Annotated in this window: 203 protein-coding genes, 3 tRNA genes, 2 rRNA genes and 3 riboswitches (1 of these 211 only partly in view); of the genes, 57 read left to right on the forward strand and 151 right to left on the reverse strand. The window is 46.9% G+C overall.

Features of this window, described 5'->3' with window-relative positions:
* Positions 1-301 carry the 3' portion of an LOG family protein gene (locus KNQ03_RS07205; protein ID WP_214724032.1) on the forward strand. Its footprint begins 281 nt before the window's first position, so the window shows 301 of its 582 coding nt (coding positions 282-582); its start codon lies off the left edge, out of view; its stop codon occupies positions 299-301.
* A 151-nt stretch (positions 302-452) separates the two neighbouring features.
* Here the strand turns inward: KNQ03_RS07205 and KNQ03_RS07210 are convergent, their stop codons facing one another.
* From KNQ03_RS07210 to KNQ03_RS17165, 3 genes are all read right to left on the reverse strand, one after another.
* A complete protein-coding gene (locus KNQ03_RS07210; RefSeq protein ID WP_214724034.1) occupies positions 453-1,406 on the reverse strand; it encodes an ABC transporter ATP-binding protein in 954 nt (317 codons plus the stop codon).
* 15 nt (positions 1,407-1,421) lie between these two features.
* On the reverse strand, positions 1,422-2,219 hold the full coding sequence (locus KNQ03_RS07215) for an ABC transporter permease (protein WP_230088492.1): 798 nt from the start codon (positions 2,217-2,219) through the stop codon (positions 1,422-1,424).
* 337 nt (positions 2,220-2,556) lie between these two features.
* Positions 2,557-2,679, reverse strand: a complete 123-nt coding sequence (locus KNQ03_RS17165) for a hypothetical protein (protein ID WP_255359374.1) — start codon at positions 2,677-2,679, stop codon at positions 2,557-2,559.
* Between the two features lie 371 nt (positions 2,680-3,050).
* On the opposite strand from KNQ03_RS17165, the gene KNQ03_RS07220 reads away from it, so the two are divergent.
* A complete protein-coding gene (locus tag KNQ03_RS07220) occupies positions 3,051-5,147 on the forward strand; it encodes a 5'-nucleotidase C-terminal domain-containing protein (protein WP_214724036.1) in 2,097 nt (698 codons plus the stop codon).
* 62 nt (positions 5,148-5,209) lie between these two features.
* On the opposite strand, the gene KNQ03_RS07225 is transcribed toward KNQ03_RS07220, so the two are convergent.
* The gene (locus KNQ03_RS07225) at positions 5,210-6,649 is read right to left on the reverse strand and encodes an ankyrin repeat domain-containing protein (protein ID WP_214724038.1); all 1,440 of its coding nucleotides are present in this window, start codon (positions 6,647-6,649) and stop codon (positions 5,210-5,212) included.
* Positions 6,650-7,033: 384 nt separating this feature from the next.
* Here KNQ03_RS07225 and KNQ03_RS07230 point away from each other — a divergent pair, with 384 nt between their 5' ends.
* Positions 7,034-7,228: a hypothetical protein gene (locus KNQ03_RS07230; protein ID WP_214724040.1), complete on the forward strand. Its 195-nt coding sequence runs from the start codon at positions 7,034-7,036 to the stop codon at positions 7,226-7,228.
* A gap of 53 nt (positions 7,229-7,281) precedes the next feature.
* Here the strand turns inward: KNQ03_RS07230 and KNQ03_RS07235 are convergent, their stop codons facing one another.
* From KNQ03_RS07235 to KNQ03_RS07245, 3 genes are all read right to left on the reverse strand, one after another.
* Positions 7,282-7,794 carry a VanZ family protein gene (locus tag KNQ03_RS07235; protein WP_214724042.1) on the reverse strand — a complete coding sequence of 171 codons (513 nt, stop codon included), beginning with the start codon at positions 7,792-7,794 and terminating at the stop codon, positions 7,282-7,284.
* Between the two features lie 156 nt (positions 7,795-7,950).
* The gene (desA, locus tag KNQ03_RS07240; RefSeq protein ID WP_214724044.1) at positions 7,951-8,970 is read right to left on the reverse strand and encodes a Delta(5) desaturase DesA; all 1,020 of its coding nucleotides are present in this window, start codon (positions 8,968-8,970) and stop codon (positions 7,951-7,953) included.
* A 233-nt stretch (positions 8,971-9,203) separates the two neighbouring features.
* Positions 9,204-10,730: an FAD-dependent oxidoreductase gene (locus KNQ03_RS07245; protein ID WP_214724046.1), complete on the reverse strand. Its 1,527-nt coding sequence runs from the start codon at positions 10,728-10,730 to the stop codon at positions 9,204-9,206.
* A gap of 208 nt (positions 10,731-10,938) precedes the next feature.
* Between KNQ03_RS07245 and KNQ03_RS07250 the strand changes: the two genes are divergently transcribed.
* Positions 10,939-11,385 carry a hypothetical protein gene (locus tag KNQ03_RS07250; RefSeq protein ID WP_214724048.1) on the forward strand — a complete coding sequence of 149 codons (447 nt, stop codon included), beginning with the start codon at positions 10,939-10,941 and terminating at the stop codon, positions 11,383-11,385.
* Between the two features lie 44 nt (positions 11,386-11,429).
* Here the strand turns inward: KNQ03_RS07250 and uhpT are convergent, their stop codons facing one another.
* The 5 genes from uhpT to KNQ03_RS07275 all read right to left on the reverse strand — a co-directional run bounded on the left by uhpT (position 11,430) and on the right by KNQ03_RS07275 (position 16,786).
* Positions 11,430-12,839: a hexose-6-phosphate:phosphate antiporter gene (gene uhpT, locus KNQ03_RS07255; protein WP_214724050.1), complete on the reverse strand. Its 1,410-nt coding sequence runs from the start codon at positions 12,837-12,839 to the stop codon at positions 11,430-11,432.
* A 35-nt stretch (positions 12,840-12,874) separates the two neighbouring features.
* On the reverse strand, positions 12,875-13,864 hold the full coding sequence (locus KNQ03_RS07260; protein WP_214724052.1) for an ABC transporter substrate-binding protein: 990 nt from the start codon (positions 13,862-13,864) through the stop codon (positions 12,875-12,877).
* Positions 13,861-14,637, reverse strand: coding sequence for a DUF3919 family protein (locus tag KNQ03_RS07265; protein WP_214724054.1), 777 nt, complete (start codon positions 14,635-14,637; stop codon positions 13,861-13,863). The genes KNQ03_RS07260 and KNQ03_RS07265 overlap by 4 nt, the downstream gene beginning before the upstream one ends.
* 95 nt (positions 14,638-14,732) lie before the next feature.
* Complete coding sequence (locus KNQ03_RS07270) at positions 14,733-16,118, reverse strand: sensor histidine kinase (protein WP_214724056.1); 1,386 nt, start codon at positions 16,116-16,118, stop codon at positions 14,733-14,735.
* The gene (locus KNQ03_RS07275) at positions 16,115-16,786 is read right to left on the reverse strand and encodes a response regulator transcription factor (RefSeq protein WP_214724058.1); all 672 of its coding nucleotides are present in this window, start codon (positions 16,784-16,786) and stop codon (positions 16,115-16,117) included. The genes KNQ03_RS07270 and KNQ03_RS07275 overlap by 4 nt, the downstream gene beginning before the upstream one ends.
* Positions 16,787-16,865: 79 nt before the next feature.
* Here KNQ03_RS07275 and KNQ03_RS17170 point away from each other — a divergent pair, with 79 nt between their 5' ends.
* A complete protein-coding gene (locus KNQ03_RS17170) occupies positions 16,866-16,997 on the forward strand; it encodes a hypothetical protein (RefSeq protein ID WP_256443266.1) in 132 nt (43 codons plus the stop codon).
* Between the two features lie 122 nt (positions 16,998-17,119).
* Here KNQ03_RS17170 and KNQ03_RS07280 read toward each other — a convergent pair whose 3' ends face one another.
* The 6 genes from KNQ03_RS07280 to KNQ03_RS07305 all read right to left on the reverse strand — a co-directional run bounded on the left by KNQ03_RS07280 (position 17,120) and on the right by KNQ03_RS07305 (position 24,149).
* Positions 17,120-18,196 (reverse strand): hypothetical protein, encoded by a 1,077-nt coding sequence (locus tag KNQ03_RS07280; protein WP_251133276.1) that lies wholly within the window; start codon positions 18,194-18,196, stop codon positions 17,120-17,122.
* A 35-nt stretch (positions 18,197-18,231) separates the two neighbouring features.
* Positions 18,232-18,882: an ATP-binding cassette domain-containing protein gene (locus KNQ03_RS07285; protein ID WP_035410473.1), complete on the reverse strand. Its 651-nt coding sequence runs from the start codon at positions 18,880-18,882 to the stop codon at positions 18,232-18,234.
* A 4-nt stretch (positions 18,883-18,886) separates the two neighbouring features.
* Positions 18,887-20,344: a hypothetical protein gene (locus tag KNQ03_RS07290; protein WP_214724062.1), complete on the reverse strand. Its 1,458-nt coding sequence runs from the start codon at positions 20,342-20,344 to the stop codon at positions 18,887-18,889.
* A 71-nt stretch (positions 20,345-20,415) separates the two neighbouring features.
* Entirely contained in the window at positions 20,416-20,841 is a 426-nt protein-coding gene (locus KNQ03_RS07295; protein WP_035410480.1) for a hypothetical protein, read from the reverse strand.
* A gap of 744 nt (positions 20,842-21,585) precedes the next feature.
* A complete protein-coding gene (locus KNQ03_RS07300; protein ID WP_214724064.1) occupies positions 21,586-22,197 on the reverse strand; it encodes an ABC transporter ATP-binding protein in 612 nt (203 codons plus the stop codon).
* Positions 22,194-24,149, reverse strand: a complete 1,956-nt coding sequence (locus KNQ03_RS07305) for a DUF1430 domain-containing protein (RefSeq protein ID WP_214724066.1) — start codon at positions 24,147-24,149, stop codon at positions 22,194-22,196. Before KNQ03_RS07305 ends, KNQ03_RS07300 begins: the two co-directional genes overlap by 4 nt.
* Before the next feature lie 505 nt (positions 24,150-24,654).
* On the opposite strand from KNQ03_RS07305, the gene KNQ03_RS07310 reads away from it, so the two are divergent.
* Positions 24,655-25,089, forward strand: coding sequence for a sigma factor (locus KNQ03_RS07310; protein WP_214724068.1), 435 nt, complete (start codon positions 24,655-24,657; stop codon positions 25,087-25,089).
* Complete coding sequence (locus tag KNQ03_RS07315) at positions 25,086-25,919, forward strand: tyrosine-type recombinase/integrase (protein WP_214724070.1); 834 nt, start codon at positions 25,086-25,088, stop codon at positions 25,917-25,919. Before KNQ03_RS07310 ends, KNQ03_RS07315 begins: the two co-directional genes overlap by 4 nt.
* Here KNQ03_RS07315 and KNQ03_RS07320 read toward each other — a convergent pair.
* Positions 25,900-26,718, reverse strand: a complete 819-nt coding sequence (locus KNQ03_RS07320; protein WP_214724072.1) for a tyrosine-type recombinase/integrase — start codon at positions 26,716-26,718, stop codon at positions 25,900-25,902. The two genes, KNQ03_RS07315 and KNQ03_RS07320, sit on opposite strands and share 20 nt — an antisense overlap.
* A 238-nt stretch (positions 26,719-26,956) precedes the next feature.
* Between KNQ03_RS07320 and KNQ03_RS07325 the strand changes: the two genes are divergently transcribed.
* Entirely contained in the window at positions 26,957-27,400 is a 444-nt protein-coding gene (locus KNQ03_RS07325; RefSeq protein WP_214724074.1) for a hypothetical protein, read from the forward strand.
* A gap of 137 nt (positions 27,401-27,537) precedes the next feature.
* The gene (locus tag KNQ03_RS07330; protein WP_251140243.1) at positions 27,538-29,868 is read left to right on the forward strand and encodes a bifunctional diguanylate cyclase/phosphodiesterase; all 2,331 of its coding nucleotides are present in this window, start codon (positions 27,538-27,540) and stop codon (positions 29,866-29,868) included.
* A 112-nt stretch (positions 29,869-29,980) separates the two neighbouring features.
* Here the strand turns inward: KNQ03_RS07330 and KNQ03_RS07335 are convergent, their stop codons facing one another.
* The 17 genes from KNQ03_RS07335 to KNQ03_RS07415 form a co-directional block, all read right to left on the reverse strand.
* Entirely contained in the window at positions 29,981-30,520 is a 540-nt protein-coding gene (locus KNQ03_RS07335; RefSeq protein ID WP_214724076.1) for a hypothetical protein, read from the reverse strand.
* A 352-nt stretch (positions 30,521-30,872) separates the two neighbouring features.
* Complete coding sequence (locus KNQ03_RS07340; RefSeq protein WP_149427878.1) at positions 30,873-32,039, reverse strand: nucleotide sugar dehydrogenase; 1,167 nt, start codon at positions 32,037-32,039, stop codon at positions 30,873-30,875.
* Between the two features lie 3 nt (positions 32,040-32,042).
* Positions 32,043-33,377, reverse strand: coding sequence for an O-antigen polymerase (locus tag KNQ03_RS07345; protein ID WP_214724078.1), 1,335 nt, complete (start codon positions 33,375-33,377; stop codon positions 32,043-32,045).
* A 20-nt stretch (positions 33,378-33,397) separates the two neighbouring features.
* Complete coding sequence (locus KNQ03_RS17210) at positions 33,398-34,000, reverse strand: acyltransferase (protein ID WP_285800524.1); 603 nt, start codon at positions 33,998-34,000, stop codon at positions 33,398-33,400.
* Positions 33,997-35,421 carry an oligosaccharide flippase family protein gene (locus KNQ03_RS07355; RefSeq protein ID WP_214724081.1) on the reverse strand — a complete coding sequence of 475 codons (1,425 nt, stop codon included), beginning with the start codon at positions 35,419-35,421 and terminating at the stop codon, positions 33,997-33,999. The genes KNQ03_RS17210 and KNQ03_RS07355 overlap by 4 nt, the downstream gene beginning before the upstream one ends.
* A gap of 27 nt (positions 35,422-35,448) precedes the next feature.
* Positions 35,449-36,570, reverse strand: a complete 1,122-nt coding sequence (locus tag KNQ03_RS07360) for a glycosyltransferase (RefSeq protein ID WP_214724083.1) — start codon at positions 36,568-36,570, stop codon at positions 35,449-35,451.
* Positions 36,570-37,697: a non-hydrolyzing UDP-N-acetylglucosamine 2-epimerase gene (gene wecB, locus KNQ03_RS07365; RefSeq protein ID WP_214724085.1), complete on the reverse strand. Its 1,128-nt coding sequence runs from the start codon at positions 37,695-37,697 to the stop codon at positions 36,570-36,572. Before wecB (KNQ03_RS07365) ends, KNQ03_RS07360 begins: the two co-directional genes overlap by 1 nt.
* Entirely contained in the window at positions 37,694-38,818 is a 1,125-nt protein-coding gene (locus tag KNQ03_RS07370; protein ID WP_214724087.1) for a polysaccharide biosynthesis C-terminal domain-containing protein, read from the reverse strand. Before KNQ03_RS07370 ends, wecB (KNQ03_RS07365) begins: the two co-directional genes overlap by 4 nt.
* A gap of 11 nt (positions 38,819-38,829) precedes the next feature.
* A complete protein-coding gene (locus KNQ03_RS07375) occupies positions 38,830-39,885 on the reverse strand; it encodes a polysaccharide biosynthesis protein (protein ID WP_214724089.1) in 1,056 nt (351 codons plus the stop codon).
* 15 nt (positions 39,886-39,900) lie between these two features.
* Positions 39,901-41,121: a glycosyltransferase family 4 protein gene (locus KNQ03_RS07380; RefSeq protein ID WP_214724091.1), complete on the reverse strand. Its 1,221-nt coding sequence runs from the start codon at positions 41,119-41,121 to the stop codon at positions 39,901-39,903.
* Positions 41,108-41,992 carry an NAD-dependent epimerase/dehydratase family protein gene (locus KNQ03_RS07385; protein ID WP_214724092.1) on the reverse strand — a complete coding sequence of 295 codons (885 nt, stop codon included), beginning with the start codon at positions 41,990-41,992 and terminating at the stop codon, positions 41,108-41,110. The genes KNQ03_RS07380 and KNQ03_RS07385 overlap by 14 nt, the downstream gene beginning before the upstream one ends.
* Before the next feature lie 4 nt (positions 41,993-41,996).
* Entirely contained in the window at positions 41,997-42,623 is a 627-nt protein-coding gene (locus tag KNQ03_RS07390; RefSeq protein ID WP_214724094.1) for a sugar transferase, read from the reverse strand.
* Between the two features lie 19 nt (positions 42,624-42,642).
* A complete protein-coding gene (locus KNQ03_RS07395) occupies positions 42,643-44,493 on the reverse strand; it encodes a polysaccharide biosynthesis protein (RefSeq protein WP_214724096.1) in 1,851 nt (616 codons plus the stop codon).
* A gap of 41 nt (positions 44,494-44,534) precedes the next feature.
* Positions 44,535-45,422 (reverse strand): UTP--glucose-1-phosphate uridylyltransferase GalU, encoded by an 888-nt coding sequence (galU, locus tag KNQ03_RS07400; RefSeq protein ID WP_214724322.1) that lies wholly within the window; start codon positions 45,420-45,422, stop codon positions 44,535-44,537.
* Between the two features lie 191 nt (positions 45,423-45,613).
* Positions 45,614-46,378 carry a tyrosine-protein phosphatase gene (locus KNQ03_RS07405; RefSeq protein ID WP_133207892.1) on the reverse strand — a complete coding sequence of 255 codons (765 nt, stop codon included), beginning with the start codon at positions 46,376-46,378 and terminating at the stop codon, positions 45,614-45,616.
* 11 nt (positions 46,379-46,389) lie between these two features.
* A complete protein-coding gene (locus KNQ03_RS07410; protein WP_050678204.1) occupies positions 46,390-47,085 on the reverse strand; it encodes a CpsD/CapB family tyrosine-protein kinase in 696 nt (231 codons plus the stop codon).
* Positions 47,078-47,809, reverse strand: a complete 732-nt coding sequence (locus KNQ03_RS07415) for a YveK family protein (protein ID WP_214724098.1) — start codon at positions 47,807-47,809, stop codon at positions 47,078-47,080. The genes KNQ03_RS07410 and KNQ03_RS07415 overlap by 8 nt, the downstream gene beginning before the upstream one ends.
* Positions 47,810-48,008: 199 nt before the next feature.
* Between KNQ03_RS07415 and KNQ03_RS07420 the strand changes: the two genes are divergently transcribed.
* Positions 48,009-49,160, forward strand: a complete 1,152-nt coding sequence (locus tag KNQ03_RS07420; RefSeq protein ID WP_214724100.1) for a hypothetical protein — start codon at positions 48,009-48,011, stop codon at positions 49,158-49,160.
* A gap of 38 nt (positions 49,161-49,198) precedes the next feature.
* Here the strand turns inward: KNQ03_RS07420 and KNQ03_RS07425 are convergent, their stop codons facing one another.
* The 12 genes from KNQ03_RS07425 to KNQ03_RS07480 all read right to left on the reverse strand — a co-directional run bounded on the left by KNQ03_RS07425 (position 49,199) and on the right by KNQ03_RS07480 (position 65,147).
* Positions 49,199-50,098: an LCP family glycopolymer transferase gene (locus KNQ03_RS07425; RefSeq protein ID WP_231681775.1), complete on the reverse strand. Its 900-nt coding sequence runs from the start codon at positions 50,096-50,098 to the stop codon at positions 49,199-49,201.
* Positions 50,099-50,279: 181 nt separating this feature from the next.
* Positions 50,280-50,966: a hypothetical protein gene (locus KNQ03_RS07430; protein ID WP_058704102.1), complete on the reverse strand. Its 687-nt coding sequence runs from the start codon at positions 50,964-50,966 to the stop codon at positions 50,280-50,282.
* 15 nt (positions 50,967-50,981) lie between these two features.
* Positions 50,982-51,671, reverse strand: coding sequence for a hypothetical protein (locus KNQ03_RS07435; protein ID WP_214724102.1), 690 nt, complete (start codon positions 51,669-51,671; stop codon positions 50,982-50,984).
* 15 nt (positions 51,672-51,686) lie between these two features.
* Positions 51,687-52,379, reverse strand: a complete 693-nt coding sequence (locus tag KNQ03_RS07440) for a hypothetical protein (protein WP_214724104.1) — start codon at positions 52,377-52,379, stop codon at positions 51,687-51,689.
* A gap of 30 nt (positions 52,380-52,409) precedes the next feature.
* A complete protein-coding gene (locus tag KNQ03_RS07445; protein WP_214724106.1) occupies positions 52,410-53,108 on the reverse strand; it encodes a hypothetical protein in 699 nt (232 codons plus the stop codon).
* A 44-nt stretch (positions 53,109-53,152) separates the two neighbouring features.
* Positions 53,153-53,800 carry a hypothetical protein gene (locus KNQ03_RS07450; protein WP_214724108.1) on the reverse strand — a complete coding sequence of 216 codons (648 nt, stop codon included), beginning with the start codon at positions 53,798-53,800 and terminating at the stop codon, positions 53,153-53,155.
* A 99-nt stretch (positions 53,801-53,899) separates the two neighbouring features.
* Positions 53,900-54,601 (reverse strand): hypothetical protein, encoded by a 702-nt coding sequence (locus tag KNQ03_RS07455; RefSeq protein WP_214724110.1) that lies wholly within the window; start codon positions 54,599-54,601, stop codon positions 53,900-53,902.
* A gap of 17 nt (positions 54,602-54,618) precedes the next feature.
* The gene (locus KNQ03_RS07460; RefSeq protein ID WP_214724112.1) at positions 54,619-56,178 is read right to left on the reverse strand and encodes a S8 family peptidase; all 1,560 of its coding nucleotides are present in this window, start codon (positions 56,176-56,178) and stop codon (positions 54,619-54,621) included.
* A gap of 136 nt (positions 56,179-56,314) precedes the next feature.
* Positions 56,315-57,889, reverse strand: a complete 1,575-nt coding sequence (locus KNQ03_RS07465) for a S8 family peptidase (protein ID WP_214724114.1) — start codon at positions 57,887-57,889, stop codon at positions 56,315-56,317.
* 123 nt (positions 57,890-58,012) lie between these two features.
* Positions 58,013-60,691 carry a glycoside hydrolase family 70 protein gene (locus tag KNQ03_RS07470; RefSeq protein ID WP_214724116.1) on the reverse strand — a complete coding sequence of 893 codons (2,679 nt, stop codon included), beginning with the start codon at positions 60,689-60,691 and terminating at the stop codon, positions 58,013-58,015.
* A gap of 207 nt (positions 60,692-60,898) precedes the next feature.
* Entirely contained in the window at positions 60,899-64,237 is a 3,339-nt protein-coding gene (locus tag KNQ03_RS07475; protein WP_214724118.1) for a hypothetical protein, read from the reverse strand.
* Positions 64,238-64,736: 499 nt separating this feature from the next.
* Positions 64,737-65,147, reverse strand: coding sequence for a hypothetical protein (locus KNQ03_RS07480; protein WP_195864377.1), 411 nt, complete (start codon positions 65,145-65,147; stop codon positions 64,737-64,739).
* Positions 65,148-65,310: 163 nt separating this feature from the next.
* Between KNQ03_RS07480 and KNQ03_RS07485 the strand changes: the two genes are divergently transcribed.
* Positions 65,311-65,562 carry a hypothetical protein gene (locus KNQ03_RS07485; RefSeq protein ID WP_230088487.1) on the forward strand — a complete coding sequence of 84 codons (252 nt, stop codon included), beginning with the start codon at positions 65,311-65,313 and terminating at the stop codon, positions 65,560-65,562.
* Between the two features lie 69 nt (positions 65,563-65,631).
* Here KNQ03_RS07485 and KNQ03_RS07490 read toward each other — a convergent pair whose 3' ends face one another.
* The 6 genes from KNQ03_RS07490 to KNQ03_RS07515 form a co-directional block, all read right to left on the reverse strand.
* Positions 65,632-66,057 carry a helix-turn-helix domain-containing protein gene (locus tag KNQ03_RS07490; protein ID WP_214724120.1) on the reverse strand — a complete coding sequence of 142 codons (426 nt, stop codon included), beginning with the start codon at positions 66,055-66,057 and terminating at the stop codon, positions 65,632-65,634.
* A 111-nt stretch (positions 66,058-66,168) separates the two neighbouring features.
* A complete protein-coding gene (locus tag KNQ03_RS07495; RefSeq protein WP_214724122.1) occupies positions 66,169-67,737 on the reverse strand; it encodes an SdrD B-like domain-containing protein in 1,569 nt (522 codons plus the stop codon).
* Positions 67,738-67,872: 135 nt separating this feature from the next.
* A complete protein-coding gene (locus KNQ03_RS07500; RefSeq protein ID WP_214724124.1) occupies positions 67,873-68,187 on the reverse strand; it encodes a four-helix bundle copper-binding protein in 315 nt (104 codons plus the stop codon).
* Positions 68,188-68,283: 96 nt separating this feature from the next.
* A complete protein-coding gene (locus KNQ03_RS07505; RefSeq protein ID WP_029342715.1) occupies positions 68,284-68,706 on the reverse strand; it encodes a hypothetical protein in 423 nt (140 codons plus the stop codon).
* A 7-nt stretch (positions 68,707-68,713) separates the two neighbouring features.
* The gene (fabZ, locus tag KNQ03_RS07510; RefSeq protein WP_029342716.1) at positions 68,714-69,136 is read right to left on the reverse strand and encodes a 3-hydroxyacyl-ACP dehydratase FabZ; all 423 of its coding nucleotides are present in this window, start codon (positions 69,134-69,136) and stop codon (positions 68,714-68,716) included.
* A gap of 27 nt (positions 69,137-69,163) precedes the next feature.
* Positions 69,164-69,460 (reverse strand): DNA-directed RNA polymerase subunit beta, encoded by a 297-nt coding sequence (locus tag KNQ03_RS07515; protein WP_029342717.1) that lies wholly within the window; start codon positions 69,458-69,460, stop codon positions 69,164-69,166.
* A gap of 404 nt (positions 69,461-69,864) precedes the next feature.
* Between KNQ03_RS07515 and KNQ03_RS07520 the strand changes: the two genes are divergently transcribed.
* Complete coding sequence (locus KNQ03_RS07520; protein ID WP_214724126.1) at positions 69,865-71,232, forward strand: copper amine oxidase; 1,368 nt, start codon at positions 69,865-69,867, stop codon at positions 71,230-71,232.
* A 96-nt stretch (positions 71,233-71,328) separates the two neighbouring features.
* Complete coding sequence (locus KNQ03_RS07525) at positions 71,329-72,264, forward strand: class F sortase (protein ID WP_214724128.1); 936 nt, start codon at positions 71,329-71,331, stop codon at positions 72,262-72,264.
* A 38-nt stretch (positions 72,265-72,302) separates the two neighbouring features.
* Here the strand turns inward: KNQ03_RS07525 and KNQ03_RS07530 are convergent, their stop codons facing one another.
* The 7 genes from KNQ03_RS07530 to KNQ03_RS07560 form a co-directional block, all read right to left on the reverse strand.
* The gene (locus KNQ03_RS07530; protein ID WP_214724130.1) at positions 72,303-72,896 is read right to left on the reverse strand and encodes a hypothetical protein; all 594 of its coding nucleotides are present in this window, start codon (positions 72,894-72,896) and stop codon (positions 72,303-72,305) included.
* Positions 72,897-72,910: 14 nt separating this feature from the next.
* Entirely contained in the window at positions 72,911-73,972 is a 1,062-nt protein-coding gene (locus tag KNQ03_RS07535; RefSeq protein ID WP_214724132.1) for a YheC/YheD family protein, read from the reverse strand.
* Positions 73,969-74,586: a class D sortase gene (locus KNQ03_RS07540; RefSeq protein WP_214724134.1), complete on the reverse strand. Its 618-nt coding sequence runs from the start codon at positions 74,584-74,586 to the stop codon at positions 73,969-73,971. The genes KNQ03_RS07535 and KNQ03_RS07540 overlap by 4 nt, the downstream gene beginning before the upstream one ends.
* Positions 74,583-76,211 (reverse strand): hypothetical protein, encoded by a 1,629-nt coding sequence (locus tag KNQ03_RS07545; protein WP_214724136.1) that lies wholly within the window; start codon positions 76,209-76,211, stop codon positions 74,583-74,585. Before KNQ03_RS07545 ends, KNQ03_RS07540 begins: the two co-directional genes overlap by 4 nt.
* 79 nt (positions 76,212-76,290) lie before the next feature.
* On the reverse strand, positions 76,291-79,026 hold the full coding sequence (locus tag KNQ03_RS07550; RefSeq protein WP_214724138.1) for an adhesive domain-containing protein: 2,736 nt from the start codon (positions 79,024-79,026) through the stop codon (positions 76,291-76,293).
* Between the two features lie 317 nt (positions 79,027-79,343).
* Positions 79,344-79,667: a winged helix-turn-helix transcriptional regulator gene (locus KNQ03_RS07555; protein WP_023469481.1), complete on the reverse strand. Its 324-nt coding sequence runs from the start codon at positions 79,665-79,667 to the stop codon at positions 79,344-79,346.
* A gap of 67 nt (positions 79,668-79,734) precedes the next feature.
* Positions 79,735-80,892 carry an AI-2E family transporter gene (locus KNQ03_RS07560; RefSeq protein ID WP_050676937.1) on the reverse strand — a complete coding sequence of 386 codons (1,158 nt, stop codon included), beginning with the start codon at positions 80,890-80,892 and terminating at the stop codon, positions 79,735-79,737.
* Between the two features lie 249 nt (positions 80,893-81,141).
* Here KNQ03_RS07560 and KNQ03_RS07565 point away from each other — a divergent pair, with 249 nt between their 5' ends.
* Both KNQ03_RS07565 and KNQ03_RS07570 read left to right on the forward strand, forming a co-directional pair.
* On the forward strand, positions 81,142-83,682 hold the full coding sequence (locus KNQ03_RS07565) for a HAMP domain-containing sensor histidine kinase (protein ID WP_214724140.1): 2,541 nt from the start codon (positions 81,142-81,144) through the stop codon (positions 83,680-83,682).
* Between the two features lie 100 nt (positions 83,683-83,782).
* On the forward strand, positions 83,783-84,631 hold the full coding sequence (locus KNQ03_RS07570; RefSeq protein WP_214724151.1) for an NAD(P)-dependent oxidoreductase: 849 nt from the start codon (positions 83,783-83,785) through the stop codon (positions 84,629-84,631).
* Between the two features lie 52 nt (positions 84,632-84,683).
* On the opposite strand, the gene KNQ03_RS07575 is transcribed toward KNQ03_RS07570, so the two are convergent.
* Together KNQ03_RS07575 and KNQ03_RS07580 are read right to left on the reverse strand one after the other, a co-directional pair.
* On the reverse strand, positions 84,684-85,466 hold the full coding sequence (locus KNQ03_RS07575; protein WP_214724153.1) for a flagellar hook-basal body protein: 783 nt from the start codon (positions 85,464-85,466) through the stop codon (positions 84,684-84,686).
* A gap of 12 nt (positions 85,467-85,478) precedes the next feature.
* Entirely contained in the window at positions 85,479-86,267 is a 789-nt protein-coding gene (locus tag KNQ03_RS07580; RefSeq protein ID WP_133207829.1) for a flagellar hook-basal body protein, read from the reverse strand.
* A gap of 226 nt (positions 86,268-86,493) precedes the next feature.
* Here KNQ03_RS07580 and KNQ03_RS07585 point away from each other — a divergent pair, with 226 nt between their 5' ends.
* The gene (locus tag KNQ03_RS07585) at positions 86,494-89,373 is read left to right on the forward strand and encodes a sensor domain-containing protein (RefSeq protein ID WP_256443267.1); all 2,880 of its coding nucleotides are present in this window, start codon (positions 86,494-86,496) and stop codon (positions 89,371-89,373) included.
* Positions 89,374-89,396: 23 nt separating this feature from the next.
* On the opposite strand, the gene KNQ03_RS07590 is transcribed toward KNQ03_RS07585, so the two are convergent.
* Positions 89,397-90,596, reverse strand: coding sequence for a multidrug efflux MFS transporter (locus KNQ03_RS07590; RefSeq protein WP_195864362.1), 1,200 nt, complete (start codon positions 90,594-90,596; stop codon positions 89,397-89,399).
* Between the two features lie 180 nt (positions 90,597-90,776).
* On the opposite strand from KNQ03_RS07590, the gene KNQ03_RS07595 reads away from it, so the two are divergent.
* Entirely contained in the window at positions 90,777-91,646 is an 870-nt protein-coding gene (locus tag KNQ03_RS07595) for a hypothetical protein (RefSeq protein WP_214724157.1), read from the forward strand.
* A 470-nt stretch (positions 91,647-92,116) separates the two neighbouring features.
* Here the strand turns inward: KNQ03_RS07595 and mreB are convergent, their stop codons facing one another.
* The 27 genes from mreB to prfA all read right to left on the reverse strand — a co-directional run bounded on the left by mreB (position 92,117) and on the right by prfA (position 116,069).
* Entirely contained in the window at positions 92,117-93,097 is a 981-nt protein-coding gene (mreB, locus tag KNQ03_RS07600) for a rod shape-determining protein MreB (RefSeq protein ID WP_050676945.1), read from the reverse strand.
* Between the two features lie 219 nt (positions 93,098-93,316).
* Positions 93,317-94,621, reverse strand: a complete 1,305-nt coding sequence (gene murA, locus KNQ03_RS07605) for a UDP-N-acetylglucosamine 1-carboxyvinyltransferase (RefSeq protein ID WP_058704128.1) — start codon at positions 94,619-94,621, stop codon at positions 93,317-93,319.
* 251 nt (positions 94,622-94,872) lie between these two features.
* Positions 94,873-95,106: a DUF1146 domain-containing protein gene (locus tag KNQ03_RS07610; protein WP_029342736.1), complete on the reverse strand. Its 234-nt coding sequence runs from the start codon at positions 95,104-95,106 to the stop codon at positions 94,873-94,875.
* Positions 95,107-95,425: 319 nt separating this feature from the next.
* A complete protein-coding gene (locus KNQ03_RS07615; protein ID WP_029342737.1) occupies positions 95,426-95,839 on the reverse strand; it encodes a F0F1 ATP synthase subunit epsilon in 414 nt (137 codons plus the stop codon).
* Between the two features lie 26 nt (positions 95,840-95,865).
* Positions 95,866-97,284, reverse strand: a complete 1,419-nt coding sequence (gene atpD, locus KNQ03_RS07620; protein ID WP_058704129.1) for a F0F1 ATP synthase subunit beta — start codon at positions 97,282-97,284, stop codon at positions 95,866-95,868.
* 36 nt (positions 97,285-97,320) lie between these two features.
* Positions 97,321-98,172: an ATP synthase F1 subunit gamma gene (atpG, locus tag KNQ03_RS07625; RefSeq protein ID WP_058704130.1), complete on the reverse strand. Its 852-nt coding sequence runs from the start codon at positions 98,170-98,172 to the stop codon at positions 97,321-97,323.
* Between the two features lie 42 nt (positions 98,173-98,214).
* Complete coding sequence (atpA, locus tag KNQ03_RS07630; RefSeq protein WP_023469496.1) at positions 98,215-99,723, reverse strand: F0F1 ATP synthase subunit alpha; 1,509 nt, start codon at positions 99,721-99,723, stop codon at positions 98,215-98,217.
* Positions 99,724-99,742: 19 nt separating this feature from the next.
* On the reverse strand, positions 99,743-100,276 hold the full coding sequence (locus KNQ03_RS07635; protein ID WP_035410623.1) for a F0F1 ATP synthase subunit delta: 534 nt from the start codon (positions 100,274-100,276) through the stop codon (positions 99,743-99,745).
* Entirely contained in the window at positions 100,276-100,809 is a 534-nt protein-coding gene (atpF, locus tag KNQ03_RS07640; RefSeq protein WP_023469498.1) for a F0F1 ATP synthase subunit B, read from the reverse strand. Before atpF ends, KNQ03_RS07635 begins: the two co-directional genes overlap by 1 nt.
* A 127-nt stretch (positions 100,810-100,936) precedes the next feature.
* Positions 100,937-101,149: a F0F1 ATP synthase subunit C gene (atpE, locus tag KNQ03_RS07645; RefSeq protein ID WP_023469499.1), complete on the reverse strand. Its 213-nt coding sequence runs from the start codon at positions 101,147-101,149 to the stop codon at positions 100,937-100,939.
* 75 nt (positions 101,150-101,224) lie between these two features.
* Complete coding sequence (gene atpB / locus KNQ03_RS07650; RefSeq protein WP_023469500.1) at positions 101,225-101,968, reverse strand: F0F1 ATP synthase subunit A; 744 nt, start codon at positions 101,966-101,968, stop codon at positions 101,225-101,227.
* An 8-nt stretch (positions 101,969-101,976) separates the two neighbouring features.
* Positions 101,977-102,363 (reverse strand): ATP synthase subunit I, encoded by a 387-nt coding sequence (locus KNQ03_RS07655; protein ID WP_023469501.1) that lies wholly within the window; start codon positions 102,361-102,363, stop codon positions 101,977-101,979.
* Entirely contained in the window at positions 102,360-102,578 is a 219-nt protein-coding gene (locus KNQ03_RS07660; protein WP_023469502.1) for an AtpZ/AtpI family protein, read from the reverse strand. The genes KNQ03_RS07655 and KNQ03_RS07660 overlap by 4 nt, the downstream gene beginning before the upstream one ends.
* Before the next feature lie 765 nt (positions 102,579-103,343).
* Positions 103,344-104,477 carry a non-hydrolyzing UDP-N-acetylglucosamine 2-epimerase gene (wecB, locus tag KNQ03_RS07665; RefSeq protein WP_214724159.1) on the reverse strand — a complete coding sequence of 378 codons (1,134 nt, stop codon included), beginning with the start codon at positions 104,475-104,477 and terminating at the stop codon, positions 103,344-103,346.
* A 125-nt stretch (positions 104,478-104,602) separates the two neighbouring features.
* Positions 104,603-105,232 carry a uracil phosphoribosyltransferase gene (gene upp / locus KNQ03_RS07670; protein ID WP_029342745.1) on the reverse strand — a complete coding sequence of 210 codons (630 nt, stop codon included), beginning with the start codon at positions 105,230-105,232 and terminating at the stop codon, positions 104,603-104,605.
* Between the two features lie 72 nt (positions 105,233-105,304).
* Complete coding sequence (locus KNQ03_RS07675) at positions 105,305-106,261, reverse strand: hypothetical protein (protein WP_214724161.1); 957 nt, start codon at positions 106,259-106,261, stop codon at positions 105,305-105,307.
* 153 nt (positions 106,262-106,414) lie between these two features.
* A complete protein-coding gene (locus KNQ03_RS07680; RefSeq protein WP_214724163.1) occupies positions 106,415-107,083 on the reverse strand; it encodes an ABC transporter ATP-binding protein in 669 nt (222 codons plus the stop codon).
* Entirely contained in the window at positions 107,080-108,108 is a 1,029-nt protein-coding gene (locus KNQ03_RS07685) for an ABC transporter permease (protein ID WP_214724165.1), read from the reverse strand. The genes KNQ03_RS07680 and KNQ03_RS07685 overlap by 4 nt, the downstream gene beginning before the upstream one ends.
* A gap of 75 nt (positions 108,109-108,183) precedes the next feature.
* Complete coding sequence (locus KNQ03_RS07690) at positions 108,184-109,539, reverse strand: HAMP domain-containing sensor histidine kinase (protein ID WP_214724167.1); 1,356 nt, start codon at positions 109,537-109,539, stop codon at positions 108,184-108,186.
* Complete coding sequence (locus tag KNQ03_RS07695) at positions 109,536-110,204, reverse strand: response regulator transcription factor (RefSeq protein ID WP_214724169.1); 669 nt, start codon at positions 110,202-110,204, stop codon at positions 109,536-109,538. The genes KNQ03_RS07690 and KNQ03_RS07695 overlap by 4 nt, the downstream gene beginning before the upstream one ends.
* 74 nt (positions 110,205-110,278) lie before the next feature.
* The gene (glyA, locus tag KNQ03_RS07700) at positions 110,279-111,538 is read right to left on the reverse strand and encodes a serine hydroxymethyltransferase (RefSeq protein ID WP_029342751.1); all 1,260 of its coding nucleotides are present in this window, start codon (positions 111,536-111,538) and stop codon (positions 110,279-110,281) included.
* Positions 111,539-111,649: 111 nt separating this feature from the next.
* Positions 111,650-112,189: a TIGR01440 family protein gene (locus KNQ03_RS07705; protein ID WP_023469511.1), complete on the reverse strand. Its 540-nt coding sequence runs from the start codon at positions 112,187-112,189 to the stop codon at positions 111,650-111,652.
* Positions 112,189-112,629: a ribose 5-phosphate isomerase B gene (gene rpiB, locus KNQ03_RS07710; RefSeq protein ID WP_029342752.1), complete on the reverse strand. Its 441-nt coding sequence runs from the start codon at positions 112,627-112,629 to the stop codon at positions 112,189-112,191. Before rpiB ends, KNQ03_RS07705 begins: the two co-directional genes overlap by 1 nt.
* A gap of 5 nt (positions 112,630-112,634) precedes the next feature.
* The gene (locus tag KNQ03_RS07715) at positions 112,635-113,150 is read right to left on the reverse strand and encodes a low molecular weight protein arginine phosphatase (protein WP_023469513.1); all 516 of its coding nucleotides are present in this window, start codon (positions 113,148-113,150) and stop codon (positions 112,635-112,637) included.
* A gap of 17 nt (positions 113,151-113,167) precedes the next feature.
* Positions 113,168-114,154 (reverse strand): L-threonylcarbamoyladenylate synthase, encoded by a 987-nt coding sequence (locus KNQ03_RS07720; RefSeq protein WP_251140244.1) that lies wholly within the window; start codon positions 114,152-114,154, stop codon positions 113,168-113,170.
* Positions 114,155-114,162: 8 nt separating this feature from the next.
* Positions 114,163-115,011: a peptide chain release factor N(5)-glutamine methyltransferase gene (gene prmC / locus KNQ03_RS07725; RefSeq protein ID WP_058704138.1), complete on the reverse strand. Its 849-nt coding sequence runs from the start codon at positions 115,009-115,011 to the stop codon at positions 114,163-114,165.
* On the reverse strand, positions 115,011-116,069 hold the full coding sequence (gene prfA, locus KNQ03_RS07730) for a peptide chain release factor 1 (RefSeq protein ID WP_023469516.1): 1,059 nt from the start codon (positions 116,067-116,069) through the stop codon (positions 115,011-115,013). The genes prmC and prfA overlap by 1 nt, the downstream gene beginning before the upstream one ends.
* Positions 116,070-116,225: 156 nt before the next feature.
* Here prfA and KNQ03_RS07735 point away from each other — a divergent pair, with 156 nt between their 5' ends.
* From KNQ03_RS07735 to treC, 7 genes are all read left to right on the forward strand, one after another.
* Positions 116,226-116,594 carry a GntR family transcriptional regulator gene (locus KNQ03_RS07735; RefSeq protein WP_029342757.1) on the forward strand — a complete coding sequence of 123 codons (369 nt, stop codon included), beginning with the start codon at positions 116,226-116,228 and terminating at the stop codon, positions 116,592-116,594.
* Positions 116,588-117,454, forward strand: a complete 867-nt coding sequence (locus KNQ03_RS07740; protein ID WP_029342758.1) for an ATP-binding cassette domain-containing protein — start codon at positions 116,588-116,590, stop codon at positions 117,452-117,454. The genes KNQ03_RS07735 and KNQ03_RS07740 overlap by 7 nt, the downstream gene beginning before the upstream one ends.
* Complete coding sequence (locus tag KNQ03_RS07745; protein ID WP_214724173.1) at positions 117,447-118,421, forward strand: hypothetical protein; 975 nt, start codon at positions 117,447-117,449, stop codon at positions 118,419-118,421. Before KNQ03_RS07740 ends, KNQ03_RS07745 begins: the two co-directional genes overlap by 8 nt.
* A gap of 167 nt (positions 118,422-118,588) precedes the next feature.
* Positions 118,589-121,402, forward strand: coding sequence for a sensor domain-containing protein (locus KNQ03_RS07750; protein ID WP_371743243.1), 2,814 nt, complete (start codon positions 118,589-118,591; stop codon positions 121,400-121,402).
* A gap of 200 nt (positions 121,403-121,602) precedes the next feature.
* A complete protein-coding gene (treR, locus tag KNQ03_RS07755; protein ID WP_214724175.1) occupies positions 121,603-122,310 on the forward strand; it encodes a trehalose operon repressor in 708 nt (235 codons plus the stop codon).
* Positions 122,311-122,492: 182 nt separating this feature from the next.
* Positions 122,493-123,932, forward strand: a complete 1,440-nt coding sequence (gene treP, locus KNQ03_RS07760; RefSeq protein WP_047394480.1) for a PTS system trehalose-specific EIIBC component — start codon at positions 122,493-122,495, stop codon at positions 123,930-123,932.
* 21 nt (positions 123,933-123,953) lie between these two features.
* Positions 123,954-125,594 (forward strand): alpha,alpha-phosphotrehalase, encoded by a 1,641-nt coding sequence (gene treC, locus KNQ03_RS07765; protein ID WP_214724177.1) that lies wholly within the window; start codon positions 123,954-123,956, stop codon positions 125,592-125,594.
* A gap of 294 nt (positions 125,595-125,888) precedes the next feature.
* Here the strand turns inward: treC and KNQ03_RS07770 are convergent, their stop codons facing one another.
* Positions 125,889-127,247 (reverse strand): alanine/glycine:cation symporter family protein, encoded by a 1,359-nt coding sequence (locus KNQ03_RS07770; RefSeq protein ID WP_214724179.1) that lies wholly within the window; start codon positions 127,245-127,247, stop codon positions 125,889-125,891.
* Positions 127,248-127,435: 188 nt separating this feature from the next.
* On the opposite strand from KNQ03_RS07770, the gene KNQ03_RS07775 reads away from it, so the two are divergent.
* Positions 127,436-129,139, forward strand: coding sequence for a methyl-accepting chemotaxis protein (locus tag KNQ03_RS07775; RefSeq protein WP_214724181.1), 1,704 nt, complete (start codon positions 127,436-127,438; stop codon positions 129,137-129,139).
* A gap of 52 nt (positions 129,140-129,191) precedes the next feature.
* Here the strand turns inward: KNQ03_RS07775 and KNQ03_RS07780 are convergent, their stop codons facing one another.
* The 10 genes from KNQ03_RS07780 to KNQ03_RS07825 all read right to left on the reverse strand — a co-directional run bounded on the left by KNQ03_RS07780 (position 129,192) and on the right by KNQ03_RS07825 (position 140,573).
* Positions 129,192-130,013, reverse strand: a complete 822-nt coding sequence (locus KNQ03_RS07780; protein WP_064299228.1) for a DUF6612 family protein — start codon at positions 130,011-130,013, stop codon at positions 129,192-129,194.
* A gap of 139 nt (positions 130,014-130,152) precedes the next feature.
* Positions 130,153-132,789, reverse strand: a complete 2,637-nt coding sequence (locus tag KNQ03_RS07785; protein WP_214724183.1) for a putative bifunctional diguanylate cyclase/phosphodiesterase — start codon at positions 132,787-132,789, stop codon at positions 130,153-130,155.
* Between the two features lie 265 nt (positions 132,790-133,054).
* Complete coding sequence (ribH, locus tag KNQ03_RS07790; protein WP_035395821.1) at positions 133,055-133,513, reverse strand: 6,7-dimethyl-8-ribityllumazine synthase; 459 nt, start codon at positions 133,511-133,513, stop codon at positions 133,055-133,057.
* Positions 133,510-134,700 (reverse strand): GTP cyclohydrolase II, encoded by a 1,191-nt coding sequence (gene ribA / locus KNQ03_RS07795; RefSeq protein WP_214724185.1) that lies wholly within the window; start codon positions 134,698-134,700, stop codon positions 133,510-133,512. Before ribA ends, ribH begins: the two co-directional genes overlap by 4 nt.
* Positions 134,700-135,326, reverse strand: coding sequence for a riboflavin synthase (gene ribE, locus KNQ03_RS07800; protein WP_064299226.1), 627 nt, complete (start codon positions 135,324-135,326; stop codon positions 134,700-134,702). The genes ribA and ribE overlap by 1 nt, the downstream gene beginning before the upstream one ends.
* Positions 135,311-136,351 (reverse strand): bifunctional diaminohydroxyphosphoribosylaminopyrimidine deaminase/5-amino-6-(5-phosphoribosylamino)uracil reductase RibD, encoded by a 1,041-nt coding sequence (gene ribD / locus KNQ03_RS07805; protein WP_214724187.1) that lies wholly within the window; start codon positions 136,349-136,351, stop codon positions 135,311-135,313. Before ribD ends, ribE begins: the two co-directional genes overlap by 16 nt.
* Positions 136,352-136,510: 159 nt before the next feature.
* A riboswitch (FMN riboswitch) is annotated at positions 136,511-136,655 on the reverse strand.
* A gap of 183 nt (positions 136,656-136,838) precedes the next feature.
* Positions 136,839-138,044, reverse strand: coding sequence for a M20 family metallopeptidase (locus tag KNQ03_RS07810; protein WP_214724189.1), 1,206 nt, complete (start codon positions 138,042-138,044; stop codon positions 136,839-136,841).
* 22 nt (positions 138,045-138,066) lie between these two features.
* Positions 138,067-138,885: a MetQ/NlpA family ABC transporter substrate-binding protein gene (locus KNQ03_RS07815; protein WP_023469540.1), complete on the reverse strand. Its 819-nt coding sequence runs from the start codon at positions 138,883-138,885 to the stop codon at positions 138,067-138,069.
* Positions 138,886-138,904: 19 nt separating this feature from the next.
* Positions 138,905-139,555: a methionine ABC transporter permease gene (locus KNQ03_RS07820; RefSeq protein ID WP_023469541.1), complete on the reverse strand. Its 651-nt coding sequence runs from the start codon at positions 139,553-139,555 to the stop codon at positions 138,905-138,907.
* A complete protein-coding gene (locus KNQ03_RS07825; protein WP_214724191.1) occupies positions 139,545-140,573 on the reverse strand; it encodes a methionine ABC transporter ATP-binding protein in 1,029 nt (342 codons plus the stop codon). Before KNQ03_RS07825 ends, KNQ03_RS07820 begins: the two co-directional genes overlap by 11 nt.
* 86 nt (positions 140,574-140,659) lie before the next feature.
* Positions 140,660-140,763: riboswitch (SAM riboswitch) on the reverse strand.
* A 249-nt stretch (positions 140,764-141,012) separates the two neighbouring features.
* Positions 141,013-141,114: riboswitch (SAM riboswitch) on the forward strand.
* Between the two features lie 66 nt (positions 141,115-141,180).
* Between KNQ03_RS07825 and KNQ03_RS07830 the strand changes: the two genes are divergently transcribed.
* Complete coding sequence (locus KNQ03_RS07830; protein ID WP_251140245.1) at positions 141,181-141,939, forward strand: alpha/beta hydrolase; 759 nt, start codon at positions 141,181-141,183, stop codon at positions 141,937-141,939.
* An 82-nt stretch (positions 141,940-142,021) separates the two neighbouring features.
* Here the strand turns inward: KNQ03_RS07830 and KNQ03_RS07835 are convergent, their stop codons facing one another.
* The gene (locus KNQ03_RS07835; protein WP_029342777.1) at positions 142,022-142,636 is read right to left on the reverse strand and encodes a thymidine kinase; all 615 of its coding nucleotides are present in this window, start codon (positions 142,634-142,636) and stop codon (positions 142,022-142,024) included.
* Positions 142,637-142,819: 183 nt separating this feature from the next.
* On the opposite strand from KNQ03_RS07835, the gene KNQ03_RS07840 reads away from it, so the two are divergent.
* Entirely contained in the window at positions 142,820-143,470 is a 651-nt protein-coding gene (locus KNQ03_RS07840) for a DedA family protein (protein ID WP_050676976.1), read from the forward strand.
* 36 nt (positions 143,471-143,506) lie between these two features.
* On the opposite strand, the gene KNQ03_RS07845 is transcribed toward KNQ03_RS07840, so the two are convergent.
* Together KNQ03_RS07845 and rho are read right to left on the reverse strand one after the other, a co-directional pair.
* A complete protein-coding gene (locus tag KNQ03_RS07845) occupies positions 143,507-143,752 on the reverse strand; it encodes a type B 50S ribosomal protein L31 (protein WP_023469546.1) in 246 nt (81 codons plus the stop codon).
* A gap of 91 nt (positions 143,753-143,843) precedes the next feature.
* Positions 143,844-145,217 (reverse strand): transcription termination factor Rho, encoded by a 1,374-nt coding sequence (gene rho, locus KNQ03_RS07850; RefSeq protein WP_050676977.1) that lies wholly within the window; start codon positions 145,215-145,217, stop codon positions 143,844-143,846.
* Positions 145,218-145,572: 355 nt separating this feature from the next.
* Here rho and KNQ03_RS07855 point away from each other — a divergent pair, with 355 nt between their 5' ends.
* Both KNQ03_RS07855 and KNQ03_RS07860 read left to right on the forward strand, forming a co-directional pair.
* Entirely contained in the window at positions 145,573-146,250 is a 678-nt protein-coding gene (locus tag KNQ03_RS07855; RefSeq protein ID WP_058704154.1) for a C40 family peptidase, read from the forward strand.
* A gap of 71 nt (positions 146,251-146,321) precedes the next feature.
* On the forward strand, positions 146,322-147,089 hold the full coding sequence (locus KNQ03_RS07860) for an SDR family NAD(P)-dependent oxidoreductase (RefSeq protein WP_214724193.1): 768 nt from the start codon (positions 146,322-146,324) through the stop codon (positions 147,087-147,089).
* A gap of 276 nt (positions 147,090-147,365) precedes the next feature.
* Here KNQ03_RS07860 and glpX read toward each other — a convergent pair whose 3' ends face one another.
* The 5 genes from glpX to KNQ03_RS07885 form a co-directional block, all read right to left on the reverse strand.
* A complete protein-coding gene (gene glpX, locus KNQ03_RS07865; RefSeq protein ID WP_035410722.1) occupies positions 147,366-148,331 on the reverse strand; it encodes a class II fructose-bisphosphatase in 966 nt (321 codons plus the stop codon).
* Positions 148,332-148,363: 32 nt separating this feature from the next.
* A complete protein-coding gene (gene murA, locus KNQ03_RS07870; protein WP_214724195.1) occupies positions 148,364-149,611 on the reverse strand; it encodes a UDP-N-acetylglucosamine 1-carboxyvinyltransferase in 1,248 nt (415 codons plus the stop codon).
* A 28-nt stretch (positions 149,612-149,639) separates the two neighbouring features.
* Positions 149,640-150,287 carry a fructose-6-phosphate aldolase gene (gene fsa / locus KNQ03_RS07875; RefSeq protein WP_023469552.1) on the reverse strand — a complete coding sequence of 216 codons (648 nt, stop codon included), beginning with the start codon at positions 150,285-150,287 and terminating at the stop codon, positions 149,640-149,642.
* Positions 150,288-150,441: 154 nt separating this feature from the next.
* A complete protein-coding gene (gene fba, locus KNQ03_RS07880) occupies positions 150,442-151,296 on the reverse strand; it encodes a class II fructose-1,6-bisphosphate aldolase (RefSeq protein WP_023469553.1) in 855 nt (284 codons plus the stop codon).
* Between the two features lie 132 nt (positions 151,297-151,428).
* Positions 151,429-151,803: a response regulator gene (locus KNQ03_RS07885; protein WP_029342784.1), complete on the reverse strand. Its 375-nt coding sequence runs from the start codon at positions 151,801-151,803 to the stop codon at positions 151,429-151,431.
* Positions 151,804-151,897: 94 nt separating this feature from the next.
* Here KNQ03_RS07885 and KNQ03_RS07890 point away from each other — a divergent pair, with 94 nt between their 5' ends.
* Entirely contained in the window at positions 151,898-152,407 is a 510-nt protein-coding gene (locus tag KNQ03_RS07890; protein ID WP_035395788.1) for a DUF2529 family protein, read from the forward strand.
* A 137-nt stretch (positions 152,408-152,544) separates the two neighbouring features.
* Here KNQ03_RS07890 and KNQ03_RS07895 read toward each other — a convergent pair whose 3' ends face one another.
* The 7 genes from KNQ03_RS07895 to rpoE all read right to left on the reverse strand — a co-directional run bounded on the left by KNQ03_RS07895 (position 152,545) and on the right by rpoE (position 159,333).
* On the reverse strand, positions 152,545-153,867 hold the full coding sequence (locus KNQ03_RS07895; protein WP_023469556.1) for a PTS sugar transporter subunit IIC: 1,323 nt from the start codon (positions 153,865-153,867) through the stop codon (positions 152,545-152,547).
* 12 nt (positions 153,868-153,879) lie between these two features.
* Complete coding sequence (locus KNQ03_RS07900) at positions 153,880-155,286, reverse strand: GH1 family beta-glucosidase (protein ID WP_214724197.1); 1,407 nt, start codon at positions 155,284-155,286, stop codon at positions 153,880-153,882.
* A 12-nt stretch (positions 155,287-155,298) separates the two neighbouring features.
* Positions 155,299-155,607 carry a PTS sugar transporter subunit IIB gene (locus KNQ03_RS07905; protein ID WP_055969344.1) on the reverse strand — a complete coding sequence of 103 codons (309 nt, stop codon included), beginning with the start codon at positions 155,605-155,607 and terminating at the stop codon, positions 155,299-155,301.
* The gene (locus tag KNQ03_RS07910) at positions 155,607-155,951 is read right to left on the reverse strand and encodes a PTS lactose/cellobiose transporter subunit IIA (protein ID WP_035395779.1); all 345 of its coding nucleotides are present in this window, start codon (positions 155,949-155,951) and stop codon (positions 155,607-155,609) included. Before KNQ03_RS07910 ends, KNQ03_RS07905 begins: the two co-directional genes overlap by 1 nt.
* A 151-nt stretch (positions 155,952-156,102) precedes the next feature.
* The gene (locus KNQ03_RS07915; RefSeq protein WP_214724199.1) at positions 156,103-156,810 is read right to left on the reverse strand and encodes a GntR family transcriptional regulator; all 708 of its coding nucleotides are present in this window, start codon (positions 156,808-156,810) and stop codon (positions 156,103-156,105) included.
* Between the two features lie 132 nt (positions 156,811-156,942).
* On the reverse strand, positions 156,943-158,538 hold the full coding sequence (locus KNQ03_RS07920) for a CTP synthase (RefSeq protein ID WP_023469561.1): 1,596 nt from the start codon (positions 158,536-158,538) through the stop codon (positions 156,943-156,945).
* A 270-nt stretch (positions 158,539-158,808) separates the two neighbouring features.
* Positions 158,809-159,333 (reverse strand): DNA-directed RNA polymerase subunit delta, encoded by a 525-nt coding sequence (gene rpoE, locus KNQ03_RS07925; protein ID WP_023469562.1) that lies wholly within the window; start codon positions 159,331-159,333, stop codon positions 158,809-158,811.
* Between the two features lie 170 nt (positions 159,334-159,503).
* Between rpoE and KNQ03_RS07930 the strand changes: the two genes are divergently transcribed.
* The 4 genes from KNQ03_RS07930 (at position 159,504) to KNQ03_RS07945 (ending at position 161,296) form a co-directional block, all read left to right on the forward strand.
* A complete protein-coding gene (locus KNQ03_RS07930; protein WP_058264510.1) occupies positions 159,504-159,947 on the forward strand; it encodes a GNAT family N-acetyltransferase in 444 nt (147 codons plus the stop codon).
* Positions 159,948-159,992: 45 nt separating this feature from the next.
* Positions 159,993-160,310: an ArsR/SmtB family transcription factor gene (locus tag KNQ03_RS07935; RefSeq protein ID WP_023469564.1), complete on the forward strand. Its 318-nt coding sequence runs from the start codon at positions 159,993-159,995 to the stop codon at positions 160,308-160,310.
* A gap of 65 nt (positions 160,311-160,375) precedes the next feature.
* Complete coding sequence (locus KNQ03_RS07940; RefSeq protein WP_023469565.1) at positions 160,376-160,804, forward strand: DMT family transporter; 429 nt, start codon at positions 160,376-160,378, stop codon at positions 160,802-160,804.
* Positions 160,805-160,816: 12 nt separating this feature from the next.
* Positions 160,817-161,296 (forward strand): DMT family transporter, encoded by a 480-nt coding sequence (locus tag KNQ03_RS07945; protein ID WP_214724201.1) that lies wholly within the window; start codon positions 160,817-160,819, stop codon positions 161,294-161,296.
* 394 nt (positions 161,297-161,690) lie between these two features.
* On the opposite strand, the gene KNQ03_RS07950 is transcribed toward KNQ03_RS07945, so the two are convergent.
* From KNQ03_RS07950 to KNQ03_RS07960, 3 genes are read right to left on the reverse strand one after another with little or no spacing between them, the layout of a single operon-like run.
* Complete coding sequence (locus KNQ03_RS07950) at positions 161,691-162,161, reverse strand: heme-degrading domain-containing protein (protein WP_075643040.1); 471 nt, start codon at positions 162,159-162,161, stop codon at positions 161,691-161,693.
* Positions 162,149-163,198, reverse strand: coding sequence for a Gfo/Idh/MocA family oxidoreductase (locus KNQ03_RS07955; RefSeq protein ID WP_214724203.1), 1,050 nt, complete (start codon positions 163,196-163,198; stop codon positions 162,149-162,151). Before KNQ03_RS07955 ends, KNQ03_RS07950 begins: the two co-directional genes overlap by 13 nt.
* Entirely contained in the window at positions 163,195-163,950 is a 756-nt protein-coding gene (locus KNQ03_RS07960; RefSeq protein WP_214724205.1) for a DeoR/GlpR family DNA-binding transcription regulator, read from the reverse strand. Before KNQ03_RS07960 ends, KNQ03_RS07955 begins: the two co-directional genes overlap by 4 nt.
* A 126-nt stretch (positions 163,951-164,076) precedes the next feature.
* Here KNQ03_RS07960 and KNQ03_RS07965 point away from each other — a divergent pair, with 126 nt between their 5' ends.
* The 4 genes from KNQ03_RS07965 (at position 164,077) to KNQ03_RS07980 (ending at position 167,576) form a co-directional block, all read left to right on the forward strand.
* Positions 164,077-164,910 (forward strand): SDR family oxidoreductase, encoded by an 834-nt coding sequence (locus KNQ03_RS07965; protein ID WP_023469570.1) that lies wholly within the window; start codon positions 164,077-164,079, stop codon positions 164,908-164,910.
* A 94-nt stretch (positions 164,911-165,004) separates the two neighbouring features.
* Positions 165,005-166,570, forward strand: a complete 1,566-nt coding sequence (locus tag KNQ03_RS07970) for a sensor domain-containing diguanylate cyclase (protein ID WP_214724207.1) — start codon at positions 165,005-165,007, stop codon at positions 166,568-166,570.
* A 12-nt stretch (positions 166,571-166,582) separates the two neighbouring features.
* A complete protein-coding gene (locus KNQ03_RS07975; protein WP_047394390.1) occupies positions 166,583-166,912 on the forward strand; it encodes a potassium channel family protein in 330 nt (109 codons plus the stop codon).
* A 13-nt stretch (positions 166,913-166,925) separates the two neighbouring features.
* A complete protein-coding gene (locus KNQ03_RS07980) occupies positions 166,926-167,576 on the forward strand; it encodes a hypothetical protein (RefSeq protein ID WP_214724209.1) in 651 nt (216 codons plus the stop codon).
* A gap of 53 nt (positions 167,577-167,629) precedes the next feature.
* Here the strand turns inward: KNQ03_RS07980 and mgtE are convergent, their stop codons facing one another.
* Positions 167,630-168,982: a magnesium transporter gene (gene mgtE, locus KNQ03_RS07985; protein ID WP_214724211.1), complete on the reverse strand. Its 1,353-nt coding sequence runs from the start codon at positions 168,980-168,982 to the stop codon at positions 167,630-167,632.
* A 227-nt stretch (positions 168,983-169,209) separates the two neighbouring features.
* Here mgtE and KNQ03_RS07990 point away from each other — a divergent pair, with 227 nt between their 5' ends.
* From KNQ03_RS07990 to KNQ03_RS08005, 4 genes are all read left to right on the forward strand, one after another.
* Positions 169,210-169,947, forward strand: coding sequence for a metal ABC transporter ATP-binding protein (locus KNQ03_RS07990; protein WP_133207856.1), 738 nt, complete (start codon positions 169,210-169,212; stop codon positions 169,945-169,947).
* Positions 169,944-170,789 (forward strand): metal ABC transporter permease, encoded by an 846-nt coding sequence (locus KNQ03_RS07995; RefSeq protein ID WP_050678855.1) that lies wholly within the window; start codon positions 169,944-169,946, stop codon positions 170,787-170,789. The genes KNQ03_RS07990 and KNQ03_RS07995 overlap by 4 nt, the downstream gene beginning before the upstream one ends.
* Complete coding sequence (locus KNQ03_RS08000; protein ID WP_214724213.1) at positions 170,786-171,703, forward strand: metal ABC transporter substrate-binding protein; 918 nt, start codon at positions 170,786-170,788, stop codon at positions 171,701-171,703. Before KNQ03_RS07995 ends, KNQ03_RS08000 begins: the two co-directional genes overlap by 4 nt.
* Before the next feature lie 76 nt (positions 171,704-171,779).
* Entirely contained in the window at positions 171,780-172,292 is a 513-nt protein-coding gene (locus KNQ03_RS08005; RefSeq protein ID WP_035395745.1) for a PCYCGC motif-containing (lipo)protein, read from the forward strand.
* Between the two features lie 71 nt (positions 172,293-172,363).
* Here KNQ03_RS08005 and KNQ03_RS08010 read toward each other — a convergent pair whose 3' ends face one another.
* The gene (locus KNQ03_RS08010) at positions 172,364-172,804 is read right to left on the reverse strand and encodes a hypothetical protein (protein WP_023469579.1); all 441 of its coding nucleotides are present in this window, start codon (positions 172,802-172,804) and stop codon (positions 172,364-172,366) included.
* 179 nt (positions 172,805-172,983) lie between these two features.
* Here KNQ03_RS08010 and KNQ03_RS08015 point away from each other — a divergent pair, with 179 nt between their 5' ends.
* Together KNQ03_RS08015 and KNQ03_RS08020 are read left to right on the forward strand one after the other, a co-directional pair.
* Positions 172,984-174,006: a zinc-binding alcohol dehydrogenase family protein gene (locus KNQ03_RS08015; protein ID WP_214724215.1), complete on the forward strand. Its 1,023-nt coding sequence runs from the start codon at positions 172,984-172,986 to the stop codon at positions 174,004-174,006.
* 215 nt (positions 174,007-174,221) lie between these two features.
* A complete protein-coding gene (locus tag KNQ03_RS08020) occupies positions 174,222-176,654 on the forward strand; it encodes a HAMP domain-containing sensor histidine kinase (protein WP_149427955.1) in 2,433 nt (810 codons plus the stop codon).
* Positions 176,655-176,715: 61 nt separating this feature from the next.
* On the opposite strand, the gene wrbA is transcribed toward KNQ03_RS08020, so the two are convergent.
* Complete coding sequence (gene wrbA / locus KNQ03_RS08025; protein ID WP_035410786.1) at positions 176,716-177,318, reverse strand: NAD(P)H:quinone oxidoreductase; 603 nt, start codon at positions 177,316-177,318, stop codon at positions 176,716-176,718.
* A gap of 226 nt (positions 177,319-177,544) precedes the next feature.
* Between wrbA and KNQ03_RS08030 the strand changes: the two genes are divergently transcribed.
* Complete coding sequence (locus KNQ03_RS08030) at positions 177,545-179,335, forward strand: LTA synthase family protein (RefSeq protein WP_214724217.1); 1,791 nt, start codon at positions 177,545-177,547, stop codon at positions 179,333-179,335.
* Positions 179,336-179,442: 107 nt separating this feature from the next.
* Here KNQ03_RS08030 and KNQ03_RS08035 read toward each other — a convergent pair whose 3' ends face one another.
* From KNQ03_RS08035 to groES, 4 genes are all read right to left on the reverse strand, one after another.
* On the reverse strand, positions 179,443-180,381 hold the full coding sequence (locus KNQ03_RS08035; RefSeq protein WP_149427958.1) for a HEAT repeat domain-containing protein: 939 nt from the start codon (positions 180,379-180,381) through the stop codon (positions 179,443-179,445).
* A 36-nt stretch (positions 180,382-180,417) separates the two neighbouring features.
* A complete protein-coding gene (locus KNQ03_RS08040; protein WP_214724219.1) occupies positions 180,418-181,038 on the reverse strand; it encodes a LysE/ArgO family amino acid transporter in 621 nt (206 codons plus the stop codon).
* A 221-nt stretch (positions 181,039-181,259) separates the two neighbouring features.
* Positions 181,260-182,900: a chaperonin GroEL gene (gene groL / locus KNQ03_RS08045; RefSeq protein ID WP_023469586.1), complete on the reverse strand. Its 1,641-nt coding sequence runs from the start codon at positions 182,898-182,900 to the stop codon at positions 181,260-181,262.
* Positions 182,901-182,932: 32 nt separating this feature from the next.
* On the reverse strand, positions 182,933-183,217 hold the full coding sequence (gene groES / locus KNQ03_RS08050) for a co-chaperone GroES (protein WP_023469587.1): 285 nt from the start codon (positions 183,215-183,217) through the stop codon (positions 182,933-182,935).
* Between the two features lie 220 nt (positions 183,218-183,437).
* Between groES and KNQ03_RS08055 the strand changes: the two genes are divergently transcribed.
* Together KNQ03_RS08055 and KNQ03_RS08060 are read left to right on the forward strand one after the other, a co-directional pair.
* Complete coding sequence (locus KNQ03_RS08055; protein ID WP_214724221.1) at positions 183,438-184,130, forward strand: CPBP family intramembrane glutamic endopeptidase; 693 nt, start codon at positions 183,438-183,440, stop codon at positions 184,128-184,130.
* A gap of 42 nt (positions 184,131-184,172) precedes the next feature.
* On the forward strand, positions 184,173-184,385 hold the full coding sequence (locus KNQ03_RS08060; RefSeq protein ID WP_230088481.1) for a DUF4305 domain-containing protein: 213 nt from the start codon (positions 184,173-184,175) through the stop codon (positions 184,383-184,385).
* 42 nt (positions 184,386-184,427) lie between these two features.
* Here KNQ03_RS08060 and KNQ03_RS08065 read toward each other — a convergent pair whose 3' ends face one another.
* The 4 genes from KNQ03_RS08065 to KNQ03_RS08080 all read right to left on the reverse strand — a co-directional run bounded on the left by KNQ03_RS08065 (position 184,428) and on the right by KNQ03_RS08080 (position 187,745).
* Entirely contained in the window at positions 184,428-184,724 is a 297-nt protein-coding gene (locus KNQ03_RS08065; protein WP_023469590.1) for a DUF2089 family protein, read from the reverse strand.
* 18 nt (positions 184,725-184,742) lie between these two features.
* Positions 184,743-185,030 (reverse strand): hypothetical protein, encoded by a 288-nt coding sequence (locus KNQ03_RS08070; protein WP_214724223.1) that lies wholly within the window; start codon positions 185,028-185,030, stop codon positions 184,743-184,745.
* Between the two features lie 181 nt (positions 185,031-185,211).
* A complete protein-coding gene (locus KNQ03_RS08075) occupies positions 185,212-186,507 on the reverse strand; it encodes a cation:dicarboxylate symporter family transporter (RefSeq protein WP_214724225.1) in 1,296 nt (431 codons plus the stop codon).
* Between the two features lie 179 nt (positions 186,508-186,686).
* Entirely contained in the window at positions 186,687-187,745 is a 1,059-nt protein-coding gene (locus KNQ03_RS08080; protein WP_029342814.1) for an NAD(P)/FAD-dependent oxidoreductase, read from the reverse strand.
* Between the two features lie 184 nt (positions 187,746-187,929).
* Here KNQ03_RS08080 and KNQ03_RS08085 point away from each other — a divergent pair, with 184 nt between their 5' ends.
* The 4 genes from KNQ03_RS08085 (at position 187,930) to KNQ03_RS08100 (ending at position 191,720) form a co-directional block, all read left to right on the forward strand.
* Positions 187,930-188,721, forward strand: coding sequence for an ABC transporter ATP-binding protein (locus KNQ03_RS08085; RefSeq protein WP_029342815.1), 792 nt, complete (start codon positions 187,930-187,932; stop codon positions 188,719-188,721).
* 3 nt (positions 188,722-188,724) lie between these two features.
* Positions 188,725-189,636 carry an iron-hydroxamate ABC transporter substrate-binding protein gene (locus KNQ03_RS08090; RefSeq protein ID WP_214724227.1) on the forward strand — a complete coding sequence of 304 codons (912 nt, stop codon included), beginning with the start codon at positions 188,725-188,727 and terminating at the stop codon, positions 189,634-189,636.
* A gap of 78 nt (positions 189,637-189,714) precedes the next feature.
* Positions 189,715-190,716, forward strand: coding sequence for a FecCD family ABC transporter permease (locus tag KNQ03_RS08095; RefSeq protein ID WP_214724229.1), 1,002 nt, complete (start codon positions 189,715-189,717; stop codon positions 190,714-190,716).
* Positions 190,716-191,720 (forward strand): FecCD family ABC transporter permease, encoded by a 1,005-nt coding sequence (locus tag KNQ03_RS08100; protein ID WP_214724327.1) that lies wholly within the window; start codon positions 190,716-190,718, stop codon positions 191,718-191,720. The genes KNQ03_RS08095 and KNQ03_RS08100 overlap by 1 nt, the downstream gene beginning before the upstream one ends.
* A gap of 53 nt (positions 191,721-191,773) precedes the next feature.
* Here the strand turns inward: KNQ03_RS08100 and KNQ03_RS08105 are convergent, their stop codons facing one another.
* The 9 genes from KNQ03_RS08105 to KNQ03_RS08145 all read right to left on the reverse strand — a co-directional run bounded on the left by KNQ03_RS08105 (position 191,774) and on the right by KNQ03_RS08145 (position 199,384).
* The gene (locus tag KNQ03_RS08105) at positions 191,774-192,241 is read right to left on the reverse strand and encodes a hypothetical protein (RefSeq protein WP_214724230.1); all 468 of its coding nucleotides are present in this window, start codon (positions 192,239-192,241) and stop codon (positions 191,774-191,776) included.
* Positions 192,208-192,717, reverse strand: a complete 510-nt coding sequence (locus tag KNQ03_RS08110; protein ID WP_214724232.1) for a hypothetical protein — start codon at positions 192,715-192,717, stop codon at positions 192,208-192,210. The genes KNQ03_RS08105 and KNQ03_RS08110 overlap by 34 nt, the downstream gene beginning before the upstream one ends.
* A 13-nt stretch (positions 192,718-192,730) precedes the next feature.
* Complete coding sequence (locus tag KNQ03_RS08115) at positions 192,731-193,183, reverse strand: hypothetical protein (protein ID WP_214724234.1); 453 nt, start codon at positions 193,181-193,183, stop codon at positions 192,731-192,733.
* A 120-nt stretch (positions 193,184-193,303) separates the two neighbouring features.
* Positions 193,304-193,462, reverse strand: a complete 159-nt coding sequence (locus KNQ03_RS08120; protein WP_014971497.1) for a hypothetical protein — start codon at positions 193,460-193,462, stop codon at positions 193,304-193,306.
* 127 nt (positions 193,463-193,589) lie between these two features.
* Positions 193,590-197,336, reverse strand: a complete 3,747-nt coding sequence (locus KNQ03_RS08125; protein ID WP_214724236.1) for a S8 family serine peptidase — start codon at positions 197,334-197,336, stop codon at positions 193,590-193,592.
* 224 nt (positions 197,337-197,560) lie between these two features.
* Positions 197,561-197,636: transfer RNA gene (locus KNQ03_RS08130), tRNA-Ala, on the reverse strand.
* A 104-nt stretch (positions 197,637-197,740) separates the two neighbouring features.
* Positions 197,741-198,520, reverse strand: coding sequence for a twin-arginine translocase subunit TatC (gene tatC, locus KNQ03_RS08135; RefSeq protein ID WP_149427966.1), 780 nt, complete (start codon positions 198,518-198,520; stop codon positions 197,741-197,743).
* Positions 198,521-198,527: 7 nt separating this feature from the next.
* Complete coding sequence (locus KNQ03_RS08140; RefSeq protein WP_029342825.1) at positions 198,528-198,725, reverse strand: twin-arginine translocase TatA/TatE family subunit; 198 nt, start codon at positions 198,723-198,725, stop codon at positions 198,528-198,530.
* Positions 198,725-199,384: a redox-sensing transcriptional repressor Rex gene (locus KNQ03_RS08145; RefSeq protein ID WP_023469604.1), complete on the reverse strand. Its 660-nt coding sequence runs from the start codon at positions 199,382-199,384 to the stop codon at positions 198,725-198,727. Before KNQ03_RS08145 ends, KNQ03_RS08140 begins: the two co-directional genes overlap by 1 nt.
* Before the next feature lie 167 nt (positions 199,385-199,551).
* Here KNQ03_RS08145 and KNQ03_RS08150 point away from each other — a divergent pair, with 167 nt between their 5' ends.
* Together KNQ03_RS08150 and KNQ03_RS08155 are read left to right on the forward strand one after the other, a co-directional pair.
* Entirely contained in the window at positions 199,552-201,453 is a 1,902-nt protein-coding gene (locus KNQ03_RS08150) for an ATP-binding cassette domain-containing protein (protein WP_029342826.1), read from the forward strand.
* On the forward strand, positions 201,435-201,875 hold the full coding sequence (locus KNQ03_RS08155) for a hypothetical protein (protein ID WP_152548198.1): 441 nt from the start codon (positions 201,435-201,437) through the stop codon (positions 201,873-201,875). Before KNQ03_RS08150 ends, KNQ03_RS08155 begins: the two co-directional genes overlap by 19 nt.
* A 146-nt stretch (positions 201,876-202,021) precedes the next feature.
* On the opposite strand, the gene KNQ03_RS08160 is transcribed toward KNQ03_RS08155, so the two are convergent.
* Both KNQ03_RS08160 and KNQ03_RS08165 read right to left on the reverse strand, forming a co-directional pair.
* Positions 202,022-202,615, reverse strand: coding sequence for a flavin reductase family protein (locus KNQ03_RS08160; protein ID WP_058704188.1), 594 nt, complete (start codon positions 202,613-202,615; stop codon positions 202,022-202,024).
* Positions 202,616-202,634: 19 nt separating this feature from the next.
* Complete coding sequence (locus KNQ03_RS08165) at positions 202,635-203,033, reverse strand: DoxX family protein (RefSeq protein WP_149427968.1); 399 nt, start codon at positions 203,031-203,033, stop codon at positions 202,635-202,637.
* Positions 203,034-203,216: 183 nt separating this feature from the next.
* Here KNQ03_RS08165 and KNQ03_RS08170 point away from each other — a divergent pair, with 183 nt between their 5' ends.
* The 3 genes from KNQ03_RS08170 (at position 203,217) to KNQ03_RS08180 (ending at position 204,826) form a co-directional block, all read left to right on the forward strand.
* Entirely contained in the window at positions 203,217-203,537 is a 321-nt protein-coding gene (locus KNQ03_RS08170) for a winged helix-turn-helix transcriptional regulator (RefSeq protein WP_023469609.1), read from the forward strand.
* A 105-nt stretch (positions 203,538-203,642) separates the two neighbouring features.
* On the forward strand, positions 203,643-204,098 hold the full coding sequence (locus tag KNQ03_RS08175; protein ID WP_214724238.1) for a flavodoxin: 456 nt from the start codon (positions 203,643-203,645) through the stop codon (positions 204,096-204,098).
* 68 nt (positions 204,099-204,166) lie between these two features.
* The gene (locus KNQ03_RS08180) at positions 204,167-204,826 is read left to right on the forward strand and encodes a haloacid dehalogenase type II (protein WP_149427970.1); all 660 of its coding nucleotides are present in this window, start codon (positions 204,167-204,169) and stop codon (positions 204,824-204,826) included.
* Between the two features lie 47 nt (positions 204,827-204,873).
* Here the strand turns inward: KNQ03_RS08180 and KNQ03_RS08185 are convergent, their stop codons facing one another.
* From KNQ03_RS08185 to KNQ03_RS08215, 7 genes are all read right to left on the reverse strand, one after another.
* On the reverse strand, positions 204,874-205,443 hold the full coding sequence (locus tag KNQ03_RS08185; RefSeq protein ID WP_058704191.1) for a hypothetical protein: 570 nt from the start codon (positions 205,441-205,443) through the stop codon (positions 204,874-204,876).
* 28 nt (positions 205,444-205,471) lie between these two features.
* Positions 205,472-206,479, reverse strand: a complete 1,008-nt coding sequence (gene tsaD / locus KNQ03_RS08190) for a tRNA (adenosine(37)-N6)-threonylcarbamoyltransferase complex transferase subunit TsaD (protein ID WP_214724240.1) — start codon at positions 206,477-206,479, stop codon at positions 205,472-205,474.
* Positions 206,476-206,931, reverse strand: a complete 456-nt coding sequence (gene rimI, locus KNQ03_RS08195) for a ribosomal protein S18-alanine N-acetyltransferase (protein WP_214724242.1) — start codon at positions 206,929-206,931, stop codon at positions 206,476-206,478. Before rimI ends, tsaD begins: the two co-directional genes overlap by 4 nt.
* Complete coding sequence (tsaB, locus tag KNQ03_RS08200; RefSeq protein WP_214724244.1) at positions 206,924-207,577, reverse strand: tRNA (adenosine(37)-N6)-threonylcarbamoyltransferase complex dimerization subunit type 1 TsaB; 654 nt, start codon at positions 207,575-207,577, stop codon at positions 206,924-206,926. The genes rimI and tsaB overlap by 8 nt, the downstream gene beginning before the upstream one ends.
* Positions 207,574-208,023 (reverse strand): tRNA (adenosine(37)-N6)-threonylcarbamoyltransferase complex ATPase subunit type 1 TsaE, encoded by a 450-nt coding sequence (tsaE, locus tag KNQ03_RS08205; protein WP_023469616.1) that lies wholly within the window; start codon positions 208,021-208,023, stop codon positions 207,574-207,576. Before tsaE ends, tsaB begins: the two co-directional genes overlap by 4 nt.
* Positions 208,024-208,142: 119 nt before the next feature.
* Positions 208,143-208,219, reverse strand: a tRNA-Met gene (locus KNQ03_RS08210).
* 34 nt (positions 208,220-208,253) lie between these two features.
* Positions 208,254-208,330 (reverse strand) — tRNA-Met (locus KNQ03_RS08215).
* Between the two features lie 129 nt (positions 208,331-208,459).
* Here KNQ03_RS08215 and KNQ03_RS08220 point away from each other — a divergent pair.
* A complete protein-coding gene (locus tag KNQ03_RS08220) occupies positions 208,460-208,930 on the forward strand; it encodes an NUDIX hydrolase (RefSeq protein WP_214724246.1) in 471 nt (156 codons plus the stop codon).
* A gap of 121 nt (positions 208,931-209,051) precedes the next feature.
* On the opposite strand, the gene rrf is transcribed toward KNQ03_RS08220, so the two are convergent.
* Both rrf and KNQ03_RS08230 read right to left on the reverse strand, forming a co-directional pair.
* A 5S ribosomal RNA gene (gene rrf / locus KNQ03_RS08225) occupies positions 209,052-209,167 on the reverse strand.
* A 46-nt stretch (positions 209,168-209,213) separates the two neighbouring features.
* A 23S ribosomal RNA gene (locus tag KNQ03_RS08230) occupies positions 209,214-209,348 on the reverse strand; the annotation flags it as partial.

Here is a 209,348-nt window from a genome sequence, read left to right on the forward strand (position 1 = left end):
GTCAGAACTCGCTGACGGCTTCATCATTCTTCCGGGTGGTCCCGGTACGATGGAAGAGTTTTTTGAAGTCTTCACGTGGGCGCAACTCGGTCTACACGAAAAACCGTGTGGTGTACTCAACATTGAAGGATACTATGATCCCTTGATCGCCCTATTTGACACGATGGAACGTCAAGGATTCCTGATTCCAGAACACCGTGCGATGCTGATCGTCGAGTCAGATCCTGATCGTCTTCTTGAACGCTTCGCGACGTATGAAGCTCCACACGTCAAAACCTATATGGATCGCTCACAAACCTGATGCAAACGGAGTCCTCGACTCCGTTTTTTTGTATGGATTCCCAGCTCTTGCGATTCTACTTCTCTCTCGTTACTCATTTTCTCTACACTGACGTAAGAATCCTACTTTACAGCACAAAAAAACCAGATGCACGTTGGCACCTGGTTTAACATTAAAAGAACTTCAAGATCGCGTCACTGAGGTTCGTCAAAGACGGTGTCTCGTCAATGACCATCAAACTCCCTGCTGCGAGAACGATGAGACCAAGACCCGACAAAATCCAACCTGGGTGTTTGACCGTGTCCGCTGAATCTGTGTTTTCTTTACCAGACCGCGCATTCGCTGCTTGTTCTTTTAAGCGATCGCGACGGTATTGATGTTGTTCCTCTTTCGTCCACTTCTTATATTCAGCGAGAAACTTCTTATACTCCGGCAAGACATCCTTCGTCGTTCCGTCGAGGCGGACTTGACCGTATTCGAGCCAGACGACCCGCTCACAGAAGCTCTTGATTTGCGAGAGCGAGTGACTGACGAAGATGATTGTCTTCCCTTCCTCCTTGAATTCGTTCATCTTATCGATACAACGGTTGTAGAAAGTTTGGTCCCCGACCGATAACGCTTCATCGACGATCAGGATGTCGGCGTCGACATTAACCGCGATCGCGAAGCCGAGGCGCGACTTCATCCCACTCGAGTACTTCTTGATTGGCTGATCGATAAAGTCACCGATATCCGCGAAATCGATGATGCCGGGCATCCGACGCTCGATTTCTGCGTCGTCCATCCCAAGCATGAGACACTTCAAGCGAATGTTCTCCCGCCCCGTCAGGACGTTCTTCAACCCTTGTGAGACGGCGATGATCGCAACTTCACCATTGATCGCGACGTCTCCTTCGTTTGCATAGATGATACCTGAAATCAAGTTCGATAACGTCGATTTACCGGATCCATTGATACCGACGAGTCCGACAACTTCTCCCGATCCGATCTCGAGCGAGACATCCCGTAATGCAGTAAATGTTTTAACGCTCTTGCTTTGATTCTTGAACAAGAGCTTGAATTTTTCTTTCGTAGTCGTGACCATGTCGAAGCGTTTCGTGACATGGTCGAGTTTAATCATAGACATGGCGATTTCCTTCCCTTAAACGAGCTCAGTGAATGATTTACGGAACTTGATGTGCAAGAATGTTCCCGCTGTGAACAACAGGAGCGTCACACTCCAGAAATACAGACCGGTCGGCCACTCCTGCCAGACCCAATGCCCTCCGAGCAAGCTCGCCCGGTATCCCTCGACGAGATAAAAGACAGGGTTCAAACGAAGGACGCCGTGTAAGAAGTCCGGGAACCGTTCAATGTTCCAGAGGATTGGTGTCATATAAAAGAGCATCCGCATCATCGACTGCAAGAAGAGCTGGATGTCTTTAACAAGTGTGATGAGTGTTGAAAAACAAAGTGAGAACGCATAGACGAAAATGTACGTCGCGATCATATAATACGGCAACTGGAGTAACTTCCATGTGATCGGGATACCGTTTGCGATGATGACGATGAAGACGATCAAGAGCATCGCAAAATGTTGATACATCCGCGATAAGATGACATACGATGGAATCGCGCTCATCGGGAAACGCATCTTCGTTACCATCGCGAGACGACTGTTGATCGAGTTTGATCCACGAAGTAACGCGTCATTGATGAAGAACCAGACGACGATCCCACAAAGGAGCCAGACGATGAATGGAATATCGCCATCCACGTTCTTATTTCCTTTAAGACCGACCCCGAAGACAAACCAATAGATGAAGATTTGGAGACCCGGATTGAGGAGCTCCCATAAAAGGCCAAGGCGTTGTTCTGCATGCGCTGATTTGATTTCATATCGCGCCAACCGGCGAATCAGTGGGAAATTCTCCACCTGTTCCCGGATGATACTTCTCATTTCTTTCAGCATAAGTGTAAGTTCCTTCCGATTCATGATACATGTATTTTATTTTCATATTCGTTGATTCCACTCAAAAAAAGACAGATGCCGTCCGCGATTGCTCAAACGAACGCTCTCTCTGCGTGAACGGGTCCTTGCCCGGTCGATTCCGACTCGCCTCCTTTGTCCACTCATTCGTGCATGGCAGAAGCAATACTTCCTATATACACTTAATCAATTCTAGCTATCGTGAAAAAGCGTGTCAATGTATTGGACGAACCGACACCAAACTGTAGTTTTTCAGGCACGACAAAAACCGGCGGGTCCACCACCGGTCATCTCCTAGTTTGTTTCCTTACGCATGATTAAAATGTGGAAACTCAATCGTCGTCGGTGGTGATGCGAGCCCCCATACGAGGAGGACGGTGATCACACAAATAATGCCGACGAGGACACCGCCTCGAATCGTATCATTCATCTATCGTTGCCTCTTTTCATCCGAACTGTCTGTATACTGATATCATACAATATTTAGCAATTCAGGACCACTAAAAAATCGACATTTAATGGGAATGATTAACGATTGGTAATATTCTTTCGTTTCATTTTTATTTGAGACAAGATATAATGAAAGCGTTATCATTTATCTATGAAGACGAACGTTCGGATTCTAAAGCTTACGAGCAAACGACTTCCGTGGGTTGTCTTGTCGTCGGACCTAAGAATTTACGTTATTTACAAAAGGTTCATCCCACGAAGCTTTCCGAACCCTTTATAGTAGAAGAAGAGGTCAACGATCGCATCGCGACCTTGCATTCATACCCCACTCTTGAAGGAGGATTTTTACGTATGTACAAATCAAAACCGCTTTACGCGGCAGCTGTTGCTGTCGCCCTGACGACATCGGCAATCGTGCCAGTTGCTCAAACGACAGTTTCGGCTGCAACACATGTCAAAGTCAAAACGGTCAAACTCAAGTCACTCGTCTTCACGAAAGGTGCTCCGGTCAAACTCCCTGCTACATATAAAGGTGAGAAGATCACGTGGAAATCTTACGATCGCCATGCGTTCAACCGTTATCAAACGGTCAAAGGCACATACGGCAAGAAAAAGAATCCAATCGAAATCAAAATCTACATTCAGAACTACGCAGTGAAGTTCGTCGAGAAGGTCGCAGATCAGACAATCTATGTCGATCAAAAACCAGAATTGCCGAAAACACTAGCTGTTCTTTATGCAACAGGTCGCATCTATGATAAGCCAGTCCGCTGGTCGAAAGTTGATACGAGCGAAGCGGGTGTGAAATATGCGGTCGCAAGTTATACGCGTCTTGGTAAGACGATTACATTAAAAGCAAAAATCACGGTGCTCGACGTCAACACGGATGACTTCTCGATTGGTTTGATGCATACGAACGATACGCATGCAAACCTCGATAAAGCACCAAAACGGGCAACTGTCATTAAAGAACTACGCGCTGCTTACCGCTCAGAAGGTAAACCATCGCTTCTTTTAGACGCTGGTGACGTCTTCTCCGGATCACTCTACTTCAACAAGTTCCTTGGACAAGCTGATCTTGAACTGATGAACTACATGAAGTACGACATGATGACATTCGGTAACCACGAGTTCGATCTCGGTGATACAGACAACAACATCGCTTTGAAAAACTTCGTCACGAAAGCGAAATTCCCATTCATCACGGCGAACGTCGATTTCAGTAAAAACGAACTCTTCAATGGTCTACAAAAGAAAACGATCACAGCCGGACCAGAGCGTGGCAAAATCTATCAAGGGATCATCAAGGAATACAAAGGACAAAAAATCGGCTTCTTCGGTTTGACGACTGAAGAAACTGCTGATATCGCAAGCCCAGGTACGGTGGCGTTCGCGAACTACATCACGAGTGCGAAAGCGGCCGTGAAGAAACTCGAAGATCGTGGCGTCAATAAAATCGTCGCCTTGACACATATCGGATTCGATGACAACGAAGCAATCGATAACGATCAACTGCTCGCACGTAACGTCGACGGGATCGACGTCATCGTCGGTGGTCACTCGCATACGAAACTTGAAAAACCAGTCGTTGTCGACGAAACGGTCGTACCAGGCAAAACAGAACCAACGATCATCGCTCAAGCATACCAATACGGTGATTTCCTCGGAAATCTTGATTTGACGTTCGACTACAAAGGGAAGTTGACGGAGTACAACGGATCACTGATCGACGTTTCAAAAGCAGTTGAAGACGTTCGTGCAGCTGAAATCCTCAAACCATATGCAGATCAAATCGCTGAATTGAAAAACGAAGAAGTCGGTGCGAATATCGTTAATGCTCTTCCAAACCCACGTGGTGAAGTCAGTGTCCGTAACAGCGAAACAGCTCTCGGAAACTTGATCACGGACGGCATGCTCAAAAAAGCAAAAGAATACAATACAGATACAGTCATCGCGATGCAAAACGGTGGTGGTATCCGTGCTGCTATCGATGCCGGACCACTCACAGTCGGTGAAGTCTTAACGACGCTTCCATTCGGTAACACGCTTGCGACAGCTAAAATGACAGGAGAAGAAATCAAAAACCTTCTTGAAATCAGTGTCGGGATTGCACCAAAAGAAAATGGTGGTTTCCTCCATGTCTCTGGTATGAAATTCGAATACGATAGCACAAAAGCGGCCGGTGCACGCGTCACGAAGATGGAAGTGAACAATAACGGCACATTCGAAGTCATCGATCCAGCGAAGACATATGTCATCGCAACGAATGCCTTCACAGCTAAAGGTGGCGATGGTCTCACACCATTCGAGACGGCTTACAAAGCTGGTCGCGTCACGGACCTCGGTCTCTCTGACTGGGAAAACCTACGTGATTTCACGAAATCACTCGGTCAAGTCGACTACAAGATTGAAGGTCGCATCGTCGATACATCAAAACTTCCAAACTAATTAGACACAACAAACAACCGCAGGTCTTCTCGATTCGTTCGAGAACGCCTGCGGTTGTTATGTTATAGTGTCTGCGCTGAGTTTTGCTTCAACAGCTCAATGATTTCATCGAGTTCATACTCTTGTGCCAACATAAGTGGCGTGAAGCCATCTGCGTTTTTAATCGTCGGATCAGCGCCATGCTCAAGTAAGAGTTTGACTGTCTCTTTCCCTTCCCCTTCAACAGCATGATGAAGAGGCGTGAACTTGTCGGCATCTTGTTGATTGACCTTTTCGCCTCGCTTCAAGTACAGGTCGACGAGTTCATCGTTGTTACTGAAGACTGCCGTAATGAACGGTCGCTCGCCGAACTCATTGACAGCATCGACATCACTGCCTGCTGCAAGCAATTCCTTAAAGACCGATTCGAGTCCCGTGCTGGATTTACGATATCCGAGGTAATGCAATGCCGTATCGCCATCGGCATCGACTGCCTTCATATCACTTTCCGGAATCAGTCGATGTATGTCTTCGAGCTTCCCTTTTTGAATCGCTGCCATCAACTCTGTCTCGTTGAGATCCTGACCATTCGTCTTCGTCGTGACGTTCTCGTCACTCGTTTCTTTTTTTGCCTCAATCGCCCCTTCGTCTAACAGCATACCTGCAGTCGTGCTGACAAGGAATATTGCCATTAGAATGCTACCTGCGACGACGAAGCCTTGACCATATCGAAAGAGTGGGCGCGGACGTTCGATTGGCTCACCCGTTAAGTGCAACCGTTCGAGTAAAGAAAGTTCGGTTCGTAACGCTTCATACAATAAGATGGAAAACGTCCGTCGCTGCCGTTTCTCCTCGATATAGACCTCTGTATCTGTCGTTGCTAGAAGTGTTGGTCCGAGCACATCCTCAAACATGGCTTGTCGCGCGTATATAGGCGAAATAAGTGGTAGGACCATCTGATGACGGGTTCGAGCACATGCCCGCATGTAAACCGGACGTAAAAACGGAATCCAGCTGCCAATCCATAGTAAGATTTGCTTTTCCTGATGGTTCCGTTTGATCCGTGCCAGTTCAAGCAGTAACCGAAAACGACGTGTTTCTGTCAACTCCAGATACGACGTCGGTAGGACGATCAAATACTTTTGGAATAGTCCAATGACGTGCGGTCGTTTCACGTCATCTTGGAAATAGATTTCTGGCATCCGCCATAGTTGCAACTGTTCTGTATGTATACGGACTTGCTCGAACAACTCTGGGAACTGCTCGGCACTCAAGCGAACCCCTTCACTTCGAATCCGTGACACCCGTTGCCACTGGCGTAACCAAAGTAGTAACAATAGGATCACTAGCGCAAACATGGCATAAATACCGCTCTCGCCGGTTTCAAACACTAACCCAATGATGCCACCCACTGTCAAAATGGCGATGCCTAACAACAAACTAAAGTAGACGGTTTCTTTGCGGGTAACCGCTTGCCTGATCCGGTGCGCGGGATCGATTCGTTCATGCATCTCCTGCTCCATGTGTCATCTCCCTCATCTGTCACGTAATTCATCGTTTTCTCTTCCTTCTTATCTTAACGGTTATTCCATTGAAGTTCCAAGGGAATCCTTTCCTGACATACCAAAAGACTATTCAGATAACTTATATTTTCGTCAATCTGTTGATAACGCAATATTTTTTCCTGAATATTCATTATATATGTAATAAAATTTCATATATTCTATTTTAGAGCGGTTTTTATTGATTTTTCAGCATTTATACGCAATTCACACAATAAAGCAACCTGTCATTCGAACCACTAACATTTTATTGATGGGTAGGACAATAGTCACTTTTTTAGATTGCAGAAAAATTTGGAATACCATATAATAACTAACAGGAAGAAGAATATGGGAGTGAATTTCTTGGGTTTATTTAATTTAATGAAAAAGGACTATACCGTCCAGTATCAAGTATTACGCGGAGATGAGATCGTTGATACGGATCGACTCAACATCCGGGCAGGCGATCACACGACAGCACGAAAGAAAGCCGACAACATGTTAAGAAAAGAATTCGGACGTACTCAGTATAAGATTGAATGGGTACAACGGTTCTAATCGCTAAAATAACCCATCGCCTCAGTCATGATGATTGAGACGATGGGTTATTTTCATGCACGCTGTTGTTCTTGCTCTCGCACAATCTGGTCAGCTTTCAAATAAAGACGAATCGCTGTATACAATACGATACCAATCAATGCACCACTGCCATCGATCAACACATCGCCGACGAGTGGGGTTCGTCCACCCGTCAATTGCTGATGGAACTCATCCATGACACCAATCGTCATTGCCGTCGTAAAGGCAAAGAAGGCAGCTGATAATGCCGCATAGCCTCGTCCACGCAAAAAATGAACGATACTAATCCCAAGAATGAGGAACAAACCAGCGTGCATTCCCTTTCGAATGAAAAACTCAAGGAACGCCGCAGGTCCAAGCGATGCAACGCTAATCGGAACTTCATAATGAAACGACACGAAGGAAAATGCATACACCCAGTCGAGTGGGATACGCTGTGTCAAAAACGAAATCAAGGATTGTTGCTGGTACGTCATCGAACTGAAGACGAATAAGGAAAGTAAGATGGCTACTCCTACATAAGCAGCAATGGGTATCCGGCGCATCAGGCACTCTCCTTTCTATTGTACATCCTACCATGGATGCTCATCGTGAACATACGCCAAAAGACGGACTTACCTTACTCTCATTACCTGTTGATTCCCTCTTTTGCTTCAAACACAACAAAAAACACCCCATCCAAGTGGACGAGGTGCAGTTCCTTACAACGATGACGTCTTTGGTTCGCGTAAGAGGTGTTTGATGTCGTGGAACGTCACGAACGTTCTGTTCTTCGCATCGTATAGTTTATAGCGAAGCGACTTCAGGCTCGAGAATAAACCGATCTTCGTCGCCTTCTGAAGTGGTGGTGTCGAGACATGCGCTTTTTCGAGATGATAGTTCGGGACGCGCGGGCTGAGATGGTGAACATGGTGGAAGCCAATGTTTCCTGTCACCCATTGCAAGACCTTCGGCAACTCGTAATACGAACTACCTTCGATTGCCGCCTTGACGTAATCCCATTCACTTTCATCCTCGAAGTACGAGTCTTCGAACGTGTGTTGAACGTAGAATAACCAGATCCCAAGTACGCCTGCTGTGAACATCGTCGTTCCTTGGATGATCAAGAAGGCCTGCCAGCCGATGAAGTAAATCAGGATACCGTACAGGACGATAAGCGACGCATTGATGACATGTGTGTTGACTCGTTCTTTTTTGCGCGCATCCTTCCGGTTGAATCGGCTCGATACGAGAATCAACAAGAGCGGTCCAAGACCGAACATGACGAGTGGGTTCCGGTACAGACGATACTTGAGACGTGTGAAGCGTGACGCTTCGATGTACTCCTCAATTGTCATGACCCAGATGTCACCGACACCGCGCTTATCGAGATTTCCACTTGATGCGTGGTGGATTGAATGCTCTCGCTTCCATTTCTCATACGGGAATAACGTCAATATCCCAGTGATCGTACCGACGATGGCATTCGCTTTCTTATTCTTGAAGAATGAACCGTGCGTACAATCATGGAAGATGATGAACATCCGGACGACGAATCCAGCGGCGAGGATCGCCACAGGAATCGCGAGAAACACAGATAGCTTCAGGGCCTGATATGCCAGAAACCATAGGACGAGAAATGGCAGGATCGTGTTGATCATCTGCCGGACGCTGGCTTTGATGTCTGCCTTTTCAAACGGCGACACATGTTTGCGCAGCTGGGCAATCTTTTCTTTACTCATAGTGGTGCTTCCTCCTCGGGTTGTTTCAGCGTTCACGACGCTAAGTAAAATAGTGAAACTAAAATATGAAACCAGTGAACGGTGGTCGTGACGGTGCCTCTACAACACGATTCAAAAGCGGCACTCTAATTGTTTAGCACTAAAATATTTTTATTACCAGGTAATTATAGCACATATTATAAATCGACTCCGAATTATTTTAAAAATAAAAAAGCAGAGACAAGTGCCTCTGCTTAATCGATTGATTTGAGTGGGTTGACGGCTGGTCCTTCTAGTACCTCTCCTGTCGGACCAAATCGTGAACCATGACACGGACAATCCCATGACCGTTCTGCTTCATTCCATTTCGTATCGCACCCCATATGGGTACAAGTCGTCGAGACGAGGTGAAGATTCCCTTCCGAATCGCGATATCCACCTACCGTCTTCCCGTGATGAGTAACGAGTCCTCCTTCGTCTGGCTGTAACTCGTCAGCATGACGACGTGCTTTGGTCAGCTTCCCTTTGACGAGCTCAATGGCGACGTCCGCGTTGTTCTTGACGAACTGAGTTGCATCCTTCGTTTTTAGCTTCGAACGGGTCGGGTCAAATAAATGGCGAAAACGATTAGGTGTTCCCGTCAATAAATCGCTCAACAACAATCCGGCTGCGATACCGTTCGTCATCCCCCACTTCGCAAAGCCGGTCGCAACGAACACGTTCGGGTCATTCGCCGCCATCTGTCCGATATAGGGAATCTTATCGAGCGTGATCAAGTCTTGCGCTGACCAAAACTGCTCGAACGCCTCGACATGGAACTCACTTCTCGCAAAGTCAGCAAGATGCTCATACCGTTGCATCGTCTCCGTCTCGTGACCGGACAAATGATTCTCGCCACCGAACAGACCAAGCAGACGACCATCGTCTGTTCGCGTGTGACGTAAAGAACGACTCGGTTGATCGGCACTCATGAACATCCCGTCCGGAAACGCCTCGTCGACCTGACCCGACACGATATACGAGCGATGGACTTCGAGTTTTGAAAAGTATAAGCCCTTGAAGTCATGAAACGGAAAATGGGTCGCGATGACGACCTTCTTCGCCTCGATCCGGTGACCGTTTTCCAGGATGACAGTTGGGGTGCGATTCGACTCGAGTGATATAGCACGTGTCTGTTCATACAATTTTCCACCTTGATGGACGATTTGTTGCGCAAGTCCTTGAAGATATTTGACGGGATGGAACTGCGCTTGATCGCGAAGGACGACAGCTCGTTTGACATCGTATGGCAACTTACTTCGGACTTCTTCCGTTGCTTCGCCACCGTTTAATCTCAACCGTTCATAGGCACGGACTTCCCGTTCCATCGCTTGCTCTTTTGATGTTGCCGCGTAGAGATAAGCGTCTTGCGTTTCAAGTTCGCAGGCAATGTCGAGTCGTTCCACCTGATGACGTAAAAACGAGATCGCTTCCTCGTTCGCTTCATAATATAGTCGCGCTGACTCCTCGCCGACGGTGCGTATCAGCGTGTCATAGATCAAACCGTGCTGTGAGGAAACTTTAGCCGTCGTATAACCCGTCGTACCGGCAGCCACGTCACCTGCTTCGATCACCGCGACGTCATATCCTCGTTCCGTCAATTGCATGGCCGTGACGAGTCCAGCAATCCCAGCCCCAATGACGACAACATCATGCTTAGCATCTTGATTGAGAGCGGGATATGAAGTAGCAGGTGCGCTTTGTTTCCAATAAGACGACGGAAATCCGGATAAGTAAGGCATCAAAAAACTCCCTTCAAAAAAGAAAACCAACAGATCGACATGGTTAATCGTTCCCTGAACGACGCAAAAACATGCAGAAATCGTATTGTTTTTAAACAATAACGCTAATTAAGAGGAATTAATTTACTTTAAAAAAATACAATATGGGATAATTAGGTTAAATTTTAGTTATACTAAGGTTAAGAATCATAAGAAAGGAATTTACTTCATGAAACTGGGGCGCCATATAATTGAAACCTTTCGTCGTTTTACGCTTGCAACAAGTATTGATGAATACGACCTTGCAAGTGCGCTGACAAAGGAAATTCCAGAGCTGACAGATATTTGTGTCACGATTCGACCGACGCATCTTCACATTCAAGCCGCTGTACCATTGATACGTTATGGTATAGAGCGTGACTTACCAGTCGAATTGACGCTTCAATTGCGGGCAGTCGATAAACGTACCGTCACGTTCGAAGTCTTTGACGTCTGTCCTCATGATACCGAATCCTTTAATGAAACCTACCTCATTCGTCCTCCTTATCTGCGTTATGCAAATCGACTTCTGACTGTTGATCTTTCCTTCTATCTTCCTTTCCGTCATGCCCGTTACCGCTCGATTCGTCACGTTAAACTTGAAGAAGGTTTGCTGCTTGCTTATTTGTCTCATTAAAAAAGAGCACCTTCTCCTACATTAGGCGAGGGTGCTCGTGTCTGTTACGAACTCAACTTATCCGCTTGACGCTCTAGCAATCCGAGGCGACGAATCTTTTTCTCCTCGACGACAGCGACGATCGCGAGGGCGATCAAACCGAACAGTAACGCCGCATTGAAGATGACAAATGTATCACTCCAGCCGTGTAACGTAACCGAACCAATCGTTAGACCGTTCGTTTCCGGATCAGCGATTTTCGCTAGACCGACTTTTGCGATCGAATCACCGAACAAGTAACCGAACGTACCGACCATCCCGTTCGTTACCGTCGTAGCCTGTTTTGGTGCGAAGCTGATGACCGAGACACCGATCAAGAGCTGTGGTCCGTAGATGAGCGCACCGAGTGCAAATAGTGACGCGTAAATCATAAGTTCACTCGTACCGTAACGATAACCGAGGACCGCGACGGCCGTTAGTAAGAGACAGATCGCTGCGACGAGCGCCCGGCGTCCCTTGAGTAAATCGGACACGTAACCCCAAATCATACTGCCGCATAATGCGCCGATCTCAAAGAAGAAGATCGTATTGACAGCACTCTCCGTGCTGAAGTGCAAGTGTTCCGTGACATAGAGCGGCGCCCAGTTATCAATCCCGATCCGGACGATGTAAACGAAGACGTTCGCGATACAGAGCGTCCAGATCCATGGGTTCGAGATGACGTACGTTTTGAAGATTTGCCATTTCGTCATACTTTCAGCAGCGATGTTTTCCGGTTCGATCGGTTCCTCGAAGATTTCTTCACTCCGATTCCACCCGAGTTCCTCCGGATCATCCTTCCCGATGAACAGACCGACGATTCCGATGACGAGCGCGATCGCAGCTGGGAAGATGAACATCCCAACGACACTTCCGTTGAAGAAGACGTTCGCTCCCCACAGTGCGAGACCACCGGCAATTGCTCCACCGATGTTGTGCGAGACGTTCCAGAAGCCGAGGTAGCGCCCACGTTTTTCAAACGGTGTCCAGCGGGCGATCGTCGAATACGACGACGGTCCCCCGACCGATTGGAAGAACCCACTGAGTCCCCATAAAACCATCAATAAACCGACCGGACTTCCGCTGGCACTCATCAAGAGTCCCATCGCGGTGACGATCAAAGAAGAGAGAATCAATAAGAACGAGATGACGCGTTTCGTATTTTTCCCGTCAACGAAGTAGCCGAGCAATGTTTTCCCGATTCCGTATGTAATCGAGAAGGCGAAGCCGATATAACCGAGTTCCGTCGTCGTAAAACCTAGTTCCTCTTTCAAGAGCGGTTGCGCTGCCTTGAAGTTGTTTCGGATGAGATACATCGCCATATATGAGAAGAAGACGACTAAGAATGCCTTTAAGAATTGCTGTAACCATTGTTTCCGTTGTACTTCGATTGGTATGCCGGCATTCGGCAATTTTTTGATGCTGAAGAAGCCCATCTTCCATTTCCCCTATCTGAATCAGAGTCTTCGCATCATTTGTCCTGGAGCTGATTGAATCGATGGAGGTAGTCGCGGTAATCGGCGACGATGTCCTGCCCGACGTTCTGCTGGATCGGTTGTGTCTTCGCGATCGCATAGGTCGGCGTACCGAATGAGACCTTCCTCAGAATCGCCTGACCGTCCGCCGAGAGTACGAAACGCATGAAGGCGTTCGCCTGCTTTTGTTGCGTTCGTCCTTTCAGCTTTGAGATCGCGTTGATCGAGTACGTATCGAGCGGGATGCTTTTGACCGGATAATACTTCTCGCGCAGTGATTGTTGATCCCCGATGAAATTGACCCCAAGCATCGCTTCCCCACTGGCGACGTACGACGTCGGTGCAAAACCGTTCGCCGTGAATAGTCGCGTTCGCTCGATGAGCTCGCGTAAGACATTTTCAGCTTTCGTCCCGTATCCGTCAAAGACCGCTTGCAGGATCGTCGCACCGGTACCAGAATGATTCGGATCCGGCAAAATCAACTCGTTCTGATATCGCTTCGCCGTCAAGTCAGCGAGCGTTTTCGGATAAGTTGCTGCCCCGAACCGCTCGTTCCAAACGTCTGTATTGATGACGATTGCTAAGCGTTCGACTTCATAGCCGATCCAGTAGCGGTCCGGATCTTGTAGTTCCGCTTGATCCATGCCGCTCGGGAACGGTGTCGACAACCCGCGTTGCTTGAGCGTCTGGTGAGCATCCCACGTTCCGCCGATGATGACGTCGGCGCGCGGATGATCCGCTTCCTTCGTCACACGCCGGACGAGTTCTTCCGTCGACAGGCGCACGAACTCATACGTACAACCCGCCTGCTCACAATATGACGACAGCAAGGCGCGACCGATATCCTCTTTCGCAGAGACATACGCCGTCAAATGCGGAACGGTTTCCCGCGCGGCTGTCCCCTGCTTCGTCTGTTCATTGTTGCGGACGATCCAAATGCTCATGAGACAAATGATACTCAGCAAGAAGAGCATTCCTTTTCTCATCGATCTGCCTCCTTCCCGGTCGGCAGGAGTTGTCCTTTTAAATAGAAGGTGTTTCCATTGTCATCATCCATGTACTGGACGCTGAACAATGTCTCATACACAGTAATATTCATTAAGTTGGCACGCGTATTCTGCTCATTCTTGAACCGCTGAAGCTTGAGAATGCGCGGCTGTCCCTGACTGGCATCGAGCGCTTGACCGACCTCTTCATAGTCCGTCATCGGCTCTGCTTGCGTCAGGCGACGCTTAACGTCTTCTCGTTCGCGTGCAGTCAAAGAACGAGAACGTCCTGCTGCATACACGGTCACGACTTCCCCCTCAGCGAACTGATGCGCGAGCTGTTCTGGTTCGTGATAGGCGTTCAAGAATCGTGCTTTCAGTGACGTCGTTTGGGTGCTAGGACGTTTTGCGACACATTTTCCATTTAGCGTCATACTTTCTCCGAGCGAGAACGTCCACGTCGTTCCGTTTAAGAAACGGAGCGTCCCGTTAAATGTCGCCGTTCCCGCCGGACAAGTCCCGTTTGTCACCGTCTTCATTTGCTTCAATAGCGTCGTGATACGCTGGACTTCCGTTCCGTCTTCTACCGTCTGCTCCCCCCATGCCCGGTGACGTAACGTCAACTCGGTCGGGAGCGAGTCATCGGAAGCATTCAGTCGTTTCGGTCCATCAAGGACGTGTAAGCGTCCGAAGACCGTCTGCTGAAGCAAAAGAAGACCGAGGGCAAACAAGATGCCCATCAGGAAGAGATAAGCGATGGTCGATGCTTTCATGATTCCTCTCCTTGCTTGATTCTTAGATTACGGGGCAATTGTTTCGTAAATCCGGTCGAATTGTTTCGTAAATGTATCATTTGTAAGCGATTACATTAAGTCTGATTCGCTAATCGAAAAGTTAATGTGATACGTGTGCCGCTTACATCACTTTCAAGTTCAAAATCGCCACCTTGTTCCTGCATCAGACGCCGGCAGAGCGGTAGACCGAGTCCATTCCCACTCGCCGTCGTCAGACTATGCTGCTCCTTCTCCCATTCGGCAAGCACTGCTGGATCAACACCGATCCCATCATCCGTCATGATGAGTCGGAGGGTCGTATCCGTACTGACGCTCGAAAACGTCACCGTCATCGCGTCACTGTATTTGACGGCATTCTCGAGAAGATTCAACAAGACTTGTTTCGTCTGATCGGGTTGCCCAAGCACGTAGATCGGTGGAACATCTTGTTTAACTTGAATCCCTTGTCCTTCAAGACGCAATTGCATGATGAATAAGGCGTCGGCAAGCAAGGCGTCGAGCGCGAACATCGTCGACGTCATGTGACGTTCGTTGCGCTGTTGTTTCGCCTGTTCGAGATTATGCGAGACGAGTCGTAACAAGCGCTGGCTCTCGACTTCGATGTAGTGATAACAATGCGCCGCTTCATCTGGGGGTAGCTTGGGGATCAACTCGACATAGCCCATGATCGCCGTCATCGGTGTCCGGAGCTCATGAGTGATGTGATCGATGAACGTCTGTTGGTCGCTTCGTTGTTGTTCGAGCTGTCCGATGTTGTGCTGAATTGCGTCAGCAAGCGTCGAGAAGTCCGCTGCCAGTCGGTTTAATTCCTCATATGGATACGCCGGTAGCGCATGCGCATAGTGTCCTTTTGTCAAGGCGTGCGAGACACTCCGTAAATCATCGATCGGTCCAATCAACGTCTTTGCCATCCGCCGTGCTGTCCAAACAGCAATTACGATCAAGATCAGAAATACGCCAGTGAAGACATAGGTGAATTGCCGCAGCAGTTCGGCTTCCGTCCGCAGATCGACGAGAAAACGGACCGAGCCGATGACGTCCGTTTTGCCATACAGCGGACTCGAGAAGAACAACACCGGAACATCGGTTTCTTTCAGAAAGAGATAACTCGACTTCCCTTTTAACGCTTGATCGATGTCTCCCGCGAGAAGCGGCAATTGATCGCGTTCGGAATCAGCGAGCAGTTCTGCGTTTGGTCCAAACAGTTGGACGCGCGCATCGAATCGGTCCGCGAGATAGGAAGCAATCGGGACTGCCGTATCGGCGAGCGAGTCCGTCTCTTCACTTGCAAGGTAGTTCATCGTATAGAGCTCCGCTTCCCGACTCAGTTTTTGGACGGACTCGACGGCGTTCTCATATAGGTTCGATTGGATGAAGGCATAGAGAATCAAGAAGAGGACGAGCAGTGCCGGAACGAGGAGCAAGACGAAGTTTTCCGTGATGACTTGGCGTAGCTTCATGCGTCGATCCACTTGTAGCCAACACCGTAAATCGTCTTGATCCGTTCGCCTTGCGCTCCGAGTTTCTTCCGTAAGCGCTGGACCATGATATCGACGGCTCGGGTCTGACCCGAGAAGTCAAAGCCCCAGACTTGTTCGAGCAGTTCATCTCGCTCGAAGACCCGTTTCGGATGCGTCAGGAAGAGTGCGAGCAATGCATACTCCCGGTACGTCAGTGGCAATGGTTGACCGTCGAGCCGAATGACTCGTTCTTCGGAATCAACAGATAAGAACGGGTCGGTCGCGACAGGCACTGGTGGCGCGACCGTCTTCGTGCGTTTCAACAGGTTTTTGACACGCAAGACGAGCTCCGTTCCGTTAAACGGTTTAGTCATATAGTCATCCGCTCCGAGCTGTAGCCCGATGATCTTATCGTTCATCTGATCACGCGCTGTCAGCATCAAGATCGGTAAATCAGGCGTCGTCTGTCGAAGTTTTGGAATCAATTCGAAACCGGTCGTATCCGGTAGCATCAAATCGAGGACTATCAAATCAAAGGTTTGTGTCGCCTGTAGGGCAAGTGCATCAGCTCCATTGGCTGCCGTCTCGACCGTCTGACCATCGAGTTCGAGTTGAAGTTTGACGAGATGCTGGATGCTCGCCTCATCATCGATGACAAGAATATGCATAGGAATTCCTTCTTTCTAGGCAGGTTTTTCTGTCCCCTAGCGTATCATGAAATCGTTTGCAATCACACCGAGAGAACAAATGCAAAAACAACAAACAATATTACAGACAATGAATCTGTCATTTGAAGCGATTCGAGATTTATTCTTATCAGATTATGACAAAAGAACTTTAGCTACAGAATCGAATTTTGATGACATCCATCCTCAATGATCGTATCAGCATAAAAAATACCCCTTGATCATTAAATGACCAAAGGGTATCAAAAAACTTTCTTATTCCATTACAAAATAAAATGTTAAACTACTCTATCTCTTACGGTATGTGTAACAACGTCAGTTTCTCAACTGGGACACGATGTTGTCGTTAGACAACTCTTTCTTCATTTTCCGAGTAATCAATAGCTTCACGAATCGTTTGTTCAACACAATCAAGAGTGACAATAGAACGACTAATCCAGCGACCATTATCAGAAGCGGCTGAATTCCCATGTATTTCCACATCCCTACTGCAAATAATGCAATCAGAGCATAGGAATACAGATATATTTTTTTATTCATGGATTCGATGGTTGAATAAAATTGTCGAGAAATTTCTTTACTCGATAACCCGTTGATATACAATGACAACAAGTCTCTATTTAGTGTTTTGATCAGTGCATTTAAACTATTTCTATAGAAGATAAAGACGATAGCAAGTAACACTACTTGGAAGAGTATCAACAGATACATCGACATTTTAGAACCTGTTACAAGTTTTTCTAATCCTTCCGCTTGATAGTATACATATGCTTTTTCTTCATCAAACATGTTATTAAAATCTTGTACAAAATCGTAGATATACTCTGTTTTCGTAATATTGACTAACAACGACTTAGCACTAGAATAATTATCTGATTTACTTATTTCTTCAGCTAATTTCGCGCTAGTTTGAGGTGCTAGATAACATTTATCCTTTAAAAAGAAAATACCTGACCCTTCGTAGTAGGATTGTTTTAAGGATAGTGGTTTGTTCTCCATATCCGTGAACTTCAACGTGTTCCCTTTAAATGAATCAGGTAGAATGATTTCGTTTCCTTTGACCGGTTTATGATAGTTGATAGCATCTCGTGTCGTTGGATTTAGCGTCAGACAGTTCATGAAATCCTGTTCACCGTCGCCATTTGAATACGATAATGGAATCTCATATTCGTACGACAAATCTTTAACATTATCCAACTTTTTTATCTTTTCTGTATCGTACGTAAACTCACCGTTTTTAGTGTATCCGTTAATAAGTACCATGGAAAGCCGCTCATTGTTTAAAATGTTATTTCGAATATTTTCTGTTGATATAAAAATTGTAAAAACAGAAAATAACAGTAAAATGATAAGGAGAAAATTTAATGTAGTCAATTTTTTTAGCTGTTTCATATACTTCTTCTTCATGTAATGAAAAACGGTCATTTTCATACTGCAATTCCTCTATTCAATTCATTGAAGTTAAATGTTTGATCCGATTGGCCAACTACATAATTAGAATGCGTAACGATTAAGATGATTTTATCAGACTTAATTTCCTTTAATAAATCCATGATCATTTCAATGTTTTCTTTGTCTAGATTATTTGTTGGCTCATCTAGCAAAATCAATTTGTATTCAAAAATCATTACTTTTAGGAAAGCAGCCCGTTGCCGTTCTCCTCCTGAAAGATTGTTGACAGGTACATCTAATTTCTTCGACATTCCGATTTTTTCACTGTATCGCTTTAATCTTTCTTCATCAATATTTTGATGATTAATCAACGATATGATTTCGAGATTTTCACGCACGGTTAATGCTTCAATGAGATTTAAATCCTGAAAGAAATAAGCGATTTGTTTACGCGCCTCATCAATCTTTTCTTTATTCGAAAAATCTAGCGTTTGATTGAACAATACTACTTCTCCATGCGTAGGAGCCTGTATCAACGACAAGATGTTAATCAAAGTCGTTTTACCGCAACCACTTTTACCAAATAGTGAATAAATGCCTGGCTTTTGAATTTCTAAAGAAAAGTCATTTAAAATTTCTTGATTTCCATAGCCGAAACTTACGTTATTTACGTTTATTGACATCATCGAATCATCGAAACCTCCTAGCAATTTCGTCACCCTCTAAAATATTTAAGATATTATTCAGATAGACACTCATTTCGAATGAATAGTTTCCTGCTTTCTCACAATAACCAAGACCGCATTCTTTCTCTTTTATACGCTCTTTGATCTTCTCAGTATCCACTTTTAATTCATGCTCCGTGATCATACTGCTATACACATTCAAAACGACATAATCATCTTTCCCATCATATTTCAAGACAGTTGGAAATAATGACTTCACTTCTTTTTTCTGTGAAGAGGTCAATGTAACGCTATCATAAATCAACAATTTTGTTAATAATTTGTTTTCTTCTAATAAATTCTTTTCATTAAAAAGATCATTTTCATCTTGGTTTTTCCCACAATAATATCTCTCCGATAGATTGTTCAAATCGTTACAATTCACATCTGGAAACTCACTCAAATCTCGATTTTCATTTTTTAAAATTTGATCTATGACAGATATGAAGTACAAATTTTGTTGCGTCTTCTTTTCGCTTCCTAAGAGGGTATCGAGGCGGGAATTAATCACCTCGATGTATTGTTCTGTATGTTTCAATTTATTACTAGCAAATAAGTTAGACATCAGATACAGATTTCGAATACTGTCTAAAGAATGATAAAAACTAGTGTAAGGTTTATTTTGATTCAATAAGTTTACGAATGCTTTTTTTCCTGCATCGTTCTCCATAACCATCTCGACAATTTGTAATTGTATCCAGTATGTGATTTCATCACAAAATAGTAGTGTGATTTGGTTTTGTTCATTCTGATAGAGAGATTGGAGACGTTCTAACTTTATTCCCCATTTATGACTATCGTTTAATTTTAATGCTGCATACAACAAGATAGGACGGTTTGGATCCATCAAATCTTGACTAGAGTATTCGTCAATGATTGTTTTTATCGTTTCTTTTGTCAGAGAAGTGCTTATATTAGAATCAAGTTCAAGCGATAGGAGTGTAAAGTATAAATATTCAATTTGATCACCTTGAACGGGTTTTCTCATTTGGTGAATATGCTCTTTTATGTCTTGAATCATGCTGACTTCTTTGATTGAATTTGCAGTTTCGTATAAAAAATAGAGATCAAAAAATGAGTCGATTTTTGAAATTTGTTTGCTATTCAATGTACCTTCACCGTTAATTTGCATAACAATCAAGTCACAATAAAACTTGTTTCTCTTTTCATTACATTTTTGAATCGAATAGTTCTTTGACTTCTTTTTTAGAAAACGATAGGTACTGTTATTTTTAATAGCTGAAGATTCACTAAACTGACTATCTACTTCAAAGACAGAGCCACCATCTGATGTTTTTAGATAAGAAGATGCAGTCTTCACTAAGTTTGAATTATGTATATCTCGATTGATGAACGTTTCACCTTGGCTACAACCAGCTAATATGAATAAAAAACTGATACAAATAAGGATTATTTTTTTCATATGGTTTCGATACTCCTGTTCATAATACGAAAGGTTAGTGTAAAAGGAATGATTAAATTATGTTCGAATGATCAAATCTTTGCAGTAGCTGTATACGTTCGGTTGCTATAATCCACATGTGTAGTCGTGTTCATCCCTAAATAGAGTGTCAATCCACTACCACACACATTTCCTGAACTATAGTATGATTTACTCTTTGTTGATTTCGTGTACCCTGGGCTTGTTCCGCTACCGCTAACGCCGGCACCTGAGAATGAAACACTTCCTCCAACTGTCGTAAATGTGACGTGGTGCTTTAAACTTTTAAAGCCTGTCCGTGTAGTAGAGCTATAGGCTTTATAATTTCCGCAGCCACTAAAATCAGAGAAGTAAGGTAAATCTGCTTTTGACGTGACACTGCTCACAGTTTTGGTCGCTCGGTAAGCATCTGCTTGAGGTGCGAAAGCAAGCGTACAAGCGAGTGTCGATACTGCAGTTAACGTAAGTACTTTTTTCATTTTACATTTCCTCCTAAATTTTCATTTCCTTTTACACTTACCCTTTCGTAAAAATCCTATCATAAATTTTCAGATAACAACCATCAAATTAGAAAAAAATTTCCATTTTTCGTTTTTCTACCATCATTTATTTACCTTATAATTTATTTGTTTTTATATATTATTTTGAAACACCCTTTAGTAATGGTGCTAAACTTTTTCTTCTGACAAGCAATGGATAACTATAAATAAAAAAGAGCCTCCCATTATGGAACCAAAAGTCACTCCTAATGCCTTAAATGAATGTCATCAATTCGTTGCAGACTTACCATTTTCTCTTATGGTGAAGCAATCATACAGCTTTGCCTTCGCATAAAAGAAAAGTTCTTTTTTTGCTGCTGTAAATTGTTTTTTAGTAATTAGTATTTGACATGGTTTTGAAATAGGGACGAGCAACACCAAGATCATGACGAGTATGATGAGCCCTATCCATCTCATTTGACGATTCCTTCTTTGTCACGGATTCCGACCAATTCAAAATTTATCCGTTTTTATTCCATCGCTGTGTTTCAAATAACATCAATCTACTTTTGAAATCTATTTTCTGTTTCTAATGAAAAAAACTCTCCCTAAAAAGGAGAGGTATCTGACGATCAATCAAGCGAAAAAATGCTCACGCGTTACTTCTTTCAAATATTTTAGACTTGATTGATTACAAAAAGTACTAGAACAACTCCAATCAACAACAGCGAATCGTTCATTCCGTTATCCTATCTCCACCAGCCTTTTCCCTTGTTGTTTAATCGCTTCATCATGCGTGACGAGGATGATCGTCTTTCCTTGATCGTTCAACTCTTGTAAGAGCGCCATCACCCGCTCAGCATTCACTTGATCGAGCGAGCCCGTCGGTTCATCCGCTAAGATGATGTCACACTGCTTCAGCATCAATCGAGCTAATGCGACCCGTTGCTGTTCCCCACCTGACAACATGAAGACTTTTCGATCGATTTTGTCGCTTAATCCAACAGCAGTCAGCACTTCTTCGATCGTCTTACCGGAGCGATAGCGTTTTTGAACGATCTCGAGATTCTGCCGAACCGTTTTTTGGTCGACGAGTGCGAAGTTCTGAAACAAGAAGCCAAGCTTCGTCCGAAAGTATGCCAGTTGATTGTGCTTGTTCGTGATATCCTTTCCGTCGACGACAATCGTTCCGGTATCGATCGGCTCTAGCGCCCCAATCATGTTAAGCAGCGTCGTCTTCCCGCATCCACTTGGACCGGAAAAGATGACGAAGTCGCCCTGAGAAATCGTTAACGATAGGTTTTCGAATAAGGTTTTCCCTTGAAACGACTTGCTCAGTTGCCGGATTTCAATCATAGATTTCCCCCCTTTAAAATGCGCTGGACATTTGCCCGTTCAATCTTTCGAATCAGCCAAATTAGCAAGACGCCTTCTGCCACTAGTAAGGATCCTCCGCCAGCTAACAGTAGCCCGGGTGAAGAAAACTCAAGGATATAGGCAGTAAGCGCTACAGCCAGTGTACTGACAAGCGTAATCCCCATCGTCGATACGATCAGGCGTCGGTTTTTCTGCCAAATGCTGTATCCCATCACCTTTTGAACCGACAACTCAATTGCGTTCACTTGATACTCGAGTCGTAGCACCGTCCAGATGACGAGTAACTCCAGACTAAGAATCAGAATGACAAAGATCAGGTTCATATTCATCAATCGTTTCGCTGCTTCCCAGATGCCAAGATACTTCTCCCACGCATTCGTCTGCAAAACGAGTTCATTTGTCATCTGTTTCTCCGCCACATAGTCTTGAAAGGCTCCTTGATCAAGCTCATACATGACGTCAGCGAGTAAGACATTCGACAGTTGTTTCAATGCTTTCGGTTGCTTTGCTTCATTGACGACGATGAGTAACGGATTATTGATGAGCGTACTCCCGCTAGTAAGATTTTGATCGATCGCGACGGTTTCGACATCTTCTTTATAATGGACGACCGGGTAGGAATCTGCGAGATACGCCCCGAGTCCGAGTTCACGAAGTCCACTATCAATGGTCGACTTCGCTGGAATTGATACCCCATCGGGTGCAAAGAACGTCAGCTCATGCTTCAAGACGGAAGAACTATTCGCAAATTGCCCGGCCACTTCATTAAATGCTGTCCGGTTCATCAAGACAGTCGGTTGGTCTGCCGTCGTGAAGCTATTAATCGGGGTACTCAATGTCACTTTGAAGTCATCATAAAAGCGTGTGTACAGTTCCGTTTGGATTCGTTCCGCGATGTCGGAACTTTTCTCGTCCAAATAGTGCGGAGAGGTTACTTTGTGACCGATGTAGGTATACGAATAGGTTTTCTTCGCTTCAAAGAACGGCCGTTGTTTATAGATTGTCACGGCTTCAGCGATGACCGTGATACTGGTTGAGAGCATCAAGATCGTCAAGAAGGTTGTTGCGAATTTCATGCCATATGTAAAGACAAGTAACTTATTCGACCGCTGACCGTTTGAGAACGCTTCTTTGATCGTCAAACGTCGCAATCGAAGATAGACCAGTCCGTTGACGACGAGTAATCCAACCATCAAACCACTGAACAGCATCAGGTATGGATCAATCGGTGTGAACGAACGGAGTGTCAAAAAACTAACGATGAACGCAAGCAACAAAATGCCGGAGTCCATCAGAATCGAACGTGTTACCCATCGCGCTAACGATTCGCCCATCGATAGACGAACGAGTAATTCCTTTCTGACGACAGCCAGCTCATAGAAGGTCAGTAACACGGTGATGATCGCGACGAGAGCGAATACGCCTAAGATACGGTACAGTTCTGCTGACTCGTTATAACCCGGTTGCGGATGATTCCCCGCGTATGTATCAATCAACTCCATCTTAAACGCTTTTACGGCAGCAGCTGAACCAATCCCGTAAAAGTTTGGTGTATAAGCAACGGCAGGATGCTCGGATAACGGCTTGAACTGGAACGTAATATCACCGAGAAAGACGCTTTGATAGACCTGCTCTTGGATTGAGCGGGTAGCAAACATCGCTTTAGTACCCACCGTTCCGTAAATCGTCTTCGTACTTGAGAACGTCTGATTAGGCGTCTCTTCATAAGTGAAGACATCGACTTGATGTTTCGTCGCGGCTCGCTCGATATCTGCTAGCATCTGTTGTTCCGAAATCTTCGGATTCGGATAGATCGTCGTCGACACGAATGATTCAGCGAATCCTTCAAGTGTCAGCATCCGACTCTCTCCAATGATGAACAGACTCGTAAACACCATCACGGTTAGAATCATTAACTTCAAGCGTTTCATCCGGTTCCCTCCCATCTTTTAGTAATACGTTCAGATTACCTTGAAACATGAATAACCAAAAGATGTAATTTTATCAAGCCATCCGACAAAACGCGTCTTTTAAAAACAATAGCCATCTATTCCTTAAAATCAGCAGCTTCGCTTCTCTTTTGCGACTAGGAATCTAAGAACTATAAGCGAATTAGGAAGATCGCTTCTTTAATTTTCTTTTCTCCCATGACTTACTCCCTATCTTTCGATTGGTAGAACGATACTGATTTCTTTTTTTCCGAACACCCCAGCGGATAAGTAGAGTTATCCTGAAAGCGATCGCGCTAGAATGCGGGTTTATCTGAAGCGAATGGACGGAAGGATGGGAAATCACATAGCTTACGCTCATCGAAAGTTAAAGAAACCGTTGGCATGATTGAAGAAATGGAGCGTTGCGCCCAGCGGATAACTCTACTTATACTAAAACTACCGCGGAATACATAACAGATATGCATATCTGAAGAAACGGATACCCATGAACGATTTACTACGTAACTGGATTCCCCTCGTCAACTCCCTCCTGTCCCGCCTCTCGATCCACCCGAACGAACATGATGAATACCGGCAAGCTGCCCTACTACGACTTTGGAAATCAATTGAAGAAGGAAAGGTCATGACCGTCACCTTCGCCCGGATCCGGGCAAAAGGGGCGATGCTCGATTACTTAGCGACCCGCAACCGGACGCTTGCGACTGAAGTCGCGGTCGAGACGATGCCGGAACTCCCTCGGACCCCGAACGTCTCCTTTCATTATCTCCTCAGCGAACTCAAACGGGATTTGTCGAATAAAGAGTACACGTTTCTCGAAGCCTTGATGCACGGCACGGAAGAGACGCTCGGTTACTCCCCGGCGCGACTGCGCTCATTGAAGTCGGAACTCCGGCAGAAAGTCCAATTCCTCCTCGGATGATGACCTATTATCAAGAACGCTTACTTGCGATCATCGAACAGGCGGACTATCGTCCCTTGACGAAAAAAGCCTATCGCTCGGATGTACGGCATCTCTGTCGCCATGTCGAACGGATCGATGTCCCGTCGCTCCAACGCTACGGTAAGTTCCTACGCGATACTTACGCTCCAGCAACTGCCGCTCGACGACTGCATGCTCTCTCAATCCTGTTCGATCAACTGGTCGCTGAACGTTCGCTCCAGACGAATCCATTGGTGCGTGTCAAAAAACCAGTTCCCGCACCCTACCGACGACTTGCCTTCACGTATGACGACGTCCACCGTGTCCTCGAGACGATTCGTGACGAGGCTGTCTACGCCTTTAGCTTTCTTCTCCTGCACACGGGACTGCGGTTTTCGGAAGCCCGTGACTTACAGCTCGCAGATGTCGACTTTGCGCGCGATCAGGTACTCGTCCGGAGTGGTAAAGGCGATCAATCACGTCAAGTTCCGCTGCATCATGCATTGCGTGATGTCCTGACGCGTTACATCGAGACGATCCGTCCTGATGTCCTGCCGTTGTTTTGTGAAGATAGTGGACGACCGGTCAATCCGGCAAAGTTTCGTCGTGTCTTAAAAGAAGCAAGTGAACGATGTCTCGGACGGATCCTGCGACCGCATGACATCCGGGTCACGTTCGCGACGACACTTTATCACGTGCATCAGACGGACATTCTGACGATCATGCGCTTACTCGGTCACAGCGATGTTCGGACGACCCAACACTACGTTTTACCATTGCACGATATTGCCCATACGTCAGTCAATCGCCTCAAGCGGACAGACGATTAAGAACGTCCCGGACGTGATTCGTCTGGCTACGGATATATCCTTCCGTCGTCGAGATGCTGGCGTGACCAAGCAGACGCTTTATATCGAGTAACTTCAACCCTGCCTGCTGATAGAGATAGGTCGCATAGGCGATCCGGAGCATATGCGGACGGACGTGACGCTTTAAGGACGTAAATCCGACCTCGCGAAGCGCCTTCCTTGCCGCATGTTCATTGATCATCCGTTCCGTGACGGATTGAAACAAATAGCCGGTCGTACGATTTGCTAGAAACAGAACGATCTTTTCGCAAAGGGTCTCTCCGATCGGAACGGTCCGTGTCCGCCCACCTTTGCCGTGACGAACATACAGTTCATTCTTCGCTAAATCAAAATCCTGCACCGTCAACAAACGGGCCTCCATGAAGCGGAGGCCCGTTTGGCTGAGCACCTCGAAGAAGAGGCGATAGGTTGGATCTTGAATCTGTCGAATTACGGGGATCAACTCTTCACTATCATAATAGGTCTCATCTTGAAGACGTTGATGGACGATCGGACGGATCTCGACCATCGGATTCTTTTTGATCCGTCGTCGCTCAACGAGGACATTTCCGAGCCGGTGTAAGGCATGATACCGTCGCAGGATCGTCGACGGCTTATAATGTGCTTTCATCCAGTGAAAGTAGCGTCGTAAGGACGCGACTGACCAATCGATTTGATGCAAACGCATTTGCCGAAGATCACTCCGATATGCTTTGATCGTATGAGCTGACCGCGAGCAGTCGGTCAATAAATACTGATCGAGATAGTCATAGTGGGTCATAGCTGGTTCCTCCTTTTGTAGGGACTGACATGACAGCCGATGGAGTACACGATTGATTTCTGATGAAATATCAAGAATCGCTTTCCCTAAACAATCAATGAACGAAAAACAAAAATAAGGAAAAAAGTTACAATCATATTGAATCTATGTTCTGCAGATCAGGAGAAAAAGCATACCTTTCTTTACCCTGAACGACAGCGCATTGATTCCCTCCACTAATCGATAAAGGAGCTTACATATGAATACGGATAACGACTATCTTGGCAATCCAACAGATATTCTCGTCACGACGTATGTGACGGAAGAAGACTTGCGCGACATCATCGCAACCGAATTTAAAGATTTTTGGCACCCGAAACTACGCATCACGCCACATGAGCTCGTGATTACCGGATCGACCGTCTCAAAAGAACATCGATTTGCCCATCATAAATCGTTCACCCTCACGATTGCCCCGTTTCGCATCCGTCATAACATCATCTCGTTTCATATCTATGACATCAGCCCAGCATCCCAAGAACAGACGATTTTGAATCTGCTAAAGGCAAACCCCAACTTGTCTTACAGTTATCACATGATTCATGTCCATCTTCAACCATGCGACTTCGGAAATCCGTTTTTCCATACGCTCCAGTATACGAAATTAATGGATCATAAAATCCTCGTCGGTCTTCATCTATAATCGATACGCTTTGATGTTTCCTCACCCGTCAGATGTTATTTGAAAAAAATGTATATGATTGAATGAAAAAGGGTATCTAGATTACACCTTTACCATTCGATTAAACATTCCACTCTGCCGAGGTGACTCCATCCATCATGCCAAACCATACGATGCATGCTCATACTGACTTTTTACTTGTCACGTTATCTTATCTGATTGCTGCAACATCCGCCTATATCGCAATTGAACTCTCGGGACGCGTCAAAACGGCGACCGATCGTTCGAAACATCTTTGGTTGATTGCTGGTGGATCGATTTTAGGTCTTGGTATCTGGTCGATGCATTTCGTCGCGATGCTTGGTCACGGTACCTTGAAGGATGCGACCTACTCGTTCCCGCTCGTCTTTCTATCGGTCATCATCGCGATGACAGGATGTATCCTCGGCTTTTATCTCGTCGCCCGCCGCATGTCCCGTGAATCGTTCGTTCTTGGCGGTTTTTTGATGGGAAGTGCGATTGCCGGCATGCATTATGTCGGGATTGCTGCTTTACAGGGAATGACCCTGCAGTATCATGCTGGGTACGTCTTACTCTCGATCTTGATTGCGATTGCTGCTTCTTGGACCGCACTCTGGATCGGTTTCTTTTCGCGTTACGCAAAACAACAGATGCTGGTACAGACGAAAGTCTTCTTTGCTCTCATCATGGGCATCGCGATCTCCGGGATGCATCACGTTGGGATGCTCGGTTTAGAGTTTCAGATGATTCCATCATTCACGAGTGATCAAGTCATCGAACCAGCGATGCTGTTGACACTTGTTTCAATCGTCACGCTCTTTTTATTCATCGTCTTCTTCGCTTCCGTCTTGTTTGACCTCCAGTTACGTAAGCGTGACTTCATCCAAGCGACGATTCTTGAATCCACTGAAGATGGTGTCGTCACGACGAATCCTGATGGTCTAATCCAATATGCGAACTCGCTGTTCCATGATTTTTTCCCGGAACGTCATCCATACTTAACGGAGCATGACGTAGCTTTACGTCTTGATGTAACCGATCATACGAAACAGATGCTACACGTCGACGAACGTATCCTTGAAGTCGTCAATCATCCGCTAAAAGGAGAGAACTTGAATCAGACACTATGGTTCTTCCGCAACGTCACGGATCAAGTTTCGTCTCAGCAGCAACTCGAACACCTTGCCTTTCATGACCGGTTGACGGATTTACCGAATCGAGACAAGATCACGCTCTTCATCGAAGAACAGATTAGACAAGGAATTCCGGTATCCTGCCTTTCGCTCAGTATGGACCGTTGGCGTTCTCTGAGTGATATGCTCGGACATAAAGGTGTTGAGAGTCTATTGCTGCAGATTGCAGAACGTCTACAAGCAACGATTCACGCGCGTGATGTTCTGGCACGTCTTGATTCATCGGAATTCCTTGTTCTCCTCGTTGACGAACGCAGTCATCTGGCGACTCAAAAAGCTGAGAAGTGCTACACTGCCTTATCGCAACCATTCGATATCGATGGAACGGTCATTACGCTGACGATGCGCGCTGGGATTAGTCATTACCCAGAAGACGCAACAACAGCAGAAGAACTGATCGAGTATGCAAAACTAGCACTACATGCTTCGTTTACTGAAGCGCAAAACACGATCAAGGAATTTAAGGTCGAGAATCGAAACGATATCTTACGGACCGTCCAGATCGAAAAATTCATGACCGAGGCACTCGAAGCAGAAGCCTTCGAGCTCGTCTATCAACCAAAGATTGCAGTAGCTACGGAACGCATGACGGGTGTTGAAGTGTTAGCACGCTGGACGCACGATGAGCTTGGGTTCGTCTCACCGGCAGAATTCATTCCAATCGCTGAAAATACCGGAGCGATTCATGCCCTAGGTGACTGGGTGTTACGTACCGCCTGCCTACGCTGGGTCGCGTGGCAAGACTTGACACCGGAACCGTTTTCGATTGCTGTCAACGTCTCCCCACTTCAGTTCGCGAGTCAAAAGTTCTTACGTCGCGTCGAAAAAATTCTCGAGGAGACAGGAATGAATCCAGCATACCTCGAGCTCGAAATCACGGAGTCCGCCGCCTTATCGTATGAGACGGCTACCTATGAAAAATTAGCACGACTACAGGAACTCGGTATTCGTGTTTCCCTTGACGACTTCGGTACTGGTTACTCGTCCTTTAAACAACTTCGTTCATTACCAATTCAGTTATTGAAGATTGACCGTTCATTTATCAGTTCGTTATTTGATGGTAAGAACCAACAAGCGATTGTTCAATCGATGATCCAACTTGGTCATAACTTAGAAATGGAGGTCTTGATTGAAGGAGTAGAGACAGTTGAACAGGCAGACTGGCTTGCGCGTGAAGGTTGTGATTATTTCCAAGGCTATTATTTCAGTCGACCACTAAAAGAAGATGATTTTTTCGGATATGTAAACATGTTGCGGTCGAACGGAAGCGCCTAATTTATTAACCATGAATTCCGCAGTGAAGCTTTTTTGATAATCACCTTACCATTATAATAAGAAAAGTACCTGAATCTGTATATCCAGGTGCTTTTCTATAAGTACTGATAAATTAACCAAGCATCAACAACAATTCAATATCTTGATTCATACCTATATATAACTCATTAATTGATTTTTTGATATCTGCTTTACTAGAAAAAGAATCTTCGATAGTTTGATTTGTATTGTATGAATTCACTTGAAGATGGTTTTTTAATTCTATGAGGTAAGATCGCTGATTTTCATTGAAGTACTCCGGTTGATATCTTACATGATGTCCGATATTTTTGACTAAATCGTTCATCTCACTCAATAATTTTAGTAAGTCCGATTTTTTAATTTCTTCTTTTTTCAATGTTGAAGAAGCGAGAACGTTCTCAACCTGAGCACTTATTTTTTCGTTGTATGATTGATTTTCTGACAGAGTTGAAACATTTGCAGACAGTTTTTTTAGATTGTTCATATAACGAGTTGTTGTTTTATTTTGATCTACTTCAATTTTCTTATTCACACTTAAAGCGCTATACGGATACATATAATTAATTACTAGTGCAATAACAATAACTATGATCATAGCGATTCCTATGTATTTTTTTGTATTACTTTTCAATTTCCCCACCATCCTTTTCAGAACAACTACTATGTTATGAAAAATGTAACACGTATTAATTTGATTACAAAGCTAACCTTATTAATAAAATCATTCTTTTTTATTAATAATCTACAGCCATAGAGATAAAAAATATAGATACTAAATTGGAGTGATTCTTGGTCAACGTGAAACACTTGATATTTTGATGAATATCGCACAGTTCAATTAGTCTAGTTAACAAATGGTATCCGTATTACGTACTCAAAAACAATGGAGTATAAACTTTTCAAACTTCCTTGGAAATCCATACAAAAAGAGTGCACTTGGGTGAACAGTTCGTTTCATCCAAGTGCACTCTTTCGATTATTCTTTAATCTCTACTGTACAAATCCCGCGTATAAACCTTCTCTTCCACATCACTCAACTCTGGATGCATCCGATTCGAAATAATGATATCCGATTCTTGCTTGAACGCTTCAATGTCACGAATGACACGTGAGTTGTAGAACGTATCTTCCGTCAAGACTGGCTCAAAGACTGTCACTTCGATTCCTTTCGCCTTGATCCGTTTCATGATACCTTGGATCGATGACGCACGGAAGTTGTCCGAATCTGTCTTCATCGTTAGACGATAGACACCGACGACTTTCGGATTTTGTTTAATGATTGTATCCGCGATGTAGTCTTTCCGTGTCCGGTTAGCTTCGACGATTGCACCGATGATGTTATTCGGAACATCCTCATAGTTCGCAAGCAGCTGCTTCGTATCTTTCGGTAAGCAGTACCCACCATATCCGAACGAAGGGTTATTATAGTGATTCCCAATCCGGCTATCGAGACCAACACCTTCGATGATTTGCTTCGTATCTAAATTTCGTACTTCCGCATATGTATCAAGTTCATTGAAGAACGCGACACGCATCGCAAGATAGGTGTTCGAGAAGAGCTTGATCGCTTCTGCTTCCGTCGAGTCAGTCAATAAGACAGGAACGTCTTTCTTCACTGCTCCTTGCAGTAATAAGTCAGCGAACTGTTGCGCACGCTCTGACCGTTCACCAACGACGATACGCGATGGATAAAGGTTGTCATGTAACGCCTGTCCTTCACGCAAGAACTCTGGTGAGAAGACGATGTTCGGTGTATCAAATTTTTCTTTTAATTCTTCTGTATAACCGACGGGTACGGTCGATTTGATGACCATCGTCGCATCCGGATTAATCGCAAGTACCGTAGCGACGACGCTTTCAACTGTCCGTGTATTGAAGTAATTACGTACTGGATCATAATCCGTCGGTGTTGCAATAACGACGAATTCTGCTTCTTTATAAGCTTCGAAGTTGTCCGTCGTCGCATGAAGATTCAACTCTTTATGTTGAAGGAAGTTTTCGATTTCTGCGTCAACGATTGGTGATTTACGGTTGTTGACGAGTTCGACTCGCTCTTTAATGATGTCAATCGATGTGACTTCATTATGCTGGGCGAGTAATACGGCCATTGAAAGACCGACGTATCCAGTTCCTGCAACGGTAATTTTCATAATTTAATACCTCTTTTGCGATAAATTGTTGTTTTTATATATTTTAAAAGTAAAAAACACACTAAATAAAATCATATAAAGCAATAAATCAGAGAAAAATTGAGTTATTCTCAAATTCGAAAGTTGGAAACTTATAATAATATTTGCATAAATAAGGATAGAAAAAAGGTTATATTCATTTTTTATCATGTATTCGTACGATTGTCTGAATATAAGACCTAATAAAAACATACCAATCAATACTCCTATAAACCCGAAATTCAAATACATATTCCCAAAAGTTTCAGGAGGTAAAGAAGATTTATACAGAGTGGTGTAAGGGGCATTTGGAGCTATGTTCATTCCCTCTACTAAGCTTTTAACGTAAACCCCATCATCAACAGGCGGTTTATCAGGATAAAAACTTCTAGGAATCACAACAAAAAATAAATCCTTAAAAGTTTTTCCTAACCAAAATTCATGATTATCAAAATAATTAATAATAAACAAATAATGTCCTACATAACTAACTTCAGTAATAATTGATGTTAGATTAGATAATACTTCTTTAGAGAACCCTCCTATATCAGTTATATATCCCATAATATCTTGACTAGTTCTTAATATTGGAATTGCAATCATATAAAAAATCGCTAAAGGTGATAAAAGTAATATTTTTTTCTTTAAATTTTTTATTTTTCCTATTTTGTAATTCCAAATTATTATACAAAATATTACAAACTCTAAAGACGATTTTCTTCCTCCTAAAGTTGTTAAAATTATAAAAGTAAATAACACTAGTGAAATTAATATGATTTTTTTCAACATATTGTTTTTAAAGTTAAATGTTCCTATGTAAAAATAAACACTGATAGGTAGTAAACTGATAAATAAAGTAGAGTACCCATTACCTGTAGTAAATGCAGCTCTGTTTGCGATATTATTGAGCCAAAAAGTAAATCCACCTACAGATTGAATAAAATCGATATAAAAGATCAATCCTAATGAAAAAACTAAAATCGTAGCAGTTAAATATCGAGCTTCGCTTTCAAGATTAAAAAAGTGAAAACCTCTGTTTTTATTTATTTTTTTCATTTTTCTTTTTCTAGAGAAGTTTATACCGAGATATAAAGCAAAGACACCAAAAATCATATACAAAATATAAATAATCATAGTTGAATCTAAATCTTCTACTTTTGCATCAATTCTTGAATCAATAATGTTCTTATCAAAATAATAATTAATTATAAAGGGAACATTGTAAACAAACAAAAATAAAGTGGATAATTTTACAGGGGAAAAAATATCTTTATTTTTTTTGCTATCTACTACATACATTAAAACTAGAATTAAAGACAAAATTAAACTAAGAAAAATTATCATTTCATCATACCTTTTTTAGAGTAATACTCTAATTTCTCTACTGGAATATATCCTATATACTCTTTATCATCTTTCCAATTTTCACACTGATCGATATCTAGCTTTTTTATAATTTTCGCTGGATTACCGGCAATGATGCAATAGCCCTCTTCAAAACTTTTAGTGACTACTGCCCCAGCACCTACTATTGTATGATTACCAAGAGTTACTCCAGGTAATACAACTGCATTCATACCTATCCAACAATAGTCTCCTATTATAACTTCTGATTGTTCATGTTTGTTATAGTTATAAACACTATGATTAGCACTTACAATTCCAGAATTCTGAGCCATTATAGTGTAATTTCCAATGCTTACTTTGCCAATTCCTTGAACATAGATACCTTTATTAGCTCCTACATTACTGTTAATACCAATCGTAACATCTCCAAAAACGTGAGATGTTTTATGAACTGGCCAAAATACATTTCCTTTGAAACGAGTGAGCTTTAAAAAAATATATTGAGGTATATTCACATAAATTTTGTTATCTAATACATTGAACATATCTTTAAAAAACGGTATCTTCCTCATTATAATTTGTAGTTTTTTTTTCATTTTTTTACTAAAACCCTCCATAAAAATTCGACTATTTCTTTATTGATAGTAAAACTGTATACAATAAATAAGAGAATTACATTTATGAAAATAAAAATTAGTGAAGTTAGTGGATCATAGCTATACAGCAGTTTATAAATGATGAATATACTACCAGATATAATTAATCCAATTAAAAGTGCCTGAAGAAATTTTTTTAATGGGTATATTTCAAGGATTGAGCAATCCAAATATTTTTTTAGTTGGATATTCTGACGAATCATTAAGCTGATATTTGTAAGTAGCATAGCTAGTGCTACTCCATAAATACCAAAAATCCATCCAAAGAGTACGATTAAAATACTGTTAACAATCAAATTTATTACTGTATTCATTAAATAAACTTTGTTTTTTTCAAGTGCTAAAAAAATAGTGCTATAAATATATATTCTAGAAAGAGCACTTAATTGATACATTATAAATACCAAATATGCAGCCTCGTATTCCTCCGAAAACAGAATCGATAAAGTTTCTTTTGAGAAAAAAATTAAGGGAATTATTATCGAAAAAATAATTACTATCATTATTTCTCCAACCCTATTCCATAAAATTGTTACCTCTCTTTTATTATGTTGTAAATTTCTAATTTTTGGTATTAAAGTATTAAACACTGCGTACCCTAAAAGTGACATTATAGGGATTTCGTAAGAAGCATTTGCTAAAAAAGCAAATTCTTTTTTAGTGAAAAAAATAGAACCATATATTTTATCTATATTCATATTAACAACTGTAACTAAACTCGCTATAAATAGAGGTATTATAAAAGCAATAATTTTATTTAAATCACTTTTATTAATTTGTACTTTTAAGTCTTTTTTTACTGAAATTAAGAAAATAAAAAAATATATTAGTTTAATTAATTCTCTGATTAACAGTGCAATAAACACTTCTTTTAAATCCCAATTAAAAAAATATGTTCCTATTGCTATAGAACATATTAAAAATCCATTAGCAGAAACATTACTAGAAAATAACAATCGAATTTTATCATAAATAATGTAAAAATTATCTTGCCATAAACTTAATAAATTTAAAAGAAATACTAAAATTAATACTATCATTAAACTTAAACTATAATCTCCAATTAACAACAAAAAAATTGTATAAACGACTGGTGATACAAAAGAGATCATTGTAGTCAAAAATAAAAGTTCATTTAAGAATGCATTATTATTTTTATTCAAGAAGTACATAATAGCAGACGGTATACCGAAAGTTAAAATTGTATTCAATATTAACAAATATGTTGTTAATAATCTATATTCACCATATTCATCAATAGATAAGCCTCTTGATAAAATCATTAGCAATAATATGTTAGAGGATAGAATTATTACTTTATTAACCCCTAGAAAAATACTTTTAAGTTTCAACGAATTCATAATTCTTCCCCTAACACACATTAATATTTATTGAAAAATTTTTTTTGATAATTCTATATTTCTATTTCTTTCCGAGTTCAGTTTAACGATAAACTTCTCAATTGCTGAAATTCTTTCGTTATATTTTTCTTGATTCTCAGATAAACATAAATTTATTGACTCAACCCATTCTTTTTTATTTGTCAAATCGATATCGAATCCTATATCTAAATCTTTAAGATTTCGCCAAGGAGTTTGATCGCTAATAATTACAGGAGTTTTAGCAAGAAAAGACTCAATTATAGCGTGACCATAATTCTCACCTAGTGTTGGTAAAATAAAATAATGATAGTCTCTAATAGTATTGCTTACTTTAGAATTTTCTATATGACCTTTGTAATTAACACTCAAATTTTTATTACTTTTTAACATTTTCATTGTTTCATTAAAATACTCTTGACTCTCAATAGGTCCAAAAATATCTAAATTGACTTTACCCTTTATATTTTCAAAAATACTATTAAGGAAATGTAAATTCTTTTTTTGACTAATTCTTGAGATGAATATTAGATTAAGTTCATTCTCATTTTTTGTTATTATTTTATCGATGTTAGTGTAAGGATCAGGTAAATTAGGTGCCAAATAAATTTTCTTATTATGAAATTGATTGGTAATGTGTTTTGTTTCTAATTTATCTGTAGAATGAAATTTAAAATTAAAAGGAAGCAAATTAAAAAAACTTAGGAATATTCTTTTTTTATTCTTTTTTATATTTAATGCTCCTGGAGAAAACTCACCACGAGGCGCTATTATAATCTCCGGATTTATTCCTAATAGTAATCTACACAAATAAACTTTTACACTTAAAGGAGAAAAAAAACTATTTAAGTATATATAGTCAGGATTGACCTTATTAATCATTTTTTTTATCTCAATAATGTTTAATTTTGTTAAATCAGTGTACAGTATATTTCCCCATTCTCGATTGTAAAAAATATCAGAATCTATATTTGAATAACTGCATTCATCACCTAAATCTTTATTTTTTGTGATAATGGTAAAATTGAAGTGGTCTTTTAATGAATCAACCATGTTTTTAATAGATTTAATTGGTCCGCCAGCTTTATAACCAGGTTCAAAATACTCTGTGAAAATTAATATTTTTCTCATTAAGCCTTTCTCCATATTTCTCTATTAATAATTGAAGTATAGCTTTGGATTATTTTCACAACCTTAATTGATACGTTCTCATCTTGATAATCTACCGGAGACTTTGTGATTTCTTCATACTTTACTGAATTCGATGCGATATTTATACTATTTTCAATAGTTTCCTTGTTCAAGCCACTAATGACGATAGATCCTTTATCTAAGACTTCAGGTCTCTCAGTAGAAGTTCTAATCAAAACACCTGGAAAACTTAAAATTGATGATTCTTCTGATAACGTTCCACTATCTGATAAAACGCAATATGCATTTTTCTGTAAAGCATTGTAGTCATTAAATCCAAATGGCTTTAACTTCATAATATTTTTATTTAATTCGACGTTATTTTCCTCTATCTTTTTCCATGTTCTTGGATGAGCAGAGAAAACTATTTTTTTATCGAATTTTTTAGCAATATAATTTATAGAATCTATTAATTGATTAAAGTTTTGCTTATTGTCTATATTTTCTTCTCTATGAGCAGACAATACCATGTAGTTATTTTGTTCTAAGTTTAGTTCTGCTAATATATTACTAGAATTTATTTTGCCTTGTTGATTTTTTAAAACCTCTGCCATTGGAGAGCCAGTTACCATAATATGATCTTTTCGAATTCCTTCACTAATTAAATTACGTCGGCTATGCTCCGTGTATGTTAAGTTAATATCTGATGTATGATCCACTATTTTACGATTAATCTCTTCTGGAACATTTTGATCATAACAACGATTTCCAGCTTCCATATGGAATACAGGAATTTTTAAACGCTTAGCAGAAATTGCTGCTAGACAGCTATTCGTATCGCCTAAAATTAATAACGCATCTGGTTTTTCTTTTTTCATTACCTCATATGATTTTTCAATGATGTTACCCATGGTTTCACCCAAATGATTACCAACAACATTTAAAAAGTGATCTGGTTTTCTAAGTTCTAAATCTTCAAAAAACACTTCATTTAAGCTGTAATCCCAGTTTTGCCCAGTATGTACTAAAACTTGATTGAAAAATTCGTCACAACGTTTGATCGTTGCTGATAAACGAATAATTTCAGGTCTTGTTCCTATGATTGTCATTACTTTTAATTTAGTCATTTCATTACCTCATTCATATAAGTATCTGGTTTTTGCGTATCAAACTGCTCATTTACCCAAAACAACGTAATCATTTCAGTTGATCCAATATTCTCGATAGAATGTGTGTATCCTGGTGGAATATCCACTACTGTTACATTTTCGCCAAAGACCTCATATTCTAATACATCATTTCGCTCTATATGTCGAAAGCGAATCATTCCTCTACCTTGAATGACGATAAATTTCTCAACTTTCGTATGATGATAGTGATTTCCACGAGTAATCCCTGGCTTAGTGGTCGAAACAAACATTTGTCCCATATGCGGTGATTTGATTAATTCGCTTAGCCAACCACGATTATCTTCATGCTTCGTCAAAGAATATGAAAACTTTGATTCTTTTAGATAAGATAGATATGTTGTATATAGTTTTTTAACGAAAAAATCACTATAATCCGGAAGTTGTAAATTATCTCGCATAGCTTTAAAGCTTTGTAATAAATCAACTATTTCCTGAAGCGTTTTTGTGTATGTGAAAGTCACATCAGCAAAAATCGCTTGAGGTTTTTTTACTTCTAAATCATTAAATAACACGTTTATTATTGCTTCTATAACGTCATCAATATAAGCGAGTGTCACTTTGATTGAAGGGTCGTGTACATTGATTTCTAAATCATTTGCAATGTTGTTGCAAAATGTGGCAACTGCTGAGTTGTAGTTCGGTCGACACCACTTACCAAACACATTGGGCAATCGAAAAATATAGGAATTGGCTTTAGCATCTTGACTATATTGAATGACCGCTTTTTCAGCCGCATATTTACTTCGACCGTAAGCATTATCTAAATCAGCTTGAATTGATGAGGACAAAACAATCGAAGGTTTTTGTTCAGATTGAAGAGCATACTCAACTAATTGACTCGTCAATTCTTGATTGCCTTCAGTAAATTCCTTCTCGTTAACGGGACGATTAACGCCTGCTAGATGAACAATCTTATCTGCTTGATTGACAAGTGCTTTCAAATCATTCATTGTCTCATTTCGAGTAAATGACAGCACTTCTATTTCTTGATTTTCTTTTAAATGAGCGACTAAATTTCTACCGATAAATCCATTTGCACCAGTTACGAGTACTTTCATTTTCAAACTCCTCACATTAACTCAATAATGCTATCTGTTTTGACTGTTTCTTGCTTCCATTGACGTAATTCATGTTGGATATATGGTAACTCCATCAACATCTCTTTTACTTGATCTACAGTGACACGATTCGTATTATCAGAATTATATTCTAAATGATCTCGAACCATTTCATTTCCTTCTGTAAAGAACTTTTCATAGTTTAGATCGCGAGTGTCAGCTGGAATTCGATAATACTCACCATGGTCTTCTGCTTTTACGAACTCTTCTTTCGTTAATAACGTTTCGTATGATTTTTCTCCGTGACGAGGTCCAATGATTTTAAATTCGGCTGTTGAATTAAAAAGCTCTTTTAATGCAGTAGCTAATTCGAAAATAGTGCAGGCAGGTGCTTTCTGAACGAATATATCTCCTTGCTTTGCATTGTTGAAAGCGTATAAAACAAGATCAACTGATTCTTCTAAAGACATTAAATAACGCGTCATACTTGGATCTGTAATCGTTAAATCTTTTCCTGCTTTCATTAAGTCTACAAAAAGTGGAATGACAGATCCACGTGATGCCATTACATTTCCGTACCGTGTAGAACAAAAAACTGTTTCGTCTTCAGATACATTTCGTGAAGCTGCGACCATACACTTCTCTGCCATTGCTTTTGAAATCCCCATAGCATTAACTGGATATACTGCTTTATCTGTACTTAGTAAAACAACTCGTTCTACTCCATGATATTTAGCGGCACGAAATACATTGTCCGATCCTTGAACATTTGTTTTAATTGCTTCCATTGGATAAAATTCACATGAAGGCACTTGTTTTAGTGCTGCTGCATGAAAAACATAATTAACACCCTTCATTGCATCTTCGACACTATTGTAGTCACGTACATCACCAATATAAAATTTTACTTTTTCATTGTTAATTAATTTTCTCATATCATCTTGTTTTTTTTCATCACGGCTAAAAACTCGAATCTCTTTGATATCTGTATCAATGAAACGCTTTAGAACTTGATGTCCAAATGAGCCTGTTCCACCTGTAATAAGCAATACTTTATCTTTAAACATTATATTTACCCCATTCTAAATAGTTTTTTCAAGTTCTCGATCCATTTGGTCTAGTAACATGTCTTTATGAAAATGCTTTTGATAGTATTTTTTTGAAGATATGCTCATTTCATTCAAATCTTGTTTAGATAAATTAGCAAACGAATGTATATTATGTACAAAGCCTTCAATATCTCCCGATGAACTACTCATCCCTGCTTCAGATTCTTCAATAATTTTTGCACTTTCACCATTTACAGACCCAATTATCGGCATTCCACATGCCATATATGATTGTAACTTCGCTGGAATAGTCATTGAAAATAACTTATCGTTTGCCAATGTGAGTAATGCTATATCATGTTTACTCAAAATCATAGGAATTTGTTCAGCTGGTTGTCGATCAATAAAAGTAAAGTACTCCTCTACTTTTTGATTAATAATTAACTTTTTTAGTTCACTTTTATATCTTCCGTCCCCAACTAGAGTAAATACTATTTTTTTAGGTAAGTTCATATCTTTTAATTTAGCTGCTACCAATGGTAATATTTCTAATCCTTGAGCAGTACCAATATTTCCAGTGAAAATAATTGATAATTTTTCTGCTATTTTATTATCAGATTTATTGCTAATTTCTTGATAAAAATCCTCTGCATACTGTGGCCAAAATTGTATTTTATCTCTTGGTACTCCACGATTTTCGATAGCGTTTATAAAACTATTTGAAGTTGTTAATATTTTTGTTGAATGCTTATATATATAATCAACCATTTTCCCTATTGATTGAATAATGAGCGGATTTTTAATCCCAGTTACAATTTCCACGTTTTCCGGCCATAGATCTTGAACGTATAAGAGACATGGAATATTTTTTCTTTGCGCAAACCAGACTCCAGGCAATGCCTGTGTCATTGGAGATACTTCAAAAATGAATACGTGTGTCGGTTTCACTTTGGAAAAAAGGGACCAAATTCCTCCACTTATAACGAAAGACAAGTAATTTAAAACTAATCGAATCGAGGAATTACCTCTCGCAATAATTGGTAAACGTATAATGTTAATTCCTTCATACACTTCATTTCTTTTCTTGAAAAATCCGTACCCTTTGAAGAATTTACCTTGAGGATAATTTGGAATTCCTGTTACTACTGTTACCTTATATCCTTTAGAAACCCACTGCTTGCAGATATCATTGATCCGAAAATTTTCCGGAAAAAAATACTGACTAATTACTAAAATATGCTTATTTTTTTTCATACTTTATCCCTTCGGTTATAAAAATACTTTCATGAAAATCATATATACAATAATCCGTATTTCCATTTAGTCGAGATAGTTCTTGATCATAGATGAATGTACCAAATAATTTGTTTGCTACTTCAAACCTTTTAATCATGAGCTTTATAAATAGTTGAAAACCAGGAATTAGGAACACTTTTTTATTCTTACTTTTAGCTATCACTTGAACCATTTCTGACGTATTTACATATGAGTTATTCTGTGGAAAAAACAATCCTTCCGATTGACTCTCAATAATTTGATATAAAAACATCGATAAATTGTCTACGAACAACATACTCCGTTTGTTAATAAAATGAGGAAATAAAGGTGTAATACTTGCTAAACGAGATAGTCGACTATAATTACCTTTAGATCCTTCACCATAAATCATTGGCGGTCTAATGACTGCTACTTTAAATTCGTTATTTTTAAGAGTATTTAACAAACTTTCTGCCTGTAGTTTACTGTCTCCATAAAAAGTAGCTGGGTTCGGAACTGTATGCTTGTCAATTATCGTTTCCCTTGAATCGGCGTCTCCGTAGACAATAATGCTACTCATAAAAATGAATTGCTTTACACCATATTTTTTGGCATGTGTCGCTACTTCAAAAGTTAAATCACGATTTATTCGATAATATAAATCCTTATTACTAGCATGTCTTGAGGAATGAGCTATACCAGCTAAATGAAGCACTGAATCGTACATAGAAAAATCTTTAGTTCTCCATTCATCATTTCGAACACTTAAAAATTCTACAGAAATTTGATTTGGAAAATTAGCTAAAACCCAGTTACTGAATTGATTTCCTATATATCCATTTTCACCAGTAATCAATATATTTTTCATCAACTTACTCCTTTGTACTGGCAACTTCTTTTTTAGAAACGGCACCCGTTCCACCTTCAACTACTCCATCACTTTTCAATACGCTAAAGATTGTAGCAATGAAGCAATGTGAGTCCATTAAAATCCCCATACGTTGAACATATTCACCGTCAAGTTTTGCTTTTACTTCAATCGGTAATTCATCACGACCATTGATTTGAGCCCATCCTGTTAAACCCGGTAATGTATCGTTCGCTTTGTATTTATCGCGCTCATCAATCAAATCATATTGATTCCATAACGCAGGACGCGGTCCGACAAAGCTCATCTCACCCTTTAAGATGTTAAACAGTTGTGGTAGTTCATCTAAACTTGTTTTTCGTAAGAACTTCCCGACACGCGTAATATAAACATCCGGATCAGCAAGCAAATGAGTCGGTGTATCTTGTGGTGTTTCAATATACATGGTCCGGAACTTCAAAATGTTGAAATGACTTTTCTTCAACCCAACTCGTTTTTGTTTGAAGAAGACAGGTCCTCTTGATTCAATCTTTATCGCTCCCATGATGCATAAAAACACTGGTATCAATACGATACATGCCACAAGTGCTAGGATGAATCCTAACAACCGTTTCACTTTCATATAACTCATTTGCTTTAGCTCCTTATGTTCATACTAATTTTTGTTGTTTCATCGCAACGTCATTGGCGATATCCAGTAACGTATTGCGTAACTGCAATGGATTTAGTTGATGATTTTCTACCATCAGTAATATTTCTTCGATTGGTTCAGCTTGTTTCGTTCGACCGACGAAAATTTTCGGATAAATCGCTTCTGGATCGACTTCTCCATCTTTTAGTAATTCTTCATACATCTTTTCTCCAGGTCGGATTCCTGAGAAGACAATTGGCATCTCGTCTTCCGTAAAACCACTTAACTCAATCATATTTTTTGCAAGATCAACGATTTTGACTGGTTCGCCCATATCAAGGACGAATACCTCTCCACCGTCAGCTAGAATACCGGCTTGAATGACCAATCGACTCGCTTCTGGAATCGTCATGAAGAATCGTGTCATTTCTGGATGAGTCACCGTAACAGGTCCACCGGCTTCAATTTGCGACTTAAAGAGTGGAATGACAGACCCTCGACTACCAAGGACGTTACCGAAACGAACGACAGCGAACTTCGTCTGACTTCGTTTCCCCAAATCCTGAATGATCATCTCGGCAATTCGTTTCGTCGAACCCATGACGTTCGTCGGATTGACCGCTTTATCCGTTGAAATCATGACGAATCGTTCGACCTGATGACGGTCGGCTACTTCTGCGACGTTCTTCGTTCCATAGACATTATTTTTAACTGACTCATACGGATTTGCTTCCATTAAAGGCACGTGTTTATGAGCCGCTGCATGGAAGACGACATCCGGTCGATGTTGTGCAAACACTTCATCTAAACGCATCTGGTCTTGCACATCGGCAATGATTGGCACTAGATTGATTGCTGTCTGTAAACTACGAAGTTCCCGTTCAATCAAATAGATGCTGTTCTCACCATGACCGAGTAATACTAACGTCGTCGGATTGAATTGAATGATTTGGCGACAAATTTCTGATCCAATCGATCCACCGGCTCCTGTAACAAGGACCGTCCGTCCTTCAATCTCACTTCGAATCCCCGAGATGTTCAGTTCAACCGGTTCGCGTCCGAGTAAGTCTTCAATCGATACATCGCGAATCGCGTTGACCGAGACTTTCCCCGTCACAAGTTCTTCAATCATCGGTAAGGTTTGAACGTTCTTACACAGTGTCTTTGCCTCGGTGATCAGTTCGATCCGCCGTTGCTGTGACAACGATGGAATCGCTAAGACGATGGCTTCAATTTTATGTCGCTCGATGACTGCTTTTAAGTCCTCCGTCGTTCCTGCAACTTCGATTCCTTGAATCACGAAATGCATGTTTTTTGGATCATCATCGACAAAAGCAACCGGCTTTAATTCATGGAATGGTGATGCATAGAGTTGACGAACCAATGCCCGTCCTGCACGTCCTGCCCCGATGACCAACGTCCGCTTTCGCGACTTGATCATACGACGAGGTAAGGCATACTTCCGCCAATGTTGACCGATCCCAAGGAGACGTAAGCCTACTCGGATTGCTCCAAGTAGCAGTAAAGAAATACAAAAACTTAATAGCGTGATGCGTTCTAAGACTTGTCCGAAGAATAGAACTTGATACACTATTAAGCCGATTGAGCTGAGTCCCAGGGACAATGATAATGTCATTGCTTCCTGTACACTCGCATATTTCCAGTTAACACGGTACAGTTTCATGAGAAACGCGACAGTGATGAAGAGTAGGGCAAATACCGTCGCTGACTGAATTACATCACGACTGTCGATCAATAAAAATAATTCCTTTGGATACAAGAAAAAATATGTAAAGCTCATCGCCACCATCAATGCACAGGCATCCATACATGCCAGTAAAATCGTCCGGTAATAATAATACTTCTTCACGAACATTCACTCCTTTCAACTAATATTTGACATACTGATTTTCAGACAAGCGATTGTGATTTGTGTGCCTGTAACAACTCTTCCATCATCGCTGCTACGTCTTCCCCTAAATCTTCACGGTTCAAGGCAAATTCGAGTGTTGTTCGAATGAATCCTAATTTTTCACCAACATCATACCGTTTACCATCAAATTCGTAGGCAAAGACCCGCTGCATTTCATTGAGTCGTGTAATCGCGTCCGTCAATTGAATTTCGCCACCGGATCCGATTTGTTGTGTTTCAAGATATTTAAAGATTTCTGGCGTGAGTAGATAACGCCCTAAAATCGCTAAGTTCGATGGGGCTGTTCCTGGTGCTGGCTTTTCGACGAAAGATTTTACCTTATGTAATTGCTCTGAGATGCTCGTACTTGGATCAACGATTCCGTAACGATGTGTATCTTTTTCTGGAACAGGTTGCACACCAATGATCGAACTATTCGTGATTTCATATTGTTCGATTAACTGTCGCGTACAAGGCACTTCAGCCTGAACGATATCATCACCAAGCATGACGACGAATGGTTCATTACCAACGAATGCTTTCGCTTGAAGAATCGCATCCCCAAGACCTTTTGGTTTTGATTGACGAATGAAATGAATGTTAATCTTCGTTGTCTCTTCGACTAAGTAAAGTAATTCTGATTTATTTTTCGAAATCAGGTTCGCTTCTAGCTCCGGTACGGAATCAAAGTGATCTTCGATCGCGCGTTTCCCTTTACCAGTAATAATCAAGATGTCTTCGATTCCTGATTCGATCGCCTCTTCAATGATGTATTGAATCGTTGGTTTATCAACGATCGGTAACATTTCCTTTGGCATCGCTTTTGTCGCCGGTAAAAAACGTGTTCCGAGCCCTGCTGCTGGAATGACTGCTTTTTTAACTCGCATCATCTAGTTCACTCCTCATTCCAAATTCTAATTGGAAATTTATATTATCAATCCCATTCTTTATGTAAAATACAATAACACAGGAAACATGTCATTTTCCATAAAGTTTTCCATAATTTAATAATGTAAGCGTTAACATAGAAAAAAGAGAGTGCCAATTCACTCTCTTTCCCTTACCTTGACAAAAAATGTTACACCCACTGTCCTTTCCAATTCTTCTCGACAGGACTCGGGGGATTGATTGTCACGAGTTGGTTCAAGAGAACGGCTTCATTGTTTTCATAAATCTCATCGATCAACCAATCTTCGAATGTTTTCTCAAGCATCCGTTCGCATTGCTTCCAGTAGAATGGACGTTTCTCGAGGTGATGCGCATCACTTGCCACAAGATGGGCTAGCCCATTCTCAAGCAAGGCAATCGCAAATCGCTGAACATCCTTTCCGTACTTCCCGATCAAACTGGCACACGTCACCTGACTGATCGCACCGTTTGAAATCAATTCAAAAAGTAACGATGGATTTTGAATGATTGCTTTATTCTTTTCTGGATGGGCAACGACCGGGATATAACCATCGGAAATTAATTCTGCAAAGACTTGGCGCGCATACGATGGAATTCCGCTTGATGGAAACTCGATCAAAATATAGCGTGAATCGTTCAGCGTCAGCGCTTGTCCTGCTTCTAACGCTTCCATCAACTCACCGATCAACCGGATCTCATGACCTGGATAGACGGTTAACGGAATATCACGTTGTTTCAACAAGACATTGAACTCATCGACCGTCAACTGGACATCGACATCTTCTGTTTCGAATTGTGGATGATAGAGGTGTGGAGTCGCGATGATCCGCGACACCCCCTCTGCGACGGCTTGTTCAGCTAACTGCAAGGCATGTTCGACACTGGCCGGACCGTCATCGACGAGCGGCAAGATATGACAGTGGATATCAACCATATAGATGTCCCTCACTCATAGGAATAGTAGTATTGGTATGCTGAATCATCCGTCAGTTCACGACGGTTCAAGACGACACCGAGAATTTTCGCTTCGGCCAGTTCAAGCTGTTCTTTCGCTTTTAACACTCGTTGACGATCAGATGTCGTACAACCGACGACAAGGACAACACCATCCGTTAGTTTCGAAGTAATCCGACTATCGGCGACTTGTAGTAATGGCGGTGCGTCAAAGATGATGATGTCGAATTCTTCACGTAGTTGTTCCGTTAGATGCTCCATCGCACGTGACGACAAGAGCTCCGCTGGATTCGGCGGAATCGGACCGGCTGTCAAAATTGATAGGTTATCGACTTTCGTTGGTAAGATTGCCTTTTCTTTTTCCGCTTGGCGAGTTAAAAGACTCGAAAGTCCAAGACCATTCGCAACACGGAACGTATAATGAACCGTTGGGCGACGCATATCTGTATCGATAATCAATACTTTTTTCCCTTGTTGCGCGTAAGCGACGGCCAAGTTTGATGACGTCGTTGATTTTCCTTCACCTTGTGTTGCGGAGGTGACAAGAATTGCTTGAATCTCACGATCGACAGCCATGAATTCAATGTTCGTCCGGATCGTTCGATACTGCTCAGCAACAGGTGACTTCGGTTGCGTGACCGTAATCAGTTTCCGTGCATCTTTGTTCATTTTGCTCTTCTTAGCCATATTGTTTGACCGCCTCTCGTTTTGCTGCTTTTGACGATGACTTGAATACTTTACTGTCGATATCCGGGATACTACCGAGTACCGGGAGATCAAGAATTTGTTGGACCTGATCTTCTGTCCGGATGCGACGATCGAGTACTTCACGTAAGAAAGCAAGACCGACACCGAGTAAGAATCCAACGACTGCTGCTATTACTGTGTTCAAAATAATATTGGGACTGACAGGTGACGTTGGGATACCTGATGTCGACAAGACCGTAACGTTATCAACACTCATTAATTCTTGAACGTCTGAACTAAAGACTTCAGCAATCGAGTTCGCCAAGTTGGATGCTAATGCTGCATCGGTACTTTGGACCGAAACGTTAATGACCTGAGAGTTTTGCTCACTTTCGACCGTGACCATGTTGTTCAAAGCATTCATATTCGTTGGTGCGTTCGGAACTTCCTTTTGAACCTGTTCTAAAATCGCCGGGCTCTTGATGATGACCCGATATGTATTAACCAATGTGACAGACGACTGGACAGACTGTGCATCAATGACTTCATTGTCTTGTTTCTTCGGTGTGACGAGAATTTGCGTCCCTGCTTGATACGTCGGTTTAATCAAAAAGCTACTGACGGCAAATGAGATGAGGGCGGCGACAATCGTCAACGCCAAGATGCGCCAGAACGATTTACGTAAAATCGAAAATAATTCCTGCAAGCTAATCGTTTCATTCATGGTCTAATTATTCTCCTTTATTTGTCTAATTCAGTGACTTTCCTACATCAACTAGGACTCAGTATAACAAATATTTGGGAAATGGTTGATGTTTTTTTAGGAAATGACATACGTTTATTGAAAAACATTGCGTATAATAAAAGATGAATTGTTACTTTTTACATTCATTTCCGTATCTCGACATAGGAGGAATTTCTTTATGCATCGCTCGTTACAAGCGCTACAATTCTATACATCTCACTCGAAGGAAGATATCGCACGACTTCATGAACGGATTCGTTCGAGTCTTGCTTCGACGGAATCCTTGACGGATACGATGATCCGAATTACCGGTCAACCGCCACTGATTCCTTATGACGAAGATACCGTCACGGTCGACGAATGGAATGCATTTCTCGCCGGAAAACATCATGCGACATTAGCTGACTTTTACGGTACATTAGTCGCTCGTCCAATCTTGGACGAAGATGGTCCACTCCCGGACGAGGCAGAAGAACCACTTCCGACTCTTTCACGGAGTCAACGCGAACCGGAACCAAAACGACGTAAAAAAGAGAAAGAAATCAAGCATGCTGGAGCAAAACGACCGTTACCTTGGGGCTGGATCGCGCTGTTGATTCTTTGTTTCTTACTTGGAGCCGGTGGAACTTACGTCTACTCGACATACTTCGTAGGATCTGCAGATACGACACCAAAGGCTACTGTCGAAAAACCGGTCACAGTTGAAAAAACGAAGGAAAAGAAACCAACAGCACCAGAAGAGACTGCCGCTGTTGATGATGTCCTATACGTCAAAACACGTTCGAGCAACATCTATCGGGAAGAGTCGATGACGACATTGCTGTACGAAGCCGATTTCGGTGACGGATATCGCATCGTCAAGAAAAATGACGGCGTGACTGAAATCGAATTGTCGGATGATTTAACGGGGTATATTAAAACGTCCGATACAACAAAACAGCTTGAAGGTGAACCACTTGCTGATGAAACGCTTTTGACGTGGGTCAACGATCAGCTCGATACGAGTTTTGTTACCGGGACCCTCATTGACCTTATCGGCAAAAGTAGTGAAGAACTGAATAGTCTTTATGGACCAGCCGATCGGACTTTCAATGATGAATTGCATGACTACCTGTTTTACGGAAATCACTTTTTTGTCTTGAAGGACAACAAGGTCATCGCCATTGACTGGACGGAGACGACTATTACGAATGAGCAATTAGCCTCACTCGCCCCACTTCAACTAGAAACGGAATCGACAGGACTCGTCACGAGTAACTCGTATCGTCTCCAACGTTTTGCAAAAGACGGAACGATCAGTCGGATTCGTCTAGCGGAACAATCGTTCTAAACGAAAAGCACCGAATCCGTGAGATTCGGTGCTTTTGTTCATTCCATATCGAGTGAATAGCGTAATGCCGTTTGTGTCTCTTTTAATGAATCTTCTGTCGGGTGCCAGTAATAAATTCCGTCGCCTTCTTTTCCACCCGTTCCTTCGAGTTTCAAATTCTTCTGGTTACGGAAGGCATCCATGTAATCAAATGCTAAAGTACGCATCGGTTTAAATGAAACGTTCGTTTGTGCGTTCTTCCCGACGACATCCATGATTGCATTAAAATTACTGACTGATACATCGGATGATAATTTGTTTGCGACTTGGGCGATGACTTCCCGTTGACGCATTTGTCGACCAAAGTCTCCACGTGGATCTTCATAACGCATGCGTGTGAATTTCAATGCTGATTTTCCATCTAAGTTAACTTTACCGACCGGGAAGTGTGTCCCACTGACCGTAAAGTCGATGTCGTTATTGACCGTCACCCCACCGACTGCATCAACTAGGGACGTGAACCCTTCCATGTTGATTTCTGCATAGTAATTGATTGGGATATTAAGAAACTTTTCGACTGTCTTGATTGCCATCTCCGGTCCACCGAATGAATACGCATGGTTGATCTTATCATTTGTTCCTTTTCCGACGATATCAACCTTCGTGTCCCGAGGAATACTGATCAATCGACTTTCGTTTCGTGTCGGGTTCAATGTCATGACCATGATTGAGTCACTGCGTCCGCGCTCTCCTGGACGTTGATCGACACCAAGTAACAGAACCGAAACCGGCTTTTGCTCTTCGACGACTTTGTCTCCCGTATTCTTGACGGGGGATTGAATTTTTTTGACCGTTTGGTCGACTTGATAATATGTATAGCCGATGAATCCGCCGACACCGACGACGAGGACAAGTGCAATCAATAGCATGATTTTCAGTGGTGTCCAGCGTTTTTTCACCTTACGTCTTTTTTTGACTCGTTCCAACTGCGTCCATTCCCTTCTGTGTTTTGCTTCTCGTTAGTATCGGTCATCCATGAAAAAACTTACAGTCCGAGTATAACGAAATTTGAGAGCGATTTGTCAAAAACGGGAAAAGATGAAAAAAAGAGCCTATCGTTCAGATAAGCTCTTTCGTTCATTAGAGTGATGTTTGACTTTCTACCGTATATGTTTTTTTCTCATAGTCATAGTTCATAATGACGAGTTTACGTTGTGTTGTCGAAGTCGGGAATACGTATGTTTTAGAGAGTGCCTTGATTCCGAGTCCATAGTCTAGTTCTTGTTTCGTTTGAATCGATGTCCAGTCAATCGAGTCTACTCCTGTCCACTCGCCAAGACCTGAACCAGATAATACTGCATCCAATTGTTTCTCCGTCATACCCGTCTTGATTTTCTTTCCTTTGAGCAGTTTCATCTTACTTTCACGAGCACCTGAGTAACTATCAACACGAAACAGATCTAGTGATTTTCCTGTCAAACGATAGACTGAACTATTTTTTTTCGTCATGAACTGAAACACAGATATGTTCGTAAAGTTCTTTTCATCAGAGAACGTGTATGCCGTTGTTTTTTGACCTTGTGATACGGTCGTGAATTCCGCCTTTTTCTTTAGTACCGTCGAACCACTTTTTTTCGTCAGTTGTTTCTTATAATCTTTCCCATAGATGACTTTTGCTGCTTGCTCGATTGTCATCCCCGCTTTTAATGCGGTGTAACGATCGGTTACTTTCGTTTCGTCTTTCGTCGCAGCCGATGCCGCTCCTCCGAATAAAGTCGTTCCTGCGAGTACTGTTGCTACTGCAACTTTCGTAAATGTCATTTTCATGTTCCTATCTCCTTTTTAGAATGTCTCGTGATTTTCAATAACGTAGGCTTTCTTTTTCGTGTCATAACTCATCTCAACGTAAACACGTGATTTCGTCGATTTTTGGAAGACATACAATTTTCCTTTAAACGCTTCAATCTCATAGTCTTTGATTTCTTTCGCACCGAAGACGCTTCGTGCATCTTCCTCAAGCAATCCAGCCCATTCCCCAAGACCAGACCCCGAGAGCACACCATCGAGTTGTTTCTCCGTCATTCCCGTCTTGATTTTAGCGCCCGCGTTTAACTTCCGTGTACTCTCTCGGTATTCGGAATATGTATTCCGTCCCATTTCGACTTGTTTCGAAATAAGACGATACACGGAATCGTTCTTTTTCGTCATGAAACCGAGCGACATCAAAGTCGGAGGAATCTTTGCCTTCCGATCATAGATTTCGTAATAAATTTCTTTACGCTTATCTTCAACGTCCTTAAACTCTTCTTTCGTCTTCAATACTTGTGAACCGCTTTTCGTCGTTAATTGTTTTTTGTAGTCTTTGCCGTATAAGACTTTTGCGACCTGCTCCATCGTCATACCCGCTTTGAGTGCTGTGTATTGATTTGTCGCTGTTGTCTCGACTTTCGTCGCCGCCGATGCCGTTCCACTAAAGAGTGTTGATCCCGCGATGATTGTTGCCACTGTGATTTTCATGAAGGTCGTGTTCATACTCTACTCTCCTTTTTAGTACTGACTATGATCTTCGACACGATACGCTTTCTTTTTCGTGTCATAGATGAAAAAGATGTATTGCCATTTATGTGTTGCTGTCGGAAAAACGTATGATTTCGTATGAATGATCGTTGCTTTCCCTGCTTTGACTTCTTTTTTTCGAAGAACGGATGTCGTATCGACGTGACCGAGTGTCCCGAATGCTCCGAGCCCTTTCCCCGTCAGTAATCGATCAACTTGTTGCTCCGTCATCCCGTTCTTGATTTTCGCACCTTTGATCAGTTTACGATCGCTCGTCCGGAATCCGGCTGCCGTGTCACGTTTGAACTCCATTTGTTTCATCGTCAGCCGATACTTCGTTCCGCCCGTCTCCGTCATGAACATCAGGACACCGATCGCTGACGGGAATTCCACTTTTCGATTCACAAGATCATAGAGAAGGACGTTCCGATCCCATTCCTCCATCTCAATTTCTGTGTTCAATCGTAAGACTTGTGAACCGTTTTTCATCTTCAGTTGTTTTTTATACGTCTTGCCATAGAGGACTTTGGCGACTTGTTCCACCGTCATCCCGGGCTTTAAAGCACGATATTGTTTCGTGGCGATCGTCTCAGCCTTCGTTGCAGCACCCGCCGTTACTGGATGTAAAGAAACTATTGCGACAAGTACCATGAGAAGCCATCGTTTTACGTTCCACTTCTGCATCCATTTCACTCACTTTCTGTTGCACGTGCTTTAGTTTTTTGTCTTAATCGTCCGAATATCACTGACCTGGTAGGTTCTTTTTTGTTCGCTATACGTCAGTTCGACATGTTTCCACTTGTTCGTCGTCGATCTAAAGACATATTCTTTGATCCGAGACACTTCAGCAAATCCTCTTTTTTGTTCGTCCAGCGTATAAGCAGACGCTGTATCCATATGACCGAGCATCGTCCAGTTACCAAGACCTTTCCCCGTCAATTTCGCATCCAGCTCTTTTTCCGTCATCCCGTTCTGGAGTACGGCACCTTTGACGAGCGTCCGTGTGCTTTCACGATATCCTGTCTTCGTCTTCCGTTCGATGAACAAGGCTTTCGTCACCAAGCGATACTTCGCACTCTTCTCTTTCGTCATGAATTGTAAGACCAGTTCAGTCGGGAGATGGGGTGTTGCCGAATCGGAGAGGACATGGATCAATTGTTTATGTCCTTCTTCGTCTCCTTCGAAGTTGATTGGAAGTTTAAGAACAGTCGATCCGTTTCTTTTCTTCAGGTGTTTCTGATACGACTTGCCATACAGGACTTGCGCGACTTGTTCCATCGTCATTCCATTTTTCAAGCCTTTGTACTGTGACGTCGCAAGCGTTTCTGCTTTTGTTGCTGCGGATACTGTTCCTGGAACAAACAGACCAAGCAACAGTACTAAACAGAGTGACCCTATCATGATGCGTTTCATATCTGTTTCCTACTCTCCTCGATGACTCCATGAATCATCCTTATTCATTTTTCGTATTTCAATGAAATCCCGATTTCTGTATCCACCTCATATCGCTTTTTCTGCTTGTTATAGGACAAGGTGACGACCTGCATCTTTTTCGAATGTGGTCGATGGAATTGATAGATTTTGTAGCGCCCCGTTTTCATCGGACTTTCTTTGAAAACGGACGAAACGTTCCAACTAAAATACATTGACACCTGTCCAAGCTTTTTGCCGGACACCAGTTGGTCGAGTTGTTTCTCCGTCATCCCGTGGCGTAATGACGCTGACTTCATGAGTGTCCGGCTATTTTCATACAACCCGTTTTCCGTATCGGCTTGATAGTACAGCGCTTTTTGTGTCAGATAATATGTCTTCTGGTGCTGTTTCGTACTAAATTCAAGAAGCGTTGTCGTTGGAAGGTTTTTAGAGGGGCGATCAAGTACGTATCCGAGGGACCGATACCCTTGTTCGTTATCGGTCGTTCCCGGTTTTTTCGTAAAGACGACGCTACCATTTTGTTTCTTGATGTATTTCCGGTACTCTTTTCCGTATAACGTCTTTGCGACTTCCGTTAGCGTCATACCGAACTTAAGTGCTTTGTACTCTTGTTTGATCTGTAGTGCTTCTTTGGATGCTGCCGATGCTGTAGTTGGAGCAAAAATTGACATCACTATGATTACGAAAACCATCAGTTTTGCTAGTACTTTCATTTCTATTTTCCCCTTCTAATTGTTCCTTCATGATGACTGTTAGACATGATTGTCTGCTTATTTTGTTTTAGGAGCTTCAATCGGAATGAGTCTATAGTTGTTGACCTTATATTGCTTCTGCTGATCATCAAACTTCATCGTCATATCGATTTGCTTCTTTGGATTAGAGCTTTGGAAGATATAAATCTTGATCCGTCCCTTATACTTATACGCTTTCCGTTCCTGTTTCGTCTGGACGGATGTAAAGTCCCATGACCAGCGCATTCCAACCTGACCTAATCCTTTTCCTGACAACAGTGCGTCGAGCTCTTCTTCTGTCTCATCTCCCTGAACATACGTCACATGCTTCAGTGTCCGCGTGCTCTCCCGAAGTCCCGTATTCGTATCCGCTAAAAATTGAATCGCTTTTTGAGCGAGATAATACGTTTTTCCATTTTTCTTCGTATAGAACTCAAGTGTCGTCCGACTCGGAAGGGTCTTCGACTGATCCACGAATGAATACGACCGGGACCGATATCCTTTATCCTGCTTCGCCCAATTCGCTTTTTGTTTCAAGACCGTTGCACCATTCTTTTGTGTTAGATGTTCCTTGTATGATGAACCGTAGACGACTTTTGCGATTTGCGTCAGTGTCAGTCCGAACTTCAACTTCCGATAATCGTTTAATGTTTGCTGTTCTTCTTTTGACGCTGCCTGTCCTTCGAGTGTCCCGCTTATACAGAGGACACCAATCAGAAAGACACATAAGATACGTTTCATCGTTTAACCTACTTTCCTTATTTCACGAGTTGGACGGCACGATCGGCATTCAAGCGACCATACCCGTACGTCGTGTCACGGCCTTTTTTGCCGAGGTCCTTCGCTGACTTACGAAGAATCGATTCGACGTCCATCACTTTGATACTTGGCTTTAAGCTATAGAGGACACTCGCGACGCCGGCGACATGCGGTGTCGCCATCGATGTGCCACTCCAAAAGATCGATTCGCCGTCTTGTAAATAACTCGCGATATCTTGCCCTGGTGCGACGAGATCGAGTCCTTCGCCGTAGTTCGAGAACGACGCTCGTTTATCGAATCGGTTCGTCGCCCCGACTGAGAACGCATATTTCGAGCGTGCCGGATAGGACAGTTTCGACGCGCCTTCATTGCCGGTTGCTGCTGCAACGAAGATTCCTTTCTTGCGTGCTTCCGCTAGCGCATCTTCAATCGCTAAGGAAACACCGCCACCACCAAGACTCAAGTTGATGACTTTTGCTTTTTGTTTTACAGCGAACAGAATACCTTTAGCGATATTCGAGTTCGACGCATAGTTATTGCGCGAGATGACCTTGATCGGAATGATGCTTACTCGATCGTTGATCCCCGTCATCCCATACCCATTGTTTGATGTTGCAGCAATGACACCGGCAACGTGTGTTCCGTGCCCGTGATCATCGTAAGCAAGTTGACGTTTATGAACAAAATCATATCCGAGATCCATCCGGACGCGTCCGGCGAAATCCGCATAGGTCGGATTGATCCCCGTATCGACGACTGCCACACGAACGGTTGAACGTGACTTGTTGGCAATCCGCTTGACCATCGCGTGATAACCGATGTCCGCTCCTTTGACGCCTCCGCGTTGTCCGGTGTTTTTTAATGCCCACTGGACGGACTGGAACGGATCGGTGCTGAGTAACTTCATCGGTTGATCGAGTTCGACGTAACGCACGCCCTTCATTTTTTCGAGTTGCCGTTTAGCTGCCATCGCTTGGATGAAGCTGTTGTAGGAGAACTTCTCGAGCCGTAGCGTACTGTCAATCGTTTCGTGATCAGTAGCCCGTGACGTCTGTGACAACGTACTTGCTTTCGTCGCCCCGTTCAGACGGACGACGAGACTCGTCGCTTGTCCGGTTGTCGTTGATTTTGTCGCGTATTCGCGAATGGGTTCGAGGCGTTCGAGTTTATAGGGAATCGTAAATGCTTTATTCTTCGTTCCCGTCACTTCGATGTATTGTCGTCCACTCCATGTCAGTGGGAAAAAGAGTGTCTTTTTACTATTCGCATACCGCGCATATGGATCTTTTTGTTTGTATTCCGTCTGCGACGTATAAACGGTCGCTTTTTTGGAAGCGTCAAAGGCGAACTTCAAGTGTGTTCCACCTGACAGATACGTCTTCGTATCAAAATAGAACAAGGCTTTCCCGCTCGCATCGAACGTTCCTTTGATGTAGCCTTTTTTCGTTTTGGCTTCGATGGCTGGGACTTTTTTCGCCGTTGTCGCTGCCTCTGTCGTATCCCATGTATATGTACCAAATGCACTCACGAGGAGAGCACTGACGATGACCTTTTTCATTTGATTTCACTCCTTATCGTTGTATCCTTTTTCATTATAATGGAAAAAATTGATTTTCCTAGTTCTTTTTACCTCTATCAATCAATGAATTGACTGAAAAAAAGAAGCCCTGTTCGCACAGGACTTCTTGACTGCATTAAGGGATCAGTTTGACGGCGTTATCGGCATTCAAACGACCGGCACCATAACTCGTATCATAGCCTTTTTTACCGAGATCCTTCGCTGATTTCTTGAGGATACTTTCCACACTACCTGCCTTCAAAGAAGGCTTCAGACTGATCATAAGACTCGCGACACCTGCGACGTGTGGCGTCGCCATCGAAGTCCCACTTCCATATAACAACTCTCCATCTGCGAGGTAGCTTGGAATCGAGACGCCGGGAGCGACGAGGTCTAGACCCGTTCCATAATTCGAGAACGACGCTTTTGTATCCTTTCGTCCGGTTGCACCGACCGACAAGACATATTTCGAACGGGCCGGATATGCGACCGTTCCGCGTCCTTCGTTCCCGGAAGCAGCGACGATCAGGATGTTCTTCTTGACCGCTGCGGCTAATGCCGACTCGATCGATTTCGAAGAAGAACTACCACCGAGACTCATATTGATGACTCGGGTACCTTGTTTTGTCGCATGCTGGATGCCTTTGACGAGTCCCGAGACCGAACCAGCCCCTGACTCATCGAGCACCTTAATTGGAATCAACGTCGTCATCGGATTGATACCGGTCATCCCGTACGTATTATTTCCACCTGCTGCAATGATCCCGGCGACGTGTGAACCGTGTCCGTTATCATCCCAGGCTGTCTTATCGCCATTGATGAAATCATAGCCGAGATCCATCCGGACTTTACCAGCGAAGTCCGCATACGTTGGATTGATGCCGGAGTCGAGGACTGCGACTTTCGTTGCAGACAGCTTCTTGCCTTTGATGCGTTTTTGCATGGCGACGAAGCCGATGTCTGCTCCCTTCAGTCCCTTCTTTTGTCCCGTGTTCTGCAGCGACCACTGATGTTTTTGATAGGCGTCGATACTGAAGGCTTGGATCGGTGCGTCGAACTCTGCGAACGCAACGCTATTCGATCGCTCGAACTTTTTCTTCGCTGCTTCAGCGTCAGCATAGGAATTATAGACGAGTCGTTCGATGCGAAGCTCAGACGCTAGTGGTTCGACTTTTGAGGCACCGAACGATTGCGCCCGCATTGCACCAGGACGTGTCTGAACAAGTAACGCTGGTTTGACTGCTTTGACGGCAGCTGTCATCGATTCCTCGATCGGTTCGTAACGTGAGATGTAGGCAGGAACAGAATAACGATCGCCCGGATAGCCTTCGAGAACTAAGTATTGGCGTCCGCTCCAACTGAGTGGGAAGTAGAGTGTATCACCCGTAACTTGATAGTAGCGGTTGTAGACGCGACCTGCTTCCGCGTCCGCTTTACTGGCGAACATCGTTCCGTACGTATCGTAGTCGAGCTCGAACTCAAAGTGCGTTCCTTTTGCGACAAAATTCTTCGCATCAAAATACCAGACCGCAAATCCATCCGAGTCAAAGCGACCTGTTAAGGCGCTGCCGGCTTGTTTCGAAAACGTGGGGACTTCCTTTGCCTTCATTAGTGTTGCCGGACGAATCGTTTCCTGCTTTTCAAGCGCCTTGACTGGTACTGTACTACAGATCAAACCAAGTGCTAAGCTCCCTGCTATCCATGTTCGCATCATTGTTCCTCCCTCTAGGTCTTTCTTACTAATACCCGGATTAGATGGAATTATGTGGAATATAGTAAAACATTGATGTGAATCAAAAAAACATCACTCTCGCAGGGAGAGTGATGTCTAATATTACTTGACTGTGACTGTGAATGTTTTGACGACTTTGTAGTTTCCTACTGTCGTGTATGTGACACGGATCGTCGTCTTACCTGCTTTGATTCCTTTTACGTTACCACGTGACGAGACTTGCGCGACTTTTTTGTTTGCTGATGTATACTGAACAGATTTGATCTTATCCGTTGCTGACGTATACGCGATACGTGTCGTCTGGTTCTTCTTGAGTGTTGCTTTTGTTGCTTTCAGCGTGACGCTGTTTGCTTTTGTTTCGATCGGTAAAACTGTTTTCAAGACAAAACCGTCTTTTAACGTAACCGTTGCTTCAACCGTCGTCTTACCTGTTGCTTTACCTGTCAGGCGACCTTTTGAATCAACTGTCGCTTTTTTCGTATCAAGGACACGGTAGCGTGTTGACGCAACTGCTGATGTCGTGTTCGCGACTGTCGTTTTCAAGTCGAGTGCTTTTCCTTGATAAACTGCACCGGCTTTGGTCGTTGCGACTGGTGCCTTTGTTGCTTGTGGAACGAAGACGCCGACGTAACCGTTGACTTCAGCTGTCTTGATGCCTTTGACTGGAACCGTCAAGATACCGTTCTTATCTGTGACGAGTTTCGTGTTCGTGACGCCACTAGCATCGACGAAGACTTGGTTCGCGTGTGTTTTACCCATGTTGACTTGAACTGTCGTATCAAGCGCTGCGTTTTTCCCGATGACTGTCGCGACACCTGTGTTGCGGTCTTTTCCGAAACGGACGCTTGAGATCAAGTCTTTACCCGCTTCTTTTGACGTGTTCGACGTGTGGTACGCAACGTGTTGTTTACCATACGCATACTGTTTACGGACTTTTAGGAGATTCGTGATTTCATCATAGTACGGTGTCGTTTTCGACATGTACGATGCATCCGTCTGGTAGAGATCACCGTAGTAGACCGTTGGCACCGTGTTTTTGTTCGAAAGAAGGAACGCGTATTGCGCGACGACGTTTTCCGTCGAGTATTTCTTCGTTGGACTTGCGAGTTCTTTGTTGTAGATCGCAAGTGCCTTCGCTTCATCTTCTTTATTGTAGAGCTTCTCGAACGATTTCGGCTCGCCGTCTTTTCCGTACTGCGTATTCGTTTTGATGCCGTACGCATCAAGCATGATTTGGTTGACGCGGTTTTTCTCTTGGTCATGGTTGTTGACGAATGACCAGTTCGCTTGAACGTTCGTCGCGCCGTCACCTTCACGGTTAACGACTGAGACTTTCGCTAAGTCACGGAGTGCACGTTTGTTCGATGGCGTAAGTGCTGAACGGAGCGTGAAGTAAAGCTCTCCGTCCATGACGAGTTGTTCATTATTGTTAGCTTTCATGTAAGCATTCTGTTCTGTTTTATAGCTCTCGATGTAGCTGAGGTAATCTTTTTTACCGAAGTGCGCTTTTGACACTTCTGCTTCTGCATTCAAGATTCTCGTATCATAGTGTGATGCTGCATCGATCCGGAAACCGTCGAACTTGTATGTCTCAAGCATCCACTTCATCCAGTTCTTTTGCTCCTTGATGACTTCTGGGTTCGAGTTCGCAAGGTCGACACCGATCAAGAACTCATCGTTGTTCGTCATCGTTTTGTTGTATGCCTGCGTTGGGAAGCCAGTCTCATCGACGAAAAGGAATTGATCTTCGATATCGATCCCTGAGTTATCGTTTTGGTATGAACGTTCTTCTGATCCATAACCGTACGCAGCTTGTGTTTTCATGTATTCTTCTGTCAACGAAGCGATTTTTCCGTTTTCCGTTGAAGTGAGCAATGCTTCTTTTGTTGCGAAGCCGTTTTGTTTCATGTACTCGAGGTATCCTTCATCCTTCGCATATTGCGAAAGCATCGGCTTCCAGTTCTCTGGTGAGACTTCATACCAGCCGTCTGCTGCGAGATACGTATCGATGACATTCAAGTTCTGTGTCTTCGCTGCGTCAAGCAACCATTCTGGTAAGTAGTTCTTCGCATCGTCTTTGCCGAAGTAACGGTATGGTTTACCGTCTTTGTCCGTCATGACGCGGCCCATCCCCTGCCCTTGCAGTGATGTTCCATTGATGAACGATTTGTTCCATTCTTTGAGGTAACCATATTTTGCTTGTCCCATACCGCCACCTTTTGTATAAGCGAGGTAAGGTGTTGCGAGCGTCTTCGTTTTTTCTCCGCCTGTGAACGGGTTCGTGAACGGCTCACCTGAGCTTGTCGCACGACGAACGAAAACAGCTTCACGTTGATTGAGACCGAGCATTTGGTTCGGAACGAGGTCCATCTGGACTTTGATGTTGTCGTCATGCAACATGTCGACCATCATCTCGAGTTGTGTGGCTTTTCCGTATTTCGTCGCAACTGTTTTATTTGGTCCTTGTGGGAATTCACCGAGGTCATAACGGTCAGCGATTGCATATCCTTCCATGTAACGTGCCATATCGAATGAACGATATGCAGGCGGTAACCACACATCTGTTACGCCCCATGAATTGAGCAATTCACCTTTTTTAGCAAGCGTCCGGTACATGTTGCTTTCGTACGGTTGATACAGGCTGAAGCTTTGGAAAATAACGCGATTGTCGAGCTTTTCACTTGGTGCGAAAGCCTTTGCGCTTTCTGGTGCATACGTCAGTCCGCTTGTCGCGACCAATGCCGCAAGCAAACCTGTTGAGACTTTTTTCGTCTTGTTCATGAGTCTAATCTCCCTTTTAAAGATGTATATTTTTGATTATTTATACCTAAAATTCCAAATAACATCACATAATTTAACATCTTCTTAAAGTAAAGACAGATGTAAATTTATAAAATAGGTAAATAGATTTACCAAAATGCAATCGATTGCGCTATTTTGTCACAAAAAAACCTCTCCCTACCGTAGTAGGAAGAGATTTTACGTTTCTTATAGTCCGAGAAGAACTGCTTTCTCGTAACCACCAGTCAAGACAGAGTTGTCATACGACTGAAGCTCTTTGTTGACCGTGATGACGTTCGACAATGTTTTAAGTGTCCCTTCTGGAACTTTGATCTTAACGATGTCGAGACCGTTCGTGATATCATCATCCGAATCTGCAAGCGAGATGCTTGTGCCGACTGGGAGATTTTTTCCGTTCAACGTGTACTGAGCAGTGTTCGTTGCATCGTACATGCCCGTGTATTGAACACCTTCTGTGAACTTGATACGGATGACGTCTTTTTCGTCTTTTGCATTTGCCGTGACTTTAACGATTTCGAATGGTGAAGCCACTGGTGTGACTGGCGTTTTCGAAACTTTGAAGTCGTGTGTCGCTGTAGCAACCGTGTTACCGACATCGTCAGAGAGTGACTTGACGACGACTTTCCACTCTTCTCCGTAACCGTCTTTGTCGACGAGATACTGAAGGTTATCATTCGCAGCGACGCGGAAGTTCATATCTGAGCTATCCGTGTAACCAACGACTGATCCATCGATCGTAACGGTTTTACCGTTTTTATCTTTACCGATGAACTCAACTGTTGTTTTCGGCGGAAGTACTGTACCTTCTGCGTTGATGAGTGGTGTATCCGACTGATCAAGACCACGAAGTTTAACCGGCTCGCTCATCATGACTGTGAAGTCATTCGTCAAGAGGTAACGGTCAATCGTCGTGATTTCCGCACTCTTCAGATCTGGAGAGTTGAGCGGTGAACCAGCATAGTTGAGATCAAGCGACAACGCGTCGTTTTTCTCGCCGTTTGCTTCTGCTTTGACAGAATCTTTTGCGAGCGAAAGTTTGAACTTATCGTTGTAGTAGTTCTCTTTCGTGTTGACTGTATCGTAGATTTCCGTCCAGTCCTTATTGAGTTCGAGGAGAACTTCGCCTGTCTCTTCATCGTAGTACGTGACATCAGCATACTGGCTGAAGTCTTCGTACAACTTCGTGTTCGAGTTGTAACGCTCGAGTTTCAACTTCTTCGAAGCAAGCAATGCTTTGACTGCGTCGAGGTCGAGACCTTTAAGCTGTTTGCTGAACATGATACGGAATTGCTCTGGCGACTCAACAACGACGCCTGCAGTTGGCTTGACTGTATCAGCAGCAACTGTGAAGTCGAGGTTTTGTGTCGTTCCGATGTTCGACTCATCCGAAAGGGCTGCGAAGTCCATCGTGTTCCAAATTTGGAGTGAGTGTTTACCAGGTGCGAAGTAGCCTTCTTTTGCTCCTGGATACGCTTCTTCTGGAGCAACACCCATCATTTTCGCATCGTTCAACGTGATGATGACTGTATCACGGCGATCGACACCTGTTTTGTTATCAAATCCGAGGTATTCGACTTTGAAGTACTTCTCGCCGTATTGACCATCGATTTTGAACTTCGCGCCTGCGATTGCTTCAGAGAATTTCACTTCAAGTTGGTTCAGACCGACTGGTTTGACCGAAGTGACTTCCGGCTGACGTGCATCTGTCAACTTGAAGCTTGCTTTTGACTTCACTTCTGTATCCGTGCTGCTCGTGATTTTCGCAAGCACTTTAACAGTTGCGTTGTCTTGGAGTGGTGTTTCTTTATCAAGGATCAATTCGAATGCTTTTGGATTCGAAGGAATCGATTTGATACCGATGACGCGTTTCGAACCATCGAACTGTTCGATTTGGATGTTGTCGTTTGCGAGGTATTCACTCTCGTCAACAGTCGGTAATTTCTTATCGAGACCGAACGATTTCAAGAGAAGGTCACGTGAAACGGCTTTATCGAGGAAAATCGTCACACGATCCGCTTGGTTCGATTCCGCTGCAAGAACGTTGATCAATTCAACTGGTGCTGGTGTAACCATGACCGTGCTGAATTTGACTTTCGCTTGTCCATCGATCTTACCGATCAAGTCTTTGTACTCGCCATTGACCGTCTCGATGATTTGCGCATCGATCGTTGCTTCGATGTCTGTGTTGCTGAACTCAGACGTCAAGAGAACCGTCGCTTTACCATCTTGAATCGTAACGCGTTCTTTCGCGAGTGAACCGAATGATGTCGATAATTTCAAGACGATATCGTCTGCTTTCGTATCGACTTCACCTGTTGCTTTGTTTTTCAACTGGAATGTGACTTCCGTGTTGTCTGATCCGTTTGCAAGGATCGAAGACGCTTTTGGTGTCACTTCAAGCATCCAGATGTTTTCGACGCTTTGCGTCATGAAGCTGAGTGAACCGAGGTCTTTTGCAACGCCACCAATCAAGATGCCTTTTGCGTCAACTGAGTAGTCCATGCCGTACTCGAGTCCTTCGACTTCAAGAACTGCTGACTTCTTGTCTGCGCTAAGTGTCGCTGACTTGACTGTCGCACCTGCGATTTTGAAGTTGTCTGCTGAGACAGAGTCAACGGCACGCGAGAATGAGACTTCGACTTTCTCTTTGCCGATTGCTTTTGCTGAAGCGAGAACTGTGTTTGCAATCGTGAAGTCCATCGGAGCTGATTTGACATCGCCGACTTTGACGACGTAGCTGTGTGTTCCTTCTGGAATGCCACCTTGTGATGCCATGAACTTCCCTTTCGAGAGCGTTCCTTTTGCAACGATTGGAGTTGCTGACATGTCTTTTCCTGGGTAGATCAAGAGTTCTGCCATTGCGCCGACTGCCGGGTACATGACGTCTGCTTTGACTGAAAGCATCTGATCATCGACGCTTCCCATGACGTTCGAGATGCTTGCTGCCTTGACTTCGTAGTTGATGTAACCTGTTACGACAGAATTAGCACCTTTGTACGAGTAAGCCAGTTTATATTTTCCTGCTTTTGAAGTCGATGGAGTTTTGAGATTGAACTTGCTGATTGGGCGTTTCACGATGATACCTGATTTGTACTGGATGCTGATCGTGCTTGGCAATTGAACTTTTCCGCCAACAGCGACCGGCTCGAGGACTGGTTCGAGAACATCAACTGGGTAGTTTTGAAGTTCGACTTTGAGGATCGCTTTTTTCGTCGTACCCGCTACCTTACCGTAAAGGACTTGGTATTTGTTGATGTATTTCTTTTCGAATTTGACAGAACCGCTCCATTTGACTGAGCGCATTTCGTACTTGCCGTTTGAAAGTTTGACTTTGACTTTCGTCGGAAGCGTCAATTTCTTTACTGCATATTTCGAACCACCAGCGTGCTTCATCAAGATTGGAGAGATGTATTTAACCGAGACCTTCGATGCTGCATCAGCAGCAACCGGTGCTACGACAGACGCCGTGACTGCAAGCGCAGCTGCAGCAGCGTACAATTTGTTCGTTTTTTTCGAATAACCCATGTTTACTATTCCTCCTCTTTTCTAACAAATCAAAAGCGCAAATCCCAATTTATAATCTACAATATAAGTAAAATATAGAAATATTTTACTTTAAAGCAGTTAAAAAATTCTTTAGTCGTCTTAGGAGGAGTACGTTCTGTTTCACGTGCGACTTTTCGTCTATCATCAAGACGATCCATTCGTGAGCCATTATGTATCCGATTGGGATGAACTAAAGAAACTGCCGAAATCGCTCCAAGAAGCCATTTCTGATTGTAGATTCGTGCGTTCCACCGTTTCGTTTTTGAGAATCGGTAGAAACGCTACAGGTCAAATATACAAAACTAGGAAAGACGCCACAATAGATTTTTTGTAAAAAATAGGTGAATAGTAGTAAATCAAAATATATTTACATAGGCTGTGCATGGAAATTAAATTTTGGATTCACCCCTTTAAAGAAAACGCTTACATTTTATTAAGTTTTGTCTTATTTTCGTTTTACTAAAATAAAGTTTCGATTTTACGAGATGAAATGATCTGCTTTTTCGATTGCTCGTAGGAACGATTCCCGATGCAAGCGATGGACATCATCGGCCCACATTTCGATCTTCGTTCCGCGTCGCTTTAATTCAATCGGTAATCCGCGACCAATCCAATCAAGCTGTCGTTGCAAGACATGACGTTTTCGTCCTTCCTGTCGTTCCGCCTCCGTGAACTGACGCAGGTACTGCAAGACATAACCGAATCCGAACTCGATCGGAATCCGCAGTTCCGCTCCTTTATCACGGATTCGGATGATCCCGGCTCCATAATGGATGGCTCGAAACAATTCCTCATTGATACGCTGATACCATGTTCCTTGAGTCAGACAGTGCGGCTCTAGTGCGCCTTTTTTCCCACTCGGTAAGACTGCGAAATAATCAATGACCATGTATTTGCTCCTTTTCATCAAAAATAAGCGAGTCCGCGAGGGGCTCACTTATCATGACAGGTCAAACGGTTCGATTGTTCGGAACGGATTTGAATCTTTTCCCATCATTCAACATCGAAAAAGCTTTCCGAATACGCTATACTGAATTACGGGAATGGGAGGAATGCTCGTGGCTATCATTATCTTTTGCCTCGTCTGTCTCATTGCGTATCGGATCCGCAAGCTTCCCGAAGCACTACGGACGATTTTACTCATCCTCGGTTTAATTAGTGGATGGTTCGCGCTCTTTGAGATGATCAGCTTCATCGAAGCTAACCCGTACTTGGCTGCAATCCCGATTGGACTGGGACTTGCTTACTGGTACTGGTACCGTAAAAAGAAACAAGCAAACGACAAAACCCCTTCCGACTCGTGAAGTGGGTTTTTCTTATGGTCGAACGAAAAAAAGCGATGTCTCCTCAATTGGGGACATCGCTTTTCGTGTTCAGGACTGGACTTTCCGTTCGATTGCTGCGATCTTCTCTTCAATCTCAAGCAACTTCAGTTCGTGCTCAAGTTCGAGACGACGTTTTTTGCGTTTTAGACGATCGAGTTCTTCTGCGAGTGACTCGTTCGATGCTTCCGGCTTTGGAGGGGCTTGCTCCATCGATTGACGGAGTGGGCCAAACAAGTTTGATTTCGCAAACTGAGCCGCCTCCGGTCCGAACATATCTTGGATGAGTGGGAGAATCTTGTTCATCGCGGTTCCTGGAATCTGCGACTTCTCATCGACGAGACGTTTCAGCGCCAACTCATCGACGAGATACCCTTTTCCGTCCTGTTCGGCATGCAATTCGCCCGTCCGAATCCAGCGACGGACCGTTTCTTCTGAGACACGTAACAATTCACTGATCTGTTTTGTCGTTAACATCGTCATCCCTCTTTCCCTCTAGTAGTACCTTTACTATACACACATGTGTGCGTGTGTGTCAAAGGATACACACATCAAAAAAGAGACCCTCGTATAGAAGGTCTCTAATCGTTATGCTCCCCGACGAACGAGTAACCAAAGGCCGACGATCGCAAGTCCTGCTCCCGTTGCTGCATATGGGAACGGCTTGTCTTCACCTGCTTGTGGTAATGTGCCCGTTGCTGTCGTTGTCGTAGGTTTTGATTGTTTTTCAGCCGATTCGACTGTCTGAACAGATGTTTCTGTTGACGTTGGTGTTGGCGTCGGTTTTGCGACCGGTTCTGCTTTCGCGATTTCCGCGAGCAAGATCGTACCGAGGCTGCCTTCTTCGATCGTCACACCCGCTTCCGGTGATTTTCGCTCGAAGTACTTCAACAATTCATCAATCATCTCTTGTTCTTCCGGCGAGATTGCTTCTTCATCGCTCGCCATCAGTTTCATCGCTTTCGCTTGCTGAGCGAATGACTCATAGTCTTCATACATCTCTTCATCCATATCCATCATCAAGTCATCCATGTCAAGGTGATGCATCGCTTTGACCGTGTAGCCCGCTGCGACTTCCGTCTTGATCGTGTACGTTCCCGGATCAAGTTGGAGCATCATCAAGTCATCTTTTGCGATCTTTTCCTGATAGACATCCTTTCCTGTGATCGCATCCGTTACCGTATACGTCGCAGGAACTGTTCCTTCATCAAAATCTGGCTGTTGGTTTCCGTTTGCATCAAAGAAATTGACGACAGCTAACCAATGCTCGAACATACCGTCGAGCTCTTCGTCGCCGTAAATCCCAGCGTCGATCACTTCCGTCTGACCTGCGACGAGACGGACTTTCTTCATCCCAAAGTCTTCATCGACATCGGAGTCGATCGTCCGGTCGTCACCAACGTTTTGCTCGGAATAGAAATAGTACCCCATGTCATATCCGTCGACTTCGACTTCATATGTTCCTGGTTTTAAATCCTTGAAGCTGTATAGACCATTCTTCGTGTATACTTCATCGATGACATCTTCATTCCGGTCCATCAAATAGACGACGACATCATCGAGACGTGTTTCCTTCTCTTGGCGAATGCCGTCTTCGTTCTCATCGAACCAGATCGTTCCTTCGATCGTTGCCGTCGTCGGTACCTCGACTGGTGTCGGTGTCGCGTCATCACCCGTCTCTGGCTCGTCTGTCGTCGGCTCTTCCTTGACCGGTTCTTCCGTCACAGGCTCTTCTGGTGTCGGTTCCTCCGTCACCGGTTCGTCCGTTGCTGGATCTTCTTTGACCGGTTCTTCTGTTACTGGTGTCTCTGGAGTTGGTTCTTTTGTCTTCGGCTCTTCTGGCGCGACAACTTTACCGAACTGGACAAGAATCGTCCGTTGTCCATCTGCTGAGACGACCTTGACGACAGGTGCCGTCTCTGCCGTGAACGTCACGACCGGTGTCTCTTCGATGTTGACGTCTTCACCTGTCACGCCATCTTCAAAGACGAGTGCCGTCTCCGACGTGATATCAACGATTCCTGTGCCTTCAAACGTCAACGTATATGGACCCGTGCCCGTCCCAGTGACGTCCCACTCGACAGTTTCTGCGTAGACCGGTAACTTCAGTCCGAACGCGACGACGAGTGCCATCAAAAGTAAGCTAAGTTTTCTCATGAGTGTATGTATGCTCCTATCGTGATTTAATATTACCTCCCTAAATAGTAAACAAATCCGCCAAAAATAACCAGAAAAAATCTTGAATTCCTGCTATTTTTTTATAATAAAAAAGCCTTGTCGAGAGACAAGGTCTTAGACGAGCTGACTACACGCTTGCGCACATGCCGTACACGCCTTCGCACACGCTTGGCAATGGTCATGATCGTGTTTACTACACTCAGCGGCACAGGCTTCACATATCTCCTGGCATGCCTTTGCAAGAACCGCGACATTCGAGCTGTTTCGAGCGATTGCTTGTAGCAAGAGGCTACAGATATCCGCACAATCCCGGTCGAGTCGAATACAATCCGCCATATGCCCGACATGTTCTTCCTTCAGACAGGCATCAAAACAATGATTACAAGCAAGAATACAATCTGTCAGTCGTTGCTGTAAGATGTGATTCATATTAATTCCTCCTTTATATCTATTTTCTGTTCCCTCACGAGCCGAAATCAAACAAAAATAAGACAGCACATGGAGCTAGAAGCTCACTATGCTGTCTTATTTGACGATTTCAAGCGGAATTTCGATCCCACGGCCTGCTCCTGCATCAATGATGAGGACCGGAAGACGCTGGTCATCGAAGACTTCTTTTTCGATCGTCGTATTGGACGTATAGGTCCGGATTTCCCCCATCTTCTTCGCTTCGAAGGAGACGAACGGAAACGGAATCGATTGGTTGGCGACTTCGAGCCGGATATCGACCTGTTGGTCATCGAGTCGAATGTCATTCGCTGTCCGGATGACGAGACGCATCCGGTCATTTTCCGTCAGGGTGACCTGTGCGGAAATGTTCTCGGTCTGTCCTGCACGCTTAACAGGATCCACGATGACCGTCGGGGAAGCGGTCTTCGCTTGTTCTGCGCGCTGACAACCAGGAACGACGAGTAAGGAAATCGCGAGGGGGAGAAGCCAGCGTTTCATGTTCGCTTCACTTCATAGCAAACGTCAGTTCAGCGACACAGGCGACTTCCCCATCGACTGTGGCTGTGGCACGACCTTTACCGATTGGTCCACGGACCTTCGTCAATTCGACTTCGAGGCGGAGCTGATCCCCGGGCACGACTTGACGTTTAAAGCGGCATCCTTCAATTCCTGCGAAGAAGGCGAGCTTCCCTTGGTTCTCTTCCATCTTCAGCACGGCGAAGGCACCAACTTGGGCGAGTGCTTCGACGATCAAGACGCCGGGCATGACATTGTATTCTGGGAAATGGCCATTGAAGAATTCTTCGTTCGCCGTGACGTTCTTGATTCCAACGGCACGTTTTCCCTCTTCGACTTCCAAAATGCGGTCAACGAGTAAAAACGGATACCGATGCGGAATGACTTCCTTGATTTGTTCGATCGTATACATATTCGACAGCTCCCATCACTGATTAAATTAAGATTTCATCCAAAAATCGGTGATGCGGGTCCATGTGTCGAGCTTTAACACATCCATTGCCTCGCCACCACCAAACGTCGCATAACCCACCATTGCGCCGACGATCAGTGCTACGACGATGAGAACGAGAACGATCAGTACACGTACGATGATCGGAACTCGGCGTGTCGAATATGCACGAAGACGTCGCTCTGATTTGTGCTCCGGATTGCCGGTTTCCTGGTTTGAAGCCTGTTGCTTCTTCTTCAGGCGTTCACGCGTTGGCTGATCCGTGCCTGTTTGGTTTTGTACCATCTTGATCACCTTTCATTGATTCAGTCTGAGAACAGTATAGCATATTAGTACCTGGTATTAAATAGTTCCAAATTCGCTACAAAACGTGTTCCGCAACTAGTGTAACACGATGAGACAGGCAATTCCTCTAAAAAATTTTAGTTTGTGTATATAAGGAAGGCGAAAAACAGTTTCCCACGTTCTGCGGTTTTTTTACACTTTTTTAAATCCAAACTGAACTGTCCGGCGTAAGCTTTCCAGAACGACGCAACAACGGTCCTTGGATGGCACGAAACATCACTTCAACAACTCATTAAAAAAATTAAAACTTTATGCAATCCAAACCACCCGACGTTGCGTAAGCTATTCAGAACAGGCAAGAAACACCTACCAAATAAACCAAAAACTGAGAGGAATGATTTAAGATGAAACACACGAAAAAATTCGCAGCATCAGCAATGGCAGCAGCACTCGTACTACCAGGAACGGCAGCATTCGCTTCCGGTGGCGGAGAAGACATGAAACAAGATGCACCGAAAAACGTCACGGTCAAAACAAAAGCCGCTGATCTTCGTGCAACACTCGATCAATTACTCTCTGAGCACTTCGTCCTCGCAGTCATGGACATGAAGAAACAGTATGACGGTTCAAAAGACGCACAGTACTACGAAGCAGCACTCAAACAAAACGCACTCGACATGACTCCAGCAATCGCTTCAGTCTACGGCGAAGAAGGCGCAAAACAGTTCGAGAAAATCTTCGTTGATCACAACAAATATACGACAGACCTCGTCAAAGCTGTAAAAGCAGACGACCAAGACGGTATCAACGCTTCGAAGAAAGAAACAGAAGAGTTCGTTCAAGATCTCTCAAGCTTCCTCGATACAGCTACGGAAGGTAAACTCCCGAAAGCAGCAGCTGAAGAAGTCCTCCGTGCTCACGAAGCAGACGTCTACAAAACATTCCAGCAATATGCAGCTGGTGACTACGAAGGATCGTACAACACGTTCCGTGAAGGGTACAGCCGCATGTACGATATCTCAAAAGCACTCTCTGTTGCAATCACAACACAGATGCCAGAGAAATTCGACAACACGAAAGCTGACTCAAAAGCAGCAGATCTTCGTTCAACACTCAACAGCCTTGCAGCTGAACACGTCGCTCTTGCAAACCTCAGCTTAACAGCTGGTGTCGATCAAGCGAAAGACTATGATGCAGCAAACTGGGCTGAAGATATGCACACAGCTGACTTCAAAGTAGCAATCAAATCGATCTACGGTCAAGCCGGTGCAGATCAGTTCGAGCAAGTTTGGACGAAAAACCACATCGAAGCACAAGCGAACCTCGTCACAGCAGCAATCAATGACGACAAGAAATTGATGGGTGACGCACAAGACATGCTCAAAATGTTCTCGAACGACTTCGGTGCATTCCTTGGTGCCGCTACAGAAGAAAACCTTCCAACAAAAGCAGCACAAGAAGCCGTATCAGGTCACGAGACTTACGTCCAAGATACGTTCATGCAGTATGTTGAAGGCGACTACAAAGGTTCTGTCGACACATTCCGTGAGTCTTACGCTTACATGTACGGCGTAGGAGCTAACCTCGGTGATGCAATCGTTAAACAATCACCAGAGAAGTTCATGGATGGTACTCCAGGATCAATGCCTAACACAGGTAACGGTGGAATGAGCGATAATAACTCAGCTGCAACAACTGGTGCGATCGCAGTATTCGGTCTTGCACTCGGAGCAGTCGGTCTTGTCCTCGCACGTAAACGTCAAAACGCCTAAGAAATTGGGTATAATCAATAACAGGATAGCGACATGCTATCCTGTTATTTTTGTACATAGAGGGAATCCCTTCTCTCGGAAAGGAGATACGCGTTTATGAAACGTTGGTTATTACCGGCGAGCATCCTCTTGATGGTCGCATCGGTCGGAACACTGCTGTTCCTCTTGTTCGGTCAAACAAAACCGGATACATCAAACATCACGCAAGGTGACCCCAAAACAGAATCCGCGGCCTCTTCCGAGACGAAGGAAGAAGATCCGCTCAAGCCGTCTGAAATCTTCAAGAAGGAGTTCAAGGACCTCTCGGCAACGGAGGTCGAGCTTCCAAAACAACTCGTCATCCCGAAGCACGACATCAAGACGAAGGTCGAACAGGTCGGGCTCGATAAGGATGGTGCGATGGCGACACCTAAAAACGAACAACAAGCCGGCTGGTATAAGTTCGGTCCGCGTCCCGGTGACGTCGGTAATGCCGTCATCGACGGTCACACTGATACGAAGACCGGTCCAGCGATCTTCTATAAACTGCATGAGCTGAAGAAAGGTGATCCCGTCGAAATCACCGATGCGTCTGGACGTAAGCTCGTCTTCCGCGTCAAAGAAATCGTTCAGTACGATCACTTGAAAGCACCACTGAAAAAAATCTTCGGTCCAGCCGATACCCGGAACCTCAACTTGATCACCTGTATCGGAACGTATGATGAAAATCAAGGCACGTATGATGATCGTCTCGTCGTCTTCACGGAACTGGATGAGAAGGCGTCTGACCCTGTTAAGACACCACCGAAACCGGCGACGAACATTCGGATCAGTGGTGGATTCGTCAACTGGTATGCGTCAACGGATGAAGATGTCGTCAAATACAACATCTATCAAGAGAAGGACGGAAAACGCAAAAAACTCGGTACGACCGAATCGATCGAGCGTAAAGCGTTCCCACTTCCTGAAGATGCAACTGGTCGTTTCGTCATCACAGCTGTCAGTAAAGCAGGAATCGAATCAGAAGACGCGTTCAGCGCCGTTCAGAAATGACAAAACGGGATGTCTCTAAGTCGGAGGCATCCCGTTCTTTATTTACTTGCTGCCGGTAACGCAATCCGGAGTTGTTTTTTACCGGACATCGTCTCATAGAACAGACTGAGCCGCCCTTCCGTCACGCGGAGCTGCTCCGACGGAATGAAGACGATCCCGATCCGGCTCTCACTCGGTTTATATTTACCGTTCAAGGCATTAAATTGATCCGCAATCGTTACAATCTCGTCCTCTGTCTCATACTCCCCGATCTTTGGTAAGATTTCAATCTCGTCCGCTGACTGATTCGTCACTTTGACCGTGATCGCAAGCAACCGCCCCGGCTCCCCCATCACTTGGAGGAGCTTTTGTTTTTCGACCTTCATTTGAACAAGTGGTGTTTGCCGCGTTTTTTCCGTCGTATCAACGTCCAGCGTCTTCAGCTTCAATCCTGCCATCTCATAGACGACACCAAGTCGATCTTCGCGATCGAACTGCTTCAGCTGTGCTTCGTCCAGTCGGATCGATGTCCGTGGTTTCGTCTCTTTTACTGGCTCCTCTGCCTGAAACCAACCGAAGAGCGGGACCATGAATTTCGTTACGATGATGAGGACGAGCAAGCCCGACATCACATAAAACAATACTGTCTTCACACGTCGCCTCTTTTCTAAGCCTCGATCCGTTCCTTCATCCATCCCTGATCGAGTCCATGTACACCGGGACGCCCATGTGTCGCAAGGTACTGGCAATACTGGACTGCTAGATACTCTGCCTGAAACTCGACGTAGCGCGTACCAGGCAAGCTGTTGACCTCATAGAGATAGATTTTCCCATCCGCACCGATCCCGACATCGATCCCGAGCGCATCGAGCGGGTAGGCATAAAACGATTCGAAATAAACGGGGAATCGTCGCGCAAAGTCAACGATCCGTCGCGAAATCGCTTCATGTTGATCCGGATAGTTCTGCTTCATGAAGATATCCATCCGCGTCGTCGAGAATGCTCCGTGACTAAGATGGCTGACCGATTCTTGATGATTGTTGCTGACGAACGGAAAATATTTGACGAGTTTCCATCGCCCGTCCGCTCCCTTCGCGACATGGATCCGCATGCAATACGAATGCCCATGGATCGTTTGCGAGGCGATGAACGGCTGGACGAGCATCGGATTCCGTTTTGTCTCTTCTTCGATGCGGCTAATCAATTCCCCTGTCGAACAGACAGTCGACTCGAGTAGATGGCTGAACCGGTACTGGTCTCCCTCCGGCTCGATCGTATAAATCCGTTGCCCTTGTTTTCCATTTGCCGGCTTGAAAACGATTTTTCCGTACTTTTCAATCAGCGGGAAAATCGCCTTTCCTTTCTTTACCCGGTGCATCGGAATCAAGACATCCTGAAACGATCCTTCTTGCGCCAGTTGACGTAAGACGACGTTTTTATTGCCGATTCGGTGCGTCGTAAAGGGAATCTCGGCTGCGAGACGATTAAACAATTCCTTGTCTGCATCACTGAGTGGCAAATGATTGTAGATGACGTCCGGAAACTCATACATACTTGGGTGCCAGGCATCTTCGTCAAAGAAGAGTCCGCGGATCGTCCGATTTTCAAAATTGACATCACGTGGACGGAAAAAGAAGATATCAATGCCCATCGAAGCACCGATGACGCAGGCAATCTTATCGCGAAACTGTGGATTCTCGTTCAAGCGTAAAATTCCGATTCGTATCATGACGCATCCTCCTCGACGGGTTCAAAGTAGATCAAATAACGTTCCGTACTGTCCGTGACGTTATAAAACGGATAACAGGTCGAGACGACGAGCGACTCCTGCTTCGTTGACTCAAGGACCCGCGTATCTTTATAATCGACAATCTCGCTCGACTGCATGACGTAACGATAGGACCCATTCGCGAGATAGAGGACGACCTCGTCGCCCTTCTTCAACTTACTGATTTTCGAGAATGTTGTATCGTTATGCCCGGCGAGGAAAATCCGGTCGCCTTGACCTGGAAAGGCCGTCTCCGGATGATGCCCGACGCCTTTTGCGAGTGTCGCATCATCTACGCCTTCGAGTACCGGCAACTCCATTTCAAGTGACGGCACTTTTAAATAACCGACCGTCTCACCGGTTTGGAAGAGGACATCCTCCGTCTTCTCCTTCGCTTGTTTGCTCGTTGCTGCTGATTTTGATGTCGTCGATGACGTTCCTTCCGCCTGCACGACATCTTTTGCTTTTGCGAGTTCCGTCGTCAAGGTTTGCTGGATCGTCAGTTTCTGATACCCGACGTATCCAAGTAAGGTAAGTCCGATGACGAGTAACAGCGTTGATACGCGTCGCATCATGACGGCACCTCCTTCAGCATTCGTGTCCATGCACGGCAATACCCAGACAAATTATGCTCGACGTCATCGATCCGGACCCGCATCGAGTGGTGCCGAATATAAAAACTTCCGAGAATCCGACCGGGTTTCTTCATATACATCGCGACTTCTGGATAGAAGAAGCCGTTTCGCTGATAAATCATCCGTCGTTCAATCGTCTGGTCGAGCCAGTCGAGTGGAAAGTCGGCTAACAAGTCGGCTCGTCCGAGCGCTTCGATCCGGTCGATCATCTCGCGTGCCGCAAGCATCAGCTCGAGGAACGTCGGGTACGTCGTCTCCCGGTGATGAATGAAGTCGAGTTTCGGAGAGACATTCTTGAGACCGAACTGGAAATACCGCGCTTCCGGTAACCATTTCGTCAACTCATTCGCACTGTAACTCAACCAGTGATCGTGAAATTTCCAGTACGATTTAGCGATGAAATGATCAAACGATTGGACGACACTGTCGAGCCAACGTGGATTGGAATCGAGTGCGTATAACCGCATCAAGGCATACGTCGCTTCTCCTTCGTAGTAGATAATCCGGAAGGCATCCTTCAACGCAAACGACGGATACTCGAGTACGTGCAGGTATTGACCTGATGGTTGTTGCAGTGAAAGAATGCCGGCTGCGAGTCGTTGACTGAGTCGTAGATCCTCGGTCATCTGAAACGTCTGCATGTATTCTGTTAATGCTAAGATCGCTGCAGCATTCGCGCCGAGCTTGATTTCGTTCGATTCACGATCAAGCACGAAGGAACGCTCCCCTTCATGTACGATCAATTCCTCGATCAAATAGCGTTTTGCTCGATCGATTGCTTTGCGTAATCGTTCGCTTGGTGTCAGTCGATAGGCTTCAATCATTGAATAGAGTGTGCTTGCATGACGTAAGCTGTTATAGAACTTGATCGGTTTATCAAAGCATGGGAAGTAACCATATTGGAAGCGACCATTCGTCCGGACTTGGCGAGCAAGATACTCACTCGACTGGGCGACGATCGTCTTGATTTCAGAAGGAAGTGGGCTTGTCGTCTCACGGATTTTTTCGACATCACGTATGACTTCAAGTACATATGGTGTTTCGTCTGCGAAGACACCGAGTGTATCAAAGAGGAGGCATGGACTTGTCGGATGAAAGTCCATCCGCTCCGTCCGCCCTTGTTGGTGCGCATAATTGCTCAAGTTCGTTAGATTGATGTGTAGTTCTTGATGCGTCGGATCTTGTGTCAAAACGGCATTACCATTCAATTCTTCTTCTAGATAGGCACATTGCATCTTCCGATCGAATGCGATTCCGTATCGGAAGTAATTTTTCCGTGTGTCTTTCACCCGCTCATTTAAAGTCTCAAACGAAAGTGCCTCAAAGTTTCGAGCGATATCGAGTTTTAACCACTCCATCTCCGGTTGTTTGCGGAGCCAATTACGTGCTTGATCTTTTACGGATTGTAGTCCTTTGCCTTGGAATCGAACGACACGGGCCCGCTCCGATGCTTGTCCGAGTGAGACGAATAACATCATCTGACGATTCCAGTAATAGATATCATCGGTCTTCATGTGTTGTTCCAGTACATCCATGGCAGTGGTGAATCGGTTGAGCAGATCCATGTTCAGCTTCACTCCTATTCTAAAAGGATGAATCGCAGTGAGGCACAGATGGCCCCACTACGATTAACTACAGCATGACTTACTCTTGTGGACGGCGACGGAACAGTTTCGTGAACAATCCAGCAGCTGTCGCAAGCATTCCCATGAGGGTGATCAAGAACAGATTTTCCGAAGTGTTCGGTAGCGTACCACCGACGATACGTTTGACTGGTTGAGTGATCGGTTTTGAAACGAGTGGTGATTTCACGGTTGATGCTTTAACCGAAGTGTTCGGTAACGTCGGTTTAACGCTCGAACTACTTAGAGAGCCTGATGAAGGTGTAGGCTTGATGTTTGATCCTGAACTCACTATTGGAGATGGGGTGATGACTGATCCATTACTCGGCGGTGTCATAGGTGGTGTCACGGCTGGAATCGTTATGAAGATATTATCATTGTCAGTATTAGTGTTTTGATTCGAAACATTGTTGGAATCGTCCCCACTATTTTCGTTGTTACCATTATCTCCACCATTAGCATTATCCTTGTCTCCATTGTTATCGTTATCCGCATCCGCATCAGCATCGGCGTCGGCATCCGCGTCAGCGTCAGCGTCAGCATCCGCATCCGCATCAGCGTCAGCATCGGCATCAGCGTCAGCATCAGCGTCCGCATCGGCGTCGGCATCAGCGTCGGCATCGGCGTCGGCGTCAGCATCCGCATCGGCGTCAGCATCGGCGTCAGCATCGGCGTCAGCATCGGCGTCAGCGTCAGCATCAGCGTCCGCATCGGCGTCGGCATCAGCGTCGGCATCGGCGTCGGCATCGGCGTCGGCGTCAGCATCCGCATCAGCGTCAGCGTCGGCATCCGCATCCGCATCGGCGTCGGCATCCGCATCTGCGTCGGCATCCGCATCTGCGTCAGCATCTGCATCGGCGTCAGCATCTGCATCGGCGTCAGCATCCGCATCAGCGTCAGCATCGGCATCGGCATCGGCGTCGGCGTCAGCATCTGCATCGGCGTCAGCATCTGCATCGGCGTCGGCGTCAGCATCCGCATCGGCGTCAGCATCCGCATCGGCATCCGCATCGGCGTCAGCGTCGGCATCCGCATCGGCGTCCGCATCGGCATCCGCATCGGCGTCAGCATCGGCGTCAGCATCGGCGTCGGCATCCGCATCAGCGTCGGCATCCGCGTCAGCGTCAGCGTCGGCATCCGCATCGGCATCGGCGTCAGCATCGGCGTCGGCATCAGCGTCGGCATCCGCATCCGCATCCGCGTCAGCATCCGCATCCGCATCGGCGTCGGCGTCGGCGTCGGCGTCGGCATCCGCATCCGCATCGGCGTCAGCGTCGGCATCGGCGTCAGCATCCGCATCCGCATCGGCATCGGCATCCGCATCGGCGTCAGCATCCGCATCCGCATCGGCATCGGCATCGGCGTCGGCATCCGCATCGGCGTCAGCATCCGCATCCGCATCCGCATCGGCATCGGCGTCAGCATCCGCATCCGCGTCAGCGTCAGCATCCGCATCCGCATCGGCGTCAGCATCGGCATCGGCATCAGCATCAGCATCAGCATCGGCATCGGCATCGGCATCGGCGTCAGCATCCGCATCAGCGTCGGCATCTGCATCAGCGTCCGCGTCCGCATCAGCGTCGGCGTCAGCGTCGGCATCTGCGTCAGCATCGGCATCCGCGTCAGCGTCAGCATCCGCATCTCCATCTGCCTCTTCATCAAAGACAATCGTATCTTGACCATCTAGATCGGCGAGCAGTTGTGCATCGATTGCAGACGTATTGACGACAGATCCTGTAACAACAACTTCGTCTTGAGCAACTCCAGCCGGTTTATCAACGATGATATTGGCACTAACAGAAGTTGGTCCAAGTACTTGTACACCTACGAGTTCATTCGATAAGTTCACCGTATCGTTCGTCACAGCAGTCAGAACATTATTTACACCTGGTAAAAGAGCTTTAACCGGGTTTAAAACAGGATCGATTAAATTTCCTGCTATTCCGGATAATTTTAAATTCGTGATGGCATTGACCAAATCGGTCAAGGCGTCTTGAACGACTTGTTTCGTTAACGTATCAAGATGTTGTCCTAAACCATCACTAAAATCAATCACGATTGAACCATCCGGATTAATCGTGACTGGGGCAGAGCCTTCATAGTCTAGAAGGTCTGACAGTGCGGTATCTAAATTCTGTAGATTATCCAGGGCATTCGTTAATTCTGTGAGCCCTTCTACTCTCAATAAACTACCTACGACTGGCGTTCGTTGTAATCGATCGATACCCGCTAACAGGTCAGTCACAGTAGCTGCTACTGTTCCCGTCAGAGGATCGAGTTGACCTTTCAGCGTCGGTAAATCTTCGAGTGTAATTGGTAATAGTTCAACACTAACTGACGCATTACCGTTCGCCTGCATTTTTCCCGCTAAATCTGGAATGTTGAAGACGGCCACCCGGTCCGGGTTCAATACTTCCGCATCGGCTAATCCGACTCCGGTTAAATTAAGGGCTAAATCATAGTTATCCGGTTGTTCCGTCAGATTTGCATTGACCGCGACATCCGTCAATAGTTGAACTTCAGCTAAGCTGACTCGATTCGGTCCTTGGACAAGCGAGTTTCGAACCGAGTTCGCGAATTGACTTTGTTGCGTCTGAAACTTCTTTTCAGAATTCTCAGCTGCTTCGGTTTTTGTATAGGTGAATGAGATCGGAGAGAGGGCGAGAGAGGACGCTGCCAGCAGTTTCACTAGTCTTCGTGTGTGGTTTCTATGGTGTCGATTCATCTTCTTTCGAAAATCAGGTGCTTTTTTCTTCATTTCAACACTCCTTTTCTACGGAAAAAATAATCGTACACCTATTATTATGCATGCAATCCCCATAAAAATATACAATTTTTTACAAAAACAATGGTTAAATAGTTATTATTAACCAGTATTTTAGATATTAATTTACCATTAAAATATAAATAATATATATTATGAATAATATACAATTAAAATATATTGTAATTTTATTTCATACTAGTTCTATCCATTTTGTGTAAAATTGGCTTATTTCAATTTTATATGACCATAGTTTTAAAAAACGTAAAAAGACCTACGAGCGTCTGCTCGTAGGTCTAGAAACCTGCTTTTTAGTATCGAATGTGTTGCTTACTCCAACGGATCGATTCCTTGAACTGTCGGACGAGATCTTCAGCGGGTGCCGTTAAATAATAGGCAAGTCCGTGCACTTTCTCGGACATCTGCTGGACAACGAGTCCATCTTCGATCAACTCCTGCAATTGCTCAAGGATTTGACCGTGCGACTGATCAATCCGTTGCTCGAGTTCCCCGATTGTCAACGCACCATCACGCAAGAGATAAATGATACTCGACTTCAAACTGTTCTCGAAGTTGTGCTGGAATTTCTGCAACGCCAGTAAATCGGCTTGTTCTTCGGTATGACGTGAATCCATCTGATTCCTGCCCCCTTTTTCTTAGCTACCTCTTCAGTATGACGCACTTTTACGTGAATTTCAAAACTCAATCGCGCTTTGTGATGATCGTATCGAACGTCTTCTCTTCCTCCGTGATGACCATCTTCTTTTGTGACCGAAGATGATAGAGACGACGGATATTCAAGATGACGACCTTCATGACAGCGTAGAACGGAACACCGAGCAAAACGCCGAAGAAACCGGCGATGTTCCCAGCGACGAGTAAGACGATGATGATTGTTAACGGATGAACGTCAAGCGTCTTCCCTTGCACGAGTGGTGACATGATATGCGAATCGATCTGTTGCGCGACCGTCATGACGATGATTGCATAAATCGCAAGAATCGGATCCTGAATGAACCCGACGATCAATGCTGGAATGACACCGAGGACAGGTCCGAGGAACGGAATGATGTTCGTTAGTGTCGCAAACAACGCGAGCAACAACGCATAATCGATCCCGATGATCAGATACCCGATATAGGCGATGATCCCGACACCAATGCTGACGATGACTTGCCCGCGGATGTAGCTCATGATCGTCAAGTGGACGTCACCGAGGATTTTCTTCGTTTCCTTATGATACTCGTACGGCATCAGCTTGACGAGATTCCCTTTCAGCTTATCACCATCAAGCAACATATAGATCAACATGATCGGGATGATGACGATCGTCACGACCGTCGTCGTCAGGACACTGACGAACCCGCCGACACCCGTGCCGATGTTCTTCAGGAACGTCGACGCATATTCCGAGATGTTACCAGAGAACTTATTGAATAAGTTGTCTTGACCCGTCATGAAGCGTGAAAAGAACGCACTATTCTCCAGTTGATCCCGGACATCGACTAATTGCCGCTGGAACTGAGTCGCGAGTGTCGGAATCGAATTGACGAACTGCGTGATTTGCTCCGACAGCATCGGACCAAAGATGAATCCGAGTGTCGTTAAAATACCAATCAAACCGACTAGCACGATCAGGACAGCAGGTCGCCGTTTCATCTTCTTCTCGAGTAACTCGACGATTGGCAACAAGACATAATAGAGAATCCCAGCAATCGCGAGTGGTGGTACGACCATCTGAAGCAGAATCGCGATTGGTCGGAATAGGAACGTGACGTGATTACCAATCCAGACGATGATCAGTAACGTCATGACCCACCAAGCGAATCGGTACCATTTGTTTTCGAACATTTTTTGCATCTAACCACTTCCCTACTTAAAAATATGAAGTTCAATATCCTCTATAGTTTTCCTTAAAACGATACTTCCTAATCCTTATTCTTAGAAAATATATAGTTCGTTATTTACTAAGAAATATATGATATATTTGTTTTAGTGATTTTTGCAGATTCAAATTTGATGGTGTGTATGTTTCTGCGTAAGATAAGTATATTCGATATTTAAGAAACCTTTTTTATACATGTAAAATAGAATACGGAGGAAAACCTAGTGAAATGGATCAACCATACCATCGGTCGCCAGTTGATGTTCGCCTTCTACATGGTGTTCGTCGCTCTCAGCATCACGTCTGCAATCGTTTTTTTCTATACAGAACAGAAGATTGATCAAGCGAATGCGACGTTTGATGACTTACGTGAACGACGGACCAATGCGAATGCCCTCGCAAGCGAGTGGACCCTCGCCCAAAGTAACGTCAAATCCTATTTGTTGACTGGCTCACAGGAAACGCTTGATGCCGTCAAGACGAATCAACAGGAAATCAATCGTTTGACGACATGGTTCGAGAAGTACGCCGTGTACGAGCAAGGAAAAGAGTACGCAACCGCGACACGTCAAATGTATGACGATTACTTCGGAACATCACTTCCGCTCCTCAACGAATACGTCGAAGGAAAGAAGGACGGGAAAATCAATGAAGATTTTGTTGATCCGAATACACTCGCAGCGCTGTCGAACGGAAAAGATTTGTTCACTGAAAACGGTACGTTACGCGGATCGGTTAGTTTATCAGACGCTGATGTCGACATGACACGGATTGATACGTTACTCGCCGATTATCTGACATTGATTCAAGGGAAAGAGATCGATGCGAAGAACGACCTTCTAGGCGAAATGCGTGTTGCACAGTTCATCTGGCTCTCAAATCTCGTCGTCTTGATTCTCGTCCTCTTCTCGCTCGTTCGTCCGTTCATCAGCCGCATTACGAAGCAGGTCAACGCACTGTCTCGCGACAGCGCACTACTTGCGACGGGAGAAGACATTCAAGCGATTCCATTGCCGAAACGCAAGGACGAGCTGCATACGCTGACGACATCGTTTAATCAGATGGCGGCATCGATTGCCGATAACAAGGTCCATATGCTGGCGAAGAACGAGGAACTCCAAGCGCAACAAGAGGAACTCGTCGCCCAGCAAGAAGAACTGCAAGCGCAACAGGAAGAGCTTGAGGAAGCACTCGATATCACGCTTCGGAGCGAACAACATCTCAAGTACCGCAATGAATTGACCGAGACGCTTGCGTCCCGTGAGACACTGACGGCGTATCCGGAAATCATCGAGAAGCTCGTCTCGATCACACATTCTGAAATTGGTGCATTGTTGTTCCTTGATCAACAGGAAGTCCGTTCAACGATCGATTATGGGATGACGGAAGAGATGGTCGGTCGTCTTGTCTCCGATGATCAATCACTCTTGCACCGCGCACGCCTCCTGAAGCGTCCAGTTCATTCATCGAAACAGGTCGCGCACGAAAGTCCGCTTCCGTATCCGTACTATATGTATGAGGTCGCGGTACCTGTCATGGATCCGTCAAAAGAGCATATGATCGCCTGCATCTACCTCGTTCGTTATCGCGATGCTTTCACGACGGAGCAAATGAGCGACATCCTGTCGTTCTCGCATCAATTGTCACTCTCACTCCTACGGATGGGGATCTATGAGGAAATGATCCGTGAGAAAAACAAGACGACACAACTATTGAACTCGATTCGGGAAGCCGTCGTCTACATCGAACATGAGACAGATGAGTTACTCGTCAACGAACCGCTGATGACGTTATTCCCGGAAGTCCCGACTCAGTTCGAGGACGAAGAACGCTCCGCCTTCGAGCAAGCGATGCAGGCATTAGCTGACATCATTGATGAACCGGTAGCGTTCGAACGGTACATCGAACAGATCGTCGAACTCGATTTACCGAAAGATAGCTTAATCGTCTCGATCCGGAAGCATAGTACCTATATCCAGATTTACGCTGAGAAGATTGAAGTCGACGGTACATGGGTCGGTACGATGCTCGTTCTCCGTGACGTCACAAAGGAAACGGAAGCCGAGCGGATGAAGGAAGAATTCGTCTCGACCGTCTCGCATGAATTACGGACCCCACTCTCTTCGATCTATGGCTTCACCGAGCTGATGCTTAATAAACGGTTCGAGGAAGAACGGCAACGGAAATATCTCCAGACGATCCACTCCGAGACCGGTCGCCTGACGACGCTCGTCAATGATTTCCTCGATGTTCAACGGATGGAGTCGAGTGAACATCGGTATGAGATGACTACGTTCGATGTTGTCGAACTCGCCCAGGACTTGATTGAGTTCTATGATGTCTCACACGAGACGCACACGATTGATTTCGAGGCGCGTGGACCGATCATGATCGACGGCGACGCAGAAAAGATGAAGCAATTACTGAACAACCTGCTCAGCAATGCCGTCAAGTACTCACCGAGCGGTGGGACAGTCTTGATACGGATTACAAATGAACTTGGTTTCGCCCAAATCCGCATCCAGGATGAAGGCATCGGGATTCCACAAGACGCGCTTCCGAAGTTGTTCGATAAGTTCTACCGTGTCGATAACTCCGAGACACGGAAAATCGGTGGGACCGGTCTTGGTCTATCGATCTGTAAGGAGATCGTTAAACACCACAGCGGAACGATTGATGTCGAATCCGTCGTCGGTGTTGGATCAACCTTTACGATCCGTTTCCCGATTGCTGTCATCTCGACCATCCTCACGTATGAAGATTAATCACCTGACCGTTCACATCATGTGGACGGTCTTTTTTGTCGTTAGATTCGACGACGTGCGGGGTATAGTCAAAAGCGTATTAGGATAAGGAGGAATCGACATGCAACTTGGATGGATTGGGTTAGGACATATGGGGGTACCGATGGCAACACGTCTACTTGACGGCGGTCATGGCTTGACCGTCTACAACCGGACGTATGAAAAAACAGCTCCGCTGACTGAACGAGGAGCAACAGCTGTCAAAGAAGCACAGGACGTCGTGCGTCAAAGCGATATCATCTTCGTCATGCTCGCAGACGGACCAGCTGTCGCATCCGTCATCGAAGACATCACACCCACTCTTAGCGGTAAAATGATCGTCAACTTAAGTACGATCTCACCGGAAGAAACGAAGGAGGTGGCTCGTCTCGTCGAAAAAAACGGTGGCACCTACTTGGAATCGCCGGTCTCGGGATCCGTTCCGGTCGCTGAAAACGGTCAGCTCGTCTTACTTGCCGGTGGTGACGCAGAAGTCATCGCGACCTGTCAGCCCTATCTCGACCTACTCGGCAAAGAAACGATTCATTTCGGACCACATGGCTCAGGCAGTGCAGCGAAGCTCGCCATTAATTTATTGCTCGCCGTCGTCGGGCAAGGGGTCGCGGAGACATTGTTACTTGGAGAAGGTGCGGGGCTCGAGAAAGAGAAGCTGATTCAGATGATTAGTGCTTCCGGGATGAACACCCCGCTATTTACCGGAAAACGCGACATGTACCGGAAGAATGACTTCCCGTCTGCCTTCCCGCTCCGTCTGATGGCAAAGGATCTCGGTCTGATCACGGCTGAAGCGAGACGCCAACAGCTCAAGCTGCCACTCGCGCAAGCGACGGACGCTAGCTACGCTGAAGCAAAACCGACTTATGGTGATGCGGACATGGCAGCAATTTATCTCGCGTTACAAGAAAAATAATGAAAAGGGTGATGCCTCTCGATGTGAGAAGCATCACCCTTTTGCTGTGAGATTATTTAAGAGACGTGACGATTCCCATCATCTGATCACTCGTCATCAAGGCTTTCGAGTTGAACTGATACGCCCGCTGCAGTTGCGTCAAGTTCGTCATCTCAAGCGCCATATCGACGTTTGATGTCTCAAGCCGACCGACCGTCAACGGATTGCCCGCTGCATTCTGGTATTGTCCAGTTGCTGTGAACAAACCACCACCGACTTCCGTCAATTCACCGTAGTTCGGGATGTCCGCAACACCGACCCGAGCGAGGACACGCCGATCTCCATTTATGATCCCAGTGATATTACCGTCCTTGTTCAGCTCAATCTCTGTCGCGTTCGCCGGCAAGACGATCGGATCATTTGCCTGGTTGATGACGGAGCGTCCGGCATCGTCCGTCAGCAGGACTTGTCCGTTCGCTTGCGGTGATAACTGGAAGTTTCCGTCACGCGTGAACTTCGTTACGCCATCCGTATCGATGACACCGAAGAAATGGTGTGGATTCCCAAGTGCTGCGTCGAGTTTCCGATCCGTCGTCCGGAACGTTCCGACGCCAAAGCGCGTCGCTTCGTTTGCGACGTAACCTCCGACACCGAGTCGAAGTCCTTCTGGTGTCGTTAATGGACCTGGCGTGAAGCCCGCCGCTTGGTTGTTGATGTTACGGACGAGCAATTCATTGAACTGGGCATCCCGACGTTTATAGCCGTTCGTATCGACGTTAGCCAGATTTTGACCAGTCGTGTCGAGCTGTTTTTGCAACTGTCCCATCGTACTTGCGGATGTATAGATTGATTGCATCGTATCCTCCTATTAGCGAACGCGTCCGATTTCGGAAACAGCCTTCTCCGCTGTCCGGTCGTACGCTTGAATGACTTTTTGATTGGCTTCGAACTGACGCAGACCAGCATTCATCTCTGCCATCGTCTGTTCAATCTCGACGTTCCCGAGTTCGAGTACACCTTGATCAACTCGGACATTTCCGGCGTTCAATGGATTAGCGGAACGGAACAAACCGTTTCCTGTCCGCTCAAGCGTCTCCGGTTGATCAGTTACGACAAGACCGAGGTTACCGATCGCCTGACCGTTTCCGTCTGTGACGGCACCATTCGCGTCAACGAGGAAATCTTCATTGACGACGTTGAGTGGTTGTCCGTTCGTATCTAGGACGAGATCATTCTCCGTTGTCCGGAGTAATCCATCCTGTCCGACGGCGAACTGTCCGTTCGTCGTATAAAGTGTCTCTTCCTCTCCCGTCAACGGATCCTGATGACGAATCGTAAAGAGCGGTGCCCCTTCAAGCGAACTGATTTGCAAGTCCGTCGCATTGCCCGTCTCCGTGATTGAACCTTGCGTGAAGTTCGGCGTCGCTGCCTGCATGAAGACACCGGTCGCGAGTTTTCCGACCGTCGCAACTCCCCGCACACCTGTCCGTTCATTGTTTGCTGTCTGCTGAATCAGCATCTCTGGAAACGTCCGGAGTGACGCTTGATCAGCGCGGAAGCCCGGCGTCCGCGCATTCGCCAAGTTATTACTGAGCATTTCCTGTTGGCGTTGTAATGCCTGCATCGCATTCGACGCCGTATACATTCCTCGTAGCATGCGTTCATCTCCTCATTGACTTCATGTTCAATTCTTTCCTCTCAGTATATCGGTCGCTTCTTCATCAATTATGAGCTTTTTTGAACAAAAAGGTAATGTTCGGAAGAGATGAATCAAAAGACCTATCAGAATCCCGTTCGCCTTTTTTTTAATAGATTACATATTAAAAATTGACAAATATTGTTATGCTATAAACAACAAAAACATGATTCTCGAGGTGAAACCTATGAGCTTCTTTAAAAAACGTGCCACTGAACGAACTGTGCCTGGGTCTTTGGATTTATACACACTGTCCGACGTCACTTATTTTTTGGAAAATCATCCGGATGCCGTCTATACGATGGATACAAAGGGTCACTTCATTTCCTTCAACAATAAATTCCCACTAATGCTCGGTTACGATCGGAATAGTCTTAAGCAACTCCATTTCGAAACGTTTTTAAAGCCCAATGATGTAGAGGAAGTCAATCAGTTCAAGAAACGGGTCTATTCGGGCGAAACCGTTCACTTCACGACGACGGTTCGTCATAAAGATGGGCATTGGTTGACGTTGAACGTCACGAACATCCCGATTTACGATCAACGTGTCATCATCGGTCTTTATGGGATTGCCCGTGATGTATCACAGCAACAAGAACTCCGAACCGATTACCAGCGCTTATTGATGAAAGATCGATTAACGAACGCAATCGAAGGGGTCAGTTTCGTTGAATACTTCCCAACGTCAAAAGAAATCGTTGCATCACCCTCTCTCGCTACACTATTACAACTTTCTAAGAAACACTTAGCGAAGATGGACACCTATGACTTTCTTGAAGAGCTCCATCCAGAGGATCGAACGATTTTCCGCGAACAAAGTCTCGCACTGCATATGGGGCAAATTCCAACCTTCTCGATGCAGTTACGGATGGGGCGCAGAGGTCAATTCCAAAAGATCGTCCACTGTGAAGGTGTCGTTCAGACGGATACGATTCCGAGCTCACTCCTCTTCATTCTCAAGGATGCGACATCGCTCATCCAGCTCGAGCAAGAACGAGATCTTGCGATTGCCTCTCTTAAAAAGTTCTTCACGTCGCTGCATACGACCGCTTACGAGCATCGTTATAAAGATAATACCGTGATGTTTCATGCTGCCGGGTTCCTCGAACCGTACACCGATTATCTCCGACGAATCGAACAGGATCATCAATTGTGGACGAAACTCGTCTCATCCGAAGATCTCGTCTTCATGCGGGAGGCATATCCGAAAATTCGTCAAGGGGAAGTCGTTCGACTCGTCTATCGTTTAAACTATCCCGACCGCCAATTCTGGGTCGAAGAGACGTGTATCCCGATCATCGATGCACATGGTGAAGTTCTCGGTCACTATGGAGTCTCGACCGATATCACGCGTCTAAAGGAACAACAGCATGAGATTTGGCACTTGTCGATGCATGACCCGATCACTGATTTACCCAATCATGCCTTTACGTTAGAACAGGTTCGGGAATTATTGAAGCATCGTTCCCCCTTCACTTTATTAACGGTCACGTTTAATCAACACAGCCGTCTCGCTGAGCGATTCGGTCACGAAATCGGGGAAGAATGGATCCGTCAGACGAGTGCAGCCGTGAAAAAGCTTATCAAAAAAGAAGTATTTATTGGTCATCTATTCGGTGATAAATTCCTTATCATCTTAAAAGGTAAGATTGACGAAACACGGGCAATCGGACTTGCTAATCAATTGCTCGAGCTAACCCATCACCGGTTCGACGTCTTGTCCTATGAACTGTTTTCGAAGGTTTTCATCGGCATCACCTATTCTGCTCATCACGATCATACGGCTGAAGAACTGATTAAACAGACATACACGGCACTCCGCCGTGCCAAGTCGATCTCTAAGAGTAACTTCCAGTTCTATTCGTCGAAACTCGACATCACGACGTACCGTCGTTATCAACTCGAACGCGATTTGCGTCATGTCATCAAAAAAAATCAACTCTTCCTTGAGTACCAACCGAAAGTCGATAGTTGGAGTGGACGTATCGTTGGTGCGGAAGCCTTGATTCGCTGGGACCATCCAGAATGGGGACGACTGGCACCAAAGGATTTCTTGTCCCTTTCAGAAGAAAGTGATCTCTATATCCACATCGGTGACTGGGTACTCGACCAATCCTGTCGATTGATTCGTGATCTACTCGATGAACAACCGGAGCATGTCGTTCCGCTATCGATCAACTTATCACCGAAACGATTGTTCTACGGTGATTTTGCGAGCGTCGTTGAACAACATCTAAAAAAACATGGTGTTCCTGGTCATCTCTTAGAAATCGAACTACTTGAATCGGATGTACTACTAGAAGGCGGACAAGTCCTCGAGACACTCGACCGTCTCGTTGATCTCGGTGTCAAACTATCACTCGATGATTTCGGAACAGCTTATTCATCGATTTCTTACGTCCAGCGTTATCCGGTACATTGCCTGAAGATTGATCGATCGTTCGCGATCCATGCTGAACACGATCCAAAGAGCCTCTCTGTCATTAAAAGTGTCATCTATATGGCGAAGGAGTTCGGTTTGACCGTCGTTGCGGAAGGTATCGAGAACATGCAACAACTGAACCTGTATCGAGATCTAGAATGTGATATGATTCAAGGCTATCTCTTCAGTAAACCTGTCGATATCGAAACATTTAAGAAACTGCTTGAGAACAGTATTCTCTATCCGAAAGATACGGGCACTGCTCCACCGAAGGAGCCGATTCTTAGTCTCCATGCGAAGGTGACGATTTCGAAGCTGAATGGACAGGCGATCCAAGTCGGATCGTCCCCAATCTTGATCAATCGTTGTACGAATCGAACGATTTCTTTCTATTCCTCGATTCGATTGCCGGTGAAGCATAAACTGGAACTCTCCCTGCAATTGCATCACCTGACACATCCCGACATCTTCATTGAACCGACGTCGATTTCTGAACTCGATAATGGTCTCTTCTATTACGTCGCTGACTTCCAAGTCCGCGCCTTGTCTCTCATCGTCCAAGAACAGTTGAATCATTCCCATCATTCGCGCGTCGACGACTTCTTCGAACAATCGACTGTAAAAAAAAAGCTTCCATCCCCTTAATCAAACGGGAATGGAAGCTTTCCTTAGTTATTCGGATTCTTTTTCAAGACAGCGGTCTGCGTCCGCTCGAGTACGGCATTCGTGATGACGATCAAGCCGGTGAAGAGGAACAAGGCTTCAAAACCGAAGTGACCAGCAATCTGTCCACCCGCGAGTGGTCCGAGGAAGTTCCCCATGAACTGCGCGGACTGATTATACCCGAAGATACGTCCTGACGCATTGGCTGGCGTATTCTTCCGAAGCAGTGCTTGTACCGACGGCATCAGTGCTGCTGTCGCAAAACCGATTCCCATCCGTAAGACGATCAATTGACTTGTATCCGTGACGAACGCTTGCGGAATCAAGAAAGCGGCAAAGACAAGTAATGCAAAGAATAAGACACGCTCTGCCCCGATCTTATCGGAGAGACGACCGAGTCGTTGCGCTGCGATCAAAGCTGCGATCCCTGGTGCTGAAGCGACGATCCCGGATAGTAACGCCAGACGTTCTGTTCCCGGACTGAGTTCCCGGACGTAGAGCGACAGGATCGGACTGATTGATTGTGCCGCGAACTGAATCAGGAACGTCGTCAAAAAGAGACTCAAGATGAGTTCCGGATGACGGAGCGACTGGATGATTTCCTTCGCGGACGCCATTTTTTTGACTTCCATTGGGACGAATTCTTCTTTAACTAAGAAGTAGGTCACGAGGAAGGTAATGAAGAGCGGTACGCTCGTAAAGAGAAAAACGGGTCGAAGCCCAACAACGTCGGCGAGGAATCCTCCAATGAGAGGTCCTAGCAATCCACCGGCAATCCCACCGGTCGACAGGGTGCCGAGCGCCCAGCCACTTTTCTCTTTTGGGGTTTGGGAAGCAACGAGTGTAATTCCGGCTGAGATGAATCCGGATACGGCTCCCATGACAAGACGTAAAAATACGAGTTGGTAGACGTCTTGCACAAAACTAATCAAGAACATGACGATCGACATACCAAGACTTGCGCGAAGCAACATCAGCTTCCGTCCTTTTCGATCGGCGAGACGTCCCCAGATTGGTGAGACGATCGCAGCGACGAGGAAGGTTGCACCAAAGGCGATACCGGACCAGGTCGTAATATCTTGTCGGCTGTCGACACCGAGTTCTTCAATGAATAAAGGCAAAAACGGTAACACGAGACTGAGGGCTGCAGCGGTCAAAAAACTACCGAACCAAACGACAACTAAATTTCTTTTCCACAATGGCATTGTGGCATCACTTCCTTTTTATTTACAATTCGTTTCAATTCAACAACTTTTAATATACACTTCACATTGTGAAATGTCTAGGATTTGAACTGTCAAAGTGTAGAACAGGACCTTTGATGCATATAAGCAACTGCTTGACGGTCGATAGTAAGGTAATCCACACGAAGGAGTGAAATTGAAATGAAACGCTTTTTGATAAGCGTAGTCTGTCTGTCGTTGCTTCAATTCGGACTACCACTCAAGAGTTCAGCTGCCGTTTCCGTCACTCGTCACACGGTCATCTGGTCCATCCCAGAGGCCAAATCCATTTCAACGAAGATCAATCAGCTGGCAAACAGACAGATGAAACGTGTCTATCTGCATGTCGCTGTCGAGGGTGACCGTACTCTCTACCGAACATTCGTTGAAAAAGCGCATGCTGTCGGCATCGAAGTGTACTTTTTGTTCGGACAGCCGCGCTGGATCACAAACGAAGGTACGACAGCTCGACCAAACGTCGAGGATCCGTTAGCCTGGATTTCGACCTATCAGCAGGAAACGATCAGTCATCCGGACGGCATCAGCGTTGATCTCGAACCATATGCCTTACCGGAATGGGAGACGGACCAACCACGTGTCATCGCCTCCTATGAACGGATTTTACTTGCCTTTCGCGAGAAAGCGTCTGTTGAAGGATTACCGCTGCAACTGTTCCTTCCGTTCTGGTTCCATACCGTACAGGATGAAAGCGGTCGCCCTCTCAGTGAATGGGCAATGGAGCTCGCTGATGAAGTCACGTTGATGAGTTACCGAACTGTCTATGGTGGTGGGAATGGACTTGGTGCCATTACAATGACGGACGCGCTCTATGCCGCAAGCAACAATCACACGTTATCGTATGCAATCGAGTTCACTGAACTTCCAGAGACACCGGACATCACGTTCTATGGCAAGACGCGGACGCAGCTGAATCAGCTCGTCAATCAAACGATGGCCAGTTCACTGCCGCCAAGTGCGATCGTCTATCATGATTTTGAAGCGTACCAAACATTCATGCGTAGTACGCAGTGAGCTATCTTCATCTGTCTGCCCCCTTTGCTTTTCATCCGCTTTCCTCAGGCGAGACACAAGCCAGTCTTCACTGTTCGTATAACAGTGAAGCCGGGTCTTGTTTGTCTCTGACAGCGCAAAATCGCGCTTTTCCCTGTAGGAGTCGGATGAAGCACAAGGAGGCACATGATCATTTAGTACCATGGCATTGCATTATGTTTAAAACAAAGGGAGTCCAGTTTCCGATACGTACTTCGGAAACTGGACTCCCTATTGGTTTGATTCATATCGAACGAACTTGTCCATTCTCGACTCCTGCAGGAAAAGAAAGTGCAAGCAGCACTTTCGTCAGGGATAGGTAAGACCCGACAACTCGCATGAAATGCGCGCTGTCGCGGCTTACCTCCCGCCTGTGGAAAGCGAGAAGGACAAGACGGTCGTTATAGGAATGAACTTTTACGAGAGATCATATCCTTTACGCTGACACGCTCTTACTTCCCGAGGTTATCGAGCATGATTCCTGTACCGCGTGCGACACATAACATCGGATCTTCTGCGATCAGAACCGGTAGTCCAAGTTCTTTTGCAAGCAGTTGATCAATTCCGTCCAGCAACGCGCCTCCACCCGTCAGGATGATACCGCGATCGATGATGTCTGCTGCAAGCTCCGGTGGTGTCTTTTCGAGTACACGCTTCGTTGCTTCGACGATCTCCATCGCTGCTTCCGCAAGCGCATCGTGCATCTCTTCCGATGTCACCGTGATGTTGTGCGGTAAACCTGTCACGAGATTTCGTCCACGAATATCCATCTGCTCGCGACGTCCGTCTTCTGATACAGTGGCAACCGTCGTCTTGACCGCTTGTGCTGTCCGTTCCCCGATGATCAGCTTATGTGTATCCTTGATCGAACGAATGATGTCGTGGTCGAAACGATCTCCTGCGACCTTGATCGTCTCCCCGCATACGATATCACCCATTGAAAGTACGGCAACATCCGTCGTCCCACCACCAATATCAATGACCATGTGCCCTGCTGGCATCCAAATGTCCATACCGGCACCAACTGCTGCGACCTTCGGCTCGACTTCAAGGAAGACCGTTTTTGCCCCTGACTTTTCACCGGCTTGACGAATTGCTTTCGCCTCAACCGTCGTGATGCTTGCTGGTGTACAGATTAACATCCTGACTCCACCAAACATCTTACGAACTTCAATCTTATCGATGAAATGGCGAAGCATCGCTTCCGTCATTTCGAAATCGGCAATGACACCGTCTTGAAGCGGTCGAATAGCTACGATATTCCCCGGTGTCCGCCCTACCATCAAGTGTGCTTCCGTACCTACCGCATGAATCTTGCCTGTTGCCTTATCGATCGCGACGACCGATGGCTCATCGAGGACGATGCCTCTACCTTTGACATGAATGACGACGTTCGCCGTCCCTAAGTCGATTCCGATATCTCTTGAAAACATCTCGTGTGCTCTCCTTTACCCACTGGCTATTCTTCCAAAATATAGAACGTCGTTTGGACGTCTAACCCATTTATGTATACATACCTTTCAATTCTAGCATATGCCCCCTCGTGAAACGACTTTCTTTTTCCGCTTTTCGGATTTCATTGTCGTCATTTTCAAAAGACGACAAAAAAGAGCACCATCCCGCAAAATGGGATGATGCTCTTATATAAGTGCTTAAAGTTTTGTAGCAGCTGTTTCTTCAACGACTACAGCTTCTTCTGTCACACGCTCTACGTCTGCACCAAGTGCTTGTAACTTCAAGTGGAAGTCGACGTATCCACGGTCGATATGGTGAAGTGCACCAACGCGTGTTTCGCCTTCAGCGATCAATCCTGCTGTGACGAGTGCAGCCCCTGAGCGAAGATCCGTTGAAAGAACTTCTGCGCCTTGCAACTGTACGCCACCGTTGATGATCGATGAACGACCTTCAATCTTGATGTCAGCATTCATGCGACGGAATTCTTCGACGTGCATGAAGCGGTTTTCGAAGACTGTTTCCGTGATGACTGATGTGCCGCCTGCTTTGAGGACGAGTGCCATCATTTGTGCTTGAACATCTGTCGGGAAGCCTGGGTGTGGCATCGTCTTGACGTCAACTGCTTCGAGTTTCGCTGGACCGACGACGCGGAGCCCTTCTTCTGTATCCGTGATCTTAACGCCCATCTCTTCCATCTTCGAGATGAGTGGACGAAGGTGTTCGCGCTCAGCACCGATGACTTCGACGTCACCTTCTGTGATCGCTGCTGCGATCATGAACGTACCTGCTTCGATTCGGTCAGGAATGACGTAGTGTGTTGCACCGTGTAATTTCTCGACGCCTTCGATGCGGATCGTTTCTGTACCTGCACCGCGGACTTTTGCGCCCATTGCGTTCAAGAAGTTCGCAAGGTCAACGATTTCTGGTTCTTTTGCGACGTTCTCGATGACTGTCGTTCCTTCTGCGAGTGTCGCAGCCATCATGATGTTTTCTGTCGCACCAACAGATGGGAAGTCGAGGTAGATTTTTGCACCTTGGAGGCGACCGTCGACATGTGCTTCAACGAATCCGTTTCCGATGATCGTTTTTGCGCCCATCGCTTCGAATCCTTTCAAGTGAAGATCGATCGGACGTGATCCGATTGCACATCCACCTGGCATTGCGACACGTGCGCGCCCGAGGCGTGCAAGTAATGGACCCATGACGAGAATCGAAGCTCGCATCTTACGCACGTACTCGAGTGGTGCCTCGTCTTTGAGATTCGGCTCTGCATTGACCGTCACCGTGTTAGCTTCTGCGTCGAATTCGACTTCCGCGTTCAAATTGCGTAAGACGTTATTGATTGTATAGACGTCTGCTAGACGTGGTACGTTTTGAAGAACCGATTGTCCCTCTGATGCAAGCAATGTCGCGACGAGTGTTTTTAAGACCGCGTTCTTTGCACCTTCTACTTTGACTGTTCCAGCTAATTTACGTCCGCCACGGACAACGATTTTTTCCATTCTCCCTACTCCTCTGCTTCGTTTCTGTTCTAGTATGTTCAATTCGTGATTGGTGAGGATCATAGTTGGAATTCAACGAATGTTAGAAAAGAAACTTCCCTATAGTTGATCTCTTACTACAAAGCCAATACGACGTTTCGATTGTAATGTTAGATGATTGCTAAATGACTGTGTTCCTTCATTGAAAGAGCAGTGTCCTGTTCCATGGTAAAACAAATTACCATTTCAGGGTTTACAATGCAGTTACAAGTTCACCCGATTAAAAACTGAAGACGTTGTGCAAAACCGGCATAATCCAGTAAAAAGCGCGCTACGATGGATCCGAGTGCAATCGCAAGAATCGTTCGTAAGGCTACCGCATGCGGTCCTTTAGGATGTTGCAGGATTTTCTCCCATTTGACTGGTAACAAGGACCACCAAGCGAGCAAAATCGCTACGATATAGACCAGCATACTAACTAACGCACTCACACCAATAGATGTCACTTTCGTTGCACCTCTTCTTCATAGTTTCTCCAACTCTACTATGATTTCATAAAATGAATGATTGCGCAAACAAAAAAGAACACGCTGAATTAATTTTAGCGTATAAAATATATTTATTGAAGATAAATTTGGTCTTCTACTGAAAAAAGGTTGAAGAATTCGTGAAGACGAGGCATATAGTGTACTTTTACATATTTGCAGTATTTTAAACCTGTATCCTTCATCGTGTTGCGAAAACGGTTGCCATTCGAAAAATCATTGATGCGTCGTACAAAAAAAGACCCGATTCCTTAAAGGAAATCGAGCCTTTTCATCAAAATCAATCGCGACCATAGTCTTTCAAGCTGAGACGGTTAACTGCTCGTTTCAGTGAAAGTTCAGCACGCTTGAATTCGAGTTCTGATAATTTCGTGTCCTGGAGACGACGTTCTGCACGAACCTTCGCAGCTGCAGCCCGGTCGTAGTCGACCTTGTCTGCTTGCTCCGCAGTTTCCGCAAGAACCGTTACAGTATCCTGGCGCACTTCCATAAAGCCACCGCTGATAGCGATCAACGTGCGTCCGCCATCTTCGTGGCGCAACTTCAAGATGCTGATGTCGAGTGGTGTCACGAGTGGGACGTGGTGCGGGAGAACCCCGATCTCACCAGAAATCGTCTTCGCAACGACCATACGGACATCGCCATCATACACTTCGCCATCCGGGGTGACGATATTGACATGAAGTGTGTTCATCTCAAGTCCCCCTTATGCTTTGTCACTTAGACAAGCGCCTTCGCTTTTTCAATCGCATCTTCGATCGGACCGACGAGACGGAATGCTTCTTCCGTTAAGTCATCGTGTTTACCTTCGAGGATTTCTTTGAAGCCGCGGATCGTGTCCTTAACTGGGACGTACGATCCTTTTTGTCCTGTGAACTGCTCAGCTACGTGGAAGTTCTGCGACAAGAAGAACTGGATACGACGCGCACGGTGTACAGTCAATTTGTCGTCTTCTGACAACTCGTCCATACCGAGGATCGCAATGATATCTTGAAGTTCTTTATAACGCTGAAGTGTTTCCTGAACTTGACGTGCAACACTGTAGTGCTCTTCGCCGACGATTTCCGGTGAAAGGGCACGCGATGTCGAAGCAAGTGGATCCACGGCAGGATAGATCCCCATCTCAGAGAGACGACGCTCAAGGTTCGTCGTTGCATCTAAGTGAGCAAACGTCGTCGCAGGAGCCGGGTCAGTATAGTCATCGGCTGGTACATAAACCGCTTGGATCGATGTAACCGAACCTTTGTTTGTTGATGTGATTCGCTCTTGGAGCATCCCCATCTCTGTTGCGAGTGTCGGCTGGTAACCAACGGCAGATGGCATACGACCGAGAAGGGCCGATACCTCAGAACCTGCTTGTGTGTAACGGAAGATGTTATCAACGAAGAGAAGAACGTCTTGTCCTTGCTCATCACGGAAGTATTCCGCCATCGTCAAACCAGTCAAGGCAACACGAAGACGTGCACCCGGTGGTTCGTTCATCTGACCGAAGACCATCGCTGTTTGTTTGATAACGCCTGAATCCGTCATCTCGTGGAACAAGTCATTTCCTTCACGCGTCCGCTCACCAACACCTGCGAATACCGAGATACCGCTGTGCTCTTGAGCGATGTTGTTGATCAATTCCTGGATGAGGACGGTCTTACCTACACCGGCACCACCGAAGAGACCGATCTTACCACCCTTGATGTAAGGAGCGAGCAAGTCGACGACTTTAATTCCAGTCTCGAGGATTTCAACTTTCGTTGAAAGGTTATCAAAAGTCGGTGCTTTTTTGTGGATCGGAAGACGTTCCACGTCAGCAGCGATTTCTTTTTCATCAATTGGGTTACCGAGTACGTTGAAGACGCGACCAAGTGTCGCTTCTCCGACGGGTACCGAGATTGGAGCATTCGTATCGAGTACTTCCATTCCACGGCGTACTCCATCCGTAGAGTCCATCGCAATGGTACGGACGACGTCGTCACCAAGGTGCAGGGCGACCTCAAGCGTCAAGTCGATAGCCACTTCTTCTACAGTTTGCGGCGTATATTGAATACGAAGCGCGTTGTAGATGTTCGGTAAGTGTCCTTCGAACTTAACGTCGATGACAGGTCCCATGACCGCGACGACGCGGCCTTTTAAACCGAGTTCGTTCATCGTGTTTCCTCCTACCTATCGTTACGCCAGTCGGGATTACTGCTGCGCAGCAGCCCCACTGACGATCTCTGTGATTTCTTGCGTGATCGCAGCTTGTCGAGCTCGGTTGTAGACGAGAGTCAATCGACCGATCAAGTCATCTGCGTTATCTGTCGCACTTTGCATTGCTGTCATACGTGACGCATGTTCTGCTACTTTCGCGTCAAGAAGCGCACCGAAGATCAAGCTCTCCGCATAACGCGGGAGGAGTTCCGCAAGGATTTGTTCCTCGCTTGGCTCGTACTCATAAGTCGTCGAAGACGAAGCTTCGATTTCTCCGAGTGGGAGAAGGGTTTCGACTTTCACTTCTTGGCTGATGACAGATAAGAAGTGGTTGTAGCACAGCTTGAGCTCGTCGATTTCGCCGATCGTGAACGCACTCACTGTGCGCTTCACGATTTCAGCGACGTCGACATACGAAGGAGAATCGTTCAAGCCTGTGATCGCATCCGTGACCGTGATTCCGCGTGAACGGAAGAACTGGACACCGACTTTACCGACCACGAAGAGAACGTAACTGTCCGTAGTATGCTTTTCTTTGATTTCCCGGTAGACTTCACGCAGCACGTTGGCGTTATATGCACCAGCTAAGCCGCGATCCGATGTGATGACGATATAGCCCGTCTTTTTGACGGGACGTTTCTCGAGCATCGGATGGCTCGCACCTGTCGTGCCATTCGCAATGGTTCCGAGTACCTCTTGCATTTTCAGCATGTAAGGTTGGAACTTCGCGCTATGTGCTTGAGCGCGGTTCAGTTTCGACGCCGAAACCATGTTCATCGCTTTCGTGATCTGTTTCGTACTTTTCGTCGAGTTGATCCGCGTTTGTATCTCGCGCAACGATGCCATTTCGATTCACCACCTTGTTAGTATCAAGAGCGTTCCGTCGGATTAAACCGTCGCTTGGAACGTTTTCTTAAATTCTGAGATTGCTGCTACGATCTCTTCGTCTGCTGGAAGGTTACCTGTCTTACGGATCTCATCGCAAAGTTGTTTGCGGTTTTGATCGAGCCAGAGGTTGAGTTCCTTTTCAAAACGACGAATATCCGTTACAGCAACATCATCAAGGTGACCACGAGTCAAGGCATAGATGATGATGACTTGCTTATCGACAGTAAGTGGTTGGTTCAAGTCTTGTTTCAAGACTTCAACTGTCCGCTCACCACGGTTAAGCTTCGATTGAGTCGCTTTATCAAGGTCAGATCCGAACTGAGCGAATGCTTCAAGCTCACGGTAAGATGCGAGGTCAAGACGGAGCGTACCCGCTACCTTCTTCATCGCTTTTACTTGAGCCGAACCACCTACACGCGATACCGAGAGACCCGGGTTGATCGCGGGACGGACACCTGAGAAGAAGAGATCCGATTGAAGGAAGATTTGACCATCCGTGATCGAGATAACGTTCGTAGGGATATAAGCTGAGATATCCGACGCTTGCGTCTCGATGAACGGAAGAGCAGTCAAGCTACCTGCACCAAGCTCGTCGTTCAACTTCGCCGCACGCTCAAGAAGGCGTGAGTGGAGGTAGAAGACATCCCCTGGGTAAGCTTCGCGGCCTGGTGGGCGTTTCAAAAGAAGTGAAAGCTCACGGTAAGCAGCTGCTTGTTTTGAAAGATCATCATAGATGACAAGAACGTGTTTGCCTTGGTCCATGAAGTGTTCACCCATCGCGACACCTGCGAATGGTGCGAGGTAAAGAAGTGGAGCTGGCTGTGAAGCCGCTGCCGAAACGACGATCGTGTAATCGAGGGCACCGTTTTTACGGAGCGTCTCGACGACGCCACGGACTGTTGATTCTTTTTGTCCGATTGCGACGTAGATACAGATCATGTTTTCTTCTTTTTGGTTGATGATCGTATCGATTGCGATCGACGTTTTACCCGTCTGACGGTCACCGATGATCAACTCACGCTGTCCACGACCGATTGGAACGAGGGCATCGATCGCCTTGATTCCTGTCTGAAGTGGTTCGTGTACCGATTTACGCGCCATGACGCCAGACGCCTTACGCTCGATCGGATTGTAGTGTTCTGTTTCGATTGGACCAAGACCATCGATTGGCATACCGAGTGGGTTGACGACACGTCCGAGGAGTGCGTCTCCTGTTGGTACTTCCATGATGCGGCCCGTACGGCGAACAGAGTCGCCTTCTTTGATTTCAAGGTAGTCACCGAGGATGATGATACCGACGTTGCCTTCTTCTAAGTTTTGCGCCAAGCCCATTGTGCCGTTAGCGAATTCTACGAGCTCTCCCGACATGACGTTGTCGAGTCCGTGTGCACGAGCGATACCATCACCGATTTGGATGACCGTACCTGTCTCGTTCACTTCCATCGTAGAACCGTACTGCGCGATACGCGCTTTAAGCAGGGCGCTGATTTCTTCAGCTCTAATGCTCATGCGTTTCACCCCTATTTTCTTACGCTTTTAACAGCTCACGCTCAAGGCGCGTTAGTTTAGTTTCGATCGTACCGTCATATGTCGTGTAACCGATTTGAACGCGAAGTCCTCCGATGACACCCGTGTCGACGACGTTCTCGACTTCAAGCGTTTTACCTGATTTTTGGCCAAACGTCTCTTTCACTTTCGTGAGTTCCTCGTCTGACAATTTGTATGCACTCGTGACGATTGCCGTCGCGACATTGCGGTGTTCATTCAACAATGCAATGAAGTGTTCCGGTAATGTAACGATCTCTGCTGCCCGGTCGTTTTCGACCATGACAAGCAATGTGTTTAAGACGATCGAGTTGAAGCCAGTGAAGCTTGTTTGAAGAACTTGCTTGAGCTCTTCAGCAGAAATCGATGGGTTATCTAAAACCGAAGCGAGCTCTGGTGTTGCGTGGAGCACTTCGCCGAGCGTCCGCACATCAGCTTCTGCTTGCTCGAGCACATGGTGCTCAAGCGCAAGATCGAAGAGCGCTTTTGCGTAGCGTCCCGCTACGTGATCACGCATTAGTTCGTGCCCTTAGTATCAGCAAGGAATTGATCGACGAGTGCTTTTTGAGCGGCTTCGTCTGTCGCAAGCTGTGTTTTCATGACGTGGCGTGCTGCAGCGATTGCTTGAAGAGCGACATCGTTCTTCAAAGCAGCTTGTGCTTCAGCGCGTTCACGTTCGATCGCACGGCGAGCTTCTTCCTTACTCATTTCGGATTCAAGACGTGCCTGCTCCATCGCACGTGCTTGCTCTGCTTCTGCCTGACGGCGTGATGCTTCTAAAAGGTCGCGTGCTTCCGTACGCGCCTTATTTAATTCTTCGCGTTGTTGTTCTACGTAGACTTCAGCGTCTTTACGGCTCTTTTCAGCCGAGTTGATCTCGCTAGCCACATGCTCTTCCCGCGCTTTCATCATGTTGACGAGCGGGCCCCATGCGAATTTCTTCAAGAGGATGAGGAGCAAGAGGAAAACGACGATCGTGACGATCATGTTGGCTAATAAGAGTTGGTTGCCTTCGCCGCCAGCCTCTGCCGCAAGATACGTTAGATTCATTCGATTACACTCCCCTCGTGGTTGGTTCAACTTCAATATCTACATAAGGGAGCCTAAGCTCCCGTGACGGTTCACTCAAACGTTGAACGAATAGCGCCCTATGTAGTCCGTTCTCGTTAATCGTGGATTAAGAGTTGAGAAGAAGGAAACCGACCGCTACACCGATGATTGGAAGTGCCTCAACAAGACCGATACCGATGAACATTGTTTGACGAAGTTCGTTTTTGAGTTCTGGCTGACGTGCTTGACCTAATACTGTACCGTTTACGATAAGACCGTTACCGATACCTGCGCCGAGTGCGCCGAGTCCGATGATGATCGCTGTTGCAATAAGATTCATGATAAATTGCCTCCCTAGAGTATGTTCATTGATTTGTCGTGCTGTTATCGGAAAAGCGGATGCTTTACCTTCGAATTAATGGTCGTGCGCTGCCTTATGTCCGATGTAAACCATCGTCAAGATAAGGAAGATATACGCTTGGATACCACCGATGAAGAGTGAGAATCCTTGCCAGATCAACATCGGGATACCCGAGATGATCGCGCCGACTGGTCCGAGGAATTGGAAATCGTTCGTACCAGAGACGATACCGATCGAAAGAATGATTCCGATCATGATTTCACCAGCGAAGATGTTTCCGTAAAGACGAAGACCGAGCGTCAACGTGTTTGCAAACTCCTCGATGATGGTAATGATAAACATCGGCGTCATGAATGTTTTCGCATAAGCGCCGAAGCCTCGCATCTTCACACCGTAGTAATGACTTAAGACTACTACGAGAGATGAAAGTGCCAGTGTCACGTAAGGATCTGCAGTTGGTGAGTTGAACCAAATGTAGTGTCCCGTCACGACGTTGAATGGGAGACCCATGATGTTGGACACAAGGATGAACAGGAATAATGTCATTCCGAACGTAAGGAAGCGACCCCCTGTTTTCCAGTCCATCGTGCTGCTGATAATTCCGCGAACGAATTCAAGGAACATCTCCATCACGTTTTGAGCACCGGTTGGCTTCATCACAAGACGTCGCGTACCGGCCACGGCAATCAAGAAGACGAGAGCAGCAGCAATCAATACTGTGATCAAGTTCGTCCAGCTACCGTACAGAACGAAGTCACCCCAGAGTGGGATTTCGTAAAGTGGCATTTCGTGGTTCATTTGACTATTCACCTCTTTTCCCGCTTGAGTTCGTGAGTCAAGAACTCACAAAATTGTATGACGTGGCCGGCGAGAAGGCCTATTACCACCGCAGTTAATGACAATTCAGTTTGATACTTCAAACCGATCATCACACAAAGTACCGCGACCGCCATGCGTGAAACGGTCCCTCGAGACACTGGCTTGCGCCCCGTCTCGATTACACGATACATCCGATCGACGCTGAGTCGTTGAAGCGTCAAGATCAGAAAGCTGCCAGTTCCACCAAGTGCTAGTCCATAAATGACTGGGTCACTCGGGCGTCCGATGAGCAGCAGGACAGCCAGGATTCCATAAAAGAGTCCAAACCATCGTAAGTACGCACGATACAACGCATCTTGAAGGATGATGTTCATGTCTTCTCCCCTAACAAGTGCCTGATCATGGCGATCATGCAAAGAATGCCGATGAAAATCCCGATGAACACGGCGAACGTCGCACCCATTTTTTCCCACCATTGTTGTTGTTCCCCATAGTTCCCAACCAAAAAGCCAATGACGATCGGTGCAGCCAGTGCCGTCGAAATTTGCGAGGCCATGACCATACTCTTCGCGAGCCCACTTTGGCGCACTAGAGACGACCCCCTTTTTTCCCAATTGTGAGTTCTTTTTCTTTCCCACAATTTGCGGATTTTCATACTAGTCAAGAATACAATGAAGCAGCTTTCATAGTCAAATGAATTCACAATAAAAACAGAGCCGAAAAACCTATACATATCAACGATTGATAAGGTTTTCACAGATGTCATCCGTGCAAGTCATTTCACGAAGATGTGAAGAAAATATGTAGTACTATCAACGGTTAAAGAGATTGTTCATATGGTGAACAAAACCGTTGAATAGTAACGTTATATCGTGCCCGTTAAAGCGAAACAAGACCTCTAAAATTGATTTGTGTCGATTTTGTGAAAAAACATTTTTTGTTCACAATTGAAAACGCTTCCGAATCGGGACATAAAAACAGCTCTGACATCTGTTTGTAATAATACATTTCAGCGATTTCCATTTTTTCAATCGTGCGGTACGTCACAGCTTGAATCGTCATCGTTTCCTTTCCAGTTTCAAGGTCATCTGGTTTTACATTTTCTAAACAAATGAGCTGATTTTAGCGGAAATGACAAAAATAATATAGCTCCTTCGTGTAAGAAGCTACATATACTAGTATTTTATCTTGCTTTGAATTTTCCACGCTTCCTTCACCCGCTTTCCTCAGGCGAGACACAAGCCAGGATTCACGTTCCTTCCGGTCCGTGAATTCGGGTCTTGTTCGTCTCTGACAGCGCGACTTGTCGCGCTTTCTCCTGTAGGAGTCGGGTGATGACGCGTGTTGTCCTACTTCATTGCGTGAGTAACGGTGCCGGAGCTTCCCCTTGACCGAAGTGATGCAAGATCGCTTGGACGATGCGTTCTGAGGCATGACCATCTCCGTACGGGTTCGAAGCATGCGCCATCTCTTGATAAAGTGTTTCGTTCGTCAACAATTCCGTTGCCATCTGATAGATCGTCTCTTCTTCCGTACCGGCAAGCTTCAACGTTCCAGCAGCAATCCCTTCCGGGCGCTCTGTCGTGTCGCGTAAGACAAGCACAGGTACACCAAGTGATGGCGCTTCTTCCTGTACGCCACCCGAGTCAGTCAGGATTAAATGCGCACGGCTCGCGAAGTTGTGGAAGTCGAACACATCGAGTGGGGCGATCAGAGAAATTCGATCATGCCCTTCAAAGACCGTCTTCGCAGCTTCTTGAACGACCGGATTGAGGTGAACCGGATAGACGACATGCGTATCCGGGAACGCATCGACGAGGCGACGAATCGCCCGGAACATCTGATGCATCTTCTCGCCTTGGTTCTCACGACGATGTGCCGTCATCAGGATCAGCTTCCGGTCCCCGACCGTCTCAAGCATCGGATGGACATAATCGGTTTGAACGGTCGTCTGCAGAGCATCGATTGCCGTATTCCCCGTGATGTAGACACCAGCGTGACGGTTCTCGGATGCGAGATTCGCTGCTGCTTGTGCTGTCGGAGCAAAATGTAAGTCCGCGAGCGTCGACGTCAACTGACGATTGACCTCTTCCGGGAACGGCGAGTATTTATTATACGTGCGCAGTCCCGCCTCGACGTGACCGACTGCGATCTGATTGTAATAGGCAGCCAGGCTTCCGACGAACGTCGTCGTCGTATCCCCATGAACGAGGACAAGATCTGGCTTGATCTCCTTCATAATCGCATCGAGTCCCTCGAGACCACGCGTCGTAATATCAACAAGTGTCTGACGTTGCTTCATGATATTTAAATCATGATCCGGTTGGATTTCGAATAAATCGAGCACTTGATCGAGCATCTCGCGGTGCTGGGCAGTGATCGTAACATGAACATCAAAAGCAGGGTGTTGCTTCAGGGCATTGACGAGCGGTGCCATCTTGATGGCTTCCGGTCGTGTCCCGAAAATCGGCATGACTGTAATCGGCATGGTGACTTCCTCCTTTTTTCCTTTTTTCATTAAAGCATACTTCAGCAGTCTTGCGCAGTTTACGAAATAGCAACGAAAAGACCGCAGATCATCGTCTGCGGTCTTTTTGTGTAGCTTGCTGTTTTTTACTTCGTTCCGAAGAGACGGTCTCCTGCATCACCGAGTCCTGGGACGATATATCCGTGGTCGTCCAACTTCTCGTCGAGTGCCGCGAGATAGATGTCGACATCCGGGTGTTCTTCTTGAACGCGTTTGACGCCTTCAGGTGCTGCACAGAGACATGCGAGCTTGATGCTCTTTGCCCCTTGTTTCTTTAAGGAGGAGATGGCGTCTGCCGCCGAACCACCTGTCGCAAGCATCGGGTCAACGACGACGAAATCACGTTCTGCGACGTCTGTTGGGAGCTTGAGGTAGTATTCCGTTGGCTCGAGTGTCTCTGGGTCACGGTACAAACCGATGTGACCGACTTTGACGTTCGGCATCATGCGGAGCATGCCGTCGACCATACCGAGACCGGCGCGGAGAATCGGGACGATCCCGAGTTTCTTGCCTTCGATCATCTTTTGCGTCGTCTTCGTGACCGGTGTCTCGATCGCGACATCTGTGAGTGGAAGGTCACGTGTGATTTCATATGCCATCAATGAAGCCACCTCGTCGACAAGTTCCCGGAATTGTTTCGTTCCTGTTTCGACTTTACGCATGATCGTCATCTTGTGCTGAATCAATGGGTGATCAAATACATGTACTTTACTCATTGTTTGCATCTCCTCTCCATTCTCTTTTCGCATTGTACTCTAAAAACGTACTGCTTGGGAACTGTTTTTTCGTCAGTTCCCAAGCGTGCTCTTACCAGAAAGAATCGCTTTTGCGGCGTAAGACCATTCATTGTCCGGTTGTTTCGCGAGTTCTTGCAAGGTCGCACGATAATCACCTTTTTTATATTTTTGTTCATAGACCGCTTGCATCCAGAGGACGTCACTCATGTATCCAGACTTCGGGAAATCTTCCCGATAGGCAATATAGTCCGCTTGTGTCGTTTTCTTCAACTTCCCGTCAGCGATCAACTTATAGAAGCGTGCCATACCTGCTGTCTCTTTGTTCGTCAAGACGGATCCGGTCAAGACACTGTCTGCTCGTTTGTAGTCTTTCGCCTGAACAGCAGCAACCCCTTGCTCGAGTGCTTCTTTCGGAGGTAGTTGCGTCTGCTTTGTTTCGGAAGAAGCCTCCTTCTTCTCTGGCTTAATCGCTTTCGCTTTTTCTTGCTCACTTGCCAGCTGCTCGTTTTTTTCTTTTAACTGTTCGACTTCCGTTTGCAGCGCTGCGAGCTGTTGCTCGACCTCTGTTTGTTTCGTTGCGACTGGTGTTGCGGGTTCGCTATCCAACTGTGTCCAGACGAGAACGAGAGAGACGACAGCTAAAGCTCCACCAATCCACCATGGATTCAGTTTGCCGAGTCGCTTCCAGTCTTTCAATTGCGGATGATTCTGAACCGTCATGGGAAAGGATGCCAATCGCTTCTGGGCAAGACGCTTCCCACCTGCTTTTCCTGCGATCGCCAGGCGATAACGATAGACTTCTGCTGGCATCGGTAAGGTCTTCCACTGTTCAAAACGAGCATCTGCCTGTTCATAAAATCCTGCCTGTTGCATGATGACGATTGCTTTGAAATCTTCGAGCATCCGGTGATATTCCCGGCGCTCGTGGCTTTTATGGGTGAACCATTCTGTCAGGCGTTCCGTTTGAATGGCTTGAAGTTCTGATTGGATCAAGGTTGATAAGTTCACATTTATTTCCACCTTTATCTTTTTTTACTACGGTTAAGTATAGCAAAGATAACGCTTCCGCAAATGGTTCGTTTCCCCTATCTTCTTGACGAAGCATTGAAAAAAACCTCTTGTTTTCGTACGTCGATGTACGAAAACAAGAGGATGAATCGTTTAACGATGAGAATAGGATCGGAATACTTTTGTTTCCGTGATGTGTCCGTCTTCAATCCGCCAAATCCGGTCACAGACGTCAAGCATCCGTTCGTCATGCGTGATGACGATGACGGTCTTGTTAGAAACATGCGCTTGTTGTTGCAACAGCTCCATCACCCGGCGACCATTCGGATAATCGAGACTTGCCGTCGGTTCATCCGCGAGTACAAGTCGTGGTTCATTGACGAAGGCCCGGGCAATCGCGACACGTTGTCGTTCGCCACCTGATAAGGCGTGCGGCAAATGGTCTTTCCGGTGCTCGAGTCCGAACACGGCGAGCGCCGCCGTCGCGTCAACCGTCCGTCCAGCCTCCTTTGCGACCAGTTCGAGTTGCTCTCCTGCTGTCAAAAATGGTACGAGATGCGATTCTTGAAAAATGAACCCGACTTCCTCGAGACGCAAACGACGACGTTCTTCGTCCGCTGCTTCACTGACGCACGTATCATCAAAGTAGACGGCACCGTTCGTTGGTGTCTGTAACAATCCAAGCAACTGGAGCAATGTACTTTTCCCGCTACCACTTGGTCCGACGAGGGCAATCAACTCACCCGCTTCTGCTTGTAAGTTGATGTCATGTAGAACCGTCATCTCACCATAACTTTGTTCAATCTGATCTAATCGAATCATCCGTTCATTCCTCCCATCGCATCTGCTGCATCGAGTTTTTTGACCATCCGTAACGGAACGAGCGCACCGAGGATTGCCGTTACGAGTAAAATGCCCCCGTACGTCAGACTGGTCGACCATTCAAAACGGAATGGAAGATCCGACGGTAGGAAACGACTCGTCAGATAGGTGATGGCGACGCTGACAGTAAAGGCGAGGCTCGTCAGGAGGATGACTTGTACGAGTAGACTCGCACCCATCGTCCGGGTCCGAATGCCGATTGCCTTTAAGACACCGAGCTGTTTCATCTTCTGCATCGTCAAGATATAGAAGAAGGCTGTCAGAATCAATGCCCCGATGACGACGAGTGCAACCCGCATCATCTGGAAGGAGTTTTGCTCCGCTGCATAGCCTGGTACGTTCTCAACGACTGCTTGTTTTGAGAAGATGGCTTGATCCGTTTGCAACGACTGACCGATATACGCTGAGACGTATGATGCCCCCATCTTCGATTGCCATGCTTGCCACGATTCATCCGTCATCCAAAGGACCGGTGCGTGACTATAACGTCCGTCCGTTACTGTACCGGCAATCTGAAACGTCTCTTTCGTCCGAAAATCCGTAATCGTATCGCCAACACGGGTTCCGCGTTGCTCTGCATACGCAGCATCGACGAGAACTTCACCTTTTTGCAACGATTGCAGCTGTTTTGGACCATAGTTCGTCGTCTGTGGTAACGCAAAGACCGTCACATCATCCTTCGTTCCATTCTTCTTCTCAAGCACCATGTTCTGGACACCGAGTGCTTCCGCGCCCTTTGGTGTCTCATCCGCCTGTAAGAACGAACGGGTCAGCTGCCCTTCCGCATCTTTACTCAGCGCAAACTGTTCGACTGGTAGATTACGGACGGCAGCCCCATTGTCGTAGGCCAGCCCGTCCGCAAGACCGGTGATCATCAAAATCAATAAGACGATCAACATCGTCACGATCGTCATCCAACTGAATCGTCCTTTCATTCGGACGAGTTCTTTCCACCCTAGTTTCATTGCGTGATCCCTCCTGTATGTTCGCTACAGGATTGATGATACGACTGCAATATGAACGGAACATGAACGCACGCGTCAAATGCGTAAAAAAGTCAATGTCACAATCAGACCGGATGAATCAGACGACAAGTTCGCGTCCCCACCAAGTTGGCGCATCGTCTCTTTAACGATCGCAAGCCCGAGTCCCGTCCCGCGCGACGTTCGGGATGCATCGCCTTGATAAAAGCGTTCAAAGGCATGTTCCATCTGTTGTTCGGTCATCCCTGGTCCTTCGTCCTTGATTCGGACGATGACCTGATTCACTTGTTCTTCCGCCTGAATATGAATCGTCGCTCCTTCGGCTGAGACTGAGACGGCGTTTCGAATGACATTTTGGAAGACATGTTCGAGCGCACTGGCATCTGCTTGAATCTGTAGTGCTGGCGATACATCGAGTGCGACAGCGATGCCTTGCTCATCCAGCTGAAAGGCAAGTGTTGTGAGTGTCGTCTCTAGACTCGTTCGTAGATCGAGTGCTTGTCGCTTGAAGCGCCGTCCTTCATCGAGCTTTGCTAAGATCAATAATTGACGCGTCAGCTCCGACATTCGCGCTGCCTCTTGTTGAATGATTGCCCGTCTCCTGACGTCTTCTCCCGTCACGTCGAGTTGTCCAGCGTACCCCGAGATCGTCGTCAGCGGCGACTGGAATTCATGCGAGACGTTTGCAACGAACCGGCGTCGTTCCGTATCGGACGCTTCAATCGCCATCGCCATCTCGTCAAAGCGTCGGGACAGTTCACCAATCTCATCGCGCGCCTTCGTTCCGACGCGAATTCCATAGTCGCCGTCTGCCATCTGTTCCGTTGCTTTTGTCAGGCGCCGGATCGGACGCACGAGATACCGGATCGAGAAGACGAGCAAGAGAAAGCTGATCACGACAAGCAGTCCGAGGAACAGACCAACGAACAGGTGTAACTCGCGAATCTGCCGACTCAAGTCCGGACGGACGAAGATTGCATCCGTTCCTTGTGCCGTCTTGACCGACGTCCCGTACGTGTTGATGACTTCGTTATCGAATAGTCCAAGCAGGAACAGATGAAACGGATACTCACGCATCCCGTAGTACGGTTGACCATTTTTCACTTGCTCGATGACTTGACTCGAGAGCGTTTCATTGCGAAATGTGTTTCCGTAACGCTCCGTTCCGTCATCTGTTCGAACATACAGTTGAAAGCCAGTTGCTTGTAACATCCGGTAAAACGATTCCGTCTTTCCGTCACCGTGCGTCTCGTAATAATCGATCGCTGTCTCGACCGCTTCCTCGACTTTTTGGCTATAGCTGTCCTGCCAAAACGAATAGTAGGCAATGTTACTGATTAAAAGAGCGAGTAGTGCGGACACGAGTAGGACGACACAGACGAGTCCGACGATTTTCGTATAGAGGCTTCTCATGCTTCGACCTCCAACCGGTAGCCGAGTCCGCGGACGGTCTCGATCTTCACCTGATTCGTCTCCTTTAAGCGTCCACGAAGTCGTTTGATGTGGACGTCAATCGTCCGGTCATCCCCCATGAAATCAAGTCCCCAGACGTGTTCGATCAATTCCTCGCGGCTGAAGACCCGTCCCGGGAAACTTGCCAGCTGATGTAATAATTCGAACTCGCGCCGCGGGAGTGTCCACTCGGTCGACTGGATCGTTACGAGCTGACTGCGTTTATCAATCGTGACATCCCCGAGATGTAAGACGGGTTGCGCCGCTTTTTGATAGCGCCGAGCCACGGCGTGAAGCCGAAACACTAATTCTTCCGGATCGAACGGCTTTGTGATGTAATCATCAGCACCTGCTGCAAAGCCGTCTCGCTTATCCGTTAGTTCACCGAGCGCCGTCAGCATCAAGATCGGGATGTCCCCGTTTTGCCGTAATCGCTCACACAGGACGAGACCGGTCTGCCCGGGGAGCAGGACATCGAGCACGGCTGCTTCGAACGTCATCGTTTCAATCCAAGCGAGCGCTTCGTTTCCGTCTGCTGTCGCTCGGACGGAGTGTCCGTCGGTCTGTAACGTCGATACGACAAGTGCTTGAATATGTGGATCATCTTCAACGACTAGAATATACATCGTACGCCTCCTTTTTTAGACAAACAAAAATCCCCTTCCCCTTCTCATAATGAAAAGGACGAAGGGGATGACAGTCATCCGCGCTCTGGGTAGAGTGGGAAACGACCTGTCAAAGCAACGACACGCTCACGTGCTTGTGCGAGAACGTCTGCTTCTTCTGGGTGGTTCAAGACGAGTTCGATCAACTCGGCGATTTCTTTCATCTCAGCTTCCTTGAAGCCACGTGATGTCATGGCTGCCGTTCCGATCCGGATACCACTCGTGACGAATGGGCTCGCTGGGTCGAACGGAATCGTGTTCTTGTTGACCGTGATGCCGGCTTCGTCAAGTGCATGCTCAGCGAGTTTCCCTGTGATCCCGAGCGGTTGTAAGTCGACGAGGAGCAAGTGATTGTCCGTTCCGCCTGAGACGATCCGGAGTCCACGCTTCGTCAATTCCTCACCGAGGACTTTTGCGTTCGTGACGACTTGACCGATGTAGTCCTTGAACTCTGGTGCAAGAGCTTCACCGAACGCGACAGCTTTCGCGGCGATGACGTGCATGAGTGGACCACCTTGGATACCTGGGAAAATGGCTTTATCGATTGCTTTCGCATGCTCTTCTTTACAGAGGATCATCCCACCACGTGGACCACGCAACGTCTTATGCGTCGTCGTCGTGACGAAGTGTGCATGCTCGACTGGGTTCGGGTGCTGACCTGCTGCGACAAGTCCAGCGATGTGTGCCATGTCGACCATCAAGTAAGCACCGACGCTGTCTGCGATTTCACGGAAACGTTTGAAGTCGATGACACGCGGATACGCCGATGCGCCCGCGACGATTAATTTTGGTTTATGCTCTTCCGCTAATTTCGCGACGACATCGTAATCAATCATCTCTGTCTCTTGATCGACACCGTATTCCACGAAGTTGTACTGGACACCGGAGAAATTGACGGGGCTACCGTGCGTCAGATGGCCACCGTGCGAGAGGTTCATCCCGAGGACCGTATCGCCCTGCTCGAGAATCGTGAAGTAAACCGCCATGTTCGCTTGTGCGCCCGAGTGTGGTTGCACGTTCGCGTGCTCCGCTCCGAAGATTTCCTTCGCGCGGTCGCGTGCTAAATTCTCAGCGAGATCGACATACTCACAGCCACCATAATAACGACGACCTGGGTAACCTTCTGCGTACTTGTTCGTCAAGACGCTGCCTTGTGCTTCCATGACAGCTTGCGAGACGAAGTTTTCGGATGCGATCAATTCGATGTTATCCCGTTGACGACCTAGTTCCTGGCGCATTGCCGAAAAGAGTGCCTCATCTTGTTGTTTCAGATACGTAAGCGGTGTTTGTTCCATCTGAATTCCCCCATTTCATTTCGATAGACCTATCTTAACACGAATGTTTCGTTCCCGGCATCCCTAAAAACAACATCAAAAAAGCAAGGGGTGCGCAACCCCTTGCATCAATCATTCGTATTTAGCACGTGCTCCACCGATTAATTTCGGTCGTGTCACGGCTGCCGTCACGTGTGCCTCACCGATTTCCTTGTGCGGCAAGCGCACAGGAATCGCAACAGCTTTCAAGTGCATCCCGATGAACGTATCACCGATATCAATCCCGGCGTCTGCCTGAATCGCTTCGACGACGACCGGTGCCGAGAAGCGTTGATAGGCAGCACTCGCCATCGATCCACCGGCTTCCGGAACAGGAACGACTGTTACCGGATCGAGCCCGAGTCGTTCTGCCGTTTGCCGCTCAAGCGTCAGCGCCCGGTTGATATGCTCACAGCCTTGGAAGGCAAGATCGACTTGGTGCGACCGACGAAAGGCATCGAAAACGTCGAACAACGCGTCCGCAACTTCCGGTGAACCCGCCTTGCCGATTTGTTTGCCGATGACTTCGCTCGTCGAACAGCCAATCACGAGCAATTTTCCTTTTAAGGAAAATCGTTCATCCAGAGCGTTCAGTGCTTCTTCTAAATCGTGCTGGATGCGTGTCAAGTCCATTACTTCACCTCATAATCTGAGATTTTGCAAACGCGGTTCTCATGACGCCCGCCTTCGAATTCCGTTTCAAGCCAAAGTTGTGCGATCTCACGAGCCAGTCCTGGACCGATGACGCGTTCGCCCATCGTCAAGATGTTCGAATCGTTGTGCTGACGCGTCGCTTTCGCACTGAACGTATCATGGACGAGTGCTGCTCGGATGCCCTTGACCTTGTTCGCTGCGATTCCGATCCCAATGCCTGTTCCACAAATCAAGATACCACGATCAAACTCTCCGTTCGCGACTGCCTCAGCGACTGGAATCGCGACATCCGGATAATCGATCGAGTCGGCTGAATGCGTACCGAAGTCCGTATAGTCGATGCCGAGCTCTTGTAAGAGGTCATTGATTTCTGCCTTTAACTTAAAACCGCCATGATCCGCGCCGATTGCTACTTTCATCTTTACTATTCCCCCGTTTGTTTAGGTTGTTTTTTCGGAAGTTTCCGTGTATCCGGAGCTTTTCTTCCGTTTCCGTTCTGCGTCAATTTTAACACAAGACGGTTGACGAGGGGTTCGAGTTCATTACGTACTTGCCGGTAGACGTTCATCGATCCGCCATACGGATCATTGATGTCCCGTTCAAGCCCTGTCACATATTCATATAAGGTGAACGTCCGTTCCTTCAGTTCCGGATAGCGTTCACCGACTTCCTGCTTGTGCTGGCGCGTCATCGTCAAGATGATGTCAGACCAACGTCCGAGTACATCATCAAAGACTTGCGTATAGTGCTCGAGTTCGATACCGCGCTCACGTAACACTTGTAAGGCGTTCTCGGACGCATCAAATCCTTGCATCGAACGTAGTCCTGCTGAACGGACGTCGAATTCCTGATCAGCGACCTTAGAGCGTAGTAACGCCATCGCCATCGGGCTACGGCATGTATTTCCTGTACAGATGAATAAAACGCGACGTGTGCTCATCTCCGTATCCTCCTTCTTCAAGGGCGAATGACCCGACCACCTGCTGCTTTATGGAGGCGGTTGCGGACCGCAAGCCCCACCCCTTCTTCTGATAGGTCTCGTACAAAAATCTGATCCACCGTCGTCTGATCAAATCGCCGTAAACAATCGTAAAGACGTTGTGCCGCCGTCTCCATCGAGTTACCAAGGGAGCAGCGAACATCTGCGTCGACATCCTCCCCATCAAACAGGAGAACGCCCGTCTTGTGTCCGGTTTGTCGTGCATCATCGATGAGTTGCTGTAAGAATGAAATATCTCCCTCAACTACGGACAGTGTTGCTTCCGGTGCATAGTGAGTATATTTCATCCCGGGTGCCTTCGGTGTAACATCTTTCATCGATAAGGCAGGATCGAGTGTGACAGGACCGATGACCGACTCGATTTGTTCGCGTGTCACGCCGCCCGGTCGTAAAATCGCCGGTGGCGTCATCGTACAATCGATGACAGTCGATTCGACCCCGATGCCCGTTTCCCCTCCATCGACGATCGCAGCGATGCGTCCCGAGAGGTCATGTGCGACGTGCGCAGATGACGTCGGTGAAGGTTTTCCGGAACGGTTGGCACTCGGTGCTGCGAGACCCAACCCTGTCGCCTCGATCAATCGAAGCGCGAGCGGATGGTCTGGCATCCGTAATCCGATCGTATCTAGTCCTGCTGTGACGAGTGTGGATGCGGTGCCGTTCGATTCGAGGATGATCGTCAAGGCTCCTGGCCAGAACGCCTCCATCAAACGTGCCGCAACATCTGGAATGTGCGTGACGAACTGATGTGCCTGTTCTACGGATGCGACGTGGACAATCAGTGGATTGTCAGAAGGTCGACCCTTCGCGGCGAAGATTCGCCGAACAGCCGCTTCGTTCGTTGCGTCCCCTGCGAGACCATAGACAGTCTCGGTCGGCATCGCCACGACCTCTCCTTCCTGCAATAACCGAACTGCTTCATCCATCGTCTGTAAGTCAATCATTTCCGTCTTCACGCTGTACAATCCTTTCGTTCCGCATACACGATACGGTCTTTACCGTTTATATCTTTTAAAATACCCGTTTCCGCATTTGGATAACGTTCTTTTAACATCATTTGCACTTCTGGTCCTTGATTGTGTCCAATTTCAAACGCAATCAGTCTGAAATCGTCGCGTAGGACCCGTCCACTCTCCTCGACGAGACGTCGGTAAAAGACGAGACCGTCTTTTCCGCCAAACAGGGCGAGATGCGGTTCATGATCGAACACGACTTCACTGAGTAATTCCTCTTCCTCGATATAAGGAGGATTCGAAACAAGCACCCGCACGGAATTATCCGCAAGTGGCGCTAGTAAATCTCCTTCAAGGAACGTCACGTCTCCACCAAGCGCTGCTTGATTTTGCTTCGCGACCGTAATAGCGGCCGGTGAAATATCGACGGTCGTGACCGGTTGCTCGAGTTCGAGGGCGAGCGTGATTCCGATCGCTCCACTCCCAGTTCCGATGTCGACGATCTGTCCCGCGGTGAACGACTCACGTTTGAGACGCTCCGTGACGAAGACAATCAACTCTTCCGTTTCCGGTCGTGGGATCAATACATCCGGTGTGACACGGAAATCCCGTCCATAAAACGGCTGATAGCCGATTAAATGCTGAACGGGCACGCCGTGAACATGAGCAAGCAAGTATTCACTGAATCGTAAATCTTGCTCCGGCGTCAATTCATCTGATAGACGGACAAGGAGTCCAGTCCGGTCGACATCCAAGACGTGCATGAGTAACCATTCGGCACTTGAACCCTCGCGTCCTGCTTGTTCCATCATCGTTTTTGCATCATTTAGACGTTTTGCAATCCGCATCAGTTTGCCGCCTCCGATGCCCGCGCCTGATGTTCCATGACGAGCGTATCGATGACTTCATCCATCTCGCCTTGCAAGATTCGGTCAAGCTTCTGAATCGTCAATCCGATCCGGTGGTCCGTCACCCGATTTTGTGCGAAATTATACGTCCGGATTCGTTCCGAACGGTCACCCGTACCGACAGCTGACTTTCGTTTTTCATCGTATTCCGCTTGCTGTTCGCGTTGAATCTTATCGTAGACGCGCGCACGCAAGACCTTCATCGCTTTTTCCTTGTTCTTGATTTGCGACTTCTCATCCTGACAGCTCGCGACGATTCCCGTCGGCACGTGCGTGACACGGACAGCGGACTGTGTCGTATTGACGGACTGGCCACCCGGTCCACTCGACGTGAACGTATCGACTCGGACATCCTTGTCATGGATCTCGACTTCGACGTCTTCTGCTTCCGGCAACACCGCAACCGTTGCCGTCGATGTATGAATCCGCCCACCAGATTCCGTTGACGGAACGCGTTGGACGCGGTGTGCCCCGTTCTCGTATTTCAACTTCGAATAAGCACCGGTTCCTTTGACGATGAAGATAATTTCTTTATAGCCACCGAGTTCCGTGTAGCTTGCATCGATGATCTCAATCTTCCAGTTCTGTTTCTCAGCAAACTTCGAGTACATCTTAAACAGGTCCCCCGCAAATAAGGCTGCCTCGTCTCCCCCTGCCGCACCACGAATCTCGACGATGACGTTCTTATCGTCATTCGGATCCTTCGGTAATAATAAAGCCTTCAGCTTCGCTTCAAGCTCTTTGATCTCCGGTTCAAGCATCGCGACTTCTTCCTTCGCGAGGTCGCGCATCTCCGGATCCGTCAACATTTGACGTGCCTCTTGATAAGCTTCCATCTTCTCGCGATAGACACGGTACGTCTCGACGGTCGGCGCAAGTTGTGACTGCTCCTTTGAGACCTCACGCAATTGATTCGTATCATTGATGATGGCTGGATCAGCCAACATATCATTTAGTTTTTCATAACGGTCCTCTAACGCACTCAATCGATCCAACATCTCGGTCATCCTTCCTGGCGATTCTTCTGTCGTCAGTATAGCAAATATTGCGATCGATGGCGTCATCGTCTTCTTGAAAAGAAACGTTGACAGACAGGTTGTAAATTCCTATAATTGGTGTATTAATTGAATTAGTACACTTAAGGAGGTGAAGAAATGTTCACCGTTGATCCGAAAAGTCCGTTACCGATCTATGAACAGTTGGTCGCTCAAATCATCCGCTCGATTGCCCGTGGTCTACTCCGCTCCGGCGAACAGATGCCATCCGTCCGTGAACTTGCCGGTACACTCCTTGTCAATCCGAACACTGTCTCCCGCGCCTATCAGGAACTCGAGAGCCGCAACTTCATCGTCACGATGCGCGGTAAAGGCTCCTTCATCTCAGACATTCCACTTCATGAAGTCAAACAAGCCGCCATCCAAGATCCACTCATCCGCCTTTGTGCCATTGCCGACGAATTATCCATCTCGAACGAAGAACTCTATCAACATATCTTACACATAAGGGAGGATTCCTCATGTTGACCGTTTCTCATCTGACGAAACAAATTGACCGTACCATGATTTATGAAAATGCATCCTTCACCCTGCCGGCAGGAACGATTACTGCCTTAATTGGTCGTAATGGTGCCGGAAAAACGACATTACTGAAAACACTCGTCGGAGCGCTCGAGCCGACCCGTGGGAAAGTCGAATGGAATGGTGAGTCGATCCATCACGTTCCAAAGACGCGGGAGCACCTTTTCCTCGTTCCGGATTCTGTTTCCGTCTACCGCCAGATGACGCTCGGTGAACTGATCAACTTCTACCACGTCTTTTATCCGAATTTCGAAAAGACATATATCGAAAACTACTGCCGCTCGTCGAATCTCGATCGCGGACGTCGCGTAACTTCTTTATCGAAGGGGCAAGCGCAATTGTTCCTTCTCCAACTCGCGTTCGCAACGAATGCCCCCGTTCTCTTGCTCGATGAACCAACCGATGGACTTGACCGGATCAACAAACGTGATTATCTGAAACAACTCGTCTCGTTACTCGCGGAGCGTCAGACTGCCGTTCTGATTGCTTCCCATCAACTCGAAGAACTCGATTCCCTTGCCGACCGTGTCATGACGATCGAAAAACACCTCGTCCGCGAACCGAAGGCACTCGATGATGCCAAAGCTAGCATGCAGAAATGGCAAGTCGTCTATGAAGATGTTCCAGAGCTCAGTCATGCCGATCTCCACGTCTTATCTCAAACCGGTCGGGTCGTGACGTTACTCGTCTTATCCGATGCAGGCGCGCAGTATCTTGAAACGACGCGTCCTCTCTTAAAGGATGCTTTGCCGGTGCAGATGGAAGATTACTTCTTAGGGACATTTGGAGGGAAACGACATGGTTAAGCAATTGATTCGCTATCACATCAAGCAAGGCATATGGCCACTCGCTTGTTTCATTTTACTGGCGATCTTCAGTTATGGTTTTGGTAGCTATACCATCATCAATGACTTTGAAACATATGAAGTATCTTATCAAACCGAAACGATTCAAGCTGTCCTCGTCAGTCCGTTCTTCGCTGGGTTCGCAGCAATTCTGATCGCTGTCTTTGCGATCCTGATGCTCGGTTCCGAGCGTGGAAGTGGTCGCAGTCTGATCTTACACGCGTTGCCGTTTCCGAAGGTCTGGCTGTTTTGGATTAAATGGGCGATCGGCACTGTGACGTTGATCGTCTTCCCGATCATCGGCTTTTTCGCCAGTTGGTCATTGCTGCAAGCATTCGGTATCAATCCGTTTGATTACGTCACGTGGTCGTCACTCCTTCAAGATTTTGGTCTATTCCTTCTATTTGATGTGACGATTTTGACGATCTTCTTATTCGCCGGAACAGTTGCCGGTGACATCATCGGACAACTGTTGCTCGGAACATTCTTCTTGTTCTTGAATTACTTCACGTATTTCAGTATCTATGCTATCGGTCAACTGGGTTTTGGCGTGGGCTACGAAGAGTTAGACAAACCAACAAGCTTTTTGATGACAATCACGACGCCCTTTGCACTCTTCTTCGAGTACAATACCGATTTCAATATCACTTATGCTGTGTTGTTCAGCTTAGCCTTGACGGTCGTCTTACTGATTTTCGGTAGTCGCCTTTACGTCAAAGGTGCGAACGAACGTCTCGGGCGTTTCACGATTTTCCCGAAATTACATCCAGCACTCATCATCACCTTCTCGATCTATACGACAATCCTACTCGCGGGAATCATCGGTCTGATTTCGTCCGAGAATCAATTCCTGTACTGGCTCGCAATCGCGATTCTCGCGTGGCCGACGTTTAGCTCGTATCGTCGGATGATTGGATGGAGTCGTTAATTTAATAAAAATAAACCGGAGTTTATTCGACTCCGGTTTATTTTTATTAGTTAACTGTATTAAATTGTATTAATTTCAAAATCATACAAATGACGATTTCAAAACCAAATAATTGTTATATAATAAAAATGTATAATATATTTTAAACTCTACCGAGGGGGATTTCCTTGCCGCTAAAAAAAGGATTAGCAACACTTTTTTCTCCAAAAAAATCCTCTTCTGATGTACTGTCCACGACATCGATTGATGCAAACTTCATTGAACATCATCCGGACGCTGTTTATACTTTGGATCTTACAGGTGTTACAACAAGTTTGAATGAAAAAACAACGTTGTTACTTGGTTATACGAAACAAGATTTACTGCGACACAAAAATCATTTCATTCATCCGGATGATCATGCTATCGCAAATGAACATTTCCAAGAAGTCCTTCAAGGAAAGAGTGTCAATTATATCGTGCGCGTTCGCCACGCGTCGGGGCATTATCTCGAGATGCTGATTGCTAACATTCCGATTTTTGACCAAGGGCTCATCGTCGGAGCATACGGTATCGCTCGAGACATCACCCAAACACGTCACTTGAAATCTAAGTTCGAATCTATTACTTTTGATCATCAACTCGTCGAGAGCCTGCCGGGCATCGCGACTGCCACATTCAACCAAGCAGGCTATTTATTACGCTTCTCTCATTCTTTTGGTCAATTACTTGGTATTTCCGATCGCCAACTCGATCGATTTGATAAAAAGAGTATCTTACGATTGATCCATCCGGATAACATAGATGCTTTTCAAGCTTATTTAGATATTCTTCGCTTCCAACAAACCACTGATCCTCTTGAAATCGAAACACGTGTCCTACACTCACAAGACGGTTATCAGGATGTGTTTTGCCGTTGTGCCTATCGTAATCCCGAAGATGGAGACAATGCTGAAATTACATGTGCCATCTATAACCTTTCTGATCATAAACAATTAAATCAGCAGCTCCATGATGAACGTCATAAACTTTCGACGTTCCAACAAGTTGCTACAAGTGCCATCTATCGATTTAATTTAGCAGAGAAAAAAATCGATTTTTCGACACAAGGCTTTGAAAACTTATTTAACGGACTACTGTCTGAGTATAAATCGCGCCCTATCGAATGGTTACAAGAGATCGTCGTTCCGGAAGACCGAACGAAACTCGAATCGGCACATGCCCGTATCTTATCGGGTCACGATGTTGAAATCGCTTATCGGATTCGGATCGAACATACATTACTTTGGATCCTTGAGCATCGTACACCTCTACGTGACGAAATGGATCACATCATTGCCTATCAAAGTGTCGTCCAAGACATCACACAACTGAAGCATCAGGAAGAACGAATCTTCCAACTCGCGATGCATGACCCGGTGACTGGTCTGCCGAACCGTGCACTTGTCCTTGAACAACTTCAACACTGGATCGATACATATGAGTGCTTCAGCGTCTTTACAGTCAGCTACAATCTACTGCGTTCCATCAATCATGATTTCGGTTATAAGATTGGGGATCGTTGGTTGACACAAACTGCCACACGCCTATTACATCATTTATCCAAAGAAGCTTATGTCGGTCATTTGTATGGAGATGAGTATATCGTCTTACTTCCTCATCTCGTCAGTGAATCAGATATTGAACATGTCTGCGAAACCTTCCTTCGAAGTTCTAAGGAAAAAATCGCAGTGGATTCCTATGAGTGGTATCCTTCAATGACGATTGGGGTTAGTCGTTATCCTGAAGATGCTTCTCAACCCGATGAATTGATTAAGGCAGCCAACATCGCGCTTGGTCGTGCGAAGACGAATTCCTACAGTGTCTATTCTTCCACATATAACATCGAGACGTATCGCAGGCATCAACTTCAAAACAGTCTCAGAACCGCGATCCGTCGAGACGAACTCTTTTTAGAATATCAACCGAAAGTGAATGCGTGGTCTGGCATCATCGTCGGGGCGGAAGCACTCGTTCGTTGGCAACATCCGGAGTGGGGACGGATTCCTCCGAATGATTTCATTCCTTTGTCTGAAGAGAGTGATATGCATATCCTAATTGCAGACTGGGTTCTTGAAGAGACCTGCCGTAGTATAAACCAATGGGTACTAGCAGGTCTTCCAGCTGTTCCGGTTTCCATTAACGTCTCTCCGAAACGGTTGATGTATGGAAACTTCGCTGAGACCGTCAAGGAAACATTACGCCGTTTCGATATCTCACCTGGAATGCTTGAAATCGAGATCCTCGAAACAGACGTACTCTTTGATAACGCCAAAATCCATCAATCTTTAGAAATGCTGAGTGCCATGGGCATTCGAATTGCACTTGATGATTTCGGAAAAGGTTATTCTTCTATTTCTTATTTACAACAGTATCCGATTGATACGATCAAAATCGATCGACAATTCGCTACATCCTTGGCACATGATAAAAAAACACAGTCGGTCGTCCGAAGTGTACTGTTCATGGCTAACGAATTCGGCATGGACGTGATTGCCGAAGGTGTAGAAACAATGGAGCAGTTGCATTATTTGCGTCAGCTAGATTGTACGACGATTCAAGGATATTTATTTAGTCGTCCTCTTCCTAAAGCCGATTTCGAGTCTGCTCTTAAGGAACGTCAAGTCAGTGCTGTTGAAGCAATGAGCGTCACTGCACATCAATTGACCGTAACGGCTTCCATTACGATTCACCGATTAAAAGGAAAACAAATTCATGTCGGCTATACGGATATCCTAATTTCTAAAGGAACCTTACATTCCGTCTCATTCTATTCCTCACTTCACCTACCGATTCATGAAGAAATCGAACTTGCCTTAAAAATTGATGATCACATCATTATCATTCAGCCTACTCAGTCATTCGAACTGGAAAATGGTTTGACTGAATACGAATGCCGCTTTATGAATATGAAAGAGTCACACTACGTATTCGAAGCTATGCAAAGATTGAATCATATCTAAATTGATTTGAAAATTCTATACATCCTATAAAACAGTGGACACTTTAGTCCATTGTTTTATTTTGTTCAGTTCTTTATACAAGTAGGTAAATTCTATTATTACTACATTTTTTTGCTCAGTCTTATGTGATTGGCGATTGGATGCCTGTAATCGTTCCGTGCTACACTAAAGGCATTATTTGAGTGTAAAGGACGGATCATATGCCGAAGTATTTAAACATCTATCACGAGCTCGCACAGCGGATTCAGGAAGGAACGCTCCCGGCTGAAACGAAATTACCTTCTGAAACGGAATTGATACATGAATTCGAGGCGAGTCGCGGAACGGTTCGAAAAGCGATTGATGCCCTGCAAGAAAAAGGCTTCGTCCGTAAACATCAGGGGAAAGGTGTCTTCGTCCTGTCGCAAGAAGCGATCGAGTTTCAATTCAACGGCATCGTCAGCTTCTCGGAAGCACATCGCCGGATGGGACGTCATACCGTCGAGACGGATGTCTTATCCTGCGAAGTCCTTTCTGCTTCTGCTGAGCTGGCTTCATTATTGCATGTGGCACAAGGAACGAACGTGACACGCATCGAGCGCATTCGCCAGATCGATGGTGAACGTGTCATCCGTGACATCAATCATTTCGTGACCGCACTCGTGCCTGGACTCACTACTGACATCGCTCAAGGTTCGATCTATCAGTACATCGAAGAGACACTTGGTCGGCAGATCAGCTACGCGAAACGAAAAATCGAAGCTCGCCCTGCGACAATGGAAGACCAAGAACGACTCGACCTTCATGATATGACGCATGTCATCGTCGTCACGAACGATACGTATTTCTATGAAGGACAACATTTTGAGCGGACGGAATCGCGTCATCGGCTCGATAAGTTTCAGTTCACTGATATTGCCCGTCGTTGAATATAGGCTGCAAGATGAGGGAATCCGTAGATGACGGATTCTCTCTTTTTTATTCTTCCCAACTTATCTATATAAGCTCTTGACCAACTTATATAGATAAGTTAAGATAAGTGTGCGCAGATAAGAAAACGTTTTCATTTCAAAAGTGGTCGAGTATGTCACTTCCAAAAAGGAGCATCGAGATGAAACCAAACTATCGTCAGATTGCAGAGCAAATCATTGAGAACATCGGAGGCAAGGAGAACGTCGAGCAGGCAGCTCACTGTGTCACCCGCCTTCGTTTAACGCTTAAGAACCAAGAACTTGTCGATCAAGAAGCCTTACTTGAAGTTCCGCTCGTCAAAGGCGCGTTCTTGAACGCGGGTGTCTATCAAATCGTCATTGGTGCCGGAGACGTCGACCGGGTCTATGCAGAATTCATTCAATTAACCGGTTTACAGGCAACAACGATCGCGGATGTCAAATCGTCTGGCGCTGCTAAGATGAATCCGTTCCAAAAGTTGATCAAAGTCTTTTCTGATGTCTTCATGCCTATCATCCCGGCGATCATCGTTGCTGGTCTCTTAATGGGAATCAATAATCTATTCGGTATCGAGTTCGGTGGCAAGACGATGATCGATCGTTATCCGAACTTACAAGGACTTTGGGATCTCATCAATATGATGGCCAATACGGCCTTCGTCTTCCTCCCGGCACTCGTCGGTTGGTCAGCGACGAAACGCTTTGGTGGAAGTGAAATTCTCGGGATCGTCATGGGTCTGATGCTCGTTCACCCAGATCTCTTAAACGCTTGGAACTACGGGCAAAGTGCTCTAAAAGGTGAAATCCCGACGTTCAACATTCTCGGTCTCTTTGAAATTGAAAAAGTCGGTTATCAGGGACAAATCCTCCCTGTACTCGCCGCTGCTTATGTTCTCAGTACGATTGAACGTTGGCTCAAAAAACGCGTACCGAATGCGATTCAATTGCTCGTCGTACCGATTACGACGATCACATTGACGGGCTTCCTTGCTCTTGCCGTCATCGGACCAGTCACGCGTCAAGTCGGTGACTGGATTACGATCGGTGTCGTCAATACGTTCGAAGCTGTTCCATTACTCGGTGCCCTACTCTTTGGTGCACTCTATGCGCCGCTCGTCATTACCGGCATGCACCACATGTTCATCGCTGTTGATCTACAGTTGATCGGACAAAGTGGAACGACGTTCATCTGGCCGATGATCGCGATTTCGAACATCGCTCAAGGTTCAGCAACACTCGCGATGCTTTTCCTCGCGAAAAACGTTAACGATAAAAACATGGCATCAACGTCCGCTTTATCCGCCTACTTCGGAATCACGGAACCGGCCATGTTCGGGGTCAATCTCCGGTTCAAATATCCGTTTTACGCGGCACTCGTCGGTTCAGCGATCGCGTCAGCTTTCATCGCTGTCAGTGGCGTTCTTGCTCCTGCGATCGGTGTCGGCGGATTACCTGCTTTCATTTCGATCGTACCAGGCTCGATTCTGTCGTTCATCGTCGGCATGGTGATCGCGATCATCGTCCCTGTCGCCTGTACGTTCCTGTTCCACTATGTCTCGACGAAACGCGCAAAAAAAGCTGCCCTGAAAAAAGCAGCGTAATTTTAGAAAGGTGTGTATCTCATGATCACGACAACCGATTGGCGCAAATCCGCCGTTTATCAAATCTATCCGAAGAGTTTTTATAGTCCGGAGGGCAAAGCGACCGGTACGTTACGAGGCGTCACTGCCAAACTCGATTATCTGGCGGATCTTGGTGTCGATTATCTCTGGTTGACGCCGGTCTATGCCTCACCGCAAAACGACAATGGTTATGATGTCAGTGATTATTACGCGATTGATCCATCCTACGGAACAATGGACGATTTCGAGACGTTACTTGCAGAAGCAAAACAACGCGGTCTGTCTGTCATGATGGATATCGTCGTCAACCATTGCTCGACGTCGCACTCTTGGTTCGAAGAAGGACGTCACCCGGACAGCCCGTATCACGACTATTTTATCTGGCGCGATACACCGAACGACTGGGTATCGAAATTCGGCGGTCCCGCTTGGTCATTTGATGAGGTAGCTGGCAAGTATTACTTGCATCTGTTCGATAAGACACAAGCGGATCTGAACTGGGAAAATCCACGTTTACGAGAAGATGTTTACAACATGATGCGCTTTTGGCGGGATAAAGGGGTCAGCGGCTTCCGACTCGACGTCATCAATTTGATCTCAAAGACGCCAGGTCTTCCGAACGATCCAGCAGGAGACGGACGGACGTATTATACGGACGGACCGAACGTCCACGACTACTTGCAAGAGATGAACGCAGAAGTCTTTGCTGGACACGATCTCATGACGGTCGGCGAGATGTCGTCGACGTCACTTGAACACTGCCTCCGTTATTCATCGCTTAATGAACAAGAACTGAAGATGACGTTCAATTTTCATCACTTGAAGGTCGATTATCCGAACGGTGAAAAATGGACGGCAGCACCGTTTGATTTCAAGCAACTGAAACAGATTTTCTCCGACTGGCAATCCGGCATGAACGGACAAGCCTGGAACGCTATCTTTTGGTGCAACCATGACCAGCCACGCGTCGTCAGCCGGTTTGGTGACGACGTCACGTATCGCGTCGAAAGTGCGAAGATGCTCGCGACGACGCTTCACGGTTTACAAGGTACACCGTATATCTATCAAGGAGAAGAGATCGGCATGCCGAATCCGGACTTCACGGATCTGTCCGACTACCGCGATGTCGAGACGTTGAACGCCTATCAGGAAGCTCGGGACAACGGCGTAACGGAAGAAGCGATTCTCGCTGCGATTCGTCAAAAGTCGCGTGACAATGCGCGGACGCCGATGCCGTGGTCGGATGCTGTCAACGGTGGCTTTAGTTCAAGCGAGCCGTGGATACCGGTCTCACCAACGTATGATCACATCAATGTCGAGTCGGCTGTCGCAGACACAAACTCGGTCTATCATCATTACAAACAGTTGATTCAACTCCGCAAACAGTATGACGTGCTGACGGACGGTTCGTACCGTCTGTTGACACCAGACGATCCGTCACTCTGGGCGTACGAACGTGCCACAAGCGAGGAAGAGTTGCTTGTCGTTTCGAACTTCTACGGAACAGAGACGACGTTCACGTTACCTCGTGACGGATCGGATTATACGGTGTTGCTTCACAACTATCAGAAGATGCAGACAGAGGGTCAGACTTTGACGTTACGTCCTTATGAATCCCTGATGCTTTATCGTCAAAAGTGATGTATCTCTCGTTTTTCTCTTGATTACCATCTCTAACAACGAATGTTTCATCCTCGCTTTCCACAGGCGGGAGGTAAGCCGCGGCCACCCGCATTCACTGCGGTCTGCCGGGTCTTACCTATCCCTGCCGAAAGCACTGTCTGTGCTTTCTTCTCCTGTAGGAGTCGAGGATGCGCATTCTTAATTTCTTTCGATCAAATAAAAAGGGAGATCACCATCCGAGTTCATGACCCGGAACGTGATCTCCTTTTTTCATACTTCATCATACACGAACTCGTTATTAGAGCATGTATCCTACGAAACCTTCCGATTCGCTTCTTCTCGTTTCAACTGTTCGCGGAACAGTCGTGTCTCGGCAATGACGACGCCGGACAGTCCAATCAAACCGATTAAGTTCGGAATCGCCATCAATCCGTTGAAGACATCAGAAATCGCCCACACCATGTTCAAGTTCGTCGTCATTGCACCTGCTCCAGCGACTAAGACGAACAGGATGCGGTACGGTAGGATTGATTTTTGACCAAACAGATAATAGATCGATTTTTCACCGTAGTACGACCAGCCAAGAACGGTCGAGTACGCGAACATGACGAGACCGATCGTAACGATGTATTTCCCGGCAGGACCGAGGAAGACTTCGAAGCTCGCCGTCGTCAATTCAACACCCTCCAACTTCGTATCGAGTTGTCCCCCCATGACGAGTGTCAGACCCGTGATCGAACAGACGACCAATGTATCGAGGAAGACTTGCGTCATCGAGACGAGCGCTTGACGGCCCGGGAAGTCCGTCTTCGCAGCAGCAGCTGCGATCGGTGCTGAACCGAGTCCTGCTTCATTTGAGAACACACCACGCGCGACACCATAACGAATCGCCGCTCCGATTGCCCCACCCGTGATGGCCTCGTTTGAGAATGTACTACTGAAGATCGTTGAAATCGCACCTGGAATCAGATCATAGTTCATGATGAGAATCAGCAAGCCACTTCCGACATAGAAGAAAATCATGAACGGAACGAACAGACTGACGACTTTCCCGATTGACTTGACCCCACCAAGAATGACGACACCCGTCAATACCATCAACGCGATCCCCGTCACGTAAAGTGGCACATCGAACGTCGATTTCATCGCGAGGGCGACCGAGTTCGTCTGGACCCCGTTTCCGATCCCAAACGCAGCGATCGAAGCGAATGCAGCAAACAAGACACCGAGCCATTTCTGCTTCAGTCCACGCTCGAGGTAATACATCGGTCCCCCTGCCATCTGTCCTTTTTCATCAACGACACGATATTTGACGGCAAGAATCGCTTCCGCGTATTTCGTCGCCATCCCGAACAGACCGGACAGCCACATCCAGACGATCGCGCCTGGTCCCCCGAGAACGACGGCAGTTGCGACACCGACGATATTCCCCGTACCGACGGTCGCAGCTAGTGCCGTCATCAACGCTTGAAAGTGACTGATGTCACCTTCTGACTTATCGTCCTGATGCTTTGAAAACGCAAGTTTCAGCGCATACGGCAGTTTGGTAATTTGAATGAATCCTAAGCGAATCGTCAAGTAAATCCCCGTACCGACCAACAGAATGAGTAACGGTGGTCCCCATACGATATCGGACACCGCACTAATCCACTCACTAAATGAATTTCCCATTCGTCTTACCTCCCTTTATGAGATATGTAGTTCCTTACCATCTTTTCAGAATTTACCGATAATTGTCAAACTATTTTTTCATGGAACTATTTTACGTTTTAATTTTTTTGATAATAAGTAAATTTTTTACTTGTGAAGGTATAATCAAGAAAATAAATAGTTCATCTTGCAAAAAAGGAGCGAATCATATGAAGATTAAAACAAAGCTTATCTTATTGTCCTCCATACTTTTGCTTAGCTTGATCGGTGTCGGTTTATACGGCGCATCTTCTCTCAATCGTGTTGACCAAGAGAGTCAAACGATCACCTCGTCTTGGATTCCTGGTCTGAACTTATCCCATGAAACGAACACGGCACTGTCTGATTTACGACGTGTTGAATTATTACACATTCAAGAAAATGATCCAGAAATTAAAGCCGGTTATGATAAGCGTGTCAAAGACGGTTTAGCGACCGTTGACGCGAATCTCGCGAAATACGAGAAAACGATTTATTTAAAAAGCGATCGCGAACTGTTCAATGATCTCACGAAAAAATGGCAAACTTTCAATGAGACGACTGATCGCCTTCTCGCCCTTAGTACGCCGGAAACCCAAAAAGAAGCGGTCACCTATTATGAAGGTGAGAGTCGTGATTCATACTTCGCCGTTTCTGATCAATTAACGAAAATCGTGAAATACAATAATCAACAAGCGAAAATAAATGGTGATGCCATCACAAGTTCTGCCAATACAGCTCACATCCTTCTCTTCACGATCATCGGTGTCGTCGGATTACTCGGTGTCATCTTCACCGTCTTGATTTTACGCTCGATCTTCGGTCCACTCCGCCAACTACAGGCGAAAACGTATGAACTAGCAACACAAGGTGGCGACTTGACGGCACAACTCGACGTCGTACGTGATGACGAGATTGGACAAATCGCCCAGTCGATGAATCAATTCATCGCCCACTTACGGACAATCATCATCCAGGTTGATGATACAGCAACCCATGTCGTGTCGACTTCACGTCACGTCTCCGGTCGAATCAGCGAACTCGATCAGGATATGGCGTCGACTTCCCATACGATTGAAAACTTATCAGCCGGGATGCAGGAGACAGCTGCTTCTGCCGAAGAGATGAACTCGTCTGCTGTCGATATGGAAGCGACGATTCATGATATCGTCTCTAGTGCAGAAGCGAACGGAAAACGGGCGCAAGAAGTCGGTGGGCGTGCTGAATCACTTCAAGTCGTTGCAACAGAAGCGAAACAGACCGCGAATCACATTCTCGCCGAGACGAAAAGTAAACTCGAGGATGCGATGGCACGTGCGAAGGCCGTTAAAGAAATTTCCGTCTTATCGGACGCGATTCTTTCGATTGCGGCGCAAACGAATCTCTTATCCCTTAATGCTTCGATTGAAGCAGCACGAGCTGGTGAAGTCGGTCGCGGATTCGCTGTCGTCGCCGATGAAATTCGCAAACTTGCCGAAAGTAGTCGGGATACCGTCGAACAAATCCAAGATGTCTCGATTTCTGTCATCGAGTCCGTTGAACACTTGAACGCTGCGTCCGGCGAGATGCTCTCTTTCATTGATACAAAGGTCGCCAAAGACTATGATTTGTTTGAGGATGCCTCCGTCCAGTATCGGAACGACGCACATTTATTCGGTGATGCAGCGGAACACTTCGCTGCCCAAGCCGGTCAACTTCAGGAACTGACAGCGAACATGCTCGGTGTCATCCACGATGTTGCCGTCACCGTCAATGATGGGGCGCAAGGCACACAATCGATGTCAGAACAAATCAATCATTCCGTCCAAGCGTTCCGGGATGTCCATGATCAGACTTCCGTCAGTCAACAGCAGGCGGAGGCACTAAAAGAGGTCTTACGCCAGTTCCAAGTCTAAACGACAATCCCCTCGTCTTCAGATCAGAAGAGAGGGGCTTGTTTTTTATTACTTATTGTCCTGCACCTGTGAGCGGTTGTGCGTCTTTTGCTTCCGCCGGTAATGTGATCTCGTCGATCTCATTGAATTTCGAGAACGTCGACTCATTCTTCATATTGAATTCGGTCTCTTTTTCAATCGCAAACACCATGTCCATGTCGAGAGACTTCGGATAGAACGTCTTCGCGTCGTACGTCATCTTGTAGTTCATTTTCTTATAATCGATGCTATCCATCGCGTCTTTCATCTGTGCCATCTGTCCTGTCTGTTCGAGTGAATCCTTCATGAAGGCTTTCAGATCGTCACCACTCAGCTTAACGTCGATCTGATAGACGTCGCCCTCTTTTTTCGCTGTCCAATTATCTTTGTATTTCTTTAGGAGCTGTAGGTTTTGTTCCGTTGATGCCGATGATTCCATCGCTTCGACCATTTCGCCTAGCTCCGAAACATCTTGAACGATCCATTGTCCGTTTTGTGAGAGATACATTTTATCGTCAACGATATAACTCTCAATCGTCACGTCTTTCCCATCTTCAGGATTTTTCATCGTCATCGTCTGCTTCATCGCGAGTGGCTTTTGAATGATATCAGCGGAAACCTTCTGATCCATCGCCATCTCACCTGCTTTAGAGCTGACCGTTCCTTCCATGTGGAACGATTTGATGTCCTCTTGAGCGGCTGTCGCTTTCTTTAATAGCTCTGTGTTCGAGAGTTCCCCCGACTTCGTCGAACCCGATCCGCTGCCACTACCTGAATCCGTCTGTCCATCTTGGCATCCGGCTAGTCCAATCGATGCTGCGACAATCCCGGCTGCTACCCACCTTGTTTTCTTCATATTCATTTCCTCCTTTATACGCGTTACCCTGATTTACGAAAAACATTGGAAAATGTTTCAAACTTTCTTTAGTAGACCATTACCGTTCTACTTCAAAACGAACCCTCGAATTTCAAATCTACTATTCTTTTTTTGAAATTCATTTTTCTAATTGATATAGTTCTTGGATATTTCCTGCCTGCATCGACTTGCCAAAATAATAACCTTGCATGCGTTGACAAGCTAACTGATTCAATAGATTGACTTGTTCTAACGTTTCTACCCCTTCTGCTACGACGTCAAGTCGTAACGATTTTGCTAAGTGGATGATCGATGAAATCAATGCATGATCCGTCTCACTATCCTGCATTCGTTCTATGAATTCTTGGGGAATCTTCAACGTATCGATCGGAAAGTCAGCTAGTCTTGACAATGAAGAGTATCCTGTACCGAAATCATCAATCGATATCGTAAAGCCCATCTGTTTGAGTCGCATCATCGTCTCGATCGTCTCCTCCACCTCTTCGATGGCGGAGACTTCTGTAATTTCTAAATCAATCCGTGCTGGATTCACCCCTGTTTCCTCGATCAATCGCAACAAGGACAAGATGAATGTCGGGTGGTGAAACTGTTGCATCGAGACGTTTAATCCAAGCTTGAGATCGATTCCGGCTTCCTGCCATCGCTTAGCTTGTCGAAATCCTTCATTCAGGACGAAATCCCCTAAACGAATGATCATTCCGGCTTCTTCTGCCAATGGAATGAAATCTTTCGGTGCAATTCTACCGAACTCCGGATGGTTCCAACGGATCAAGCCTTCCACCCCGACCATTCGATAAGACTTTGTATCGACTAAAGGTTGATATTCCAAAACGAGCTGTTGGTGTTCGATCGCCATCGGTAGTTCCGATTCCAGACGAAAACGTCGCGATGCACTCTCTGCAATATCCTCGAAGTAGACGATTCGCTTTCCTCCGCGTGATTTCGCCTGATACATCGCTAAATCCGCTTGACGTAACAACGTTAACATCGGTTGCGGCGTACCCGCATGAAAAGTGACCGTACCGATACTTGGACTCGAAATGAGTTCATATGAATCGATTTGATGCGGCGTACGCAATGACTCAAGGATCGATTGCACGCGTTTTCTCCCTGAATTAGTATTTTTGATGTCGCGAAGGACAATCGTGAATTCATCCCCGCCCTGTCTTGCGACGATATCGGATGATTCCGTCGCTTCTCGCAGACGATGGACGACGTTCTTCAAGAGCTGATCTCCGACTTGATGACCAAACGTATCGTTGACCATCTTAAAATCATCTAAATCGATGAAACATAACATGCATTCTTCTTGTCCTTCTTGTTGCATGATGTATTGAAGACGTTCTTCGAAATGCAGTCGGTTCAATGCTCCCGTCAAAGGATCAAAGTAAGCCAATCGATGAATTTTCTGCTCATTCGCCCGGATATCCGTAACATCTTGACCAATACCAAAAACACCCACGACTTTTTCCTTGATACGGATTGGAATACTCGTGATGCTTAATAATCGACTTTTTCCATCTTCCGTCTGAAACGACGTCTCGAAATGAAATGCATGTGCTTCTCGACGATCCAACTGCTTTAAAAATGATTGATATGTGTTTTGAATCCATTCCTTCCCGTCATCATTCGTCATTCGTTCAAATGAGGGATTGGTACTTTCTAATCTTCCAGATAGATCGAGCGAGTATACGGCATCCGGATGATACATGAATAGCGATTTATAGCGTTCTTCACTCTCTTCTAACGCATCCGTTTTTTGATGAACGGCTTGCAAGAGTTGCTGGTTATTCAAAATCATCAAGATTTGTCGAATCAGAATCAAGAAAATCGTGATTCCACACCCAATCATCAATCCGTTGACGGAAGAATCACGCTGCGCATACAGGAGCATGGTACCGAACAGAAAAAGAACTAAAGCATACGGTAAAAACAACTTTCCGATTGATTGTGTTCGAGAGACGTCCTTCGAAAGTCTAACCGTTCCCACATCTTGTTTATATCCTGCATTCGCCACAATTAACAGCCCAGCAATAAACAATGGATCAATCCATTCATTGGCTTCCTGACGATTTACGATCGTCTCATAGAGGAACCATGTATCCGCAATGATTTGAATGATTAGACCCGTAATGAGTAGGCGAAACAGGCGTTGACGTCGTCGCCACACGTCTGTCGGGATGATGAAAAAGAGACTGATGGCACAAAATAATAGAATGATATCACTAAGCGGATAACTAAAGGAGACGACGACTTCAGCAACGGTCGCCTGTTGATTCAAGAGAATCGGACGCATTAAGAAAAACCAACTATATGTCATAGCTACCGTCATGACGATCAAGATATCAAAAATAAAACCGATCAGTCGCTTCGGTAATACTTGTTGACGAATGAAGTATAAGAACGCTACTAAGAAAAAGAATATCTGTAATAAATAAAAAGAATCTGGTGTTCCAGGAAACGATACGACCTGCTTCAATACGACTTCCGTATAGGTCCATATCAATTCTGCAATGAGATAACTGCCTGTTCCACAAGCAAGCCAGAAGAAGAACCATCGCTGTCCATCTACTTCGTGCTTTACCGCTAAACGTCCTAGCATGATCGTGGCAACGAGACAACCGAGAATCGAGAACGTATTATTTCCCCACGCACTCCATTGTGGGCTGGATTCAAAAAGAATCAGCCAAATATAAAAGCAAAGTATAAAACAATTGATTTCCCAAAACCCAACCGTCCATGTCTGCTTTCTCATGTTGTCCCTCCATTCTATTCAGCACGTACTAGTTGTTATATACCGATGTTTAACAAGAGAAAAACCTTTTTTGTCACAAACAGGAAAATGATACGTACTTCTTGCCCAATCGAGAGTCCATCCCTGGTCTCGAAAGGCGTTTATTTTAAATCATTTCAGCAAAAAAAGAGGTCGACCTTCAGTTTTTTGAACTGGTGATCGACCTCTTTTTATCTTCAACTAATCCAGATACCCTTAAGCTTAAGGATACCTTCTTCCACTTCCGTTAAATCGTCCGTAAAAGATTCGCCATCTCAATCGCGGAAACCGCAGCTTCGTAGCCTTTGTTCCCAGCTTTCGTACCGGCACGTTCGACTGCTTGCTCGATCGAATCCGTCGTCAGGACACCGAAGATGATCGGCACGCCTGTATCGCGCGATGCACTCGCGACACCTTTCGCGACTTCGTTACAGACATAATCATAGTGCGACGTCGCCCCACGGATGACGGCGCCAAGCGTGATGACTGCGTCATACTTGCCGCTTTTCGCTAACTTTTCCGCGACGAGTGGAATTTCGAATGCTCCTGGAACCCACGCCGTATCGACAGCATCCGCTGCGACACCGTGACGACGGAAAGCGTCGTTTGCTCCTCCGACGAGTTTTGAAGTGATCAATTCGTTAAAACGTGCAGCGACGATTGCGACGCGTAGTCCTTCTCCTGTTAAGAAACCTTCGTAGATCATGATGTGTGTCCTCCTTGGATGTCGAGCCAGTGCCCGAGTTTCGTTTGTTTTGTTTTCAGATAACGTTGATTTTCAGGTTCAGCTGGTACTTGATGGGGCACGCGTTCGATGACTTCGATGCCTTCTTGTTCGAGCACCCGTTGTTTGTCCGGATTGTTCGTCATCAAGCGGATCTTCGTCACGCCGAGATCGCGCAACATGTTCGCTGCGACCGTATAATCACGCATGTCCGTCGGATAACCGAGTGCATGGTTCGCTTCGACCGTATCGAGTCCTTGTTCCTGTAACTCGTACGCTTTTAACTTCGCCATCAGACCGATGCCGCGTCCTTCCTGACGTAAATACAAGACGGCTCCCCCTTCTTGTTCAATCCGCTCGAGTGCCGCATCGAGTTGCGGTCCACAATCGCAACGCTTCGAACCGAAGACGTCCCCTGTCAGGCATTCCGAGTGTAGACGGACGAGCATCCCGTCGTGCGCTTCACCGGATAAGACAGCGACATGTTCTTTCTTATCTTGTGTCGTATAGCCAATCATCCGAAAGGCTCCGAACGTCGTCGGAAGCAACACTTCCGCCTCCCGCTTCAACGGTCGCTCAAGATACGCGACGAGTGCTTCGATCGTAATCAGTTTTAAATCATGTTCTTCCTTATAGAGAAGTAGATCATCGACCCGTGCCATCGTGCCGTCTTCCTTAATGATTTCACAGATGACGGCGATCTCATCGCTACCGGCAAGACGGGCAAGATCGACACCCGCTTCCGTATGTCCACGTCGCTCCCGGACACCGCCCTCTTTTGCGATCAATGGGAAGATGTGACCCGGTCGTTTGAAACGTTCCGGTCCATCCGTCAGCATCCGCTGAATCGTTAGCGACCGTTCCTCAGCACTGATGCCGGTCTTTGCCTCTTCATGATCGATGCTGAGCGTAAATGCCGTTCCATGTGGATCTGTATTATTCGCTGTCATCGGAGCAAGTTCGAGTCGCTGTGCGATCCGCGGACTGACTGGTACACAGACGAGTCCTTTTCCGTATGTGATCATGAAGTTGATGTTTTCCGGTGTCGCATGTTCTGCGAGCATGACGAGATCGCCCTCATTCTCACGATCCTCGTCATCGCAGACGATGATCGGTCGTCCGTTCTTCAAATCTTCTATCGCGTCTTCAATCAAGTCGAATCCGTTCATTACATGTCGCCTCCTAAGAATGCTGCCCAGTCCGTCTGCTTCTCATGCTGCGTGAAATGATAGAGATGTTTCGCCATCATGTCACACTCGATATTGACGACTGCGCCGCTTGCCAATCGATCAAACGTCGTCACTTGACGTGAGTGCGGAATCAATGAAATCGAGATCGTTTCCGGCGTGACGCGTTGCAACGTCAGGCTCGTGCCGTTGATCGCGATCGAGCCTTTCGGAATACAATACTTTTGCCACGATCCGACATCAAACGTATAGACCATCGCTTCTCCATCCGGTCGCCGACTGATCAGCCGCGCTGTTCCGTCGATATGTCCACTGACGAAATGGCCACCGAAGCGACCGTCTGCCGGCATCGCCCGTTCGAGTTGCAATGGGCTTCCGACGCGGTACGTGCCGAGTGCCGTCGAACGGATCGTGTCATGGACGGCATCTGCTGTGAAACCGGTCGGACTCATCGACGTGACCGTCAAACAAATCCCGTCGACGGCGATGCTATCCCCGATCTTCGTTCCTTCGAGTACCTGGTGCGCCTCAATTTCAAGCGCTAACCCGTTCGGTCGCGGGATCTTTCGTTTTAATGTTCCGACTTCTTCAATCAATCCGGTGAACATGTCGTCTCCTCCTTTCGGATGTACGTCAGATGGAGATCCGGTCCAACCGTCTCAACCTGGTCGATTTGAAAACGATCTTCGATATCGTGTTGACTATTCCACGCATCGCCTTCAAAAATCGATGGGGCTTGGTAGACTTCGATTCGGTCAACGAGATCTGCCTCAAGGAAAGCGGCTTGAATCGTCGGTCCACCTTCGATCAAAACACTGCGGATGTCTTGTTCGTATAAGCGTTTCAAAATCGCTTCCGGCGTCTCATACTCACCAACGAGAACCGTCACCTGATCGTGACTAATCCGAGGAACACTCGTCAGCCAGTAGGTTGGATTTTTACCATCACGGAAAACTTGGGCCGTCTCCGGGACCCGACCACGACGATCGACGATTACCCGAATCGGCTCGATGCCTGACGACGCGCGTAACGTTAGTGCCGGATCATCGACGAGGACCGTCTCACTGCCGACGAGGATCGCATCATGGCGACCTCGCAGAGCACGACCGTTCGCGCGTGCTTCTTCTGACGTGATCCAGCGCTGTTCACCTGTCGCCGCGATCCCGTTCATCGTCTGAGCGATCTTGACGGTCACGGTCGGGCGTTTTCGTTCGATCGTCTTCCAGAATTCCGTGTAGAGAGCTTCTGCCTCATGGCGTAACAGGCCAACCTCGACTTCGATTCCCGCGTCCTGTAGCCGTTTGATTCCGGAACCAGCGACGATCGCATGTTTGTCCTCCGTTGCGACGAAGACTCGTTTGATTCCTGCTTGTAGAATCGCTTCCGTGCATGGTGGCGTCTTGCCATGATGATTGCATGGCTCGAGCGTCACGTAAAGATCGGCACCGCGGGCGGCTTCTCCTGCCATCCGTAAGGCTTCGACTTCTGCGTGCGGACCACCGGCAAACCGGTGCGCACCGAAGCCGATGATGCGTCCTTGTTTGACGATGACACAGCCGACACTTGGATTCGGACTTGTTTGTCCGTGTAACATTTGTGCTAATTGCATGGCATAACTCATCATCTGTGACATCGCGTTCACTCCTTTCAAATGAAAAAAGACGCCCCTTGAAAAAGGGGCGTCTGTATAGAAGGGTTCACGAAATACACGGTTCGCTCCCTGCATTTTTTCATGCAGAAATAGACCATCTCCTGAAAACATTTTTTCAGAAAACGGCTTGAATCGTGTCGTTTCGTTCTTCTCCCATCCGGACTTTACCGTCGGCCCTGGAATCTCACCAAGTCAGCCATGATGCGTACATCACAGGTCGCGGGCTCGTCGATCAATCGATCGCATCACCGCCGGTTGGGATTTTCACCCTACCCCGAAGAACTGGATTATTGAGTTATACAATTTTAGCCTAGCATATCTTTTTCAAGAAAACAAAGCGCAAATGCTTCTGTCTTGTCTCTTTTTTGATTTCGCTCCAATTCTGTCACCCATCACCAATTCGTGATCAACTGCATCTCAAAAACGACCGGAGCACCTGATAGCAGTGCATCCAGTCGTTGTTTTCCGCTTATAAATATCCGTTCTTCCGATCGTGGAATTCTTGAGCGATCGCCCCGCGCGTCCGTTCATCAGCGAGGACGCGAAGCGCTGTCCGAGCGAGGATTTTCGCCCCCGTGATCAATGCTTCATCTCCAGCTTCTGAACGAGCCGCTTCTTTGAATGCTTCCGTATGCGCGACGAGATCATCCGGACCTATCTTGATATACGGATGGATCGTCGGAATGACTTGACTGATGTTACCGGCATCCGTCGAGCCAAGACCCGGTCGTTCGTCTAAGTGGACCTTTTCACCAAGCGATTCTGCTTCTTCTTGGAACAGACGGTCGAACGTCCGGTTGAAGACGAGGTTATCGACTTCATTTTGGAAGGCGATGACGTCAAGTGTCGCCCCAGTCGCGAGTGCCGCTCCTTGGGCGACGGCTTTGACTTTTTCCGTGACGGCATTCAATCGTTCCCGTGTCGTCGCCCGGATGAAGAAACGTGCTTTTGCGTATTCCGGGATGATGTTCGGCGCATCACCTCCATGCGTGATGATTCCGTGAATCCGGACATCGTCCGGTAATTGCTGACGTAACGCATTGATTCCATTGAAGAGTTGAATGACAGCGTCGAGGGCGTTGATGCCTTCTTCCGGTGACGCCGCTGCGTGTGCCGGACGACCCGTAAAGGCAAAGTCGAGCGGATCGACCGCAAGGGAAGAACCCGTGATCCGTGTTTGACCCGACGGATGGACCATCAAGGCTGCATCGATCCCTTCCAGCAACTGATGTTTGACGAAACTGCCTTTCGCACTACCGTTCGGTCCACCTTCCTCGGCCGGCGTTCCAAGCACGACGACACTCCCGCCGACTTCATCGAGTACTTTACTGAGCGCGATCGCCGCTGCGACGCTCGTCGTGCCGATGATATTATGACCGCACGCGTGACCAATACCCGGCAACGCATCGTATTCAGCAAGAAAGGCAATCGTTGCGCCTGGTCGGTCGCTCGATTTCTTCGCGAAGAATGCGGTATCGTGTCCCGCGACGCCGAGTTCTACCGTAAAACCTTCAGCCGTTAGACGCTCCGCATGTAGCCGCGAAGCAAAGAATTCCTCGTTCCCGATTTCCGGCGTTGCATGAATCCGATGACTTGTCTCAAGATACGATTCCCGTTTTTGTTCGATGTCCTGTTCAATCGTCTCTACCCATGTCGTGCGTACTGGTGTCGTCATACTGTCCACTCTCCTTTTGAAATTATTCGCCGATATCGCTCAGTGGAACGAACGTCGGGATCGTACTGCCTTTATATTCTTTTTTGATGAAGGCCGCGACATCTTTTTGTTGATACAGCGACGCGATTTTTTTCAGTTCTTTTTTGTTCTTGTCTTCCGTCCGTGTCGCGATGATGTTGATGTATGGTTTTGCTGTCTCGTTCTCATGAACGATCGAGTCCTTGATCGGGTTGAAGCCAGCGTCAACGGCAATGCCATTGTTGATGATAGACGCCGCGACGTCCGGTAAGACGCGTGGCGTTTGTCCAGCGACGATCGGAACGATTTTCAGCTTTTTCGGATTCTCGACGATCTTATCGACCGAACCGTTGCCATCGAAGTCGTCCGGTAGCTTGATCAGACCTGCTTCTTGCAGTAACAAGAGGGCACGTCCCATGTTCGTCGCTTCGTTTGGAACAGCGATTTTTCCGCCATTTGGAATGTCTTTGACGTCCTTGTATTTATCCGAGTAGATCCCCATCGGTGCGATGACAGTCGTCGCAATCGGCGATAGCTTCAAGTTATGTTCTTTCTTGAAAGCGTTGAAGTAGGAAATCGTCTGGAAAGCATTGGCGTCGATCTCACCCTCAGCCAGTGCCATGTTCGGCTGGACATAATCGGAGAACTTGACGAGCTCGATTTTGATGCCCTCCTTCTCTGCTTTTTTCGCGACATAATCCCAAACTTGTGTGTCTGAACCGCTGACACCGAGCTTGATCGTCTTTTCGTCTTCTCCTGATGCTGCGCACCCGGCAAATAAAATCGTCGTGAGTGTTGCTCCAATTGCTACTGCTTTTTTCATGGCTGAATCGCTCCCTTGATTAATGTCTTCTAATTTTTCGTGCGACGATGTTGCCTGTCGTCTGTAAGCCTTGGACTAAGATGACGAGAATCCCGACCGTGATGATCATGACTTTCGTGTCGAATCGTTGATAACCATAGGTGATCGCTAAGTCACCGAGACCACCGCCTCCAATCGCACCTGCCATCGCTGACGCCCCGATCAAGCCGACCGTCGCGATCGTTAAGTTCAGGATGAGTGAACCGAGTGCTTCCGGTAGGAGGAAGCGGAAAATCGTTTGAAACGGTGTTGCGCCCATCGCTTCTGCTGCTTCAAGAACGCCTTTATCGACTTCGAGTAAAGAACTCTCGATCAGACGCGCCATGTACGGTGCAGCGTAAAAGACGAGCGGGACGATTGCGGCTTCGGTTCCGATCGACGTCTGGACGATCAACCGTGTCAACGGGATGATCGCGACGAGTAAGATGATGAACGGAATCGAGCGGAAAATATTGACGATACTGTTGAAGAACGTGAACAGCGGGACATTTTCAAGCAATGCGCCTTTTCGCGTTACGACAAGCAGGATCCCGAGTGGTAAACCGATCAATGTCGAGAATAAGAGCGAAACGGATACCATCGTCATCGTCTGTAAAAATGCTGTCCAGATATCACTGTAGTTAACTAGCATGGGCAAGTACCTCCTCGACCGTCACCTGTGCCTGATCGATGTAGTGTAACGCTCGTTTTACTTCAGCCGGCTCACCGATCAGTTCAACGAGCAGAGTGCCAAACGGTGTCTCCTGCAACTCCGTGATGCTACCGTGCAAGATGTTGACATCGACGTCAAAGCGTTTCGCGACTTGTGACAAGAGCGGCTGCCCGGTGTGATGTCCGAGGAAATGAATCTTATAGATCGGATTCGCATTCCGGGACTCGATCAACTGGCGAATCGATGCTGGAATCTCGTCGTGCATGACGGAGCGAACGAAGTTTTTCGCTGTCTCGGTCTTTGGATTCGAAAAGACGTCGAAGACCGTTCCTGACTCGATCAACTTTCCAGCTTCGATGACGGCGACCCGGTCACAAATTTCACGAATGACGCCCATCTCGTGGGTGATCAAGAGAATCGTGATCCCGTACTCCGCATTGATACGTTTTAATAACTGGAGAATATGATGGGTCGTTTGGGGATCGAGTGCTGACGTCGCTTCGTCACATAAGAGGACGGAAGGTTGCATCGCGAGTGCCCGGGCGATACCAACGCGCTGTTTCTGCCCACCCGACAATTGATCCGGATAATGATCCGCCTTGTCCGCGAGATCAACGAATTCGAGCAACTCCGTCACTCGGCGGCGAATCTCATCTTTCTTGACGCCTGCGAGAACAAGTGGTTTTGCAACGTTCGTAAAGACCGTATTCGCATTCAATAGATTGAAGTGCTGAAAGATCATCCCGATCCGTTGTTTTGCTTGGCGCAATTTTTTCGGAGACAGTTGCGTTAAATCTTCCCCATCGACCGTCACCGTTCCTGACGTCGGTCGTTCTAACAGATTGACACAGCGGAGCAGTGAACTTTTTCCGGCACCGCTAAAGCCGATGACACCAAAGATTTCGCCTTTTTCGATCGTCAGGTCGACACCGTCGAGCGCTGCGATCGTCTGATCTTTCGTGACGTACGTTTTTTTGACTTGATGAAATGCGATCATTCCGTTTTCCCCCTTCATTCAACAAAAAAGGTCCCTTCTTGAGAAACAAGAAGAGACCTGGATCCGCACAGTGGCAGAATCCACTCCACTCATCTCTCAGACATCTGTCTGATGGAATTGGCACAGTGCTCATAATGAGTCTGTTGCCGAGGTTTCGTAGGGCCAGTCCCTCCACCTCTCTGGATAAGTATTGCGGTATGAAATTCGTATGTGTGTTGTTGCGTTGTTGCTTATGTCGTAAAACTAATTTTTACATTACGGGTCGAAACTTTAAAAGTCAACCAACTTTGCAAAAATAATCCATTTGGCGCATATCGATGGATGAACAAGTTATGAGTTAGCTTACTCAACGGATCATGATTCGTCAAGAAAGATTTGACAAGTCATTTTTGGTCGTGCTACCATCGTTTCAATGATTATTCCGACAATTCCAATATGATATTTATCAAGAGTGAACGAGAGACCTGGCTCTATGACTTCACGGCAACCTGCAATTTGTAAGGTGCTCCGACCAGCAAAGCGCGGCTTTGGATGATACGGTGAAAAACTCGTGGGCGTCCAAGCAGTGACGTCGACGAGTTTTTTCATGAATGGAGGAAAAATAGTAATGATGAACTATCCTGTATTGACTGGTGCTGAAGCGTTTTATTTTCAAGGTGGATCGATCGGCATTCTAATCTGTCATGGTTTTAACGCCACTCCGCAAAGTGTCCGGGACGTCGGTGAGGCATTCGCTGCTGAAGGTTTTACCGTCTATGCCCCGCGCTTACGTGGACATGGAACGAACGTCCGCGAGTTTGAACAATCGACTGCTCGATGTTGGAAGCAAAGCCTGCAAGACGGCTATGAACGTTTACAAGAAACATGCGATCAAGTCTTCGTCATCGGTCAATCGATGGGTGCGACGCTTGCACTGTCGCTCGCCGCTGACGGCATTCCGTTTGCCGGCATCATTACGATCAATGCTGCTCTTTCCGTTCCTTCTTACGAAGCACTTTCGTTTGATGACGGTCCAGAGTATTTACCGGAAGGGGCACCGGACATCAAGCGGTCTGCTTTCGAAATCATCTATGACCTCGTTTCGAGCCGTTGTGCGTTCGAACTCGTTCGTCTGATGGATGAGACGAAAGGACGTCTTGGATCGATCCTTCTACCGACCTTGATTCTTTACTCGGCGACGGATCACGTCGTTCCGCCGTCGAGTTCGGATTATCTGCATCAGCACATCGGAACGAATGATAAACGAAGCTACTGTTTACTCAACTCGTATCACGTCGCGACACTCGATCATGATCAGGATTTAATCGTTCGTGAGACGATCCGCTTCATCGAACGCTCAAGCCGGTTCTCGCAGGAAACAGGATAATAAAAAAACAGCTATTCTCTTCCCTCTGGAAACGAATAGCTGCTACATCAAAGGACGACCGCGACCGGTTCGTCTTTTTTGTTTAATTTTCTTGGTGCTGCACCGATTGGAGCGGCTTCGGTTTTCCAGGCACCTCATGGCAATGGCGGCACCGTGGCTCATATGATTCTGAAGCGCCAACTAGGATGATCGGATCATCGTAGTTCGCTGGTTTTCCATCAATCAACCGTTGTGTCCGGGAAGCCGGATCACCACATGAAAGACAGATGGCTTGCAGCTTCGTTACGAATTCTGCGCGCGCCAGTAATTCCGGCATCTTGCCAAATGGCTCTGCCCGGAAATCTTGATCAAGGCCTGCACAAATGACGCGTTTTCCGTCTTGTGCAAGTGCTTCGATGACTTGTACGATCTCATCATCAAAGAATTGAACTTCATCGATTCCAACGATTTGTGTTTCCTCTGCTACTGCTGCGTAGAGATCGCGACTCGTCGCCATCGGAATCGCCACGACGGAGTTGCCGATATGAGAGACGACATGCTCTTCATGGTACCGGTCGTCGATTGCCGGCTTGAATACTTGAACGGGCAGTTTGCCGTACTGCGCCCGTCTGACACGACGAATCAACTCTTCCGATTTCCCGGAAAACATACTGCCACAAATTACTTCGATCCAGCCGTACTGATTTATTACATGCATCATCGTCCGACACCGTCCTCTAAAAATAGTCACTTTAACGAGTATAGCCCGAAACGGTATCGAGAAAAAGGGTTGACTTCCGGAAATCAAAATTCATTTTTTCTTTACCTAGAATTTTTGTCCTTTCATTCCAACCGTCCCCTATTTCCTGTACACTGAAGAAGAAGACTCTCACGAAAGAAGGTGTCCCCGATTCATCATCTCTTACATGACATCCTGCACCAATATGGTGCCCTTGGTCTCTCCGTCCTTCTCGCAGGTGGTATCGTGGGATTGCCGGTTCCTGATGAGACCCTGCTCGTCCTGTCCGGTTTTTGGATGCATCAAGGCAATCTACCACTCGTCGGTACGATTCTCGCTGCTTACGCCGGCAGTTGTATCGGGATGACGATCAGCTATTTACTCGGATTAAAACTCGGTATGCCACTATTACACCGCGTCGGACCGAAAATGCGTATCTCAGAAAAACATATTCTTTCCGCTGAAGCCGGATTTCGTCGTTACGGGAAATCGGTCTTGATCATCGGTTACTACATACCTGGTCTCCGCCAACTCTCTGCCTTTTTTGCAGGTGTCTCGAAAATGCCGTTTCGCGTGTTTGCGAGTTATGCGTATACAGGTGCGTTGATTTGGATCAGCGTGTTTTTAGGCGCCGGCTACTTCGTCGGTCGTCATCTCTCGTTCCACAAAGTCATGGACTATATCTTGGCACATCCGGAAGTCATGCCGTATTTAATCGGGATTGCCGGTGGAATCGCCTTCTCCTTCGTCTTGAAGACGTATCTCGCGTATCGTTCACAATTCAGTCTATACAAAAACAGCCTGCTTCCATAATGGAGGCAGGCTGTTTTTTTAAGAACCGACAAGTGATTACTTGCGGCCGTATTTTTTGTTGAAGCGATCGACACGACCATCTGCCGCGTTGAACTTTTGACGACCTGTGTAGAATGGGTGCGAGTCTGAAGACACATCCACACGGATGAGTGGGTACTCGTTACCATCTTCCCAAGTGATCGTTTCGTTCGAAGAACGAGTAGAACCGCTTAAGAATTTGTACTCAGTCGTTGAATCCATAAATACTACTTTGTTGTAGTTAGGGTGAATTCCTTGTTTCATGGTTGATTTCTCTCCTTCCGCCCTGGTTCATTTGCTGAGCCAGAGTAAGTTACCTTCCTATACTAAACGATTTTTTTGCGCGTCGCAATAGTTATTTTTCCGTCGTCGTTTCCTTCTTGACGGTACGTGGTTTAGCCGGTGCGCGTCGGACCGCCTTCTTCTTTTCCTTCTCGAGTTCGACGAAAAATTCCTCATTATTTTTCGTATCACGAATCTTACGTAGGAAAGTATCGACGAATTCGTTCGACTCGTTCATCGTCCGGCGAATCGTCCAAAGTGCATCGAGTTGCTCTTTCGGAAGCAAGAGTTCTTCCTTCCGTGTACCGGACTTCCGAATGTCGATCGCTGGGAAGATCCGACGCTCTGACAACTTACGATCAAGATGCAACTCCATGTTGCCCGTCCCTTTGAATTCCTCATAGATGACGTCATCCATGCGCGATCCTGTCTCAACGAGAGCTGTCGCAAGAATCGTCAAACTACCACCGTGTTCGATGTTTCGCGCTGCCCCAAAGAAGCGTTTTGGTTTATGGAACGCAGCCGGGTCAATTCCCCCTGAGAGCGTCCGACCGCTTTGCGGTACCGTTAAGTTATAGGCACGTGTCAGACGCGTGATCGAATCCATCAGGATGACGACATCCTTCTTGTGTTCGACGAGTCGCATCGCCCGCTCGAGGACCAGTTCAGAAATCCGGACGTGGTTGTCTGGTGTTTCGTCAAACGTCGAGCTGACAACGTCTGCTCCCGGAACCGAGCGCTCAATATCTGTTACTTCCTCAGGACGCTCATCAATCAAGAGAATGATCAGTTCGACATCCGGATGATTCTCCTGAATCGAGTTTGCGATTTCTTTGAGGAGTGATGTCTTCCCTGCTTTTGGCGGTGCGACGATCAAACCACGTTGACCAAACCCAACCGGTGCGATCATATCCATGACACGCACAGATAGATGGCGTGGTTCTGTCTCAAGTCGCATTAGACGATCCGGATAGATCGGTGTCAGTGCCGGGAAAAATAAACGGTTACGGGCAGTATCTGGTGCTTCACCGTTGACGGCTTCCACGCTAAGTAATCCTTGGAACCGTTCGTTTTCCTTCGGTGGACGGACTTTACCTGTGACGACATCACCATTACGTAGATTAAAGCGTCGGATTTGAGATGCTGCGATATAAATATCTTCAGAGGATTGGGAATAATTGATAGGACGAAGGAAGCCAAAGCCACCATCGTTTTGCATTTGTGGGTTGCCAGGGATGACTTCGAGTACCCCTTCGAGGAAATAAAGACCAGTCGATTCAGCCTGTGCTTTTAAAATCTTGAACATCAACTCGCGTTTACGGGCTTCCCGGTATTGTGGGACATTTTTCGTCTTTGCGATTTCATAGAGTTCTTTTAATGTCAGTTGGCTCAATTGAGCCAGTGTATAGGAACGTTCTGGTTTATCTTTTTTATCAGTTGTTGGCATGTTCTTCACCTATTCTTTATAAATTCAACTGCATTCAGCATACTTCCATACATACATCAGGAGGTATGTAATTTTATTCGTGAACTAAAGGTATCATATTTTTTTGAATTCGTCGTTAACAATCCTCTGCGTTTCTTACTTTGTAATATTCAAGGATATTATTTCAGTTATGTTACAAAAGCATCTGTTTTGTCTTCTAACTGAAAAAACGTTTTCAAGTGTGCTCGTGCTAAGATATTCCTGCAGACAAAATTCTTACACAGTTGTAAGGTAGACTGCTTAACCAAACACTTAATGATTTCATCATATAACTTACGGACGCAACACACTACATTTAAACGGAGGAATTCTTAACATGAAACGTTTTCTAGCATCGATCGCGACGGCAGCCTTAGTGGTTTCAGGTTTTACATCAGTGGGTACAGGTAAAGTTGAAGCAGCGACAGTCACGAAAGTCAAGATCACGGACAACGGTCTTCGTGTTCGGACAGCACCTTCTACGAAAGCAAGCATCGTCGGGAAAGTCAACGCTGGTCAAGTCTTTACATACAAAGGCAAATCAGGCAGCTGGACAAAAATCTCATACGGCGGTAAAACACGCTATGTCTACTCACAGTACACAAAGACATACAAATCATCTTCTAGCGCTAAAAAATCAACAAGCTCTTCTTCTAAACGGACGAAAATCCTGAACGAAGCAGCAAAACATAAAGGTACACCTTATGTATGGGGCGGAACAACGACTCGTGGATTCGACTGCTCTGGTTTCACAAGCTACGTGTACAAGAAAGCGGCTGGTAAAACATTGCCACGTACGTCTTCTTCACAATATTCTTCTTCTAAGAAAGTTAGCGTTTCAAAAGTACAACCAGGAGATCTTGTCTTTTTCTCACACGGTAGCGGCATTCAGCACGTTGGGATCGCAACAAGCAAGTCAAGCATGGTCAACTCAGAAACAGGTGGCGTTAAATACTCAAGCTTCAAATCAGGGTACTGGGGTTCACGCCTTGTCGGCGCAGGATCTTACCTTTAATTCATCATCTCAAAGCGGTTGAGCATTGGCTCGATCGCTTTTTTTCATCTCATTCATAAGGAGGAAATAGGATGCATGTCTTAATTACAGGTGCTTCAAGAGGTCTCGGTCGTGAATTCGCTTATCTCCATGCTCGTCAAGGGGATCACGTTCTGCTCGTCGGACGTGATGCTACGGCACTCTTCGAAACGAAATTCCATGTCGAGCGACTCGGTGGAACAGCAACCGTCTTCCCTTACGATTTAACGCAGTATACGCATCGATTGGCACTGTTTCGGGCAACGGAACAGATTCCGGTCGATTGCGTCATCAATAACGCTGGAATAGGTGTCTTCGGTTCTTTCCTTGAGACCTCGTTTAAAGATGAGTCCAATATGATTGCCTTGAACATCGAGGCATTAACACATGTGACGAAGGTCTATGCCTCACGCATGAAGGCACACGGAATCAAAGGACGCATCGTCCATCTCGCATCAACGGCTGCATTCGAAGGCGGTCCATGGCTCAGTGTCTACTACGCGACGAAAGCCTATGTCCTTCATTTCTCGGAAGGCTTGACGGAAGAGCTCGCACCAGACGGGATTCAAGTGAGCGTCGTCTGTCCGGGTGCGACACATACCGGATTTGAATCGGCAGCAAACCTCGAACAATCACGCTTGTTCTTGCGACCTGGTGTCATGGATGCCCCGACGGTCGCGCGTATCGCCTACCGCGGCTATATGAAGGGAAAAACGTTCATCGTGCCTGGCTTCGGGAATGCCTGGTATATCTTTTCGACGCGTTTTCTACCGCGTCGGTACGTCACCCGACAAGCAGGAGAAGTCCAGCGTCCGCGGTGATAGTTATAATGTTCATTATTTCAATATTTATGACGTTCATCCTCAACTCCTACAGGAAAAGGAAACGGGTTCAACGTTTCCGTCAGGGTAAGGTAAGACCCGGCATTCCGCACAAGTTGCGGGATGTCGCGGCTTACCTCCCGCCTGAGGAAAGTGAGGATATGAACGTTATCAGTTTTAAACATCATCAAAAAAGAGTTGGCATTCCGGAAATCATCCGCAACGCCAACTCTTTTTATATGGATTCAGACGTCCTGTTTGAGGAGTCGTCCTGTTTTACTTAATGACAAGCTTCGGTTTCTTTTTGAACGAGTGGATACCCTCGACAAAACGAACCGTTCCTGATTTCGCACGCATGACGACAGAGTGTGTCTGACCACCTTGCGCCGTGAACTGAACACCCTTCATCAATTCGCTGTCCGTGACGCCTGTTGCAGCAAAGATACAGTCATCTCCTGCAACGAGATCATCCATCATGAGAATCTTCGACGGATCTTCGATGCCCATCTTCTTACAACGCTCGATCTCAGCATCGTCTGCCGGTAACAAGCGTCCTTGGAGTTCACCACCGAGACATTTCAAAGCAACGGCAGCAAGAACGCCTTCCGGTGCACCGCCTGAACCGAGCAAGATATCAATCCCTGTATGCGGGAACGCCGTGTTGATCGCACCAGCAACGTCACCGTCACCAATCAAGCGAATCCGTGCCCCTGTTGCCCGAATCCGTTGAATGATCTCTTCGTGACGTTCACGATCCAGAATCGAGACGACGACGTCTTCGATTTCTTTGTTCTTCGCCTTCGCTACGGCTGCGATGTTTTCTTCGATCGTCGCATCCAGACTGATGTGTCCTGCCGCTTCCGGACCAACTGCGATCTTATCCATGTACATGTCCGGTGCATGAAGTAAATCTCCTGCATCCGCGACCGCGAGGACAGCAAGCGCGCCCCATGTTCCTTTTGCGACGATGTTCGTTCCTTCAAGCGGATCGACGGCGACGTCGAGTCGTGGTCCATACCCATTTCCTAGCTTTTCTCCAATGTAAAGCATCGGTGCTTCATCCATCTCGCCTTCCCCGATGACGACGGTTCCTTTCATCGGAATCGTATCGAAGACATCACGCATTGCGCTTGTTGCCGCATCATCCGCTTCGTTCTTCAATCCTTTTCCCATCCAACGCGCAGAGGCAAGCGCTGCTGCCTCCGTGACGCGTACAAGTTCCATTGATAGACTTCTCTCCATGTGTATGTCCCCTCTCCCTTGTTACAAATCGGTCAAATCGTTTCACGCCATACGAGGGCGCCTAGTTCCTTCAACTTCTGATCAAATCGTTCGTAACTCTGGTCAAGCACTTCTGCATGGTGCAACGTCGTCTCCCCTGAAGCGAGAAGTCCCGCCAAGACAAGTGCTGCGCCACCGCGTGGGTCCGGTGCCTCGATTTCCGTACCAAGTAAGGTTTCTCCACCACGAATGATGATTGAGGCATCTTCATGCGTGATTCGAGCATTCAAGCGTCGTAACTCCTGCACATGCCGGAAACGTTGCGGGTACAACTTATCGACGACGATACTCGCTCCCTTCGCTTGCAACAACGCTGCCGAGATGACAGGTTGTAGATCGCTCGGGAATCCACCGTAGTGGAAGACACGAATATCGACCGGCTTCGCCTCCTGAATCGTCGCCGTGACGGAATCATCCGTTGCTTCGATCAACGCACCGTACCGTTCGAGTTTTTGGATGACGCTCTCGAGATGAAGCGGAATGACGTTATCGACGGTGACGCGTCCAAGTGCCGCCCCCATCGTCAAGAACGTTCCTGCCTCCATTCGGTCCGGAATCAAGGTATGCCGGCAACCACTTAGTTGCGATACGCCCTTGATTCGAATCTCGTCCGTTCCTGCCCCTTTGACGCTTGCCCCCATGTTCGTCAACATCGTACTGACGTCGATGACTTCTGGATCATAGGCAGCGTTTTCGATGACAGTCGTTCCTTCAGCGAAGACAGCGACGAGTAACGCACTGATCGTCGCTCCGAAAGACGGGAGATCGAGGTAAATCCGGTTGCCGACGAGACGATCGACGCGCATGTAATGGACGCCTTGCTCGTTACGTACAGAAACACCGAGACGCTCTAGTGCTTTGATGTGTAAATCGATCGGTCGTGGTCCGATGGCATAACCTCCAGGCAGACCGACGACTCCTTGTTTGAATCTGGCTGCCAGAACGCTCATGAGGTAGATCGATCCGCGTAACTTGCGCGTCTCCGCACCAGTCAACGGCATCGATTCGACCCGACTTGGATCAATCGTCACCATATCGCCTTGACGTGTCACGACCGCGCCGAGCGTCTCCAAAATCTCGATCATCGTCGCGACGTCGCCAATCTCCGGCACGCCTTCAAGAACGACCGTCTGATCCGTCAGGAGGGCTGCAGCAAGACACGGGATGGCGCTTTGCTTCGAACCACTGATTGATACGGTTCCTTCTAGGCGTTGTTGCCCTACGATATGCAAAATGTCCACGTTCCATCAACCTTTCTCTTCGCTACGATTATTGCTGCGTTTTTTCCCAGTCCGCGAGGAACTTTTCAATTCCTTGCGTCGTGAGTGGGTGGTGTGTGAGTGACTCGATGACCGAGAATGGGATCGTCGCGATGTCTGCGCCCGCAAGAGCAGCGTTCGTGACGTGAACCGGATTCCGGACCGACGCTGCGATGATTTGTGTCGGAATATCATGTACGACGAAAATTTGAGCAATCGTCTCGACGAGCCCCATTCCATCTTGTCCGATATCATCTAGACGACCGAGGAATGGTGATACGTATGTCGCACCAGCACGGGCTGCGAGTAATGCTTGGTTCGGGTTGAAGATCAATGTGACGTTCGTCGTGATCTTCTCTTTTGAAAGTGCTGCGACCGCCTCGAGTCCGGCCGGAGTCATTGGAACCTTAACCGTAATGTTCGGTGCGATCTGGGCAAGTTCCTTCCCTTCACGAATCATTCCTTCTGCATCAAGCGCGATGACTTCAGCGCTGACAGAGACGTCCCCGACGATTTCACAAATTTCACGAAGTCGTGTATGGAAATCGACGCCTTCCTTAGCGACGAGCGACGGATTCGTCGTGACACCATCTAAAATCCCCATTTTATGTGCTTTCTTGATGTCCTCTACGTTTGCTGTGTCAATGAAAAATCTCATCTTTCTCGTTCCCCTTTCATCCCTTGAAATCGCTTACGACTCTATTATAGGTTTTTTTCACGAGAAGTCCTACTGTTTTCCATTGAAGAGACTTTGACATGATATGAAAAAAGCACGGTAGACCGAAGTCTACCGCACTTTAAAGAGGAGTCGATTAAGCTTTGTTGCTTGAACCGAACTCACGCATCTTACCGATGACAGTTTGTTTGATTGCTTCACGACCTGGTGCGATGAATACGCGTGGGTCATATGCTTCTGGTTTCTCAGCTAACACTTCACGAACGACTTTCGCGAATGAGATTTGGTTCTCTGTGTTAACGTTGATTTTTGAAGTTCCGAGTGAGATCGCTTTTTCGATGTCGTGTGTCGGAATTCCAGTTCCACCGTGAAGAACGAGTGGGAGGTTTGTAGCGTCACGGATTTCTTCCATCTCTTTGAATCCGAGGTTTGGTTCACCTTTGTATGGTCCGTGAACAGAACCGAGTGCAGGAGCAAGCGTGTCGATTCCAGTTTCTTTGACGATGCGTACACACTCGTCAAGTTTCGCGTACATGACATCACCGATGACGTCGTCTTCTTGTCCGCCAACTGTACCAACTTCCGCTTCTACTGAAACGCCTTTAGAGTGAGCGTATTCAACAACTGCTTTAGTTGTTTCGATGTTTGTGTCGATCGGGCTGTGCGAATCATCGATCATGACAGATGTAAATCCAGCGTCGATCGCTTCTTTACATTTTTCAACGCTCGAACCGTGGTCGAGGTGGATTGCAACTGGAACTGTGATTTTCATGTCGTGTACGAGACCTTCAACCATTTTCACGACAGTGTAGAATCCGCCCATGTGGCGTGCTGCACCTTCAGATACTCCAAGGATGACTGGTGACTGCTCTTCTTGAGCCGCACCGAGAATCGCTTGTGTCCACTCGAGGTTGTTGATGTTGAATTGACCTACTGCATACTTACCTTCGAGAGCTTTGTTTAACATGTCTGTCATAGATACTAATGGCATAATGACATCCTCCTCTGTTTTGATCGCTGCTTACACGAACTCGTGCAATTTCAGACTGATTATAACATACTGATTCATCGGAACGTACAGCATTTCGCTCGGTTTTTTGGTTTGTGACGGCGACGTGAAGGATTAACCGCTTACATCGTGAGAAATTTGCACAGTCACTTCTTTTTTTAATTCAAAGATGTCAAATGGCTTTCCGAAGAAGGCGACGACCCCTAATCGTTTCGCTTCTTCCATCGCTTCTTTTTCACCAAGTGCCGTCATTAAAATCGTCCGGACACGTCGTCCGATCCGGTCCTGATGACGCAATACCTCGATCCCGGTCCGCCCCGGCATGTTGACATCCATCAACAATAGATCGTATGCCGCTTCCTGTAAGTAGACGATCGCTTCCTCTCCATCGACGGCGACGTCCGTTTCATACCCTTCTGCCCGGAACAATTGTGCAAGTAAGTTCCGGATTCCCGGCTCATCCTCGACGATCAACAATCTGCCTTTCATCTCTGCCACTCCCCCTCTAGTTATTTCCATTCTACACTAAAGCAAAACTTGCTTTATACTGTCCTTGAGAGAAACATAGAAAGGATGAAGAAAAATGATGAAAATCTTAGCTACACAATTCAACGGAAAATTGCAAACGCTCGCAAAACAGGAAGACGAACTATTCGATGTCGTCCGTCTGCTCGCACAAGCGCTCGTCGGAGAAGGCACGGTCTACGTCGACGCCTACGGCGAATGTGAAGGACTCTATCCGATGCTCTCAGAAGGACCAGACCAGATGAAACGCGTTACGAAGATCAAGGATCGAAAGACCTTGCATGCTGTCGATCGTGTCTTGATCTTCACGCCGGATACGGAGCGCTCGGATCTCCTCGCTTCTCTTGCTCGTTACGACGCATGGCATACGCCTTATGCGATCGTCACACTCAGTGACGTGACGGAAACGCTCGAGCGTTCGATTGCTCCGCTCGCATTGAAGTTCAATAAAGGGCTACTTCCGGCAGAGGACGGTTCACGCCACGGACTGCCGAGTCTTGCCCTTTGCGCGTTCCTCTTGACGCATATCTTGACGCAACTACAAGAGATGACGGAAGAGTGGGATTGACGTTTTTCTTCTATAATATAAAGCTCACTGGATACGTGTCCGCGTCTGACTAAGCTTACGATTTTCATTGAATCAAAGCGAAACCGTTCATGACCGGTATACAAAAAGGAAGCGCCATTCGCGCTTCCTTTTTTTGATCATGCCGAAGCATGTTCTTCTTGTGCTTTTAGTTCTTCACCGTAAGACAGCTGATCCTGCATGCGGACAAACGGTAGATAGATTGCGACCGACATCGCAATCGTCGCCAGCTGGAGCAAGGCACCCTGCCAGCCGCTGATCAAGAAACCAGAGATGACGGGTGGTGTCGTCCATGGTACTTGAAGCGCATTAAATGGTTCGACCCAACCCCAGAGGATCGAGAAGTAGACCATGAAGGATGCAATCGCTGGTACGATGACGAACGGAACGAACATGATCGGGTTGAAGACGATCGGCATCCCGAAGATGACCGGTTCGTTGATGTTGAACAAACTTGGCGCAAGTGATAGCTTCCCGAGCTGCTTCAAGTGAGCCGAGCGGGCAACGATCAACGTCGCAATGATGAAGCCGACCGTAATCCCTGTTCCACCGAGCTTCGTAAAGACATCGAGGAACTGAATCGTAACGATCTTCGCGTTGTCACCGACGACAAGTTCTTTCCCGGAGTCGATGATCGCTTGGTTTTGTAAAGCGTTCGCTGTCAGCAATGGTCCCATGATTCCCATGATGATTGCTGCGCCATGAATCCCACACCACCACATGACAGACATCAAGATCATGATCAGGACTGCTCCTGCGAGCGTATCCGTCAAGTTCTGAATCGGTGCTTGCAAGACGTCGTAGACAACTTCCGTGAACGTCCGGTCAGCGAACGCTTGGAAGACAGCAAACGTGACGACAGACAACGTGATGATTGCAAGTCCCGGAATAAGTGCCGAGAACGAGTTCGAAACGCCCGGTGGTACACCGTCTGGCATCTTAATTCGGATGCCCCGCTTGATGAACTGCGAGTAAATGAACCCGACGACGAGTCCGACGACGATCGAGGCAAGGACCCCTTGTCCGCCCGTCCATACTTTCGGTACGACACCCGTGACGACTTCCCCTGACTTCGACAGAACGGATGATTGTGTGATGATCAAGAAGGCGATGATTCCGAGAATCCCGGCTGGAACCCCTTCGATCTTCTCGTTTTTTACATAGGAGTAGGCAATACCGAAAACACCGATCAATGCGAGGATATCAAACGTTGCACCGACGACCTGTGTGAGCGGTAATGTCCAGTCGGCACCGAATAGGCCCGTCATGAACTTCTCCCAGCCTGGGATTGGTAACGCGAGAATCAGTAGGAATAACGAGCCGATGATTGTCATCGGCATCGTTAAGATGAAGCCGTCCTTGATCGCAAGGACAGGCTTGGCGTTCGCGAATCGTGCGAAGGCAGGAGTGACTTTTTCAAATACGGTTTCTAATCGGTTCATTCCGACTCCTCCTTATAGTTCAGCAGCACGTGTCGCGATGATTTCCTGGTACCAATGGAACGACTGTTTCTTCTTCCGTGCCAAACCATTCGCATGATCGACATAGATGAATCCGTACTGCTTTTTATATCCGTTCAACCAGCTGAGTAGATCGATGACGGACCATGCATAATAACCAGAGACATTGATGCCCTCTTCGACAGCACGCTTGACGGCGCGAAGATGACTTTCGATGTACTCGATTCGTGGTGTATCCATGATTTCTTCGCCGACGATTGGATCCTCGTCACCGAGACCGTTCTCCGTGATGTAGATTTTGATATCGCCGTATCGTGCTTGGAGCATCCGCATTCCTTCCAGGAAGGCATCCGGTGCGATTTCCCAGCCCCACTTCGTGTAGACTTTATCGTCCATTAAGACTGTCTTGTAGACACCATCGAACGACGGGTTCCCAGGACGTCCGGTTGAGTTTTCGCGACCACCTGCCATGACGAGTGCCGAATCATTCTTCATGACACGTTGTGGACAATAGTAGTTCAGTCCGATGAAGTCGTTCAGCGGTGCTGTCCGTTTCAAGAGATCGAGCTCTTCTTCTGTCCATTCCGGCAACAAGCCCTGCTTTTCTAAATCTTTCACGACATATGCTGGGTACTCACCCTTTAAAATCGGATCATAGAACCAGTGTGTCGCGTATTCATTCGCATGTACTTCGGCCTGTTTGTTCTCTGGCGCTTCATCGATGCTGAATGCGGGGTTGAAGACGTGGGTGATCCCGATTTCTCCTTCATATCCCGCTTCCTTGAACGCTTCGACTGCGCGAGCGTGAGCGACGAAGACGTTGTGTGTCGTTTGGAAGTATGCTTTTGCATCGCCTGTGATGCCGGGTGGGTGTGCGCCCGTCAAGTAGCCGAGCGAACAGAAAATGACCGTCTCGTTGAAGGTAATCCAGTTGCGGACACGATCGCCGAACGCTTCGAAACAAGTCTTCGCAAAACGCACGAAGGCATCTGCTGTTTCAGGACTACGCCAGCCGCCTTGTTCTTCAAGGACTTGTGGTAAATCCCAGTGATAGAGTGTCACGAACGGTACGATCCCGTGCTTAAGGCACTCATCGATCACGTTGTTATAGAACTCAAGTCCTTTTTCATTCACTTCACCTGTGCCGTTCGGGAAGATGCGTGGCCATGAGATCGAGAAGCGATACGATTCAAGGCCCATCTCAGCCATCAGACCGATATCTTCTTTGTAACGGTGGTAATGATCGATTGCGACATCCCCGTTCGTCGCTTCAAACGTCTTTCCAGGAATCTTCGAGAAGACATCCCAGTTCGAGACGCCTTTTCCGTCTACGTTCCAAGCACCCTCTACTTGATAAGAAGCAGAAGCAGCGCCGAATAGAAAATCTTTTGGCATTTTCATCATCTTCACCTCTTATTTGTTTGCGAGTTTGATTGCTTGGTCGAGTACTTTCGTTCCGTTCATCATGCCGTAATCAATCGTGTTGATGACATCGATTGGCACACCTTTTGGTTCACAGATCTGTTTTCCTTTCGAAAGAAGGTATTTCACCTGTGGTCCGAGGAGAGCGACGTCAAGCTCATTGACGTACGTTTCCATCTCTGATTCCGGGTATGCTGCGATGTCTGCTTCTAAGCCGCGCTCCGAGGCAACCGCTTTCATTTTTTCTACTAACATACTCGTCGACATACCTGCCGCACAAAAGAGTCCGATTTTCATCATTATTGATCCATTCCCTTCAATTGGTTGATTTCGTTTTGCATGTTCATCATATATCCGAGCATTTCCTTGACGAGGATCGTGTTCATGAGGTGATCCTGCGCGTGTACCATCAGGACGCCAACCGTCGCTGTCTTACCTTGTGCTTCAAGTGTGACGAACTTCGTCTGAATGCTATGCGCATCCTTGAGTGTCGCGTCACCTGCTGCAACAGCCGCTTGTGCCTCTTCGACTTTACCTTCTTGCATCAGTAACATCGCTTGGTGGTAGCTTGCTTTGGCGTCGCCCGACAAGGCGATCAATCCAAAAATATCTTCCGGGGTAATTTCAATCGTTTCAGAAGTCATGCTGTCTCTCCTTTGTTGTATGGATAACTTAAATTCATAGGTACAAATTCTACAGTTCGATAATAGCATGCGCTTTCATAACGTGTAAACCCTTTCTTTTTAAAAAATTTAATTAAAAAAACACACGAAATTTGCTTCGTGTGTTTCTTTCTTATTTAATATTCGAGACCTTCAGCATCTTCACGTGGCGGAAATGATGCGTCGCCCGCGAGACGTCGAAGATTTTCCCATTCGTCAAATAGACCGTATTATCGACGAGTAAGGATGGATCGTTCTCTTTTAATCCAAGCAACTCGGCGTCACTGCTATTCAAGTAATCGGCATAGATGACGCGATCCGCAAATCCGATCGACAGATTTTGATCGTTACGTAAATACGTATAGATCGATTTTTGAACGATGTTCTCATCGAGATACATGACGAGATTTTTTCGGAAATAGGACGCTTCGATCGAAAACGGATGATCATCGACGAGACGCAATCGTTTGACGTAATAGACCGGTGTACCGACTGGACATTTCATGCGTTCCGCGACCTCTTCGTCTGCCTTCGTCTGTTCGAAAGCGAGAACGCGCGTCTCGACCTTCCGTCCACTGAAGTCGCTCGTCAATCCTTGTAGCTTTTCGAGATTAACGTAATCACTCTTATAATGATCGCGGACGAAGACACCGCTCCCTTGTACTTGGTAAACGTATCCTTTATTGACGAGAATCTCGATCGCCTTACGGATCGTATTCCGGCTGACATCGAATTTTTGGGCGTATTCGTCTTCCGTCAACAGTTTATTCGTATGTTGATAGACGTGCTCATTGATCTCGATCTCGATTTGTTCAGCGACATGTTTATACTTCGGAACCAATGATATTCCCCCCTCTATCTAAAATTTGTAGGAATGAATCCGCTACCATTATAGCAGATATGTATTTTGACGATAGGAATAAATGAAAATAAACCCGTCTTCTTGAAGAAGACAGGTTTATTTGGATACGACTTACTCTCCGAGTGATGCTTGGATGAAGTCATGGAAGAGCGCTTGTGGGCGTTCTGGACGTGAGATCAATTCTGGGTGGAATTGACACGCGACGAACCATTTGTGTTCTGGAATTTCAATGATCTCAACGAGACGACCGTCTGGGCTCGTACCTGAGAAGACCATGCCGTTTGCTTCGAACTGCTCACGGAATTCGTTACCGAACTCATAACGGTGACGGTGACGTTCGTAGACGAGCTCGCTTGAATACGCGGCACGTGCTTTCGTTCCGTCTTCGAGTTTACATGGGTAAAGTCCGAGACGGAGCGTACCACCGAGATCCTCGATGTCTTTTTGTTCTGGCAACAAGTCGATGATCGGGTATGGTGTCGCTGGGTCGATTTCCGCTGAGTGTGCGCCTTCAAGGTTAAGGACGTTACGTGCGAATTCGACTGTCGCGAGTTGCATCCCGAGACAGATACCGAAGAACGGTACGTTGTTCTCGCGTGCGAAACGTGTTGCTTCGATTTTCCCTTCGATGCCGCGTTCTCCAAATCCACCAGGAACGAGGATTCCGTCTGCTGAACCAAGCAATTCGTTGACGTTTTCGCGCGTCACGTCTTCTGCGTTGATCCAGTCGATTTCGATGTCACTGTTGAAGGCAAACCCAGCATGTTTCAATGCTTCTGCGACCGAGATGTACGCATCACGCAATTCGACGTATTTCCCGACGAGTGCAATCTTCGTCGTCTTCTCGAGGTGTGTCACTGTGTGGACGAGTTGTTTCCAAGCCGTCATGTCAGCAGCTGGTGTATCGAACTTGAAGTAGTCACAGACGAGTTGGTCCATGCCTTGGCGTTGTAAGTTGAGTGGTACTTCATAGAGTGTCGATGCATCTTGTGCTTCGATGACTGCTTCCGGACGTGTGTCACAGAAGAGAGCGATTTTATCTTTCATCTCTTGTGGGACTGGGTGCTCCGCACGTAAGACGATGATGTCTGGTTGAATACCGTAGCTACGGAGTTCTTTGACACTGTGTTGTGTCGGTTTCGTCTTGAGCTCACCTGCTGCTGCAAGATACGGAACGAGCGTACAGTGAACGTACATGACGTTTTCTTTCCCGATATCGTTTTTCACCTGACGAATGGCTTCGATGAACGGAAGCGATTCGATATCCCCTACTGTTCCACCAATCTCTGTGATGACGACGTCAGCGCCCGTTTCTTTTCCAGCACGGAAGACGCGATCCTTGATTTCGTTCGTGATGTGCGGAATGACTTGGACCGTTCCACCGTTGTAGTCGCCACGGCGTTCCTTCTTGAGGATCGTCGAGTAGATACGTCCAGACGTGACGTTCGCGTTCTGGCTCAAGTTGATGTCGATGAAACGCTCGTAGTGACCAAGGTCAAGGTCTGTCTCTGCGCCATCATCCGTAACGAATACTTCCCCGTGTTGATACGGGCTCATCGTACCTGGGTCGATGTTGATGTACGGGTCGAATTTTTGGATCGTGACATTGAGGCCACGGTTTTTCAAGAGACGAGCGAGCGATGCAGCGGTGATCCCTTTACCGAGTGACGATACGACGCCACCTGTTACGAAAATATACTTTGTCATGTTAAATATTGCTCCCTTCTCTAATTCACATCTCAACAATACAGAGGTGGTAAAAACAAAAAAGCAAAAGTGCCCCCATTGGAATAGGAGACACTTTTGCTGAAATAAGCACGTTGCTTAAAGAAGCCCATGACTAACTTACGTCATTCGGAAAACTTCGTCAAGCCTAATTTTTCAAAGAAAAATTTCCGTGCTCGTTCGTCAGCCGTCAACGAAAAAACTGCCATTTCTATAGGGAAATAGCAGCTGTACAGTTGTGGTTGATCGTGCTTAGACTTCCTCTTCTTCTTCGAAGTCTTCTAAGTCTTCTTCGTCGAGATCATCATCGAGATCATCGATGGCTGCGACTTTCTTGAACGTATCATCGTCTTCGCTGTCGTCAGCTGAATCATAGTCCGCTGTTTTCGCGAATGTATCGAGATCGTCTTCGATCGTCTCGAACTCATCTTCTTCTGCATCATAGTTGAACTCTTCTTCAAACTCATCGAGTTCTCCACGTTGACGCGCTTCGATGACGAGATCCTCATCCGACTTATCGAACGGATACCAAGCGCGGAGTGACCAACGGTTTGCTCCGACGTTGACGAAGTTTCCGTCGATGTTCATGTCTGTATAGAGTTGAGCAAGTTTCTCGAACTTGTCTTCTTCATCTGTAAACGTATGGTACTTTTCGATTTCTGACGTGATGTCATCGAACGTGATTGGCTGTTCGCCAGCTTCTTGCAACATTTCGTTGACGAATTCGATCAGCGAAAGATCAGTAATCTCTTCTTTACTTAAACGGCTGAGGCTCATTGTGACGGCCACTTCCTTTCATTTGCGTTCAATCCATTACTTCTCATTATACGCAAAACGGCTTTTAAAAATCCAGTCTCTATTTAAAAAAAGCTCGAATTGATTCTCGATTCGTGTTTTTCCCACTCTCGAAAAAGGAATATCCAAGGGAGAAGAAGGAGGAATGACAGATGGAGATGACAATCGAACGGGTCAACGATTTTGATGACTTCAACTGGTTACCAATCTTATCAAAGAGTACACAGGAAGGCTATCCCTTCATCGAACGGATGCTACGTGAACGCCGAAATGAAACGTATCGAGAAGACGGAGAAGCAATGTTCGTCGTTTTGTCACTCTCCGGTCACGTCATTGCGTGCGGGGGTTATATGAAACAAACCGACACGAACGACGTCGGTCGGATTCGTCATGTCTATGTCTTACCGGAAATGCGACATCACGGTGTCGGTACGCAACTGCTTGAGAAAATCATACCAGAAGCGCTGTTGACGTATTCCGAGCTCTGGCTCTATACGGACGATGCCAGTACATTTTATGAACGATTCGGTTTTGAGCCGTATACGGCAACCAAAGTGACACATCGACTTTTAAAGCATGCATTCGTCCAACCTTAAGTGTCTTGGATTGACATATCGAGAATCATCGATTAGTTTAAGCGTATGACAAATCAAGTGGATCTATTCAAGGCATTATCGAACGAGGTACGCCTTGATATCTTACGCTGGCTCAAGGATCCCGAGACTCATTTCAATAAGCCGACGGCCCATCTCGCGACGAATCTGTCGGACAAGGGAGGCATTTGCGTCGGAGATATCCAAGAGAAGGCGAACTTATCTCAATCGACCGTCTCCCAATATCTTGCGATGTTGCAAAAAGTCGGATTGCTCGAATCCGAACGTCACGGCAAATGGACGTATTACCGGCGAAATGAAGAAAAAATCCAGGAGCTCGCAGCGTACCTCAAAGGAGAACTTTGATCCGTTCTCCTTGCCTTACATATCGACATTTCTCGATATTTAGATTCGTGAAAGGATGAATTCTGTTGAAAATCGTGTATTACGTACTCGCGTTACTTGCGGGTATCGCTTTAAGTGTCGAAGGAGCCATCTACGGTGAACTCGGGAACTTCGTCGGAAAACTCGAAAGTAGCTTTTATAATTTCTTCGCCGGTACGATCATCATCGGGCTGATCGTCCTCTTCTTCGGAAAAGGTTCACTCGGCTATACATTCCGCGCACCGAAATGGACCTTGCTCGGTGGTCTACTCGGTAGTATCTACTTGACGATCTTGATCATCAGCATCCCGCTCGTCGGTGTCGGTCTCGCCATGATCAGTGTCATCATCGGACAGATGATTGCCAGCATGGTCATCGAACATTACGGCTGGCTCGGTAGTCCGAAACGTCCAATCAATCGTGACAAGCTGACGGCTTCTGCTTTGATGCTCGTTGCCCTATTTCTCATCTTTTAAGGAGGTTCGCTCGTGAATATTCTATTACTCGGTTTTACATTACTCGGCGGCGTGATGCTGAGTGCCCAGTCCTCGATCAACGGTGCCTTCAGTCAAAAGGCAGGGGCTCTGGAGAGTACGTTTCTGACATTCTTCACCGGAATGCTGATTCTCGCACTCGCCATCCTATTCTTTGGTCAAGGAAACGTCTTGCTTTTGCTTGAAGCACCACGTTGGCAACTGAGCGCCGTCTTGTTCGGCGTCAGTTATCTCTTCCTGACGATTCTTGCTGTCCCGCAAATCGGTGTCACGGCAGCTAGTATCGCGACCGTCATCGGTCAACTCGCAGCAGGTATGGTCATTGATCACATCGGTGCGTTCGGTGGCGTCGTCGTTCCGCTCGACGGAAAACGTCTGCTTGGTCTGCTTGCGATGCTTGCTGCGCTTTACTTCGTCTATCGCGGGAACACACGTAAAGACGTGTCCGCTTCATCTGATTCGATAGCATCCTGACGATTATCCTCACGATTCGTTCACGCGCTTTCCTCAGGCGAGACACAAGCCAGTCTCGGCTGTCACAGACAGCCGACCGGGTCTTGTTTGTCTCTGACAGCGCAAAATCTTGCGCTTTTTCCTGTAGGAGTTGCGTGAACAACGTGAGTCCTGCTGTTTCTCATGATCTATCAAAATAGAACATAAAAAAACCGAAATGCTGAAGTATATTCACTTCAGCATTTCGGTTTTTTCGTGTCGAACGATCCGTTGATGAACGTGCAAGACGAAGACTCCTGCGGGAAAAGCGGAATGGGTGAGACCCCGTAGGCGCGAATGCGGCGAGGAGGCTCGCCTTCCGCCCGCGGAAAGCGAAGTCTTGCACGAGAATCAACACTTGTGTTTTATAAATACCTTATTGCCCCAGCTGTTGTCTCTTAAGTAAGCGCAACGCTTCCGTCGCAAGACGATGATCTGCTTCCTGCGATAGACCGGAAACGGTAATCGTACCAACGACACCGACTCCTTCGATCCGGATCGGGAACGATCCGCCGGCATCGGCATAATCAGATGGCGAGACCGCATACATCGAGTGGTACGAGCGATGTTTACTCTCATTATACCGACGCATATAGAGCGAGCTATAGCCATGCCGTAAGACAACGTTCGATTTCCGGCGGATCCACTCTTCCTGATCTGGCGCCGTACCGTCGAGCGCCGCGTAATATAAACGCTGCCCGTTCCGTTTGATTTCAACGGCGATCGATAAGTTCTCCTTCATCGCCCGTCCGATCAATTCATGTCCCATCCCAATCGCTTCCGTATTCGTCAAGGACGTCAAGACGAGTTCGTCCTCTTCCGCTAGCAACACCTTCAATTCTTCCATGCATCCCATTCCTTTCGTAAGAGGCGTCGTCCTTCATCACTGCTGATGCGCACTGCTTCGATCAAACGCATCGTTTTTTCCGCATCGCGTAAATCGACAGGTACTCGTCCCCCGCGAAGTCCTTCCGCCAACTGTTCATAAAACGTCGCATAACTGCCTGGAAGTGTCGCGAGACGCTCGACGGGCTGATCAGCGATTTGAAGGTAACCGTAGGAATCTACTTCATCTTCACCAAGCTGTTCGTCCACCAGATGACCTTTCGCAAGCCGTCCTTCTTGCGGGTCCATTCCGTATTTAATGTAACTGCCGCGTGTCGCATGAAACTCGAAACGCGGTGTTGGTCCTTGGATGAAGGACGTTGAGCGGAGAATGACACGACGCGTCCCGTAATGTAGCGTGATATGGAAACCATCATCGACGACAGCACCGTCACGTTGCAGGTAAACGTCGCCCATGAGTGCATCCGGTTCTCCGAATAAGGCAAGTGCTTGATCGAGTAAGTGTGAGCCGAGATCAAACAGGATGCCGGCGCCACTTCCCGCTTGTTCCCGCCAGCGTTCCCGAACGACCGGACGATAGCGATCAAAGCGTGATTCGATGATTTGCCAGTCGCCAATCTCGTTCATTTCCATCAATTGTTCAAGTGTCAGGAAGTCACCGTCAAAACGACGGTTTTGATAGATGGCGACCTGCACCCCGTGTTGTTCCGCTAACGTTTGCAGCGCCAGTGCTTCTTCGATCGTCACGACGGCCGGCTTTTCGAGTAGGACGTGCTTCTTTGCTTCAATTGCTTGTTTTGCCATTTCGAAATGGAGTGCCGTTGGTGTCGTGATGATGACGAGTTCCGTGTTCTCATCCTGCAAGGCTTCAGCAAGTGTCGCGACGACCGTCGCCTTACTGAAATGTTGTGCTACCTGTTCCGGTCGACTGGAGACGACTTGCGTCACTTCAAATGCCGGTAATGCCTGTAAGAACGGAACGTGGAACGTCACCGCTGAAAAGCCGAATCCGACGAGCGTCGTTTGAATCGGGTTCATGTTGTTTCCTCCTCTGTCACGTCGAAATCGACATGATAATGATCTAGTCGTTCTTGCCACGTTGCGTCTGGTACTTGATCCGTAACGAGTACATCGATTTGCTCCCAGTCACAGACCTTATGCAAAAACCGCTTATTGAATTTCGTATGGTCTGCGAGGACGATTACACGGGTCGCACTTCGAATCATCGCTTTCTTTACGACCGCTTCTTCGAGTTGTTCCGCAAAAAGTCCTTCTTCCGTCAATCCACATGCTCCAAGAAAAACACAATCGACTTGATAATTCAGGATGTCGTCTGCCGTCTTGATCCCACTCAAGCTGCGCGCATGCCGGTCGAAACGTCCTCCCGTGACGTACAGCTCAATATCCATGCGAGCTCCGACATAGTCTGCGATATCGAGGGAGTTCGTGATGACTTGTAGTGGATATGGCGGAAGTGCTCGTGCCATCTCAGATACCGTCGTTGCAGCATCGAGCAATAAGCGATCGTTCGCTTGGACGTGACGCGCTGCACGCTGTCCGATCCGCCGTTTTTCCGGTTTCTCTGTCCGCTGTTCATATGCAAGCGTTCCACCAGCACGGACTAATCCATTCTTAACGCGAATGATCTCCCCTTCTTGTTCGAGGACGATGACGTCACGACGTGCAGTATCTCGTGAAATCTGATACTCCTGCATCAATTGATCGAGCGAAATTTCAGGACTCGTCTTGATCCATTCCCGCATCTGTTGCAACCGTTCGATTTGCCCCATCGATTCCTGCCTCCTTTTTCTTTATATTAAGTTTTTTCATTACAATATGCAATTTTAATGCAAATAGTTCAACAGTAATTCGGGTAAATAATAGAAGACAACTACTTTCAGAACGGAGGAATTGATATGCAAACGATGTTGATCACGGGTGCTTCTTCCGGTATCGGTCTTGCAACGGCGCGGCGATTCGCAGACGCCGGATGGTTCGTCTACGCTGGTGTCCGGAGTCCAGACGAAATGACCGTGTCGTTACCAACGCTTACCTTCTTGCCGCTCGATGTGACGGATGAAACAAGCGTGAAAGCAGCCGTTCGTCAAATTGAACAAGAAGTCGATCATCTCGACGTCGTGTTCTGTAATGCCGGTCATGGTTTGCTGCGCGCACTCGGTCAAGCGACGAGTTATGAAATCAAGCAACTCTTCGAAACGAACGTCTTCGGTGTCATCCGAACGATCGAAGCTTGTCTCCCCTTACTCAAACAAGCACCGGACGGTAGTCACTTACTTGCGACTTCAAGCGTCAGTGGTCTCGTCGGTCAACCGATGAATGAACTGTATTGTGCCAGTAAGTTTGCGATCGAAGGGCTGTTCGAAAGTCTTGCGACCTACTATAAACCGTACTTCAACATCGACGTCACCCTGATTGAACCAGCCGCCGTCGAGACGAACTTTACCGCAACTGTTCTCGATCAACTTGAACGGACGGGTGGCTTACACGAAGACGACTTCAAACCGATCATCACAGCTTATTTGCAGACGTACCGGACGCGACATGCCGATCGCCAATCGGCAGAAGCTCTGGCTGAGGTGATCTTCGAGGTCGTCCACCGTGACGAACGTCCGTTACGAATCCGGACGACGGAAGCCGATGAACATTTCGTCGCCCATAAGACGCATCACGATCCGTCAGGTCTCGAAGGGATCGCCAAAATACGACGACTAACATTAAATCTCGACTGATTTCCCTTTTTTTGAAATTTCAATCCGCCTAAGCAATCTTCGCCCACTATACTGAGACTATCTACCTAAAAATTATCTAGAAGGGCGGAACGCCATGCCATCCTTGTTTCTTTTTACGATCGTCTATCTGATTCCGACCTTCATCATGTTCTACATGTCGATTGATATATTTTTACGCAATCCATCACGTCCGCAACACCGACTGCTTAGCTTATTCACGTTCGCTTACGGGATGTTGTTCCTTGGTGAATTTTTCCGGAATGCCTCCCCGATCGAGTTTAGTCCGGCATTCGTGACCTACTGGTTCGGAAATGCGGGTCTGATCGTCTTCAGTACATCGCTTCACTTCATCTTTCGCGTCTCGAATTTGTGGAAACGAATGCCACGTTTACTGTACCCATGGATCTTCTATCTGCCGATGGGCGTCGTGCTGACGACATACGTCTTCCAGACGAACGTCATCAACAGTCAGCAATTCACACAGGTCGGACAGTTCATCTACCCTGAATTCAACACACAATATCTAGTGACGATGACGGTCGGGAACATCTTCCATCTTCTTGTCATCGGTCTGCTCGTGTACGCACGGACACACTTGAAAGATGCACGTCGTGGCATCATCAACGTCTTACTCAGTGTCGCGATTCTCGTTCTCGCGTGGGATATCGTCTTCGGCTACTGGTCGTTCTACGGCATCATGCCACCGTATGCCTATATGTATGGCGGTTTGTTCTGGGCAGGAGCACTGGCGATCGCAATGCGCCGATTCGATTATCTCGCGTCCTATCAGAAGCGTTTCGCGACGCTCTACAATTTGAATCCTTCGGCAATCCTGCTACTCGACCGGGACGGACGAATCGAGAGCGCCAACCCAGCCGCTCATCGGCTGTTCGAGACCGATGACTTAACGGCATGTACGTTTTCGACCTACTTGCCGGATAAAAAACAAGCCGATTGGTCGCTGCATTATATGACGCACTTTTTATCACAGCGGAAGTTCAACGAATTCGAGACGAAGATTTTGACAGCACAACAACAAGAACGCTACGTCGTCATGGATGCCGACTTCGTCTTCATCGAACAAGAGCTGCACGGGATGCTGTTGATTCGTGATATCCAGTCCTTCAAGGAAGCGGAGCAGACGATTCGTTTCTTCGCCTACCACGATCCGTTGACGAAGATTGCGAATCGCCGGAGCTTTTACGAACGAGCGGCACAAGAGTTACTCGAGCTTGATCATATCGCGATCATCGTCGTTGATCTCGACGGTTTCAAAGCCATCAACGATACGTATGGACATCAAATCGGTGACGCCTTCTTGATTCATATCGCTCGTCTACTTGAACATCATGCGGAACAGAATGGGTTCGCCGCCCGTGTCGGTGGCGACGAATTCTTCTTACTCTATCGTCATCCGTCTGTCGCTACGCTCCATGCCTATGCCGCGAATTTGTTGACGTACTTGCAAGACAACCCTTACCGGTTCGCTGAAGAAACCATTGAAATTCGAACGAGCATCGGACTTAGCTACTCACCCAATCATGGCGTCGATCTCGACACGCTGATTCAGCATGCTGACCAAGCGATGTATCGCGTCAAACATGCCGGAAAGAACGATTATTTCATTCATGATACGATGGACTCGACGCAACGATCCTAAAGGAGAGATTCCATGATTTCTGTACTGACGATTTTTTCACGTTTATTCAAGGGATTGCGCCGCGCCTTTCACTTATCTTACTTTCGTGGTCTATTGATTCTCTGCCTGTTGACGCTCGTCTCTGGAACGATTTTCTATAGCACGGAAGAAAACCTATCGATGGTGGATGCACTTTACTTTTGTATCACGACACTAAGTACGGTTGGGCATCCAACATTCGTTCCGACGACGACGCTCGGTAAGGTCTTTACGATGGCATATATCACGATCGGCTGCGGGCTGTTCTTAACACTGATTGCCACGTTATCGTATGTCCTGATTAAACAACCGGAGGATGAATAAGGGGGAATGATCCATGCGCCAAGCTGCCATCCAAAATAATTTCGATTGGTGTCGCCTCGTCTGTGAGTCAGCCGGTTGCCGGGTGACGGAAACTGATTCGACCTGGCACGCTCAAGGAAGCGTACCGAGCTATTATCCGGAACTGATGGTCCGGCTTCCCCATCAGCGAATTGGTGTCACGGATGTCTATAGCATCAAGGACTGCACGGCAAGCTATGATTTCTCGAGTGCCGGTCTCAGTCATCTATTCACAGCAGAATGGATGACCCGCCCTGCCATACTCGATCGCCGTGCCCTTCCCGTCGATTGGTCCGTCGTGACGGATCTCGATCAGTTCGCTCGCTTCCAGTCAATCCAGGCAACACCGGAGTTGCCCACAACGTTATGGCAACATCCCGCTGTCCGATTCTTCTATTCAGAGGCGCAACAAGCAAGTTGCATCGCCTACTCGAATCAAGTGACGACCGGACTGACGTACGTCAACTCCGATTACCTCGACGAACGCTTATGGGATGATATCGCACGTTTGAGTTCAGCACATTTTCCTGGTCAATCGCTCGTCGGTTACGAGTATGGTGATCACCTGATCACGGCGCTTGAAGCCGGCTTTGACGACGTTGGTCCACTCGCGATCTGGATTCGCACGACGAATGATCACACATGAAAAAACCGAACCGATTCCCTTCCTCTTGACGAAGATGAATCGGTTCGGTTTTTTTACATCAAGCGGCTAATGAATGCCGTTGCAATCCCGAAGTAGACGAGGAGCGATAAGATATCGTTCAACGTCGTGATCAATGGTCCGGATGCGATTGCTGGGTCAATCTTTAGGCGATGTAAGATGAGCGGAATGATCGTTCCAGCAAGTGTCCCGAAGATCAACGTGATGACGAGCGAACTGCCGACGACAAGACCCAAGACGGCACTCCCTTGCCAGACGTAGGCAATGATGGCGATCAAGATACCACAAATGACACCAATGATTAAACCAACCCAGAGCTCCCGTAGGATCAACCGAGTCGCGACCCGCTTATCGACTTCACGCGTGATCAATCCGCGGACGACGACCGCGAGCGATTGGGTACCGGTATTTCCGGTCATACCAGCAATCATCGGCATGAAGAAGGCGAGCGCGACGACTTTTGAGAGCGTCTCTTCGAACTGACTGATGATTGATCCGGAGACGAGCCCAATGAACAGTAGCAAGACGAGCCACGGTAAACGACGGGTCGCAGCAATCCACGGCTTCGTCTCGAAATCAATCGATTTACCGGACGCCGAGAGTTTCTCGATGTCTTCGTTCGCTTCTTCCCGTAAGACGTCAAGCGCATCATCGACCGTGATGAGTCCGACGAGAATGTCGCCCTCGACGACGGGTAACGAGACAAGATCATAGCGTTCGAACAGTTGCGCGACTTCTTCCTGATCGGTCTCCGCCGCGACCCGGATCACCTTCGTCTCCATGACGTCACTGATCCGTTCCGTGTTTTCAGCTAAGATGACATCCCGGTATGAGATGACACCAACGAGTTCACTGAGTTGATTGACGACGTAGACGTAGTTGATCGTCTCCGAGTATTCGATGTAGTCGCGCATCTTCTCGACCGTCTCACCGACCGTGAAATCTTCTCCGACCCAGATGAACCGGTTCGTCATCAAGCGCCCTGCCGTTTCCGGTGGATACGTCAAGAGATTGCGGACGATCAGAGCCTCGTCCGACCGCATGCTGCCAAGCAAGCGGTCGGTCTCTTCCGGTCCCAGTTCCTCAAGTACATCCGCGACATCATCGTTCTCCATTAAATCGAGGACGTGCCCGGCACGCTCGACGTCTAAACGACGTAAGACGGCGAGACGTTGCTCCCCTTCGAGCTCCTCAAGTACATCCGCCAATCGCTCGTGATCCAGATAGTCGAGGAGTCGTGCCTGATCGTCTTCGCCCAACTCTTCATACACTTGCGCGATATCATACGGATAGACCTCTTCGATGATTTGCTGTGCTTGCTCCCGTTTTTCTTTCGCGAGCGCATCGAGCAATAGCCACTTCCATTGTTGTTCTGCTGTCTGACGCAATCTCCTCACCCCCTGTATTCTGCCTTTTCATCTTAGCACGAGTTGATTCGCGATCGATATCGAAAAACAGTTGACATCTGTTTCCTATGGCTTTAAAGTTTGCCTTAAGGAAACATTATTTGTAGACCGAATCTTTTTCCAGTGATTGGAGTTAAAATTTTTATCTTATTTTTTGCCCTAAGGAAACTTTCCTTCTATATACCACAAAATCAAAGGAGTGATTATTCATGTACGCCCTTGACGTTGATCGTCTCACCGTCTCTTATTTTGATACCCATGCACTCGACGGAGTGTCCGTTCGTCTCCCGGTCGCTTCGTTGATTGGCATCATCGGACCGAACGGCGCTGGTAAATCCACATTCTTAAAAGCCATCCTCGGTTTGATCCCGGCTCGCATCGAGCAGTTACGCGTGCTTGACCAATCACTCGAAGACGTTCGGTCACGCGTCGCTTACGTACCGCAACGAAGTGCAATTGATTGGGACTTCCCGGTTCGTGTGCAGGACGTCGTGCTGATGGGCTGTTATCCGAAGCTCAGCTTATTCAAACGACCATCGAAAGCACAAAAAGTGTTCGCCATGGAGTGCCTCGAGCGCGTCGGTATGTCCGATCATGCCGAACGCCAAATCGGTGAACTGTCAGGTGGACAGCAACAACGGGTCTTTCTGGCGCGTGCCCTTGCCCAAGAAGCAGAGCTACTATTGCTGGACGAACCGTTCGTCGGCATCGATGTCGCGAGTGAGCAGATGATCATCGAACTCTTACGGACCCTCCGAGCCGAAGGACGGACGATCGTCGTCGTCCACCATGATTTGCATAAAGCAGAGGACTACTTCGACACATTGATGCTGTTGAACAAACAACTGATCGCTGTCGGTCCACCGGCTGATATCTTGACGCCGGAATGGCTCGAACCAGCGTATGGCTTACCCCTATTCGAACGACGCAAGGAGGGACAAGGATGACGTTCATCGAGGCATTACTTCAGTATGAGTTCTTACAAAAAGCGATGATCACCGCTATCATGGTCGGCATCATCTGTGGTGTGATCGGCTGTTTCATCATCCTTCGCGGGATGTCGTTGATGGGGGATGCAATCTCGCACGCCGTTTTACCTGGTGTTGCGATTTCCTACCTACTCGGGATCAACTTCCTGATCGGTGCTGTCGTGACGGGTCTCGTGACAGCGCTCGGAATCGGTTTCGTTAGCCAGAACAGTCGCATCAAGAACGATACGGCAATCGGAATCATGTTCACATCCGCCTTCGCCCTCGGGATCATCCTGATTTCGTTCTTACGTAGCAGTAGCGATCTCTATCACATTCTGTTCGGCAACGTCCTCGCGGTCCGTCCAAGCGACATGTGGATGACCGTCATCATCGGATTGATTGTCCTCGGCGGAATCTTCTTGTTCTACAAAGAATTATTGATTAGCTCGTTTGATCCGACGATGGCGCAAGCCTATGGACTATCGACGCGCTGGATTCATTACGGACTGATGACGTTACTGACACTCGTCACGGTCGCTTCACTCCAGACCGTCGGCATCATTCTCGTCGTCGCGATGTTGATCACACCGGCAGCGACCGCGTATTTACTGACGAACCGCCTCTCACGGATGCTGTTCCTAGCGGGAGGCTTCGGTACGTTGTCCGCCATCGTCGGACTGTATTTCAGCTTCACCTATAACCTATCTTCCGGTGCATCGATCGTCCTCGTCGCGACGACGTTGTTCGCACTCGTCTTCGTCTTCTCACCACGTCACGGTCTGATGCGTCACCGGAAACGAAAGGAGTCTACTGTATGAAATTAAAACTCATTCTGTTCGTCCTCCTCAGCACGGTCCTGCTTGCTGCTTGTTCGACACCAGCAGAAGATAACGGGAAGCTGAAGGTCGTCGCGACGTATTCGATTCTCGCTGACCTCGCACGTGAGGTCGGTGGTGAACATGTCGATGTCCACAGCATGGTCAAGATCGGGGCAAACCCGCACGAGTATGATCCACTTCCAGCAGACGTACAAGCGATGGCAGATGCTGACGTCGTCTTCTACAACGGGTTGAACCTGGAAGCCGGCGGTGCGTGGTTCGATAAACTCCGGGCAACGACTGGCAAAGACGCGTCTGACGCACCAGTCTATCGTTTAAGCAAAGGCGTCGAACCGAAATACCTGACGACGAAGGGCAAAGAATCGGAGACTGATCCACATGCGTGGCTCGATATAAGCAATGGGATTCGCTACGTCGAAAACGTCAAGCAGGCATTAATCAAGGAAGATCCGAAGCACAAAGCCGACTACGAAAAAAATGCCGATGCCTATATCAAAAAATTGCAGACGCTTGATCAGGAAGCGAAACAGCAGTTTGCCGCTATTCCGAAAGCAGAACGTCATCTCGTCACGAGCGAAGGAGCCTTCAAATACTTCGGAACTGCCTATGACGTCAAAGCGGATTATATTTGGGAGATCAACTCAGATAATCAAGGGACTCCGGCTCAAGTCCGCCGGATCGTCGATACGATCAAGGAGCAAGATATCCCTGTCCTGTTCGTCGAAACGAGCGTCGATCGGCGGAGCATGGAAACCGTCTCAAGGGAGACTGGTGTTCCGATCGGTGGTAATCTCTTCACCGACTCACTCGGTGCACTGGGTAAGGATGGCGACACCTACTACAGCATGATGCAAGCAAACATCGAGACGATCACGGAAGCACTCGCCAAGTAAGCGTCAACAAATCGTCACGCCTCCCGGACACGTCTTTCCTTATAATGAAAGCAAGACGATGAAAGAGAGGCACATTATGCAAACACGACTATATCGTTACGCCTTTCCCCTCAGTATCAGCCTGTTGCTCGCTGCATGCGGAACAGCTGATCAAACGGGTGCTCCAAAAACAGAACAGACGAATCACGGAGATCATGCTGATCATGCCAGCCACGGTGCTGGTGATCAACTCGAGAAGACCGCGGGACCAGACACGTTACCCGCTTTTCTGAACGAACAGGATGAGTCGATCCAGACGATTTACCGCTCCGTCGCTAAACATCCTGATCTCTTGAAGAAGATGCCTTGTTATTGCGGTTGCGGTGAGTCTGCTGGTCATACAAGCAACTATGACTGCTTCATCGAAGAGCAGACTGCTAGTTCCACGACCTGGACGACGCACGGCATCACGTGCGGCACGTGTCTCGATATCGCAGCACAGTCGATCGTTGCTTATCAAAAAGGTAGCTCCGTCAAGGAAATCCGGACTGCCATCGATCAAGCTTATAAAAAGACCGGTGTCACACCGACGCCAACGCCAGCACTTTAATAAACAGTCCGCCCTCCTCGCGATGAACGTAAGGAAAGGCGGACTGCTTTTTCATGTTCCGTTTTTCTGTCTCATGTGGAGCGCTCTTGACTTCTAGCTCGCAAGACAAGCGGTCGACCCGACAACAGCTCATCCAGTTGATAGTACGTATGCGCCCGAATCGGTCGATCCGTTCGTGGCAGATGACGGAGCTCGTATGCCACTTCGAGTAAGTAAAATTTGTATTCCTCCCCTTCATCAAAACCGAAGCTCGCGCGACGTTCTTCGATATACGCAAGGACACGCTCCTGTTGCGAGAACGAGAGCCGCTGGACTTGTGGGGCGAGTGCCTCGTGCGGAGAGAGCACGATTTCCCGCTCCGTGCGATACAGTCGATGCATGACGCCACCACTTTGACGTAAGGCAATCAAACGCGCGGGTCGATACGGACGGGGGTGCGGGTGGGCATGGACGAGGTAACGTTCAATCGTGACTTGAGTCGGTCCTGCCGGTAGAGAGATGACGTCATACATACAAAATCGCTCCTTCTCGAAATTGATAGCTACTCTCATATGCTACCATATCTATCCAGCATTCTTTCGTTGACGACAGAAGGGGAATCCGTTTTCAAAGTTTCGCAACTGGTTTTAAGACTGAATAGGCGTGGAACAGATGGAGAGAAACGATTCCTATCTGGAAAGGATGATTGTCGATGTCGAATATGTCCGCCGTCGGTTTCCACCGACACTTACCACTGACGGAACACGAAAGTCTGATTGACCTGGAACTACCACGCCCGGAAGCAACGGGACACGATCTCTTAGTTGAGATTAAAGCCGTCTCCGTCAACCCGGTCGATACGAAAGTCCGTGCTCACGGGAAAGATGAAGACGCGCCGAAGGTCATCGGTTACGATGCAGCCGGAGTCGTCGTTGAAGTCGGCGATGATGCCTCCCTCTTCCAAGTCGGTGATGAAGTCTATTACGCCGGTGCGATTCAGCGCCCAGGGTCAAACAGTGACTTCCAACTCGTCGATGAACGGATCGTCGCCAAAAAGCCGGAACGGTTGACCTTTAGCGAAGCCGCTGCTCTCCCGTTGACGACGCTGACAGCTTACGAAGCATTGACCGATCGTCTCGGATTGACGTTTGACGCTAAGTCGAATCTCGAGAAGACGATCCTCATCATCGGAGCTGCTGGTGGTGTCGGTTCAATTGCAACACAACTCGCGAATCACGCTGGACTGACCGTCATCGGAACGGCGTCACGCGACGAGACGATTGAGTGGGCGAAGGAACACGGTGCACATCATACGATCAATCACCACGAGGCATTCCGTCCTCAGCTGGAAGCCCTCGGCTACAAATACGTCGACTATATCTTCTGTCTCAATGCGACGGACCAACATTTTGAGACGATGGTCGATGTAATTGCACCACAAGGGAAAATCTGTAGCATCGTCGAGACGGATCAAAAACTCGATTTAAGTGCGCTCCAACAAAAGAGTGCGACGTTCGTCTGGGAGTTCATGTTCACGCGTCCGCTGTTCGAGACAGAGGACATGATCCGCCAACATGAGATTCTGACGCAAGTCGCAGCATGGATCGAAGAACATACACTTGAGACGACGGTGACACAGACGTTAATCGGCATGAACGCTGACAATCTGAAAGAAGCACACCGTCTCGTCGAGAGCGGAAAAACGATTGGGAAGATTGTCGTCGAACATCATTAATGGGCATCGGAGCAGGTTGGGAGTAAAATCCCGTCCTGCTTTTTTGTCGTTCTAAGTTTTCTTTGTGAACCTGTATCTCTTACTTTGAAGATATTTTAAGCATTATGACTATATTTATTCGTCTAAAAAATGTACGATTACGGTAACAAATATTCCAACGTAATACATCTAATCGACGCTTGACTCACATAGACAAAGGAGCATCCATAATCCATATGCGAAAATGGTTCAATCAAAAGATCAGCCGACAGATCATGTCGTCGTTTTATCTCATTCTTATTACACTATCGATCTCTTCCCTGGCTGCTTATTTTTATACGAACCACCAAGTCACGGATGCGAAACAAGAGCTCGATGCGATCAGCTTGCGCGAAGATCGAGCGACAAAACTCTGGGACGATTGGCAGTCCCTTCAATACGAGATGCGCGGCTATATCGTCTTCGGTGACGATGCCGTGCTCGACGTGATTGATGAAAAGAAGGCATCACTCGAACAACAGACGGCTTGGTTTGAGAAAAATCGTCTCTACAAGGCGGATCAAATCTATGCGTCTGATATCCGGTCGCTCTATAATTCTTATACCAATTTCGTCATGCCCAGCTTGATTAAATACGTCCAAGCAAAGCAATCGGGCACGATTGACGAGCGTTTCCTGCAGATGCCAAGTCTAAAAGCGATGATGCCACAAGTACCACGGGACCCGAATCGGAAATTCAAGATGAATGCCTCGAACAGTGAGACGATGCGTAAAAGTGTCAACACGATGGAGAGTACGTTCACGAACTATCGGAGTAGTCTTCGTGCGAAAGAACTCGGTGCAAAAGAACAACTTGTCACTCAGACAAAGTACGCTGAGTGGATTTGGCTCGTCAATCTGCTCGTCCTATTCCTCGTCATCTTGCTCATCGTCCGCCCGTTCATCGAACGGACGACGCGACAAATCCATCTTCTTAGCAAGGAGAGTAAACTTCTTGCAAGCGGTGAGCATACGTTACCACTCATTCCACTCAACCGTGCTGACGAGATCGGTGAATTGAGTAAATCGTTCCATCAGATGGCGACAGCTTTGATTGAAAACAAACATCAATTGATGTCAACGAACGTCAATCTCGAAGATGCATTGAAACTGACGCAACGGAACGAGTCCCACTTGCGCCTGCGAAACCAATTGACGGAGACACTGGCATCGCGCGATAGCATCAGTGCTTATCCTTCTGTCATCCAAAAGATGGTTGAGATCACGCAGTCTGATCAAGGCGCACTGATCTTTAAAGAAGGAACAAAAGTCATCGATATCGTCTTTTATCCACAGACACCGCTCACAGTCGAGGATTGGATGCCAACGATTGAGCCGTTATTGCGTGAGTCGCGACAAGATCGACGACCGCATACACAGTTCGAGGACGAAGTCGCACGCGCTGTCACACCGGTTCTTGATCCGAGTCAAAATGAGATCATCGCCTATATCTTCTTGTCCCGCGATCAGGATCGGTTTGATCGTTACGAACAGGAAGAACTAGCCGCCTTCGCGCGCCAGCTGGCATTGTCACTCTTGCGGATGCGGACGTTCGACGAGATTGAACGTGAGCGGGAAAAAACGGCGCGACTATTGAACTCTATTCGTGAATCGATCGTCTATATCGAACCCGAAGGCGATATTCAATTGATCAACCGACCGTTGCTCGATCTGTTTGACCATCCGGTTGATGACAGTCTCGATGAGAACGGACTGATGAACATCACTCCGTCTGTCGTTCAACTCAAGCATCGCGTCGACCAACTACCGGAATTCGAACGTTACTTGAAAAAGACGTTCGTTCAGCGTGAAATCGGTGAAGGAATCACCTTCTCGATTGATCACGAGCGACGCTTCATCAAGACGTACTCCGAGAGCATTCATTATGGTGGACAGTTCCGCGGGATTCTACTCGTCTTACGTGACGTGACGAATGAAGTCGAGATTGACCGGATCAAAAACGAACTCGTCTCGACAATCTCGCACGAACTGCGGACACCACTCTCGTCGATCTATGGCTTCACTGAGCTGATGATTCAGCGCGACCTGCCACCGAAGCGACAGAAGAAGTATCTCGAAGCGGTCCATTCGGAAACAGAACGCCTCTCGCTGTTGATCAATGACTTCCTTGACCTGCAACGGATGGAAGCAAACCGTCAGGAATACGAAATGGCACCGTTTGATATCGTCGCGATGATTCGTGATTTGAAACAGTTGCATAGCCTGTCGTCGTCTTCCCACGCGATTGAAATATTCCGAAACGTCGAACCGCTGATCGTCGAGGGGGATGCGAAGAAGATTCGCCAATTGTTCAGTAACCTGATCAACAATGCGATCAAATACTCACCAGCGGGTGGAACGATCGATATCCAACTAACGCGACACGCGTCACGTGTCACCGTCGCGATTCAAGATGAGGGTATCGGGATTCCTGCTTCTGCGATGAGTAACTTGTTCCAAAAATTCTATCGTGTCGACAATTCGGACACCCGTCAAATCGGCGGTACTGGTCTTGGGCTCTCAATCTGTCGCGAAATTGCGCGTGGGCATGATGGAGAAATCCATGTCGAGTCGATCGAAGGACAAGGTTCGACGTTCACAGTCGAACTTCCGTTGACACAAAACACATGATGCATATGAAAAAGCGCCAGAATGCGAATCAGCATTCCGGCGCTTTTTGAATTAGGTAATGTTATGAGTTGAGACGGCTTGCCACTTCAACCGTCCGTTTCGCTTGATGGCGCACGGCTGGTTCGACGGATTCGACCATGTTGCCGTCTTGGTCGACAGTGACCGATGTACCATATGGATTTCCACCCGCTGCGAACAAGACCGGATCCGAATAACCCGGTGCCGCAACGATCGCACCCCAGTGGAACATCGTCGTATAGACCGCGAGAACAGTCGCTTCCTGACCGCCATGCGGATTCTGTGCCGACGACATCGCACTGACGACTTTATTGACGAGTTTGCCTTGTGCCCACAGTCCGCCTGTCGTGTCGAGGAACTGTTGGAATTGTCCTGGGACATGACCGTAACGTGTCGGGACGCTAAAGATAATCGCATCTGCCCAGTCGAGTAGATCCGGTGTCGCTTCTTCGATATCACGTGTGGCTTCCGCATGCTTTTGCCACAATGGGTTCGAAGCAATCGCTTCTGCTGGGGCTGTCTCCTTGATTTTCGCAAGGCGGACTTCCGCCCCCGCTGCTTCTCCCGCTTCTTTTGCCCATGAGGCAAGTTGATGGTTCGTTCCGGTTGCGCTGTAATAGATGACCGCTAGTTTCACGTTTGACATGACTTCGCTCCTTTTTTAAAAGACAGTGACGGACGATGGACGTACACGCTTTCTATTCCCGCTTTCTGCGCAAATTAACGTCAATTGTTTGAATTCAAGAGGAAATATAGACCGATTTTTCGACTACATCATGGAACGAGCGAACATGGCTGTCCACATCTGGGCGTTCCACCATCAAACGTTTAGGGTAAAGAACGTGTGAAGACACACGTAAGGAGTACTGACCATGGCGATTCGCTACACCCTTTATCTGTTACTCGGCATGCTGAAGTTCATGCTGTTTAGTTACTTTACAAAGACCGATCTTTCGCTCCATTTAACACTCATGAACCTGGCCGGGATGCTGATCCTGTCGAGCTGGACGTTGCTGATTCCGTGGAATAAACGCCGCTGGGTCTGGCTCGGTCTACTGCTCGCGCACAGTTTTCTACTGGCTTCCGACATGTGGTACTACCGTTACTTCGAGGACTTCCTCTCCGTCTCGCTCCTCTCACAGATGACGCAGATGAGTGACGTCAGTAGCGGCTTCACTGCCTTGATCGTGCCGCAAGACTTCCTCTTGTTCGCTGATAGTTTGATTTTCGTACTACTGCTTTTCGTTTTCCGCAAGCGACCGGAAGTGACGACGGCGCAAACACGACACCGGACAGCTGGTCTACTCGCAATCAGTGGGATCGTCTTGTCTGCTTCGCTACTGACCTACCGGACGCTAACGGAAGATCGTCAACCGACGGCAACGATCTCCGATATGCGTGACTACTACCTGTTCGGCTTTTGGGGCTATCACGGGTGGGATGTGTTCAAAGGCGTGACCGGACGACCGAGCGACGGACTAACGGCACAGGAACAACAGCGCATCAATCAAAAGGAACAGACGAATCCGACCGGTCCGAAGCAGACGCCGAATATCATTTTGGTACAGCTCGAATCGTTCCAAGCTTCAGTCATCGACCAAACCATTAATGGTGAGGAAGTGACACCGAACCTGAATCAATTGAAGAAGGAATCGCTCTACTTCTCGTCGCTCTACCACCAGACGCATGAAGGACGAACTTCAGACGCCGAGTTCATCACGAACACGTCACTTTATCCATTAAAATCAGGCTCTGTTTATACACAATACCCGACGAATGAATTCGAGCCGCTCCCTGCATTACTTGAGAAGAACGGATACGATACGGCAGCGATGCATGCTTACGAAAAAGGCTTCTGGAACCGTGACGATGTCTACCAGAACATCGGTTTTAAGCACTTCTTCAGCCAAAAGGATTATTCAAAAGAGAAGAAAATCGGCATGGCACTGAACGATCAACAGTTCTTCCTCGAATCGATTGATCACATGGAGACACTGCAAGAACCGTTCTTCTCGTTTTTAGTCGCGCTGACGAGTCATACGCCGTATGAGATCGACAAGGAAGATCAGACGCTTGATCTGTCCGGATATAAGGATCCGATGTTGAAACGGTATTACGAGACCGCGCATTACGTCGATACCGGTGTCGGAAAGATGATCGACGAGTTGAAACAACGGGATCTTTGGGATCAGTCCCTCGTCATCTTTTATGGCGATCACGATAGTGGACTCGTCAATGAAGGAAGCGAAATGCGTAAAAAGGCGGATGTCTCGTCTCCGGTTGCTGCGTTCGAGCTCGAGCGCCGCATCCCGCTCTTCATCAAAAAACCCGACCAGCAAACCGGTCGGGTCATGAAAGAGAATGGCGGACAGATTGATATCGCACCAACGATCATTGATCTATTGAATCTCAAAACGTCCTATATGATGGGACAATCCCTCGTCGACGACAAACCAAATCTGACGGGCTTCCGCGATGGTTCGTTCCGCTACAAGGACTATTATTATGAAGCGGATTTGACGAAAGTATCAGGCGAAGGCACCTGTTATGACGTATCGACCGAGAAAAAAGTTGAGATGAAGTTCTGTCGCGATCAGGTGAAGGATGTGAGTGAGCAGTTAAAGCTGTCGGATAAGATTATTGAGGAGAATGAACTGGAGTAATCAAAGGGCAGCTAATTTTATTGAAATAAACAAGCCTGACTTCTCACTAGACGTGAAGAAGGTCAGGCTTGTTTATTGATTGTTATCTCCACCTATCCTCGAGCCCATCAATAGCAAGTAAAATGGTCTTCGATCCATTGCCATTCTTCGTCAAACAAGACTTTTCTTTTTGTTTGAATGATCCAATGAAATAGTTTAGGAATCGCTTGATAGGAATGCTGGTATCGATGTAAAAATCGAAAAGCGATTAGGACTTCATCTGTTTGTATTTGTCGCGTTCGCTTCACTAATGTTTGTAAACGTTTAATCACCGGCTCAATCGCTACTTCATCACCATGTCGCTCAATTTCGACTAACGCACACTCTCTCACATTGCTAGATCGATCTTTTAATCCGTGCAAAAATATTGAAAGATCTAATCCATTTCCAAGTTCACTCAGTGCAGCTAAAGCCGAATGCCTCACGTCTCCTCGAGAATGATCCAACAAAGGAGTCAAATAAGGAACGGCTCGCTCTGTTCCAATCTTGGCTAAAACAAAATTAGCACTCATGATATCAAAAGAGTTATTTGATGTCGTAATCAAACGAATTAATGCATCTTCTGCTGCCTCATCTCGACAGGCTCGCAATGTTTGAATCGCAGCTTCTCGAACAGACGACCGAGAATCGTCTATGTATTTTACAATTCGTTCTGTATCAGGAATGCATTGTTGTTTTGCTAGTTCTTCCAGAATACTTTCAAGAAGACTCGGCTTTGTCTCTTGCTCCAGTTTTTCAAGCAATAACATTCCTGCACGAACATCTCCTGAATTCACACCAATCGTTCCAATCATAAAATAAAGATGTTGTTTTTGTTCTGCTTGTTTCACTTTATCGAGTAAAGTGTTTAATATCAGAAGCATATTCACGTCCCTAAATTGACGGACTTTTACATAAGCTAAGTCGGATGGTGATCCTTCGTTCGTATAGCACTTCATTTCTTCATGATAGAGGTATTCTTCATCAGACATCTGTTCAACTAAATATAAAATCTCATCGTCCTTCATATTTGGTAGTTGCTCCTTAACCCTTTAAATATCTATTTAACTTTGTTCTAAAGCAAACTGAATCAATTGATACGATAGCCAGAACATTAAGCATCCGATTCCAAAATCTAATACTTTCCACGCTTTTGGTTGTTTAAATACAGGAATGAGCCATCTCGATCCATATCCTAATCCAAAAAACCAGACAAATGAGGCAATCAAAGCTCCGATTAAAAAATTGATTTTTTGATCAAATGTCAAAGTTCCAGCAATACCACCGATGACGACGACCGTATCTAGGTATACATGTGGATTTAAAAGTGTAATTGCTAATGTAAGTAAGATCGTTTTGTGAATGGGCATGATTTTAGAATCTGTTGAAACATCCATTGTATGTGATGAAGAAAATGCACTACGAAAAGATTTAAATCCATACAAGAGAAGGAATAGTCCTCCAACAATCGCAAGACCAACATTTGCAAACGTATTATTCTTGATGACGGTACCAACTCCCATTACGCCCATACACATCAACAACACATCGCACAAGAAACATACTAGCGCCACCCAGAAAATATTGTTTTTCATTAAACCTTGTTTAAGGACGAACGCATTTTGAGCGCCGATTGCGACGATGAGTGTACCCGAGGTTACTATGCCTTTTAAAATTTCATTCATTTAATTAATGACCCCTATCTCTCTTTGATCTCTGAACGTAAGTCGACGATTAAATATTAAATCTCCTTTCATTCCAAGTTAATTCTATATATGTATACCGTTTAAACATTAAGTATAATATTACAAATAAAAGAATAATTATGCAACTTATTCCGAAATTTGAAGTATAAAAAAGTACCGAACCCTATTTACTAGGATTCAGTACTTTTAGATGAAATGTCTTACATCATTCCGCCCATTCCACCCATGCCGCCCATATCAGGCATTGCAGGAGCAGATCCGGCTGGTTCTGGTTTATCGGCGATGACGGCTTCTGTTGTTAAGAACATCGCTGAAACCGACGCTGCGTTTTGAAGTGCTGAACGCGTTACTTTCGCTGGATCGACGATTCCTGTCTCGATCATGTCGACATACTCATCTGTTGCCGCATTGTAGCCCATTCCTGGCGCTTCATGCTTGAGACGTTCGACGATGACTGAACCTTCTTGACCCGCGTTTTCCGCGATTTGACGAAGTGGTGCTTCGAGTGCGCGAAGAACGATGTTGACACCTGTTGCTTCGTCGCCTGTTGAGACCGACAAAATCGATTCGACGGCTTTCGTGACGTGAATGAGGGCTGTTCCCCCTCCTGCTACGATTCCTTCTTCGACCGCTGCGCGTGTCGCGTTGAGTGCATCTTCAATCCGGAGCTTGCGTTCTTTCAGTTCTGTCTCAGTTGCTGCCCCGACTTTGACGACTGCTACGCCACCTGCGAGTTTCGCCAGACGCTCTTGTAATTTTTCACGATCGAAGTCGCTTGTCGTTTCTTCGATTTGCGCACGGATCGTACCGACACGTGCTTCGATCGAATCCCCGTGTCCGTGGCCTTCGACGATTGTCGTGTTGTCTTTTGAGACGACGACTTTCGACGCGCGACCGAGTTGCGTGATTTGTGTTTCCTTCAGATCAAGACCGAGGTCTTCTGTGATCAATTCTGCACCTGTAACAATCGAGATATCCTCAAGCATCGCTTTCCGGCGGTCACCGAAGCCTGGTGCTTTGACCGCTACCGCGTTGAATGTACCACGGAGTTTGTTGACGACGAGTGTCGCAAGTGCTTCGCCTTCGACGTCTTCTGCGATGATGAGAAGTGGTTTGTTTTGTTGGACGACTTGCTCGAGGACTGGAAGAATCTCTTGGATGTTCGAGATCTTTTTGTCCGTGACGAGGATATACGGGTTCTCAAGAACCGCTTCCATCTTGTCTGAATCCGTGATCATGTATGGTGACGCGTAACCACGGTCGAACTGCATCCCTTCGACGACGTCGAGTTCTGTCGTGAAGCCGCGTGATTCTTCGATCGTGATGACACCATCTTGACCGACACGTTCCATCGCTTCCGCGATCAATTGACCGACTTCTTCGTCCGCTGCTGAGATCGCTGCGACTTGGGCGATTGCTTCTTTACCTTCGATTGGTTTTGCGATCGTGTGCAACTCTTCGACAGCGCGACGAACCGCTTTTTCGATTCCTTTACGGATAACCATCGGGTTTGCGCCCGCTGTGACGTTTTTGAGACCTTCCCGAATCATCGCTTGTGCGAGGACTGTCGCTGTTGTCGTACCATCCCCTGCGATCTCATTCGTTTTTGAGGCAACTTCTGCAACGAGTTTTGCACCCATGTTCTCGAAATGATCTTCGAGTTCGATTTCTTTTGCGATCGTCACACCATCATTCGTGATGAGTGGTGAACCGAACTTCCGCTCGAGGACGACGTTGCGTCCTTTTGGTCCGATCGTGACTTTGACTGCATCCGCTAATGCGTCGACCCCGCGGAGCATTGCCCGACGTGCTTCTTCACTGAATAAAATGTCTTTTGCCATGACTGAAATCCCCCTTTAGATGATTAACTGAATTACTCGGCTACTGCCAAAATATCGCTTTCGCGTAAAATTAAGTATTCATTGCCGTCGACTTTGACTTCCGAACCGGCATATTGTGCATAGATGACGTGATCTCCGACACTCACTTCAAGTGGTACACGTACGCCTTGCTCTGTCACACGGCCTGTACCGACAGCGACGACTTTACCCTCTTGTGGTTTTTCTTTCGCTGACCCAGGAAGAACGATTCCTCCGAGTGTTGTTTCTTCTTTTTTAACGACTTCGATCACGATGCGATCACCAAGTGGTTTTAACATGCGAAACATCCTCCTTGAAAATGACTGTTTTTTAGCACTCACTTTAGTTGAGTGCTAACATATTTTTATCTTATACGCTTTCTCTTCTGAATTCAAGCCTGAACCTTTATCCGTTTTCCCGAAATCGACACCTTTGAATCATCGTCAATCGTGCGCCAAGACCGTTTGTTTGTTACAATCGGGACAGTACCTTCATTACAAAGGAGTTGTGTCCTGTACGATGAAAAATCCAATCAGTCTGCCTTTTCTGATGGCGGAGAAGTGGCAAAAGCGTCACGTCATCCCAATCATCATCTATCTGATCGTCCAATTGGTTCCGGGTTCGTTCCAATATTTCCTTCCGAAAAACGTCATTGCTGACGTCGCCGGTTGGTGGCTTGCGATCGGCTTCACGGTCGCCGTCATCGTCTCCTACTACTGCCTGCGTCCCGATTGGCAGAAGTGGAAGGCAGAGGGACGTCAAACCGATCCGATGGATACGTTGAAATGGATCGGAATCGGGATCGTGCTCTTGTATGCGCTCTTGATCGGTGTCAACTTGATCGATGCCTGGATGGCAGGCGGGATCGAGAATGTCGCGAAATCGCAAAATACGGATCAGATCATCCAAGCGATCCAAGTCATCCCACTCCTGCAAGTCATGGTCGTCCTGCTTGGACCGATCATGGAAGAGTTCTTGTTCCGGCATATCATGTTCGGGAATCTCTCCTCGAAGCTCGGTTTCTTCTTCAGCTTCACCTTGACGGGTGCCTTGTTCGGACTGATTCACCAGGACAACAAATTTTTAATCTATGTCGCGATGAGTTTCGTCTTCTCGCTCGTCTTCGTCAAGACGCGCCGGATCATTGCTCCGATCGCCATCCATGTCTTTAACAACGGAATCGTCGTACTCGCCATCTACGCGATGTCTTAATTTACGAAAGGTCGTGTTTTCATGCGTCAAAGCTCGAACTTCATGGCAGTGTTCTATGCCATCTTCGGTATTCTCTTCATGTTCCTTGCTTACAACAACTCGGTCGAAGCAGGAACGGTCTTCAACTTCTGGACGATCCTGTTGACGTTGTTCGCCGCGATCGACTTCTACCGTCTCTACTTGATCTTCCGCTTCCGCGCAGCAGCAAAGAAGATGATCAAGAAGGAACAGGACAAAAAGAACGATAAGCAATAAAAAAAACGAGATTTCCGTCATACGGGAATCTCGTTTTTTGGTTTATTCTTTCGCTTGACCCTTGCGGTAGGAATCGATGATCGTCTTCGCCACATCGAGACTCAACCGTTCATCTAAGACTAAGTTCTTGATCATGTTGACGAATTCGACATCTTCCTGCTGCACCGAATCAATCCGCTCGATCAACTGGTTCAACTTCGCCCGGACGGTCGGGTAGGATACTTGATAAGCCGTTGCCATATCCTTCAATGAACCGGAGCTCAAGACGAACTTCCGGATGAACTCGAGATGTTCCTGTTCGAGTGCCAGTACCCAAGCGGGCACGTCTTGTCGTTCCATCGTGTTCCCTCACTTCTCTTACAAATCTTGAATCTCCATTCGTTCTTTTTCACGCTTCAGTTGCTTACGGCGCGTATCGACACCCATCTCAGCCATTGAGATCATCAAACATATACCGGCAAACGTTCCCATCCGAATCACCGATTTTCGATCCGCTGAGTGTGGTCCTGTTCCGAAATACCAGTAAATTCCGAGACCGATGATGATGGCTGGAATGATGAGACTCCAGACTCTCCCGCGCCTTGCTAAGTAAAATTGTACGATACAGACTGTGACAATACCAATGACGATTCCTACCGTTTCCATCCTATCGCCTCTTCCTTATGATTATATCAACAATATTAACTTTATAATCAATAATATTCAATAAAATTTTAATTATAATCAAAAATAAGGGATTTTATTTAATAACAATCGACTTTAATCTATTTTCAAGGACGAAAAAAAGAAGGACTGACGATTCAGTCCTTCCTTATATTTACGACAATCACGCACTGCGGACGTCGTCTTTTTTACCTTCTGTCGACATGAACGTCTCGAGTTGGTCTTCGTCAAGGACACCTTCCCACTTCGCGATGACGAGTGAAGCGAGCGTGTTTCCTGTGACGTTGACGACCGAGCGCATCATATCCATGATTCGGTCAATCCCCGCGATGAAGGCAAGTCCTTCTGCCGGGATACCAACCGTACCGAGTGTTGCGAGTAAAACGACGAATGAGACGCCAGGAACGGCAGCCATCCCTTTTGATGTCAGCATTAAGACGAAGACAAGCGTCAGCTGTGTTCCGATCGAGAGATCAATCCCGTACATCTGTGCGATGAACAAGGCTGCGAGCGCTTGATAAAGCGCAGATCCATCAAGGTTAAACGAATAACCCGTCGGTACGACGAAGCTAACGATTGATTTCGGAACACCCATCTTCTCGAGTTTTTCCATGATCCGTGGCAGTACCGTCTCAGACGACGCCGTCGAATACGTCAGCAATAACTCGTCCTTGAAGATGCGCGTGAAATCAGAAACGCGAATCCCGACCCATTTCATGATGGCACCGAAGACGATGACCATGAAAAGAAGCGCTGTGACGTATAATGTCGCAATCAGTTTAAACAATGAACCGAGCGATTCAATCCCGAACGTCGAGACCGTGACACCGATTAAAGCGAAGACACCAATCGGCGCGAATTTCATGACGATATTGACGAGATTGAACATCGCTGCTGCGACGCCTTCAAAGAAACGAACGACCGGTTGGCCCTTCTCTCCTGCAAAACCGACACCGAGTCCGAATAAGACCGAGAAGAAAATGATTGCAAGCATGTCACCGCGGACCATCGCGTCCAAGATGTTCGTCGGGACGATGTTGACGATCTTGTCGACGAGTCCTGCGTCTTGTGTCGTCTCTTCCGTTTCGACATATGTCGAAATGTCCGTTTTATCGAGTGTCGACATGTTAATACCAGCACCCGGTTCAATGAGATTGGCTGCGAACAGCCCCGTGAAGATGGCGATCATCGTCACGATCGTGAAGTAACCGAGCGTTTTGACACCAAGACGTCCGAGACTTTTCGGACTACCGACTGATGAGACACCGAGGACGATCGTCGTGAAGACGATCGGAACGACGATCATTTTCATCATCCGGATAAAGATGTCACCGATTGGCTTAAGCCACTCCGCGACATGGGGATTCCCATAAAATACACCACCGACTGTGATCCCGAGAATTAAGCCGATTAAAATTTGCCAGGCAAGGCCAATTGGCTTACGTTTCGTAGTTGTCATACCCTTCCTCCTTATACATCCGTCTTACTTGTATCCTACATGTAGTGGAACATAAGTAGAATTTTGTCCTAAATACAGTACGTTGTCAAATCGTTCTGTTATAGTACAAAAATGAAATTCATACAAAAAAACGTCCAAAATCCGCTTGTTTCCAAGCATTTTGGACGTTTAAACATTATTCAAGATTGTTGATTGACGCGTTCCTCAATCAACGCACGATTGCGTTTTTTGAAGACTTCGTTGTGCGATGAGACCATCGCTACTTTTGGCGCTTCCGGCTCGATGAAGCGTTTCGCCCGATTGACGGCGTTTGCCGCATCTTGGAACGCACCCGAGATCAAATGGACCTTCCCGTCGTGTGAAAGAATATCTCCGGCAGCATATAGACCCGGTACACTCGACTCGCTCGCCGCGTTCCCCGCGATGTAGAAATCGTCGACCCGCGCGATGTCGAGGTCGCACGCGTCAAGCAGTGCCGCATCCTGTTCATACCCATGATTGATGATGACTTCATCAATTGGAATCTCGACGATCTCGTCTGTTTGACAGTCGATCAACTCGACTGATGCGATCCGTTGATGATCGGGACTTGCGATCAGCTTGTGAATCGTCGTGTTGAGGAGACAGACCGCCGAACTTTTGACGAGCTGGTCGACTTGCGCCTCATGACCTGAGAAACAATCCCGGCGATACGTGACGTAGACTTTTTTCGCGACCGGTTCGAGCTCGTTCGCCCAGTCGATCGCAGAGTTCCCACCACCTGAGACGATGACGGTCTTTCCTTTAAAGCGTTCAATCGATTTGACCGTATAGTTCAAGTTCGACACTTCAAAGCGCTCCGCGCCTTCGACTTTTAATTTTTGTGGATTGAGGATGCCGCCGCCTACCGCGACGATGACCGTCTTCGAATAATGGATCCGACCCGATTCTGCTTCTAAGACGAAGTTGCCGAAGACGTCTTTTGCGATCGAGATGATCTTTTCATTCAATTGAACAGTCGGTTGGAACGTCAGTCCTTGTTCGACGAGTTGAGCCATGAGTTTTTCACCAGTGATCGGTGGCTGTCCGCCGACGTCCCAGATCATCTTTTCCGGATAAACGTGCAATTTTCCTCCGAGTTCTGCTTGATACTCAATCAATTTCGTCTTCATGCCCCGAAGACCACTATAGAACGTCGAATATAACCCTGCAGGTCCTCCGCCGATGATCGTTACGTCGAACAACTCCTGTTCCCTCATCTCACTCACTCCTCGTCTTTGATTACGATTGATTATCATTCTCACTCCCTCATGATAACGTGAACATCTCTTGAACACAAGAAAAAATGTTGACAGCGTTTTTATAGGACTGGTATGGTTAATGAGACGATAGTGATAATCATTATCATTGAAAACGGAGAGAACAACGAAGGAGTCGTCGCGTATGGTACGTCTAGCAACAGAAGAAATCAATATCGGCTACGGTGATCGTCCCATCGTCAAAGACTTGTCCGTCCAAATTCCCGATCGACAAATCACGACAATCATTGGGGCGAACGGATGTGGCAAATCGACTTTATTGAAAGCGATGACACGGATCATTCCTCATCAATCAGGACGTGCATTGCTCGATGGTCTCGATATCGCCAAGGAAAGCACGAAGCTACTTGCCCGGAAAATGGCTATTCTGCCACAAACTCCAGAGAGCGCAAGTGGTCTGACGGTCGCAGAGCTCGTCTCATACGGTCGTTTCCCGTACCAAAAAGGATTCGGACGCTTGACGAAACACGATTACGAGATCATCGATTGGGCACTCGAAGCAACAGACACGATGGCATTCAAACACCGTCCGGTCGATGCGCTGTCGGGTGGTCAACGTCAACGGGTCTGGATTGCGATGGCACTCGCCCAAGAGACGGATATCATCTTCCTCGATGAACCGACGACTTATCTTGATCTCGCCCACCAACTCGAGGTGCTCGAACTGCTCGAGCATCTCAACCGGACCGAAGGACGGACGATCGTCATGGTCCTGCATGATTTGAATCAAGCGGCAAGGTTCGCCGACTATATCATCGCCATGAAAAACGGCGAAGTCGTCAAAGCCGGGACGTGTGAGGAAGTCATCGCAAAAAACGTCTTGCAAGAAGTATTCCATATCGATGCTGAAATCGGACGCGATCCGCGGACGAACAAGCCGATGTGTATCACCTACAACTTAATCAAGGGAGATTGAATCATGAAGAAACTACTTTTACCGGTTCTACTCATTCTCACGCTCGTCATCGCAGCGTGTGGCAATACGGAGAAAAAAGACGACGCAGCATCTGGGTCGAAAAACGAGACGATCACGTACAAATCGGAGAATGGTGACATTAAAGTTCCGGCTAATCCAAAACGTGTCGTCGTCCTCGCTGGTTTTGCCGGCAACGTCATGGCACTCGACGTTCCTGTCGTTGGTGTCGATTCGTGGTCAAAAGCGAATCCGAAGTTCGACAAACTCAAAGATGTCACGGAAGTATCGGAAGAGAACGTTGAAAAAATCATCGAACTCGAACCCGATTTGATCATCGGCTACTCAACAACGAAAAACCTCGATAAAATTAAAAAAATTGCTCCGACAGTTACGTACACATACGGAAAAGTCGACTACTTGACGCAACACATCGAAATCGGTAAATTGCTCAACAAAGAGCAAGAAGCACGCGACTGGGTCAAAGACTTCAAAATACGCGCTGCTGCTGCCGGTAAAGACATCAAAGCAAAAATCGGTGAAGATGCTACTGTGTCTGTCATCGAAAGCTTCGATAAACAACTCTACGTCTTCGGCGATAACTGGGGTCGTGGAACAGAGATTCTCTATCAGGAAATGAAATTGAAAATGCCGGATAAAGTCACGAAGATGGCATTAAAAGATGGATACTACGCGTTGTCACCAGAAGTCCTTCCTGAATACGCAGGCGACTACCTCGTCTTCAGTAAGAGTGCGGAAGCGGACAACTCATTCACGAAAACGGATACGTTCAAGAACATTCCAGCCGTCAAAAACGATCGTGTCTTCGAAGTCGATTCGAAGGAGTTCTACTTCAACGATCCGCTCACACTCGAACGTCAACTCGAGTTCTTCAAGAAAAGTTTCCTTGGCGCATAATGAATAAGGGAGGGAACCTGCGGGATTCCTCCCTTTTTTTGTGGCTCACTCACTGAATCAGAAATGGAGGCGACATTCATGTCAGCTGGTCGAATTCCGTTCGGCATTAAAATCACACTCGGTCTCGTCCTCTTTTTCGGGATGTTCTGGATCGCGATGACGTTCGGTGCTGCCGATACGACGACGCGCGAAGTCTGGAATGCTTTGACGTTCGGACCGTTGAATGAAAAAGCAAAAATCGTCCAGGAAATCCGCTTGCCGCGGGAACTGGCAGCAATCCTTGTTGGAGCGGCACTCGGTGTCTCAGGTGCCATCATGCAGGCCATGACACGCAATCCCCTCGCCGATCCTGGTCTACTCGGTCTGACAGCGGGTGCAAATGCGGCACTGGCGCTCGTCATCGTCCTTTTTCCGAAAATTGACTACTTCGGGATCATGATCGCGTGTTTCGTCGGAGCAGCACTCGGGGCAGCACTTGTCTTTGGAATCGGCGCTTCGAAAAAAGGCGGCTTCTCTCCGCTCCGGATCGTCCTTGCCGGTTCCGCGATCTCAGCGTTTCTGTACGCGATTGCGGAAGGGATCGGGATTTACTTCAAGATTGCACAAGATGTCTCACAATGGACGTCCGGGGGACTCGTCGGGTCGACATGGGGACAACTGCAAGTCATCGCGCCAGTCATCGCAATTGGAATTTTGATTGCGTTCATTTTCTCACGGCAATTGACGATCCTCAGTCTTTCGGAAGAAGTCGCGCTCGGACTCGGACAGAACATCCAGCGGATCAAGGCGGTCCTCTATGTCGTCGTCATCCTGCTTGCCGGTGCTGCCGTAGCACTCGTCGGCAACATGGCATTCATCGGGCTGATGATTCCGCATATCGTCCGCGCGATCGTCGGGACGGACTATCGGTTCATCCTGCCGATGACCGCGATCTTTGGCGCAACGTTCATGTTGCTTGCCGATACGATCGGACGGACGCTGTACGCACCCTATGAGACGCCGGTCATCGCAATCGTCTCGATGCTCGGGCTACCATTCTTCCTCTTAATCGTTCGGAAAGGAGGGCGTGCTTTCTCATGATGGAATCTCGTTTACGCCGTCGCCAGCAACTGACGTTTTGGACGTTACTGGCACTATTGATTGCAACACTCGTCGTCAGCATCGGTCTTGGACCTGCTTCCCTTTCGTACGATCGTTTACTGCCGACGTTACTTGGAAACGGTTCGTTCAAAGAGGAGTTCGTTCTCTATTCACTCCGCTTACCCCGACTGCTCATCACCGTCATGGCGGGAATGGCACTTGCCTTATCCGGTGCAATCCTTCAAGGGATCACACGCAACGAACTCGCTGATCCTGGTATCATCGGCATCAACACGGGAGCTGGCGTCGCCGTCGCCTTGTTCTTCCTGTACTTCCCAACCGATGTCGGGTCATTCATCTATCTGTTACCGGTCGCTGCCTTCTTCGGTGCACTCGTCACCGCGACAGCGATCTACCTGTTCTCGTACGACCGTGTACAAGGACTCCAACCGATTCGGTTGATTTTGACCGGTGTCGGCTTCTCGATGGCACTGTCTGGAATCATGGTCATCCTGATTTCATCGACGCGTCGTGAAAAGGTCGACTTCATCGCGAAGTGGCTCGCTGGTAACATCTGGGGAACAGACTGGATCTTCGTCTACTCGCTCTTGCCATGGTTACTCGTCTTGATTCCGCTGACATTCTATAAGGCAAATAAGCTCAATCTGCTTGCCTTGAATGAACCGGTCGCAATCGGTGTTGGCGTCGCGATTGAAAAAGAACGGATCCAACTCTTGTTGACAGCCGTTGCGCTCGCCGCTGCTGCCGTTTCTGTCACCGGTGGGATTTCCTTCATCGGTTTAATGGCGCCACATATCGCCCGCGCCCTCGTTGGACCACGGCATCAGTTCTTTCTGCCGATTGCCCTCTTACTCGGCGGCTGGTTGCTTGCGTTCGCTGATACGATTGGACGCAACATCGCGGGACCAGACGGCGTACCGGCTGGGATCGTCGTCGCCTTGATCGGAGCACCATACTTCATTTATCTACTGTTGAAGAAATAATCAAAAATCCGCATCGATCAGTGTCTTTCGCTGATCGATGCGGACTTTTTGCTTTACCGTTTCCACCACGCACGTTCGATTTCCCCCATCGTCACGTATGCTGGATCGATTTGTTTGGCCAACCGGTTCATTCGAGTGACGCCAAGACCGACTCCGCCGCTCCAGACAAGTAAGAGAACGAATAAATAACCGGGAGCATTTGGAATCGACAGCATGACGAAGGCGATGATCCACGCCACGACATAACCGATGATCGTCAGACGAGCGACCTTCCGAACAGTCTGTTGATAGATACCTTGCGTTAAATAGGACTTCATGAGTCGTAGCCGAACGATTTCCCGAACGACTCCAATCCCACAAAGACAGAAAAACAAGGTTTGTCCAAAAACGGATTCAACCGCTGGTAAAAACCAAGCAAGTACGGCGACAATCAATCCAGGAATCAAAAAGAAATAGGCGACGACACGCACCGGACGTTTCATTACATTCAGACGTGCTTGTCGCTCGAATAGGTGTTCCATTTCGATGTTCCTTTCTGTCTGACGAAGCGGGCTACTTCTCCGTCACTGATATAATCGGGATCACGCGCTCCGTCGCGTCGGATGATCCATTCGCTGATGAAATAGAGCGGTGTTAAAATCGTAAAAATTGCCACAAGCATCTGCCAGAACGGTCCCTCGATCGTCTGGGTGATGACGATCGTTAAGATCGCGTACAGTAGAACGTGACTACCAATGCGTAGTAAAAATTGGCGACGGACCTGCGCTTTTGAGATGTATCCGTCTAAAATTTTTCGTTTTTTTAGTTGGTAGCGAAAATCGGAGCCGAGAAAAAGGGCTGGAATCGTCAAAATCAACAAGGGGATATCGGTCCACTCGATCAGGATACCAACTGTTATGAATAAGAGCACATTCCAGTACCAACGTGTGCCGAGCCACTCGACATCCCGGTACGCGAGCGCAAGTTTTTGTAGACGTTCTTCACGAGCCGTTTGCATAGCCTCTTCTCCTTTAGCGCGCTTTGTGAATTTCTTTTTCCGTGATATACGTTGGATCAATCTTTCGTGAGACGAACTCTAACGTTTTTCGACAGATCCAGTAGAACGGAATGACGACGATGACGAGACCGATCAAGAAAGATGTATTCGGTCGATCGGCTGCCCAGACAATTAGACCGGCAAGCGCTCCGTATTGTAAAATGCCGATCAGCACATGTACCTGATAGAGCCGTCTTGCTGAATCCTTTGATGTGTATTCCGCAACAAGCGCGAACCGCTTGCGTTGTACGAACATGTCGTAGCCAAAATACAATAACGGGACGATCATCGCGTAGATTGGTTTCTCGAGTGTGTTACTGAGCGCTAAGAATGCCGCAAGCATGACCCACATGCCGGTCTGTGTCTTTTGGTGCATCTCTTCGTACAGCGCCGCCAAGGCATCCGTTTGTGTATGTACGTGTTCCATGATCATCCACCTCTCTATACTGTTATATACTTACATTTTACTGGATCGGTTTCATCTGTATTACGAATTTCAAAAAAAAAAGATGTCCTACCGCTTAGGGTAAGACATCTTCCATGAAGACTAAGCACTGACCTGGATGATCAGATAGATGACGCTATAGGCAACGATCGCGAGCGGTATCATCGCGACACCGATCAGCCAGCCGTTTTTGTCACGGATACCAAGATATAAGACGAGACACCCTACGATGAAGGCGATTAAGGTCGTGAACGGATTCATGGTTGTTCCCCCTCTGACTTGTTTCTGTTCTTAAAATTCCCCCTCTTCTCGTCTCATAAACCCTTCAAGGCGCTTCGGCACGCAAGAAAAGCCAGACGGATTTCCGCCTGGCTTCATCTTTTGTTCCTTATTTTTTCGTGATGACGACTGTTTTCGTAACAACGTGTCCACCGAGGTCCTTCAGTTTCAAGTTGTACGTGTTTTTCCCCTTCTTGAGCGTCACTTTTTTCGTGATTGTCTTTTTGAAGGCTTTCATCTCGTACGGCTCTTTGAACGTCCGGCGGTATTCAGCGCTACCGTTGAAGTCGAAGCGTAATTCGCTGTAGTTATCGCGAAGAACGATCTTCATCTCGGCTGTTTTTGTTTTGCTTGAAACAGTTTTTGGCGCAGTGACGCGAATCGTCGGTAATTCTGTGTCGATGATGACTTGACGACTGAACGCAACACGGTTCCCTTTACCATCGTATGCTTCAACTTTGAATGACTTGACGCCATCCGTCGTGTACGTCACGTCATGGCTGAACGCATAGTTCTGTTGGGCTGCATCGAAACGTAATTTAACGGATTTTCCGTTGATCTTGAATGATTTGATGCCTGATTCATCAGAGACATGACCCGCGATGTTGATGACTTTTGATGTCGCAAGACCAAGTGCGACTGGTGTATCGATTTGAACGTTCGGTACCGCTTTATCAACACCTGTCGTGTTGACGTCTTTTTTCACACTGTTTCCTGCATAATCCTTCACGACGAAGGCAATCTTCGCGCGCTCTGGAAGATCCGTCAACGTGTACGCTTTTTCTGTTGCAGCAAGTGGTTGCTTCAAGACACTCTTACCATTGACGAGGATATCGTATGACGCGACACCTGTTCCTTGGTCACCTGCTGTCCACGAGAGCGTTGATTTCGACGCATCCCACTTCACAGTTGCAGCTGGTTTTTTCGTATCGATATAGACTGGGAAGAGATTCGACTGCCATTTTGCATTCGGATAATCGATCACGGATTTGACTTTGTAGTAGTAAAGACCATCCTTGACCGGTTTCCCGTTGATCGTTCCGTCCCAAGCAGCGCTTGTGACTGGTGTGAATCCGTCCTCTGAACCGCTATCGTAGTAGTTCTTGACGACGTCCGTTTGCGTATCGAACTTCTGAAGCGTTGCTTTGTTACGGTCAAGAATCGAGTACTCGACTTTTTTCGCATTACGGAGGAACGAGATGATCGGGAATGCTTCATCTGCGCTACCATCGTTGTTTGGTGAGAACGAGACTTTGTTCGCGACGACATCGCCAGCAGCATTCGCACCAAGGAATTCGAAGTTATCCTTCACTTCTGTCGCTAGACCTGTCAAACCGTAGAACGTGTTGTCTTCATCGTATAATGGAGCATCTAGAATCGGAGCTTGATCCCATTTTCCTTTGAAGCCGACGTAAGGAACCGTCAATTCTGGATTCTTACTCTTCGTATCGATCAGACGAACGAATCCTTCGACGAAGTAGCCGTTCTCAAAGACTTGTTCGAGCGGAAGTTCGTTTGCCCAGTCCGTTGTATCCTTCAGATCGACCGATACACTGACTTTCGTTGAGCTCTTCGGATTAATCGAGACCGAACTTGCTTTCTTCGAGCCCACTGCGAATGAGATTGGATATGTGCCTTTGTTTGCATCCACTGTACCGATCGTTCCCTTTTTAAAGATGCCGTTTGCTTCGAGGAAGTTCGATCCTTCTGCACCGAGATCCGATTGAACCGTTCCGGCTAACTTATATGTCACTTTTTCACTGCTGTAGTTTTTCAAATCAAGCGTGAACGTGAACTTCTCGCCGACTTCCTTCAAGGATGCCTTACCTTCACCTGACTTCGTCTCTGTGACGACGACTGGTGTCTTCATGGCAGCACGAAGATCCATCAATCCAGCTCCCTCACGACGTGGGGAGTAGAAGTTGCCTGTTTTTAGCTGCGCATTGTATTTTCCTTGATCGAGTTGTGGACGCGACGTGTTCATCAAGATGTTCTTCGCGAGTTTGACGCGTGTCGCACCGTCGACTTTAAAGTCCTTCGCGATCCGTTGCATGACGAGTGCCGTTCCACCAGCGACGTGTGGTGCCGCCATCGATGTCCCACTCATGACGCCATACTCGTTATCGTTGAGCGTCGAGTAGATTTTTCCACCTGGTGCCGTGATTTCTGGTTTGAAGTCAAGGCTTGGTGTGACACCCCATGACGTGAAGTCAGACATTTGTCCTGCGACCGGGTTATCGGCTGAGACTGCTTTTCCGTCGAACGTGACAGCGATTGCCTTGCCCTCTTTTGCTTTTGCTTCAAGATCGTTTCCGTCTGCGATGCTGAGTGTGACGAGTGGAATCGTCGGATTGTTGAGCGCCATGCTGACGTAATCCCCATGATCGACTCGACCGCGGACGATGACACCTGCTGCCCCTTGCTTCTCAGCTTCTGCTTGGATCATACCGTAGTTGAAACCACCGTTACGCACGACGAAGACGACTTTCCCTTTGACGTCTTTACCTTCGTAGTTCGAAGCTTGACCGTCACCGACATAGACGACATCTTTCTTCTCTTTATCGAAGACAGCAATCGGATTCGGTGAATCTTGTTTTTGGTATGCCAAATAACCAGCATCCTGACCGTCAATCGTCAGCGCCATGCCTTCGAGTGTCAATTTCGTATTTTCGAGTGATGCGACTTGGAGTGCTTGGCTCGTTAAACCTGGAGCACCGACGACACCGATATCCGGGTTCGCTGTATACGGATTACCTGCACCATGACCTGCGAATGCCGAGTTACCAGCAGAAATCGCACACAAGATACCGTTGTTCATCGCGTTGACGATTGCGCGTTGTTCTGGATCATCTGCATTGACGAACGATGCCGTCGATCCGAGACTCATGTTGATGACATCGGCTCCGAGTGCAATCGCATCATCGATCGCTTTAATGTAGATATCGCTGAATGTCGATGGCATTCCTGGATCGTTTCCGAAGACTTTCATCGCAAGGAGCTGTGTTTCCGGTGCGACTCCTTTGATGCCGCCGTTTGCTTCATCCCCGTTTGCTCCGACCGTACCCGCGACGTGCATCCCGTGCATTGATGCGCCCGCACCTAAATCACGGATTTCGCTATCGTGATCGGCATAGTTATAGCCGTACGGTACTTTTTCCGTGAAGTACTTTCCTTTTAAGCCTTTTGTTTCTTTCGCACTATCGACTTTTGAAGAAGTCAAATCGATCTTCGTTTCTGGGCTCAAGACCATGTCCTTATGCGATGGATCGATTCCCGTATCGATGACGGCAACGATTGTTCCTTCCCCTTTAAAACCATAGTCCTGCCATGTTTCCTTCGCATTGACCATGTCCTTGCTGTACAGCATGTCTGGCTTGGCACCTTTAGCAACTTCCGGACGCGCATACTCATGGGCGATATGTACGCTCTTGACTCCGCTCAGTTGTTTGATGTCTTCGATGTCGCCGAATTTGACTTCACCACTGAATCCGTTGATGACGGTCGTGAAGCTCTCCTTATATGTAACGGGAATCGCCTTTTTAGCGATAGCTGACTTGACTGATTTTTGGACGTTGACGAGGCGATCTTTGATCGATTCTTTTTCGGCATTGCTCAATGTGCTATACCGCTTGTTTTGAGCTTGTGCGATTTGAATCGCCGGCTTCTCTTCCATCTCGATGACGACACGGACTTTATCCGATTGTTTGTAGTGCTTCTCTTGCCCCGATTTCTTCAGCGAGAGCGCTTGCGGTTTTTGACCCGTTGCTTTGTCTTGCGACGACAGTGCACCTTGCGCACTGACTAGATTGGAAGACGTCATTAAGACGGCTGCCATAAGTGCAATCTTCTTCTTCATGCGTTCGTTTTCCCCTTTTCTGTAAAACCATAGTAGTACTACTGATAAAACAGTTAAACGAAAATTCTGTATATTTAGTTTAATGAATTTAATGGAAATAAACAATTTATATTTGCCTATTTTTTTAATTTATTTGTTTTACGTGACATTTTATATTTTTAAGGAATTAAACTGGGAGTAAAATAAAAACTCCTCGACGCCTCGAGGAGTTGGATATTTGGTATTGGTGGAGACTATCGGGATCGAACCGACGACCTTTTGGCTGCCAGCCAAACGCTCTCCCAGCTGAGCTAAGCCCCCATGAATTATCTTTAGTATACGCATCGCTAACTGCTTTATCAATATAAAAATAACGCTTTCATAAAAAAGAATTCCTTCCAAAATCGTCGGAAGGAATTCACGATTCATTTATTCAATTCACGCATCAAATCCGCCTGTCGTTCAAGCTCTGCCTGTTGCTCGAGGATCAAGACCTTTTTGTACGTCCGCGCAGAAATCAAGATGCTGATCTCATAGAGAACGAACAATGGCACCGAGATCATCAAGTGTGACGTCACATCCGGCGGTGCGATCAATGCCGCAACGACGAACAGCACAAAGTACGCATATTTCCGATTCTTTCGCATGAAATATGGCGTCACGAGACCAAGACGCGTCAGGAACATCGTCACGACCGGCAATTGGAACAGAAGACCGAACGGCATCGTCAATCGGATTAAGAAACTGAAGTAGTTCTCCACTCCGATGACTTGTTCGATTCCAAGCTCTTTCCCGAGATCCGTTGAGACTTCAAGCAAGAAGGGAAGCAACCAGAAATACGAGAAGGCTACGCCAGCCAAAAATAGAAAGAAGATGACCGGAATATACGTCAATGTCGCTTTTTGCTCCTTGTCATAAAGTCCTGGTCGGACGAATGCCCAGAGTTGATACATCCAGAACGGTGACGCTAAAATCAGCGCAATGATGAACGCAAGATTTAAATACAACATTAAAGGATCGGCGACGTTGAAGGCATTCAAACCGATGCCGAGCTCTTTTAAGTCCGCTTGCAAGAAGCGAACGAGCGGTCGGACGAGCGGAAATGCGACAGCGAACAGGACGACGACGATGATAAGCGACCAGACGATCCGCTTACGCAGTTCGTCAAGGTGCGACGTCATGCTTTGCTCTTGATCAACCGTCATGATTCAATCACTTCTCTTTCGGTTCGTCCTTTTTATCGTCGTCCATGATGCCGTTCGTGGCATTCTTGAACTCTTTCAATGTCTGACCTGCAGCGCGTCCGAATTCTGGTAACTTCTTCGGTCCGAAAATGATCAATGCGACGACCGCGATTAATCCGATGCTCGCAGGTCCGATACCTAGTGTGAGCGGAATAAGGTTTTCCATTATGATTTCACTCCTTCAGCTGATTGCGAATAATGCTTCATGAAATAAACTAACGACTGCAACTCGATCGATAAATCAATGTGATGGACCCGGACGCTCGCTGGCACGTTCAACCGTGCAGGCGTAAAGTTCAGGATGCCTGTCACACCATACTCGACTAACTCATCCGCTACTGACTGCGCGAACTGGGATGGAACCGTCAAGATGGCAACATCGACCTGATTCGCTTCGATTTGTTCTTTCATGTCCGAAACATGATAGATTGGAACGTCATGCGTCGTTGTTCCGACCTTCTCTTCGTCCGCATCAAACGCAACGACTATCCGAGTACTATTATTCTTTAAAAAGTTATAATTTGCAAACGCTGTTCCGAGATGACCGACCCCGATTAAGGCAACATTCGTCACCTCATCTTGATTCAAGGTTTTGCGGAAAAACGTTAAGAGATGTTGAACGTTGTATCCATACCCCTTCTTCCCTAATGCCCCAAAGTAGGAAAAATCGCGACGAATCGTTGCTGAATCAACCTTCACCGCCTCGCTTAACTCAGCAGAAGAGACGCGGAGCTTGCCTGAATTGTATAAACTTTGGATGAAGCGATAATATAGCGGCAACCGTTTTGCTGTCGCTTGTGGAATTTTTGTGTCTGGTCCATTCATCCTGCAGTTCCCCCTTCGGCCACATCCATCGTGGCACCCAAATCTTTGCAAAAAGCTTTCTACTCTCCTTGATTGTAAACCACTTCACATAGAGTCACAAATAATATATTCCGCAGGACCTCGCGCTTTTGTTCGTGATAGACTAAAGGGTGGAAGGATGGATGGAAATGATACTCTTACAAGTCAACCAACTCTCGAAATCATTCGGCGTCGAGCCGATTTTAGAAAATATCAAATTGGAAGTACAAGAGCGGGACCGGATTGCGCTCGTCGGACGAAACGGTGCCGGTAAATCGACCTTGCTCAAAATCATCGCTGGCGAACTCAGTCATGACTCGGGTGACATCATGAAAGGCAAGGATGTCAAAATCGGTTATCTCGCGCAAGACAGTGGTCTCGAATCGAACGAGACGATCTGGAACGAGATGCTGACCGTCTTTGAACATCTCCAAGAACAAGAACGGACATTGCGCCGGATGGAAATCGAAATGGGTATGGAGCATATCTTGAACGACCCGGTCGCTTACGATCGTCTCTTGAAGACATACGATCAAGCGCAACACGACTTCTCAGAAGCGGGTGGTTATCAGTTCGAAGCAAATATCCGCTCCGTTTTGCACGGCATGCGCTTTTATCCGGATGATTACTCGCGCCGGATTCAGACATTATCCGGTGGTCAACGGACACGGCTTGCCTTAGCAAAGATGCTCCTGCAAGCACCAGAGCTCCTCATTCTCGATGAGCCGACCAACCACCTCGATATCGATACGCTTGCTTGGCTTGAAAGCTACCTCGGTGGTTATCGTGGTGCCGTCCTGATCGTCTCGCACGACCGGTACTTCCTCGACCAAGTCGTCAATGTCGTCTACGAACTGTCGCGCAATGTCTGTCGTAAGTTCACGGGGAACTATACGAAGTACTTGGAGCAAAAAGCGGCCTTGTACGATCAGGAAATGAAGCAGTTTGAACAGCAGCAAGAAGAGATTGCAAAGATGCAGGACTTTATTCAACGGAACATCGCCCGGGCGACGACGACCAAACGTGCCCAAAGTGTCCGAAAACGACTCGAGAAGGTCGACCGGCTCGATCGACCAGATGGGGATGAGCGTAGTACGGTCCTCTCCTTCCCGATTGAAAAACAAAGTGGGAACGACGTTCTTCAAGTCAATCAACTGGCGATCGGTTACGAAGAAGCTGTCTCAAAAGACATCACGTTCCGCTTGCAACGCGGTGAATCACTGGCACTCGTCGGCCCAAACGGAATCGGAAAGTCGACGCTTCTAAAAGTCCTCGTCGGTCGCTTGCGCCCCCTCTTCGGTGATTTCCGTTTCGGAACCGGCGTCTCGATCGGCTATTACGATCAAGAGCAGGCGGAACTCAATGACCGGAACCGTGTCATCGATGAGATTTGGAACGAATGGCCACTGATGCGTGAACAAGAAGTTCGGTCTGTCCTCGGGCAATTCCTGTTTAGCGGTGACGATGTTTTCAAGATCGTCCATGAGTTATCCGGTGGCGAACGCGGACGTCTCGCGCTCGCGAAACTGAAACTCCGGAAGACGAACGTCCTCGTCCTCGATGAGCCGACGAACCACTTGGATCTGGATTCGAAGATGGTCCTCGAAAATGCGCTCGTCGACTACGAAGGGACATTGCTATTCGTCTCTCACGACCGTTACTTCATCGACCGGATCGCGACCCGCGTCATCGAGATGAGTGAAGCCGGCGTGACGGAATACCTCGGTGATTATTCGTACTACACGGAGAAGAAAGCGGAGCAAGAAGAGATTGCGCGTCTTGAAGCGGAGGAAGCAAAAGCCGCAAAAGTCACTGCGTCGAAGACGATCGACAAGGAAGCACAGAAAGAAGAACGCAAGCGCCGTCAGCAAATCGAACAACTCGAACAAGACATTGAGCGGCTCGAACAGCGTTCGGCAGAAATCGAACAATTACTCTGTGAACCGGAAGTCTTCAATGATATTCCGAAAGCGACAGCTCTTTCAGCAGAACGTGACCAGATTGATGTCGATCTGCTCGAATTGATGGAACGATGGGAGAACCAACACTGATGCGGACGAAAAGTTTTTTCATTAACTTGATTCAAGGACTGCTATCCGGCATCCTTTATTTCGTACCGATGTATGCGGACTATGTGTCCACCTTCATCCGGCCGGATGCTTTTAATGCCGCGCTTCCTTTGTTCCTCCTGATTTCTTGTATGATCGGTCTCGTCATCCAGACATGGAGCGGTCTTTTCGTCAGTTTACTTTCGGGATTATGCTGTACGCTCCTGACGACACAGCTATTCGTCGAACTCACTGACCCGTTGATCTTATCGTATTACGGTAGTGTCTCACCGCTCACCGCTTTCTTGATCAGCTGTGTCGGCATTTGGGCACTCGCGATCGTCTTTTATTTGCTCGATGGCTATCAGTACAGTAAACGTCATGGTCTTGAAGCCTCTTCAAACGAAATCGATCCGCAACCTTGAAGTCCGATCGCTTAATCAGATGAACGACATGAGAAAAAGGAGTGGAGATTCCGGTAGCTAGACCGGTCTCTCCACTCCTTTTCGTTTGAATCGAAACGTTCCTCGTCAAAATAGATCGTACGATGAATCAGGCATTCACACTACTATCATTTTGTCGGTCGGGCAATCGTAAACGTCTTCCCGATCGTCGCATAATCATTCCCTGCTAAACGAGCGACAGCCTTCAATCCTGCTGCGTCAATCCGGAACGACTCGACGAGTTCATCCGCGACGTGATAACGCAGCACTTCTCCAATCAAAAGATCGGCACCTTCTAGCTCGACGTGTTGCGTCAAGCGCATCTCGAACCGGATTTTTGCTTCGGCTATTCCAGGTACTTCGATCGCGTCACTATCGACGAGCGTCAAATCCGTCCGTTCGAGCTCACTTTCACCATAAGCGAGTGGCGCTGCTGTCTCATTGACTGCGTCGACGATCTCTTCGCTGACGATATGGATGACATAACTTTGTTTCGCCAAGATGTTACGTGCCGTATCCTTCTGACCCTGATCCGTCCGTTGTACGGCAATCACCAGTTGTGGCGGACTGCTTGATGCGACCGTAAAGAAGGAAAAGGGTGCGGCGTTGACCGTCCCGTCTTCTCCTTGCGTCGTTACGAAAGCAATCGGACGCGGAATGATGCTTCCGATCAGTAATTTATAATTGTCTTTTGCGCTAAGCGTTGATGCCTCGAACTTCATGAATGACCCACCTTTTTCCTCACCCGATGAGTGCAGCGAGTGAATAGTCTCCAGCACCGATCATCGCTACACCAAGGGCGATGACGATCAATGCCATGTTGTATTCGTACCCGTTCTGCGTCACCCAGTAACCATTCGCACCGTGTACTTTAACGATCGCGACAAGCATCGATCCAATGATGAGGAGTGCTGCGATCCAGAGGAATACGCCTCCTGCAAACAACAAGCCGCCGATCAATTCAGCAAGACCTGCTGTAATCGCGAGTGTCTTCCCTGGCTTCATGCCGATTGATTCGAACCAACCGCCTGTTCCAGCGATTCCGTGTCCGCCGAACCAACCAAATAATTTTTGTGTCCCGTGTGCAGCGAACGTTAAGCCGATGATTAAACGAATAATTAAAAGTCCTGTATCCATCATTGCTCTCTTCTCCTTTTACCTAATGTATTTTAGTTACTTTAAGTAACTCAATAAACAGACTATATCTTATCACTTACTAAAAGTAAATAGATTTGTTTTAGTTCAAGACGTTACATTAAGTAAAATGATTCGATTTTTTTAGCAGAAGCGGGTATACTACAACTATAGAAAGGATGAGTGCTGATGGAAGAAGTCGCAATCCAACCGGCTCTTTGTCCCAAAGTCGAACATGCCTTTGAAATCTTAGGTAAGAAATGGACGGGTCTGATCTTACGTCACTTGTTGACGAAGACATGTCGTTTCAATGAGATTCAAGATGCCATTCCCGAATTATCAGGTCGTATGCTCACGGAACGTATGAAGGAGCTCGAAGCGGAAGGCATCGTCATCCGGACTGTCATTCCCGATCGTCCGATTAAGATTCAATACAGTTTGACCGACAAAGGGCGCCAACTCGAACCGGTCATTCGTTCCATTGAGGAATGGGCCGAACTACAAGACTAATGTATAGAAAAGCATCTTCTTTGGAAGGTGCTTTTTTATATGCCCTTTGACATTGATAATCATTATCAATTAAAGTAGAGAAGTACAGTGAAAGGAGGAAGATGCATGCATATCGCGATTGGATTCGTCAGCATGTCCGGTAATACGGAAGATATCGTCTCGCTCATTCAACATGAACTCGAGCAACACGATGTCGACGTGACGATCACGGAACTAGATCAATTCGTCGGGGAGGACTTATCACGTTTTGATGGTCTATTACTCGGCTCATATACATGGGGAGACGGTGATTTACCGTATGAAGCAGAAGACTTCGTCGAGGAGCTCCGGGAACAATCCTTAGACGGGATACCGGCTGCTGCTTTTGGTTCGGGGGATCTTGATTATCCGAAGTACTGCGCAGCGGTTGATTTGATTGAAGACGCGTTAAAAGAAGCTGGGGCGACCCTCGTCACGGATGGCTTGAAGATTGAGTTTGATCCGAATACCCCGGAGAAACAGACCGCTTGCCGCGCATTCGCACAGACGTTTCATCGCTTTTTACGACAGGTTCATTCTTGAGTGTCGTTTGAATCCGTACTGTAAGGGAATCGTTAAAACAGACTCTATGAAAGTGAGATGAATGTTTTATGACGATTCAAGCACTTGTCTTTGACGTCTACGGTACATTATTCGATGTCCATTCCGTCAAAGAAAAAGCCGAAGAACTTTACCCGGGTCACGGAGAAGCGATCAGCAAACGCTGGCGGGAGAAACAACTGGAGTACTCTTTCCTCCGACAATTGAACGGACAGTATGTGCCGTTCAGCCAAGTGACACAAGATGCTCTCCGCTATACGTTACTCGAACTGAAGCTCCATGTGACCGAGGAACAAATCACGACCTTAATGGAGACGTACCTGACGCTTAATGTATATCCCGAAGTTAGCTCCGTTCTCGAGACGATGGCGGACAAGCGCCTAGTCGTCTTCTCGAATGGTTCCCATGATATGCTCGATCCGCTGATTGAGCAGTCAGGCTTAGCCGATCGGTTCGAACATCTCGTCAGTGTCGATGATATCAAACAGTATAAGCCAGCACCTGCATCCTATATGCATGCCTTAAACACGCTCGGTCTAAAACGCGAGGAAATCCTCTTCATGTCCTCGAACGGTTGGGACATCACCGGGGCGAAGAGTTTCGGCTTCAAAACGGCATGGATCAATCGAAATGGACTTCCGGTCGAGGAATTGAATCTCGATCCCGATCGTATCTATGATGACTTGACGGGTATCACTGAATGGCAATGAACGAACAACAGCGGACTCCTATTTAGGAATCCGCTGTTTTCATGGATTTAGTAATTAGACAAACGTGAGTAACCCTTCTTGAATAGATCGAGTTTCAGACCGCCTTCTTTTTCGATGAAGAAGAGGTATTCGTTTTGATCCGTATCCTTATAGAAGACCTTAAATAACGTCAACGTCCGTTTTTTATTGTTCTCGACAGCCGTCACCTCATGCTTTGAGATGACCTCGGCTTGGACTTGTTCTGCATCCATCTTTTGAATCATTGGTTCGAATGACTTCTTTTCTTGATCCGTCACTGGTGTTCCGGAAGCAATCATGAAATAATCATCACTCGCCTTGTTCGTTAAACCATACTTCCGATCGACGATGACGACGTTACTGAGCTTACCATTGACTGTCTGATCAAAAGCATATAACTTTTGAATCCGGGTCTTTTCCCCTTCTGCTCGTCCGATTTCGTAAAGTGGACGTTGTTTCGTATTCGTCTCGACCGCTTTTTTATCGGGTACGAGTTCTTCCTTATAGGCGACTTGGTATGCGTTGACGATTTCTCGGATCTGAAGTCCGATCGCGACGATGACCAGTACCGCTAACAATGCGATGATGACTTTTTTCATTCCATTTCCCCCAAGTTGTTCGGATTCCTTACTTTAAATCTAGCCCAGGTTCTGCGTTCATGGCAAGTGTCGAATAGCGTAACGCGCGATACGGATGAATCGCAGCCGCTCCGATCATCGCTGCATTGTCTCCACACAGGTGCATCGGCGGAATGACGAGATCGATTCCTTCCTTCGCACACGCTGCTTCGAGACCTTGGCGTAATCCTTTGTTGGCAGCGACGCCACCAGCAAGCAGTAATTGACGTCCCCCTTTATCCTTCACGGCACGGACCGCCTTCGTCACGAGTACCTCGACGACGCTCGCTTGGAAACTCGCAGCTAAATCTTCCGGGATGATCGTTTCTCCCCGTTGTTCGGCGTTATGCACAGCATTGATGACTGCTGACTTCAAACCGCTGAAGCTAAAGTCATACGAATCCTTTTCGAGCCAGACACGTGGAAAATGGAACGTATCCTGACCAGTCTGTGCCAACTGGTCGATTCGTGGACCACCTGGATACGGTAACTTCAACGTCCGAGCAACTTTATCATATGCTTCCCCGGCGGCGTCATCCCGTGTTTCACCAATGACTTCATATACACCGTCTTCCGGCATGTAGATCAGTTCCGTGTGCCCACCTGATGCAATCAAACAGACGAGCGGAAACTCAAGCTCTTGCACGAGACGATTCGCATAGATATGACCTGCGATATGATGAACACCGATCAATGGTTTATTGTGAGCAAAGGCGAGTGCCTTCGCTGCGCTGACACCAACGAGCAGTGCTCCAACGAGTCCAGGTCCTTCCGTGACGGCGATCGCATCGATATCGTCGATCGTGACGTTTGCTTCCGTCAAAGCATCATCGATGACGTATGTGATCCGTTCAACGTGATGGCGTGAAGCCACTTCAGGCACGACGCCACCGAATCGTTTATGACTTTCGATTTGAGACGAGACGACGTTCGATAAGACGTCGATTCCTCCACGGACGACGGCAGCTGCCGTTTCGTCGCAACTCGATTCAATTGCTAGAATCAATGGTTGTGTCATAGGTCTTCTCCCTCCAGCTCCAGCCAGTAGATGGCAGCATCTTCATTGTTATCTTGATAATATCGTTTTCGGACACCGACATACTGAAATCCGAGTTTTTCATATAAAGTCCGCGCTGGTGTGTTCGAGACACGTACTTCGAGTGTCATCGCCCGCAAACTAAGCGCACGACCGACGGCGATCAATGCCGTTAGCAGATCTTCCCCGAACCCTTGTCCGCGATGCGACTGCTTGACGGCAATATTCGTAATATGTCCTTCATCCGCGATATGCCACAGACCAGCAAACCCAACGATACCATCTTGATCGGCAACGACATAATAGGCATTCGGATTTTGTGTCATTTCCGCTTCGAAGGCATCTAGCGTCCACGGTGTCGCAAACGATTCGAGTTCAACCGCATGAACACCTGCAGCGTCCTGTACGGTCATCCGACGAATGCCCTTACTCATGACGCTGTGCCTCAATCCATTTCGCCTCTGCTTCAGCTAGACGCAGGTATCGTGGTTCGAACGCATGCGCTTCGACCGTCTGGCGTGTTGCACCGAGTAAAGCGAGTACACCGGCACGTGGAGTCCGGAAAGCAGGAGCCGCCTTTTCAAATGGCTGAAGAATCTCTTCGAACGCATCGACGTCTCCTGTGACGAGCGTATCTGGCGGTAACGTCTTCACAAAAGAAGCGATCTCGACATGCTGTTCTTCACCGATTCGTTTCCCGGCGTCGTACACTCCGACAAACCCTGCTCCACGCCGCGCATCTTGAATTGCTGCGACACGTCCCGTATGACCTGTCGAAGCCGCCATCAGTTCAAGTGTCGAGATGGCAACGAGCTCGATGCCCAGTGTATAGGCGAGCGTCTTCGCTGTCGTCGCTCCAATCCGTAATCCGGTATAAGAACCAGGACCGTCAGCAACGACGACACGTGTCAGTTGAGCCGGTGTCCATTTTGCTTCCACCATCAAGCGCTCAAGCAACGGCATGAGTTTCGTCGCATGATTCAAGAACGTGACATAAGAAGCTTCTGCTACGATCTGTTTCCCGTCTGAAAGAGCAACCGATAATTGTTTCGTCGATGTATCAATAGCTACGATTTTCATGATTTCAATCCCTCACATAATGTAATGTATCGTTCTCCGATCGGCGTCAGCTCAAAACGTCGACTATCATCACCCGTTCGCGTGATCGTGATTGCCAAACGTTCAGGTGGGAGGCTGTCCGCGATCAATTCAGACCACTCGACGACGGCGACGCCTTCACCGTTCAAATATTCTTCAAGTCCGATATCATCACCGGAACCTTCCAAGCGATAGACATCCATGTGATAAAGAGGAAGACGTCCCGTATAGACTTTCATGATCGTAAAGGTAGGGCTGTTGACGTGACGCGTCACACCTAACCCTTTCGCAAAGCTTTGCGTAAAGGTCGTTTTCCCAGCACCTAAATCCCCATCGAGCGTAATGACCATTCCCGCTTCAGCACGTCGTCCGAGTTCAAGGGCCAAGGCAGTCGTTTCTTCCAAGCTGTTCATTTCCAGTTCTATCATACGATGTCTCCTCCTTTAATACGTACTGTTCGTCCTTCTCTATTGTACCGAACGAAAAAGGCAAAAAAAAATACGAAACGCTGAACGTTTCGTAGTAAAGTTGAAGTTAAGTTTAAAATTGGTTGCGGGGGCCGGATTTGAACCGACGACCTTTGGGTTATGAGCCCAACGAGCTACCAGACTGCTCCACCCCGCGACGATAAACGTTTCGGATTTGATTATTTAAAAATTGGTTGCGGGGGCCGGATTTGAACCGACGACCTTTGGGTTATGAGCCCAACGAGCTACCAGACTGCTCCACCCCGCGATGATATAACGTTTCGACAGATATTAATATAACATGCGTCTTTTAAATTGGCAAGTCTTTTTGCCTTATTTCTTTTTACTAACTGTCATAATGAATATTCTTCTATACTGATACGAAAGGAGTGAGCAGATGGGATACTTATTAGATTTACGAAAGATCGTAGGCAACCGACCGTTGATCAGCGTGGGTGCGACCGTACTCGTCATGAATTCACAACATGAACTGCTATTTCAATATCGTTCGGATACACACAGTTGGGGACTCCCCGGTGGTTCGATGGAACCAGGTGAGACACTTGAAGAAGTTGCGATGCGCGAGTTGCAGGAAGAAACCGGACTTCAAGCACGCAGCGTTCAGCTGCTAGACGTCTTCTCGGGTCCTGATTACTTCTTCCGTTATCCAAATGGCGATCAAACCTACAGTGTGATCCATCTCTTTCAAGCAAAAGACGTATCGGGTACCTTACAAATGACGGACGGAGAGAGTCTCGACTTACAGTATTTCTCCCTGAATCAATTACCAACACCTCTTGAAGCACGTGCTGCAGCGCTCTTACGCCAAGTCACGCCTCGTCTTCTTAGCACAACCCCTTCTTTTTAATCTAGATGCTTCGCTTAAACTGACGTGATGGCGGATTGACGTCCATTCGTCAGTTTTTTTTCTTTCTTATCTAAAAGGACTACACAAAAAGACCGACCTGCAATCTGCAGATCGGTCAAGTGCCTGGCAACGTCCTATCCTCACAGGGGGAAGCCCCCAACTACTTTCGGCGTTCAAGTGCTTAACTTCCGTGTTCGGCATGGGAACGGGTGTGACCACTTGGCTATCGTCACCAGACGACGGGCTCGCGCCCTCAAAACTGAAGTCATCAACAAGCATCTGCTAGAACAAGGCCTCGACCGATTAGTATCACTCAGCTCCACATGTCACCATGCTTCCACCCGTGACCTATCTACCTCATCGTCTCTGAGGGGTCTTTCTTGATTACTCAAAGGGAAATCTCATCTTGGAGGGGGCT

It is taken from the genome of Exiguobacterium sp. s143 (assembly GCF_018618895.1).
Classification (GTDB): Bacteria; Bacillota; Bacilli; order Exiguobacteriales; family Exiguobacteriaceae; genus Exiguobacterium_A; species Exiguobacterium_A abrahamii.

Bases quoted from the DNA above. Each gene is read 5' to 3' on its own strand.
- KNQ03_RS07825 (WP_214724191.1), bottom strand. From the start codon at position 140,573: ATGATCGCATTTCATCAAGTCAAAAAAACGTACGTCACGAAAGATCAG.
- ribD (WP_214724187.1), bottom strand. From the start codon at position 136,351: ATGTCACAGATGATGAGTTATGCCATGCAATTAGCACAAATGTTACAC.
- KNQ03_RS08115 (WP_214724234.1), bottom strand. From the start codon at position 193,183: ATGGAACACGTACATACACAAACGGATGCCTTGGCGGCGCTGTACGAA.
- fsa (WP_023469552.1), bottom strand. From the start codon at position 150,287: ATGAGATTTTTCATTGACACAGCAAACGTAGAGGACATCAAGAAAGCA.
- KNQ03_RS17170 (WP_256443266.1), top strand. From the start codon at position 16,866: ATGCAAAAACAACAAACAATATTACAGACAATGAATCTGTCATTTGAA.
- desA (WP_214724044.1), bottom strand. From the start codon at position 8,970: ATGAGTAAAGAAAAGATTGCCCAGCTGCGCAAACATGTGTCGCCGTTT.
- KNQ03_RS07290 (WP_214724062.1), bottom strand. From the start codon at position 20,344: ATGAAAAAAATAATCCTTATTTGTATCAGTTTTTTATTCATATTAGCT.
- KNQ03_RS07980 (WP_214724209.1), top strand. From the start codon at position 166,926: ATGCGCCAAGCTGCCATCCAAAATAATTTCGATTGGTGTCGCCTCGTC.
- KNQ03_RS07555 (WP_023469481.1), bottom strand. From the start codon at position 79,667: ATGGATTCACGTCATACCGAAGAACAAGCCGATTTACTGGCGTTGCAG.
- KNQ03_RS07740 (WP_029342758.1), top strand. From the start codon at position 116,588: ATGTTGACCGTTTCTCATCTGACGAAACAAATTGACCGTACCATGATT.
- KNQ03_RS07770 (WP_214724179.1), bottom strand. From the start codon at position 127,247: ATGGGAAATTCATTTAGTGAGTGGATTAGTGCGGTGTCCGATATCGTA.
- mreB (WP_050676945.1), bottom strand. From the start codon at position 93,097: ATGTTTTCAAGAGATATCGGAATCGACTTAGGGACGGCGAACGTCGTC.
- KNQ03_RS07355 (WP_214724081.1), bottom strand. From the start codon at position 35,421: ATGAATTCGTTGAAACTTAAAAGTATTTTTCTAGGGGTTAATAAAGTA.
- KNQ03_RS07215 (WP_230088492.1), bottom strand. From the start codon at position 2,219: ATGAGAAGTATCATCCGGGAACAGGTGGAGAATTTCCCACTGATTCGC.
- KNQ03_RS07570 (WP_214724151.1), top strand. From the start codon at position 83,783: ATGCAACTTGGATGGATTGGGTTAGGACATATGGGGGTACCGATGGCA.
- KNQ03_RS07590 (WP_195864362.1), bottom strand. From the start codon at position 90,596: ATGCCATTGTGGAAAAGAAATTTAGTTGTCGTTTGGTTCGGTAGTTTT.
- KNQ03_RS07250 (WP_214724048.1), top strand. From the start codon at position 10,939: ATGAAACTGGGGCGCCATATAATTGAAACCTTTCGTCGTTTTACGCTT.
- KNQ03_RS08155 (WP_152548198.1), top strand. From the start codon at position 201,435: ATGGGAGAACCAACACTGATGCGGACGAAAAGTTTTTTCATTAACTTG.
- rho (WP_050676977.1), bottom strand. From the start codon at position 145,217: ATGCCAACAACTGATAAAAAAGATAAACCAGAACGTTCCTATACACTG.
- KNQ03_RS07615 (WP_029342737.1), bottom strand. From the start codon at position 95,839: ATGAACACACTTCATGTCAATATCGTCACCCCGGATGGCGAAGTGTAT.
- KNQ03_RS08185 (WP_058704191.1), bottom strand. From the start codon at position 205,443: ATGAAAAAAGTCATCATCGCATTGTTAGCGGTACTGGTCATCGTCGCG.
- KNQ03_RS08100 (WP_214724327.1), top strand. From the start codon at position 190,716: ATGGAATCTCGTTTACGCCGTCGCCAGCAACTGACGTTTTGGACGTTA.
- KNQ03_RS07430 (WP_058704102.1), bottom strand. From the start codon at position 50,966: ATGAAAATGACATTTACGAAAGTTGCAGTAGCAACAGTACTCGCAGGA.
- KNQ03_RS07715 (WP_023469513.1), bottom strand. From the start codon at position 113,150: ATGAGCACACGTCGCGTTTTATTCATCTGTACAGGAAATACATGCCGT.
- KNQ03_RS07465 (WP_214724114.1), bottom strand. From the start codon at position 57,889: ATGCGAACATGGATAGCAGGGAGCTTAGCACTTGGTTTGATCTGTAGT.
- KNQ03_RS07305 (WP_214724066.1), bottom strand. From the start codon at position 24,149: ATGAAACGCTTGAAGTTAATGATTCTAACCGTGATGGTGTTTACGAGT.
- KNQ03_RS07695 (WP_214724169.1), bottom strand. From the start codon at position 110,204: ATGTATATTCTAGTCGTTGAAGATGATCCACATATTCAAGCACTTGTC.
- KNQ03_RS07780 (WP_064299228.1), bottom strand. From the start codon at position 130,013: ATGAAGAAAACAAGGTGGGTAGCAGCCGGGATTGTCGCAGCATCGATT.
- atpA (WP_023469496.1), bottom strand. From the start codon at position 99,723: ATGAGCATTAGAGCTGAAGAAATCAGCGCCCTGCTTAAAGCGCGTATC.
- KNQ03_RS07485 (WP_230088487.1), top strand. From the start codon at position 65,311: ATGCTCGTGGCTATCATTATCTTTTGCCTCGTCTGTCTCATTGCGTAT.
- KNQ03_RS07785 (WP_214724183.1), bottom strand. From the start codon at position 132,789: ATGAGAAAGCAGACATGGACGGTTGGGTTTTGGGAAATCAATTGTTTT.
- KNQ03_RS07735 (WP_029342757.1), top strand. From the start codon at position 116,226: ATGTTCACCGTTGATCCGAAAAGTCCGTTACCGATCTATGAACAGTTG.
- KNQ03_RS07370 (WP_214724087.1), bottom strand. From the start codon at position 38,818: ATGAAAGTACTCGTAACTGGTGCAAATGGATTTATCGGTAGAAATTTA.
- KNQ03_RS08170 (WP_023469609.1), top strand. From the start codon at position 203,217: ATGGAAGAAGTCGCAATCCAACCGGCTCTTTGTCCCAAAGTCGAACAT.
- KNQ03_RS07380 (WP_214724091.1), bottom strand. From the start codon at position 41,121: ATGAAAAAAAATAAGCATATTTTAGTAATTAGTCAGTATTTTTTTCCG.
- glyA (WP_029342751.1), bottom strand. From the start codon at position 111,538: ATGGAACAAACACCGCTTACGTATCTGAAACAACAAGATGAGGCACTC.
- KNQ03_RS07930 (WP_058264510.1), top strand. From the start codon at position 159,504: ATGGAGATGACAATCGAACGGGTCAACGATTTTGATGACTTCAACTGG.
- KNQ03_RS08040 (WP_214724219.1), bottom strand. From the start codon at position 181,038: ATGAATGAAATTTTAAAAGGCATAGTAACCTCGGGTACACTCATCGTC.
- KNQ03_RS07810 (WP_214724189.1), bottom strand. From the start codon at position 138,044: ATGACGACACCAGTACGCACGACATGGGTAGAGACGATTGAACAGGAC.
- KNQ03_RS08080 (WP_029342814.1), bottom strand. From the start codon at position 187,745: ATGAGGGAACAGGAGTTGTTCGACGTAACGATCATCGGCGGAGGACCT.
- KNQ03_RS07830 (WP_251140245.1), top strand. From the start codon at position 141,181: ATGATGAACTATCCTGTATTGACTGGTGCTGAAGCGTTTTATTTTCAA.
- KNQ03_RS07315 (WP_214724070.1), top strand. From the start codon at position 25,086: ATGATGACCTATTATCAAGAACGCTTACTTGCGATCATCGAACAGGCG.
- KNQ03_RS07405 (WP_133207892.1), bottom strand. From the start codon at position 46,378: ATGGTTGATATCCACTGTCATATCTTGCCGCTCGTCGATGACGGTCCG.
- atpB (WP_023469500.1), bottom strand. From the start codon at position 101,968: ATGAACCACGAAATGCCACTTTACGAAATCCCACTCTGGGGTGACTTC.
- KNQ03_RS07270 (WP_214724056.1), bottom strand. From the start codon at position 16,118: ATGAAGCTACGCCAAGTCATCACGGAAAACTTCGTCTTGCTCCTCGTT.
- rimI (WP_214724242.1), bottom strand. From the start codon at position 206,931: ATGAGTAAGGGCATTCGTCGGATGACCGTACAGGACGCTGCAGGTGTT.
- KNQ03_RS07440 (WP_214724104.1), bottom strand. From the start codon at position 52,379: ATGCAGAAGTGGAACGTAAAACGATGGCTTCTCATGGTACTTGTCGCA.
- KNQ03_RS07960 (WP_214724205.1), bottom strand. From the start codon at position 163,950: ATGGGGCAAATCGAACGGTTGCAACAGATGCGGGAATGGATCAAGACG.
- KNQ03_RS08095 (WP_214724229.1), top strand. From the start codon at position 189,715: ATGTCAGCTGGTCGAATTCCGTTCGGCATTAAAATCACACTCGGTCTC.
- KNQ03_RS08020 (WP_149427955.1), top strand. From the start codon at position 174,222: ATGCGAAAATGGTTCAATCAAAAGATCAGCCGACAGATCATGTCGTCG.
- tsaD (WP_214724240.1), bottom strand. From the start codon at position 206,479: ATGACACAACCATTGATTCTAGCAATTGAATCGAGTTGCGACGAAACG.
- KNQ03_RS07520 (WP_214724126.1), top strand. From the start codon at position 69,865: ATGAAACACACGAAAAAATTCGCAGCATCAGCAATGGCAGCAGCACTC.
- KNQ03_RS07860 (WP_214724193.1), top strand. From the start codon at position 146,322: ATGCATGTCTTAATTACAGGTGCTTCAAGAGGTCTCGGTCGTGAATTC.
- KNQ03_RS07905 (WP_055969344.1), bottom strand. From the start codon at position 155,607: ATGATGAAAATCGGACTCTTTTGTGCGGCAGGTATGTCGACGAGTATG.
- atpE (WP_023469499.1), bottom strand. From the start codon at position 101,149: ATGAATCTTATTGCAACAGCGATCATCATCGGACTCGGCGCACTCGGC.
- KNQ03_RS07835 (WP_029342777.1), bottom strand. From the start codon at position 142,636: ATGCATGTAATAAATCAGTACGGCTGGATCGAAGTAATTTGTGGCAGT.
- KNQ03_RS07415 (WP_214724098.1), bottom strand. From the start codon at position 47,809: ATGAATGAAACGATTAGCTTGCAGGAATTATTTTCGATTTTACGTAAA.
- KNQ03_RS07490 (WP_214724120.1), bottom strand. From the start codon at position 66,057: ATGTTAACGACAAAACAGATCAGTGAATTGTTACGTGTCTCAGAAGAA.
- KNQ03_RS07955 (WP_214724203.1), bottom strand. From the start codon at position 163,198: ATGAACCCGATTCAAACGACGCTCGTCGGATTCGGCTTTTCAGCGGTG.
- KNQ03_RS07515 (WP_029342717.1), bottom strand. From the start codon at position 69,460: ATGGTACAAAACCAAACAGGCACGGATCAGCCAACGCGTGAACGCCTG.
- KNQ03_RS07495 (WP_214724122.1), bottom strand. From the start codon at position 67,737: ATGAGAAAACTTAGCTTACTTTTGATGGCACTCGTCGTCGCGTTCGGA.
- KNQ03_RS07410 (WP_050678204.1), bottom strand. From the start codon at position 47,085: ATGGCTAAGAAGAGCAAAATGAACAAAGATGCACGGAAACTGATTACG.
- KNQ03_RS08085 (WP_029342815.1), top strand. From the start codon at position 187,930: ATGGTACGTCTAGCAACAGAAGAAATCAATATCGGCTACGGTGATCGT.
- KNQ03_RS07210 (WP_214724034.1), bottom strand. From the start codon at position 1,406: ATGTCTATGATTAAACTCGACCATGTCACGAAACGCTTCGACATGGTC.
- treC (WP_214724177.1), top strand. From the start codon at position 123,954: ATGATCACGACAACCGATTGGCGCAAATCCGCCGTTTATCAAATCTAT.
- KNQ03_RS07635 (WP_035410623.1), bottom strand. From the start codon at position 100,276: ATGCGTGATCACGTAGCGGGACGCTACGCAAAAGCGCTCTTCGATCTT.
- tsaE (WP_023469616.1), bottom strand. From the start codon at position 208,023: ATGATAGAACTGGAAATGAACAGCTTGGAAGAAACGACTGCCTTGGCC.
- KNQ03_RS08015 (WP_214724215.1), top strand. From the start codon at position 172,984: ATGTCGAATATGTCCGCCGTCGGTTTCCACCGACACTTACCACTGACG.
- groL (WP_023469586.1), bottom strand. From the start codon at position 182,900: ATGGCAAAAGACATTTTATTCAGTGAAGAAGCACGTCGGGCAATGCTC.
- treP (WP_047394480.1), top strand. From the start codon at position 122,493: ATGAAACCAAACTATCGTCAGATTGCAGAGCAAATCATTGAGAACATC.
- KNQ03_RS08060 (WP_230088481.1), top strand. From the start codon at position 184,173: ATGGCAGTGTTCTATGCCATCTTCGGTATTCTCTTCATGTTCCTTGCT.
- KNQ03_RS17210 (WP_285800524.1), bottom strand. From the start codon at position 34,000: ATGAAAAAAAAACTACAAATTATAATGAGGAAGATACCGTTTTTTAAA.
- KNQ03_RS08090 (WP_214724227.1), top strand. From the start codon at position 188,725: ATGAAGAAACTACTTTTACCGGTTCTACTCATTCTCACGCTCGTCATC.
- KNQ03_RS08065 (WP_023469590.1), bottom strand. From the start codon at position 184,724: ATGGAACGACAAGACGTGCCCGCTTGGGTACTGGCACTCGAACAGGAA.
- KNQ03_RS07295 (WP_035410480.1), bottom strand. From the start codon at position 20,841: ATGAAAAAAGTACTTACGTTAACTGCAGTATCGACACTCGCTTGTACG.
- tatC (WP_149427966.1), bottom strand. From the start codon at position 198,520: ATGACGGTTGATCAAGAGCAAAGCATGACGTCGCACCTTGACGAACTG.
- KNQ03_RS07575 (WP_214724153.1), bottom strand. From the start codon at position 85,466: ATGCAATCAATCTATACATCCGCAAGTACGATGGGACAGTTGCAAAAA.
- KNQ03_RS07310 (WP_214724068.1), top strand. From the start codon at position 24,655: ATGAACGATTTACTACGTAACTGGATTCCCCTCGTCAACTCCCTCCTG.
- uhpT (WP_214724050.1), bottom strand. From the start codon at position 12,839: ATGGGCTTCTTCAGCATCAAAAAATTGCCGAATGCCGGCATACCAATC.
- galU (WP_214724322.1), bottom strand. From the start codon at position 45,422: ATGCGAGTTAAAAAAGCAGTCATTCCAGCAGCAGGGCTCGGAACACGT.
- KNQ03_RS07420 (WP_214724100.1), top strand. From the start codon at position 48,009: ATGCATCGCTCGTTACAAGCGCTACAATTCTATACATCTCACTCGAAG.
- KNQ03_RS07910 (WP_035395779.1), bottom strand. From the start codon at position 155,951: ATGACTTCTGAAACGATTGAAATTACCCCGGAAGATATTTTTGGATTG.
- KNQ03_RS07535 (WP_214724132.1), bottom strand. From the start codon at position 73,972: ATGATACGAATCGGAATTTTACGCTTGAACGAGAATCCACAGTTTCGC.
- KNQ03_RS07995 (WP_050678855.1), top strand. From the start codon at position 169,944: ATGACGTTCATCGAGGCATTACTTCAGTATGAGTTCTTACAAAAAGCG.
- KNQ03_RS07885 (WP_029342784.1), bottom strand. From the start codon at position 151,803: ATGAAAGGCAGATTGTTGATCGTCGAGGATGAGCCGGGAATCCGGAAC.
- KNQ03_RS08005 (WP_035395745.1), top strand. From the start codon at position 171,780: ATGCAAACACGACTATATCGTTACGCCTTTCCCCTCAGTATCAGCCTG.
- KNQ03_RS08160 (WP_058704188.1), bottom strand. From the start codon at position 202,615: ATGAAGTTCGAGGCATCAACGCTTAGCGCAAAAGACAATTATAAATTA.
- KNQ03_RS07690 (WP_214724167.1), bottom strand. From the start codon at position 109,539: ATGAGAAGCCTCTATACGAAAATCGTCGGACTCGTCTGTGTCGTCCTA.
- KNQ03_RS07220 (WP_214724036.1), top strand. From the start codon at position 3,051: ATGTACAAATCAAAACCGCTTTACGCGGCAGCTGTTGCTGTCGCCCTG.
- KNQ03_RS07855 (WP_058704154.1), top strand. From the start codon at position 145,573: ATGAAACGTTTTCTAGCATCGATCGCGACGGCAGCCTTAGTGGTTTCA.
- ribE (WP_064299226.1), bottom strand. From the start codon at position 135,326: ATGTTCACCGGATTGATTGAAGAAGTCGGAACATTAAAACGAAAGATC.
- KNQ03_RS07275 (WP_214724058.1), bottom strand. From the start codon at position 16,786: ATGCATATTCTTGTCATCGATGATGAGGCGAGCATCCAGCATCTCGTC.
- KNQ03_RS07680 (WP_214724163.1), bottom strand. From the start codon at position 107,083: ATGATTCGATTAGATCAGATTGAACAAAGTTATGGTGAGATGACGGTT.
- KNQ03_RS07375 (WP_214724089.1), bottom strand. From the start codon at position 39,885: ATGTTTAAAGATAAAGTATTGCTTATTACAGGTGGAACAGGCTCATTT.
- KNQ03_RS07245 (WP_214724046.1), bottom strand. From the start codon at position 10,730: ATGCCTTACTTATCCGGATTTCCGTCGTCTTATTGGAAACAAAGCGCA.
- KNQ03_RS08120 (WP_014971497.1), bottom strand. From the start codon at position 193,462: ATGAATCCGTTCACGACCTTAATCGCCTTCATCGTAGGGTGTCTCGTC.
- KNQ03_RS07965 (WP_023469570.1), top strand. From the start codon at position 164,077: ATGCAAACGATGTTGATCACGGGTGCTTCTTCCGGTATCGGTCTTGCA.
- KNQ03_RS08145 (WP_023469604.1), bottom strand. From the start codon at position 199,384: ATGAATGGACCAGACACAAAAATTCCACAAGCGACAGCAAAACGGTTG.
- KNQ03_RS07775 (WP_214724181.1), top strand. From the start codon at position 127,436: ATGAAGATTAAAACAAAGCTTATCTTATTGTCCTCCATACTTTTGCTT.
- KNQ03_RS07545 (WP_214724136.1), bottom strand. From the start codon at position 76,211: ATGGATCTGCTCAACCGATTCACCACTGCCATGGATGTACTGGAACAA.
- KNQ03_RS07285 (WP_035410473.1), bottom strand. From the start codon at position 18,882: ATGATGTCAATAAACGTAAATAACGTAAGTTTCGGCTATGGAAATCAA.
- KNQ03_RS08030 (WP_214724217.1), top strand. From the start codon at position 177,545: ATGGCGATTCGCTACACCCTTTATCTGTTACTCGGCATGCTGAAGTTC.
- KNQ03_RS07580 (WP_133207829.1), bottom strand. From the start codon at position 86,267: ATGCTACGAGGAATGTATACGGCGTCGAATGCGATGCAGGCATTACAA.
- KNQ03_RS07970 (WP_214724207.1), top strand. From the start codon at position 165,005: ATGCCATCCTTGTTTCTTTTTACGATCGTCTATCTGATTCCGACCTTC.
- KNQ03_RS08010 (WP_023469579.1), bottom strand. From the start codon at position 172,804: ATGTATGACGTCATCTCTCTACCGGCAGGACCGACTCAAGTCACGATT.
- KNQ03_RS07280 (WP_251133276.1), bottom strand. From the start codon at position 18,196: ATGAAACAGCTAAAAAAATTGACTACATTAAATTTTCTCCTTATCATT.
- KNQ03_RS07990 (WP_133207856.1), top strand. From the start codon at position 169,210: ATGTACGCCCTTGACGTTGATCGTCTCACCGTCTCTTATTTTGATACC.
- KNQ03_RS07550 (WP_214724138.1), bottom strand. From the start codon at position 79,026: ATGAAGAAAAAAGCACCTGATTTTCGAAAGAAGATGAATCGACACCAT.
- wecB (WP_214724159.1), bottom strand. From the start codon at position 104,477: ATGCCGATTACAGTCATGCCGATTTTCGGGACACGACCGGAAGCCATC.
- glpX (WP_035410722.1), bottom strand. From the start codon at position 148,331: ATGGAGAGAAGTCTATCAATGGAACTTGTACGCGTCACGGAGGCAGCA.
- wecB (WP_214724085.1), bottom strand. From the start codon at position 37,697: ATGACTAAATTAAAAGTAATGACAATCATAGGAACAAGACCTGAAATT.
- KNQ03_RS07655 (WP_023469501.1), bottom strand. From the start codon at position 102,363: ATGAACATCATCCTTCAAGATGCGTTGTATCGTGCGTACTTACGATGG.
- KNQ03_RS07450 (WP_214724108.1), bottom strand. From the start codon at position 53,800: ATGTCAATTTTTGCTCCAACTACAGCATCGGCAGCATCCAAAGAAGCA.
- groES (WP_023469587.1), bottom strand. From the start codon at position 183,217: ATGTTAAAACCACTTGGTGATCGCATCGTGATCGAAGTCGTTAAAAAA.
- KNQ03_RS08175 (WP_214724238.1), top strand. From the start codon at position 203,643: ATGCATATCGCGATTGGATTCGTCAGCATGTCCGGTAATACGGAAGAT.
- KNQ03_RS07480 (WP_195864377.1), bottom strand. From the start codon at position 65,147: ATGGTCATTGATTATTTCGCAGTCTTACCGAGTGGGAAAAAAGGCGCA.
- KNQ03_RS07455 (WP_214724110.1), bottom strand. From the start codon at position 54,601: ATGAAACGTATCTTATGTGTCTTTCTGATTGGTGTCCTCTGTATAAGC.
- KNQ03_RS07325 (WP_214724074.1), top strand. From the start codon at position 26,957: ATGAATACGGATAACGACTATCTTGGCAATCCAACAGATATTCTCGTC.
- atpG (WP_058704130.1), bottom strand. From the start codon at position 98,172: ATGGCATCGTTGCGCGAGATACAAACGCGGATCAACTCGACGAAAAGT.
- atpD (WP_058704129.1), bottom strand. From the start codon at position 97,284: ATGAACGAACTCGGTTTAAAAGGCCGCGTCGTCGCGGTCATGGGACCT.
- KNQ03_RS07845 (WP_023469546.1), bottom strand. From the start codon at position 143,752: ATGAAACAAGGAATTCACCCTAACTACAACAAAGTAGTATTTATGGAT.
- KNQ03_RS08075 (WP_214724225.1), bottom strand. From the start codon at position 186,507: ATGACAACTACGAAACGTAAGCCAATTGGCCTTGCCTGGCAAATTTTA.
- treR (WP_214724175.1), top strand. From the start codon at position 121,603: ATGCCGAAGTATTTAAACATCTATCACGAGCTCGCACAGCGGATTCAG.
- KNQ03_RS08220 (WP_214724246.1), top strand. From the start codon at position 208,460: ATGGGATACTTATTAGATTTACGAAAGATCGTAGGCAACCGACCGTTG.
- KNQ03_RS07445 (WP_214724106.1), bottom strand. From the start codon at position 53,108: ATGAAACGCATCATGATAGGGTCACTCTGTTTAGTACTGTTGCTTGGT.
- KNQ03_RS07525 (WP_214724128.1), top strand. From the start codon at position 71,329: ATGAAACGTTGGTTATTACCGGCGAGCATCCTCTTGATGGTCGCATCG.
- KNQ03_RS07920 (WP_023469561.1), bottom strand. From the start codon at position 158,538: ATGACAAAGTATATTTTCGTAACAGGTGGCGTCGTATCGTCACTCGGT.
- rpoE (WP_023469562.1), bottom strand. From the start codon at position 159,333: ATGAGCCTCAGCCGTTTAAGTAAAGAAGAGATTACTGATCTTTCGCTG.
- KNQ03_RS08180 (WP_149427970.1), top strand. From the start codon at position 204,167: ATGACGATTCAAGCACTTGTCTTTGACGTCTACGGTACATTATTCGAT.
- KNQ03_RS08105 (WP_214724230.1), bottom strand. From the start codon at position 192,241: ATGGAACACCTATTCGAGCGACAAGCACGTCTGAATGTAATGAAACGT.
- KNQ03_RS07460 (WP_214724112.1), bottom strand. From the start codon at position 56,178: ATGAAAAAGGTCATCGTCAGTGCTCTCCTCGTGAGTGCATTTGGTACA.
- KNQ03_RS08055 (WP_214724221.1), top strand. From the start codon at position 183,438: ATGAAAAATCCAATCAGTCTGCCTTTTCTGATGGCGGAGAAGTGGCAA.
- KNQ03_RS07705 (WP_023469511.1), bottom strand. From the start codon at position 112,189: ATGGACTTGACACGCATCCAGCACGATTTAGAAGAAGCACTGAACGCT.
- KNQ03_RS07540 (WP_214724134.1), bottom strand. From the start codon at position 74,586: ATGATGCGACGCGTATCAACGCTGTTACTCGTCATCGGACTTACCTTA.
- KNQ03_RS07300 (WP_214724064.1), bottom strand. From the start codon at position 22,197: ATGATTGAAATCCGGCAACTGAGCAAGTCGTTTCAAGGGAAAACCTTA.
- fabZ (WP_029342716.1), bottom strand. From the start codon at position 69,136: ATGTATACGATCGAACAAATCAAGGAAGTCATTCCGCATCGGTATCCG.
- KNQ03_RS07360 (WP_214724083.1), bottom strand. From the start codon at position 36,570: ATGAGAAAAATATTAATTTTCACAGAGTATTTTGAACCTGGTTATAAA.
- KNQ03_RS07595 (WP_214724157.1), top strand. From the start codon at position 90,777: ATGAAACGCTTTTTGATAAGCGTAGTCTGTCTGTCGTTGCTTCAATTC.
- tsaB (WP_214724244.1), bottom strand. From the start codon at position 207,577: ATGAAAATCGTAGCTATTGATACATCGACGAAACAATTATCGGTTGCT.
- KNQ03_RS07900 (WP_214724197.1), bottom strand. From the start codon at position 155,286: ATGAAAATGCCAAAAGATTTTCTATTCGGCGCTGCTTCTGCTTCTTAT.
- KNQ03_RS07685 (WP_214724165.1), bottom strand. From the start codon at position 108,108: ATGAAACTAGGGTGGAAAGAACTCGTCCGAATGAAAGGACGATTCAGT.
- KNQ03_RS07500 (WP_214724124.1), bottom strand. From the start codon at position 68,187: ATGAATCACATCTTACAGCAACGACTGACAGATTGTATTCTTGCTTGT.
- KNQ03_RS07950 (WP_075643040.1), bottom strand. From the start codon at position 162,161: ATGGAAGAATTGAAGGTGTTGCTAGCGGAAGAGGACGAACTCGTCTTG.
- KNQ03_RS07815 (WP_023469540.1), bottom strand. From the start codon at position 138,885: ATGAAAAAAGCAGTAGCAATTGGAGCAACACTCACGACGATTTTATTT.
- KNQ03_RS07235 (WP_214724042.1), bottom strand. From the start codon at position 7,794: ATGCGCCGGATACCCATTGCTGCTTATGTAGGAGTAGCCATCTTACTT.
- KNQ03_RS08125 (WP_214724236.1), bottom strand. From the start codon at position 197,336: ATGAAGAAGAAGATTGCACTTATGGCAGCCGTCTTAATGACGTCTTCC.
- KNQ03_RS07935 (WP_023469564.1), top strand. From the start codon at position 159,993: ATGACAAATCAAGTGGATCTATTCAAGGCATTATCGAACGAGGTACGC.
- ribH (WP_035395821.1), bottom strand. From the start codon at position 133,513: ATGATCTACGAAGGTTTCTTAACAGGAGAAGGACTACGCGTCGCAATC.
- KNQ03_RS07975 (WP_047394390.1), top strand. From the start codon at position 166,583: ATGATTTCTGTACTGACGATTTTTTCACGTTTATTCAAGGGATTGCGC.
- KNQ03_RS08140 (WP_029342825.1), bottom strand. From the start codon at position 198,725: ATGGAAAACCTTATTCCGCTCACACTAGGTATCGGACCTGCGAGCATC.
- KNQ03_RS07340 (WP_149427878.1), bottom strand. From the start codon at position 32,039: ATGAAAATTACCGTTGCAGGAACTGGATACGTCGGTCTTTCAATGGCC.
- KNQ03_RS07260 (WP_214724052.1), bottom strand. From the start codon at position 13,864: ATGAGAAAAGGAATGCTCTTCTTGCTGAGTATCATTTGTCTCATGAGC.
- KNQ03_RS17165 (WP_255359374.1), bottom strand. From the start codon at position 2,679: ATGAATGATACGATTCGAGGCGGTGTCCTCGTCGGCATTATTTGTGTG.
- upp (WP_029342745.1), bottom strand. From the start codon at position 105,232: ATGAGTAAAGTACATGTATTTGATCACCCATTGATTCAGCACAAGATG.
- wrbA (WP_035410786.1), bottom strand. From the start codon at position 177,318: ATGTCAAACGTGAAACTAGCGGTCATCTATTACAGCGCAACCGGAACG.
- KNQ03_RS07720 (WP_251140244.1), bottom strand. From the start codon at position 114,154: ATGATTGACTTACAGACGATGGATGAAGCAGTTCGGTTATTGCAGGAA.
- prmC (WP_058704138.1), bottom strand. From the start codon at position 115,011: ATGCGGATTGCAAAACGTCTAAATGATGCAAAAACGATGATGGAACAA.
- KNQ03_RS07560 (WP_050676937.1), bottom strand. From the start codon at position 80,892: ATGCAAAAAATGTTCGAAAACAAATGGTACCGATTCGCTTGGTGGGTC.
- ribA (WP_214724185.1), bottom strand. From the start codon at position 134,700: ATGAACGGATTCGACTTGATTGAAGACGCGATAGAAGATTTGAAGAAC.
- KNQ03_RS07505 (WP_029342715.1), bottom strand. From the start codon at position 68,706: ATGAAACGCTGGCTTCTCCCCCTCGCGATTTCCTTACTCGTCGTTCCT.
- KNQ03_RS08150 (WP_029342826.1), top strand. From the start codon at position 199,552: ATGATACTCTTACAAGTCAACCAACTCTCGAAATCATTCGGCGTCGAG.
- KNQ03_RS07385 (WP_214724092.1), bottom strand. From the start codon at position 41,992: ATGAAAAATATATTGATTACTGGTGAAAATGGATATATAGGAAATCAA.
- KNQ03_RS07265 (WP_214724054.1), bottom strand. From the start codon at position 14,637: ATGAAAGCATCGACCATCGCTTATCTCTTCCTGATGGGCATCTTGTTT.
- KNQ03_RS07470 (WP_214724116.1), bottom strand. From the start codon at position 60,691: ATGAACAAGACGAAAAAAGTCTCAACAGGTTTGCTTGCGGCATTGGTC.
- fba (WP_023469553.1), bottom strand. From the start codon at position 151,296: ATGCCATTAGTATCTATGACAGACATGTTAAACAAAGCTCTCGAAGGT.
- KNQ03_RS07390 (WP_214724094.1), bottom strand. From the start codon at position 42,623: ATGAGTTATATGAAAGTGAAACGGTTGTTAGGATTCATCCTAGCACTT.
- KNQ03_RS07225 (WP_214724038.1), bottom strand. From the start codon at position 6,649: ATGGAGCAGGAGATGCATGAACGAATCGATCCCGCGCACCGGATCAGG.
- KNQ03_RS07475 (WP_214724118.1), bottom strand. From the start codon at position 64,237: ATGGGTTATTCGAAAAAAACGAACAAATTGTACGCTGCTGCAGCTGCG.
- KNQ03_RS07435 (WP_214724102.1), bottom strand. From the start codon at position 51,671: ATGAACACGACCTTCATGAAAATCACAGTGGCAACAATCATCGCGGGA.
- KNQ03_RS07890 (WP_035395788.1), top strand. From the start codon at position 151,898: ATGATGAAAATCTTAGCTACACAATTCAACGGAAAATTGCAAACGCTC.
- KNQ03_RS07330 (WP_251140243.1), top strand. From the start codon at position 27,538: ATGCCAAACCATACGATGCATGCTCATACTGACTTTTTACTTGTCACG.
- prfA (WP_023469516.1), bottom strand. From the start codon at position 116,069: ATGTTGGATCGATTGAGTGCGTTAGAGGACCGTTATGAAAAACTAAAT.
- KNQ03_RS07745 (WP_214724173.1), top strand. From the start codon at position 117,447: ATGGTTAAGCAATTGATTCGCTATCACATCAAGCAAGGCATATGGCCA.
- KNQ03_RS08110 (WP_214724232.1), bottom strand. From the start codon at position 192,717: ATGCAAACGGCTCGTGAAGAACGTCTACAAAAACTTGCGCTCGCGTAC.
- atpF (WP_023469498.1), bottom strand. From the start codon at position 100,809: ATGAATCTAACGTATCTTGCGGCAGAGGCTGGCGGCGAAGGCAACCAA.
- KNQ03_RS08035 (WP_149427958.1), bottom strand. From the start codon at position 180,381: ATGAAGGACGATGAGATTTTATATTTAGTTGAACAGATGTCTGATGAA.
- KNQ03_RS08000 (WP_214724213.1), top strand. From the start codon at position 170,786: ATGAAATTAAAACTCATTCTGTTCGTCCTCCTCAGCACGGTCCTGCTT.
- KNQ03_RS08165 (WP_149427968.1), bottom strand. From the start codon at position 203,033: ATGATGGATACAGGACTTTTAATTATTCGTTTAATCATCGGCTTAACG.
- KNQ03_RS07320 (WP_214724072.1), bottom strand. From the start codon at position 26,718: ATGACCCACTATGACTATCTCGATCAGTATTTATTGACCGACTGCTCG.
- KNQ03_RS07820 (WP_023469541.1), bottom strand. From the start codon at position 139,555: ATGCTAGTTAACTACAGTGATATCTGGACAGCATTTTTACAGACGATG.
- KNQ03_RS07895 (WP_023469556.1), bottom strand. From the start codon at position 153,867: ATGAACCGATTAGAAACCGTATTTGAAAAAGTCACTCCTGCCTTCGCA.
- rpiB (WP_029342752.1), bottom strand. From the start codon at position 112,629: ATGAAAGTAGCAATCGGCGCGGATCATGGCGGTTTTAAGTTAAAGGCA.
- KNQ03_RS07585 (WP_256443267.1), top strand. From the start codon at position 86,494: ATGAGCTTCTTTAAAAAACGTGCCACTGAACGAACTGTGCCTGGGTCT.
- murA (WP_058704128.1), bottom strand. From the start codon at position 94,621: ATGGAAAAAATCGTTGTCCGTGGCGGACGTAAATTAGCTGGAACAGTC.
- KNQ03_RS08070 (WP_214724223.1), bottom strand. From the start codon at position 185,030: ATGGAAACGGTAGGAATCGTCATTGGTATTGTCACAGTCTGTATCGTA.